Below are 227,367 nucleotides of genomic sequence, written 5' to 3'. Positions count from 1 at the left end.
TCCGAGGGGTGTTCATGCCTTGCCTGCCGTTTCGGGGACGAGTGGGGCCCGCTCCACAGGAGTCTCGGGAACCATCCGGAACAGCGCCACCGCACCGACGAGGCTGAGCGCGCACATCCCCACGAGATACCAGGTCACTCCGGTCGAGGAGTCGCCGCTGCCGAGGAGCGCGCTGGAGATCATGGGGGCCAGGCCGCCGCCGAGGACCGCGCCTATCTGGAGGACCAGCGAGGTGCCGGAGTAGCGCACCCGGACCGGGAAGGTGTCGGCGATGATGGCGCCCTGGACGCAGTGGGTCACCGGGATGATCAGGCCCATGCCGGCGAGCGCGAGCAGGGCGGTCGCCCGGCTGCCGGTGTCCAGCAGGGGGAAGAACACCGCGCACCACAGCAGGATGGCGACGGAACCGCCGATGAAGAGCGTGCGGCGCCCCTTGCGGTCGGCGATCTTCGTCCATACCGGGATCGACACGAACCACAGCACGGCGGCCCCGCTCACCCCGAGGACGAGGAACTGCTGGTCGAAGCCGAGGTGTTTGGTGCCGTAGGACAGCGTGAAGACCATGAAGACGTACGCGACCGCGGAGTTCGCCACGACGGCGAGCAGGGTGACGGCCAGTCGGGGCAGTCCGGCCTTGAGCGCGTCGGCCAGCGGGAAGCGGACCACCTCGTCCTCCTGCCGGGCCCGGTCGAAGGACGGCGATTCGGTGACGCGCAGCCGCACGACCAGGCCGACGCCGACCAGGACGAAGCTCAGCAGGAACGGGATGCGCCACGCCCAGGCGGTGAACGTGGCGTGTCCGGCGAGCGAGTTGGTGGCGAGGAAAATGAGGTTCGCCAGCACCAGGCCCGCGGGCGTCCCCATCTGCGGGAAGCCCGCGTACAGGTTGCGCCGCCCCTCGGGGGCGTGCTCCATCGACATCAGGGTGGCGCCGGCGCCCTCGCCGCCGAGGCCGATGCCCTGGACGACGCGCAGGAGGACCAGCAGGACCGGGGCCCACAGGCCGATGGAGCCGTAGCTCGGGACGGCGCCGATGAGGGTGGAGCCCAGTCCCATCATCACCAGCGAGACCACCAGGGTGGAGCGGCGTCCGAGGCGGTCGCCGAAGTGGCCGAAGACCAGGCCGCCGAGGGGCCTGGCGACGAAGCCGACCGCGAGCGTGGAGAACGCGGCGAGGGTGCCCGCCGCGGGGCTCAGGTCGGGGAAGAACTGCTTGTCGAAGATCAGTGCGGCGGCCGTGCCGTACAGGAAGAAGTCGTACCACTCCAATGTGGTTCCGAGAAGGGTGGCAAGCGCAGTCCTGCTCGCGCCCTTGGGACGGTCCGCGTCGCTCATGGAACACCTCGTCTGCTGGGGAAGGCGGGGAAGCCCCGCGCTTTCGGTGGATCCTGGGGCCCCGGGCAGAGGCGAACAAATGCCGTTTCGTCCCGCCGCTATAGCGGGACGGGTATACCGGGCGACCAAACCCGAGGGCGCCGCCGCCCGCTCCCCGAGGGAAACGCCTGTTCGGCGGGGCCATACCGAAGTCGGCATAGCTGAGCCCCGAAACGTCATTTGTCGTCATGGCCGCGTGATCCCAGGGTGTGAGTCATGACGGCACAGACTTCGCGGTGGATCCGCAACTTCGTGGACGGGCGTTTCATCGACCCGGACGACGGCGGCAAGAGTTTCGAAGCGACGGACCCGGCCACCGGCCGTGTGCACTCCCTCGTCCACGAGGCCGATGCCCCCTTGGTCGACCGGGCCGTCGCGGCGGCGCGCAAGGCGCTCGGGCCCTGGTCGGCGACCCCGGTCCGGGAGCGCACCGAGGTCCTGCGCCGGGCGGCCGCGCTGATCGAGGCCCGGTTCGAGGAGTTCGTGGCCGCCGAGGTGGCCGACACCGGCAAGCCCGTGACCCTCGCCCGCGACCTCGACGTAGCCAGGGCCGTATCAAACTTCCGTACGTTCGCCGATGTCGTCGCGGCCGCCGGGCAGGAGTCCTTCCTGACCGACCTGCCGGGCGGCCGGCAGGCCCTCAACTACGCGGTCCGCAAGCCCCTCGGGGTGGTCGCGGTCATCGTTCCCTGGAACCTGCCGCTGCTGCTGCTCACCTGGAAGGTCGCCCCGGCCCTGGCCTGCGGCAACACCGTCGTGGTCAAGCCCAGCGAGGAGACGCCCGGCACCGCGGCCCTGCTCGCGGAGGTACTGGCCGAGGCGGGTCTGCCGGCCGGCGCCTACAACGTGGTGCACGGCTTCGGCGGCGGCTCGGCCGGGGAGTACGTCACCACGCACCCCGGGATCGACGGCGTCACCTTCACCGGGTCCACGGCGACCGGCGCGCGGGTGATGAAGACCGTGGCACCGCGCGTGCGCCCCGTCTCCTTCGAGCTGGGCGGCAAGAACGCGGCGCTGGTCTTCGCCGACGCGGACATCGAGGAGACCCTGGACGGCCTGACCCGGTCGGTGTTCGCCAACACCGGCCAGGTGTGTCTGTGCACCGAGCGGGTCTACGTGCACCGCTCGGTCTTCGCGGACATCGCGGACGGCCTGGTCGAGCGGGCCCGTTCGCTGCGGCTCGGCAGCCCGCTGGACCCGGCGACCACGACGGGGCCGCTGATCTCGCAGGCGCACCGGGAGAAGGTGCGCGGCTACCTGGACCTGGCCGGACAGCTGGGCGCGAAGGCCCTCACCGGGGGCGGCACGCCGGGCCTCGGCGAGGAGCTGGACGGCGGTTCGTGGATCGAGCCGACGCTGTGGACGGGGCTGACGAACGCCGACCGCCCGGTGCGCGAGGAGATCTTCGGGCCGGTCGCGGCGCTGATCCCGTTCGACACGGAGGAGGAGGCGATCGGGCTGGCCAACGACACGGAGTACGGCCTCGCCGCCTCCGTGTGGACCCGGGATCTGCGGCGCGGGCACCGCGTGGCCCAGGCGATGGACGTCGGCATGTCCTGGGTCAACACCTGGTTCCTGCGCGACCTGCGCTCGCCCTTCGGCGGCGTCGGCCTCTCCGGCCTCGGCCGCGAGGGAGGCGCCTCCTCGCTGCACTTCTACACCGAGCCGACCAACGTGTGCGTCCAGCTGTGACGCCCGGGCCCGCGCCGGCTCCCCCGCCCACGACCGAGCAGGCCGCCCCCGAGCCGGGCGGCCGGAAGGACATGACCATGGGCGACAACGCCCCGTACTCCGGTGAAGGAGGCCCCCGTTGATCACCGAGGAAACGGTCCGGACGCTGGCCGCGCGGCTCGACACCGCGCAGCGCACCGTCACGGACACCCTCAGCCTCGCCGACACGCACACCCTGGCCGTGGACGACGCCTACGCCGTGCAGGCCGCGCTGCTCGCCCTGCGCGAGGGGCGCGGTGAGCGGATCACCGGCGTGAAGCTGGGCTTCACCAGCAAGGCCAAGATGGAGCAGATGGGAGTCTCCGAGATCATCGTCGGCCGGCTGACCGACGCCATGTGCGTCCCGGACGGCGGTGCGATCGAGCTGGACCGGTTCATCCACCCGAAGGTGGAACCGGAGGTCGCGTACCGGCTGGGCCGGGACGTGGACCCGGCCGATCCGGACACCGACCTCGTCTCCTGTGTGGACGCCGTCGCGCCCGCCCTGGAGATCATCGACTCCCGCTACCGGGACTTCCGCTTCACCTACGAGGACGTCGTCGCGGACAACACCTCGGCGGCGGCCTATGTGATCGGCGCCTGGGTCTCCGTGCAGGACGTGTCCGACCGGGCCGTACGCCTGTCGGGCGCGGGCCGGGAGGTGGCGGGCTCGACCGAGGCCATCCTCGGTGGCCCGGTCAACGCCCTGCGGGCCCTGCTCGACCTGGCGCGGCGGCGGCACATCCCGCTGCGGGCCGGCCAGGTGGTGCTGGCCGGGGCGGCCACCGCGGCGATCCCGCTGGAAAGCGGGGAGACCGTGTGCGAGGTCGACGGCATCGGCCGCGTCGGCGTGAGGGGGGTCTGATGGAACAGGGACGGGTCATCCCCGGCAAGGCGCGCCCGCGCGGCCGGTTCCCGCACTTCCGCCGCGCCGGAGACCTCGTCTTCGTCTCCGGCACCAGCTCCCGCCGGCCCGACAACTCCTTCGCCGGGGTGGCGACGGACGAGCTGGGCACCACCGACCTCGACATCCGCGCGCAGACCCGCGCGGTCATCGAGAACATCGGGGACATCCTCGCCGACGCGGGCGGCGGCCTCGCGGACGTCGTCCAGGTGACCGCGTACCTCGTCTCCATGAACGACTTCGGCGGCTACAACGAGGTCTATGGCCAGTACTTCGACGAGACGGGACCGGCCAGGACCACCGTCGCCGTGCACCAGCTCCCCCACCCCCATCTGCTCATCGAGATCCAGGCCGTGGCGCAGCTGCCGGCCGCGGCCACCACGAAGGAGACACCGTGACCGACATCCCCGAGGTCATCGACTTCCAGGGCTGGATCGACGCCCACGCGCACCTGCTGAAGCCGCCGGTGAACAACCGCACCATGGCGCTCGGCAAGGACTTCATCGTGCAGATCGTCGGCGGGCCCAACCAGCGCACGGACTTCCACCTCGACCCGTACGAGGAGTGGTTCTACCAGGTCAAGGGGGACATGCACGTCAACCTCATGACCGACGAGGGCCCGCGTACCGTGCACATCAAGGAGGGCCAGGCGTGGCTGCTGCCCGGCCATGTGCCGCACTCCCCGCAGCGCCCGGACCCCGACTCCATCGGCCTGGTGATCGAGCGGGTCCGTGAGGAGGGCACGCTGGAGAAGTTCCTGTGGTTCTGCCCCTCCTGTTCGGCGACCGTGTACGAGGTGGAGCTCCAGGTCCGCGACATCGTCGCCGACCTCCCGCCGGTCTTCGAGAAGTTCTACGAGGACGAGCGGGCCCGGGTCTGCTCCGCCTGCGGTGCGCTCCACCCCGGGAAGGGCTGACCGGTGGCCGACCTGATCGACGTCCACACCCACTACGTCCCGCGCGGCTGGCCCGATCTGTCGGAGCTCGGCGGCCCGGACGCCCCGTGGCTGCGGATCGAGTCCGAGACCGAGGCCATGATCATGACCGGCTCCTCGGAGTTCCGCCGGATCCAGGCGGACTGCTGGGACGCCGGGGTCCGGCTGCGGGACATGGACGCGGACGGGGTGAGCGCCCAGGTGGTCTCCCCCACCCCGGCGTTCTTCCACTACGGCCGCAGCGGCGCCGAGGCCGCGAAGATCGCCCGGATCTTCAACGACCTGGCCCTGGAGATCACCGCTCCGGCACCGGACCGGCTGATCCCGTTCTGCCAGGTGCCGCTCCAGGACCCGGACGCCGCGTGCCGGGAGGTGGAGCGGGCGGTCGCCGCCGGGCACCGGGGGGTGGAGATCGGCAACCACGTCGGTGACCGGGACCTGGACAGCGAGGGGGTCGTCACCTTCCTCCAGCACTGCGCGTCGCTCGATGTGCCGGTGTTCGTCCACCCCTGGGACATGGACTCCTCGCCCCGGCTCGACCGGTGGATGGCACGGTGGCTGACGGCGATGCCGGCGGAGACCCATCTGTCGATCCTGGCGCTGATCCTGGGCGGTGCGTTCGACCGTATCGACGAGCGCCTGAAGATCTGCTTCGCGCACGGCGGCGGCTCGTTCGCGTTCTGGCTGGGCCGGATGGAGAACGCCTGGCACGGGCGCAACGACGTCATCGGCACGTCGCAGTACCCGCCCTCGCACTACCTGGGCCGGTTCTACGTGGACTCGGTCGTCTTCGACGACCGCGCGCTGCGGCTCCTCGTGGACACCGTCGGCGAGGACCGGGTCATGGTGGGCAGCGACTACCCGTATCCGCTGGGCGAGCGCCCGGCGGGTGCGGTGGTACGCAAGAGCCGTTCGCTGAGCGAGTCGGCCCGGCAGAAGATCACGTACGGGAACGCGGAGCGCTACCTCGGGCTCTGATCCCGCCGCTCCTCCGGCCCCCGGTCCGCTGCTCGCGGGTCCGGGGGCCTTGCCGTCATCCCGGCCGCCGCCTCCTCCAGGCTCTCCATCAGCGCCCTGGCCGACGGGCTGAGGGTGCGGTCCGCCGACAGGGTCAGCCCCACGCGGTGGCCGATGCGGTCCAGCGGCACGGGGAGTTCGGCCAGTCGGCCGTCGTCCCGGACCAGGGAGCCGGGCAGGACGGCCACCACCTCGGTCTCCAGGAGCAGCTGGCGCACGGTCAGGAACGAGGTGGCCTCGACCCGGTCGCGGGGCAGGCCGAGGCCCTGGAGCGCGAGCAGTTCCTCCACCTCGCGGCGGAGCACGGTCTGCTGGCCGGGCAGGATCCAGGGGAAGTGGAGGGTGTCCGCGAGTTCCGCGTCGGGGGTGGCGGTCAGCGGGTGGCCGGCGCGGACGACCAGGCCGATGGACTCGTCGTAGAGGGGGCGCCGGATCAGGCCCTCGCCGGAGGACGCGGTCAGCCTGCCCACGATGAGATCGACGCGCCCGGCCTCCAGGTCGAGCAGCAGGTCCTCGGGGACGCCTCGCGGACGACCACCGTGAGGAAGGGGTGGGCCCGCTTGAGCGCGGCGACGGCGCGGGGCAGCAGGATGTTGGAGCCGGCCAGGTGGGTGCCCACGACGGCGGTGCCCCGGTCGGCCTCGGCCAGCTCCACGACGTGCCGGCCGGCCTGGGCCAGCTGGGCGAGGACGGCGCGCGCGTGCTGGGTGAACGCCTCGCCGAAGACGGTCGCGCGGACGCCCCGGGGGCCGCGTTCGAAGAGCGGGACGCCGAGGATGTCCTCCAGCTCGTGCAGGCTCCGGGTGGCAGCGGGCTGGGTGGTGTGCAGCTCACCGGCGGCCGCGACGACCGATCCCTGCCGCGAGAGGGCGTCCACCAGGAGCAGGTGCCGCATCTTCAGCCGGCCGTCGAGCAGGCGGGGAATGTCCACGTAGCGACCCTAACGGAGCCGTACCCGGCTCCCTTCTCGAAGCAGCGGCGGGCCCGGTCGTCACCGTGGTGCGCGACCGGGCCCGTCCGTTCGGCTCAGGCGGGGGCGTCGGCCCTCGTCAGGTCGAGCGCGATGTCGGTGATCATGTCCTCCTGGCCGCCGACCATCTTGCGCCGCCCGACCTCCACGAGGATGTCGCGGGTGTCGAGACCGTAGCGACGGGCGGCGGTCTCGGCGTGGCGCAGGAAGCTGGAGTACACGCCCGCGTAGCCGAGGGTCAGGGTCTCCCGGTCGACGCGCACTTCCCGGTCCTGGAGCGGGCGGACCACATCGTCGGCGGCGTCCATCAGGGGGAACAGGGCGCAGCCGTGGTCCCAGCCCATGAGGTCGGCGACGGCGACGAACGCCTCCAGCGGGCAGTTGCCGGCGCCCGCGCCCTGGCCCGCGAGGGAGGCGTCGACGCGGGTGACGCCGTTCTCGACGGCGACGACGGAGTTGGCGACGCCCAGGCCGAGGTTGTGGTGGGCGTGGATGCCGAGCCCGGTGGCCGGGTCGAGGACGTCGCGGTAGGCGCGGACGCGGTCGCGTACGCCGTCCATGGTGAGCCGCCCGCCGGAGTCGGTCACGTAGACGCAGTGGGCGCCGTAGGACTCCATCAGCTTGGCCTGGCGGGCGAGTTCGGCCGGTTCGGCCATGTGGGACATCATCAGGAACCCGGCGACGTCCATGCCCAGGTCCCGGGCGGCGGCGATGTGCTGGGCGGAGATGTCCGCCTCGGTGCAGTGGGTGGCGACGCGGACGGAGCGGATGCCGAGGGCGTGGGCCTGTCGCAGGTCGTGCAGGGTGCCGATGCCGGGGAGCAGCAGGGTGGTGGGGACGGCGTGTTCGACGCTGTCGCAGACCGCCTCGATCCACTCCCAGTCGGTGTGGGCGCCGACGCCGTAGGTGATGCTGGAGCCGGACAGGCCGTCGCCGTGCGCGATCTCGATGGCGGCGACCCCGGCGGCGTCGAGGGCCGTGGCGATGGTGCGGGCCTGGTCCACGGTGTAGCGGTGGCGGACGGCGTGCATGCCGTCCCGCAGGGTCACGTCCTGCACGTAGAGAGCGGTCATCGCGGGGCCACCTCCGTGGCGCGGTGGGCGGCCATGCGTTCGGCGGTGCGCAGGGCGGCCGACGTCATGATGTCGAGGTTTCCGGCGTAGGCGGGCAGGTAGTGGGCGGCGCCCTCGACCTCCAGGAAGACGGAGACCCTGGCGGCGTCCCCGGACCGGGTGCCGACCGGGAGGAGCGTGCGCAGCGGGTCGTCGTCGGTGACCCGGTCGAACTGCACCTTCTGCTTGAGGCGGTAGCCGGGCACGTAGGTCCGGACCCGGGCCGCCATCTCCTCCACCGAGGCGGTGACCGCGGCGTCGTCGCAGTCGCCGACCAGGCAGTGCACCGTGTCCCGCATGATCAGCGGGGGTTCGGCCGGGTTGAGGACGATGATCGCCTTGCCGCGCGCGGCTCCGCCGACCTGTTCGATGGCCGAGGAGGTGGTCTCGGTGAACTCGTCTATGTTGGCGCGCGTCCCGGGTCCGGCCGAGCGCGAGGAGATCGAGGCGACGATCTCGCCGTAGTGCACGGGGGTCACGGCGTTCACGGCCGCGACGACGGGGATGGTGGCCTGGCCGCCGCAGGTGACCATGTTGACGTTGGCGGCGCCGAGGTGCGCGTCGCCGTTGACGGGCGGCACGACGTACGGGCCGAGGGCGGCCGGGGTGAGGTCGACGACCGTACGTCCCAGGGCGCGCAGCACCTCGTCGTGGCGGCGGTGCGCGCCGGCCGACGTGGCGTCGAAGACGATCTCGACGTCCGCGAACTCGTCCAGCTCCACCAGGCCGTCGACGCCCCCGTGGGTGGTGGCCACCTTGAGGCGGCGGGCCCGGGCGAGGCCGTCGGATGCGGGGTCGATGCCCGCCATGGCGGCGATCTCCAGGGTGTCGGAGAGCCGCAGCACCTTGATCATCAGGTCGGTTCCGATGTTTCCGGACCCGATGACGGCGACCTTCGTGGTCATGCGCGCGCTCCTTGCGTGGTGGCGGACGCGAACGCGGTGGAGACCGTGCCCAGTCCGTCGATACGGGCGGTGAACTCGTCGCCCTCGGCCGCGACGGCCATGGGCCCGAGCGCGCCGGTCAGGACGAGGTCGCCGGCCTTCAGCGGGTCGCCGAGCCCGGCGAGGGTGGCGGCGAGCCAGAGCGCCGCGGTGAGCGGGCTGCCCAGGCAGTCGCGGCCGGTGCCCTGCGAGACGGTCTCGCCGTTCTTCGTGAGGGTCATGGCCGCGTCGCGCAGGTCGACCCGGTCCAGCGGGACCGGGGTACCGCCGAGCACGTACAGCCCGCAGGAGGCGTTGTCGGCGACGGTGTCCACGATGCCGATGTCCCAGCCGGCGATGCGGCTGTCCACGATCTCCAGCGCGGGCAGGGCGAAGGCGGTGGCGCGCAGCAGGTCGGCGGCGGTCGGGTCGCGGTGCGGCAGGTCCGCGCCCAGCACGAGCGCGACCTCGGCCTCCACCTTGGGCTGCATCAGCCTGCCGGGGGCGATCGGCAGGCCCTCGGGCACGGCCATGTCGGCGAACAGGGCGCCGAAGTCGGGCTGTCCGACGCCGAGCTGGCGCTGCACGGCGGGCGAGGTCAGGCCGATCTTGCGGCCGACGAGGCGCCGGCCCTCGGCGAGCGAGCGCTCGACGTACAGCCGCTGTACGGCGTACGCCGCCGCGACGTCCTCCTCGGGGAGCAGCGTGCGCACCGGGGGGCACGGCACGCCGGTGCGCGCGGCCTCCCGCAGGACGGCCGCCGCCTCGTGCACGGCGTCGGTCGCGCTCACGGCCGCCTCCCCTCGGCTGCGGCGGTGCGGTGTGGGACGTACATGCGCGTTACCTCCGGCGGGGATGGGGTGGGGCGGCCGTCGACCGCACGACAGGTATAGGCGTGCGGCCGGAGGCGCGGCAAAATATGTTCCATGACACGGAACAGCGCGTCGGGGAACATGCTCGACAAGGCGGCGGCCGTCCTGGATTGCTACCGCCCGGACGGCGGGGCGTTCCGCCTGACAGAAATCGCCGCGCGTACGGGCCTGGCCAAGACCACCGCGTTCCGGCTGTGCGCCGATCTGGTGCGCCTGGGCCTGCTGGAGCGTGCGGGTGAGACGTACCGGCTCGGCGGCAAGCTGTTCGAGCTGGGCTCCCTCGTGCCGCGCCGGCAGGATCTGCGGGAGGCGGCGCTGCCCTTCCTCCAGGACCTCTTCGAGGCGACGCACGAGACCGTGCACCTGGGCGTGCGCGAGGGCTTCGACGTGGTGTACGTGGAACGCATCCACGGCCATGACGCGCTGGCCCTGCCGTCCCGCATCGGCGGCCGGCTGCCGCTGACCTGCACGGGGGTGGGCAAGGCGCTGCTGGCGTTCTCGGACGGCGCCCTGGTCGAGGAGGTGCTGGCCCGGCCGCTGCCCCGGCTGAGCCCCCACTCGATCACCGACCCGGTCCGGCTGCGCACGGTCATCGAGCAGATCCAGGTCTCCGGGCTCGCGTACGAGGAGCAGGAGGCGGCCCTCGGCGTCAGCTGCATCGCCTCGCCGGTCTTCGACGGTCCGACGGCGGTGGCGGCCCTGTCCGTGGCCGTGCCGCGCGCCCGGTTCCGGCCCGCCCAACTGGCCCCGGCCGTGCGCACGGCCGCCCTCGGGCTCTCACGGGTGATGCGTCTACCGGCGCGTCGGTAGTCGCGGCCCCCGCGCTCGCACCTACCGCCCCGCGGCTCTGCCGATGCGGGCCGAGTCGGCGCGGTGTAGAGAGGAGTCATGCCGCAGCACGCCGAAAGACGCCGCCGGCCGCTGCGAGCAGGCCGGGCACTGCTCGCTGTCCCCATCGGCTGGATCATCGCGGTCTTCCTGGTGGACATATTCGCGCCGCCCGACATCCATCTGGGCCCGCTGCTGGTGGCGGCCCCGGCGATCACCCCCTCGATCGGCGGCCCCCGGGCGGTCGGGTTCGTGGCCGCGCTGGCGGTGATCGCGCAGACGGCGGTCGGCGTGCTGCGCGATCCGGACGAACTGCTCTCGGCCAACCACGAGGCGCAGATCGTCGCTCTGGCCCTGGTCGGGGTCTGCCTCGTCGTCTTCTGCGTCCTGCGGGAGCGCCGCGCCCGGGAGCTGGAGCAGGTGCGGTACGTCTCCGAGGCGGTCCAGCGGGTCGTCCTGCCGCCGCTGCCCCGGCGTCTCGGGCCGTTGCGCGCGGCCTCGCTCTACCTGGCGTCGGAGGCGGAGGCGCAGATCGGCGGGGACCTGTACGCGGCGGCGCGCACCGGATCGGGGACCCGGCTGATCATCGGTGACGTGCGGGGCAAGGGGGTGAGCGCGGTCAGTGACGCGGCGCTGCTGCTCGGCGCGTTCCACGCCGCGGCCCGGCACCGGGCGAGCCTGGACGAGCTGGTCGCCTATCTGGACGAGAGCGTGTCCTGGGGGCTGCCCGGGTCGGACGGGCCCGGGGAGGCGTTCATCACCGCCACCGTGCTGGACATCCCCGACCGGCACGACCGCGTGCACATGGTCTCCTGCGGGCATCCCCCGCCGGTCGTCCTGCGGGACGGCCGACCGCTGACGATGGACGCGGCATCGCCCGCGCCCCCGCTGGGGCTGGGCGGCCTGTCGCGACCGCGCTATCACATCGACAGTTTCCGGTTCGTCCCCGGCGACCTCCTGCTGCTGTACACCGACGGTGTCACCGAGGCCCGCGACGCCTCCCGCGCCTTCTACCCGCTCGCGGAACGCGTCACCGGGTGGGCCGAGGGCGACCCGGACTCCTTCATCGACCGCTTCCGCGACGATCTGCTGCACTACGTCGGCGGGCATCTGGACGACGACGCGGCCATGATCGCGATCGGGTACGCCACCGCTCCCGGGACCTGACTCCGGCGGCTCGCGGACCGCCTCCCCCCTTGACGACACCGTTGGTCCAGTCCAATCTGGGCCACCCCGCGTGTTGTTGTGCCCCTGCCAAGACGGTGAGGTCCCGCCATGCTCCGTACCCCTTCCCCTTCCGGCCGGTCCGGGTGCCCGGTGCGGCGCACCGCCGTCGCCGTGGTGCTCGTCGGCGCCGGGCTGCTCTCCGCTCCGGGTGCCGCCTCGGCCGCGGCCGGGACCTCCGACGCGGTGGCGGTACGGGTGACCAACGGCAAGGAGCTCAAAGCCGCACTGGCCGCCGCCGTACCGGGGCAGACGATCGAGCTGGCGGACGGCTCCTACTCGGGCAACTTCAAGATCACGCGGGGCGGCACCGCGAGCGCGCCGATCACCCTGACCGGCTCGCGGGCCGCGGTCCTCACCACCCCCTCGGGCGGCGGGAACGGCATCCAGCTCACGAGCGCGCCCTACTGGGTGATCCGGGGCGTCACCGTCACCGGCGGCCAGAAGGGCATCATGATCGACGCGTCCGACCATGTCGTGGCCGACTCGGTGGAGATCCACCACACCACCATGGAGGGCATCCACTTCCGGACGTCGAGCAGCTACGGAGTCGTACAGAACTCCTTCATCCACGACACGGGTCTGTCCGGAAACGGAATGGGCGAAGGGGTGTACGTCGGCACGGCGAACACCCTCACGGACGCCAGCGACCACGTCCGCATCCTCGACAACGTCATCGGCCCCGGCATCGGCGGCGAGAACATCGACATCAAGGAAGGCACCACGGGCGGCCTGATCTCCGGGAACACCTTCGACGGCGACGGCCTCACCGGGGCCAACTACGACGACTCGTGGGTCGACATCAAGGGCAACGGCTACACGGTCGAGAACAACCGGGGCACCGGCACCACCAACGACGGCTTCCAGACCCACACACAGGACCCGGGCTGGGGCTGCGGCACGGTCTTCCGCGGCAACACCGCCGACCTGACCGGCGCCACGGGCCCCACCCGCTTCGCCATCGACATCACCAACTACGCCGCTGCGGACTGCCCCGCCACGGTGACCTCCGACAACCGGGTGACCGGCGGAGCCGGTCTGGTCAACCCGGGCGTCCCCGTCACCTGACCAGGCACGCGCCCGGCTTCCCTGCACCCGGGACGTACTCCGACCGGAGGAATCGCGGGCGACACGCCGTCCCGAGGCCCGCATTCGGCGGCAGCCGGGGTGAGATCGCCCGATGCGCTCCCGGCAGGAGGCCGGCGTGCGTGCGCGAGCGAGGAGGGGGCCGGGTGAAGGGCGTACCGGGACCCACGGGCCATGTCGTCGTGGTGGGCGCGGGGTTGTCCGGGCTGGCCTGCGCCCTGCATCTGCTGGGGGCGGGCCGCCGTGTCATCGTGGTCGAACGGGACGCGGGCCCCGGCGGCCGGGCGGGGCGGATGCGGCTGGGCGGGTTCGAGATCGACACCGGTCCCACGGTCCTGACGATGCCCCACCTCGCGGACGAGGCGTTCGCCGCCGTGGGCGACAGCCTGTACCGCCGGGTCGAGCTGACGGCCCTGCACCCGGCGTACCGGGCCTGCTTCGCGGACGGGTCCTCGCTGGACGTGCACACCGACGGCGAGGCGATGGAGGCGGAGGTCCGGCGCTTCGCCGGGCCGGCCGAGGCGGCGGGCTACCGCGATCTGCGGCGGTGGCTGGAGCGCCTGTACCGGGCGCAGATGAGCCGCTTCATCGACACGAACTTCGACTCGCCGTTCGGGCTGCTGCACCCGGACCTGGCCCGGCTCGCCGCGCTGGGCGGGTTCGGACGCCTGGACGGCCGGATCGGCCGCTTCCTCTCCGACGAACGCCTGCGGCGGATCTTCTCGTTCCAGTCGCTGTACGCCGGTGTGGCCCCGGCCAGGGCGCTCGCGGCCTACGCCGTGATCGCCTACATGGACACCGTGGCCGGCGTCTGGTTCCCGAAGGGCGGGATGCACGCGCTCCCCCGGGCCATGGCCGACGCGGCGGCGGACGCGGGCGCCGATCTGCGGTGGGAGGCCGAGGTGAGCGCGCTGGAGCGTTCGGCGGGGCGGGTACGGGCCGTGCGGCTGGCCTCCGGCGAGCGCATCGGCTGCGACGCGGTGGTGCTGACCTGCGAACCGCCCACCGCGTACGAGCTGCTGGGGCACCGCCCCGGCGCCCGGTCCGGCCGCGCCACGCGCCGTCCGCCGTGGTCCTGCACGCCGGCACCGACCGCACCTGGCCGCACCTCGCGCACCACACCCTGTCGTTCGGCGCCGCCTGGGAGCGGACGTTCGAGGAGCTGACGCGTACCGGCGCGCTGATGAGCGACCCCTCGCTGCTGATCACGCGCCCCACGGCGCACGACCCGTCGCTGGCACCTCCGGGCCGTCATCTGCACTACGTCCTCGCGCCGTGCCCCAACACCACGACCGGTCCCCCGGCCACCGCGTGGGCGGATCTCGGCCCGCGCTACCGCGAAACCCTGGTCCGCGAGCTCGAACGCCGGGGCCTGGACGGCTTCGCGGAAAGCATCGAGGAGGAGCTTCTGGTGACCCCGCTCGACTGGACGGCCCGGGGCCACGCCGCCGGCAGTCCGTTCTCCCTGTCGCACACCTTCGCCCAGACCGGTCCCTTCCGGCCGCGCAACCTCGTGCGGGGGACGGAGAACGCGGTCCTCGCGGGGTGCGGGACGACTCCGGGGGTCGGCGTGCCGACGGTGCTCATCAGCGGCAAGCTGGCCGCCGCCCGGATCACCGGCGTCGCCGGGCCCCGCCCCCGCCGGGTGCGCAGCGGCACGTCTCCTCTGGTCCGGGCAGGTGCCGATGACGCGTCGTGAACTGGACGCGGCCGGCATCACCGACCCCGGGCTGCGCACCGCGTACGCCCGGTGCCGGCAGCTCAACGCCCGCCACGGACGCACGTACTTCCTCGCCACCCGCCTGCTGCCGCCCGAGCGGCGGTCCGCCGTACACGCCCTGTACGGCTTCGCCCGCTGGGCCGACGACATCGTCGACGACCTGGACCGGCACCGGACACCCGTGGAGCGCGACCGGCTGCTGCTGCGCCTCGAACGCGATCTGGCGCACGGTCTGAGGACCGGCACGGGCGACGAACCGGTGGTCCGGGCCGTGGCCGACACCGCCGCGCGGTACGGCATCGGCCACGATTTGTTCGCCGACTTCATGTCCTCGATACGGGCCGACCTGACCGTCACCCACTACCCCACCTACGCCGATCTCCAGAAGTACGTGCACGGTTCGGCCGCGGTGATCGGTCTGCAGATGCTGCCGGTGCTCGGTACGGTCGTGCCCCGGCAGGAGGCCGAGCCGCACGCGGCCGCGCTGGGGGTGGCGTTCCAGCTCACCAACTTCGTACGGGACGTGGGCGAGGACCTCGACCGGGGACGCGTCTACCTGCCCGGCGATCTGCTGTCCTCCCACGGGGTCGACCGGGCGCTGCTGGAGTGGAGCCGGCGCACCGGGCGCGAGGACGCCCGCATCCGGGCCGCGCTGGTGGCAGCGGCGGAGCTGACGCGCGGGGTGTACCGGACGGCGGAGCCGGGCATCGGCATGCTCGATCCCCGGGTGCGCCCCTGTATCCGCGCGGCGTTCACCCTCTACGGCGGGATCCTCGACGCGGTCGCCGAGCAGGACTACCGGGTCCTGCACCGGCGTGCGGTGGTCTCCCGGCGGCGGCGCGCCGCGACGGCGGCCGTCGGTGTGCTGCGCGTGGCGGCGGCCAGGTGGCGTGCGCGCGGCCGGACGGCGGCGGAGGGCGCGGCCGAGCGGAAGGAACCGGTGCGGTGACCCGGCGGAACGGGCGGCGGTGGTCGCCGCCGCTGCGGCTGCGGGGTTCCGGCCCCGACTGGGCGGCGCAGGAGCCGACGTGGCGCGAGGCGCGGCCGGCGCTCATCGCCGGGGCGCTGAAGCGGGCGACGACCCGCCCGTCGGGCAACTGGTACGTGGTGGGCGCCTCGCGGGATGTGCGCGTCGGCGCCCGCCCGTACGGCCGGACGGTCGGCGGCACGGAGATCGTGCTGTGGCGCACGGAGGACGGTGGGCTGCGCGCCGGGTCGGGTGTCTGCCCGCACCTGGGGGCTCCGCTGCGGGACAGCCGGGTGGTGTGCGGCACGCTGGTGTGCCACTGGCACGGACTCGCCCTGGACGGGGCCCCGTTCGCGGGCTGGCAGCCGTTCCCGGTGCACGACGACGGTGTACTCGTGTGGGTGCGGCTCGACGAGGTGGGCGGTGAGGAGCCCACCGACCGGCCCGTGGTGCCCGTACGGCCGGCGCGCGGTGGCGCGGTGGACGCGGTGTTCACGGCGGTCGGGCGGTGCGAACCGCAGGACGTGGTGGCCAACCGGCTCGACCCGTGGCACGGTTCGTGGTTCCACCCGTACTCGTTCATCGACCTGTCGGTGGTGCGGGAACCGGAGGGCGAGGAGGACGACGCGTTCGTGGTCGATGTGTCCTTCCGGGTGGCCGGGCGCCTGGTGGTGCCGGTGCGGGCCGAGTTCACGGCGCCGGGCCCGCGCACCGTCGTCATGCGCATCACGGACGGCGAGGGCGCGTCCTCCGTGGTGGAGACGCACGCGACGCCCCTGACCGCAGCCGATCACGAGCGCCCGCGCACCGCCGTCGTCGAGGCGACGGTCGCGGCGTCGGACCGGCCGGGCTTCGCTCTGGCCCGGGCCGCCGCCCCGGCGCTGCGGCCGTTGATGCGCCGTACCGCCGGGCGGCTGTGGGTGGACGATCTGGCGTACGCGGAGAGGCGCTGGGCGCTGCGCAGCACCGGGCGCTTTCCGGGCTGAGGCGCTTCAGGCGCGCCGTGCGGCGGCGAGCGCCCGGAGTGCGCGGGAGCGGCCTCTCCGGGGCACCGTCCACAGCACCTGGCCCCGGACGCCCCGGTCGGCGAGCAGGGCGTTCGCGGCCAGGAAGCCGGTGGTGGCGGCCCGTTCCATGAGGGCGACGGGCAGGTCGCAGCGGATCGCGTCCCCGGCGAGGGCCAGCCAGGGGTGCGGGGTGCGGACGGCCGGGCGCAGGGGGTACGTGCCGGCTTCGAAGAGCGGGCAGTCGGAGCGCCATTCGTGCCGGGAGTCGACCACGCGGGCGTCGCGGGTCTCCGGGTACACGCGGTGCAGCCGGTCGATGAGCCGTTCCTGCACCTCCTTGTGTTCGGCGCCGGGATCCACGGCGTACGCGTGCAGTTCCACGACGGAGCCCCCGGTGCGCGCGGCCCAGCGGGCGGCCTCGCCCTCGTAGCGTTCCAGGACGCTGATGTTGTCGAGCCCGTCGTAGCCGCTGGTGCCGAGGAAGCCGGGCCGGTCCGCGCGCACGGGGCGGTCGAGCCAGAGCCGGGAGACGAGGAAGGGCGGTGCCGTGCGGAGTGCGGCGATCCCGTCGCGCCAGGGGGCGGTGCCGAGGCCGGGCGACGCGGCGACGGTGTGCCGCAGGCCCTCGGTGTCGAGGGCGAGCACCACGGCGTCGTGCCGGTGGGCGCCGGTCGCGGTGTGTACGTGGGCTCCGCCGCCGTCGCGCGGGGCGATGCGGTGCACGGGTGTCCCGGGACGGATGTCCGCGCCCAGGCTCTCGACGTACGCGGCGAGCGGTTCCCAGAGCGCCTGCGGGAAGGGTTCGGCCGGTACGTCGAAGAGCAGGCCCTCGGACGAGCCGAGGAAGTAGATGTGGAACATCAGCAGGAGTTCGGCGGCGGACAGCCGGCGCGGGTCGGCGAAGAAGCTGCGCGAGAACACCTCGAACGCCAGATGGTGGGCGGCCTCCGGGAAGCGCACGCTCTCCAGGAAGGCGGTCGCGCCGACGCCGTCGAAGCGCTCGTACACCTCGGGGACGCGGACGTCGAGGAGCGGGAGCGCGGCCAGGGGGTCCATGGCGGCCAGGTCCCGCCATCCGAAGGTGGGGCTGAGCGCGACGAAGCCGAGCGCGCTGAGGGGCGGTGTCCTCGGGACCCGGGCGAAGCTGTCGGTCAGGCCGCCGCTGTGCCGCAGGGGGTAGTCGGGCAGCGGTACGAGGCGGGCGAGGGCGGGGTCGGTACGCCGGAGCAGGCCGCGCAGGTTGTAGTACTGCCGGAAGAAGGCGTGGAAGCCGCGGGTCATCGTCACCGGTGAGCCGTCGGCGAGCACGGTGCGGTGGCCGGAGAGGCGGCCGCCGAGTGCGTCGTCCTTCTCGTACAGGGTCACCCGGGCGCCGCGCTCGGCCAGCAGGGTGGCCGCGGCGAGGCCGGCGATTCCGCCTCCGACGACGGCGACGGACGGTTCGTCACCTCGTCGGAAGCGTGGTGCGCCGGGTGCGGGCAGGAGGACTTCGGCCTTGCGGTCGCGGCCTCGTCGGGCGGCGGGGGGTCGGGCGTTCACGGGGCGTGCTCCGGTGTCGTGGCCGGGTGGCCGTCGCGGGCGAGGAAGGTGTGCACGATGCCGGTCTGCCATCCGGCGACGGGGGCGACCCGTACCGAGGTCAGACCGGCCCGGGCGAGCCGGCCGGCGAAGGCGGGCGCGGTGTCGAAGGCGAGGACGCTGTGCCAGAGGTGGCGGTAGAGGTCCCGGTCGCCGGTGAGCGTGCCCGCCGGGATGATCACGCCGCGGCAGACCGCGGTCCACAGCGCCCGGTGCGCCCGGGACCCGCTGAGGCTGTATTCGTGAGCGGCGAAACGCCCGCCCGGCGCCAGCAGGGCCCGTACGGACCCGAGGACCGCGTCCGGGTCGGTGACGTTGCGGAACAGGTAGGCGGCGAACACCGCGTCGAAGGGCCCTTCGCCGGCCGTGGCCAACTCCTCCGCGGTCAGGTGGAGGAAGCGCACGCGGGCCGGCCAGGGTTTGGCCAGGGCGCGGCGCAGTATGCCCGCGGACGCGTCCACGGCGGTGATCCTGGCCAGGGGCGCGGCGGTGAGCAGGGCGCGGGTGGAGGCGCCGGTGCCGCAGCCGAGGTCGAGGAGGTGCAGTCCGGCACCGCCGCCCGGGAGGCGGAGGCGGCGGGCGGAGCGCAGGAGGTCGGTGCGGTAGCCGGGGTTGAGGGAGGTCAGGCCGTCGTAGGTGCGGGAGGCGTGGTCGAAGGCGTGGGCCAGGTCGTGGTCGCGCAGCAGGGTCATCGGTGGCTCTCTCCGTCTGGGGCGGTGGACCGGGTCCGGCGCGGGAGGAAGGGCAGTTCGACGGCGGTGGCGAGCATCGGCCGGACCGGGGTGCGCAGCCCGATGCCCCACTCCTCCCGGAGCGTGGCCGTGCCGTCGAGGAACCTCAGCAGCCGCTCGGCCGGGACGCGGCGGAAGAGGCCGGTGAAGAAGTCCGGGCCGTCGATCCGGCCGGTGTCCAGTGCGCGGAGCACGATGGCGTCCATGGCGAGGGCCCGTCGGCCGTGGGGGGCGGGGACGGCCTCCCGTCCGTCGCGCAGGGCGGCGGCGACGGCCCGGGCCTGGCGTTGCACGGCGGCGAAGGTGTAGCCGGTGGCCGGGCGGGTGGCGCCGCCCGCGGTGCCGATCCGGAACACGGAGGGCCCGGCCCGGTGCGGGAAGCGGGCGTCGGTCATGGGGATGACGCCCTGTTCCGTGCGCTCCACCGTGAGCGCGCCGAGCCGGAGGACGTCGCGGCAGTAGTGGCCGAGCGCCGACTCGTACGCCTCGGTGGTCAGCGGGCGGCGGGAGAACTCGGTGTACTCCACGAGCGCCCGGTCCGGGGCCAGGGGCAGCACGTAGCCGAAGGCGAGTCCGTGGGCGGGCTGGGGGACGCGGAAGTCCATCAGGTCGGCGACCCCGGGATCGAACCGGGCGCCGGTGGTGCGGACGAACCAGCCCCGGAAGTGCTGGAGCAGCCGGGTGCGCGCGGGCGGCGGGGCGGGCAGGGGCCGGGAGTCGAACACGCGGCGGGCGCGTACGTTCACCGTGGAGCCGTCCGGCAGCGTGCAGCGGACCTCGGCCCCGCCGGGCACCGCGCGCACCGCGTCCGCCGTGGCGCGCAGCACCTGGCCGCCGTCCGCTCGGGCCAGCTGTCCGTGGACCAGGCGCTCGAAGTCGGCGGAGCGCACCATCCGGTAGGTGAAGGGGGCCGGTTCGACGGTGACCGGGCGGCCGTCGGCGCCGTGCACCCGCAGCACGGACCAGGAGGCGCTGACGGCTCCGTCGAGGCCGTCCGGCTCCGCGTGCCAGTAGCACCAGGTCCGCTCCGCCGGGCGCGCCGGTCCGTCCGGCGGCTCGATCACGGTCACGGTGGCGGCCCGGGTCTCGGCCAGCCGGTGCGCGAGGCTGAGCCCCGCCGCGCCGCCCCCGACGACGGCCACGTCGCAGCGGCTCATGTCCGGCGCGCCAGGTCCGCCGCCACCTCCCGGGCGGCCCGGGTGCCCGAGGCGAGGGCGCCCTGGACGGAGCCGGTGGCCCGGTGGTCCCCGCACACGTACCGGCCCGGGCGGACGCGGGTGGTGCGGCTCAGCGGCCAGGGCGGGCGCATGGCCGGCAGCGCGCCCTCGACCGTGCAGGCGGCGATCCGCGTCCAGCCGCTGGTGTCGGTGGCGTACAGGTCGGCCAGGCGCCGCAGCACGGCCTCCGCCCGGCCCGGGAGGTCGGCGCCGAGCACGGAGGTGGAGATCAGCGCGGTGCCGGGCGGCGCGTACGTGGGGGCGACCTCGCTGAGCACGCAGGTGTTCACGACCGGTCCGGTGCTGTCCACGAGCAGGGTCGGTTCGGCGAGCGGGGTGCGGTCGGTGGCGTGGTAGTACGTCGTGACGGTGCGGGTGTCCGGCACGGTCAGGTCCGGCAGCAGGCGGGCGGCGGCCGCCGCATCGGTCGCCACCACGACGATGCTCGCGGGGACTTCGCTCCCGTCCTCCAGGGCGACGCCCGTGTCCGTGATCTGCGCGACGGGGGCGCCGAGCCGCAGCACGCCGTCGGGGAGGCCCTGGGCGAGTTGGTGGGGCACGGCGCCGATGCCCTGCGCGGGCAGGCACAGCGTCCCGCGCACCATGCTCCGCCAGACGAGGTGGAAGAAGCGGGCGGAGGTCTCGAGGCCGTCCTCCAGGAACACCCCTGAAAGGAACGGCCGGAGCACGCCGGTGATCGCGTCGTCCGACAGGCCGGCCCGGAACAGCGCCGCCGAGGTGGTTTCGTCGCGGCGGCGCCTGACCGAGGAGGCGGGCAGCATCGCGTCGCGTGCCGTGAGCGCCGCCAGTACGCCCAGATCGCGGGCGGAGAGGACCCGGCCCGGCAGCAGGGCGCCCACCGCGCCCTGCTCGCGCGTCGGGTCGGCGAGCCGGACGGGGCCGGTACGGGTGTGGGCGATGATGCCCGCGGTAAACGGCCGCAGGCGCAGGCTCCGCAGGTCCAGGCGCCGCTTCACCTGCGGGTACGAGGTGTTGAACACCTGGAAGCCGCGGTCGAGCAGGAATCCGTCCCGGCGGTCCGTGCGCATCCGGCCGCCCACCGCATCGGATGCCTCCAGGAGGGCCACCTTCAGCCCGGCGCGGCAGAGGTCCAACGCGCAGGCCAGTCCGGCCAGTCCGGCTCCGACGACGACGGCGTCCGTGGGCCGGCGGTGCTCGTCGGTCATGCTGCTCCTCGCCCCGGCGCGGTCATTCGGTCCAGCGGACCACGTTCCGCGGGCCGATGCGAGGAGCCACGCATGTGCGGACCGGGTGACGTACGGGGAGCCCCCGGGCCGGGCGCTCCCCGTACGCGGGCGTCAGCCGCCCGAGCAGACCGCGCCGTTCAGGCGGAAGACGGCCGGGTCGGGGTTGGGGCCGTCGTTGGCGCCGACGAACCCGAAGGAGGCGGTCGAGCCGCCGTCCGGGGCCAGCGGGCCCGCGCCGTCGGGAGCGGTGACCCGCACATGGGAGCCGGTCTGGTGGAACGTGGCGTTCCAGCCGGAGTCCACCGACTGGCCCGTGGTCGGCCAGTCCCAGTCCACCGTCCAGCCCGTGATCGGGGTGGACGCCAGGTTCCGCACGGTCACGGTGGTCACGAAGCCGTTGCCCCAGCTGGAGTCACGGTGGTACGTCACCGAGCAGACCGCGTCCGCCGGGGTGCCGGTGGTGAAGGTCAGGGGCGAGGAGGGGCCGGATGGCCGCCCCGCCGAGTCGGTGGCCAGCACGTTGACCGTGTGGGTGCTGCCCGGTGGCAGGTTCCGGAGGGTGACGGAGGTGCCGGTGGTCTCGCCGATCAGGCGGGTGTGGGCGCCGTCGCGCTCCTGGACCAGGTAGCGGGTCGCGCCCGTCGCACCGTTCCAGGTGAGGCGCGCGGTGGTGTCGGTGACCGCGTCCAGGCGCGGGGCGCCCGGGGTGCTCGCGGCCGAGGCGGCCGGACCGGTGCCGGCCTTCGGTGCGAGGGTCACGGTGAGCAGGCCGTACGGCGGCACCGTGACCCGGGACGCGGACGCGTCGCCGCCGGTGACCTCGGTGATGTCGCTGTCGCCGCGTGCGTAACGGCTGACCTCCGGCGCGGCGGCGGACGGGGTGAAGCCGGCGTAGTCGAGGGCGACGGTCCGGGCGGTGTCCGGGTTCTTGTTGACGAGCATGACGCTCAGCCGGCCGTCGTCGCGGAGCACGGCGTGGGCCGAGACGTCCTGCGCGGAGGACTGGGCGGCGACCATCGTGTCGCCCGCGGTGCCCAGTCGGGCGGTCATCTTCATGCCGTAGTACGGGTGGAACGGCGTGTTGGGCGCCGGTTCGCAGACGTCGCCGGTGCAGGCGCCGCTGGACAGCATGCCCATGTCGCCGTAGTCGGTCTCCCCGTCGACGGTGGTGATCTCGCCCCCGCCGTTGTGGGTGTTCCACCAGTCCACGTTGAACACGCCGTTCTCCAGCGCCGTCATGAACGCGTCGGCGGCGAACAGGCCGTTGGGGCGGGCGGTGAGCCGGGCGCCGCCGGTGTTGGTGTTGATCTCGGTGAGCGCGATCCCGATGCCGGGTGAGCGCGCGCCGGCGGCCCGGTCGATCTGGTTGCGTACCTCGCGGAGTTCACCGGGCAGCTTGGCCAGCCTGGACAGGGCCGCGTCGGCGGTGGTGTCCGAGCCGCCCGCGTACCAGTGGACGCTGACGAAGTCGATGACATCCGCCACCGCCGGGAGCACGGTGTGGTTCCAGTCGCCGGAGTCGCCGTCGCCGACGACGCCGTCCGGCCACTCCCCCGGGCTGGTGAGGACCGCGCCGATCTTGACCGTGGGGTCGACGGCCTTCATCGCGGCCGCGTAGGCGCGCACCTCGCGCGCGTACTCCCGCGGGCTCTTGTCCGCGTGCTCGTCGTTCTCCCAGCCGCTGCCGTAGTGGCCGTTGCCGTAGATCTCGTTGCCGATCTCCCAGTACTTCGCGCCGTACTTCTTGGTGACGTTCGCGTACCTGACCCAGTCGGCCGCCTCCTCCGGGGTGCCGGAACCGTAGTTGGCGATCAGGATCGGCTGCGCCCCGGCGGCGCGGACGGTGCCCATGAAGGCGTCGAAGCCGGTGCCCGGGGCGACGTAGCCGCCGGGTGCCGTGTGGGTCTCCCAGTGGTAGATGTCCGCGTACGACCCTCCCGGGTAGCGCATCGCCCCGACGTCGGCCGCCGTCATCAGGTCCGCCACCTCGGGGTCGTTCATGTGCGCGTCCCAGATGGCGGTGTTGACCCCGCGGGCGGCGCCAGTCAGCGTGCCCAGCGCCGCCTGGGCGTTGACCTGTACGTCGGCGTCGGCGTCGGTGGCGGCCTGCGGTGCGGCGGGGGCCGCGACGGTCAGTGAGGCCAGCACGGCGAGCGACGCGGCGAGGACGGCGGAGGCACGGGCGAGAGGGCGGAAGCCGCGTGGGGGTCTGTGCGTTGGCGCCATGGGGGATCCTCCCTGGGATCTCGGCGGCACGGATGGAGTGGGACAGGGCATGGGAGCGCTCCCATGATGGGGAGAGGTGTGACGCCCTGTCAACGGCCGCGACAGGCAAGGGAATCGCACCGAATGGGGGCTTCCCGAGCGGCCCCGGTCTTCCCTACTGTCGATGATCGGCTCATCCGGACCTTCTGGGAGATCACATGAAGCCTCAGACCTTGTTCTGCTATACGTGCGATTCGGACGAGATGCACCGGCCCCTCACGGAGGAGGAGAAGAGCTGGCTGAGAGGCGAGACGGGGCGCGCGAAGGTGGACGAGTTCTTCATGTGCGAGGCGCCGACGTGCCGCAATGTCCGCAGCGGGTACGTCAAGCGCCCGTTCCATCCCGTCATCCGCATCCCGGTGCCCTGACGGGTACGAGGAGGTTGATGTCCTGTGTCCGTCCTGGTCGTGCAGAACACCGCACGCGGGGGCCCCGGGCGGGTCGGTGCCTGGTTGAGCGCGGCGGGGCTCGGTCTGCGGGTGCTGCGTCCGTACGCCGGTGAGGCGCTGCCCACCGCGCTGGGCGGCCGCCCGCTCGTCGTGCTGGGCGGCGGCTTCCTCCCCGACGACGACGCACGCGCGCCCTGGCTCGCCGCGACCCGCCGCCTGGTCGGGCAGGCGCTGGCGGACGGCACACCGATGCTGGGGATCTGCCTGGGCGGGCAGATGCTCGCCCAGGTGGCGGGCGGGACGGTGCGGGGCGCCTACGGGGAGCCGGAGTTCGGCAGCACGCCCATCCGACTGCGGCCCGAAGCGGTGGACGATCCGCTGTTCTCGGGGCTGGGTGAGACGGTGCCCGCGATCGAGCGGCATGTCGACGCCATCACGCGGCTACCGGCGGGGGCGGTCTGGCTCGCTTCCAGTGACAGCTGCCCGTACCAGGCATTCAGGGTGGGCGAACGGGCCTGGGGCGTGCAGTTCCACCCCGAGGCGGAGGCCGGGAACATCACCGCGTGGGACCGGACCCGGCTGGCCGCCCAGGGCGTCGACCGGGACCGGCTGCACGCTCGGGCCGCGGCCGACGAGGAGGCCGCCGTCGCGGCGTGGTCCGTCTTCACGGGACGGTTCGCGTCCGTGTGCCGTTCCGCGGGGCGGGCGCGTCGGCCGTAGCGGGCAGGTGCGTTCAGCGCTGCTCGTTCGCGTAGACGAACGCCGCGCAGTGCTCGTCCACGTCCTTCCGGCCGTGGCGGGTCCGCAGGGAGAGATCCGAGGCCAGTCTCCGCGCGAGCTCCCGGGCCTCGCCCTGCGGCGCCGCCCCCTCCGCGTACTCAAGAAGCGTGCGCAACGCGTGCAACTCGCCGCTGCGGAAGGCCACCTCGACGACCTCCTGCTCCCCCGCCGCCAGAGCGCTCAGCACACGCTTCCCGTACGCGTCGGCGCGTCGGCTCGCGAACCGGCGCTCATGGTCCCGGAATCGCTTCGCGCCCTCGTAGGTGTCGAAGACCTCGAGCCGCTCCAGCAGCTCCTCCGGCTCCGTGTGCGACGTGCGGTAGAAGGGCCGGTCCTCGCTGCCCACGAAGTCCGGATCCAGTCGGGCCTCGGAGAAGAACGCGGCGACCCGGCCGGGTTCGGGCGTCAGGCCGCCGCCCATCCAGCGGGCGGACTCGTGCAGACTCTGGCCGGAGCCCTCGGGTATGCGGAAGAAGCACCAGCCCGACACACCGCACCACAGCAGCCCCGCGTCCCGGCCCCCGCCGAAGGCCGCCCGGCAGAACCCGCCGGTGAACTCCACGCTTCCTTCCACATCCGCGCCGAAGTCGTCCTGGCTTTCGTCGTCATAGGCCCCGTACGCCGAGATCGCGGCCACGGGCAGGCCCTCGTCCAGGAGTCGGCTCGCCACGGCCGCCATGTAGTGACCGATGGCGGATTCGAGGTCGTCCCTCACCAGCTGCGCGTCTTCCTGATCGTCGGTCACGCCTGTTCTCCCGATTCGGCTCCGGTCGTGGTTCCGCTCAAAGCCGTTCCCCGAGATCGCGCTCGTACACCGCAGCCGCGCTGTCACTGTCCGCGTGCGGCGCCGACTCCTCCGGGAAGGACGGCAATTCGTCCTCCCAGGGGCCCCCGTCGGTGGCGGAGAGGACGAGCACACGCCGACCCGGGCCGTCCGTCGAATCCCTGACGTTCCCCTGACCTGACGGAGGAGGAGTTCTGCGGGAGTCCTGAACCGGCATGCCTTGTCCCGTCCGGCGGGCGCGCCCGATGCTGGAGAGAAGCCCGCGGTGGACCCCGACCAGAACGGGAACGCATGATGCTGACGACCACGGCACGCCCTTCACCGGAGACCGGCGCCCCCGGCCGGCTGTCGCCGGGGGTCCGCAGGATCACCCTCGACGCGGCCGGCGTCCCCCTGTCCGCGCTGCTGAGCGAGCCCGTGGACGGACGTCCGGCGCGGGCGACCGTCGTCGCCCTGCACGGCGGCGGGATGAGCGCCGGATACTTCGACGGGCAGGCCCATCCGGACGTCTCCCTGCTGACGCTCGGCGCCCGCCTCGGCTGCGCCGTGCTCGCACTCGACCGGCCCGGATACGGCGCGTCGGCCCCGTGTCTGCCCGCCGGGCAGTCGTTGCTGGAGCAGGCGGCGACGGTCCGGGCGGCGCTCGCCGACGCGCGGGACCGCCATGTGTCCGCGCCGCTGTTCCTGCTCGCCCACTCCTTCGGCGGCAAGCTCGCCCTCGCTCTCGCCGCCGACGCCCCGGCCGGCGCCTTCGTCGGCCTGGACGTCTCCGGGTGCGGGCACCGGCCGGCCGCCTCCGCCGGGCTGCTCGGCCGCACCACGGCCGCCGGTCTGCGCCGGCTCAACTGGGGTCCGCTGCGGCTCTATCCGGCCGGGACCTTCCGCGAGAGCGGGGCGGTCGTCGCCCCGGTGCCCCGGCGGGAGGCCGAATCGGCGGCGGAGTGGGGCGCATTGTCCCCCCGCCTGCTGCCCCGGGTGCGGGTGCCGGTGCGCTTCACCTTCGCCGAGCACGAGGCGTGGTGGCGTCACGACGACGCGGATCTGGTGGACCTGGCCGCGCAGTTCTCGGCGGCGCCGCGAGTGCTGGTCGACCGGCTTCCCGCGGCCGGGCACAACGTCAGCCTGGGTTCCGCCGCCCGGGCCTACCACCTGCGCGCCCTGGCCTTTCTCGACGAGTGCCTCGACGCCGGCGACCGGGCCGCCGCACGGTGACCGCCGCCCCGGCCCGGGTGAGCGCTCCGCCTCGGGTCCGGCTGCGGACGCTGTCCCTGCCCGCCCCGGGCGAACCTTCCCCGTTTCCCGTCCCTGGCTGCCTCGACGCGGGAGAGCTGGCCCGTGCCGCCGGTTTCGCCGGTCCGCGCGCCCGGCTTCGCTACGTCACCGCCCATGTCGCGCTGCGCGAGGTCCTTGCCGAGTACACCGGTACGGATGCGGCACGGCTGCGGTTCGGGCGCGACCGGCCCGGCGGAACGGGCGGCGGTCCGGGAGGGCGGCCGGTGCTGCTCGGCTTCCCGGACGGGCCGCACTTCTCGCTCTCGCACAGCCACGACCTGATCATGATCGCCGTCGCCGCCCTGCCCGTGGGCGTCGACGTGCAGCGCGTGCCGCGGACCGGCACGGTCGAGGCGCTGCTGCCCCGGCTGCACCCGGCGGAGCGCGCGGGCCTGCTACGCGTCCCCCGGGCCGCGCGGGCAGCCGCCTTCGCCCGGCTGTGGACGCGGAAGGAGGCGTACCTGAAGGGCCTCGGTACGGGCCTCGCGCGCGGTCTGGCCGCCGACTGCCTCCTGGACGGGACGCAGCCGGCCGGCTGGCACGTCCGCGACCTGGCGGCTCCTCCCGGGTACGCGGCGGCGACCGCCGTCGCGTACCCCTCCGCCCCGGAGGCCGGCCCGCTACCCGCCATCCACTGCCCCGGCACGGCGTGAACCGGCCACCGAAGCGAGCAGTTCCCTCGTGTACGGGTGGGAGGGCTTGGCGAACACCCGCGCCACCGGACCCGACTCGACCAACCGGCCGCCCCGCATCACGCCGACGTGGTGGGCGATGCCCCGGACCACGGCGAGGTCGTGCGAAATGAACAGACAGCTCAGCCCCGACTCGTCCTGGAGCTCGGTGAGCAGTTCCAGGATGCGCGCCTGCACCGAGACGTCGAGCGCCGAGACCGGTTCGTCGCACACCACCAGATCGGGGCGCAGCGCCAGCGCGCGGGCGATGGCCACGCGCTGCCGCTGCCCGCCCGACAGCTCCTGCGGGCGCCGCCGGAGGGTGCCGGCCGGAAGCCGTACGCGGTCCAGGAGGGCCGCCGCCTCCCGGGAGCGCCCGGCCCGGTCGCCCACCCGGTACGCGCGCAGGGGCTCGGTGACGATGTCCCCCACCGTGAGGCGCGGGTCGAGGGAGGCGTAGGGGCTCTGGTAGACGATCTGCATGCGGCGCCGCAGCCGGCGCAGCGCCTCCCCGCGCAGCGAGGTGATGTCCTCGCCGTCGAAGTGGACCGTGCCGGAGGTCGGATCGGCGAGGCGGACCAGCAGCCGGGCGGTGGTCGACTTGCCCGAGCCCGACTCCCCCACCAGGGCGAGCGTCTCCCCCGCCGGATGGTCAGGTCCACCGAGTCGACGGCCCGGACGGGCGCCCGGCCACGACGGCCCCGGTGGAACTCCTTCACCAGCCCCCGGGCCACCACCAGGTCCGGTGAGGCCCCCGCGGGCCGGACCGGCGGGGTCCGCTCCCGTACCGAGCCGAGACTCGGCGCGGCACGCAGCAGGTGCCGGGTGACCGTGTGCCGGGGATCGCCCAGCACCGCGTCGACCGTCCCCGATTCGACGATCTCGCCCTCCGACATCACGCCCACGCGCTGGGCGCGGTCGGCGGCGACACCCAGGTCGTGGGTGATGAGCAGCACCGCCGTGCCCGTGCGGGCGACGAGTTCGTCCACATGGTCGAGGAGAGCGCGCTGCACGGTGACGTCGAGCGCGCTGGTGGGCTCGTCGGCGATCAGCAGCTTCGGCCGGGCGGCGAGCGCGATCGCGATGAGCGCCCGCTGGCGCATTCCGCCGGACAGTTCGTGGGGGTACTGCCGGGCCCGCAGGTGCGGCTGGGGCAGGCCCGCCTCGGCGAGCAGTTCGACGGCGCGTTCGGCGGCCTCGCGCCGGCCGGAGGCCAGCTGGTGGATCAGGAGCACTTCACCGATCTGCGGGCCGATGCGGCGCACCGGGTTCAGCGACACCATGGGGTCCTGCGGGACGAAGCCGATGCCCCGGCCGCGGTGGCGGCGCAGCTCCGGTTCGCCGGCTGCGGCGAGGTCGGTCGCGCCGAAGAGGACGCGGCCCGCCGTGACCGTCGCTCCGGGCGGCAGCAGGCCGACGACGGCGTGGGCCGTCGTGGACTTGCCCGAGCCCGAGGCGCCGACCAGGGCCACGACTTCGCCCGGTGCGACGGTGAGGGAGACCCCGCGCACGGCGTCCACCCGGCCCGCCCGCGTGCGGTAGGAGATCCTCAGCCCTTCTATGCCGAGCAGGGGACCGGATTCCCCGGCCGGTCCGGCAGGCGCTGTCAGGGGTCGCGTCATGGGGTGCTCTCCTTCGCCTCGCCGTCGAGGGCGCGGGCGATGCGGTTGGCGGCCAGGACCGTCGCCGCCAGGACGAGTCCGGGCAGGGTGGTCAGCCACCAGGCGGTGGCCAGGTAGTCGCGGCCGCCGGCGACCAGCGACCCCCACTCGGGGGCCGGCGGGCGCGCCCCGTAACCGAGGAACGACAACGACGACACCTGGAGCACGACGCCGCCGAAGTCCACCGCCGCGTAGACGAGGACGGGCCCGGCCGCGTTCGGCAGCACATGGCGTAGCAGCACCGCGTACCACCGGGTGCCACTCGCCCGAGCGGCCTCCACGTACGTGGACCCGGCGACCCGCAGGACCTCGGCCCGCATGATCCGGGCGAACATGGCCACGCTGGTCACCCCGACGGCCACGGCGACCTGCACGGTTCCGAAGCCGAGGGCGGTGACCAGGGCGAGCGAGAGCAGCAGTCCCGGCACGGCGAGGAGTACGTCGGTGAACCGCATCAGCACACTGTCGGCCCACCCGCCGGCCGCGCCGGCCACCAGCCCGGTCAGCGACCCCGCCACCAGACCGACGAAGACGGCGAGCGCGGTCGCCCGCAGGGTGAGGGAGCTGCCGTGCACCAGCCGGGTGAACAGATCACGGCCGAGCTGGTCGGTGCCCAGGAGGTGTTCCCCGCCGGGCGGCCGGAGCCGGTCGGCGGGCACCCCGGCCAGCGGATCGCGGCCGGTGAACAGGGCGGGGTGGAGCGCGGCGAGCAGGACCAGGGCGAGGAACACGACGGACAGGACGAGTCCGGGCCGGGCGAGCCAGAACCCGGCGGTCCGGCGCAGCCGCGCGGGCGCTTCCCGCGGTGCGCCGTCGAAGGGCGTGCCGGGCGCGGTGACCGGGCCGTCGGGGGACGTACCGAGTGCGCTCATGCGGCCACCGCCGTCGGGCCCGTCGCCGTGAGCCGCGGGTCGAACACCGGGTGCAGGAGGTCCACGGCCAGGTTGGCCAGGACGAAGGCGCACGCGCCGGACACCACGAGCCCCTGGACGACGGGGATGTCCTGCGCGGACACGGCGGTCGCCGTCAGGCGGCCGATCCCGTTGCGGGAGAAGACGGTCTCCACCACCACGGAGCCCGCCAGCACCTGGCCGACCAGCACCCCGACGACGGTCAGCGGCGCGAGCGCCGCGTTGCGGGCCGCGTGGGACAAGTGGACCCGGAGCCGGCTCGCCCCCTTGGCGACGGCCGTGCCGATGTACGGCTCGGCGAGTGCGGTGCGCAGGCTCTTCGCGAAGACCTGGGCGATCAGCGCGGCCGCCGGCAGCGCCAGCGTCACCGCCGGCAGCAGCAGCGAGGCGGCGCTCCCGTCCCCGAAGGCCGGCAACAGCCCCAGCGGAAGGAGAGGAACTGGATGAGCACCAGGCCGGTCCAGAAGGTGGGGGCGGCCACCCCCGCCGACGGGAGCGACAGCAGGAGCTGCGCCGCCCAGCGTCGGCGGGTGTAGGTGCCGGCCAGGGCGACCCCGGCCCCGAGCGGCAGGGCCAGGGCCAGCGTGGCCGCCGTGAGCTCCAGGGTCGCGGGGGCCGCGTCCGCGATCATCCGCCCGACCGGTTCGCCGGTGTGGACGGAGGCGCCGAAGTCCCCGTGCAGGGCGTGCCCGAGCCGTGTCGCGTACTGCTCCGCCACCGGCCGGTCGAGACCGTACCGGGTGCGCAGCGAAGCGAGTTGTTCCGGGGTTGCGGAGGTGCTGTCCCCGCCCCCGGCGGCCATGACGGTCACGGGGTCGCCGGGCAGCAGGTACAGCACACCGAAGGACAGGGTGTAGGCGGCCCAGAGGACGAACACGGCCTGGGCGAGCCGGCGCACGATGTACGTGGTCATGATCAGGACAGCCACGCGTCGTGGAACTGCGGGTAGGACGTCGAGTCCAGGGTCAGGCCGTGCACCTTCTCGCCGATTCCGTAGACGCTCGCCATCTCGAACACGGGGATCTGGTAGCCCTGTTCGAGCACCCGGCGCTGCGCGGTCGCGACCAGGGCGGCCCGCTTCTCCGGGTCGATCGCGGCGGCCTGCGCGTCCAGTGAGTTCTCCAGCCGGGGGTCGTCGATGCGGCCGAGGTTGAGCAGTTTGCCGGAGAAGGCGGTGCGCAGGATGTCGGGGTCGTTGCGGGTGCCGTTGCCCCAGGCCAGGTCGTAGTCGCCGGCGCCGCGCGCCTGCTGGTAGTCCGGCAGGGAGAGCAGCGTGAGGGTGAGGCCGATCCCGGTCTTGCGCAGCTGCTGCTGGATCAGTTCCAGAACGGTCTGGTTGGGCCCGAAGTTCGCGCCCAGGATCACCTTCAGGTTCAGCTTCTTGCCGTTCTTCACCCGGATGCCGTCCGGGCCGGGTACCCAGCCGGCCGCGTCCAGCGTCCTTCTGGTCTTCTCCGGATCGTGGGCGAGCAGCGCGCTGTTGTCGGCGTACGCGCCCGTGCTGCTGGACAGCGCGCTGGTCGCGGGGAGGTAGCTGGGGCTGAGGACGGTCTTCACGACCTCGTCCCGGTCCACGGCCGACTGGAGGGCGCGCCGCACGGCCGGGTCCTTCGTCAGCGGCCGCGCGGTGTTGACGCTGAGCGCGACGGGGACACCGGGGTTGGGCCGGTCGAGGACGCTCACCCCGCGCCCCGCGAGGGTCTCCTGGTCCTGTGGCGCCACGCCGGCGATCGCGTCGACCTGTCCGGAGTTCAGGCTCCCGCCGCGTACACCGGCCTCGGGGACGACTCGGAAGGTGAGCTTGTCCAGATAGGCGGATCCGGAGTGCTTCCAGAGCGGGGAGCCCCACTGGTAGCCGTCGCGCCTGGTCAGCTCCACCGAGGTGTTAGGGGTGTAGCCGTCGAGGGTGAACGGCCCGGAGCCGATCAGTTTGGCGGTGCAGCGCCGGTCTGCGGGGAGTTTCAGACTGGCGGGGGCGAGGAGCCCCAGCGTCGCTGTCGACGTCGCCTGGAGGAACTGCTCGTTGGGCCCCTTGAAGGTGACCTTGGCGGTGTACCGGTCGACGACCTCGGTGCTGCGGTAGCCCTGGAGGTAGCCGGCGCCGAGCATCGACTTGGCGCCCAGGGCGGCGACGGCGTCCAGGTTGGCCTTGACCGCCTTGGCGTCGAGCGGGGTGCCGTCGGCGAAGGTGGCGTCCGTGCGCAGGCTGAAGGTGAACTGCGAGGCGTCGGCCGAGACCTGCCACGAGCGCGCGATCCACGGCACGATCTGGCCGGTGCTCGGGTTCTGGTCGGTGAGCGAGTCCACGAAGGCGCGGGCCGCGTAGAGGGCGTCGGTGGTGGTGGCCTGGTGCGGGTCGACGCAGCCGGGGTCGGCCGCCATCGCGAACCTGAGGTGGCCGCCGGAGCGCGGCGTGGACGCCGCCTTGCCGGAGGACCCGGATGCTCCGGAGCAGGCCGTCGCGGTGAGCGGGAGGACGAGCGCGGCGGCGAGGGCGGCCGCCGGGGAGCCCGCGAAGAGGCGCGAGGGCACGGGACGTCTGGACATGAAGGTACGACTCCGGGTGAGCGAGAGCGGAAAGGAGGGGCCGGTCGCGTACGGCCGAACCGGCTTGTGCGCACGGGCGTCGAGGGCCTGCGTGGGAGACGCGTGCCCGTGCGTGGTGCGGGAGGGGGTCAGTGACCCGGACAGAGGAAGCCGGCGAGGCGTTGCAGATCGATGTGCCGACGGGTCGTCAGCGGTACCCGCTCAGACACGGCCCATCCTGAAGCCGACACCGCGGACGGTGATGATCCAGTCGGGTGAGCCGAGCTTGGAGCGGACCGCGCTCACATGGGTGTCGATCGTGCGGCTGGCCCGGCCGCCGGGGACATGACGTCCCGGGAACCCCCACACCGCGGCCATCAGGGAGGCCCTGGAGTGCACGGTGTGGGGCTCCGACGCGAGCCTGTGGAGCAGGTCGAACTCCTTGAGGGTGAGGCCGATCAGCCGGCCGTTGAGCCGCACCTCCCGCGTCTCCGGATCGATGCACAGCGAACCGTGCGCGATCGCCGCCGCCCGCGTGCTCCGTGCCGTCACCGGGCGGGAGCGCCTGAGTACGGCATCGATGCGGGCGAGGAGCTCACGGAATCCGTACGGCTTCGCCATGCAGTCGTCGCAGCCCGCCTGAAGGCACAGGATGCGGTCGAGTTTCATCCCTGCATCCGTGAAAGCGATGATGGGAATATCGCTGTTCGCCCGGACGGTCCGGCAGACTTCCAGGCCATCGATGTCGGGCAGGAGGAGATCGATCAGAACGAGGTCGAACTTCGCGTGCTTTTCCAGAGCTTCGGCGCCCGTCGCGCAGATCTCCACGTCGTACCCGTGACGCTTCAGCTGGGCACTCAACGTGTTTCCGTTCGACCTGTCGGAATCAACGACCAGGACGCGCATCAATTCCCCCGTTCCATGGTGCGGGCGCAGCACCGAAGTTGCGCGCCTCAGGCTAGACACCCGGCCAGGCACCTGACTGTGAGCGGGGTCACAGGAAGCGGTCCGAGGGGGCGTCCTGCACCTTCCTGAACAGGGATTTGTACTTCCCCTGACATTTCCTTGGCGCCGGCCGCGCAGTCGACGCGGCGCCGGGCTTTTCCCCACCGCGGAAATGTCAGACATCCACGCCGGCGACTTGACGAACGCTTGACATCTCCTTGCGCAGGACCTTGATATTTCCGCCTTGAAAACAAAAAGTGCGGCGGCCGAGGATGTTTCACGTCAGCAGGAATCGAACGGACCTTCAGTCGGGAGACTCCATGGATGCTTCGGTCATCATTGTCGGAGCGGGACCGGCAGGACTCGTACTCGCCGGTGAATTACGCCTGGCCGGAATCGACGTCGTCGTGGTCGAACGCCTTTCCCGGCGTACCGGGGAATCGCGGGGACTGGGTTTCACCATCCGTACGACGGAAAGTCTCGACCAGCGTGGCCTGTTGTCCCGGTTCGGCGAACTGGACACCAGCACCCGGGGCCACTTCGGCGGCATCCCGCTGGACCTGGCCGTCCTCGGCGGCGCGCATTCCGCCGCCCGCGGCATCCCGCAGTCGGTCACCGAGACGGTCCTGGAGGGCTGGGCGCGGGAACTGGGCGCCGACATCAGGCGCGGCCATGAGTTCCTGTCGCTCCAGGACACCGGCGACGCGGTCTCCGTACGCGTCGGGGCGGGCGACCGGGAAACCACGCTCACCGCGCGCTATCTCGTCGCGGCGGACGGCGGACGCAGCGCGGTCCGCAAGGCGGCCGGTTTCGACTTCCCCGGTACCGAGGCCACCACGGAACTGCTGCTCGCCGACATCAGGGGCGTGGACGTGGATGCCCGGGCGACCGGGCAGAGCCTCGCCGGGGGGATGGTCATGGCCGCCCCGCTCGGCGACGGCCTGCACCGCGTCATCGTCGGCGAACGCGGCGCCCTGCCGGGGCGGCGCACCGGGCCGCCCTCCTTCCAGGAGGTCGCCGACGTGTGGAAGCGGCTCACGGGCGGCGACATCTCGGGGGCCGAAGCGGTGTGGGTGTCCGCGTTCACCGACGCCACCCGTCAGGCGTCCGAGTACCGGCGGGGCCGGGTGCTGCTGACCGGGGACGCGGCCCACATCCACCTGCCGGCCGGCGGACAGGGCATGAACACCTCCATCCAGGACTCGTTCAACCTCGGCTGGAAGCTCGCCGCCGTCCTGCGCGGGACGGCTCCCGCCACCCTGCTCGACACCTACCACTCGGAACGCCACCGGGTGGGGCGGCAGCTGCTGGCCAACACCCGCGCGCAGAGCCTCCTCATCCTCGGCGGCGACGACGTGCAACCGCTGCGGGACGTCCTGTCCGAACTCCTGCCGTACGACGAGGTGGCCCGCCATCTCGCCGCCAAGGTCAGCGGGACCGACATCCGGTACGACGTCGGCGCGGGCTCCCACCCGTTGCTCGGCGCCCGCCTGCCCCGGCTGGAACTGACCACCCGGGCCGGGCGCACCAGCTCCACCGCCCTGCTCCGCTCCGGCCGGGGGGTGCTGCTCGACCTCACGGACAACCCCTGGCCGCGCCGCAGGGCCGCCCGCTGGCGGGACCGGATCGACGTGGTCACCGGCACCCCGCACGGCCCCGTGCCCGCCGGGCTCGCCGGCACCACCGCGGTCCTGCTGCGCCCGGACGGCTACGTCGCCTGGGCCGCCCCGGGCAGCCACCACGACCTGCCCACCGCGCTGGACCGCTGGTTCGGCCCGGCCTGACCACGACCGCTCTCAGAGAGGCCACCATGCACAGCAACCTCATCGTCGCCCGGATGGAGATCGGGAGCGCCGACGAAGTCGCCCGTCTCTTCGGCGAGTTCGACACCACCGACATGCCCCACCGGATGGGCACCCGCCGCCGCCAGCTGTTCGCGTACCGCGGGCTCTACTTCCACCTGCAGGACTTCGACGGCGAGGACGGCGGCGAGCGTATCGAGGCCGCCAAGTCGGACAGCCGGTTCATCGGCATCAGCGACGACCTCAAGCCCCACATCGCGGCCTACGACCCCGCCACCTGGCGCTCGCCGGCCGATGCGCTGGCCCAGCGCTTCTACCATTGGAGCGCCACATGACCGCCACCCCGCCCGGACAGGAACGCCGTGTCGTCATCACCGGGGTGGGCGTCACCGCGCCCGGCGCCCTCGGCACCAAGGACTTCTGGCGGCTGATCTCCGACGGCCGGACCGCGACGCGACGGATCTCCCTCTTCGACCCCTCGCCGTTCCGCTCCCAGGTCGCCGCGGAGGTCGACTTCGACCCCGAGCTCGCCGGCCTCGGCCCGCAGGAGGTCAGGCGGATGGACCGGGCCGCCCAGTTCGCCGTCGTCACCGCCCGCGAGGCCGTCCACGACAGCGGGCTCGACTTCACGGCTCTGGACCCGGTGCGCACCGGGGTCACCATCGGCAGCGCCGTCGGCGCCACCACCGGACTCGACCAGGAGTACCGCACGGTCAGCGACGGCGGCAGGCTCGACCTGGTCGACCACCGCTACGCCGTGCCGCACCTCTACAACTTCCTGGTCCCGAGCTCCTTCGCCACGGAGGTCGCCTGGGCCGTCGGAGCCGAGGGGCCGGGCACGGTCGTCTCCACCGGATGCACCTCCGGGCTCGACGCCGTCGGCCACGCCGCCGGCGTCATCAGGGACGGTCTCGCCGACGTGATGGTGGCCGGCGCCACCGACGCCCCCATCTCCCCCATCACGGTGGCCTGCTTCGACGCCATCAAGGCCACCACCCCCGCAACGACGACCCCGAACACGCCTCCCGACCCTTCGACTCCAGCCGCAATGGTTTCGTCCTCGGTGAGGGCGCCGCCGTCTTCGTCCTGGAGGAGCTTTCCGGCGCCCGGCGGCGAGGGGCCCACATCTACGCCGAGGTGGCCGGCTACGCCACCCGGTCCAACGCCTTCCACATGACCGGGCTGCGGCCCGACGGCAAGGAGATGGCCGAGGCGATCCGGGTGGCCCTGGACGAGGCACGGCTGGGCGCCGAGGACATCGACTACATCAACGCCCACGGTTCCGGTACGAAGCAGAACGACCGCCACGAGACCGCGGCGTTCAAGCGGAGCCTCGGTGAGCACGCCTACCGCACCCCGGTCTCCTCCATCAAGTCGATGGTCGGCCACTCGCTCGGTGCCATCGGATCGATCGAGGTCGCCGCGTCCGTGCTCGCGATGGAGCACCACGTCGTCCCGCCCACGGCCAACCTCCACAACCCCGACCCCGAGTGCGACCTCGACTACGTGCCCCTGACCGCCCGCGACCGGCGGACCGACGCGGTGCTGTCCGTCGGCAGCGGCTTCGGCGGCTTCCAGAGCGCGGTCGTCCTCGCCCGCCCCGATCGGAGCACCCGATGAGCGCCCGGACGGTCATCACCGGAATCGGCGTCGCCGCCCCCAACGGGCTCGGCCTGGAGACGTATTGGCGGGCCACCCTCGCGGGGCGGCGGGCCATCGCCCCGCTGACCCGGTTCGACCCCACGCCCTACCCCTCCCGACTGGCCGGCGAGATCAGCGGCTTCGAAGCCTCCGAACTGCTGCCGGGACGGCTTCTGCCGCAGACCGACCGGATGACGCGGATCTCGCTCGTCGGGGCCGACTGGGCCCTGGCGGACGCGGAGGTCACCCCCGGCGACCTGCCCGACTACGACGTCGGCGTGATCACCGCCGGCCACTCGGGCGGCTTCGAGTTCGGCCAGAACGAGCTCAAGGCCCTGTGGAGCAAGGGCGGCACCTACGTCTCCGCCTACCAGTCGTTCGCCTGGTTCTACGCGGTCAACAGCGGGCAGATCTCCATCCGCACCGGTGCCCGGGGGCCGAGCAGCGTCGTCGTCAGCGACCAGGCCGGCGGCCTCGACGCCCTCGCCCAGGCCCGGCGCCAGGTCCGCAAGGGAACCCCCGTCCTCATCGCGGGGGCCGTGGACGCCTCCCTGTGCTCCTGGGGATGGGTGGCGCAGATCGCCGGGGGCCGGCTCACCACCTCGGACGACCCCGAGCGCGCCTACCTCCCCTTCGACAGCGAAGCCTCCGGACACGTCCCCGGAGAGGGGGGTGCCATCCTCGTCGTGGAGGACGCCGAGCACGCCCGCCGCCGGGGCGCCCCCCGGGTGTACGGAGAGATCACCGGCCACGCCGCCACGATGGACCCGCGGCCCGGCAGCGGCCGGGCCCCCGGGCTCCAACGCGCGATCGAACTGGCCCTGGCCGACGCCGGAAGCGAACCGGCCGACATCGACGTCGTGTTCGCCGACGCCGCCGCGGTGCCGGAACTCGACCGGGCGGAGGCCGAGGCGCTCACCAAGGTCTTCGGGCCGCGCGGGGTGCCGGTCACCGCCCCCAAGACGATGACCGGCCGGCTGTACTCCGGGGCGGCGCCGCTCGACGTCGCCACCGCCCTGCTCTCCCTGCGGGACGGCGTCATCCCGCCGACCGTCGGCTCCACCCTCGCCGAGGGGTACGAGATCGACCTGGTCGGGCCCGGCCCCCGCCCCGCCGCGCTGCGCACCGCACTGGTCCTGGCCCGTGGGCAGGGCGGCTTCAACTCCGCGCTCGTCGTGCGCCGCGCCGGCGAACCGGGGTGACACGCCCGTACACGCGACTCCCCCGCCCCCGACCACCTGCGCCGCCCACCGTCGCGCGCCGCGCCACCGTCCGTAACGCTCCACGCCACGAAAGGCTTCGCCATGTCCGTGCCCGGCACCCACACCGTCTTCGTCCTGGACGACCTGCGCCGCATCCTCCGGGAGGCCGCCGGCGCCGAGGAGGGGGTCGACCTCGACGCCGACATCCTCGACACCACCTTCGACGCCCTCGGTTACGAGTCGCTCGCCCTGCTGGAGACGGGCGGCCGGATCGAGCGGGAGTACGGCATCACGCTCGACGACGACACCCTCACCGACGCCGACACCCCCCGCGCGCTGATCGACGTGGTCAACGCGCAGCTGACCGCCACCCGCACCGTCTGAGGAGACCTCATGAGCCAGCACACGGGCCCCGTGGCCCTCGTCACCGGCGCCACCAGCGGCATCGGCCTCGCCGTCGCCCGGCTGCTCGCCGGCCAGGGCCACCGGGTCTTCATCGGAGCCCGTAACGGCGACAACGTCGCCGCCACCGTCAAGGAACTGCGGGCGGAGGGGCTGGACGTCGACGGCACCACCCTGGACGTCCGGTCCGCCGACGACGTGCGCGCGTTCGTCGGAGCCGCCGTGGACCGCTACGGCACGGTCGACGTCCTTGTCAACAACGCCGGCCGCAGCGGCGGAGGGGTTACTGCGGACATCGCCGACGACCTCTGGGACGACGTCATCGACACCAACCTCACCAGCGTCTTCCGCGTCACCCGGGAAGTCCTGAACACAGGTGGGCTGCGGCAGAAGGACCGGGGCCGGATCGTCAACATCGCCTCCACCGCCGGCAAGCAGGGCGTCGTCCTCGGCGCCCCCTACTCGGCCTCCAAGCACGGGGTGGTCGGCTTCACCAAGGCGCTCGGCAACGAACTGGCCCCTACCGGGATCACCGTCAACGCCGTCTGCCCCGGGTATGTGGAGACGCCGATGGCCCAGCGCGTACGCGAGGGCTACGCCGCCGCCTACGAGACCACCGAGGACGCGGTCCTGGAGAGGTTCAACGCCAAGATCCCGCTCGGGCGCTACTCCACCCCCGAGGAGGTCGCCGGTCTCGTCGGCTATCTGGTGTCCGACACCGCCGCCTCCATCACCGCGCAGGCCCTCAACGTATGCGGCGGCCTCGGCAACTTCTGACACCCCATCACACCACTTCATCCAGGAGACTTCACCATGACGACCCGCGAGGTCGAGCACGAAATCACTGTCCGGGCCGCCGCCTCCGAGGTCTACCGGCTGCTCGCCGAGGTCGAGAACTGGCCCCGCCTCTTCCCGCCCTCCGTCCACGTCGAGCAGTTGGAGGTCGACGGCGACCAGGAGCGCATACGGATCTGGGCCACCGCCAACGGCGAGGCCAAGAGCTGGACCTCCATCCGGGTCCTGGACCCCGAGGGACTGCGGATCCGCTTCTGGCAGGAGATCCCCGCCCACCCCGTCGCCGAGATGACCGGGACGTGGATCGTCGAGCCGCTCGCCGGGGGCGAGACCCGCGTCCGCCTCCTCCACGAGTACCGGGCCGTGGACGACGACCCGGAGAAGCTGGTCTGGATCGACCAGGCCGTCGACCGCAACAGCCGGGCCGAGCTGCCCGGGCTGAAGACCAACCTCGAACTGGGCGCCACGGACGCCGAACTCTCCCTCTCCTTCGAGGACTCCGTGCGCGTCGAGGGCTCCGCCAAGGACGTGTACGACTTCCTCAACGAGGCCGCGCTCTGGACCGAGCGGCTCCCCCACGTAGCCGGGGTCCGGCTGACGGAGGAGACCCCCGGCCTCCAGATCCTGCGGCTCGACACCCGTACCAAGGACGGGTCGGCCCACACCACCGAGTCCGTCCGGGTCTGCTTCCCGTACCGCCGGATCGCGTACAAACAGACGACGCTGCCCGCACTGCTCACCCTGCACACCGGCTACTGGCAGCTGGAGGAGGACGCCGACGGGGTCACCACCGCCACCTCCCAGCACACCGTCGTCCTGAACGCGGAGAGGATCACCGAGATCCTCGGTGAGGGCGCGGGTGTCCCGGAGGCCCGCGCCTTCATCCGCGACGCCCTCGGCGGCAACAGCCGCGCAACGCTGGGCCACGCCAAGCAGTACGCGGAAGCCCGGCGTTGACCGGGACGGCGGCCGAGGTCCCGGCGGCCGACGTGGTCGTCGTCGGCGCCGGGCCCGTCGGGCTCCTCCTCGCCGGAGAACTGCGCCTGGGCGGTGCCCGGGTGACCGTCCTGGAGCAACTCGTGGAACCCACCACGGAGTCCCGGGCGTCCACCCTGCACAGCCGCACCCTGGAGATCCTGGAGGACCGCGGCGTGCTCCGGCGCCTGGGCGCCCTGCCGGACGGCGGGCCCGGCCACTTCGGCGGGCTCCGCCTCGATCTCGCCGAAGCGGAGCCCGGCCACCCGCACGCCGGACAGTGGAAGTGCCCCCAGACCCGGCTGGAGGCCGTCCTCCAGCTCTGGGCCACCGGCCTCGGGGCCCACGTCCGGCGCGGACACCGGGTCACGGGGCTCACGGTCCGTCCCCACCGCGTGGAGGTCGCCCACACCGGCACCGACGGCACCACGCACCGCACCACGGCCGCGTTCGTCGTCGGCTGCGACGGCGAACACAGCACGGTACGGCGGCTCGGCGGCTTCGAACTCGCCGGGGAGGACGGGACGCTGGAGATGCTGCGCGCCGACGTGGCCGGCGTCGACGTACCCGACCGCCGCTTCGAACGGCACCCGCGCGGGCTGGCCACGGCGCACCGCTGGCCCGACGGCTCCACCCGGGTGATGGTCCACCTCTTCGGCGCGCCACCGGCCCGGCGCACCGGCCCGCCGTCCTTCGCGGAGGTCACCGCCGCCTGGGCCGAGGTGACCGGCGAGGACATCGGCCACGGCACACCGTTGTGGCTGAACGCGTTCGACAACGCCAGCCGGCAGGTCACCGCCTACCGGCGCGGCCGGGTCCTGCTCGCCGGTGACGCCGCCCACGTCCAGATGCCGGTGGGCGGCCAGGCGCTCAACCTGGGCCTCCAGGACGCCGCCGCCCTCGGTCCGCGCCTCGCCGCCCGGGTCACCGGCCGCGCCGGCGACGACGAGCTCGACGCGTACCACCGCGAACGGCACCCGGTGACCGCCCGCGCGCTCACCGGGATCCGGGCCCAGGCACGGCTGCTGCTCGGCGGCCCCGAGGTGGACGGCGTGCGTGAGGTCGTCGCCGGACTCCTGCGCCTGGGCGTTGTACGCCGCCATCTCGCCCGGGTCGTCACCGGGCTCGACACCCCCCGACCACCCGCATCCACAGGGAGCTGACCACATGAGCAACAGGCTCGAAGGAAAGACCGCACTCGTCACCGGGTCGAGCCGGGGCATCGGACGCGCCATCGCGATCCGGCTGGCCCGCGAGGGTGCCCTCGTCGCCGTCCATTACGCGCACGACCGGGAGTCGGCCGACGCGACCCTGGCGACCATCGAGGGGGAGGGCGGCCGCGGCTTCACCGTCCGCGCCGAACTCGGCGTCCTCGGCGACGTCCACGAACTCTTCCTCGGCCTGGAACGCGGGCTGAAGGAGCGGACCGGCGAGACCACCCTCGACGTCCTCGTCAACAACGCGGGTGAGACCACCCAGAACGGCGTCGCCCCCGAGGACGTCACCCCGGAGCAGTTCGACCGCTTCTTCGCCGTCAACGCCAAGGCGCCGTACTTCCTGGTGCAGCGCGCCCTGCCGTCGATTCCCGAGGGCGGCAGGATCGTCAACATCTCCTCGGGCCTGACCCGGGTCGCCAACCCCGAGCAGGTGGCGTACGCCATGACCAAGGGAGCGATCGAGCAGCTCACCCTCCACCTGGCGCGGCAGCTCGCCCCCCGCGGCATCACCATCAACAGCGTGGCGCCCGGGATCACCGACAACGGGAGTCCCGTCTTCGACATCCCGGAGGCCGTGGCGGAGATGGCCAAGCTGTCCGCCTTCCGGCGCGTGGGAGAGGCCGGGGACGTCGCCGACGTCGTCACCTTCCTCGCCACCGACGAGGCTCGCTGGATCACCGGCTCCTTCGTCGACGCCACCGGCGGCACCCTCCTCGGCTAGGCCTGCCCCCCTTCCGAAAGGCATCTGTCATGGACGTCGGACTCCTCTTCGACCTGCGCAACCCCGACCAGTGGCACCGGCCCTGGGCAGACCACTACGCGCGGACCCTGGAGTTCTGCGAGGAAGCGGACCGCCGGGGCGCGGGCGGTCTGTGGTTCACCGAGCACCACCGGTTCGAGGACGGCTACCTGCCCCAGCCGCTCACGTTCGCCGCGGCCGTCGCCGCACGCACCCGCCACACACGTATCGGCACCTCTGTCGTCCTGCCGGCACTGCACCACCCGGTCGACATCGCCGAACAGGCGGCGATCGTGGACCTGCTCAGCGGTGGCCGGCTCGAACTCGGCCTCGGGGCCGGTTACCGCGTCCCCGAGTACGCGCTCTTCGACGCCGACTTCGGTCACCGCTTCGCACGGACCGAGGAACGCATGAGGGAGATCCTCCGGCTCTGGCGCGAGCGGGAGATCACTCCCCTGCCGATCCAGGACCCGCCACCGGTGTGGGGCGGCTTCTACGGGCCGCGGGGCGCCCGGCTGGCCGGGCGGCTGGGCGTCGGGCTGCTGCACATCTCCCGCGAACGCTTCGGGCAGTACCGCGAGGGTCTGGTCGAAGGCGGCCACGACCCGGAGACCGCTCGCGTGAGCGATCTGCTCCCCATTCTGCTCTCCCGGGACCCGGAGGCCGCCTGGCACCGTATCGGCCCCCACCTGGTCCACCAGGTGAACTCCTACCGTCAGGGGGCTCTCCAGGGAACCGCTTTCGAAGGCCCGCCGCCCCTGACCCTGGAGGACCTGCGCGACCCGGACGCCGAGGACCGGCGCGGACTGCTCGACATCCTCACCCCCGAGGACGCCGCCGTCCGCATCAAGGAGCTGACCGCGGGCCTGCCCGTGAAGCACCTGATCTTCTGGGCGAGCATCGCCGGCATGCCCGACGACCTGGTCGCCGAGAACCTGGAGCTGGTCACCGAACAGCTGCCGCGCCTCCTGCCGTGACCACGACCGAACGCGCTTCCGCCGGGCACGCGTGGCCCCTGCTCCTCGTCCTCTCCGGCAACATGGTGCTGGACGCGACGGAGGTGTCGCTCGTCCTGGTCGCCCTGCCGGTCATCGGGAACGACCTGGGCCTGTCACCGCTGACCGTGCAGTGGCTCATGAGCGGTTTCGCCCTCGGGTTCGCGGCCCTGCTGACCAGCGGGCCGCGGCTCGCCGCCCGGTTCGGCAGGCGGCGCGTCTACTTGGCGGCGATGCTCGGCTTCGCGCTCGCGTCGGTCGCGGGCGGGCTGGCGGACGGGCCCGCCCTGCTCATCGCGACCCGGGTGGTCAAGGGGGCGTGCGCCGCCCTCACGGCGCCGATGGGGCTCGCCATCATCGGCACGGCCTACCCCGAGGGGCCGGAGCGGCGCCGTGCCGTCTCGGTGTATTCCGCCTTCGGGGCAGCGGGGTTCACGGCCGGGCTCCTCGTGTCCGGAGCACTCCTGGAGGCGGCGGGCTGGCGCTGGGTCTTCCTCCTGCCGGCTCCCGTCGCCCTCGTCCTCCTGCTCTGGGGGCTGCGGCTCGTCCCCCACGAGGTGACCGCCCGGCCGCCTTCGGCCGCGGGCCGCGCAGGTCTCCCCGCACCGGAGCCGCCGGGGCGCGACCGCGTGCTGCTGCGCACCGGTCTGGGGGCGGCCACGCTGAACGGCACCTATCACGGGCTGCTGTTCCTGCTCACCTTCCAGATGCAGGGTCAGCTCGGCCTGTCGCCCTGGACCGGTGCGCTGGCGCTGCTGCCCGCCTGCGTGCCGCTCGCCGTGTCCGTGCCGTTCGCGGGCTCCCTGGTCCGTCGCCACGGAACGGGCCGGCTCATCGCACTGGGGGCCGCGGCGCCCCTGCTGGGATACCTGCTCGCCGTGTGGCGGCCCCCTTCGGACGCGTACCTCACCCGCACGCTGCCCGTGCTGCTCCTCGTCGGCGCCGGGTTCGTGCTCTCCTTCGCCGCGCTCAACATGCGGGCCGCCGGGTCCGTACCGCCGTCGCGTCGCGCCACGGCGATCCCGCTCTATCAGATGGCCGTGCAACTCGGCGCGGTCCTGCTCCTCCCGCTCACCGCCTGGCTCCTGACCGCCTTCGACGACCCGCGCCCGGCCCTCGCCGTGCTGGCCGTCGTGGCGGCCGCGGGTCTGGCCGCCGCCCTCCCCGGACTCCGCGACGGACGTCCCGGCCCGCCCGCACGGAAGGAACCCGCATGACCCGCACCGCACCACCGCTCCCGCTCGCCGCCACCCTCCGCGAGCAGCCCCATGGGCGCTGAACCCCGGGCCGCCCGGCGCGGCCCCGACATCGCGCGCCCGGACGCCACCTCGGTCCACATCACCCACTGGCACGCCCCCGGACGTGACGCCGCCCGCGCCCTGCTGGACGAGGTGTCCGACCGGTGGGCGGCAGCCGTGTGGCCCGACGGCCTGCTCTCGTTCCACTCCTATCTGGATACGGTCGGCGACACGGTCCTCGCCTACGTCCAGTCCGCGCGGCCCACCGCCCACCAGGATCTCGTCCGGACGCTTCGGGGCCCTGCGTCGGCCGCGGCCGTCTCCTACCGGCTGCACACCAGCGTCGTCCTGGACGGCACCGGGACACCCCCCGGAGCCGTCGTCGTCGCCACCTTCGACGTCGACGGAGCCGACGCACAGGAGCGGATCATCGAGTCCGTGGCGCGGGCCGTCACCGACGCACCGGCGGAGCAGCGCGAAGGCATGCTCAGCGCCCACTTCCACGCGAGCACGGACGGCAGCCGGGTCCTCAACTACGCGGAGTGGACCAGTGACGAGGCGCACCTGGCCTTCCTGGAGGGCGCGGCCCGCGCGGCCACCCTCCGGGCCACCGGCGCCACCCCCGGCGTACGCCCCATCGGCTTCCGCCGCTTCCACCTCCACCACGGCATCACCCCCGACAGGAGCGACACATGACCATCCTGGTGACCGGAGCGCGCGGCCGGGTCGGCGCCGCCGTCGTACGCGAACTGCTCGCCGCCGGCGAGAAGGTGCGCGCCGCGAGCGCCGACCCGGAGTCCTTGACGGCACTGCCCGACGAGGTGGAGCGGGTGCGCCTCGACCTCGCCTCACCGCAGGGCCTGCACGAGGTCCTCCAGGGCGTGCGGAAGATCTTCCTGTACGCCCAGCCGGCCGGCGCCGCCCGTCTGGCCGATGCCGCGGCGGCGGCCGGGGTCGGGCACATCGTGCTGCTCTCCTCCCTGGCCATCGACAGCCACGGGGCGGACACGAGTCCGATCGCGCAGCAGCACCGGCTCGTCGAGGACGTGCTGCGGGCATCGGGGATCGGCTGGACGTTCGTCCGGGCCGGCGGGTTCGCCACCAACGCCCTCCAGTGGGCGCCGGAGATACGGGAGGGGCGTCCGCTGCGGCTCGCCTACCCCGAGGCCCACAGCGAGCCGGTCCACGAGTCGGACATCGCCGCCGTCGCGGTGCGCGCGCTCCTGGACGAGGCCCACCGGGGTGCCACTCTGCGGATCACCGGCCCCCAGTCCCTCTCGGCGCGGCAGCAGGCGGAGCTGGTGGCGGCGGCCGCCGGCCGGGACGTCGTGGTGCGGCTGATCACGCCCGAGGAGTACCTGAAGGAGCTCACCGCGTTCGTGCCGGAAGCGGTGGCCGCGACGCTCGTCGCGTACCAGGCGGAGCGGGACGGCCGGCCGCACAGGACGTACGACGACATCCCTGCCGTGCTGGGCCGCCCGGCGCTCCCCTTCGGGCAGTGGGCGAAGGAGAACGCCGAAGCCTTCCGCTGAACCGGCCTCGCCCCATGCGTGAGCGGCGCCCCGGGCGGGGCGCCGCTCACGGCCGTTCCGCTCTACCACTCGACGGGCAGGCGCGTGACACCTCGCATCACCCGGTTGGTGTTCCACTCCACCTCGTCGGCCGGCACCGCGAGCCGCAGCCCCGGCAGCCGCCGTGCCAAGGTCGCGATGACCGTCTGCAGTTCGAGCCGGGCGAGCGGGGCCGCGGGGCAGTGGTGTGCCCCGTGCCCGAACGCCACATGCGGGTTGGCCTCCCGGTTGAAGTCCAGCTCCTCCGGGTTCTCGAACACGGTCCCGTCCCGGTTGGCGGAGTCGGTCTGGGCGACCACCGCGTCCCCGGCGCGCACCAGTTGCCCGGCCAGCTCGAAGTCCTCCACGGCGATCCGCGAGAACGGCGCCACGCTGGTGGCCAGGGGGGTGTACCGCAGCAGTTCCTCGACCGCCGCGGGAACCAGGGCCGGGTCCTTGACCAGGGACTCCCACAGCGGGGGCCGGGACAGCAGGGTGTAGAGGAAGTTGCCGGTCTGGTTGGCGGTCGTCTCGTGGCCGGCGGTGAGCAGATCCACGGCGAACACGCCGAGTTCGCTCTCGGTCAGCCGGTCGCCGTCCTCGCGCGAGGTGACCAGGCGGCTGAGCAGGTCGTCGCCGGGCTCGGCGATCCGGCGCGCGATCAGCTCCCGCAGGTAGCCGTCGAGGCTGTCCCGCGCCGCCTGGATGGTCGTGGGATCGGCGGCCGTCAGCGCCATCATGGCGTCGGTCCACTCGCGGAACCGGCCGCGGTCCTCCTCCGGAATGCCGAAGGTCTCGCAGATGACCGTGATGCCCATGGGCCAGGCCAGCCCGGTGGCCAGGTCGGCGGGGGGACCCGACTCCTCCAGGGCGTCCACGAGGGAGTCGATGATCGCCTGCACCCGCGGCCGGACGGCGGCCACCTGACGTGCGGTGAACGCCTTCGCTGCGAGCCGGCGCAGGCGCGTGTGCTCCGGCGGGTCCATGCTGAGGAGGGAGTCGGCCTGCTGGATCAGCGGGCTGGACCGGGGGACGTCCTTGCCGACGGCGGCGGCCCTGCTCAGCCGGGTGTCGGAGAGCGCGGCGCGTACGTCCGCGTACCGGGTCACCAGCCAGGCGTCCCCGCCGTGCGGCATCGTGACCCGCGTGACGGGCTCCTCGCTCCGCAGCCTGGCGTAGGCCGGATCGAGTTCGAGGCGCTCGGAGGTGAAGCCGGAGGCGTGGTAAGGGCAGGAGGAGAGGGAATTCCCGGAATCGGTCGTCGTCATCGGATGATCTCCGTCTGTGAGGTGAACCGGTGCGCGAACCCTGCCGACTCTAGATTCCGCCGTTTTCCGTCCCGGTCAGCCGGTTCATCACATCTCGACAATTCGTTGTCAGGAAAAGGAAAACCGGCGGGGTGGTGGCGGGCCGACGGATCACGGAATCCGGCGGCCCACCACCGGGTTTCACCCGTGTCCGACCCTGAACCCCACGCCGCGTACGGTCCGTATCCAGCTCCTCTGGCCCAACTTGCTGCGCAGGGAACTGACATGGGTGTCAACGGTGCGGGTCGCCCGGGAGCCGAGCATGTGCGGCATCGGGTCCTCCCAGATCTCGGTCATCAGCCGTTGCCGGCTGACCACGCTCTCGGAGTGGCGGGCGAGATAGTAGAGCAGGTCGAATTCCTTGCGGGTGAGATCGACGGGACTTCCGCGCAACAGGACCTCGCGGGACGCGGCATTGATGCGCAGCGTTCCGATCGAGAGGACCGTCAGGGACTCCCTTAATCCCGGCCGGGCATGCCTGCGCCTGGTCACGGCCTCGATGCGGGCCACCAGTTCGCGAAATTCGTAGGGTTTGTCGAGGCAGTCGTCCGCGCCGGTCCGCAGGGCCAGGACGCGGTCGAGTTCGCTGCCGCTGTCGGTGAACGTGATGACCGGTGTCTCCGCGTCCTCGCGGATGCGCCGGCAGACTTCCAGGCCGTCGATGTCGGGCAGGTCGAGGTCGAGCAGGACGAAGTCCGCACCACGGTGTGCGTCCAGTGCCGCCGTGCCACTGCTGACGGAGGCGACGCCGTACCCGTGGCGTTCCAGTGCCCGGGTCAGTTCGCCGTCGCTGTTGTGTGAGTCCTCCACCACGAGAATCTGCACGATGTCTCCCTTGATCCGATCGGGTGCGCGCACGCAGACGATGTTCTCCGCGCGGCCCGGGATCCGATGGCAGGTGCCGAGGGTCTTAAAGAAGCGTTCACAGCAGTTCACGACCGCTTCGCGTACGACCGCTCGAACCTGCCATTACGTGTCAACTCATGAACTCAGCAAGGGATTTGACACCCCGTAAGCTCCCAGGAAGGCGCCGACCGCCGAGCGGGCCACCTGCCGGACCTCCGCCTCCGGCACGGCGCGGGTGCCGAGCCGGGACCGGGCCTCCATCGGACCGGTCAGCAGAGCGAGGAAGTGCTCGGCCGCCTCCGCCGGATCGCAGGACCTCAGCCGGCCGGACAGGGCGAGCCGCGCCAGCCGGTCGGCCAGCGCTTCCTTGAGCCGGCTCGCACCACGCCCCCAGACGATCTCCAGCAGGTCGGGGAACTGGCCGATCTCCGCGTAGAGCAGGCGCCGCAGCGCCCAGGACTGCTCGTTGCAACATCGCAACAGCAGGCGGTACGCCAGGTCTTCGAGCCGGGCGGCCTCGTCGCCGTCCGACACCTCGGCACCCGCGCCGCCCTCGGCGGTGAACAGGTCCACGACGGCGAGGTTCTGAGCCATCACGTCGTCGGCCGCGGCCTCCATCGCGCTGCGGAAGACGTTCTGCTTGTCGCCGAGGTGGTTGTACACCGTGTGCTTGGCGACACCCGCGACCTCGGCGATCTCCTCCATGCAGGCACGGGCGTAGCCCCGCTGGGCGAAGACGGTGAATGCAGCGCCCAGGATCGCCTGCCGCTTGTCGATGCGGCCGCGCGACGGGGCCTTGGGGGTGCTCGTTCCGCTCACTCCGCCATCGTACCCACCGGCTCGCGGAAATGCACCAGCGAGTGCAAACAGCTGCCCCCATCCGTTGAAACGGAACGCGCGGGTGCCCTACTCTGCACTCGCCAGTGCAATTCTCGCTCGATCTCATCGGAGACAGTCATGGCGCATGCACAGGACGAACGTCTGGATCCCGCCCTGCGGCGGCTGATCGGCGTGATCCTGTTGGGCGGAATCATGGGAATCCTCGACGGCTCGATGATCGCCGTCGCGGCCGACACCCTCGCCCGGGACTTCGACACCTCGCTGTCCACCATCAGCTGGGTGTCCACCAGCTATCTGCTCGCGCTCACCGTCTCGATCCCCGTCACCACATGGGCGGTCGACCGGTTCGGCGGACGCCGGCTGTGGCTGCTCGGCCTCGTCGTCTTCCTCGTCGGCTCGGTCGCCTCCGGCCTCGCCTGGAACGCACCCAGCCTCATCGTCTTCCGCGTCGTGCAGGGCCTGGGGGCCGGTCTGCTCGACCCGCTGATGCTCACGCTGCTCGCCCGCGCCTCGGGGCCCGCGCGCGCCGGTCGCGTCATGGGGCTGATGGGCATCGTCGGCTCCAGCGGCCCGGTGTTCGGGCCGGTCGTCGGCGGCATCATCCTCCAGGGCACCGGCTGGCGCTGGATGTTCCTGGTCAACGTCCCCATCGGCCTCGTCGCCCTGGCACTCGCCCTCAGGTTCGTGCCCAAGGACTCCCCCGCCGGGGAGTCGGCCGCCGGCAAGCTCGACATCCTCGGCCTCGCCCTGATCGGGCCGGGCGTCGCGGCCGGTGTCCTCGCGCTCTCGCAGGCCGCCGAACAGGCCGCGTTCGCCGTCCCGTCGGTGCTGGTGCCCCTGGTCCTCTCCCTCGTACTGCTGGGCGGATACGGGTACCACGCCCTGCGACGACGCGGCGAGGGTGCGGCCGCGCCCCTCATCGACCTGCGCCTGTTCCAGCGGGGCAGCTTCGCCGCCAGCGTGACGGTCGGCTCGCTCGTCGGCCTCGCCACGTTCGCCAGCCTCTTCGCCCTGCCCCTCTACCACCAGCAGGTCCAGGGACGGAGCACCTTCGAGGCGGCCCTGCTGCTCGCCCCGCTCGGCATCGGCTCGGCCCTGTCCATGCCGGTCACCGGCCGGCTCTCGGACCGGGTCGGCTCGCGGAGCCTCGTAGGGGCGGGTGGCGCTCTCGCGCTGCTGAGCGCGCTGGCCTTCACCCGGATCGGCGCGGACACGTCCGAGGTGTGGCCGGCCGTCGCCGCGTTCGCCATCGGCGTGGGTCTCGGCGCGGTCGGCGCCCCGACGATCGCCTCCCTCTACCGCACCCTGCCCGCACCCCTGGTGCCGCAGGGGAGTTCGGTGCTCTACATGCTCAACCAGCTGGGGGCGTCGATCGGCATCGCCGTCGTGGCGCTCGTGATGCAGACCGCGGGCGACGGGGACCCGGTCCGCGGCTTCCACGCCGCGTACTGGACGGTGTCCGCGGTGCTCGTCCTCGTCCTGGGTGCGGCGACCCTGCTGCCGGGCCGCCCCGCGCCGGCGGAGGCCCCGTCCGCCGGAAGCCCGTCGGCGGAGGCCCCTTCCGAGGAGGCCCCGTCCGTGGGAGTCCCCACCGCATCCGTTCGCACGCGGGGAGAGGGCGAATGAGCACTCTGGTCATCGCGGGCGGCACCGACGGCATCGGCAAGGCCCTGGCCGAGGTGTACCTGGGGCGGGGCGACACGGTGGTCGTCATCGGCCGGAATCCCGAGAAGGGCCGCCGGTTCCTCGACGCCGCGGCTGCGGCGGGCGCCGCCGGGCGGGCCTTCTTCGTCACGGCCGACCTCAGCCTGCTGAAGGAGACCTCTCGTGCCGCCGAGGAGATCCGCGCCGCGTTCCCGACGGTCGACGCGCTGGTGTTCTGCGCCCGCCATTACCGTTTCCGGCGCACGGAGACCGCGGAGGGGTACGAGGAGAATTTCGCGCTCTTCTATCTGAGCCGCCTCGTGCTGGGCCGGGCTCTCGCCGAGCCGCTCTCCCGGGCACGGCATCCGGTCGTCGTCAACGTGGCCGGTCCGGGCGCCGGGCTCGACATCGTCCAGTGGGACGATCTCCAGCTCAGCCGCGGCTACCACGGAGGGGCCGCACTCGGTCACGGCGGAAAGCTCAACGACCTGCTGGGCGTCTCCTACGCCGAGCAGCACGGCCCGGCCGGCATCCGTTACGTGCTCATCCACCCCGGGGTCACGGCGACCGGCTTCTCCGGCGAGTACGACCGCGCGACACTCGCCCACATCCGGTCGATGCAAGCGCACGCGAAGCCCGTCGAGGCAGCGCTGCCACCGATCATCGACGCCATCGACGAACCCCCCGTCGAAGCGCTCAGCGCCTACGTCGAAGGCCGTCGCATCCCGGTCGACACCCCCGACTTCGACCCCGCCGCCGCACGCCGGCTGCGCGACCTCACCGACCGTCTCCTTGCGGGGAGTTGACGCTCCTGACGAAGACCTGAAACGGCGGCCCTGGGAATCGGAGCACGCCGGACGGAGACTGGGAGGGCGCCCGCCCCTCCCCCTCCCGACTCCCAGGAGCCGTCACCATGTCCTACGTGTCCGCCGATCCCGTACGGGCCGTCCTCGACGATCCGCGCAGCGCGGCCGTACTCGTCACCACCGTCGCCACGCGGGGACCGGACCACACCCGGCGGACCGCCGAGCAGGCCGTCGCCGACGCGCGCCGCGCACCGTGGCCGCGCGGGCTGCTCTCCCTGACCGTGTACACCGGCGGGGACGACGACTCCGTCCTCACCTACGCCCAATGGGACGCCGAGGACCGGATTCCGGCCACCGGCCCGCCGGACGGAGCGGGCGCCGTCTCCCGGGTGTTCCGGCACTACCGCACGGTGCGCGGCACCGCCGTGGAGGAGCCGGCGCCCGTCCCGGAGTCGTTCCCGGCGGCGTTCTTCCCCGCCGAGGACGAGCGGGCCGCCCGCGCCTGGCTCGACGGGCTGCTCGCGGGGGAAGAGCGGACGGAGGGCGACGACCGGGCCTACCCCGGCGCCCTTGCCGCGCACCTCCACGTCGCCGCGGACGGTCGCCAGGTGCTCAGCTTCTCCGAGTGGGTCGCGGAGGAGCCGGCCGTCGCCCATATCGAGGCGGTATGGGCCCCGGTGCTCAAGGACTTCGGCGGTACCGGCACCCTCTACCGCCACCACCGCACCCTCCTGCCCCGGACGCGACCGCTCCGCGATGAAGCGTCCGCCGCGGGGCGGCGGAACACCCCGGTCCTGCCGCGAAACTACGATGGTGACGCGACGGTGACGGGATGGTCGGGGGGCCTGGGTGGAGCGGTACGAGATCGAGACGTTCCTGACGCTGGCGGACGAACTGCACTTCGCGCGGACCGCGGAACGGTTGCGTGTGTCGCCGGGGCGGGTCAGCCAGACGGTCAAGGCGCTGGAACGGCGCGTCGGCGGGCCGTTGTTCGAACGGACCAGCCGCCGCGTCGCCCTCACGCCGGTCGGCCGGCGGCTCCGGGAGGACCTGCTGCCCGCGTACCGGCAGATCCAGCGTGCCGTCGCCGACGCGACGGCGGCGTACGCGGGTGTACGGGGCGCGTTGCGGGTCGGCTTCACCACCCCGTGGTGCGGGGAACTCCTCATCAAGGCCGGTGACGCCTTCACCGCGCGCCACCCCGACTGCACGGTCGAGCCGCTGTACGTGACGTACAACTCCGCCGTCACCGCCCTGCGGAAGAAGCGGGTCGATCTGCTGGTCGCCGCGCTGCCCGTGGAGGAATCCGACGTCGTCGCCGGGCCGGTGCTGTTCTCCGAGGAGCGTGCGCTGGTCGTTCCTGCGGGCCACCCGCTGGCGCGACGGGCCACGGTCTCTGCGGAGGCACTGGCCGAGCTGCCGCTGGTGACGGCCGCGGGGGTGTCGAAGGCGTTCGGCGAGTCGTTCTTCCCCACCCGCACACCGGGCGGCCTGCCGATCGAGCACGGTCCGGCGGCGGGCGGCTGGCAGGGCATCCTGTCGATGGTCGGGGCCGGGAAGGGGGCAACCGTGGCGACCGTCGCCGCCGGCAGGTACTACGTCCGGCCCGACGTCGCCTACGTGCCGTTCGATGACGCGGAGCCCGTCGACTACGCGCTGATGTGGCGGACCGGTGACCGGCCGTCGGGCCTGTCGGCCCTCATCCGGACCGTCGTGGAGCTCGCCCCGCCGGCCGGCCGGTCCTCATGCGGCTGTGAGGGTGCCGGCGCCCCCGGCCCTCGGCAGTGTCAGGGTTGCGGCGGCGGTCGCTAGCAGCCCGGCCGCCGCGAGCAGCACGCTCCAGCGCATCCCGGCGAGGAACGAATCCGCGCCGGCCAGCAGCGCCCCGAAGACGGCCACCGCGATCGCCCCGCCCACCTGGCGCGCCGTGTTGAGTACGGCCCCGGCGGTGCCCGCACGGTCGGCGGGCACCGCGTCGAGGAGCATCGCCGTCAGGGCCGGCACCGCCAGCGCACCGCCGAGGCCGACCGGCACCATCAGCACCGCCACCACCCACACCCCGGTGTGCGGGCCGACGAGAAGCAGGGTCAGCAGCCCGCCCGCGCCGACGAGCTGCCCCGCCGTCATCGGGACACGCGGTCCGTACCGTGCGGCCAGCCGGGCCGAGGCCAGGTTCACCAGCGCGACCAGCGCTGTCATCGGGATGAACATCAGGCCCGCGTGCAGCGCCGTCTGCCCGCGCTCCTGCTGGAGGTAGAGGCTGAAGTCGAACACGCCCCCGTAGTAGGCGGCGTTGGCCATGAAGCCGACCACCAGGGACACCGTCACCACCCGGGTACGGAACAGCGCCATCGGCACCATCGGGTGGGCGCCCCGCGCCTGCGCGACGAGGAAGCCCGCAGCCGCGACGACGGCCACCGCCAGGGAGGCGAGGACCGCCGGACGGCCGAAGCCCTCGGCGCCGCCCTCGATCACGCCGTACGTCAGCCCGCCCATCGCCAGGACCGCCGTCGCCTGCCCCGGCACGTCCAGTCGCGCCGGGAGTCGCGGGGATGCGGGGAGCCGGGCCAGGAGGGCCAGCGCCGCCAGGGCCGCGGGCAGATTGACGTAGAAGATCCACCGCCAGCCGGCCGACGCGGTCAGCGCGCCGCCGACGACCGGCCCGGCCGCGACGGCGACGGCGCCGCCGACGGTCCAGACCGCGATGGCACGCGCCCGCTCGGCCTGATCGGGGAAGCCCTGCCGGACCAGTGCCAGCGAGGCCGGCATCATCACCGCGGCCGCCGCACCCTGGACCAGCCGGGCGGTGACGAGGACGGAGAGGCCGGGCGCGAGTCCGCAGGCGGCCGAGGCCGCCGCGAAGAGGACCAGGCCGCCTCCGAAGGCCCGCTTGGCGCCGATGCGGTCGGAGAGGGCACCGGCGGACAGCATCAGGGCGGCGAACATCAGCGTGTAGCCGTCGACCACCCACTGGAGTCCGGACATGCCGACACCGAGGCCGCGTCCGATGTCGGGCAGGGCGACCGTGACGATCAGCGCGTCCAGGGAGATCAGGAAGAAGCCCAGCAGGGCGGCGCCGAGTACGGCGGGTCTGCCGCGCCGTTCGGTGGCCGGCGGTCCGGTGGTGGGGTCCAGGGCCTGTTCGGCGGCCATCAGCCCGCCGTCCGTACGGGCAGCGCCTGGTTGCCGTCGCCCCAGGTCGCGGTCATGACCACCGTGTCGATCAGCCACCGGTCGCCGTTTCGGACCAGCTCCCAGCGGTAGTCGCCGCCGAGCGTCCACAGGGACGCCCCGTGGGCCGCGGCCAGTCGGTGGGTGGCCTGGAAGGAGGCGGTGCAGACGGCGCGGTCGCCCTCGACGGTGACGAGCTGGTTGGCGATCAGGGGCTGGGTCGCGTCGTAGCCGGAGAGGGTGCCGCGCCAGGCGTCGGTGATCTCCCGCGGTGTCAGGCGGACCGGCTCTCCCCCGTTGAGGCTGGTGTAGTCGAGCACGACCTTGTCGGCGAAGAGCGTGCGCAGCTGCTCCCACTCCCGGCGGTCGGCGTGCACCGCCATGCGGGTGCAGGTCTCGGCGACGGCGAACCGGGAGGCGAGGGTGGGGGTGGATTCGGGCATGGTGGACGACCTGTCCGTGGGGGCGGCGGTGTTCACAGCGTGCGGGCGAAGTGCTCGGCGACGGCATCGGCGGCCAGGCGGACCTGGGGTGACTGGTCGTAGAAGTCGAACTGACCGCCTTCCGTCCATACGAATTCCGAGGACCCGGCCAGACCGGCGTGGAAGCGCCGGGCCCCGTCCGGTATCGCGGCGTCCTCGCTGTGCACGAGGAGCGTCGGCGCGGTGATGCGCGGGGCGAGGGCGACGGCGTCGTGGTCGAGCCATTCGGCCCAGGCCATGACGGCGTACCGATTGGGCCAGCCAGGTATCGCGCCGCGTTCGGGGTTCAGGTAGAAGTCGATGGCGAAGGGCATGGCGGCGTCCGGGTCGCTGCCGCTGACCACGGGCACGTAGCTGACCTCCCCGGTCTCCGCGTACCGGCGGGCGGCGTCGGCCGCCGCGGCCTTCTTCGCCTCGATGCCCGCCGGGCCTCCGTAGTTCTCCTCGCAGATCCGGCGGTCGTGCAGCCAGGGTGCGACGAGGGCGAGCGAGCGTACGCGGGGGTCCTCGGCGGCGAAGGCTGCGGCGTACATCGCACCCGCGCACACCCCCAGCGCCCCCAGGTCCTCGCCGCTCACGGCGGGGTGGGTCAGGACGAAGTCGGCCGCCGCGCGCAGGTCGCGGACCTTCTGCGCGGGCGACTCGCAGTCGCGTGGCGCGCCGTCGGACTCGCCGTATCCGGTGAAGTCGAACGACAGCGCCGCGAAGCCGCGTTCGGCCAGCTCCCGCGCGTAGCGGTCGGCCATCTGTTCCTTGACGGACGTCCAGGTCCCGGCGATCAGGACGGCGGGCGGCGGGGTGGTCTCCTCGGCGTCGGGCAGGTGGAGGTGACCGGACAGTTTGCCCATGTCACCGACGAAGCTCACTTGTTCACGTACGGGCATACGCCACTCCTTGCGATCAAGGGGAAGGGGGTGCCCTCACGCTGACATCCGGCGGTGTTCCGGATCAACGGCCTATGCCTAAGGCGAGGTTGAGCTGAACTAAACGACTCCCGACGCCGTACTCTGCCCGGACGGTGAGGGCACGTTCCGGATGAACAGCACCGGCGTCACCGCGGTCGCGGCGGCGAAGAGGCCGAACGCCAGGCGCATGCCGCACAGTTCGGCCAGGAGGCCCACCAGCGCCGCGCCCAGGGGCATGGCGCCGAAGTTGAAGAGGCGCGATGCTGCTCCGTAGCGGCCGAGCATCTCGTCCGGCACCCTGCGCTGCGTAAGGGTGCGGGCGTTGACGGACCAGAGGGTGCCGCCCATGCCTCCCAGGAAGGCGCCGGCCGCCACCGCCCAGAGGCTCGTCGTGAGCGCGGGCAGCGCCACCATCGCGATGGTGCCGATCAGGTCGGCGAACATCGCGCGGCGGGCACCGAGGACCCGGTTGACCCAGGTCACCGTCAGCGCGCCGGCCAGGCCGCCGACGCCGAGGGCGCTGAGCAGGATGCCGTACTCGCGGGAGCCGAGGCCCATGGCCTGCTGGGCGTAGAGCGGCATGAGCGCCAGCCAGGCACCCCAGACGGCGGAGAGCACGGCGACGATCAGGGACAGGGTGCGCAGCAGGCGGTCGTTCCAGAGGAAACGTACGCCCTCGGCGATGCGGCTGTTGACCGATGCGGGTGCCGTGTCCGGGGCGGGCGCGGCGGGGCGGAAGCGGCCGACGAGCAGGAGCAGGGCCAGGGCGGCGAGGGCGTAGGAGGCGCCGGTCACGCCCAGCGCGAGGCCGGTTCCGGCGGCCAGGAGCAGCCCGCCGACGAAGGGGCCGGCGAATTCCTGCCCCACGGTCTCCGCGCCCACCATCCAGGCGTTGGCCCGTTCCCGTCCGGCGGGCGGCACCGCGGCCGGGACCAGGGCGGACGCCGAGGTCGATGCCGCCACGTCGGCGACGCCGAGGATCGCGCCGGCGGCGAAGAGCACGGCGAGCGCGACGCCGCCGTCGAGGGCGGTGACGGTGAGCCAGGCCATCGCGGCCACGCGCATGCCGTTCGCCGTCCAGAGCAGCCTACGGCGGTCGAAGCGGTCGACGAGGACGCCGATGTGCAGGGCGATGAGCAGCCACGGCAGCGTCAGGGTCAGGGAGACGGCGGTGACTTGCGCGGGTGAGCCGGTGAGCTGGGCGGCGAGCAGGGGGAGCGCCATCTTCATCACGCCGTCGGCGAGGTTGGTCGCGGCGGTGAAGGCCACGAGGACGGCGGTGTTACGGCGGCCGAGGCGCGTCCGGGTGTCGTGCCGCGCGGTCGCGGTGCCTGTGTGTTCGGGCGCTGTCGTGGTCATGGCCGTCCATCCCCCTGGTCGTCTCGGCACCGAGCCGTCTCACCGTCTAACGCGTTAGCCGGTGAGAGCACTGTGCCCCACGCCGCTCCCTCCGCGCAACCGGTAAAACGGATAGCCGGTAGAATGGCGGGGGTGTGGAAGGAGTGACGCGCATGCTGGAGCAGCCGGTCCCGGCCGTCCTGGTCGAAGCCTTCGCCAACACGGTCGACGTGGAGGAGGCGAGCGACGAGATCACGACCGCCGCCGGGCTGTCCGCCTGGCTCACCGGACGCGGTCTGCTCGACGCCCCGGCGGAGATCGCGGCGGAGGTGCACGCCGACTACCTCGCCCTGCGCGCGGGCCTCAGGGAGGAGTTGGGCGCCCATGTGGGCGACACCCCCGACCCCGCACTGCTCGCCGCCGCCGAGCGGGTCCTCGCCGCGCACCCGGTGCTGGTCACCGCCCGGGGCACGCTCACCGCCGCCCCGGGGCTGCCGCCGGAGCGCCGGCCCCTGGCCGCCCTGGCCATCGCCTGGAACGAACTGGTCACCACGGGCGACGCGGCCCGGCTCAAGCGCTGCGCGGAGCACACCTGCGCCTGGGCGTTCTGGGACGTCTCGAAGAACCGCAGCCGTCGCTGGTGCTCGATGAAGGTGTGCGGCAACCGCAACAAGTCCCGCACCTACGCCACCCGGAAGCGGCAGGGCGCCTGACGGCGCGTCCGGCCGGGCTCATCAGGAATCGAGAAGCGGGGGGCGCCGGGGCGTCCCTAGCCTGCTGGACATGGACATCTCACCCATACGCAGCACCCCGGGGAACCGCCCGGCCGACGTGGCGCGGCTGCGTCGCGTCCGCGACCTGATCGACCGGACCTACGCCGCGCCGCTGGACGTGGTGGCGCTCGCGCGCGGGGCGGGCATGGCACCCGGCTGCCTCGGTCGGCGATTCCGGACCGTCTACGGGCAGTCCCCGTACGCCTATCTGACCGCGCGTCGCGTGGACCGCGCGACGCTGCTGCTGCGGGGCGGTCTCGGCGTCGACGCCGTGGGCGCGGCGGTCGGCTGCGCGACACCGGGGATATTCACCGCCCGCTTCACCGAGCTGGTCGGCCTGCCCCCGGAGCGCTTCCGCCGCCTGGCGGACGAGGCGGCCACCACCGGGGGCGGGGCCGCGGGCGCGGCGGTGGCGCCCGGTGTCGAGGGGCTGCCGGCGTGCCTGGCACAGCGGGTCGCGAGAGCGGTCAGGAATCAAGAAGCCCAGGCACCGGCCCGGCCCCTAACGTGAAGTTCATGGACACCACCACTGACACCAAGCCCGCCACCTCGCTCTCCTCCGTCACCCTTGAGGTGGCCGACATCGAGGCGGCCCGCCGCTTCTACGCCGCCTTCGGTGTGGACACGCACATCCGGCTGCGGGCCCGCGAGGCCCAGGACACCGGTTTCCGCGGCTTCACCCTGGCGCTCACCGTGTCCGGCCCCGCCACCGTCGACGGCTTCGTCGCCGACGCGGTCGACGCCGGGGCCACCGTGCTGAAGCCGGCCGCCAAGTCGCTGTGGGGGTACGGCGGCGTCGTACAGGCCCCGGACGGGACGATCTGGAAGATCGCGACCTCGGCCAAGAAGGACACCGGGCCCGCCACCCGCGAGATCGACGAGTTCGTGCTGCTGCTCGGCGTGCGGGACGTGAAGGCCACCAAGCAGTTCTACGTGGACCGGGGGCTGGCCGTCGGCAAGAGCTTCGGCGGGAAGTACGCCGAGTTCCGGCCCGCCGACTCCTCCGCCGTGAAGCTGGCCCTGTACAAGCGGCGCGCCCTCGCCAAGGACCTCGGCGTCCCGGACGACGCGGCCGGCTCCCACCGGATCGTCCTCGGCGGCACCGCCGGAGCCTTCACCGACCCGGACGGCTTCGCCTGGGAGCCCGCCGCCCCCGCCGACCGCGCCTGACCCGCACGCCCGCTCTCCGCCCTGCCCTCCCCCGTACGAAAGGAACCCCTGCCATGCCGACGTCGAAGTCCTCCGAGCACTACAGCGGATTCACCGCCGAGGAGCGGGCCGCGATGAAGGAGCACGCGCGCGAGGAGAAGAAGGCGGCCTCCCGGCGCGGCGCGTCCCGGGCCGAGAAGGAGGCTGCGGCGGAGCAGGACGTCCTCGCGAAGATCACCGAGATGCGGGACGCCGACCGCGCCCTCGCCGAGCGCATCCACAAGATCATCAGAGAGGCCGCTCCGGAGCTGGCGCCGAAGCTCTGGTACGGCATGCCGGCGTACGCCAGGGACGGCAAGGTCGTCTGCCACTTCCAGAGCGCGGAGAAGTTCAAGTCGAGGTACGCGACGCTCGGCTTCAGCGACCAGGCCGCGCTGGACGACGGCACGATGTGGCCGACCGCGTACGCCCTGACCGAACTGACCACGGCCACCGAGGAGCAGATCACCGCGCTCATCCGAAAGGCGGCGGGCTGAGGCCCACTTCTCCACGGCCCTTGGCGCTGAGACGCGGAGGCTTACGCGCCGGCCTGGAGGCGCAGTCCGGCCAGGGTCAGGTCCAGCGCGGAGCGGAACTGGTCCACGTCGTCATGACCGTCGAACTCGTCGACGATCTCGTGGATGAAGGGGTACTCCGCCGGGTCCAGCTCGCGCCAGGCACTGGCGAAACGGCCGAGGTACTCCTCGCGGTCCACGGCCCCGTCGAGGATTTCCTGCGGCGGCTCCTGGCCCATGTCGACGGCGGAGCCGACGACGACTCCGACGATCGCGGACACCGCGTGGAACCGCTGCCGCGCGTCGAGCTTCAGGCGCAGCGTCTGCCGGCCGAGCTTCTCGTACAGGCGCAGCGAATTGCTCTGGAGGTCGGTGTTGCGCATGAAGTACGCACCGAGCCAGGGCCGGTCCACGATCGCGTCGAACAACGTCATGGCCATCGCCCGCAGATCGTCGATGGGGTCGTCGCCGGGCGCGGCCTTCTCGATGTCGGCGAGCACCGTGCCCACCACATGATCCGTGGCGCGGTCCAGCAGTTCGTCCTTGCTCTCGACATACCAGTAGATGCTGGCAACGCCGCCGCCCAGGCGCTGCGCGAGCGCGCGGAAGGTCAGCGCGGGCGCGCCTGCCTCGTCCAGCAGGGCCACCGCCTCGGTGAGCACGGACTCCATCGAGTGCGAAGCCCGGCGGCGTCCCCCGTCGGCCCGGCGCCGCTGCTGTGCCATGGCGTGTTCCTCTCGCTTTTTGCATCGTATCGAACGCTGTTCTATCGTAGCTCATCGTACGGCGTTCGATAGCCGAACGATGTTCGATCGAAAGGACCGCGCCATGACTACCGCCCCACCCGGAAACGGGTCCCGTTCCTATCCCTCGCTGCGTGCGGCGTGGATACCCCTGGCCGCCCTGTGCCTGGCCTTCTTCGTCGAGATGGTCGACAACACGCTGCTGTCGATCGCCCTGCCCACGATCGGCCGCGACCTGGGCAGCGGCACGACCGCGTTGCAGTGGGTCACCGGTGCGTACTCGCTGACGTTCGGCGGCCTGCTGCTGACCGCCGGATCGATGGCGGACCGGCTCGGCCGCCGCCGGGTGCTGCTCATCGGGCTCACCGTGTTCGGCGCGCTCAGCCTGTGCGTCGCCCTCGTCTCCACCGCGGGTGAGCTGATCGCCCTGCGCGCCGCGCTCGGCGTGGCCGCCGCCGCGATGGCTCCGATCACGAACTCGCTGGTCTTCCGCCTGTTCGACGACAAGGCCCTGCGGATGCGCGCGATGACCGTGATGATCATCGTGGGCATGTCCGGCTTCGTGCTCGGCCCGCTGCTCGGCGGTACGGCGCTGGCGCACGTCCGGTGGGAGTGGCTGCTGCTCATCAACGCCCCGATCGCGCTGATCGCGTGCATCGGCGTCCGGCTCGGCGTGCCGGCCGACCGCCCCGAGGACCTGACCAGGGACAGGCTCGACGTGCCGGGCGCGCTGCTGAGCGTCGCCGCCATCGGGCTCGCCTGCTACTCGCTGACCAGCGGGGTCGAGAACGGCTGGCTCTCCGGGATCACCCTGGGGTCGATCGTGGGCGCGGTCGCGGCCGCGTACGCCTTCGTCCGGCACGAGCGGCGCAGCTCGGCGCCGATGCTGGATCTCCGGGTCTTCTCGAACGGCACGGTGCGGGGGGCCGCCCTCGCGCAGATCGGGACGTCGATCGCGATGGCCAGCGTGATGTTCGGGCTGATCCTGCACTTCCAGTACGCGTACGGGTGGAGCCCGGTCCGGGCCGGCCTGGCCAACCTGCCCATCATCGTGACGATGCTCATGGCCACCCCTCTGTCCGAGTGGCTCGCCCGCCGGTTCGGGCACCGCATCGCCTGCCTGGTGGGCGCGGCCTGTCTGGCGGGGTCGTTGGCCGGTCTCGCCTGGGGCGTCGAGCACGGGTACGCCGTCATCGCGGTGTGCATGGTGCTCATGACCGTGGGGCTGCGCACCGTGATGACGATCTGCGCGGTGGCCCTCGTGGACGCGATGCCCAGCAACCGGACCTCGATCGCCGCCGCCCTCAACGACACCGCCCAGGAGGTCGGCTCCAGCGTCGGCACCGCGGTGGTCGGCACGCTGATCGCGGCACTGGTCACCACCTCGCTCCCCGCCGGGGTGTGGAGCGGCGACCTCGTCGCGTCCTTCTTCCACGGCGAACGGATCACCTACGCGCTGCTCGCCGTCCTCGTCGGCCTGATCGCAGCCGGTGGCGCGCTGAGCCTCACCGACTCGCACAGCGTCGAGGAACACCCCGTCGAGGAACCCGTCTGATGTGCGCCCCGGCAGCGGAGCCCGTCGGTCCCGGGCTCAGTTGCCGGGCGGCAGCAGATTCCTGGTCAGGTCGAAGGCGGACGTGGCGGTGGCGAGGAGGGCGTTGATCCGGCCGAGCACCCGGTCGGCGCGGTCGGTGTCCTCTGCGCCGACCGCGTCCGCCAGGTCCTCCGCGTACGCGCGCCGGCCCTTGCGGGTGAGGGCGTACGAGCCGAACCTCCAGCCCTCGACGCGCAGGAGTCCGGCCGCCGGAGGGAGGGCGCTGCCCCGAGGGGCGTGCTACTGAGGTCTCACGGCCGGGTTGGCTCCCCGGTATGACGCCGTCGGTGCGGCCCTGCCCCTACCGTCCGGTCATCGCACCGAACCCGAGAAGGGGCTCCCCATGGCACTCGCACCCGACGCCCTCCCCGCACGCCGCCGTCCGCTGCCTCGGCGGGCGGTGCTGCTCCTGGTCCATGCGCTGCTGGCCCTGCCCGCCACCGTCCTCGCGCTGGCGCTGGCCCTGACCGGCAACGCGTCGGCCGCCGGTCGGCTGCAACGGCGCCTCACATCCCTCGGCGGGCCGGCCGAGTCCCCGTCGGCCACGCCTCTTCCGCCCGAGCCGGACCGCTTCCGGACCGTCGTCGGCCGTGCCCTCCGCGGCCTCCCGGCCAACACCCTCGCCTTCGCGCTCGCCGCCCCCTCCGTGACCCTTCTACTCGTCCGCGGCCTGCTGTACCCGCTGGCGACGGCGGGCGAGGACACCACCAGCGCCTGGGGCGGCCCCACCCCGGCCGGCGCCTGGGCAGCCCACTTCGCGATCGCCCTGGCCATGGTCGCAGCGGTGGCGACCCTCCTCGCCACCACCCGCCGCCCCCACCGGTGGTAGCCGCCGGCGCGGCCGGCGATGAGTTCGCGGGGTGGTGGCGGTCATTACTGGGACACGCGCCGATCGTGAAGGGACAGTCCGATGACTAGCCTCATGGTGGACTTCATCATTTCGCTCGACGGATACGCGTCCGCCGAGGGCTGGCCAGGGTTCTGGGGTATGGAGGGGCCCGAATACCTCGCGTGGATCGACAGTGAGGGCGAGAAGCGGCACGTCGGTCTGATGGGGGCCACGACCTACCGGCTCATGTCGGGGTTCGCCGCGCAGATGCCCGACGACCCCGGGTTCGCCGAGCTGAACGCCATGCCCAAGGTCGTCTTCTCGTCCACGCTGGAATCGCCTCTCGTCTGGGAGAACACCGAGCTGATCAGGGGGGACGCCGTCGAGGTCGTGCGGGAGATGAAGCGGACCGAGACGCGTCCGCTGCGTACGCTCGGCAGTCTCAGTCTGTGCAGGGCGCTGCTCGCGGCCGGTCTCGTGGACCGCTTCCGGGTCGTCGTCTTCCCGGTCATCACCGGCGCCACCGGGCGGGAGAGGATCTTCGACGCCTACCCGGATGTCCGCCTCGATCTGATCGAGAGCCGCGTCTTCGACGGGCGGCTCCAGCTGCTGGAGTACGCCCCCGCCGTTCTCGACGGGCCGCCCGGCGAGAACGGTGGAGGTCCGGGTCAGGCGTCCTGAGGCCGGGCCGGAGCGGAGGCGTCCGCGTCCACCGTGAACGTCTCGCCGGCGGCCGGCACCCCGACCCCGTGCCAGGTGAACGGAATTCCGCGCGCCGTCTCCAGGTCCGGGCCGTCCATCAGCTGGAAGTGCACATGGGGCTGGGTCGAGTTGCCCGAGTTGCCGCAGTGGCCGAGCAGGTGGCCGGGCTCGACCTCGTCGCCCGGCCGGACACGCAGGGAGCCGCGCTGGACGTGTGCGTACACGGCGTACGTTCCCTCGCCCAGGTCCAGGACTATGTGGTTGCCCACGACGCGTCGGCTGCCACCTATGGTCCTGCCCACCCCCTCGACCAGCCAGAAATACAGGACCCCGGCGAGCGAGCTGCGGCTCAGGTGGTCGCGCTGGCCGTCCTCCGCGTGCACGACGGTCGCGCCCGCGACCGCGTACAAGGGGGCGCCGAAGGCGGGGTAGTCCCGGTTGCGCCGGGCGACGGGCCAGAACCACACCGGGGCGGGGCGCTCGGGTCCCTCCGCCGGCTCGGCCACGATGTCGATGGCGTAGGTCTGCGCCAGGCTGTGCGTTCCGTGGCTCGGGACCTTGTCGGCGGGGCTGTTGACCGCGGACCAGCGACCGGTCACCGGGGGCTCCACCGCGACAGGTGGCGGAGCCCCGGTCTCGATCCGGTGGCGGACGGAGCGGGCTGTCACCAGGCCGATTCCCATCGCACCGAGGGCCGGGAGCCAGCTCAGCCAGTAGTTGTACGGCAGTTCCACGAAGAATCCGACGACGATCTGGGCGAAGAAGACCACCCACAGCGCGTACTGGACCTTCGCGGCGATCTTCCGTCGGTCCATGAACATGTGCTCCCCCTTGTGCGTCTTCGGCGTACGCGGTCGGCGTACGCGATCGGTCAGGTCACGGGGCGTGCGGCGGTGAGCACCACCAGGAGTGGCACGACTCGCCCCGCCGGTATCTCGTACCGGCCGCGCTCCGGGGAGTGCAGCCAGCCGGCGCCCGTCAGCTGACGCAGATGGTGGTAGACCTGGCCGGTCGTCCCGACACCGTCGAGCGCGGCCAGTTCCGCCGCGGTGCGCAGGCCGCCCAGGACCTCGCGCAGCAGCGTCAGCCGTACGGGATGGCCGAGCGCGGCGAACGACGTGGCGGCCTCCTGCCAATCCTCGTCCAGCACCGTCTCGGTCAGCAGGCCGTACTGCCATTCGTAGCGATGCCCGGTCGGTACGCGCACCGCCCCGGTGAACAGCACCGCGCCGTCCGCCTCGTCCGTCACCGGGTGCCGTGCTTTCAGCGCGTCGAGCGCCCAGAAGTCGGCCTGAGGCACCGCGGGCGCGGCGGGGGCCGCCTCCACCAGCTCGGCCAGGCGCCGTTCCAGCTCGGTGACACGCTCTTCCAAGTCCATGCGACGAGGTTACGTAATTACGGAGTTACATGCAAGGGTGAATTCTCGTCCCGCATCGCACAGGCTTGGTTGCGCAGCTCAAGCTGCGCAGTTAGCCTGCACGCATGAACGAGACCGAGCAGACCGTCTCCGAGACGGCCGCCGGCGCGGCGCACGAGATCCGCGTGGTGTACAGCCGACTGCGGCGGCGCCTGCGGGAGACCTACGACCGCGAGGAGCTCACGCCCTCCCAGACCTCCGTCCTCAGCCGGCTCGACAAGGACGGCGAGGCGTCGGTGGTCGGTCTGGCCGCCGCCGAGGGGGTACGGCACCAGTCGGTGGCGAGCACCGTCGCGGCCCTGGTCGAACGTGGCCTGGTCAGCCGCCGCCAGGACCCGGATGACGGCCGCCGGCAGCTGGTCTACGTGACCGGCAGCGGACACACCTTCCTGGAGGACCGCCGTCGCGCCGGGGAGGGCTGGCTCGCCCGGGCCCTGGAGGAGCACTGCACCGAGGAGGAGCGGCGCGATCTTCTGGCGGCGATGACCGTCCTGGAGCGGGTCGTCCGGTCGTGAGTACGGGAATGACGCGCGCCCTCGAACGGTGGCGCCCTGGGCGGGACGAGGGCTCGGCGCACGGCTTCGACCGGCGGCTGCTCGCCCCGATGATGACGGGGGCCGCCCTCAACCCGGTCAACTCCTCCATCATCTCGGTCTCCCTGGTCCCCATCGGAGCCGCCTTCGGCTCTCCGCCCTCCCGGACGGCGTGGCTGATCTCCGCCCTCTACCTGGCGACCGCGATAGGCCAGCCGGTGATGGGCCGGCTCATCGACCTGTTCGGGCCACGGCGCCTGTTCCTCGCCGGGACCGCGCTGACCGGGATCGCCGGGGTCGTCGGCATGCTGGCGCCCAGCCTCGGCATGCTCGTCGCCGCGCGGGTGCTGCTGGGATTCGGCACCTGCTCCGGCTATCCGGCCGCCATGTACCTGATCCGCAGCGAGGCCCGGCGCACCGGTGAGAAGAGCCCGGCCGGGGTGCTGACCGCGCTCGCGATCACCACCCAGACCATCGCCGTCGTCGGACCGAGCGTCGGTGGACTGCTGGTCGGCATCGGCGGCTGGCGCGCCACCCTGGCCGTCAACATCCCGCTGGCGCTGCTCGGCCTGTACCTCGGGGCGCGCCGCATCCCGGCACTTCCCGGGACGGCCCGCACGGACGGCCGCCCCTGGGTGCGGAGCCTGGATCTGCCGGGGATGGGGCTGTTCGCCGTGGCACTGTCGTGCCTGCTGCTGTTCCTGATGGACATCGGCAGCGGCGCCTGGTGGCTGCTGGTGCTCACCCTCGCGGCCGGTGCCGGATTCACCTGGCGCGAGCTGCGTGCCGGGGAGCCGTTCATCGACGTACGCGTCCTCGGCGGGAATCTGCCGCTGGTCGCCACGTACGGCCGCGCTCTGCTCTGTTACGTCGTCACCTACGCCTTCCTGTACGGATTCACCCAGTGGACCGAGCAGGGACGCGGGCTGTCCGCCTCGCAGGCCGGGCTGGTCCAGCTGCCCCTGTTCGCCACGGGGATCGCCGTCTCCGCCCTCACCGGACGGCGCCAGGCCGTGCGCGGGAAGCTGCTGGTGGGCGCGGTCGGGCAGATCGTGGCGTGTGCGCTGCTGCTCCTCCTGCACGGCGACAGCCCGGTGTGGATGCTGCTGGCGGTCGTGGTCGTCCTCGGTGTGCCGCAGGGGCTGAACGGCCTCGCCCTCCAGAACGCGGTCTATCACCAGTCCGACGGCGACCGCGTCGGCTCGTCCGCCGGGCTGCTGCGCACCTTCGGCTACCTCGGCGCGATCACCGCGTCGGCCGCCAACGGCGCCTTCTTCGGGCAGCGCGCCGACACCGGCGGGCTGCACCACCTGGCCTGGTTCATGCTGGCCACCAGCGTCCTGTTCCTGGCGGTGACCGTCGCCGACCGCTCACTGCGCGGCATCGGCGAGACCTCCGAGAACGACTCACAGGACGACGGGGAGAACCCGTGACCGGCCCGATCACCGGCCGCCAGGCCGCCGACCGCGGCCCGGAGGTGCGCCGGGCGCTCACCGGGAGTGTGGTTCCCGAACCAAAGCGCGTCTTCAGGAGCAGCCCCACCGCCTCGCGACCCTCGCCCCGGTTGTACAGGGCCATGGCCAGGAACGCCCGGAGCGCCGCGTCCTCCGAATACCACCGAACCACGTTGGCACGCCCAGGGCTCGCCCGCACCGCCCGCCCCGTTGCCACGCTGTGCGAGTTGCCGCATGCGGATCGTTACCCGCACCATGGGATTATCGTCCGGGTCGGCTCGTACGGCCTCACCGCCAGGGACGGGATGGGTGCGGCTCATGGCCAGGTACTTCGAGAACGGCGCCGGTGAACTTGTGGCCGACGCGTTGTCCGGCTTCGCTCGTGCGCACGCGGATCTGGTGCGGTACGACGCGGCGGACGGTTTCGTCACCGCCCGGCACACCGCGCCCACGCGGCGGGTCGGGCTGTTGTCGGGGGGCGGGTCCGGGCACGAGCCGTTGCACGCGGGGTTCGTCGGGGCGGGGATGCTCGATGCCGCCTGCCCGGGGAGGGTGTTCGCCTCGCCGCACAACCGGCAGATCTTCCGGGCCTCCCGCGCGGTGGCGGGGCCCGGGGGCGTGCTGCATATCGTGAAGAACTACACCGGCGACCGGATCAACTTCGGCATCGCGGCCGAGCGCCTCGCCGACGCGGGAATCGCCTGTGCGCGGGTCCTCGTGGACGACGACCTGGCCACCGACTCGGAGGACATCGCCGCCGGACGGCGCGGCACGGGCGCCACGGTGCTGCTGGAGAAGGTCCTGGGCGCCGCCGCCGACACGGGGATGGGGCTCGACCAGCTGGTGGAGCTGGGTACGGGCCTCGCGGGACGGTGCCGTACGCTCGCCGTCGCCTCGGCCGCGCACCACGCGCCGGCCACCGGCGAGCCGGCCTTCGAACTGCCGCCCGGTGAGCTGGAGTACGGCGTGGGGATTCACGGAGAGCGTGCCGCCCGCACCCGGGAACAGGGCACCGTGGGCGCGTTGGTGGAGGAGATGACGGGGGCACTGCTGGACGCGTTGCGGCCCGGGGCCGACGAGCCCGTCGTCGCTCTCGTCAACGGGCTCGGGGCCGTCACCTCCCTCGAACTGTACGCGGTGTTCGGAGAGTTGGGGCGCGTGCTCGACGCCCGAGGAGTGCGGCTCGCGCGCCACCTGGTGGGCGAGTACGTGACGGCGCTGGACATGCGGGGGTTCTCCCTCACGCTCATGGCCGCCGACAGCACTGCCTTGGACTTCTACGACGCGCCCGTGCACACCCCGGCACTGCGGTGGTGACCGGTCAGCCCCCTGCGGGACGAAGGTACGAGGAGGGCCCATGACGAGCGACGCTCTGGACGGCACGCGGACCCGCGAGTGGGCGGGGCACTTCGCGGACTCGGTCCATGCGACGGAGGCCGAGCTGACGGCGCTCGACCAGCAGGCGGGCGACGGTGACTTCGGCGCCAACCTCGCCGCCGGGGTCCGGGCCGCCGGGCCGCTGCTCGACGAGGTGGCGGCGTCGGCCGGCCCCGGTGCGTACCTCGGCGCCCTGGCCACCGCCTTCCTGGACGAGGTCGGCGGGACCAGCGGACCGCTCTTCGGCCTGCTGTTCCAGGCGATGGGCCGGGCCGCCGGATCCGGTCCCGGGCTGACGACGGGCGCGCTCGCCGAGGGCGCCGCCGAGGGCCTGGCCGCGATCCGCCGCGTCGGGGACGCGGCGCCCGGCGACAAGACGCTGGTCGACGCGCTGGCCCCGGCGGCCGAAGCGCTGCGGGCGGCCGGGGACGCGCCGCCCGCCGACGCCCTGGCCGCCGCCGCGGCCGAGGCGTGGCGAGGGGTGCGGGAGACCGCGTCCCAGGCGGCACGCATGGGCCGGGCCAGCTATCTGGGCGAACGGGCCACCGGCGTCCCGGACCCGGGAGCCGTGGGCATGGCGCTGTTCTTCGCGTCGGCGGCGGGCACGGTGCGGCAGCTGGCGCCCCACCTCGCCGGTAACTGACCCACCGGTCGGCCAACGTTCCATCTCGCCGTGCCCCACCTCGCCGTGACCGACCCACCGGCACCCCACCTCACCGCGACCGACCCACCGGTCAGGGGCCGAGGCGGCTGCGGGCCCAGCTGAGCAGCTCGGGGTCGGCCAGGCTCGTCACCCACAGGTCGGCCCGCTCGCCGTCCGGGTCCGGCGGGCGCGTCCCGATGCCGATCACCCGGAGGCCGGCCCGGCGCGCCGACTCCATGCCGGTCAGCGAGTCCTCCACGGCCAGGGCCTCCTCCGGCGGTACGCCGCAGAGGCGGGCGGCCGCCCGGTACACGTCCGGCTCGGGCTTCGGCCGTACCTCCTCGCCGGCGACCACCACATGCTGGAAGCAGCCGAGGAGCCCGGCCCGGTCGAGGCACGACTCCACCGTGACCCGGGGGCAGTTGCTTGCCACCGCGAGGGGGCGGTGGCGGGCGGCCAGCCGGACCAGCGCGGCGGCGCCCGGCATGGTGACCGGGTCCTCCTCGACCAGCCCGGTGAAGGTGCTCAGGAGGGTGTCGGCGAGTTCGTCGGCCAGGTCCGGTTTCCCGGTCTCCTGGGCCATCAGGGCCCCGCACTCGACGTAGTGCACGCCCTTGGCCCGGTCGGCGAACCCTGCGGGCGGGGTGAGTCCGAAGAGCCGGAAGGTGATGGTGCGGGCCTCCTGCCAGTGCCTTTCCGTATCCATCAGGGTGCCGTCGCAGTCGAAGACGAGGGCGGACGGGGACCAGGAAAAGATGCGATGAGCTGTCATGTAACCGCCGTTCTCGGAGGCTGCGCCGACCGGTGAACCACGAGGGCGCAGACATGTGCCGGGAGGCACACCTATGGAGGGGAGGAATCGGACGCGGGCGTCGCTCCGTGACCGCGGCGGCCAGGTCGATTCCGCTGGGCGCCGCGACGGACTCGAGACCCCGAGGATCAGCCCGTCCGAAACATCATGACCATTACGTTATTTCGGCGGCCCCGAATTCCGCAATCACCAATTCGAGTGCACCGAATACCTGAAGAAGTACCGCCAGGCTGCGCGGCCCGGGCGATGAATAATAGGATCGTCGCGCGATGCGACTGCGCCCCCGCAAGGAGCGTGACGGCCTTTCATGTCGCGGCGCTAGCACGTATGAGCGAAGGTGGAACAAGTGCAGGACAGGGCGCGCGCAACCCGCAGAGTGCTGCTGGAATCGGCGGCACATCTATTCGTAGAACGGGGATATGCGGGAACGAGTGTCAATGACATAAGTGACCACTCGGGAAAGACCACCGGCGCGATCTACTTCCATTACTCCAGCAAGGAAAAGCTGGCGCTCGCCGTCGTGCGCGAACAGTTCGCCACCTGGCCGCAGCTCGCCACCGCCTACGCCGCCCCCGGCATCCCCCCGTTGGAGAAGCTGGTCGCGCTCAGCTTCCGCGTCGCCCAGTCCCTGAGCGAGGACGTCGTGGCGCGGGCGGGCGCGCGGCTGTGGGCGGAGCGCCGGACCATCGGGGCGCCCGTGCCGACACCGTTCGGCTCCTGGGCGCTGGCCTGCGCCCGGCTCCTCACCCAGGCCCGGACGCGGGGCGAACTCGCGGACGGGGTCGAGCCGTCGGCGGCCGCCGTGGCGCTGGTGTGCGGGTTCTACGGGCACTGCACCCTGACCGACGAGATGCCGGGCAAGTGGGGCTGGACGGAACGGCTCGAGGAGTGGTGGCGGCTGGCCCTCGCCTCGCTCCAGGCGGAGCCCGATCCGGCGGGCCTGCTGGCCCGGGCCCGCGCCCGGATCCCCGCGCAGGCGGTCCCCTCGCAGGCGGGACGGCCGGACGACGCCCTCCCACAAGTGGACCTTTCGCGCGCCGGGCGGCCGGCCGCCTCAGCCCCTCCCCGGTGACGGGCATCACAGGCTTCGACCTCTTGACGCCCTCCGCCCAAACCGGTTTGGTTGTCCTCGTTCGAGCAGTCAAACCGGTTTGAAGACAATCGTCTTCGGCCCGCCGGCAAGGAAGTCCAGGCCCATGGCACGCAAGCCCACCATCGCGGATGTCGCCCGGCGGGCCGGTGTTTCACGCGCCACGGTCTCTTTCGCTCTGAACGACCGGCCGGGTGTCGCCGAGGAGACGAAGCTGCGGATCCTCGCGGCGAGCCGGGAGCTCGGCTGGACCCCCAGCCGTCAGGCCCGGGCCCTCTCCCTCGGCAAGGCCGGCGCCTTCGGGCTCGTCCTCGCCCGCGACGCGGAGCAAGTCGGGGCCGACCCCTTCTTCCCGGCGTTCATCGCCGGGGTCGAGGCGGTGATCGGGCAGCGCGGTGACGGGCTGATGATCCACATCACCGCCCCGGACAACGAGCAGGGCGTCTACCGGCGCCTCGCCTCGGAACAGCAGGTGGACGGGGTCCTCCTCACCGACCTGCGCCGCGACGATCCGCGCCCCGCGCTGCTGCGGGAGCTGGGGCTGCCGGCCGTCGTGGTCGGCCAGCCCGAGTGGGGCGACGGCCTGACGGCGGTGAGCCTGGACGACGAACCGGCGTACACGGCCGCCGTCCGCCACCTCGCGGAGCTGGGGCACCGGCACATCGCCCACGTCGAGGGGCCGCAGGAACTGCTGCACGCCCACCGGCGCCGGAGCGCGTGGGAGCAGACCCTCCGCGCGCTCGGCCTGCCCGAAGGCCCCGTGCTGCCCGGCGGGTTCACGCCCGAGGGCGGCGCGCAGGCGACCAGGCAGCTGCTGGCCTCGGCCGAGCCGCCGACCGCGATCGTCTACGGCAACGACCTGGCCGCGATGGCCGGGCTCTCGGTCGCCCAGGAGCTGGGTGTCCGGGTGCCCGACCAGTTGTCGCTGGTCGGCTACGACGACGCGCCGCTGACGCGGTACAGCTTCCCGCCGCTCGCCTCCGCGCGGGCGGACGCCCGGGGCTGGGGCGAGGCGGCAGCCCGCGCGCTCGACGCGGTCGTCGCCGAGGGCGCCGCCGACCATGTGCGGCTGCCCCCGGCGCAGTTCGTGCCCCGGGCGTCGATGGGGCCGGCGCCCCGCCGGTGACGTAACGGGGGCAATCGACCGGTCGCGCTCGCGCCGACCGGCGATTCCGTGCGGCGACGAGGCCGCGCGTGAACAGTTCGGAGATCAATCATGCTGAGGAGAACGGCGTACGCGCTGCTCGTGCTCGCCCTCGCGGGCACGGCGACGGCCTGCGGCCGGTCGGCTCCCGATCCGGCCACCGCCGCCACGGCGCGCGGCCCGATCACGGTCTGGCTTTCCAACAACGCGCAGGAGGTGCAGTGGGGCAGGGCGATGGTCGCCGCGTGGAACAAGGCCCATCCCGACCAGCACGTCACCGCGCAGCAGATCCCGGCCGGCAAGACCTCCGAGGAGGCCATCAGCGCCTCGATCATCGCGGGGACGACGGCCTGTCTCGCCTTCAACACCTCGCCGGCGGCGGTGCCGACCTTCCAGAAGCAGAACGGCCTCGTCCCCCTCAGTGACTTCCCGGACGGCGAGAAGTACATCACCGGACGCGGCGGCTCCCTCACCGACCAGTACCGCTCCACCGACGGCAAGTTCTACCAGCTGCCGTGGAAGAGCAATCCGGTCATGATCCTCTACAACAAGAAGCTGTTCGCGAAGGCCGGTCTCGATCCCGAGCACCCGAAGCTGGCGACGTACAAGGAATTCCTCGCAACCTCCCGGACGCTCGTGCACAGCGGCGCCGCGAAGGCCGCGATATGGCCCTCGCCGAGCAGTGACTTCTTCCAGCCCTGGTACGACTTCTATCCGGCGTTCGCCGCGCAGAGCGGCGGAAAGCAGCTGATCGAGGACGGCAAGCCGCAGTTCGACTCGGCGGCGGGCCGGCAGGTCGCGGCGTTCTGGCGCACCCTGTACGCGGAGAAGCTGGCGCCCCAGGAGCAGTACCCGGGCGACCCGGTGAACGACGGCAAGACCGCCATGGCGACCGTGGGCGCGTGGGCCGTGGCCGCGTACAAGGACAATGTGGACATCGGTGTGGCCCCCGTTCCGACCGCGGACGGCGGCAGCGGCAAGCACTCCTTCAGTGACGAGAAGTCCGCGGCGATGTTCAGCGCCTGCAAGAACCGGGGCACCGCCTGGGACGTGCTGAAGTTCGCTTCGTCCACCGCACAGGACGGGAAGTTCCTGGAGGCCACCGGCCAGATGCCGATGCGCGAGGACCTGACGGCGAAGTATCCCGGCTACTTCGCGAAGAACCCGACGTACAAGGCGTTCGCCGACCAGGCGGAGCGCGTCGTCGAGGTGCCGAACGTGCCGGGCTCCATCGACATCTGGCAGGCGTTCCGCGACGAGTGGACGAAGTCGGTCGTGTTCGGCCGCGAGTCCACTGACGCGGGGCTGCGCAAGGCGTCGTCCGAGATCACCGACCTGCTGAACGAGTACGGGGACCCGTCATGAGCGTGAACCTGGACGCGGCGCCCGGCGCCGTACGCACGAGTGCACCCGCCCCGCGCGGCAGGGCACGGCGTGGCCTGTCACGGGCCGGCGCGCTGTTCGTGTCGCCGTACGTGCTGTTCATCGTGGTGGTCTTCGCGGTCCCGCTGGTCTACACGGTGTGGATCTCCTTCCACCGCTTCTACTTCACCGCGCCGGGCACGGACATCGACTCGCCGTGGGTGGGTCTGTCGAACTACCGGGACGTGTTCACGGACCCGGTCGTCGGGCAGGCGTTCCTCAACATCCTGATCTTCCTCGTCATCAACGTGCCGCTGACGGTGGGCCTCTCGCTCGTGCTGGCGGCGGCGCTGAACTCGAAGATCCGGGGGCGCGGGTTCTTCCGCGCCGCGTTCTACGTGCCGTATGTGACGGCGAGCGTGGCCCTGGTCGCCGTATGGCAGTTCCTCTTCGGCTCGGACGGGTTCGTCAACCACCTGCTGGGGTCGCACGCCCCGGACCCGTCGTGGCTGGTCAACTCGCATCTGGCGATGCCGATGATCGCCGTCTTCGTGACCTGGAAGCAGCTCGGCTTCTTCGTGATGCTGTACCTGGCGTCGCTCCAGAACGTCGGCAAGGAGCTGTACGAGGCGTCCGCCATGGACGGTGCGGGCAAGGTGCGGCAGTTCTTCTCGGTGACCGTGCCGGGCGTACGGCCGGCCACGACGCTCGTCGTGATCTACGCGATCATCACCGGCGCCAACCTGTTCAGCGAGCCGTATCTGCTGACCGGCGGCGGTGGCCCCGACCACGCGTCGACCTCGCCCGTCCTGCTGATGTACCAGAAGGGCATCGAGCAGGGGCATCCCGACTTCGCGGCGGCTCTGGGCGTCGTGCTCGTCGCCTTCGTGATGGTCGTGTCGATCGCCGCCCGCAAGCTCACCGAGAGGGGCGACTGACATGAGCGCCACCACCCGCAGGCCCGCCCGCCGCTTCGCCACGGGCAGCGCCGTCCGCTACGTGCTGCTGTCGCTGGGCGCCGTCGCCTTCCTGTTCCCCTTCTACTACATGATCGTCGGCTCACTGCGCGGGCAGACCGTCGGTGACCTGTCGGCGGCGGTCCCGTCCGGGCTGACCGGTGACAACTACGCGGCGGTCAACAGCGCGATCTCGCTGGGCCGGTCCCTGCTCAACTCGGGGATCATGACCATCGGGGTGCTGATCTGCACGCTGGTGTTCGGGGTGCTCGCCGGGTACGCGCTGGCGCAGCTGCGCTTCCGGGGCAAGGGGGCGGTCTTCGCGGCCCTCCTGCTCGTACAGATGATCCCGTTCCAGCTGCTGACGCTGCCGCTGTACGTCCTGGTCGTCCGCGACTACGGGCTCGGCGACAACTACCTGGGCATGATCCTTCCGTTCGCGATCAACTCGACGGCCGTGTTCCTGTTCCGCCAGTTCTTCGCGCAGATGCCGCAGTCCCTCTTCGAGGCGGCCCGTATCGACGGTGCGAGCGAGCTGCGCATCCTGTGGAAGATCGCGCTGCCGATGGCCCGGCCGGCCGTACTGACCGCGCTGCTGCTGACGTTCATCGGTCCGTGGAACGAGTTCCTGTGGCCGTTCCTCGTCACCAAGAACGCGGACATGCAGCCGCTGGCCGTCTCGCTCGCGAGCTTCCTCTCCAACCTCCAGGGCACGGTGGCCAACCCGGCCGGTGCCCTGCTGGCCGGCGCCTGTGTGCTGGCCCTTCCCGCGGTGGTCCTGTTCCTCCTGTTCCAGCGCCACTTCACCTCTACCGACATCGATTCCGGAGTAAAGGGCTAAACGCCATGAGCAACACCACCACCGCCACCACAATCCCCTACCGCATGGTCCGCAAGGGTGTCGTCATGTCCCCGCTGGCCGGTGAGGCGAACGAGGTCGAGGGCGTCCTGAACCCCGCCTCCGGCCGCACCCCGGACGGCACCCTGCACCTGCTGCCCCGCCTGGTCGCCGAGGGCAACGTCTCCCGCGTCGGCCTCGCCGAGGTGACCTTCGACGGGGCGGGCGTCCCGAACGGCGTCGAGCGCCGCGGCACCGTCCTCTCCCCCGACGAGGGCTGGGAGCGCGGCAAGAACAACGCCGGGGTCGAGGACCCGCGCATCACCTGGATACCGTCGCTCGGCAAGCACGTCATGAGCTACGTGGCCTACGGCCCGCTCGGCCCGAAGCCGGCGCTGGCCGTGTCCGAGAACCTCACCGACTGGACCCGTCTCGGCCCGATCCAGTTCGCCTACCAGCCGGACCTGGACACCGACCTCAACCTCTTCCCGAACAAGGACGTCGTCCACTTCCCCGAGCCGGTCCCGGGCCCGGACGGCGAGATGGCGTACGCGATGCTGCACCGCCCGATGTGGGACCTGGGCTGGTTCCGCCCGGGCGAGGGCGTCCACCTGCCCGCCGGTGTCACCGACGAGCGCCCCGGCATCTGGATCAGCTATGTGCCGGTCGCCGAGGTGGAGGCCGACATCACCGCCCTGGTCCGGCCGCGCGACCACAGGCTGCTGGCCCTCTCCGAGTACCCCTGGGAGTCCCTGAAGATCGGCGGCGGCCCCGCCCCGATCCGGGTGCCCGAGGGCTGGCTGCTCATCCACCACGGCGTGTCGGGCACCATCGAGGACCCGTGGGCGCAGAACCAGGACGTGGCGTACGCGGCCGGGGCGATGATCCTCGACCCGGCCGACCCGTCCCGTGTCCTCGCCCGCTCCGACCAGCCGCTGATGGCCCCGGAGACCGAGGAGGAGCGCTCGGGCACCGTCCCGAACGTCGTCTTCCCGACGGCGATCGAGGAGATCGACGGCGAGCTGTACGTGTTCTACGGCATGGCCGACGCCCACATCGGCGTGGCCCTCCTGGAGCGCACGGCATGACGGACGGCGCCCTCGGTATCGGCCTGGCCGGCTGCGGCGGCTTCGCGGAGTTCGTCCTCGACGCGATCGCCGGGCTGCCCGGTCTGCGGCTCGCGGCGGTCGCCGACCCCTCGCGGGAGCGGTCCCGGCTGCTCGGTGAGCGGCACGGCGTTCCGGCGCTGGATTCGCTGGACGAGCTCCTCGAGCGGGACGACGTGGCGGCCGTGCTGATCGCCACCCCGCCCGCGACCCACGCGGCGATGGCCACGGCCGCGCTGCGCGCGGGGCGCCACGTCTTCTGCGAGAAGCCTCTCGCCACCACGACCGAGGACGCCTCGGCGGTCGTCCACGAGGCGCGGCGCGCCGGGCGTGCCCTGGTCGTGGACCATGTGCTGCGCTACAACCCGCTGCTGCGGGCGGTGGAGCGGCTGACCGCGCGGGGGCTGCTCGCGCCGCCGCGCCGGTTCCTGTTCGAGAACGACGCGTCCGACGAGGACCTGGGCCCCGGGCACTGGTTCTGGGACCCGGCGCACAGCGGCGGCATCTTCATCGAGCACGGCGTCCACTTCTTCGACGCCGCCCGCGCGCTGCTCGGCTCCGACCCGGTCAGCGTGCGGGCCACCTCGGTCGCCCGCCCGGGCGGCCCGGTCGACATGGTCAGCGCCGATGTGGTGCACCCCGGGGGCGTGCTCGCCTCGCACCTGCACTCCTTCACGCACGCCCATCGCGCCGAGCGGCAGCTGATGCGCCTGGACCACGGGTTCGCGGAGAGCCGGATCAGCGGCTGGATCCCCGTACACGCGGAGATCACGGCGTGGGTGGACGAGGACGGCGCCCGTGCCTGGGAGGAGCTGCCGGAGCTGCGGGACGACCTGCTGGCCGTCGAGGGGTTCCGGCCCGGCGGCGGCGAGCGGATCACCGTGCGCGTGGAGCGGGACGCCGGGCCCGCCGCGCCGGGCCGGGGCCGGGGCGAGGAGCGCACGGTGCCGCACCGCGTGACCGCCGTCCTGGACCTGGGCGGCGAGCCGCGCAAGCCGTACGTGTACGCGCAGAGCGTGCGCGCCGCGATGGCCGATCTGGTGCGGGCGGCCCGTACGGGTGAGCCCCCGGTGGCCGGACCGGTCAGCGGTTTCGCGGCGGTCGCGGTCGCCGAGGCGGCCACGGTCGCCGCCGCGACGGGCGCCGAGCAGCACGTCCTGGCCCCCGGCCCGGCCCTCTTCGAAGGAGTCCCCGCATGAACTGGTGGCAGGACATGGTCTGCTACGAGGTGTACCCCCGGGCCTTCGCCGATTCGGACGGGGACGGGACGGGCGACCTCGCCGGCCTGACCGCGCGCCTGGAGCACATCCGGGACCTGGGCGCGGACGCCGTGTGGTGCACCCCGTTCTACCCGTCCCCGCTGACCGACGGCGGCTACGACATCTCCGACTACACGGGCGTCGCCCCGGACCTGGGGACGGACGCGGACGCCGGACGGCTGACGGCCCGCGCCCACGAGCTGGGCCTCAAGCTGATCGTGGACCTCGTCCCGAACCACACGTCGGACCGCCACCCGTGGTTCCTGGACGCCCTCGCGGCGGGCCCGGGGTCGGCGGAGCGGGAGATGTACCTGTTCCGGGCGGGCCGGGGCGAGGCCGGGGAACTGCCGCCGAACGACTGGCAGTCGGCGTTCGGCGGACCCGCCTGGACGCGGGTCGCGGACGGCGAGTGGTACTGCCATCTGCACGCGTCCGAGCAGCCCGACCTGAACTGGCGCAACCCGAAGGTGCGCGACGCGTTCACGGAGGTCCTGCGCTACTGGCTGGACCGGGGGGTGGACGGCTTCCGGGTGGACGTGGCGCACGCCCTGTTCAAGGCGGAGGGCCTGCCGGACGCCGGGCCCGGGCAGCACGCCGACCCGCTGCGCAACCACCTGATGCCCTACTACGACCAGGAGGAGCTGCACCCGCTGTACCGCGAGTGGCGGGCGCTGCTCGACACCCATCCGGCGCCGCCGGGGGCGGTGGCGCCGCACGACCGGGTGATGGTCGCGGAGTCGGCCGTCTTCGACCCGGCGCGGCTGGCCCGCTACATCCGCCCCGACGAGATGCACCAGGCGTTCAACTTCGCCTTCCTGGAGGCGGCTTGGAACCCGGCGGAGCTGCGGCGCGTCATCGACGACTCGTTCGGGGTGCCGGGCGCGGCCGTCACCTGGCTGCTCTCCAGCCATGACGCGGTGCGTCCGGTCACCCGGTACGGCTCGCTCGCGCGGGCCCGCGCCGCCGCGCTGCTGATGCTGGCGCTGCCCGGCTCCGCGTACCTCTACCAGGGCGAAGAGCTGGGCCTGCCCCAGGCCGAGGTGCCCGTCGACCGCATCCGCGACCCGCTGTGGGAGCGGTCCGGCCGCACGGAGCGCGGGCGCGACGGGGCGCGGGTGCCGATGCCGTGGTCCGGCGCGCGGGCGCCGTACGGCTTCACCACGGCGGACGCCGGGGCCACCTGGCTGCCGCAGCCCGATGGCTGGGCCGGTCTCACCGTCGCCGCGCAGGAGACGGACCCCGGCTCGACGCTCGCCCTGTACCGGGCGGCGCTCCGGCTGCGCCGCGCCCATCCGGCCCCGGACCCGGCGGCGCCGCCCGTCTGGCTCTCGGAGCCGGGGGCGCCCATCCTGGTGTTCCGGCGCGGGGAGTTGGGGTGCGCCGTCAATCTGGGCGCCGAGTCCGTACCCGCGCCCGGCCGCCCGCTGCTCAGCAGTGGACCGCTCGACGGGGACGCGCTGCCGCCCGACACGGCCGTGTGGTTCCTCGCCCCGCCCTCTTCCCGTACCGCCCATGGAGACACCTGTGACGACGCCCGTGACTGAACCGACGCCCCGGACCGACCTGTCGGGGCTCGTCAAGGCGTACGACGTACGCGGTGTGGTGCCGGACCAGTGGGACGAGGCGACGGCGGAGCTGTTCGGTGCCGCGTTCGTCCGGGTGACCGGTGCGGGCGCGATCGTGACGGGGCACGACATGCGGCCCTCCTCCCCCGGTCTGGCCCGGGCGTTCGCGCGCGGCGCCACCGGGCAGGGGGCCGACGTCACGGAGATCGGGCTGTGCTCGACCGACCAGCTTTACTACGCGTCGGGCTCGCTGGGGCTCGCCGGTGCGATGTTCACCGCCTCGCACAACCCGGCCCGCTACAACGGCATCAAGCTGTGCCGGGCCGGTGCGGAACCGGTCGGCCAGGACACCGGTCTCGCCGACATCCGCGCGCTCGTGGAGCGGTGGACGGACGAGGGCGCCCCGGCCCCGGCCGCCCGCGCGGGTTCGGTGACCGGGCAGGACACCCTGGCCGGGTACGCCGCGTATCTGCACTCCCTGGTGGACCTGTCCGCGATCCGCCCGCTGAAGGTGGTGGTGGACGCGGGCAACGGCATGGGCGGCCACACGGTCCCGACGGTGCTCGCGGGGCTGCCGCTGACCGTGGTGCCGATGTACTTCGAGCTGGACGGCACGTTCCCGAACCACGAGGCCAACCCGCTGGAGCCGGCGAACATCGTGGACCTCCAGGCCCGGGTGCGCGCCGAGGGCGCCGACCTCGGGCTCGCCTTCGACGGGGACGCGGACCGCTGCTTCGTCGTGGACGAGAACGGCGACCCGGTCTCGCCGTCGGCGATCACGGCCCTGGTCGCCTCGCGCGAGCTGGCGCGGCACCCGGGTGCGACCGTCATCCACAACCTCATCACCTCGCGCGCGGTGCCCGAGGTGATCCGCGCTGCGGGCGGCACCCCCGTCCGTACCCGGGTCGGCCACTCGTTCATCAAGGCCGAAATGGCCCGTACCGGGGCGGTGTTCGGTGGCGAGCACTCCGCGCACTACTACTTCCGCGACTTCTGGAACGCGGACACGGGCATGCTGGCCGCGCTCCACGTCCTCGCCGCGCTCGGCGGCCAGGACGGCCCGCTGTCGGCGCTGACCCGCCGCTTCGAGCGGTACGCCGCGTCGGGCGAGATCAACTCCACGGTCACCGACCAGGCCGCCCGTACCGCGGAGGTCCGCGCGGAGTGGGAGTCCCGCCCCGGCGTCACGGCGGACACCCTGGACGGGCTCACCGTCAGCGGCCCCGACTGGTGGTTCAACCTCCGCCCGTCCAACACGGAACCGCTGCTGCGGCTCAACGTGGAGGCGGCCACGGAGGAGTTGATGGGGCAGGTCCGGGACGAGGTGCTGGCGACGGTGCGCGAAGCCTGACGGACACCGCCGGGCACAATGCGGCCCATGAGCCTGCACTACGAAGTCGTCTTCACCTGCTTCCTCCGCGAGGACACCCCGGCCCCGGTGCTGGACGCCCTGCGGTGGCACCTCGGCCTGACCGAGGAGCCACCGCCGGGGTACGGCGAGGAGGAGTACGCGTATCCGCTGCTCCGCCCGGACCCGCACACGCGCCTCCCCGGCGGGGACTTCGCTTCCCTGCGCCTCCAGGACAAGGGCTGGGGCCTCTACAGCCGCAACTACTGGCTGGACGACGACATGGGCGAACTGGTCACGGTCCTGGACCTGCTCGCCCCGCACGTCGCGAGCCCCGGGCCCGGCGGCTTCTTCCGCGAGGAGGACGAGACCCGTCCGACGGTCTTCACGTTCCGGGACGGCGCCTATGACGCGCTGAAGCCCTGAGGACCGCGGGTGCCCCTACTCGGTGCCGTCCGTCAGGGTGACGGTGAGGGTGTCCTCGTCGCGGGTGAGGTGTTCGATGGTGACCGAGCCCTCCGCGCCGCTGTAGCTGCCGGTGCCACCGGTGACGGCGAACTCGTGGGTCCAGCGGCGTGAGTCGAGGGGCAGTTCGGTCACGGCGGGGAGCGGGCGCTGGAAGGCGGTGGAGGCCGTGATCATGCCGTCGGTGAGGGCCAGGACCAGGGTGGCCATGACGAAGGAGCCGTCGGGCCCCACGGTGACGGGCATGCAGTGCGCGTTCTCGGTGCCCACGGCACGGCCGTCGGCGTCCGTCAGGTCGTAACGCACGAAGTACGGGAGGCCGACGGTCAGCACGTCCGGGATGTTCGCGCCGGTGCGCCTGCCGTGCAGGGTGAACTGCCGGTCGGCCCTTCGTGTCGCGTGGGCGGTTCCGGCGGCTCCGGCCGCCAGTCCGCCGGTGATCGTCGCCGCCGAGGTCAGTCGCATCATGCTTCTGCGGTCCATGCGGGTCATCCCGTGTCTCACACCCTTGCTCGTCCGGTACGCGGTGCGGGGCCGCACCTCACGGGTAACGTCGTCCGGGGGCGGAACGGATCGCCCTCCACCGCAAGATCACCGGAACGCAGGAGCCCCTAGGCTCACGGGTGTGGAGATCACCGTACGAACCGCCGCCGAGCAGGACCTTCCCGCACTGCTCGCCCTCTACCGCGAGGTGAACCCCGACGACCCGGCCCTGTCGCCGGAGGCCGCCCGGGCCGGGTGGGCGCGCATCGCGGCACAGCAGGGGCGCACCGTTCTCGTCGCGGAGGCCGACGGGGCCGTCGTCGGAACGGCCGACAGCATCGTCATGCCGAACCTGACCCGGGGCGGCCGGGGCATCCTCTTCGTGGAGAACGTCGTGGTCGCCGGGGCCGGCCGCCGACGGGGCGTCGGGCGGCGGCTGCTGGACGCGGTGGTGGGCCTCGCGGAGGAGGCCGGCTGCTACAAGGTGCAGTTGCTTGCCGCGGATGACGCGTACGTGCACACGTTCTACGAGTCGTGCGGCTTCGAGCCGCGCGCCCAGGGGTTCCGGCGCTACCTCGCGCGCGAGGGGTGACCCGTGGGGCCGTTCAGCCGTCCGCGCCGAAGCGGTCCGGGGCCAGGGTCCTGAGCAGGGCGTTGACCACCAGGTCCGTCGAGGCGGCCATGTCCACGGCGCCGGGGGCCAGCAGCCACTGGACCTGGAGGCCGTCCATCACGGCGATGACCGCGTTGGCCGCGTGCCCGACCTTCTCCGAACCGTCGTCGGGGAGGCCGCACGCCTCGCGGAGGGCGTCGGCGACGAAGCCCCGCAGCCCGTCGTAGCGGTCCCGGAAGTAGTCCTGCGCCGGGTGGTCGTCCGTGACGGACTCCGCCGACAGGACGGCGTACAGGCGGACGATGCCCTCGCGTTCGGCGTTGCGGATCGCCGTGTCGACCAGGTGGCGCAGGAAGGCCAGGCCCTGCGGGCGGTCCGGGCCCAGCTGCTGGATGTCCGACTGGTCGCGCAGTTCGAGGACGCTGGTGAGCAGGAGCGCCTTGGACCGGAAGTAGTGCAGGACACCGGCCTGGGTGAGGCCGACCCGCTCGGCGATCTCGGCGAGCGAGGCGTTGTTGTAGCCACGGGCGGCGAAGGTGTCCATCGCGATGTGCAGGATGTCCCGCTGCCGCTGCTGGGCTTCCGGGCTCCTGGGCGTGCGGGGCTTGGCCGACCGGCCGGACCTGCCTGCTGACTGGTTGCTCACCGGCACAGCTTAGACCGGCCGGAACGGGGGTCAACGGGGGCGTCCGGGGCGCTGACCTGGGGGCGGCGGGGGCTCGGGGGCCTCCCGCACCAATGCGCGTCCGACTACTTACTAACCACTTAGTGGGTGTGCTTTCATATCGCCGTCGTCCACGGAACCGCGCCCCGCCACGGTGTCCGAGGGACGCGCCATGTCCTCCCCCAGGCATGACCGAAGGAGAGCCGCACATGTCCCACGACACTCCCCCGCGCCCCCGGGCGCGCGCCGCAGGCGCGGCCCTGGCGATGGCCGTCGCGGCCGTCGGCCTGGCCGGCAGCGGTACGGCCGCGCAGGCCGCGGACCCCACGGCCCAGGTGTGGGTCACCACCCCCGACGGCGCGAAGAAGCTGTCCGCCGAGGGCTCCGTCGCCTTCACGGGCTCGCCGCAGGGCGTCGACATCCGCGTCGACGCCAACAGCAAGGGCCAGAAGTTCACCGGGGCGGGCGCCTCGGTCACCGGGGCCTCGGCCCACCTCATCCAGGGCCTGCCGCAGGACAAGCGGAACGCGCTGATGACCTCGCTGTTCTCGTCCGCCGGCGACGGCATCGGGCTCAGCTATCTGCGCCAGCCGCTCGGGAGCAGCGACTTCAACGCGGACAGCAGCCTCTACACGTACGAGGACACCCGCGGCTCCTTCTCCATCGACCGGGACAAGGCCGAGATCATTCCGGTCCTGAAGCAGGCCACCTCGGTCAACCCGGCCATCCGCTTCATGGGCACACCCTGGTCGCCGCCCGCCTGGATGAAGACCAACAACGCGCTGAACGGCGGCAGCCTCAAGACGGACAGCTACCAGGCGTACGCCGACTACCTGGTCAAGGCGATCAAGGCGTACGGGCAGCAGGGCATCACGCTGACCGACCTCACCGTGCAGAACGAGCCGGAGTTCGCCGCGAGTTACCCGTCGATGACCATGTCGTCGTCGCAGCAGGCGGACTTCTTCAAGGTGCTCGACCGTACGCTGACGGCGGCGAACCTGCCGACGAACCTGCTGGCCTTCGACCACAACTGGGACCACCCCAACTACCCGTTGGAGGTCTTCAACGCGACCCCGGGCATGAGCCGGGTGATCGGCGCCGCGTTCCACTGCTACGGCGGCAACCCGTCCGCCCAGCAGCAGGTCGTCAACGCCGGGAAGCGGGTGTTCTTCACGGAGTGCTCCGGTACGGAGAGCGCCGACCGGTCCACCACGTTCGCCGACACCCTCAAGTGGCACGCCGAGAACCTCGTCGTGCAGAACATGCGCAACGGCGGCGAGACGGTCGTCGACTGGAACCTGGCCCTGGACCAGAACGGCGGCCCGCACCAGGGCGGTTGCTCGGACCGCTGCAACGGCGTCGTGGAGATCGCGAACGGCAATGTGACCCGTAACGCCGAGTACTACGTGCTGGGGCAGCTCGCCAAGTTCGTCAAGCCCGGCGCCACCCGCATCGGCTCGACCAGCCAGGGCAGCGGCGGGGTGGAGAACGTCGCCTTCCAGAACCCGGACGGCAGCCGTGCCGCGTACGTCGTCAACTCGGCCACGAGCGCGCAGAAGTTCTCGCTGACCGACAACGGCAGGTCGCTGGTCTACACGCTGCCCGCGGGCGCGGTCGCCACCTTCGTGTGGAGCGGCACCGACGGCGGCACCACGGAGCCGCCCACGGGCTCCATCGACTCCTCCGCCTGGTACCGGGTGAAGAACGCCAACAGCGGTACCTGCCTGGACGCCGCCGACTGGGGCACCGCCGACGGGACCGCGCTCCAGCAGTGGAGCTGCACCACCGGCGCCAACCAGAGCTGGCAGTTCCGGTCCGCAGGTGACGGCACCTACCAGGTCGTCAACCGGCACAACAGCAAGGTGTGGGACGTCGACGGCGGCCCCGGCGCGACCGCGTCCGGCACCCGGGTGCACCTGTGGTCGTACGTGGGCGGCACCAACCAGCAGTGGCGGGCGGAGCCCTCCGGCGCGGCCGGCCGCTACCGCTTCGTCGCCCGCAACAGCGGCAAGTGCCTGGCCGTGGACGGCGGTTCCACGGCCAACGGGGCGCACCTCTCGCAGCAGCCGTGCGACGGATCGGCGGCGCAGACCTTCTCCCTGGAGAGCTGAGCACCCCCGTCCGTGTGCCCCCGCGAGCGGTCCGCTCGCGGGGCCTCGTGCGTACGCCGCCGGGCTCAGCCCAGGCCGCGATGGGCGGCCCACAACGTGCCGGCGCGGCTCGCCCCTTCGGCGACCAGGGCCGCCAGTTCGGGCCGGTCGGGCACCGGGAACGAGACGTACGCGCCCCGGCCGCCCTCCACCGGCCTGCCGTACGCCTTCGCGGCGAGGTGGCCGTCGGGGAGGAGCCTGATGTTGAGGGTGGTCAGCTGGAACTCCGTCCCGCGCCGGGTGTCGGTCCAGCGGAGCTCCGCCGGGATCGTGATGTTGACGGCCAAGGCGCTCACTTCCAGGTCACTGCTCATCCCCGCATGATCCCACGGTGCTCCCCTGCGCCGGGGTGTGCGGCGCATTGCGCGCGGGCGCTGTGCTCCCAGGGGGTCCCGCGCGCTCTACCGGGGCCCCTGGGCGGCGGAAATGATGAGCGCACCGCAGGTCAACCTGGTGATCCGCACCCCTGCGGCGGAAGGAGCCCAAGGTGTTGCTTCTCATCTCTCCGGACAGCGTCGAGGAAGCCGTCGACTGTGCGAAGGCGGCGGAGTATCTCGACATCGTCGATGTGAAGAAGCCCGACGAGGGGTCGCTCGGCGCCAACTTCCCCTGGGTGATCAGGGAGATCCGGGAGGCGGTCCCGGCCGGCAAGCCGGTGTCCGCGACCGTGGGCGACGTCCCGTACAAGCCCGGCACGGTGGCGCAGGCGGCGCTCGGGGCCGTCGTCTCCGGGGCCACGTACATCAAGGTCGGGCTCTACGGGTGCACGACGCCCGACCAGGGCATCGACGTCATGCGGGCCGTCGTCCGGGCGGTGAAGGACTACCGTCCGGAGGCGCTGGTCGTCGCCTCCGGGTATGCCGACGCCCACCGCGTCGGATGCGTCAATCCGCTCGCCCTCCCCGACATCGCGGCCCGGTCCGGTGCCGACGCGGCCATGCTCGACACGGCGATCAAGGACGGCTCCCGGCTGTTCGACCACGTACCGCCGGACGTCTGCGCGGAGTTCGTCGGTCTCGCCCACGCCTCCGGGCTGCTCGCGGCCCTCGCGGGCAGCGTGAAGCAGGCGGACCTCGCGACGCTGACCCGGATCGGCACGGACATCGTGGGGGTGCGCGGGGCGGTCTGCGAGGGCGGTGACCGCAATGCCGGAAGGATTCAGCCGCATCTGGTGGCGGCGTTCCGGGCGGAGATGGACCGGCACGCCCGGGAGTTCGCGGCCGGCGTCACCCTCGCGGGCTGACCGCCGGATGCGGACCTCCGACGAGGCGGGGCGCGGGATCTCCGTGACCGACCCGGCCACCGGGGAGACCTGCGGCGAGGCCCCCGACATGCGGCCGGACGAGCTGGACGCGGTGGTCGGCCGGGCGCACCGGGCCTGGGCCGGGTGGCGGGCCGACGCCGCCGCCCGGACGCACGCGCTGAGCGGCGCGGCCGACGCCGTGGAGGCGGCCGGTGACGGGCTGGCGCGGCTGCTCACCCGGGAGCAGGGCAAGCCGCTGGCCGAGTCGTACGCCGAGGTCGCCCGCACGGCGGCCCGGCTGCGGTACTTCGCGGACCTGGCCCCGAGGACGCGGCGGATCGGCGACGGGCGGCCCGTGCGCAGCGAGGTCCGCTGGCGTCCCGTCGGGCCGGTGGCCGCGATCGTGCCGTGGAACTTCCCGCTGCAACTGGCGGCGGCGAAGTTCGCGCCCGCGCTCGCGGCGGGCAACACCGTGGTCCTCAAACCGTCCCCGTACACCCCCCTGGCCACCCGGCTGCTGGGGTCCGTGCTGGCGGCCGTCCTGCCCGAGGACGTGCTGACCGTGGTCACCGGGCGCGAACCCCTCGGGGCGCGCCTCGCCTCGCATCCGGGCATCCGGCACGTCACCTTCACCGGTTCGGTGCCCACCGGGCGGGCGGTCGCCGAGGGGGCGGCGGCCTCCCTCGCCCGGGTCACCCTGGAACTGGGCGGGAACGACGCGGCCGTCCTGCTGGACGACGTCGATGTGGAGGGGGTCGCGGACCGGCTGTTCTGGGCCGCGTTCCGCAACTGCGGGCAGGTCTGCATGGCGGTCAAGCGGGTGTACGCCCCCGCCCGGCTGCACGCGGAGGTGGTCGAGGCGCTGGCCCTGCGGGCGAAGTCCGTCGCGGTGGGCAGCGGTCTGGACCCGGACACCCGCATCGGTCCGGTCAACAACGCCCCGCAGCTGGCCCGGGTGGCGGAGCTGACCGCACGGGCCCTGGCCGACGGCGCCCGGGCCGCGGCCGGCGGCCACCGGCTGGACAGGCCCGGCCACTTCTTCGCGCCGACGGTCCTCACCGATGTGCCGCCGGACAGCGCGGTGGTGACCGAGGAGCAGTTCGGGCCGGTCCTGCCGGTGCTGCCGTACGGGAGCGTCGACGAGGCGGTCGCCGCGGCCAACGGCACGGGCTTCGGCCTCGGCGGCTCCGTCTGGGGCACTGATCTCGACCGGGCGGAGGCGGTGGCGGACCGGCTGGAGTGCGGCACGGCCTGGATCAACCATCACGCCGAACTGTCGCTCGCCCAGCCGTTCGCCGGGATCAAGGACAGCGGGGTCGGCGTCGCGGGCGGGCCGTGGGGGCTGTACGGAAATCTGCGGCCGTTCGTCGTCCACTGCCCGGAGGCGCCGTGACCAGGAGATTCCGGGCGGCGGTGCTGCGCGCGTACGAGGAGCCGTTCGCGGTCGAGGACGTCGTCCTGCACACCGAGCCCGCCGCCGGTGAGCTGCTGGTGGAGATCGCGGGCGCCGGGATGTGCCGGACCGACCTCGCGGTGCGCCGGTCGGCCGGGCGCAGCCCGCTGCCGGCGGTCCTCGGTCACGAGGGGGCCGGGGTCGTCGTGGGGTCGGGCGGCGGGCCCGGTACGGAGATCCGCGTCGGCGACCCTGTGGTGCTGAGCTTCGACTCCTGCGGGCACTGCCGGAACTGCCGGGGCGCGGCCCCCGCGTACTGCGACTCCTTCGCCGCCCTCAACCTCTTCGGCGGACGTGCGCGGGAGCCGTCCCGGCTCGGCGACGCGGACGGGAAGGCGCTGGCACCCCGGTGGTTCGGCCAGTCCTCGTTCGCCGATTACGCGCTCGTGTCCGCCCGCAACGCCGTCCGCGTCGATCCCGCGCTGCCCGTCGAACTGCTCGGGCCGCTCGGCTGCGGCTTCCTCACCGGGGCCGGGGCGGTGCTGAACACCTTCCGCGCCGGTCCCGGCGACCCGCTGGTGGTCCTCGGTGCCGGGGCGGTAGGGCTCGCCGCGGTCATGGCGGCGCGGGCGGCCGGTGTGCCGGTCGTGGCGGTGGACCGGCTGCCGCAGCGGCTGGAGCTCGCCGAGCGGTTCGGCGCCGTCCCGCTGTCCGCCGACGCGGCCGGGCTGCCGGAGCGCGTCCGCGGGCTGACGGACGGCGGCGCGCGGTACGCGCTGGACACGACGGCGTCGCCGGCGCTGATCAACGACGCGCTCCTGGCGCTGCGCCCGACCGGGACGCTGGGGCTGGTGGCGCGGCTGCACACCGCCCTGGCGCTGGAGCCGGGGACGCTGGACCGGGGCCGGAGCGTCCGCCACATCTGCGAGGGGGACGCGGTGCCGGCGCTGCTGATCCCCGTACTCACGCAGCTGTGGCGGGCCGGGCGGTTCCCCTTCGACCAGCTGATCCGTACCTATCCCCTGGCCGAGATCAACGAGGCCGAACGCGACTGCGAAGCGGGCCGGGTGGTCAAACCCGTCCTGATTCCGGAGGGAAGAAGCCGATGAACGAGGTATGCGGTACGACGTCCGAGGAGCTGGCTGCGGGGGGCGTGGGCGGGGGTGTGGGGCTGACCGCCCTCCTGGTCGCCGCCGCCCGGGCGATCGAGACCCGTCGCGGCGACAGCCTGGCCCGCGACGTCTACGCCGAGCACTTCGTGCGGGCCGCGCCGGCCTGCGACGGGTGGCCGGTGCGGATCGAGGAGGTGCCCGACGGGGACGAGAACGCGTTGTGGGGCCGGTTCGCCCGCTACTTCGGGCTGCGGACGCGGGTCCTGGACGACTTCGTCGTACGGTCGGTGCTGACGGGCGCCCGCCAGGTGGTGCTGCTGGGGGCCGGGCTGGACACCCGGGCGTTCCGGCTGGACTGGCCGTCGGACTGTGTGTTCTTCGAGGTCGACCGGGCGGGCGTGCTGGCCTTCAAGCACCAGGTCCTCGCGGGCCTGTCGGCCGCGCCGAAGGTGAAGCGGGTGCCGATCCCGGTCGACCTGCGCGACGACTGGGTCACCGCGCTGACCGCTTCGGGCTTCGACCCGGCGGCGCCGAGCATCTGGCTGGCGGAGGGGCTGTTGTTCTACCTGCCGGGCCCGGCCGAGACGTATCTCGTGGACACCGTGGACCTGCTGGCCACCGAGGGGAGCGCCCTGGCCTTCGAGGCGAAGCTGGAGGCGGACCTCATGGCGTACCGGGACAGCGCGATCTACACGGCGACGCGTGAACAGATCGGCATCGACCTGCTGGGCCTCTTCGACCCGGGCCCGCGCCCCGACTCGGCGGGCCGGCTCGCCGCGAGGGGCTGGTCCGCGTCGACGCACACGCCCTTCGAGTTCACCCGCCGCCACGGGCGCGGTCCGCTGCCGGAGCCGAACGACGCGTTGGAGGGGAACCGGTGGGTGTTCGCGTACCGGCGTCGGACGTGATGGCTACGGCAACTCGCGGGTGAGCCAGACGACTTCGCCGTTCTCCTCCATGGAGAGGTGGTCCCGTACGAAGTCGAGCTTCTCCAGGACGCGGAGCGAGGGCGCGTTCCAGGTGCCGACGGTCGACCAGAGCCGTCGCCGCCCGGTCGCGGCGGCGGCGCCGACCACGGCGCGGGCGGCCTCGGTGGCGTAGCCCTTGTTGTGCGCTCGCCGGAAGAGTTCGTAGGCGATCTCGGGCTCCTCCAGGGTGGAGCGGCCGATGATCAGTCCGCAGTATCCGATGAAGTCGCCCTCGTCCCGGCGCTGGATGGGGAGCAGCGCGATGCCGGTGTTCTCCGTGCCGGCGAGGAGACCGGCGATGGCCTTGCGGGCGCGCTCCACGGTGTGGTTCTCCTCGCCGCGTTCGGAGAGGAGTCGGCTGAAGTCGGGGGCGTCGGATTCGGCCCAGGGGCGAAGGATCAGTCGCTCGGTCTCCAGGTGGTACGGCATGGTCGCGTAGGTCGGCATGCCCCTACTCTGCCGTACGGCCACGGGTCTTCTTACGGCGCGTCCGGGTCTCCGGGGCGGAGGCGAGCCGGAGGGCGCGGCCGGTCAGCGAGGTGTCGTCGCGGAGGAGGGCGGCGGGGGTGCCGGTGAAGACGATCCGGCCGCCGTCGGTGCCGGCACCGGGCCCGATGTCGATGACGTGGTCGGCGCGGGCGACGACGCGGAGGTTGTGCTCGACCACGACGAGCGTGGCACCGGCCTCCAGGAGGTCGTCGAAGAGCACGTTGATCCGGTCCACGTCGCTGGGGTGCAGTCCGGTGGTCGGCTCGTCCAGGACGATCCGTTCGCCGGCCATGTCGTCCACGCCGTTGAGGTGGCGCGCCAGGAGGAGGCGCTGCTTCTCGCCGCCGGAGAGGGTGTCGAGGGACTGGCCGACGGCGATGTAGCCGAGGCCGACGCGTTGCTGCCAGGACATCGCCGCGACGATCCCGGGGTCGTCGGGGAACTGGTCCGCGAGTTCGTGTGCGGCCATGGAGAGCACGTCGGCGATGGTGCTGCCGCGTACCGTGACGGCGAGGGCGGTGTCGTTGAAGCGCAGGCCGCCGCAGACGTCGCACGGCGTGGAGACGTCGTCCAGGAAGGCCAGCTCGGTGGTGAGGTGGCCCTTGCCCCGGCAGGCGGGGCAGGCGCCCTTGGAGTTGAAGCTGAACCAGGACGGGTCCAGGTCCGATGCCCCGGCGAACGCGCCCCGGACGTGGTCGGCGACGCCGAGGACGGAGAGCGAGGTGGACCGCTGCCCGCCGCGCAGCGGGTCCTGGCCCACGACGGTGAACTCGGGGTGCTGGGAGGGGAGTTCCCGGGTGGCGAGGGAGCTCTTGCCGGAGCCGGCGACTCCGGTGACGGCGGTGAGGACGCCGAGCGGGATCTCGGCGTCGAAGCCGGTCAGGTTGTTGGCCCGGGCCTTCCGGACGACGGCGGAGCCCTGCCGGGGGCGGGCGGTGGTCGCGACCTCCAGGGGAGTGCCGAGCAGCCGCCCGGTCACGGTTCCGCTCGTCCGCAGCGCGTCCGGCGTGCCCTCGAACTCGATCCGCCCGCCGTCGGCCCCGGCGCCCGGGCCGACGTCGATGACGTGGTCCGCGATGTCGATCATCTGCCGGTGGTGCTCGACCACCAGCACGGTGTTGCCCGAGTCCCGCAGCCGGAGCAGCAGATGGGTGAGGAGGTGGACGTCCACGGGGTGCAGGCCGACCGAGGGCTCGTCGAACACATAGGTGACGTCGGTGAGGGCGCTGCCCAGGTGGCGGACGATCTTCACGCGCTGGGCCTCGCCGCCGGAGAGGGTGGACGAGGTCCGGTCCAGGGAGAGGTAGCCCAGGCCCACGGAGCGGAGGGCGTCGAGGGTGGCGCGGATGCCGTCGAGCGCGGGCTCGACACGCGGGTCGTGGGTGTCCGCCAGCAGTTCCCGTAGCCGGGTGACCGACATGGCCGACCAGTCCGCGAGGGAACGGCCGTCGATCAGGCTGGCCCTGGCCGCCTCGTTGAGCCGGGTGCCGCGGCACTCCGGGCAGGTGTGGCGGGTGGTGATGCGGTCCAGTTCCTCGCGGACCTGCGCGGAGATCTTCGTCGGGTGGTTCTTGACGAAGGTGTCGCGCATGCGGGTGATGACGCCGTCGAAGCGGGCGGTCTTGGGGAACTCCGGGTCCGGGTTCGGGAGTTTCAGCTGCTCGGCGTGGAGGAAGAGGTCCATCTCCTCGTCCGTGTAGTCCTTCAGCGGCTTGTCCCGGTCGAACAGACCGCTGTACGCGAACCGCTTCCACCGGTATCCGCCCCGCCGGAACAGGCTGAACCGGACGGGCCCGTCGTTGATGGACTTCTCCGGGTCGATGAGTTCGGCGGGGTCGATGTCGACCACGGTGCCGATGCCCTCGCACTCCGGGCACATTCCCGTCGGGTCGTTGAAGGAGTACGCGGGTGTGTAGCCGGCGGACGGTTCGCCGATCCGGGAGAACACCAGCCGCATCAGCGGTGCGACGTCGCAGGCGGTCGCCACGACCGAGCGGGCGTTGCCGGTGAAGCGGCGCTGGTCGATCAGCGCCGTGAAGGTGAGCCCGTCCATCGACTGGACCTCGGGGCGGGCAGCTGCGGCAGCCGGTTGCGTACGAAGGTCGGGTAGGCGTCGTTGACCAGCCGCTGGGCCTCGGCCGCGATCGTGTCCAGCACCAGCGACGACTTGCCCGAGCCGGACACCCCCGTGACGACGGTGAGCGCCTTCTTGGGGACGTCGACGGTGACGTCCCTGAGGTTGTTCGTCGCCGCGCCGACCACGCGGATCATCCCGGCCGCATGCGCATCGCTCATCAGGGGATCGTACTCAGCCGGGTGTTCCCTCGTGGGTGACGGCGCCCGGCATTTCGCGTGCCGGGCGCCCCGGAGGGTCAGCCGGTGGCGGCGTTGAGGAGGTCGAGCGCGCTCTGCTGGCAGCCGTAGTCGGTGGCCCCGCCGCCGTTCCAGTGCGGGCCGTACTGGTCGAGGGCGTTGCGGTCGCGGTCGTGGGCGGCGTCGGCCCAGCGGGTGAGGGGTGCGGCGTACGGGTGGTCGGAGAGCGCGCGGTCGAGGGTGCCGAGGCCGCGCACGTAGGCGCCCTTGAAGCTGGGGCCGTCCCCGGTGCAGCCGTCGCCCTCGCCGGGTTCGCGCAGGACGCCGTCGGTCTGGAGCCGGACGGTGGACGCGTCGGCGAGGAAGCGGGCGGTCGTCAGGAGGGTCTGGTCGCCGGTGGCCCGGTGCAGTTCGGTGAGTGCGCCCAGGATGACGCCCTGGTTGTAGGTCCAGGTCGGCTGGCCGTTGTTGGCGCAGTTGCCGTCGAGGCCGTCGTTGATCATGCGGTCGCCGTTGATCATGCCGCTGCGCCGGAACCAGTCCCATTCGTTCTTCGCCCGGTCCAGGTACACGGTGTCACCGGGGATGCGGTTGTGCAGGGCGGCCGTGAGGCCGAGGAAGAGTTCGTTGGTGATGGCGTTCTTGTAGTTGCCGCCGGTGTTCCACCGGACCCCGCCGCCGCAGGTGCCGTTCCAGTTGGCGAACATGTGGTCCGCGTCGGCCCGTGCGGTGTCGAGGTAGCGGCTCTCCCCCGTCAGGTCGTAGGCGGCGATCCAGGCGAGGCCCCACCAGCCGGTGTCGTCCAGGTACTCGTTGCGGAACTGCCCACCCTGGGCGTTGATGTTCTTCTCGTACGTGTCCGCGATGGCGTACCGGTAGCTGCCCATGCCGGTGATCCGGATGTTGTCGATGACGGCGGTCAGCGCGTTGGCCGCCGTCCACCAGCCGTTGCCGCCGAAGAGTTTGGTGCCCCGGTCGTACGACATCATCAGGGCGGTCGCGGCGGCGGTGCTCCTGCTGCCCGCGTTCCAGGTGGTGCGGGCCCAGGGGGTGCAGGCGATGGCGCCGCCGCCCGCCGGCTGCCCGCAGGCGCGCAGGGCTCCGACGCCCTGGGTGTTCCAGTCGTCCACGTTGTACATCTGGGTGCGCCAGCCCCGGCCCCCGGAGGGCACGGCGGTGTCGCCCAGCTTGCTGCCGGACGTCCAGGTCCGGCCGCCGTCCATGGACCGGTCCAGCCAGACGTGGTCGCCGGCCGCGCCGTTGTCGATGGAGCCCCAGCCCATCGCGTCGGTGTCGTCGAAGTGCAGGGCGATCGTGCGGGAGTCGACGGCGGCCGTGACGGGGATCCGGTCCTGCGGACTGAGCGCCGGGTCCCGCGCGTCGCAGTACTTGTTGCACACCGCCGCCTCCGGGGCGGCGACGGCGGGCACAGCGCCCAGGAGAAGGGAGGACAACGTTGTCAGTGCGGCACCGAAGAGGGCTGCCCTGGATCGCGCAGGCTTCATGGGGGCTCCCGGAACGACTGGGGGTGACGGAGGGCGCTCCGCCGGAGTACAGGAGAACGCTCTCCGAAGCTAGCGAAGCGCCATGGGCACGTCAACGATGCGGGGCAGGGCGAGGCTGGAGCCCTGTCACCCCCGCGCGGGGCCGGATGCGTACGCCAGCGGCGGTGCGATCGCCTGGGCGTCCGCTCCCTCACCGACCCACAGCCCGATGAACAGCGCCGCCGTCGCTTCCAGGAGCCCCGCGCGTTCCAGTCCGCCGCCCGGCACGGGTACGCAGCCCGTGTCCCGTACGAGTCGGCGTACGAGGTCGAGGGAGGGTCCGTCGTCCCCGCACACCGGTACGGCCAGCGGACGGCCGTCGAAGACGGGCGGACGCATGCGCCACACGTCCTCGTGGCAGAGGTTGAACGCCTTGACCACCTGGACCCCGGGCGCCGCTGCGGCCAGTTGCTCCGCCGCCGAGGCGCCACCGCCGGTCAGCAGCCGGAAGCCGGGGCCGACGGGGTTGGAGCAGTCGATCAGCGCCTTGCCCCGGAGCTGGGGTCCCAGGTCCCGCACCACCTCGGCACCGGCGCGGAAGGGCAGCGCGGCGAGCACCACGTCACCGAAGGCGGCGGCCTCGCGCAGCCCGTCGCCCTTCGCGCCGCCGCCGAGCCGTGCCGCGAGCCCTCGCGCCCGCTCCTTGTCGCGTCCGCCGACGACGACCTCGTGCCCCGCCCGCACCCAGTGGGTGGCGAGCGCGTCCGCCATGTTCCCCGCGCCCAGTACGCCGATCCTCATCACGCGTGTCCTTTCGCCGACGGCCCGTTCAGCCGTTCGCGTCGACGCTAGAACGCGGCTCGGGCACCATCTGGTACGTGACCACCGACGCCTTCCTCGCCGACTGCCGCGCCCGCCTCGCTTTCGACCTGCTCTCCCACACCTGGAACGCCGTGGTGCTCTGGTCCCTGCGCGACGGCCCCCGCCGCCCGGTCGGACTGCGTGAGCACATCGGGTCGATCAGCCCCAAGGTCCTCACCGAGACGCTGCGCCGCCTCCAGTTCAACGGGCTCGTGTCCCGGCAGGCGTACGCCGGTTCCCCGCCGCGCGTGGAGTACGCGCTCACCGATCTCGGGCGCACCCTGCTGGGGCCCATCGACACCATCGGGGCGTGGGCCTTCGAGCACGGCGACGAGGTGATGGCGGCGCAGGACGCCGGTGTGGACGAGCGGTAGCGGCAGGCGCGCTCAGGGCAGGATCGAGTCGACGTAGCCGCCGTCGACGCGGAGGGCGCCGCCCGTGGTGGCGGAGGCGTACGGCGAGGCGAGGTAGACGACCATGTGCGCGATCTCCTCGGGCTCGATGAGGCGTTGCAGCAGGGACTGGGGGCGGTGCTTGACCATGAACTCGTGCTGGGCCTCGTCCCAGGGGAGGTCGTCGCCGACGAGTTCGCGGACGAAGTCCTCGACGCCGCCGGTGTGGGTGGGGCCCGCGATGACGGAGTTGACCGTGACGCCGGTGCCGGCGGCGTCCTTGGCGAAGCCCCGGGAGACCGCGAGCAGCGAGGTCTTGGTCATGCCGTAGTGGATCATCTCGGCGGGGATGACCACGGCCGAGTCGCTGGCGATGTTGAGGACGCGCCCCCAGCCGTTGTCCTTCATGCCCGGCAGGTAGGCGCGGATGAGCCGGACGGCGGAGAGGACGTTGACCTCGAAGTAGCGGCGCCACTCGGCGTCCTCGATCTCCAGCGGGGCGGCGGAGCCGAAGACGCCGAGGCTGTTGACGAGGATGTCGACCGCCGGTGCGGCCTCCAGGACGGCCGCGGCGCCGTCCTCGGTCGCGAGGTCGCCCGCAGCGCCGGTGACCTGGTCGTTGCCGGAGGCGGTCCGTACGGCGTGGACGGCCTCGGCGACGCGTTCCTGGCCGCGGCCGTTCACGACGACGTGCGCCCCGGCGCGGGCCAGCCCGACGGCGATGGCCTCGCCGATGCCCTGGGTGGAGCCGGTCACCAGGGCGGTGCGGCCGGAGAGATCGATGTGCATGGCGGTCCTCCTCGCGCCGGGCAGGGCCCGCGCGGATCAGTTGAGGGTGTCGGGGTCCGGGCCGGTGCGCAGTCCCCGGTCGAGGTCGGCGAGGGCGGCCAGGTCGGCGTCGGTCAGGTCGAACCCGAAGACGTCGAGGTTCTGCCGGATGCGGGCGGGCGTGACGGACTTGGGGATCACGATGTTGCCCGTCCGCAGGTGCCAGCGCAGCACGACCTGGGCGGGCGTTACGCCGTTGGCCTGAGCGATGCGCGTGACCGCCTCGTCCTCCAGCACCGCGCCCTGCGCCAGCGGGCTCCACGCCTCGGTCGCGATGCCGTGCTCGGCGTGGAAGGCCCGCAGCTCCGCCTGCTGGAAGCCGGGGTGCAGCTCGACCTGGTTGACGGCGGGGACGGTGCCCGTGTGCTCCATGAGCCGCCGCAGGTGGGGGACCTGGAAGTTGGAGACGCCGATCGCGCGGGCGCGGCCGTCGGCGAGGATCTTCTCCAGCGCCTTGTACGTCTCCACGTACAGGTCCCGGGCGGGGGTGGGCCAGTGGATGAGGTAGAGGTCCACCTGGTCCAGGCCGAGCTTGTCCAGGGAGGCGTCGAAGGCGGCGAGCGCCTGGTCGTAACCCTGGTCGGCGTTCCACAGCTTGGTGGTGACGAAGAGTTCCTCGCGCGGGAGGCCGGAGTCGGCGATGGCCCGGCCGACACCGCGTTCGTTGCCGTAGACGGCGGCGGTGTCGATGCTGCGGTAGCCGGCCTCCAGGGCGTGTCCGACCGCGGTGGCGGTCTCCTCGTCGGGGACCTGGAAGACGCCGAAGCCGAGCTGGGGCATGCGCAGGCCGTTGTTGAGCGTGATGTGGGGCACGGAAGTCATGGGGGGTGGTCCTTTGCGTGTTCGTCGTACGCCGTGCGGCGAGCCGGGCCGGGCCGGCTCACCGCACATGCATGCAAGCGCGTCTTACTTGCATCGACAATACTTGCACACGCTTATTAATGCAATCGACGGCTTCCCGCGCCGGTCACTCCCCCACGTGCAGCCCGAAGCCCGTGCGGCCCGCCGGCTCCAGGCCCTCCTTGAGGTGCAGGGACGGGATCTCGTAGTCGCCGAAGTTCTGGCGGCGGTACGGGACCGGGGCGGTCGTTTCCAGGGTGAGCAGGCGCTCCTGCCAGGCCTTGGCCGCTTCCGGGTAGTCCGTGTCGGTCATCCGGTCGGTGCCGTACAGGACGAACGGCGGAAGCACCTCCAGCCCGGGGTAGTGGAGGATGCCGTGCTGGATCGGGAACAGCAGGTCGTCGATGGGTCCATTGATGCCCCGGGGCGCGTAGTGGGACTCCAGGCCGCCGACGGTCACCGAGAGCATCGCCCGGCGGCCCGCGAGGGTGCCCTCGCCGTAGCGCTCGCCGTACTTGGTGTCACTGTGCTCGCCGACGCCGTACGCGAAGTGGTACGTGAACACGCGGTCCACCCAGCCCTTGAGGATGGCCGGCATCGTGTACCACCACAGGGGGAACTGGAAGATGACGGTGTCCGCCCACAGCAGCTTCTCCTGTTCGGCGCGCACGTCCGGGGTGAGCGTGCCGGCGTCGAAGGCGCGGCCGGAGTCGCGGGCCGGCTTGAGCGGGTCCGAGGCGTCGGGCCCGTAGTCCGCCGCGTCGACGGTGGTCTTCCAGTTCATCGTGTACAGGTCGCTCACCCGCACCTCGTGCCCGGCCGCCTCCAGGGTCGAGACGGCGAGGTCCTTGAGCGAGCCGTTGAGGGACTTCGGCTCGGGGTGGGCGTGGACGATGAGCGTCTTCATGGGGATCGCACTCCTTCGGATCGGATGGGTTCGATCCTGGACGCCGGGGCGCCCGTTGTTCAGGGGCGCCGCTTCCGTCGGACCGGGCTTCCTGGTACCGGCAGGGCCACCCTCGCGCGGGCCGGGCGCGGCCATACTGGGGGCATGGACGATCTCGCGGGATTCCTGCGGACCCGGCGCGCCCGGGTCGACCCGGCCTCGGCCGGCATCTCCGCCGACAGCCGCCGCCGGGTCGACGGGCTGCGCCGCGAAGAGGTCGCGCACCTGTCCGGGGTGAGCGTCGACTACTACGTGCGCCTCGAACAGGGCCGGGCGACCCAGCCGTCGGAGCAGGTCCTCGACGCGCTCGCCCGCGTCCTCGGCCTGGACGAGACCGAGCGCGAGCACCTCGACCGGCTCGCCCGGCAGCCGCGCCGGCGCGCGAAGACGCCCGGCGGGCGGGTGCGGCCGGAGCTGCTGCGCGTGCTCGACCTGGTCACCGACGCGCCCGCGCTGCTCATGGACCACCGCATGGACGTCCTCGCGGGCAACCGCCTGGCCCGGCTGCTGTACGGCCGGCCGCTGCCGGGGATGAACACCGCCCGGCACCTCTTCCTGGAGGAGACCGAGCGGGGCCTTTACGCGGAGTGGGAGCAGTGCACCCTGGACGCGGTCGGCCACCTGCGGCTGGCCGCCGGCAAGTATCCGGACGACGCGCGGCTGGCCTCGCTCATCGGGGAGCTGTCGATGGGCAGCGACCGTTTCCGCCGGCTGTGGGCCCGCGCGGACGTGCGCGCCCGTACGCACGGGCGCAAGGTCTACCGGCACCCGCTCGTCGGCCTGTTGGAGCTGCACCAGGAGAACTTCTCGCTGGCGGACGCTCCGGGCCGGGAGATGATCGTACTGTCGGCGGCGCCCGGCAGCCCCGCCGAGGACGGGCTGCGGCTGCTGGACGGGCTGGGGGCGGAGGGCGACGGCGCTCCCGACCGGCCCCGCGTCCCCGAGGAACGCCCCCGCTAGCGCGCCGCGTCGAAGCGGGCCAGGTGGTCGCCGGTGAGCCGGACGTCCCGGGCGGCGAGTGCTTCCTCGACGTGCTGTACGCGGCTCACGCCGACGATCGGGGCGATGCCCTGGCGCAGCAGCCACGCCAGGACGACCTGGTTCTTCGTCGCGGAGACCTCACCGGCGACCTCGTCCAGGACCGCGAGCACCCTGGCGGTGCCGGGGTGGTCGTACGTGTCGGGAAACGGCTTCTCCGGGCGCGTGTAGGAGCCCCACAGCAGGGAGCTGTACGCCCACACCTCCAGCCCTTCCGCCTCGGCGAGGTCCAGGTCCTCGGGGGTGAGGTGGCGGTGGCCGCCCTCCGCGAGCGGGGTGAGCGGGCGCGGCTGGACGAGGGAGTGGCGCAGTTGCAGGGCGGTCCACGGCTCCGCGCCCTGCTCGCGGGCGAGGGACCGGGCGCGTTCGACGCGCCAGGCGGTGTGGTTCGCGGCGCCGACGCGCGACGCCACGCCCTTGGTGACCAGTTCACCGAAGGCCCCGACCGTCTCCTCCAAGGGGACGGTGCGGTCCTCGGCGTGGGCCCAGAGCAGGTCGACGTGGTCGACGCCGAGGCGTTCCAGGCTCTCCGCCATGCCCGCGTGGACGGCGCGGGCGGAGAGACCTTCGGCGCTCTCGGGCCAGGAGTGCGGGACGAGCGGGTTCTGCCGGACCTTCGTCGCGATGCGTACGGCGTCGCGGGCGCCGGGACGGGCCGCCAGCCAGGCGCCGATGACCCGCTCGCTGGCGCCGCCGACGCCGCTCGGATCGGCCCAGAAGGAGTAGCAGTTGGCGGTGTCGAGCCAGTCGCCGCCGCCGTCGACGAAGGCGTCCAGGATGGCGAAGGAGGTGTCGGGGTCGACCTGGGTGCCGAAGCCCATGGTGCCCAGAACGATCCGGGGGTTCGCGTCGTTGAGGTGGGTGGCGTGCGCGTCGGCGCGGTTCGTGTTCGCGTTCATGTCCGTCATGCTCGGCGTTGAAGTGCGCTCCATGGCAAGCCCGTTCTTCGAAACCTTCAGGAGTTGTGGTGGCGTATCTCGCGGAGTCGGTCGAATCGATGGAACAACTCACCGTGGGCTGGCGGACCATGGTGCTCGACCGGGACGCCGGCGCGGATGTACGGGACCTGCCGGGGATCGCCGTGCGCTGGGCCGACTGCGGTTTCGCGTTCTGGAACTGCGTCACCCTGACCGACGTCGGCGCGGACGCGGCGCTCAGCGCCCGGCGGTTGGGCGAGGCGGCGGAGATCATGCGGGCGAAGAGCCGGCCCGGCTTCCTCTGGGTCTTCGAGGGGCTGCTCGACGCGGGGGCGCGCGCCTCGCTGGACACGGCGGCCGAGCGCGCAGGGCTTGCGTACGCCTTCCCCGGCACGGGCATGGCGGGCGACCTGTTCCCGCTGCCCGAACCGGCCCACCCTGAGCTGGAGTTCGTACGGGTGAGCGAGGACGAGCATCTGTTGGCGTACGCGGACCTCAACTCGCGCGCGTACGGCTTCCCCCTGGAAGCGGGCCGCGACGGGCTCGCGGGGTCCGCGCTGTGGAAGAGCGGGGTGCACGCCTATCTGGGGTTGCGGGAGGGGGTGCCGGTGACGTGTGCCGCGACGGTGGAGGCGGCGGGCCGGCTCTTCGTCGTGCTGGTCGCCACCGATCCGGCGTGGGAGCGCCGGGGGTACGGGGAGGCGGTGACGCGCAAGGCGCTGTACGAGGGGGCCCGCGCCACCGGGCTGACCCGGGCCACCCTGCACGCGACGGCGGCGGGCGCCCCGGTGTATCCCCGGATCGGCTTCACCCCGAATTCGGCCATGCGCTTCTACGGGTTGCGCGAGTGAGCGGGAGGCGGCCGACGCTGTCACAGAACCATGACACACGGGGTCACAACCCGGGGCCGGGGTGGCCTGTCCAACTGTGTGAGACGACGGGCTGATCCACCTGTCGTCGGCGGGACGCGGCAACCGGCCGCGCCGCCCACATGCCCTGGGGGAACCTTGAACACCGTTGCGCGCAGCCTGCGTTCGTCCGCCGTCGCCTCGGCCGCCGGCCTGCTGCTGACCCTCACCGGAGCCGCCCTGGCCCCGGTCGCCCTGGCCGACACCGGCGTCCCCGGGCTCTCCGTGGGGACGGAGGCGCCCGCGGAGATCGGCCTCGGCGGTCTGCCGGTCGCCTTCACCACCACGGTGTCCAACACCGGCCCGACCGACACCTCGTCGGCGCGCCTCATCTACCGCGTCGACGGCGGCAACGGCCTGCCGGAGCACGCCCTGAGCCTGGAGTACCGGCTCGACGGGACGGCCTGGAAGTCCGTGCCGCTGGAGATCGTCGAAGGCACCGTGTACGGCGGTGAGCTGCCCGAGCAGTTCGCGCTGGCCGCCGGTGAGTCGCGGACCGTGCAGCTGCGGCTCGGGCTTCCCATGGGCACGCCGCACAACGGCGCCAGCAACGGCGGCACCGACCGTCTGAAGCTGACGACGATGGTCTCCTACGGTGCCTCGGGTGCGGCCACCGACACCGATGTGGACGACGTCGCGGTCGACGGGCTGGACACCCACCTGTCGGGGGTTCCCGCCACCGCCGTGGCGGGCGGGCCGGGGGTCACCTTCACCGCCACGGTCGACAACCCGACGCCGTCCGCGTACGAGAACGTGAGCGATGTGCTCATGACGAGCCGCGACGCCTCCGTCCAGGTGCTGCGCTCGGGGAAGTGGACCACGCTGAAGCCGATCACCGACAGCGCCGAACCCGATGTGTACGGCTTCAACGTCATCGGCCCGGACGTGTCCCTCACCGCACACGGCAGCACATCCACGCAGGTCCGTGTGACCTACCGCAAGGACACGCCGGCCGGGAAGACCACCCTGAATCCGTGCGCGATCGTCAACGAGGGGCCGGGCACCTTCCGGGGCACGACGAGCTGCGGCAAGGGGGCCACGGTCACCGTGAAGAAGGCGGCGGCCACCACCGGCACCCCGTCCCCCTCCCCCTCCGCCACCGCGGGCGCGTCGTCCTCCCCCGCCGCGACGGGGACCGGCACCACCTCCACCTCGTCCGGCATGACCGCGCAGCTGGCCGAGACCGGGAGCGGTGGCCTCTCGGCGACGGCGGCGGGTGCGGCGGGCCTCGTCGCGGCCGGGGCGGGCGCCCTGGGCTTCACCGCGGTGCGCCGCCGGCGCGGCCGGGCCTGAGCGGACGGCGGAAGGGCCCGGTCCCCGGCGGGAACGCACGAGGGACCGGACCCTTCCGGGTCAGGCGGGGTCAGGAGGCGATGAACCGCGCGACCTGGCCGAGGACGACCGTGTCGGCCAGGTATCCGATATGGGTCTGGCAGAGCACGTTGTTGTTCGTCGCCCCGCTCAGGCGGGTGCTGGTGTACGGGAGGATGACGCCGTCGCACGCCGAGTACCAGGTGGCGTACTTCGTGTCGCCGGGGGTCTCGTCACCGGAGGTGATCTCCGAGATGAACGAGGAGCCCGGGTACATCTGCCGGCAGGTGGTGTAGATGAGGCAGGCGCCCGCGGCCGTGGTGCCGTGGTTGGCGCCGGCGATGGACGCGAGGTGACTGACGCTGGTGTTGCCGCCGAGCACCTTCAGGTAGTACTGGCTGACCAGACCGCCCATGGAGTGGTTGACGATCGCGACCTTGCTCGCCCCGGTCCGGGACTTCACGTTGCTGACGAAGGCGGCCAGGCCCTGGGCGTTGGTGATGTTGTCGCCGTAGGAGTCGTACTCGTACGCGAACAGGTTCGCGCTCGACCAGCCGTTGAGGCGGAAGACGCTCATGGCGGTGGTCCAGTTGGAGGCGCTGCCGGTGTAGCCGTGGACGAAGACGACCGGGGTGCCGGTCGACAGGGGCCGCACCGCGGCCGCCCGGGCCGGGGCGGGCGTCTCGGCGGCACCGGCCGCGGACGCCGGGGAGAACAGGGCGAACACGACCGTGACGGCCGCGAGGGCACCGAGGAGCCGGCGAGGTGAACGACGAGGCATGGGGCACTCCTGAGGGGAACGCGGGGATGGGGTTGCCTGCCCGCACAAGGTGCCGGGCACGGGGTACCCACGCCATCGGCTGATTCACCGGTCTTCGCGACCCGCCGACGGGTGCTCCGTGGCCGCCGGGGCCCGGAGAGCGGCGGTTTTCAGCCGTTCGGACCCCCGAAGCGGTGTTACGCCCCCGGGCTGCACGGCGCTCGCGCAGAGTGCTGCGTATGACCACACCCGCTGAGCTGCTCCGCCTCCTCGCCCGCACCCGGGCCTCCCTCGACGGGGAGGAGGTCACGTACTGGTGGTCGGGTGATGTGTACTCCTGGGCTCCCGACCAGCCCTACCAGCGCCTCTTCGGCTTCGAGGGGGTCAATGTGGCCCGCCTCGTCCAGGACGCCGGAGCCGGGCCGGATGCCTTCCAACTGCTCACCCGCGAGGCCGCGTTCTACCTCGATCCGCTCACCCGGGAGATCCTGGAGACCTGGCAGGACCTGCCGGTGGTGCACGTCTGGAACGACCCGGCCAACCAGAAGTGGCGGCCCTTCCCGGTGCCCATGACGGAGCTGGGCGCACAGGTGTGCTTCAGCCTGGAGATCCCGCTGGCCTATCCGTCCCCGCTGCCCGTCGCGCAGTACCCCGTGCACTCGTCCGGCGACACGTACCGGGCGCTCGAACTCTTCCAGTTCTTCGCCGACCGGGCGGACCTGGCCGGTGACGCGCCGAGCGTGCCCGCCACCATGTCGTGGACACGGATGTCCCCGTGGCTGCCGTGGATGGCCCGGGGCCAGGCACCGGGCGGCCTGGCGTTCCACTGCCGGGGCCGGAAGCTCGGCTCGTACGCGGAGGTGCCCGAGCGCACCCGCGCCTACATCGCCGACCGGCACCCGGAGTTCGCGCACGCGCCGGAGCGGTGGAGCGAGCCGAACGAGACCAGTTGGACGTACTTCCGCAAGCTCAACCCCCCGGCGTAGAGGGGCGCGGGCAGGCTCAGTCCTTGTGCCCCGTGGCGGCGACGGTGACGCCGAGCCCGATCATGGTGAGCCCGCCGACGCCTCCGACCAGCGACATCCGCCGGGGCGAGCGGGCGAACCAGTCGCGCCCCGTCGCCGCCGCCAGCCCCCAGACGCTGTCGCAGGTCAGCGCGATCAGGTTGAACACCAGCCCGAGTTCCAGCATCTGGACCATGACGTGCCCGTGCTCGCGGTCCACGAACTGCGGCAGCACGGCCGCGAAGAACACGATGGTCTTCGGATTCGCCACCCCCACGGCGAAACCCTCCCACAGGGTGCGCAGGCTCCCCCGCGCCTGCCCGTCGGCGTCGAACACCGCCTGCAACGAGCCGCGTTGACGCCACGCCTTGATCCCGAGGTACACGAGGTAGGCGGCACCCGCCAGCTTCAGAGCGGTGAAGACGAGGACGGAGCGCTCCACGACCGCCCCGAGACCGAGCGCGACGGCCACGATGAGCACGTACGCGCCCAGCGTGTTGCCCACGACCGTGGTCAGCGCCGCGCGGCGGCCCTGCGCGAGGGCGCGTCCGATCACGAACAGCACGCTGGGGCCGGGGATCACGATCAGCAGGAACGACATGGCCGCGAAGGCCAGCACACGGTCAGAGGACACCATGCGGCCATGTAAGCACGCACCGCTCCCGCCCCACAGCCGAATTCCGGGCGGCCCGCGCATCGGCGGCAACTCACCTCCGACGCCCGCCTTATGGACACCGCGCCATGGGCGTGCTCTCATGCCACTTGCACTTTTCCAACGATGCACAACGAGCGGTGCGGTGCGGACGGGCCGACCGGTCGGCGTGAGAACGGAGTCGCACATGAAACCTCCATCCGCGAGGCGGCGCAGAGGGCTGCGGCGGTGGATCGGTGGAGCCGCCGTCCTCGGGACCGCCGCGGCCATGACGGTGACGGGCACTGCGGGTCCGGCGGCGGCCGGCGGTCCGCACAGCCACCGCGTCCCGACGGTCACCTCGGGCGACGCCCGGTTCCAGGTCCTGTCGCCCACACTGATCCGGACCGAGTACGCGGGTGACGGGGCGTTCACCGACGAGGCGACGTTCAACGCCATCGGCCGCGGCTCGTTCGCCCCGGCGGCGTACACCGCGAAGACGGCGGACGGCTGGCTCACCCTCAGGACGAGCGCGGTGACGCTGCGGTACAAGGTCGGTTCCGGGCCGTTCGACGCGAGCAACCTGTCGGTCCGGCTCAACGCCGGCGACTCCCCCGTGACCGCCAGCCCCTGGCACCGCATCACCTGCGCGCCCGGTGCGCTGTGCGAGGCGGAGAACCTGCGGGCCGGCGGGGTCTCCGTGGCGTCCGACCACGACGGCTACACCGGGTCCGGGTTCGCCGCCGGCTTCGAGAGCACCGGCGCTTCCCTGTCCTCTGACATCGATGTCAAGGCGGCGGGCTCCTATCGGTTCGCCGTGCGGTACGCCAATGCGCGCGGCGGCGACGGCAAGAGCGAGCCGCGCACCCTCACCCTGTCGGTGGACGGCGGGGACGAGCAGCGGGTGACGCTGCCGCCGACGGCGGACTGGGACACCTGGGACACCGTCTACACCGATGTCCGGCTGGGTGCCGGGCACCACTCGGTCGGCCTGACCCGGGGCGCCGCGGACTCCGGCAGCGTGAACGTGGACAGCGTGGCGCTGCTGGGCGGGGGCGAGGCGTTCCCGCCGGTGTCCAGTACGGCGATCGCCGACTGCCGGTTCGGGGTCAGCTGTGAGGCGGAGGCCGGGCGCGTCATCGGTTCGGCGGCCGCCGCCACCGATCACACGGGCTTCGCCGGGACCGGCTTCGTCGCGGAACTCAACCGGGGTTCCTCGCTGACCACGCATGTGGTGGAGGTCCCCGCGGCCGGCACGTACAGCCTGCGCGTCCGCTACGCCAACGGCCCGGGTGGCGACGGCCGGCACGAGACGCGCACCGCCGCCGTGTCGGCGGGCGGCGCCACCGGCACCCTGTCGTTCCCCGCGACGGACGACTGGGACACCTGGTCCACGGCCACCCTGCCCGTCCACCTGGAGGCGGGCGCCAACGACGTGACGCTCGCCTGCCCGGACGCGGGGAGCTGCCATGTGAACGCGGACACCGTGTCCGTCGCCGCGACCGGCGATCCGGCCCCGCAGCCGCACCTGGCCCTCGGCGGCTACCGGCGCGGCCTCGACGGCGTCACCGGCGACGGCGCGGCCCCCGTCACCACGCCCGGCCTGCTCAACCAGGACGGCTGGTACCTCCTGGACGACACCCCGTCCGCGCTCTACGACTCCGCCACCCGCAAGGTCACCCAGCGCTCCGGGCACGGCGGCGCCCCGTACCAGGACGGCTACCTCTTCGGCTACGGCCACGACTACAAACAGGGCCTCGGCGACCTGGCGACCCTCACCGGGCCGCCCGCGCTGCTGCCCTCCTGGGCGTACGGGGTCTGGTACTCGGAGTACATCGACCGCACGGACGCGGACTACCGCAACACGATCCTGCCGAAGTTCCGTTCCGAGGGCGTGCCGCTGGACGTGCTGGTGACGGACACCGACTACAAGGCCGTCAACGCGTGGAGCGGCTGGGAGATCGACACCGCCAAGTTCCCCGATCCGAAGGGGTTCTTCGACTGGTCGGAGTCCCAGGGCCTGCACAACACGCTCAACGTGCACCCCAGCATCCTCGCCGCCGACCCGCAGTTCGCCCAGGCGCAGAAGACCGCCAAGGGCAAGCTGGAGAAGGGGAGTTGCGGCGGTGGCGCAGGGCCCGACTGCTACGTCTTCGACTTCGGCGACCCCGATCAGTTGCAGGCGTACATGGATCTGCACCGGACCATGGACGAGCAGGGCAACGACTTCTGGTGGCTGGACTGGTGCTGCGACTCGGCCCAGTCGTCGCTGCCCGGTGTGACCCCGGACGCGTGGATCAACCAGCAGTACGCGGACACCACCGGCCGGCACCTCGACCGGCCGTTCGTCCTCTCGCGCGCCTACGGTTCGCTCCAGGCCGCCGGATACAGCGGCCAGCAGTCGGTGCCCACCGGCCCGTGGGCCGACAAGCGCACCACGGTCCACTTCACCGGTGACACGTCGTCCACCTGGGGCACGCTGAAGTTCGAGGTGGGGTACACCCCGGCCGAGTCGGCGGCGACCGGGATGGCCAACGTCACGCACGACATCGGCGGCCACAACGACACGACGGGCCTGAAGGGCTCGGAGACGTACACCGACGGCGGCGGCACGCACACGACGACGAAGCTGCCCGACGACCTGTACGCGCGCTGGGTGCAGTTCGGCACCTTCCAGCCCGTGGACCGGCTGCACAGCAACCACAGCGACCGGCTGCCCTGGCAGTACGGCCCCGAGGCGTCGGCGTCCGCGAGCAAGTTCCTCAACCTCCGGGAGAAGCTGCTGCCCTACACCTACACGCTCGCCGAGGAGGCCAACCGGACCGGTGTGCCGATCGTCCGGCCGATGTATCTGGAGTACCCGGAGGAGCGGCAGGCGTACGAGACGGCCGGCAGCGAGTACTTCTACGGCTCCGACATGCTGGTCGCCCCGGTCACCACGCCCGGCGCCTCCGCGAAGACGTCGGTGTGGTTCCCGCCGGGGCGGTGGACGGACTACTTCACCGGCAGGACGTACGAGGGCGGCACCACGCAGGACGTCACGACGACGCTGGACACCATGCCGGTGTTCGTCAGGGCGGGCGCGGTCGTCCCGAGCCGCACGCATGACGTCGCCCACGACGGGGCGTCCGGCGCGGACGACCTCACGCTCACGATCGCCCCGGGCGGTTCCGGTTCGTTCAGCCTGTACGAGGACGACGGGGGCGCCGCGGGCAAGGCCCGGAGCGCCACCACGAAGATCTCCTACCAGGAGTCCGGCGGACGCCACACGGTGTCCATCGCCCCGGCGAAGGGGTCCTTCCGGGGCCAGCCGAAGGCCCGCACCTGGACCCTGTCGGTCAAGGCGGACCACGCGCCCCGGCAGGTCACCGCGAGCGGGGCCCACCTGCCCGCTCAGGCGTACAAGTGGAACGCGGCCTCCAGGACCCTGGACATCACCCTGCCGCGGCGCAACGTCCACGCGCCGGTCACCGTCACGTACTGGTAGCAACGGCCCGGCAGTCGGTCAGTCCTTGCTGGCCGACTGCCAGGACAGGCCCCAGTCGTAGGCGAGGTCGACGGCCTGCTGCTTGAAGACGCCCGGCGGGAGGATGATGTACTTCGCCTCCCGCCGGACGATGAGTTCGCCGTCGATGTTCTCGATGAGGGCGATCGCCGCCACGGGCGCGGGGACGGTGCACTCGTCCAGTTGCACCTCGATCGGCGGTCCGGCGGGCGGGTAGAGGGTGGCCACGCCGTGCAGCCCGGCGAAGCTGGACGCGCCGGAGTAGACGGCCACGAAGACCAGGAGGCGCTTGATCTCGGAGGTGTGGTCGAGGTTGATCGTGAGGTTCTCGCCCTCGTCGCTGCCTCCGGTCCGGTCGTCGTGGTCCAGCTGGACGTAGGGCGGCTCGTGGTACGAGCCGAACTGGTTGTTGATGGGGTGGACGATCCCGCTGGCCCCGTTCCGCAGCTCCCACAGGCAGGAGAGGTCGAGGTCGACGTCTTCGAGGCGGACGGCGTCGCGGCCCTTGTTCATCCAGCCGCGCGGCGGTGTGCGGGCGCTCCAGGAGAGATTGACGCGCATGGCGCCGGAGGTCGCTCCCTGCTTGGTGAGGGAGACCGAGGGCGCGGTCTTGGTCAGCGTGATCTTCGTCAGCCGTACCTGCGGCGGAACGGGCGCGATGACCGGCGCCGGGGGTGCGGGGGCCGCCGGCTCGTCCACGGTGATGCCGAAGTCGGTGGCGAGCCCGGCCAGGCCGGAGGCGTAACCCTGGCCGACGGCGCGGAACTTCCACGCGCCGTTGCGCCGGTACAGCTCCCCGAGCACGAACGCGGTCTCCGTGGTGGCGTCCACGGGGTCGAACCGGGCCGTCTCGGCGCCGGTCGCCGCGTCCAGCACCCGGATGTAGAGGCCGGACACCCTGCCGAATGTGCCGTCCGTGGAGGCCGCGAGGACCACGGTCGCGATGTCCTGCTCCACCGACGCGAGGGACACCTGGACCGTCTCGACCACCCCGGCTCCGTCCTGCCGCCGGCCCTCGTGGCGCACGGCGCCGCGCGGGTGGACGGGCTGGTTGTAGAAGACGAAGTCGTCGTCCGAGCGGACCCTCCCGCCCGCCGTGAGCAGCAGCGCCGACGCGTCGACATCGGGTGCGCCGGGTCCGGTGCGCCAGCCGAGCTCCACCCGTACGACCGGACTCGCGACCGGTGTGTTGGCACCCTTGCGCAACGACATGTGGCTCCCCCTCAGCAGTCCGTCCGTCCCGGGCAGCGTACGGAATGCGGGAGGGCCGCCACATGTGAAGCGGGGAATTGGGCGGGCCCGCCCCCGCCGGGATGCGGAGGCGGGCCCGGTGAGCGGCGCGGATCAGCGGACCTGGAGGCTCCGCTGCTCCTTGAACGAGGCGCAGTTGGAGTTCTCCACGGACACGTACACGTTGGCGATGTGGCCGCCCCAGCTGACGCAGTGGCCCTTGCCGTAGACGTAGGCCGGACCGGCGTACGACGTGTAGCTCCCGTAGTCGCTCGCCGACGCGTCGGTGTCGGGGACGTAGAGGTACGCCGACATGTCCTTCGCGGCGCCGGGCGTGGACCGGATGGTCACCACACAGTTCTTGCCGTTCGAGGCGTTGTACGTCAGGTAGACCGTGCCGAGGGAGCCCACGGCGGCGGAGTTGACGGTCTTGTACGCGCTGCCGCAGACCTTCTGCGGGGTGGTGTTGGGCGCGGCCGACGCGGTCGGGCCGAAGGCGGCCGTCGCGCCCACCACGAGGGTGGTCAGGGCCCCGGCGGTGGCGAGAGTACGGATGTTTCGCATATTTCCCCCTTGTAGCTTCGGGAGTGTTTTGCTCCCACTTGTTGGGACCTCCCAGGGGCACGGATGGTTGTATGCGAATCGCCGGGAACCTGACATTTGGTGATCGTTTACGCCCCCGGAAGCGCTCCGGGAGCCGGCAGGAAGCCCGTGACCTGGAAGTACGTCAGATAGCGCGTCAGCACCTCGTCGGTGAGCGGTTGTTGGCGCACGCCCGCCTCCTCCGCCGCCCGGGCCGTGCGGCCGGAGTCGAAGCGTCGGTGGTCCGCCTCGTCCTCGCCGGACCCGTCATCGCCGAGGAACAACTGCGCGGCGTTGTCCGGGTGTTCGGCCACGCAGGCCCGCCACTCCTCGGGCGTCACGGGGCGCAGCTCGTACCCGAGGCGGGCCGCCGCCTCGAAGACGCGGTCCAGGCCGGGCGCGTCCGGGTTGGTGTAGTGGTACGCCGGGGCCCCGGGCCGTTCGGCGGTGCTGAGGGCCACCACGGCGGCGCTGACGTAGTCCACCGGCACCCAGTCCGTCGTGCCGTGCGCCAGGTCGGGCACCGCTCCGGCCTGGAGGCAGCCCTTGATGAGCTGCCAGAGCAGGTCGCGGTCCTGGCAGGCACCGGTGGCGGTGTCGCCGCTGATCCGGCCCGGGCGGTGCACGGTCACCGGGAGGCCGCGCTCGCGGGCGAGGCCCACCAGTTGCTCGGCGACCCACTTGCTCTGCGCGTATCCGTCCGGCAGGCCGTCCGCCGGTCCGGTCGGGGAGGACTCGGTGAGCGGCGTGGGGTCCGTCCCGCGCGACGGGGCGTACACGCCGGTGGTGGAGACGTAGTGCAGGCCGGGCGAACCGGAGTCCGCGAGGAGGCGCAGCAGTTCCTCGGTGCCGCCGACGTTGGGCGCGCGCAGATCACCGTACGGGGCGGCGAAGTTGACGCGTGCCCCGTTGTGCAGCACGGGTCCGAGGCGCCGGGCGAGGGCGGTCCGTTCGTCGGGTGCGAGGCCGAGGCCGGGGGCCGCGAGGTCGCCGGGGACGGGGTGGATCAGGTCGGCGTACCGGGACTGCCACAGGCCGTAGTGCTCCAGGTTGGCCCGGAGCCGCTGGGCCGCGCTGTCGGGGCTCGCGGCCCGCACGAGGCAGTCGACGGGGCCGTCCGTGGCCTCGATGAGATCGCGCAGCAGGAACGCGCCGAGGAAGCCGGAGGCGCCGGTGAGCAGGGGCCGCGCGGAGGGGTGGGCGGGCCGGCGGCCCCGGCGCTCGGCGGTGATGTCGGGCGCGAGGCGCACCTCGGCGGCGAAGTCCGGTACCGCCGCTTCCTCGTGCTCCTCCTCCCCCGGCGCCCGGCCGAGGAGACGGTCGACGCCCTCGACGGTGGGTGTCGCGAACAGGGCGCGCAGGGAGGGCCGCACCCCGCAGCGCTCTCCGATCCGGCGGGCCAGCGTGACGGCGAGCAGGGAGTGGCCGCCGAGCGCGAAGAAGTCGTCGGTGACGCCGACTTCGGGCACCCCGAGGGTCTGCGCGAAGACCTCGCAGAGTTCCCGTTCGCGGGCGGTGCGCGGGGCGCGCCCGCCGGCCGCCGCCGGGCTCTCCGGGGCGGGCAGCGCGCGCCGGTCCGTCTTGCCGTTGGGCGTCACGGGGAGGGCGTCGAGCCGGACGTGGGCTGCGGGGATCATGTGTTCGGGCAGGGTGGCGGCGAGGTGGGCGCGCAGTTCCGCCCAGCCGGGGGCGGGCCCGTCGGCGGCGGGGACGGTGTAGGCGACGAGGCGCCGGTCGCCGGGGCGGTCCTCGCGGACGGTGGCGCAGGCGGCGGCGACCCCGGGGTGCGAGCCGAGCGCGGCCTCGATCTCGCCGAGTTCGATGCGGAAGCCGCGCAGCTTGACCTGGTCGTCCACGCGGGAGACGTAGAGGAGGCGGCCGTCGGGCGTCCACCGCACCAGGTCCCCGGTGCGGTACATGCGAGCCCCGTCGCCCGCGAAGGGGTCGGCGACGAAGCGGGTCGCGGTGAGGGCCGACCGGCCGAGGTAGCCGCGGGCGACGCCCTCACCGGCCACGTACAGCTCGCCGGTGACCCCGGGGGGCACGGGGGCCAGCCGGTCGTCCAGGACGTACACGCGGGTGCCGTCGACGGGGGCGCCGATGGGCACGGTGCGGTCGGGGGCGAGGGGCCCTTCCGCGTGCTGGAAGGTGCTCATGGTGGCGCAGACAGTGGTCTCCGTCGGGCCGTAGGCATTGACGAGGAAACGGTCCCCGGCCCAGGCGTGGACGAGTGCGGGCGGGCACGCCTCTCCGGCGAGGACCATGGTGAGGCCCGTGGGGAGGGAGTCCGGCGGCATCACGGCGAGGGCGGCGGGCGGGATGGTGAGGTGGGTGACGCCCCGGTCGCGGACCAGCCCGGCGAGGGCCGGTCCCGGCAGCAGGGCGTCGCGGGTGTCGATCTCCAGGCAGGCGCCGGTGAGCAGCCCCATGCACAGCTCCCAGAACGCGGCGTCGAAGCTGACCGACGCCATGTGCAGCACCCGGCTGCCCGGTCCGACCCGCAGCCGTTCGCTCTGCGTCCTGGCCATGGCGCGGACGCCCCGGTGCGTGACGACGACGCCCTTGGGGCGGCCCGTGGAGCCCGAGGTGTAGATGACGTACGCCGGGTTGGCCGGGTCGATGCGGACCGGAGCGGGCGCCGCGCCGCTGTCGCCGAGGTCGTCGGTGTACAGGTGCGGCACCGGGTGCTCGGGCAGGCCGCGGTGGAGTTCCGGGGTGGTGAGGAGCAGGCGGGGGCGCGCGTCGTCCAGCATGTACGAGAGGCGCTGGGCCGGGTAGTCCGGGTCCAGCGGGAGATAGGCGGCGCCCGCCTTGAGGACGGCGAGCAGGGCGACGACCAGCTCGGACGTCCGGGGCAGCGCGACGGCCACCCGGTCCTCGGGGCCGATGCCCCGCTCGGTGAGGTGGCGTGCCAGGGCGCCCGCGCGGGCGTCGAGTTCGCCGTAGGTGAGGCTGGTGTGCGCGTCGCGGACGGCCGGGGCGGCGGGGGTGCGCCGGGCCCACTCCTCGAAGAGTGCGGGGACCGTCGTGGCGGGCAGGTCGTCGGCGGGTCCGGTGCCGAGGGCGGTGAGGCGGCCGTGCTCGGCGGGGGTGAGCAGGTCGTACGTGTGCAGGGGGCGGTCCGGGTCGGCGGTGACGGCGCCGAGGAGCCGGACCAGCCGGTCGGCCAGGCCCTGGACGGTGGGCGCGTCGAAGAGTTCGGTGGCGTAGTCGACGGTGCCCCGCATCCCGTCGAGGGCGCCGGTGCCGTCGTAGGTCTCGGTGAGCGCGAACGACAGGTCGAACTTGCTGACCTCCGCCTCGGCGGGCACCCCGGTGACGGTGAGGCCGGGCAGGTCGATGGCGGCGGACGCCTGGTTCTGGAGGACCAGCATGGTCTGGAAGAGCGGGTGGTGGCTCTGGGCGCGCGCCGGGTTGAGGAGTTCGACCAGCCGCTCGAAGGGCACGTCCTGGTGGGCGTAGGCGGCGAGGTCGAACTCGCGGACCCGGCCCAGGAGTTCGCGGAAGGTGGGGTCGCCGCTCAGATCGGTGCGCAGGACGAGGGTGTTGACGAAGAAGCCGACGAGGCCGTTCGCCGCCTCGTCGGTGCGTCCGGCGACGGCCGTGCCCAGGGGGATGTCCTCGCCGCCGCCGTGCCGGGAGAGGACGGTCGCCAGGGCGGCCTGGAGGACCATGAAGACGCTGGAGCCGCAGGTGCGGGCGAGCTCCGTGACGTGGCGGGCGGTGGCCCGGTCCACGGAGAAGCCGAGGGTGGCGCCGGTGTGCCGGGAGGTGGCGGGGCGCGGCCGGTCCCAGGGCAGTTCGATCGCCTCGGGCAGCCCGTCCAGCGCGTGCCGCCAGTGGGAGAGCTGCCGGCAGACGAGGCTGTCGGGGTCCTTCTCGTCGCCGAGCAGGTCGCGCTGCCAGAGGGTGTGGTCCGCGTAGTCGACGGGCAGCGGGGCCCAGTTGGGCTCCTCGCCCCGGGCGCGGGCGCGGTAGCCGAGGCCCAGGTCGTGGGCGAGGGGCGCGAGCGAGGTGCCGTCGGCGGCGATGTGGTGGACGACGAGCACGAGGACGTGGGCGTCGGGCGCCAGGCGGAGCAGGGTCGCGCGCAGCGGCAGGCTGCGTTCGATGTCGATGGTCTCGGCGGTGGCGGCGGCGACGCGGTGGCGCAGCTTCGCCTCCTCGACGCTCTCCATCGCGAAGGGGATGACGACGTCGCCGGGCGCGGTGATGTGCTGGCACGGCCCGTCCTCGCCCTCGGGGAAGACGGTACGCAGGGCGGTGTGGCGCGCGATGACGTCGGCGACGGCGGTGCACAGGGCGTCGGCGTCGAGCGGTCCGTCGATGCGTACGGCGAGGGGGATGTTGTACGTGGCGGAGGGCCCGTCGAGCCGGTGCAGGAACCAGAGCCGCTGCTGGGCGTACGACAGCGGGAGTTCGGCGGGGCGCGGCTGCGGGACGAGGGCGGGGCGGGTGCCGCCCTCGGCGCCTGCCAGGGCCGTGGCGAGCGCGGCGACGGTGGGGTGCTCGAACAGGGTGCGGATGTCGGTCTCGGTGTGCAGGGCGGTGCGGATGCGGCCGACGAGGCGGGTGGCGAGCAGGGAGTGGCCGCCCAGCGCGAAGAAGCTGTCGTCGGTGCCGACCCGGTCCACGCCGAGCACATCGGCGAAGAGCCCGGCGAGGATCTCCTCCATGGCGCTGCGCGGTGCCCGCCCGGCCGCCGTGCGGGGTGCGGTGGGCGCGGGCAGGGCGTTGCGGTCGATCTTGCCGTTGGGGGTCAGGGGCAGGGCGTCCAGCGGCTGGATGACGGCCGGGACCATGTACGCGGGCAGCAGCCGGCCGACGTGGGCGGCGAGCAGTCCGGGGTCGGGCGTCTCGCCGGGCGCGAGGACGACATAGGCGGTGAGGGTGCGGTCGCCGGGCAGGTCCTCGCGTACGAGGACGCAGGCGGCGCGTACCGCGGGGTGGTCGCGCAGGACCGTTTCGATCTCGGCGGGTTCGATGCGGTGGCCGCGGAGCTTGATCTGCTGGTCGGCCCGGGCGACGTAGCGCACGGTGCCGTCGGCGTCCTGGCGCACCAGGTCGCCGGTGCGGTACATGCGGGCCCCGTCGGCCGCGAAGGGGTCGGCGACGAAGCGGGTCGCGGTGAGGGCGGCCCGGCCGAGGTAGCCGCGGGCGACGCCGGGGCCCGCGAGGTACAGCTCGCCCTCGGCGCCGGGCGGTACGGGGCTCAGGGCGGCGTCCAGGACGTAGGCGCGCATGCCGTCGAGCGGGTGGCCGATGGGCGGGGCGCCGCCCGGGGTGTGGTCGGGGCCGACGTGGTGGGTGGTGGCGAAGGTGGTGGCCTCGGTGGGGCCGTAGACGTGCAGGACGGTCGTCCCCGGGTGGGCGGCGGCGATGCGCTGCATGACCCCGGGCGCGGCGGCCTCGCCGCCGGCGGCGACCAGGCGCAGTTGTCCGAGGCAGCCGGGGTCGGTCTCGGCCAGGACGTTGAAGAGGGCCGTCGTCAGGAAGGCGGACGTGACGCCGTGCCGGGTCACCAGGTCCCGCAGGGTGTCGGGCTGGAGCGGGCCCTCGGGGGCGACGACGACGCGTCCGCCGCGCAGGAGCGGGGTCCAGAGTTCGAAGGTCGAGGCGTCGAAGACGTACGCGGAGTGCAGCAGGACGGCGTCGGCGGCGCCGCCGTCCCAGCCATGGTGGGCGGCCAGCGCGGCGATGTCGCCGTGGCTGACGCCGACGCCCTTGGGCAGTCCGGTGGAGCCGGAGGTGAACATGACGTACGCGAGCCGGTCGCCGCCCGGTGCGGCGGGGAGCGGGCCGGGGGTGGCGGGGCCGCCGGTGAGGACGCGGCCGGCGCGGTCGACGGTCAGCAGGGCGGTGTCCGGCCCGAGTTGGCGGACCCAGGGCAGCGAGGCGGTGGTCTCGTCCACGACGAGGACGCGCAGGGGGACGACGTCGGTGACCCGGTTGAGCCGTTCGGTGGGCCAGCGGGGGTCGAGGGGCACATAGGCCCCGCCCGCGCGCAGGGTGGCCAGCGAGGCGGTGACGGTGGCGGCCGAACGGGCGACGAGGATGCCGACGCCGTCCTCGGGCCCGGCCCCGAGCCCGGTCAGGGCGGCGGCGAGCCGGTCCGCGAGACCGGTGAGCTGTGCGTACGTCAGCTGCTCGCCGGCGCCGGAGACGGCCACCGCGTCGGGGCGGCGGGCGGCCCGCTCGGCGATGGCCTCCGGGACGCTCAGGGCCGTGGTGCCGTCGGGGAGGGCGGCGCCGGTGCCCCGGGCGATCAGCTCCTCGCGTTCGCCGTCGAGCAGGAAGGGCGCGGTGTCGGCGCGCCGGCCGAGGTCCTGGGCCATGGCCGTCAGCAGCTGCCGCATGCGCGAGACGGTCTCGGCCACCTCCTGGCGGTCGAGCACGGCGGCCCGGTAGCCGAAGGTGATCCTCAGGGTGTCGCCGGGGGCGACGGTGAGGGTGAGCGGGTAGTGGGCGGCGTCGGTGCCGCTGAAGCCGGTGACGGCGAGGCCGGGCAGTCCGCGCTGGGCGGTGCGCAGGGCCTCGGCGTCCATCGGGTAGTTCTCGAACACGACGAGGGTGTCGAAGAGTTCGTCCAGTCCGGTGACGCCCCGGATGTCGCTGAGGCCGATGTGCTGGCTGCCGAGGAGCCGGCCCTGCTCGGCCTGGAGCCGGGTCAGGAACTTAGCCAGGGTCTCGCCGGCCGCGGGTCCGGTGCGGACGGGCACGGTGTTGATGAACAGGCCGACCATGGACTCGACGCCGGGAAGCTCCGGCGGGCGCCCGGACACGGTGGTGCCGAACACCACGTCGGACCGTCCGGTGAGGTGGCCGAGCAGCAGGCCCCAGGCGCCCTGGACCAGGGTGTTGAGGGTGAGGCGGTGGGCGCGGGCCGTCTCGCGCAGCCGGTCCGTCACGGCCGCGTCCAGGTCGAGGACGAGCGTCTCGGGCAGTTCGGCGGCACCGTCCGGGCCGTCCCGCTCCGCGAGGAGGGTCGGCGCCTCGATGCCGGCGAGGGCGGCGGACCAGGTGTCGAGGGCGGCGGCGCGGTCCTGCTGGGAGAGCCAGACGAGGTAGGCGCGGTACGGGGTGACGCGGGGCAGTGCGGTGTCGTCGCCGCCGGCCGCGTACAGCTCGAACAGCTCCCGTACCAGCAGGGGCAACGACCATCCGTCGAACAGGATGTGATGGCTCGTCATGACCAGGCGGTGCCGGTCCGGCGCGGTCCGTACGAGGGTGAACCGCATCAGGGGCGGGGTGGCCAGGTCGAAGCGGCGGGTGCGGTCGGCGGCGAGGAAGGCGGTGAGCCGGTCGGGCACCTCGTCGGCGCCGGTCAGGTCCAGCTCCTCCAGGGGTACGGGGACCTCGGCCGCGACCGCCTGCACGGGTTCGTCCAGGTCCTCGTGGAGGAAGCCGACGCGCAGGTTGGCGTGGCGGCGGAGGAGGCCGGCGACGGCGGCGCGCAGGGTCGCGACGTCGACGGGGCCTTCCAGGTCGAAGACGAACTGCGCGGTGTAGACGTCCACGGCGTGCGAGTCGTACAGCGCGTGGAAGTACATCCCGGCCTGCAGCGGCGTCAGCGGGAGTACGTCCTCCAGTTGGAACCCGTTCACTTGCGTCCACCCCACTTGTTCTGCAGTCGGTCGATCTGGGCCTGGTTGAGCGAGACCAGGGGAAGGTCGGACGGCGTCCAGCCGCCTGCTCCGGGCTGTTCGGCGTGTTCCGCGACGGCGCGCAGGGCGCGGTTGAACGCCTCGGCCAGTGCGCCGACGTCCTCCTCCTTCAGCAGGTCGCTGGGCCAGGTCCAGCGGGCCACCAGGCGGGGGCCTTCCGGCAGGTCCTCGGTGTGCGCGTTGATGTCGAGGACGTGGTGCACGGGCATGTCGGGGTCCTGGCTGCGCGGTCCTCCGGCGTCGAGCAGGACGTCCCAGTCGCCGTCCGCCGCCCGGCCCGGGGCCGCGTACCGACCCAGGTAGTTGAAGCCGATCTGCGGTGCGGGGGCGGCCAGACGGGGGCCGGTGGCCGGGTTGAGGTGGCGCAGCATGCCGTGGCCGACGCCGTGGTCGGGGACGGCGCGCAGCTGTTCCTTGACGCGCTTCACTGCACGCTCAACGAGCGAGGCGCCGAAGCGTGCCGGGTCGCGGACGTCCAGCGGGCCGGGGTCGACCCGGACGGGGTAGAGGCTGGTGAACCAGCCGACCGTGCGGGACAGGTCGATGTGGTCGGCGATCTGCTCCCGGCCGTGGCTCTCCACGTCGAGGAGTACGGCGGTGTCCGGGCGGGTCCGCCAGGCGTTGACGGCGAGGGCGAGCGCGGTCAGCAGGATGTCGTCGACTCCGGCGTGGAAGGCGCCGGGGACGGTGGTGAGGAGGGGCTTGGTCCAGGTGGCGGGCAGGTGGGTGGTGAGGGTGCGGGTGCCGTCGGCGGTGTCGAGGAACGGGTCGAGCGGCCGGTAGCCGAGCTGGGGGTCCGGTGTCCGCAGCGCTTCCTCCCACAGGGGCAGTTCGCCGGTGCGGGCCGGTGTGCGGGACTGTTCGGCGAGGAGCTGGGACCAGCGCCGGTACGAGGTGGTGGCGGCGGGCAGCGCGGTTGCCGTGCCGGTGGCCACCCGCCAGGCGTGGGCGAGGTCGTCGGCGAGGATGCGCCAGGAGACCGCGTCGACGGAGAGGTGGTGCACGACGAGGAGGAGGCGCCCGCGCGCACCGGGTCCGGCGTCGCCCCAGACCGCCTCGAAGACGGCTCCGGCGGAGGGCCGCAGGCGCCTGCGGGCCCGTTCGCCCGCTTCGGTGAGCGCGGCCCGGGCTGCGTCGGCGTCGAGTCCGGCGATGTCGATACGGGTGAAGCGGCGCCGGGCCGTGACGGCGCCGGGCGGCAGCGTTTCGAGTACGGGGTCGCCCCCGGCGATGCGGGTGACCCGCAGGCGGAGCATGTCGTGGTGGTCGGCGAGGAGCTGGAGCGCGGCGACGAGGGTGTCCTCGCGGGCCCCGGCGGGGGTGCTCAGCACCCCGGACTGGTTGTAGCCGTCGGCGGTGCCGGGGCGTTCGAGGAACCAGGCGGCGATGGGGGTCGGTTCCATGGTGCCGGTGCCGTGCCCGTCCGGTTCTCCGGTGGCGCCGTCCAGCGGTGCGGCGACGGCCGCGATGGCCTCCGGGGTGCGGTGGACGAAGACGTCCCGGGGGGTGACGGCGAGCCCGGCTTCCCGGACGCGGCTGACGAGCTGGATGGAGAGGATGCTGTCGCCGCCGAGCGCGAAGAAGTCGTCGTCGGTCCGGACGGCGGGGGCGCGGAGTACGGAGGCGAACGCCTCGCACAGGACGCGTTCGGGCGCGGTGCGCGGCTCCCGGCCCGGCCGCGCGGCGTCCGGCCGCTCCGGTGCGGGGAGGGCCGCGCGGTCCGTCTTGCCGTTGGGCAGGAGCGGCAGCGCGTCCAGGGCCACGAAGGCGGCGGGCACCATGTACGGCGGCAGGGCGGTGGTGAGCCGGGTGCGCAGTGCGCCGTCGGTGAGCCGGTCGCCCACGGTGTACGCGACCAGGCGCCGTTCGCCGGGCCGGTCCTCGCGGACGAGGGCGCAGGCGGCGGTGATGCCGTCGACGGCGGTGAGGGCGGCCTCGATCTCGCCGAGTTCGACGCGGAAGCCGTTGAGCTTGACCTGGTCGTCGGCGCGGGCGACGTAGTGCAGGAGCCCGTCGGCGTCGCGCCGGACCAGGTCGCCCGTGCGGTACATGCGGCTGCCGGCCGGGCCGAAGGGGTCGGCGACGAAGCGGGTGGCGGTGAGCCCGGGGCGGCCGAGGTAGCCGCGGGCGAGGCCGTCGCCGGCGATGTGGAGTTCGCCGGTGACTCCTGCCGGTACGGGCTGGAGCGCGGCGTCCAGGACGTAGGCGCGGGTGTTGTCGACGGGGCGGCCGAGCGGGATGCCGCCCTCCTCCCCCGCGTCCTCTGCGCGGACGTGGTGGGCGGTGGCGTCGATGGTGGTCTCGGTCGGGCCGTAGAGGTTGTGCACCTCGGCGCCCCAGGCCCTGGCGGCCCGGGCCGCCAGGGCGCGGGTCAGGGGCTCGCCGCCGCAGGCGACGGCCCGCAGCGCCGGGGGCGCCGCCTCGGCCCCGGTCTCGGTGAGCAGGAGCGCGAGGTGGGAGGGCACGAACTGGGCGAGGGTGATGCCCTCGTCGCGCATCCGGGCCAGCAGCCCGGCCGGGTCGTGGTTGAGCGCGGCCGGTACGGGGCAGGTGGCGCCGCCGTGCAGCAGGGGCAGCCAGGTCTCCCAGACCGAGGCGTCGAAGCTGGGCGAGGTGCGGGCGAGGACGCGGTCGTCGCCGGTGAGGGCGAGGTGGCCGGCCAGCCAGGCCATGTGGTTGGTGAGGGCGGCGTGGGTGACGACGACGCCCTTGGGGCGGCCGGTGGAGCCGGAGGTGTAGATGACGTAGGCGGCGTCGTCCGGGCCGGGCGCGGCGGCGGCCGGTGGCGCCCCTCGTCCGGCCGGCCAGGCGGACCGGTCGCCGAGCGCGAGACGGGGCACGGCCGCGTACCGGTGGGCGCGCGCCATGTCGTGGACGAGGAAGAGGGCCGGGCGGGCGTCGTCGAGCATGTGGGTGACGCGGGCTTCGGGATAGTCCAGGTCGACGGGCAGGCAGGCGGCCCCGGCCTTGGCGACGGCCAGCATCGCGACGACGCGGTCGGCGTTGCCTTCGGCGGCGAGGGCGACGAGGTCGCCGCGGCCGATGCCCCGGTCGTGGAGGTGGTGGGCCAGGTCGTCGGAGCGGGCGTCCAGTTCGGCGAAGGTGAGCCGCTGGGCGCCGGTCCGGACGGCGGTCCGTCCGGGGGTCCGGGCGGCCTGGGCGCGGAACGCCTCGGGCGCGGTCCGCGCGTGGACCGGGCGGACGGGCCCCGGGGCGGCCCGGTCCAGCTCGGCGCGCTCGGCCGCGTCCAGGAACGCGGCGGTGCGGACGCGCCCCTCGGGGTCGGCGGCGAGCGAGGCGAGCAGGCGGGTCAGGCGCGCGGCCAGGGCGTGCGCGGTGGCGGGGTCGAAGAGGTCGGTGGAGAACTCCAGGTTCCCGTCGAGCCCGGTGGGCCGGCCCGCCTCGTCGCGGGTCTCCGTGAAGGTGAAGGTGAGGTCGAACTTGCTGATCCCGGTGCGCACGGGCTGCTCGGTCACGGTGAGACCGTCGAGGCCGAGCGCGGTGTCCGCCTGGTTCTGGAGGACGATCATGGTCTGGAAGAGCGGGTGGTGGTCCTGCGCCCGGGTCGGCGCGAGGGCGTCCACCAGCCGTTCGAACGGGAGGTCCTGGTGGGCGTAGGCGGCCAGGTCGTACGCCCGGACCCGGTCGAGCACTTCGGTGAACGTGGGGTCGCCGGTCAGGTCGGTGCGCAGCACGAGGGTGTTGACGAAGAAGCCCACCAGATCGTCCAGGGCCTCGTCGGTGCGTCCGGCGACGGCGGTGCCGAGGGGGATGTCCTCGCCCGCGCCGTGCCGGGAGAGCAGGACGGACAGGGCCGCCTGGAGCACCATGAACAGGCTGCATCCCCTGGCGCGGGCCAGCTCGGCGAGCGCCCGGTGCGTGTCCGCGTCCACGGGGAACGTGAAGGCGTCGCCCCGGTAGGTGAGGGCGGCGGGGCGCGGCCGGTCCAGGGGCAGGGCGAGCAGGCCGGGGCTGCCGGCCAGCGCGGTGCGCCAGAAGTCCAGCTGCTGGGCGGCCCTGCTGTCCGCGTCGTTCTCGTCGCCGAGGAGGGCGCGCTGCCAGAGGGTGTAGTCGGCGTACTGGACGCGGAGTCCGGGCAGGTCGGCCGCCTGGCCCCGGCCGCGGCCGCGGTAGGCGTCGCCGAGGTCGCGGGCGAGCGGGGCGAGGGACCAGCCGTCGCCGGCGATGTGGTGGACGAGGAGGACCAGTACGTGGGACTCGGCCCCGAGGCTGAGCAGCCGGGCCCGTACGGGCAGGTCCGCGGTGACGTCGAAGGCGTGCGCCACCTCGGCGGCCAGCGCCTCGTCCAAACGGTCCGGGTGGACGGCCCGGGGGGTCAGGTCCAGGTCGGCGTGGTCGGCGGCGAGGACGAGCTGACGGGGCACGCCGCCGGTCTCGGGGAACACGGTGCGCAGGCTCTCGTGCCGTTCCACGACGTCCACGAGGGCGCGTTCCAGGGCCGGGGCGTCGAGCGGTCCTTCCAGGCGCAGTACCAGCGGCACGTTGTAGGTGGGGCTGGGGCCCTCGAACCGGTTGAGGAACCACAGGCGCTGCTGCGCGAAGGAGAGCGGGAGCGGGTCCGGCCGGTGCGGGATGCGCACCAGCGGCGGGGCGGCGGCTCCGGCACCGTCCAGGGCGGCGGCGAGCGCGGCGGGCGTGGGGTGCTCGAAGACCGCCTTGACCTGGGCCTCGACGGCGAGCGCGGTCCGGATGCGGGCGACGAGCCGGGTGGCGAGCAGGGAGTGGCCGCCGAGGGCGAAGAAGTCGTCGTCGGCGCCCACGGCCGGGAGGCCGAGGACATCGGCGAAGAGCCCGCAGACGATCTCCTCGCGCGCGGTGCGGGCGGCGCGCCCGCGTGGCGCGGCGTGCTGTTCGGGCGCGGGCAGGGCGCGCCGGTCCACCTTGCCGTTGACGGTCAGCGGCAGGGCGTCGATCAGGACGAACGCGGAGGGCACCATGTAGGCGGGCAGCGAGCGGCCGACGGCTTCGGCGAGTTCTGCCGGGTCGGGGCGGACGGCCCCGGCGGGCACCACGTAGGCGACGAGCCGCCGGTCTCCGGGGACGTCCTCGCGTACGGCGGTGAAGGAGTCGGCGACCCCCTCGCAGCAGGCGAGGACGGACTCGATCTCGCCGGGTTCGATGCGGTAGCCGCGCAGCTTGACCTGGCTGTCGGCGCGGGAGACGTAGGCGATCTGCCCGTCCGGGGTCCACTTCACGAGGTCGCCGGTGCGGTACATGCGCCCGCCGTCCGGGTCGAAGGGGTCGGCGACGAACCGGGTGGCGGTCAGGGCGGGCAGGCCGGTGTAGCCCCGGGCGACGCCGCGCCCGGCGAGGTACAGCTCGCCCGTGACGCCCGCCGGGACCGGGCCCAGCGCGCCGTCGAGCACGTACAGCCGCATGCCGTCCAGGGGCCGGCCGATGGGCGGCGGGCCCGCAGGCAGGTCGGCGGCGACGTCGTAGCGGGTGGCGAAGGTGGTGGTCTCGGTGGGGCCGTACACATGCAGGACGCGGACACCGGGCGCGGCTCCGGCGACCCGCTGCATGGCGTCGGGCGAGGCGAGTTCGCCGCCCGCGCAGACGAGTCGGAGTCCGGCGAAGGCGCCCGGGTCGGTGTCGGCGATCACGTTGAGCAGAGCGGTCGTCAGGAACACCGCCGTGACGCCCTGTTCGCGGACGGCATCGCGCAACGTCCTGGCCTCCAGGACGCCTTCGGGTGCGACGACGACCGTGCCGCCGCGCAGGAGCGGCGCCCACATCTCGAAGGTGGACGCGTCGAAGACGTACGCCGAGTGCATCAGGACCGCGTCGGCCGCGCCGCCGTGCCAGGCGGAGTCCTCGGCCAGCGCCGCCACGTCGGCGTGGCTGACCCCGACGCCCTTGGGCAGGCCGGTCGAGCCGGAGGTGAACATGACGTACGCGAGCGTGTCCGGGCCCGGTACGGCGGCGGCCCTGCCGGGTGCCGGGGGCGCGCCGCGCAGGACGCGTCCGGTGCGGTCCACGACGAGGACCGGGATGCGGCGCGCGGTCTCGGTCACCCAGGCGGACGCGGCGGCCGGCTCGTCCACGACGAGGACCCGTACATCCGCCACTTCGGCGACCTGGTCGAGCCGTTCCCGGGGCCAGCGCGCGTCCATCGGGACGTACGCGGCGGCGGCGCGCACCGCGCCGAGGGACGCGGAGACGACGGCCGGTGACCGGGAGAGCAGCACGCCGACACCGGTCTCCGGACCGGCCCCGAGACCGGCGAGTGCACCGGCCAGATCGGCCGAGACGGCATCGAGCGCGGTGTACGTGAGGGTGGTGCCGTCGCCGGTCACGGCCACGGCGTCCGGGGTGCGGCGGGCCTGCGCGGCGAAGAGCGCGGGCAGGGTGGTGTCCGGTGCGGGGGCGGGGAGTTCGCGGCCGGTGCCCCGGTGGGCGGTGCGGGTGCGTTCGTCCGGGGTCAGCAGGTCGTAGTCCGCGAGGGGCAGGGCGGGGTCGGCGGCCACCTGTTCCAGGAGCCGCAGCAGGCGCGCCGCCAGGGCCTCGACGGTGGCGCGGTCGAAGAGGGCGGCGGCGTACTCGATCCCGGCGGTGAGGCCGCCCGCGCCCCGCTCCTCGCCGAAGGCGAAGGTGAGGTCGAATTTGCTCAGGCCGTTGTGGACGAGCCGGTCCTCGACGTCGAGTCCCGCCAGGTCGGGGCGTACGGCGTCCTGGTTCTGGAGGACCAGCATGGTCTGGAACAGGGGGTGGTGGTTGCGGGCCCGGACCGGGTTGACGCTCTCGACCAGCCGCTCGAACGGCACGTCCTGGTGTGCGTAGGCCGCGAGGTCGAACTCCCGCACGCGCTCCAGGAGTTCACGGAAGGTAGGCGCACCGGACAGATCGGTGCGCAGGACGAGGGTGTTGACGAAGAACCCGACCAGCTCCTCCAGCGCCTCGTCGGTGCGGCCCGCGACGGGCGTGCCGAGGGGGATGTCGTCACCGGCACCGTGCCGGTGCAGCAGGGTGGCGACGGCCGCCTGGAGCACCATGAACAGCGTGGTGCCCGATTCCCTTGCCACACGCAGGAGTTCGGCATGCAGCGCGGGCGGTACGTCGAAGGCGTGCACGCCCCCCGAGAGGTCGGTGGTGACCGGGCGCGGGCGGTCGAGCGGCAGGTCGATGAGCCCGGGGAGTCCGGCGAGCGCGGCGTGCCAGTGGTCCAGCTGCTCGCGCAGCACACTGCCGGGGGCGTCCGGGTCACCCAGGACGGCCTGCTGCCACAGGGTGTAGTCCGCGTACTGGATCCCGTCGCCGGCCTCGGGTTCCCGCCCGGCGAGGCGGGCCCGGTAGGCGTCGCCCAGGTGGCGGGCGAGCGGGGCGAGGGACCAGCCGTCGCCGGCGATGTGGTGCAGGACCAGCACGAGGACGTGGTGGCCGGGCGCGGTGCGCAGCAGCCTGGCCCTGAGCGGCGGATCGCCGGCCACGTCGAACGGCTCGTCCACGGCGGCCGCGACGGCCGCGTCCAGCCAGGCCGGGGCGGTGCTCTCGACGGGCAGCCGGGGGGCGACGGCATCGGCGGGCAGCACCAACTGCTGCGGCACGCCGTCCCGTTCGGGGAAGACGGTGCGCAGCGCCTCGTGCCGCTCCACGACGTCCCGGAGGGCGGCACGCAGCGCGTCGGTGTCCAGCGGCCCGTCGATGTCGAGGACCAGCGGGATGTGGTACGAGGAGCTGGGGCCTTCGAGCCGGTTCAGGAACCAGAGCCGTTGCTGCGCGTACGACAGGGGCAGCGGGTCGGGCCGCTCGGCCACGGGCAGGACCGGCGGGCGGGAGCCCGCCCGGCTGTCCAGGGCCCGGGCGAGCCCGGTGACGGTCGGGTGCTCGAACAGGGTGCGGACGGCGAGGTCGGCGCCGAGGACCGTGCGGACCCGGCTGACGACGCGCATCGCGAGGAGCGAGTGCCCGCCCAGGTCGAAGAAGCTGTCGTGCGGTCCGACGCCGGGGCGGCCCAGCACTTCGGCGAAGATCCCGGCGAGCAGGTCCTCGCGCGGGCCGAGCGCGCCGGCGCTGTCCCCCGCCTCCTCCTCCGGCCGGGGCAGGGCTCGCCGGTCCGTCTTGCCGTTGGGCAGGAGCGGCAGTTCGTCCAGGGCGACGACCGCGGCGGGGACCATGTAGTGCGGCAGCGCCTCGGCGAGGGCGTCGCGCAGGGCGGCCGGGCGCGGGCCCCGGTCCGTGGTGACGGCGTAGGCGACGAGGCGGCGCTCGCCCGGCGCGTCCTCGCGGATCACCGCGCAGGCGGCGGTGACCCCGGGGCGGGCGAGCAGGGCGGCCTCGATCTCGCCGAGTTCGATGCGGAAGCCCCGCAGCTTGACCTGGTCGTCGGCGCGGGAGACGTAGTCGAGCAGCCCGGCCGCGTTCCACCGGACGAGGTCGCCGGTCCGGTACATGCGGGCGCCGGCACCGTCGAAGGGGTCGGCGACGAAGCGGGCGGCGGTCGGTCCGGGCCGGTCCAGGTAGCCGCGGGCGAGGTTGGGGCCCGAGAGGTAGAGCTCACCGGTGACCCCGGGCGGGACGGGCCGCAGCCGGTGGTCCAGGACGTAGGCGCGCATGGTGTCGACGGGCCGGCCGATCGGCACGGTCTCGTAGGGGGTGTCCGGCGTGGCGGGGACGCGGTGGGCGGTCGCGTCGATGGTGGCCTCGGTCGGCCCGTAGAGGTTGTGCACCTCCGTCCGCCACAGCGCGGCCGTCTCCTCGGCGAGGGCGCGCGGCAGGGGCTCCCCGCCGCAGAGGACGGCACGCAGTCCGGGCAGGGGTGCGGCGTGGGCCGCCTCGGACAGGACGAGCGTGAGGTGGGAGGGTACGAACTGGGCGACGGTGACGCCGAATCGGCTCATCCAGGAGACCAGCGTGTCCGGCTCCGTGTTGGCCCCGGACGGCAGTACGCACACCTCGGCGCCGTACATCAGCGGGAGCCACACCTCCCACACGGAGGCGTCGAAGCTGGTGGACGTCCTGGCGAGGACCCGGTCCTGCGGACTGACCGTCAGGTGCCCCGCCATCCAGGCCATGTGGTTGGCCAGCGCGCCATGGGTGACGACCACTCCCTTGGGGCGGCCGGTGGACCCGGAGGTGTAGATGACGTAGGCCGGGTCCGCCGGGTGGGGTGTGTACGGGAGCGGAGTGGCGGGGTTTGCGTGCGGGGCGTCGATGGCGAGCCGGGGGATGTCGCCGGTGGGCACGTCCCCGGCGGTGAGGACGAGGACGGGGCGCGCGTCGTCCAGCATGTGGCGGATGCGGGCGTGCGGGTAGGCCGGGTCGACCGGCAGGTACGCGGCGCCCGACCGCAGCACGGCGAGCATCGCGACGGCGGTGTGCACGGAGGGCGGCGCGGCGATGGCGACCCTGGTCTCCGGTCCCGCGCCGCGCTCGCGCAGCGCGTGGGCGAGGCCGTCGGCCCGGACGTCGAGTTCGGCGTAGGTGAGGTGGGTGTGCGCGTCGCGCACGGCGACGGCCTCCGGCGTACGCAGGGCCTGGGCCCGGACCGCTTCGGGGGCGGTGAGCGCGGGCAGGGGCCGGGGCGCGCCGTGTCCCCGGGCGAGGAGTTCTTCCCGCTCGGCCGGGGTGAGGGGGTCCAGGTCGCCGATGGGGCGGCCGGGGTCGGTGACGGCCTGGGTGAGGACGTGGGCGAAGCGGGCGCAGAGGGCGCGGGCGGTGGCGGCGTCGAAGAGGTCGGTGGCGTACTCCAGGTAGCCGCCGATGCCCGCAGGGGCCTCGGGGCTCTCCTCGGTCTCGGTCAGCGAGAAGGTGAGGTCGAACTTGCTGCCGCCCTGGTGCCGGGACCGGTCGCGGACGGTGATGCCGGGCAGCTCCGGTTCGGCCCGGTCCTGGTTCTGGAGGACCAGCATCGTCTGGAAGAGGGGGTGGTGGTCGCCGGACCGCTCCGGGTTGACGGCCTCCACGATCCGTTCGAAGGGCAGGTCGCTGTGGCCGAAGGCGGCGATGTCGGACTGCTTGACCCGGTCGAGGAGTTCGCGGAACGTCGGCTCGCCGGAGAGGTCGGTGCGCAGGACGACGGTGTTGACGAAGAAGCCGACCAGCTCGTCGAGCACCTCGTCGGTGCGCCCGGCCACCGCGGTGCCGAGCGGGATGTCGCTGCCCGCGCCATGGGCACCGAGCGTCACGGCGAGGGCCGCCTGGAGCACCATGAACGGTGTGCACCCGGCGGTGCGGGCGAGCCGGACGAGGGCGGCGTGCGCCGGGGCGGGTAGGTCGAAGGGGACGGACGCGCCCCGGTGGCTGGGCACGGCGGGGCGGGGCCGGTCGAGGGGCAGGGCGAGCAGGCCGGGGGCGCCGCGCAGGGCCTCCTGCCAGAAGGCGGTCTGCCGGGCGGCGAGGCTGTCCGGGTCGCCGTCGTCGCCGAGCAGTCGGTGCTGCCAGAGGGTGTAGTCGGCGTACTGCACGCGCAGCGGCGCCCAGTCCGGGGTGCCGCTGCCCTCGGTCCTGGCCAGGTAGGCGGCGGAGAGGTCGCGGCAGAGCGGGGCGAGGGACCAGCCGTCGGCGACGATGTGGTGCAGGACGAGGACCAGGACGTGCCGGGCGGGCCCGTGCCGGAGCAGGTGGGCGCGGACGGCGGGGTCCCGGCTCAGGTCGAAGGGGGCGGTGCTCAGCCGGCGGACCGTCTCGGCCTCCCAGAGGTCGGCGTCCCCGTCCGCCGGGGGCTCTTCGAGGGTGAGGGGGACGAGCGACGCGGCGGCCTCGGCCTCGATGATCCGCTGGCGGGCGACGCCGTCGCGCTCGGCGAACGTGGTGCGCAGGCTCTCGTGCCGGACGGCCACATCGGCCAGGGCGCCGCGCAGCGCCTCGGTGTCCAGGGGTCCGTCGAGTTCCAGGACGAGCGGGACGTTGTAGGTGTCGCCGGGCGCCTCGGACCGGTTGAGGAACCAGAGGCGCTGCTGGGCGAAGGACAGCGGCAGCTCCTCGGGCCGGGGCTGCGGTACGAGGACGGGGCGGGCGGCACCCGCGGTGTCCAGGGCCGCGGCCAGGGAGGCGACCGTGGGGTGGTCGAAGAGGGTGGCGAGGGCGAGTTCGACGCCGAGGGCGGCCCTGACCCGGCCGGTGAGCCGGGTGGCGAGCAGCGAGTGGCCGCCGAGGGCGAAGAAGCTGTCGTCCACCCCGACCGCGTCCATGCCCAGCACGTCGGCGAACAGCCCGGCGAGCACTTCCTCGTACGCGGTGCGCGGTGCGCGGCCGGTGCCGGTGGCGGTCCGGGGCGCGGGCAGGGCGCGGCGGTCGACCTTGCCGTTGGGGTTGAGGGGCAGGGCGTCGAGGACGACGAAGGCGGACGGCACCATGTACGCGGGCAGCGTGCGCCCGACGCGCCGGGCCAGTGCGGCGGTGTCCGTGCGGGCTCCGGGCGCGGGCACCACATAGGCGACGAGCCGGCGGTCGCCGGGGGTGTCCTCGCGGACCATGACGCAGGCGCCGCGCACGTCCGGGTCGGTGAGCAGGGCGTGCTCGGTCTCGGCCGGTTCGATGCGGAAGCCGCGCAGCTTGACCTGGCCGTCGGCGCGCCCGACGTACTCGATGTCGCCCGCGGCGGTCCAGCGCACGAGGTCGCCGGTGCGGTACATCCGGCTGCCGGGCGCCCCGTACGGGTCGGCGACGAAGCGGGTGGCGGTGAGCGCGGCACGGCCCTGGTAGCCGCGGGCGACGCCGTGCCCGCTCACGTACAGCTCGCCCACCACGCCGGGCGGCACCAGGTCCAGGGTGTCGTCGAGCACGTACAGCCCCATGCCGTCCAGCGGGCGGCCGATCGGCGGGACACCGGGGGCTTCGGCGGTGACGGGGTGGCGGGTGGCGAAGGTGGTGGTCTCGGTGGGGCCGTAGACGTGCAGGACGCGTGTGCGGGGCGAGGCGGCGGCCACCCGCTGCATGAGGTCGGGGGTCGCGGCCTCGCCGCCGGCGGCGACCACGCGCAGCCCGGCGAAGACCGCCGGGTCCGCCTCGGCCATCACGTTGAACAGGGCCGTCGTGAGGAACAGCGCGGTGACGCCGTGCCGTTCCACCGCCTCGCGGACGGCGCGCGCCTCCAGGACGCCGCCGGGGGCGACGACCACCCGGCCGCCGTTCAGGAGCGGCACCCAGAGCTCGAAGGTGGAGGCGTCGAAGACGTACGCGGAGTGCATGAGGACGGCGTCGGACACCCCGTCGGTCCAGGCGCTGTCGGCGGCGAGGGCCAGGACGTCGGCATGGGTGACGCCGACGCCCTTGGGCAGGCCGGTGGAGCCGGAGGTGAACATGACGTACGCGAGCCGGTCGGGTCTGCTGATCCGGGGCAGCGGCCCGGGCCGTTCCGGCGCTCCGTCGAGTACCCGGCCGCCCCCGTCCACCACGAGGAGCGGCAGGTGGGCGGCGGCCTCGCGGACCCAGGGTTCGCGGGCGGTCCGCTCGTCGGCGATCAGTGCGCGGACGCGGGCGGACTCGGCGACGCGGCCGAGCCGTTCGGCGGGCCAGGCCGCGTCCATCGGGACATAGGCGGCGCCCGCGGCGACGGTCGCGAGGGTGGCGGCGGGCACGGCGGCCGAGCGCCCCAGGAGCACCCCGACGCCGTCCTCGGCGCCGATGCCCCATCCGGTCAGCGCGCTCGCCAGGTCGTCGGCCGCCCGGTCGAGTTGCCGGTACGAGAGGGTGTGCGCCCCGTCCACGACGGCCGGGGCGTCCGGGGTCCGGCGCGCTTGGTCGCGGAACGCCTCCGGCAGGGTCCGCGCGAGGGCCTTCTCGGGCAGGCCGGTGCCGAGCCCCTGGGCGCGCAGGGCGGGGGCGGTGGCTTCGTCCACGAGCGGCAGGTCGCGCAGGGGCAGTCCGGGGTCGGCGGCGGCGAGGGCGGAGACGAAGGACACCACGGCCTGCTCGTGGAGGCGGACGTCCTCGGGGCGGTAGAGGTCGGGCCGGGCGTCGAAGCCGATCAACGGGCCCTTGCCCTCGGCCCGTTCGGAGACGAAGAGGGACACGTCGTCCACCTGGCCCACCGACAGCACCCGGGAGGGGGCGGGGATTCCGGCGAAGTCCCGGTCGTAGTCGTAGCCCATGATGTTGACGACGATGCCGGTGAGGCGGGCCGCGTCGTCGCCCGTGTTCAGTTCGCGGGCGAGCTGTTCGCGCGAGAAGCGGCGGTGGCGCAGGGCGCCGCGCATCTCGGCCGCCGCCGCGCGGACGAGGTCGCCGACGGACATGGCGTCGGTGGGGGCCAGGCGGAGCGGGAGGATGTTGGCGGTCATGCCGACGATGTGCCGCAGCCCGCCGTGCCGGCCGTTGGAGGCGAGGCCCACGGTGACCTCGCGGGTGCCGGTGACCCGGGCGGTGTAGGCGGCGACCGCGGCGACCAGGACGGCGCTCCATGTGGTGCGGTGGGCGCCGGCGAGTCGGCGCAGGTCCTCGAAGACCTCGGCGGACAGGGACTCGCCGTTGTGCAGCCGCATGCCGGACGTGCCGGTGGTGGTCGGCGCGTCGGGGTCGGCCGGTGCGGGGAGGTCGGTGCGGCGGCGGATGAGCGTCCGGCCGCCGTGCGTGTCGTCGTCCCCGGTTTCGGCGGCCGGACCGGCGAACTTGGCGGTCCAGTAGGCGCGGTCGGCTTCGTGGCGGTCGGATGCCAGGTAGGCCGTCTCGTCGGCGACGAGTTCGCGCAGGGGTGCGGCGGGCAGCGTGGCCCCGGCGAGGTCCTCGCCGCGCACCGCGCGTCCGTAGAGGTCGGCCACGGCGCGGGTGAAGAGGGCGCCGCCGAGGCCGTCGACGGCTATGTGGTGGAAGCGGACGTACCAGTAGGACAGCCCGTCGCCGGCGCGGAGCAGGGCCATGTGGTGCCGGGGGCGGTGCAGGCTGTCGGGCGTGGCCATGTCCGTCGCGAGGTAGCGCTCGACCTCGGCGGCGGGGTCGGCGGCCCCGGACATGTCCACGATCCGGAGCCGGCGGGCGCCGGGCTCGCGGACGACGCGCTGGAGGAGGGTGTCGCCCTCCGTGACGAACTCGAGGTTGAGGCTGTCGCACAGTTCGAAGGCCCGGTCGACGGCGGCGGCGAATAGCGCCTCGTCCAGGTCGCCCCGGATCTCGAAGCATTCACCGATGTTGTATTTCGGGCTGTCTGGATCGACCAGTTGCCCGTACCAGACGCCCTGCTGGGCTGCGGTCGTCCCGAAGAACTCTTCGGGAGCGGATTCCGGGGAGGCAGAGCCGTTTTCGCGCATGCCGGGACACACCTTCGGGGAGAGCTTTCGGGGGACGGAGAGGGCAGGACGAAGCCGGCCGTGCCGGTGCGGCGTCCATGGCCTACTACGGGCGGATAAAAGCGAGGAGAACGTCACCGGGCCAGGGCATCGGGCACCACGGGACCGGCTTACCGGTCCGAAAACCGGGAGCGGGCTCGGTTTTTTCGCTTATCGAGGACAGGCCGACGCGCAGTGCGTCAATGCAGTCCAGCAATGAGGAAACAAAGCCGCGTGACGGCGGCATGAACATTTCTCGCCGGAGCATGATCGATCACCACTCCGGACTGATCGACTTTGCCCGGATGTGAACGACACTGATCGATTGGAGCGCGCAAGCGGCCGCGGACCGAGGCGGCCCGCGGGCCCGCGCGCCGCCCTACCCGGCGTCGGCTTCCATCGCCCGCACCAGGCCGGCGGGCCGCATGTCCGTCCACGCGGCCTCGATGGCGTCGAGACACTCCTGTCGCGAACCCTCCGGACCGCCGACGCTCCAGCCGCCCGGAACCTCGATGTGCGCCGGCCACAGCGAATACTGGCCCTCGCCGTTCACCAGCGTCACGAACCGGCCCGACTCGTCATCGAAAGGATTGGTCACGACTGTCCCCCACTTGTTTTCCCACATGCCACCGCATGTTCTTCAGATATATGCGGGCCCGCCGCGCGGATTCACCGTTCCCCGCCACGGCGCCGCCCATCCCTGTCGCGCAAGCCCGGCCCCACGGGCCGGAGATACGTTACGCCTCGGGATACCGGCGTGACGCCGATGGCCGGCCGGTCATCCGGCTTCGCCCGTTCACGCCAATCACCATAGAGGACCACCGACAGCCCAAGAGTCGAATTCGGCCCATTACTTATCAGCCTCTACGGCCGCGACGTGCGGTAAGGCCGGCCGGAGACATATGCCAGGCCCACTCCGCCGGAAATTTTCAGCCACCTGATGTCCCGATTGTGCGCATTTCACTGAATACGACCCGCGCACATTCGGATAACCGCTGGCGTACACCCCCTCAGCCACGAGCACGCGCCGAACGCATCGCGCTCCCGTGCGCCGGGTGCGCGCCCCATTCGAGATCAATGGCCATTACCCTCACCCTGCGTCATGTTCCGCTGTGTGGCGAGGTCGGGTCCCCGGCGGGAGCGGCCGGTCCGCCATGCGATACGAATGCCGGGTGACCGAAGAGACCCCGCCCGCGACCGTGCGCGTGTTCATCGCCCTCGCTCCGCCCGACCCGGCGAAGGACGAGCTGGCCCGGGAGCTGCGCCCCGTCTACGCGACGCATCCGCAGGTGCGGTGGAACCGGGTGGAGGACTGGCACATCACCCTGGCGTTCCTGGGTGCCCTTCCGGTGGACACCGTCCCGCTGCTGCGTCCGCCGCTCGCCGCTCTCGCCGCCTCCCACCCCGCCCCGCGCCTGGCGCTGCACGGCGGCGGCACGTTCGACGAGCGGGTGGCGTGGAGCGGGGTCGCCGGTGACCTCGACGGACTGCACCGGCTCGCCGACGGCGTACGGGCCGTGGTCCGGGACTGCGGGATCGCCCTGGAGGACCGGCCGCTGCGCCCCCATCTGACCCTCGCCCGGGTGCGCCGGGGCGACCACACGTCGGCCGGGGAGATCGCCGCGCGGCTCACGGAGTTCCGGGGCCGCCCATGGCCCGCCGAGCGGCTGCATCTGGTCGGCAGCAACGCGGGGAGCGGCCCCGGGCAGATCCGCTACCGCGACATCGAGGCGTGGCCGCTCGGCACGGCTTCCGGTGCGGCCGCGCCACCGGCACGCCCCTGAGGCGGGCTCGCCCGGCCGTTACGCCAGGCTGACCGGAGTGGGGCGTGGCTCCGTGTGTTGGTGAGGTTCGGGGGTACCCCTGTGGAACGGTGAGCTGACTTCGGCTCGCACCACACAAGCGGAGAGGGTTGCACTGATGGGACACGGCGGAAACGTGATCGCGGAGCTCACCACGGACCACCGCGAGGTCGATGAACTGTTCGCGAAGATCGAGGCCCAGCCGGTCGGTGACGAGCAGCGGCGGAAGCTGGCCGACGAGCTGACGATCGAGCTGGTCCGGCACTCCGTGGCGGAGGAGATGCACCTCTACCCCGCGGTGCGGCGGTTCGTGGACGACGGCGACGACATGGCCGACAAGGAGCTGGAGGACCACGCGAAGGTCGAGCAGCACCTCAAGGAGCTGGAGGGGCTGCCGGCGGACGACCCGCAGTTCGACCACCTGGTGGCGAAGCTGAAGCTCGAGGTGAGCGAGCACGTACGCGACGAGGAGAACCGGCTGTTCCCGCTCCTCGCGGCGGCCGTCTCCCCCGAGGCCCTGGACCAGCTCGGCGAGAAGGTGCGCGCGGCGAAGAAGACCGCCCCCACGCGTCCGCACCCCTCCGCCCCCGACACCCCGCCCGGCAACAAGATCCTCGGCCCCGGCGCCGGTCTGGTCGACCGGGCCCGCGACCTGCTGAGCGGCCGCGGCAAGGGCTGAAGCGGGTACGGGTCGAAGCCCCCGGCGCCCCGGGTCTCAGCAGGCGCGGGCCGGGCCGAGGCGCAGGCGGTCCAGCAGGTCCGTGTGGTGGAGCCGGGCTATCGGCTCCAGCAGGTCGGGGTGGCGCAGCAGCGCGGTGGCGGCCAGGTCGTGCGCGCGGGGCTCGGTCAGACGGCGGAACTCGGCGGGCCCGGCCCCACCGTGCTCGGTTCCCTCGAGCGCCCGCACCGCTTCCTTCGCCGCGTCGGGCGCCGTGAGCAGATGCGCGGCCCAGCTGGCGACGACCTCGTCCACCCAGCTGCGCCAGGCCAGGTCCGCCGGACCGGCCGCCGCGGGGCCGTGACCGCCGGTGACCTCGTCCAGGCGGGCGGACCCGCCCGGGCCGGTCAGGACCACGAGGGCGGCGTCCAGGTCGGTCGGGTAGCGCAGCCAGGTGGCGACCGTGACGGCCTGGCGGGCCTGCGCCTCGGCCAGGGCGGCGGTGAGCGGGCCCCCGCCCGCCGGGAACGCGCGCGTCAGCCACTGGGTGGTGGCGGCGATGAGCGGGGCAAGGTCTGCGGGCATCGGGGCGTCCCCTCGGGTGCTGGATCGCCGTGCAGCGTACTGCGCCCTTCCCCGGCCCCCGTATGACGCAGAGCACCTTCCGCCCGTGGTGTGCGTCATGGGCGGCGGACACGCTGACGATTGGGAGAGCACACGATGAATCACCCCCGCCCCCTTCCGGGGCTGGACGAGTCCTTCTGGATGGACAGCACCGACGCGCCCGAGCACCCGCCGCTGGCGTCGGACACCGATGCGGACGTCGTCGTGATCGGCGGCGGCATCGCGGGCCTGAGCACGGCGTGGGAGCTGGCCCGGGCGGGCCGGAACGTCGTGGTCCTGGAGGCGGACCGCATCGCCTCCGGGGTGACCGGCTATACGACGGCCAAGGTCTCCGCCCTCCAGTCGCTGGTGTACGACCGGCTGCGGCGGACCCGGGGCGTGGACGCGACCCTGCTGTACGCGGCGTCGCAGCTGGACGCGGTGGACCGGGTGGCCGGCATCGTGGAGGAGCTGGGGATCGCGTGCGACCTGGAGCGGGTGAGCGCGTACAGCTATGCGGCCGGGCCGGAGTCCCGGCACCTGATCGAGGCGGAGGCGCGGGCCGCCGCCGACGCGGGGCTCGATGTCGCGTACGTCTCCGAGACGGAGCTGCCGTTCCCGGTCGGCGGGGCGGTCCGGGCGGAGGGCCAGGCCCAGTTCCACCCGCGCAAGTACCTGCTGGCCCTGGCCCGGGATCTGGTCGCGCAGGGGGGCCGCGTCTTCGAGCGGAGCCGGGTGACCGGGCTGTCCGAGGGCACGCCGTGCCGGGTGACCGTCGAGTCGGGGCGGAGTGTGACGGCCCGGGACGTGGTCGTCGCCACGCATTACCCGGTCTTCGACCGCGCGATGCTGTTCGCCCGGCTCTCACCCAGGCGTGAACTGGTCGTCGCCGCGCCCATTGCCGCAGAGCTGGCTCCGAAGGGCATGTACATCACCGAGGACGAGGGGAAGCGCTCGGTGCGCTCCACTCCGCTCGATGACGGCCGGCGCCTGCTGATCGTGACCGGGGAGAGTTTCACCCCGGGCACCGGGGACCCCGGCGAGCGGTTCCGGCGGCTGGACGCGTGGCTGCACGAGAGGTTCCCGGCGGCGGGCCCGACCGCGTACCGGTGGGCGGCGCAGGACAACGATCCCAGCGATACGGTCCCGCTGATCGGGCCGTTCCACATCGGGGCCCGGCACACCTATGTGGCGACCGGGTTCGGCGGCTGGGGGATGACCGGCGGGGTGCTCGCGGGCCGGCTGCTGACCTCGCTCATCGCGGACGGCGTCCCGCCGCTGCCGTGGGCGGAGTTGTACGACCCCCGGCGGCTGGGGAGCGCGGTGCGCGAGGCGGGGTCGCTGCTGGGTGCGCAGGCGGAGGTGGCGAAGCACTTCGTCGGCGACCGGCTGAGCGTCAGCCACCTGGACTCGGTGAGCCAGGTGGTTCCGGGGACGGGCGCGGTGGTCCGGGTGAAGGGCCGCCGCTGCGCGGTGTACCGGGAGCCGGACGGCACGGTGCGGGCGGTGTCCGCGCGGTGCACGCATCTGGGGTGCCTGGTGGCGTTCAACGAGGCGGAGACGGCGTGGGAGTGCCCGTGCCACGGTTCGCGCTTCGGCGTCGACGGCTCGGTGCTCCAGGGCCCGGCGGTGCGGCCGCTGGAGGAGCTGGACCTGGACGACGGCCAGGGGTAGGGCTACCGCCGCGCCATGTAGAGGCTGAACGCCTTGTGCAGCACCTTGTTGAGCGGGTAGTCCCATTCGCCGACGTACTCGGCGGCCTGGCCGCCGGTGCCGACCTTGAAGCGGAGCAGCCCGAGCAGGTGGTTGCTCTCGTCCAGGGTGTCGGTGGTGCCCCGGAAGTCGTAGACGTGCGCGCCCATGGCGTGGGCGTCGCGGATCATCTGCCACTGGATGGCGTTGTTGGGCTGCACCTCGCGCCTGCGGCCGGTGGACGCCCCGTACGAGTACCAGACGTGCCCGCCGACGGTGAGCATGGTGGCGGCGGCCAGCACCTCGCCGTCGTGCGCGGCGAGGTAGAGCCGCATCCGGTCGGGGTGTTCGGCGGTGAGCGCCTTCCACATGCGCTGGAAGTACGCCAGGGGGCGGGGGATGAACCGGTCGCGCTCGGCGGTCTCGGTGTAGAGCGCGTAGAAGGTGTCCAGATCGGCGTAGTCGCCCTGGACGACCTTGACGCCGGCCTTCTCCGCCTTCTTGACGTTGCGCCGCCACAGCTGGTTGAAGCCGGCCAGGAGGTCGTCGGGCGAGCGGCCGGCGAGGGGGAGCTGGAACACGTAACGCGGCTGTCCGGCGGCGAATCCGTCCTCGCCGTCGCCCCCGGACCGCTGCCAGCCCAGGCTCCGCAGGCGGTCCGTCAGCGCGTGGGCCCGAGGGTCCTGTTCGGTGGGCGGGACCTCGCCGAGGCGGTGGGCGCCGGGGTCGGCGATGGCCTCCTTGACGGTGGCCGCGTCCCAGCGGCGGGCGACGACGGGCGGGCCCATCTTCACGGTGAACGCGCCCTGCCCCTTGAGGTGTTCCAGGAGCGGGTCCAGCCACCGGTCGAGGTCGTCGTCGTACCAGTCGATGACGGGGCCCTCGGGGAGGTAGGCGAGGTACCGCTTGATCTTCGGCAGCGGCCGGTACAGGACCAGGGCGGTGCCGGTGATCCGGCCCGCGCCGTCGATCCAGCCGAGGCTCTCCGCCCGCCAGTCGGGCTTCACGTCGCCCCAGGACGGGACCTGCATGTGGCTCGCGGACGGCAGGCTGTCGACGTACGCCAGGTGCTCTTCCCGGCTGATCGTCCTCAGGCGGAGGTCCATCGGTGTGCTCCTCGTCCACGGGTCGTGATCCTTCGGCAGCCTACTGGCGGTCGCCGCACCCCACGACGCGAGCGGCCGTTCGAGCGAGGGCTCAGCGCCGGGGCAGCAGCGAGGCGGGGATCAGCCCCAGCGCGGCGAGCGCCGCCACCGCGGGCAGCGCCTGGCCCAGGGCGAGATCCGTTACGGGGAGGAGCCGGTGCCCCGGGTCGGCGACGGCCGACGGGGTGAGCGGCATCAGTCCGGCGGCGACGGCGATTCCGAGGGCGGGGCCCACGTTCATGGCGGTCTGCTTGAGGCCGCCGACCACCCCGGCGTAACCGGGCGGGGCGTCCCCGACGACGGTCCCGGTGGCGGTGACCATGACGGCGGTGAAGCCCGCCCCCAGCACCGCGAGGACGAGGCCGGTCTCCCCTGCGGAGCCCGGCCGGGAGAGCCCGAGGACGGCGAGGACGACGCACAGCTGGCCGGTGATCGCGGTGCGGCGCGGCCCGAACCGGCCGAGCGCGGCCGAGGCCACGGGCGCCCCGGCGATCATGAGCAGGGTCAGCGGCAGGCAGCGCAGCCCGGTGGTGAGCGGATCGAGGCCGAGCCCCTGCTGGAGGAAGAACGTGACGGTGAACAGCGCGCCGAACAGGCCGCCGGAGGTGGTGAGGAGCAGCACCATCGAGGCCGTCACGGGCACGGAGCGGGTCACGGCCGGCGGCACGACCGGCTGGGCGCTGCGGCGTTCGTACGCGACGAGCACCGCCCCGAGGACCACGGCCAGCAGCAGCCCGAGCCCCGTCCGGGCGCCGGTCCATCCGTCGTCGGGGATGCCGGCCAGGGTGTGGACGAGGGCGGCGAGCGCGGCGGCGAGGAGGGCGCCGGAGGTGAGGTCGAACCGCCGGTCCGCGGTGCGCGGCACTTCGGGGGTGCGCACGGCCAGGGTGAGGGCGGCGATGGCCAGGGCGGCCGGGATGTTGATCAGGAAGACGGCGCGCCAGCCCCAGTGCGTGACGAGGACTCCCCCGAGCACCGGACCGGCCGCGGCGGCCAGCCCGATCGCGCTGGTCCGGAGGGCGACGGCCCGGCCGAGGCGGTCGGCCGGGTAGACCAGCCTGAGCAGGGCGAGCGTCGCCGGTTGCAGGAGCGCGCCGAACACCCCTTGGGCGGCGCGCAGGGCGATCACGGGGCCGATGCCCTGGGCGAAGGCGATCCCGGCCGAAGCGGCGCCGAAACCGAGCACCCCGACGCAGAGCAGCCTCCGGTGCCCGTAGTGGTCCCCGAGCCGGCCGGCGATCACGAGGAGGGCGGCTACGGCGAGGAGGTAGGCGGTGCTCGTCCACTGGACCTCGGTGACGGTTGCCCCGAGGTCGCTGCGCAGGTCCGGCTGGGCGACGAGCAGCACGGTGCCGTCCAGGGCGACGATCATCGCGCCCGCCACCGAGGCGAGCAGCGCGGCGCGGGGCCGTACGGCGGTGGGGGTCATGCGTCCGCCCGGCCGAGGTGGGCGTCGAGCGCCGCCGTGACGAGCGGGTCCGGTTCCTCGTCCGCGCCGGGGAAGGCCAGTTGGAGGCTGCCGTTCGCCCGGAGCACGGCGATGCCGTGCAGGTTGGTCCAGAGGGCGGCCGCGGTCAGGGCCGGCGGCGGGGCGGAGTTGTCCGAGGGTCCGGTGCCGTGCTCCGTGCGCTGGGCGCGGTCCTCCGTGACGAGCTCGACGAGGCGCGCGAACAGCGGGAGGGTCGCCTCGCGCAGGCGCGGCCCGGGCGCGTCCGCGTCACTCGCATGGGCCTCGCTGTCGAGCAGGTCGTGGCGGAACATCAGCTCGAACATGCCGCCGTACTCCGCCGCGTAGTCCAGGAAGGCGTCGGCGAGGCTCCGCAGCTGGTCGCGGGGTGTCCCGGAGCCTTCGGTCGCCGTCGTGAAGCGGGCGGCCAGCTCGGTGAAGCCGCGCCGGGCGATGGCGGAGAGCAGGGCGTGGTGGGTCGGGAAGTAGCGGCGCGGGGCGCCGTGGGAGACCCCGGCGCGTCGGGCGATCTCACGGAGGCCGAGCGACGCGGATCCTTCGGCCATGACGAGGTCGACACCTGCGTCGATCAGGCGTTCCCGCAAGGGGCCGGCTTGGTGCGCTTGATCCATAGACACTGTCTACCAGGACTTCGTAGACAGTGTCTACACCTTGGGCGTGGCTCCACTGCGAGGCACGCACCCCGATGACCTCGCCCAAGATGCGGGGGCGGCGGGAGTGAGCAGACTGGGTCCCATGGCAGATCAGCGGCGCTCCCAGGCGGGAACCACGAAAACGGCGACCAAGCGGCGTGCCCCGTCCGCACGGGGCCCCGAACACGCGGCCCGCGCTGCCATCCAGAGCCTGGAGGGTCTCATCGACCACCGCGCGGAGGGCGTGTCCGCCGTCCGGCGCACCGATGACGGCTGGTGCGTTGTCGTGGACGTTCTCGAAGTGCCCCGGATTCCGGACACCACGAGCCTCCTCGCCTCCTACGAGGTGCAGCTCGACCGGTCCGGTGAGCTCCTGGAGTACCGCAGGGTCCGCCGGTACCGCCGGGGCGCCGCCGACGAGTGAGCGGCGTCCACTCCCCTGCCGGAAGGACATTCCATGACCGCGACCACCTACTCCGACGAAGTCGTCGCCTGCCCGCCGCGCGCCGGCACCCTGTACGACGTCCTGGAGCTGATCCTCGACCGGGGCATGGTGATCGATGTCTTCATCAGGGTCTCCCTGGTCGGCATCGAGATCCTGAAGATAGACGCGCGCATCGTCGTCGCCAGCGTGGACACGTATCTGCGGTTCGCCGAGGCGTGCAACCGGCTGGACCTGGAACGGGACTCCGGCAGCACCACCGTTCCGGAGCTGATCGGCGGGGGCGCCGCCAAGTCCATCGGCAAGCGGAAGGTGCGCAGGGCCGCCGAGTCGGTGGGCGACACCGTGCGCAAGGCGGTCGGCGGCGACGAGGAGCCGGAGGAGGAGCGGCCGAGGAAGCGGCGCGCCCCGGCGCGCGACAGCGAGAGCCGGCGCCGCCGTGTGGAGGCGTGAGCGGTGACAGCCGACGGTGTGTACGTGTACGCGATCACCCGGGCCGGGACCGCGCTCCCGGACGGGCAGGGCGGTGTGGGCAGCCCGCCCGCACGGCTGCGGACCGTCCGGCGGGGCCGGCTCGCCGCGGTCGTCAGCGACGCTCCCCCGGACCTCCGGGCGCGCCGCCGCGATCTGCTGGCCCACCAGGAGCTGCTGCTGCGGCTGATGGACGAGGGGCCCGTGCTGCCGATGCGGTTCGGCATGGTGGCCCCCGACCAGGACACCGTGGAACGGCAGCTGGCCGCCGATGAGGACGGCCATGCGGCGGCCCTGAAGCGGCTCGCCGGCTGCCACGAGATCAACGTGAAGGCGCTCGCCGCCGAGGACGCGCTCGCCGATGTGGTCGCCGAGGACGGCACCGTACGCAAGCTGCGGGAGGCCGCGCGCCGGCGTCCGGGTTACGAGGCCAGTCTGCGGCTGGGCGAGGCGGTGGCCGCCGCCCTCGCGCGGCGGGCCGCCGAGGCGGGGCGGCGGGTGCTCCGGGAGCTGACGCCGAGGGCCAGAGCGGTGGCGGCGGGCCCGGAGGTCCAGGGGTGCGCGCTCAATGTGTCGTTCCTGGTGGAGCGGGAGGCCGGAGAGGCGTTCCTGGCCGAGGCGCGCCGGTTCGCGGGCGAGAACCGCGGCCATGTGGAGCTCCGCCTGGCCGGGCCGCTGCCGTGCTACAGCTTCGTCTCCGCCGAGGCCCGGCCGGTCCCCGTGGGCGGTGGCTGAGATGGGCCTCATCACCGGTCTGCTGACGCTGCCCGTCGCACCCGTGCGCGGGGTGGTGTGGGTGGCCGAGAAGCTGCACGACGCCGCCGAGCGGGAGCTGCACGACCCCCGTGTACTGCGCGCCCAACTGGCCGTACTCAACCAGGAGTTGGAGGCCGGAGACATCACGATCGAGGAATTCGAACGGGAAGAGGAGCGGTTGCTCGACCGGCTGCACGCCGTTCGGGCCGTCCGCGTGCCAAGCGATCGAAGGTGACGTGCTCATGGATGACGAGGCCAAGGTAGCGCTCGCAGCCGCGGTGGTCGGCGGCTATGTGCTGGGCCGGACCAAGAAGGGCCGAATGGCCCTGACCGTGGCGACCTATCTGGCGGGCCGGAGGTTCGGGCTCGAACCCCGCCAGCTCGCCGCCGAGGGCATGCGCCGCCTCGGCGGTGTCCCCCAGGTCGCCGAACTCCAGGAACAGCTGCGGGGCGAGGTCATGGACGCGGGCCGCAAGGCGGTGACGGCTGCGGCGAACCGCAGCATGTCCTCGCTGGCCGACGCGATCGGTGACCGCACCGCCCGGCTCTCCGAGGGCCGGCGCGAGGAGGACGAGGACCAGGACGAGTACGACGACGAGCCGTACGAGGACGAGTACGACGACGACGCGTACGAAGAGGAACCGGAGGACGAAGAGGAACCGGACGAGGACGAGCCCTGGGACGAGGGCGAGGACGAGGACGACGAGGACGGGGCGAGGAAGAGGACGAGGGCGAGGAAGAGCCCCCCGAGCCGCCCGCCAGGAAGGCGCCGCCGAAGAAGGCACCGTCCAAGAAGGCAGCCGCCAAGAAGGCACCGGCGAAGAAGCAGGCCGCCAAGAAGACCGCCCCGGCCAAGAAGGCGGCCCCCGCCAAGAAGAGTGCGGAGAAGAAGCCCGCCGCCAAGAAGGCCGCGCCCGCGAAGAAGGCGGCCGGGGCCAAGAAGGCGACGGCGAAGAAGTCGGCTCCCGCGAAGAAGGCCGCGGCCAGGAAGACCGCCCCGGCGAAGAAGTCCGCGTCGAAGAAGACGTCGTCGTCCAGGTCGTCGTCCAAGCGGACCGCTTCCAAGCGCACCGACCGTCGGAGGTAGCGAGTCATGGCCAGGACAGAACAGGACGAGTCCGGGACGCAGGAGTCGGGTCTCGACCGGCTCCGCGAGGAGCTGTCGGGCTTCCTCAGCGCGAAGGTGGAGGACCTCGCGGGCAAGGCGAGCGGCAAGCTGACGGATGTCGCGCAGCAGCTCACCGACTCCGCGGGGGACGGCGGCTCCCTGCCCGCCGTGGCCTCCCGGGTCCTCCAGGGCGAATCGCCGCTGAAGTCGTTCGTCTCGGAGAAGGCCAAGGGCGTGAAGGACAACGTCACGGAGAAGGCCAAGGAGGCGTTCGGCGGGGGCAAGGGAAGAGCAAGTCGAGCGGTGGCGGCAAGTCGATGAACATCGTGGAAGTCCTCGATGTCGGCGTGCCCCTGCGTACGGCGTACGACTACTGGACCCAGTACGACAAGTTCAGCAGCTTCGCGAAGGGCGTCCAGGACGTCTCGACGGAGGACGAGGCCACCAGCGACTGGAAGGTCAAGATCGGCCCGTCCTCGCGCAGCTTCAAGGCGACCGTCCAGGAACAGATCCCCGACGAGCGCATCACCTGGACCTCGGAGGGTTCCAAGGGCACCACGCGCGGTGCCGTCAGCTTCCATGAGCTGACGCCGACCCTCACCCGGATCATGCTGGTGGTCGAGTACTACCCGTCCGGCTTCTTCGAGAAGACGGGCAACCTCTGGCGGGCCCAGGGCCGCCGCATCCGCCTGGACTTCAAGCACTTCCAGCGGTACGTCACCCTCACCGACGAGGAGCCCGACGGCTGGCGCGGCGAGATCCGCGACGGCGAGGTCGTCGTCTCCCACGAGGACGCCGTGGCCGAGGAGGAGGAGTCCGAGGGCGACGAGGACCAGCCGGAGGACGAGGACTACGAGGACGAGGACGAAGGCGAAGGCGAAGGCGAGGACGAGGAGGGCGACGAGGACGAGTGGGAGGACGACGAGGAACCGGAAGAGGAACCGGAGGAAGAAGAGGACGAGGAGGACGAGGACGAGGAGGACGACGAGGAGGAGCCCGCCCCGAGCAGGCGGCGCGGGCGGAGGTCCCGTCGTGACTGATCTCGACTTCCGGCAGGACGCCGCCTACGCACCCGCCGGCCCGCACACGACCAACCTCGCCGACATCCTCGAACGCGTCCTGGACAAGGGCATCGTCATCGCTGGTGACATCAAGATCGATCTGCTGGACATCGAGCTGCTCACCATCCGGCTGCGCCTGTTCGTCGCCTCCGTCGACACGGCGAAGAAGGCCGGGATCGACTGGTGGGAGACCGATCCCGCGCTCAGTTCGCACGCGGCGCGCAACGCGCTGCTGGACGAGAACCGGGAGCTGCGGGCCCGCCTGGACGCCCTCGAGTCACAGGCGTCCGAGTCATGACCGAGGACATCCGCGCGTCGGCGGACGCCAGTGCCGTGTACGTCTACGCCGTGTGCCGCACCGAGGAGCGGCCGGACCTCACCGGGCCGGCAGGCGTCACGGGCGAGAGTCCGCTGCGCGCCCTGCCCCTCGGCCCCGGGCTCACCGCGGTCGTCCAGACCGTACGGGCGGCCGACTTCACCGACGAGGCGTGGCAGGCCCGGCTGGCCGACGAGCCCGAACTCGAACGGTACGCACGGGCCCATCACGACGTCGTGTGCGCGATGGCCGCCCGGCACCCCACGGTGCCCCTCCCGCTGGCCACGCTGTACCACGACGAGGAGCGGGCCCGGGCGGCGCTGGACAAGGAGGCCCGGCGCTTCCACGCCGCGCTGGAACGCACCGCCCACCACTCCGAGTGGGGCGTCAAGGTGTACGTGGCCGACGCTCCGGCCCGGGAGGCGCCCGAGGCCGCCCCGCAGCGGCCCGCGCCCGGAGCCGGCCGCGCCTACCTCGACCGGAAGCGGAACCTGCGGGACCGGCGCGAACGGCACCGGACGGACGGCCTGCACATCGCGGAGGTGGTGGACGCGGACGTGAGCGGCCTGGCCACCGCCTCGCGCAGGCTCCCCTCGCACGGTCCCCGGGTGCCGGACGAGCGGCGCGTCCAGGTGCTCAACGCCACGTATCTGGTGGCCGAGGACCGGGCGGCGGAGCTGGCGCGGCTGGCGCAGAGCCTCAGGGAGCGCACCGGGGCGCAGGTCGAGCTGTCGGGGCCCTGGGTCCCGTACTCCTTCGTCGGAGAGGTGTAGAAGTGGAGCGCTCGGTCGTGCCGTGGGACGAGCCGGAACCGCTGAGCGGGCCGATCGGGGTGCCCCTGGTCGATCTGCTGGACCGGGTCCTCGCGACCGGGGTGGTCATCAGCGGGGACCTGGTCATCGCGATCGCCGACGTGCCGCTCGTACGCCTGTCGCTGCACGCGCTGCTGTCGTCGGTGAGCGAGCGGGTGCCGGCGCCCTGGGCGGACGGGGGGCCGCTGTGACGGACGCGCGGGTCGAGCTGGACTCCGACAAGGTGGGCCAGGACCTCGTCACGCTGGTGCTCACCGTGGTGGAGCTGCTGCGCCAGCTGATGGAGCGCCAGGCGATCCGGCGCATCGACGAGGGTTACCTCACCGAGGAGCAGACCGAGGAGATCGGTACGACGCTGATGCTCCTGGAGCAGCGGATGACGGAGCTGTGCGCGCAGCACGGGGTGCGGCCCGAGGACCTGAATCTGGACCTCGGGCCGCTGGGTTCGCTGCTGCCGCGCGACTGAGCCGGCGCCGGTCCCCCGGGTGCGGGTGCTCACCCGAATGGCGGGGGCGCGGAAGCCGGAGGAGAGTGGGATGAGGGGCGGAACGGCTTCCGCCGGGCAGCCCCTCTCCCACCCCAGCTCTTTCCGTGTGAGGAACTCATGGCGACCAACGAAAGCGGCGGCACCACGCTGGACGGCGGTGCGGCGGGCGGCACCCGAGGGACGACGACCATCGCGGACAACGTGGTCTCGACCATCGCCGGTATCGCGGTACGGGAGACCGACGGGGTGCATTCCGTCGGCAAGGGTCCTTCGCGAGCGATCGGAGCCGTCAGGGACAAGGTCTCCCGCTCCAGTGACCCGGGGCGGGGCGTCAAGGTGGAGGTCGGCGAGAAGCAGACCGCCATCGACGTCGACATCGTCGTGGAGTACGGCGCCCCCATCCGGGACACCGCCCGCAGCCTCCGTACGAACGTCACGGACGCCGTGGAGACGATGACCGGTCTCGACGTGGTCGAGATCAACATCAACGTCACCGACGTCCATGTGCCGGGTTCGGACGACGACGAGGACGAGGACGAGTCGTCCACGCGTTCGTCGCGCGTCCAGTAGGCGGGGATCAGTCCTCGGTGAGGATGCCTTCGCGGAGCTTGCCCAGTATGCGGGCGATCAGCCGTGAGACGTGCATCTGCGAGAGACCGAGCTGTTCACCTATCTGGGACTGCGTCATCTCCTGGCCGAAGCGCATCTGGACGATGGCGCGTTCCCGTTCGTCCAGTGTCTCCAGCAGGGGTGCCAGGGCGTGCAGGTTCTCGACCAGCTCGATCCCCGGGTCGCACTCGCCGGTGATGTCCGCGTGGGTGCGGCTCACCCCGCTGGGGCTGTCGGACTCCGCCCCGTCGAGGGGTACGTCCAGCGAGTGCGCGGTGTAGCCGTTGGATGCGACCAGGCCCTCGATGACGTCCTCCTCGCTGATGGCGAGGCGTTCGGAGAGTTCGGCGACGGTGGCCTCCCGGCCGAGCGAGGTGGCCAGCTCCTCCTTGGCCTTGGCGAGGGTGACCCGGAGTTCCTGGAGCCGCCGGGGCACATGGACGGACCAGGTGGTGTCCCGGAAGAAGCGCTTGATCTCACCGACGATGTAGGGAATGGCGAACGAGGTGAATTCGACTTCCCTGCTGAGTTCGAAGCGGTCGATGGCCTTGATCAGGCCGATGGTGCCCACCTGGATGATGTCCTCCATCTGCCCGTTGCCGCGGTTGCGGTACCGGGCCGCGGCGAAGTGGACCAGGGTGAGGTTCATCTCGATGAGCGTATTGCGGGCGTACTGGTACTCCGGCGTGCCTTCTTCGAGGGTCTGCAACCGGTCGAAGAACAGCTTGCTGAGTGCCCGGGCGTCCTTGGGCGCGACCTTCAGCGGGTCGGCGATCTCGGGGAGTTCGGCCGGCGCACCTGTCGTGGTCCCCGGCACCTGGGCAGATACGGATGTCGGCATGGCGATCATTCCTTCCTCGGACAGCGGCTGCTTACGCATGCGCGAAGCTGCGACTACCCGGAGCCATGCGTTCCACACACGCGTGCGACAAAAGCCCTGGAGAATTTGTCATCTGACGCGGTGGTGGCGGCGCGGGGCCCGGAAGGAAGGGGTCAGCGCGGAGGGTAGGGGGACTCGGCGAGGACCCGGGCGAGGTGTGCGGCGTTGAGGGCCATCTGGTGGGTGGTGGACCGGACGGCGTCGGGCGTCTCCTCGAGGTCCCGGTAGTCGGTGCCGTGCATGGCCTCTCCGACCCAGTAGCTCACCGCCCCGGGCGCGAGGGTGAAGCCAAGGTCGTTGAGGCCCTGGAAGACGTCGGCGCTCACCTTGTGGGCGCCGTCCTCGTTGCCGACGACGGCCACCATGCCCACCTTGCCGTAGGGCAACTGCCGTCCCTCGTCGTCGGTTTCGGAAATGTCGGCGTTCAGCCGTTCCAGTACGCGCTGGCAGTGGCTCGCCGGGTGCCCGAGCCAGATCGGGGTGGCCAGCAGCAGGATGTCCGCCGCCAGCACCTTGTCGCGCAGCCGGGGCCACTCGTCCCCGTCTCCCATGTCCTGGGCGATCCCGGGCCGCACGTCGTGGTCGGCGATCCGCACCGTCTCCCCCTTCACCCCCAGGCCGGAGAGTTCGGCCATGATCTGGTCGGCGAGCAGCTGGGTGCTGGACGGCTTGGGTGACGGGGAGAGGGTGCAGACGAGCGCGAGTGCTCGGGTCATCGGTGGGGCTCCTCACGGTGTGCGGTGGCTCGGCCCGGGGTGTTCGGGCGCCCTTCCCACTATGGGAGGTCCACACGGAGCGCGCCCGGCACCACCGGGTCCGAAATCTTCTTCCCGCTCTTCACCGGGAAAGTCGGGAGTTTTTCAGGAATAGAGGCGGAGGGCCGGGGCATCCGGTGCTTCGGAGGTTGATACCCATGGTTCCCGTGATTCTGGTTCTTCTGCTTGCGCTCATTCTCTTCGGGGCGGGTTTCGCCCTGAAGGCCCTGTGGTGGATAGCCATCGCCGTGCTGGTGGTGTGGCTGCTCGGGTTCGTCGTCCGCCCGGCGGGCGGCGGTGGAAAGCGGGGCCGCTGGTACCGCTGGTAGATCTGACCGGGCGATACGTCGCAGCGGCACATAAAGTGAGGGTCGGCCGGGAATTCCCGGTCGGCCCTCACTTTTTCGTACGGCTTTTCCTCGGTGCGCACACATCTGCCGGACGGGTGATACCCCCATGACACACTCCCCCACCAGTGACGGCGAACGGCTGATGCACGGCTTCCTGGCGGAGGTGCACGCGACCGCGCCGACCGATCTGCCGGCGCTGGTCAACCGGTACGCCGGTCTGCTGGGGCTGCGCCGGGTGGAGATCTACATCGTCGACCTCCAGCAGCAGCGCCTCTCCCCGCTCTCGGGCGAGGCGCAGCTCCATGTGGACGCGTCACTGGCCGGTTCGGCCTTCCGCTCGCTCGCGCTGCGCGTCGAGACGACGGACACCGAGTCGCTGATCGCGTGGCTGCCGCTGGTGGACGGGGTGGAGCGGCTGGGGGTCATCGGGGTCCAGGTGGACGCGCTGGACCGGACGCTGCTCGAACGGTGCGCGAGTCTGGCGTCCGTCCTGGCGATGGCGATCACGTCGAAGCGGGCGTTCAGCGACCGGTTCGTGCAGCGCACCCGTACGGAGACGATGACGCTGCCCGCCGAGATGGTGCGGACCCTGCTCCCGCCGCGGGCGGTCGGTGAGGACCGGGCGCTGTCCACGGCGGTGCTGGAGCCGGCGTACGAGCTGGGCGGCGACGCCTTCGACCACTCGCTGACGGAGTCGACGCTGCACGCGGTCATCCTCGACGCGATGGGCCACAACCTGGCGTCCGGGCTGACCAGCGCGATCGCGATCGCCGGCTGCCGCAGCGCCCGGCGCAAGGGGTCGGGGCTGCGGGAGCTGGTCCGGACGGTGGACGACGCGCTGGCGGAGTGGCTGCCCGACCAGTTCTGCACCGGCGTCGCGCTGCAACTGGACATGTCCAGCGGCATCCTGAGCTGGATCAACTGCGGCCACCCGGCGCCGCTGCTGATCCGCGAGAACCGCGTCCTGGACAACGCTCTCGACCGCCCCGGCGAACCGCCTCTGGGCACCCCCGGCGTGATCTCCGAGGCGGAACGGGTGGTCCACGAGGTGCCGCTGCTGCCGGGTGACCGGATCCTGCTGTACACGGACGGGGTGACCGAGGCCCGCATGGCGGACGGCACGCAGTTCGGCCTGAACCGCTTCACGGCCTCGATCATCCGCGCCACGGCCGCCGGGGAGCCCGCGTCGGAGGCCCTGCGGCAGCTCATCCACTCCATCCGCGAGTACCAGCACGACCGGCTGAGCGACGACGCCACGATCATGATGCTGGAGTGGCGCCCGAACCCCCGGAAGAACTAGGGCCGCACGGGGTCAGAGGTTCGACCTCGGCACGCTCTCGTTCCAGGTGCGGGAGAAGACCCGGCGGCCGTCCTCGTAGCCGTCGAGGGTGGCGTCCACATGGAACGCGGCCTCGTCCGAGGTCAGCATGGTGCGGGTCTCCACGCGTACGTCCCAGTCGGGGCGCCGGAACCGCATGGTCCACGCGGACTCGCCGCTCACCGAGCCGAAGTCGTCCGCGACGGAGGTGTACTTCTCGCAGGCCCGCAGCCCCACCTCGATGCCGTTCTCCTCGAACCGCTGGATGCCCCGGTCCTTCACGATGTCGAGCGCGGAGTGGTAGTCGACCAGGTTCCTCGTCACCGTCCACGCCTGTTCGGGCTCGGTGAGCTGGGTGACCTCGGGCGGCGCACACCCCTCCGGCTCCCCGAAGGGCACCTCGGGCATCCCGTCCGGTGCCTCGGCCGGGCGGACGGGCAGCGTGAGGCGGCTGCCGCTCTCGTACACGCTCAGGCAGGTGGGCGCGGCGGCCGGCCAGACGAGCGGCCAGTACGAGGTGGAGAGCGAGAGGCGGATGCGGTGGCCCGCCGGGAAGACCTGGGCGACCCCGTTGAGCGGGACCCGTACGGGGTACGCCTCGCCGGGCTCCAGGGGTTCGGGCCGGTCCGCGCCGGAGCGGTGGGCGAGGTTGAGCACGCCGTAGGTGACCCGGGTCGCCCGGCCGTCGGGGGCGACGTCGGAGAGCCGCACCGCGACCTGCCCGGTCTCCCGGGACGAGGAGACGAGCAGGTCCACCGAGGGCGCGCCCAGGATCTCGACGCGTTCGGGCAGCGGCGCGGTCTCGAAGACCAGTGAGCCGCCGTCCTCCTCGCGCTGGTCGTAGGGCAGGTCCGGCGGGGCGTTGTACGAGGCCCATTTGCCCGCGAACTGGCCTACGGACAGCGGGGACTGCACGGTGTGGACGCGTTCCTCCGCCCCGGCCGCCGGGTCCTGGTCGCCGAGGACGATGGCGTGGTCCCGGAGGGGGTACGGCACGTCCTCGATGTGCGGGGACGGCCAGCTCGGCTCCCCCACCCAGCGGCCCGGCCGCTCCTGGTAGGAGGTGGAGGGGGCACGCTCTCCTGCATCCAGGCGCGGATCATGGGCCCGTCCATGACCCCGTTCTCGACGCCCTTGAGCCAGTGGTCCCACCACCGCACGACCTCCTGGAGGTAGCCGATGGCCGGGCCGGGCTCACCCAGGTGGGGCAGCTTGTGCGACCAGGGTCCGATGAGGCCCTTGCGGGGGACGTCGACGCGGCTCAGGAGGCGGGTGACGGCGTTGGAGTAGCCGTCGGCCCAGCCGCTGGAGGCCAGTACCGGGCATTGCAGCGCCTGGTAGTCCTCGCTGAGCGAGGCGTGCCGCCAGTAGTCGTCGCGTTCCTGGTGGCGCAGCCATTCGAGGACCCAGGGGCGCGCGGAGTCCAGCCGTTCGTGCCACATGTCCCGCCACCGGTCGCCGACGGCGGCGGGGTCGGGCGGGCAGGTGGAGTAGGCGAACATGGTGCCCGCCTCGGCCAGGTTGTCGGAGAGCATCGCGCCGCCGACGTAGTGCATGTCGTCCGCGTACCGGTCGTCCGTGAAGGACGCGATGACGATGGCGCCGAGGCTCGGGGGGCGGCGGGCGGCGACCTGGAGCGCGGCGAACCCGCCCCAGGAGATGCCCATCATGCCGGTCCTGCCGTCGCACCAGGGCTGCTCGGCGAGCCAGGCGAGGACCTCCTCGGCGTCGCGCTGTTCGCGTTCCAGGTATTCGTCCAGCAGGACGCCCTCGGACTCGCCGGTGCCCCGCAGGTCCACGCGTACGCAGGCGTAGCCGTGGCCCGCGATGTAGGGGTGGTGGATCGCGTCGCGGGTGGAGGTGAGGTCGTTCTTGCGGTAGGGGACGGCCTCCAGGATCGCCGGGACCGGTTGGCGGTCGGAGGTGGTGGGGCGCCAGATCCTCGCCGACAGCCGGACCCCGTCCGACATGGTGATGATGACGTGGTCCTCTTGGCTTACCTCGTACGGCAGTCGGTCGACGTGTCGCATACCTGTGCTCTGCTCCTTCCTCTTCGCGGCCCTGTTCACGACGCCTTGACGTCGCGGCCGCCCGGTGCGGTGTCCTCGAAGGTGAGGCCGAGCGCGGCGACGCACTGGTCGAACTTGCGCCGCAGACCCTCCTCGTCGTCCGCTCCGGTGAAGATGTGGGCGATCTCGTAGCTGTAGCTGTCCTGCTGGGGAACGGTGGAGAGCTTCTGGCCCTCGGACGGCACCATGTCGATGCGTACGCCGGGTATCTCGCGCTCGATGGCCGCGATCCGCTCCGGCGTGGGGACCTCGCGGACCGTGCCCTCGCCGAACCAGCGGTAGTACCACTTGGCGGCCATGCGGTACGGGCCGTCGCCGCCGGGCACCACGGGGTCCTCGCCGAGGGCGAGGCGGATCATCCGGTGGTGGTTGGGGACGCCGTCGACGTAGTGGAAGAGCTCCGCGTGGGACTGGGAGTGGCGCGGGTTGATCTCCAGCAGGCTGACCCGGCCGGTCTTCGGGTCGTAGAAGTACTCGATGCTGAACGTGGCGGCGTCCATGCCGATCTGGCGGATGGTCCGCTCGCTGACCTCGTGCAGCTGGTGGACCACCGCCGGGGGCAGGGTGCTCGGGTACTGGTGGCGCAGGAAGCACGGGGAGTCGGGGTAGTTGATGGAGTCGAGCACCCCGTAGACGGTGACCTCGCCGTCGTTCGCGTAACCCTCGACGGCGACCTGGATACCGGTCATGGCCTCCTCGGCGAGGCAGACCTGTCCGCCGACACCCTCCATCTCCGGCGGCAGGTCGAGGAGTTCCAGGACCTCGTCGAAGGGTTTGCCGACCCGGCCGATGCCCTTGCGTATGGTCTCCACGGCGGCCCGGAACTCCGTCATGTCCTTGACGCCGTAGGCGAGTTCCGAGGAGTAGGCGAGGGCCGGCTTGAGCCACATGGGGAAGCCGACGCCCTCGGGCGGCTGCGGGTCGTCGCTGTCGAGGTCGACCCGGCCGAAGCCGGGCAGGGCGTCGGTGGCCTTCTTCTGCTCCAGCCGGCTCCAGTACTTGTGCTCGCACTTGACGACGGATTCCAGGCTGGTGGTGCGGGTGCCGTACTCGCGGCCGAGCATCGGTACGAGGGTGCTGACGGGGAAGTCCCAGTAGCCGACGATCGCGTCGACGGTGCCCTCGTGCGCGTCGAGCACCGCGCGGGCCCGGTCCATCAGATCCGCCACCGACACCTCACCCCCCTGCAACTCCTCGATGGTCAGCAGGGGGTGGAACCGGTAGCCGCCGGCGTCGGGGACGGCGTTCAGGGTCGGCAGGTTCGCCTCGTCCAGACCGAGTACGAAGATGTTCTTGCGCTGTGGGGACACGCGTCGTCCTTTCGTGGGGTCCCCGGCGCGTACCCCCCATCCGCGGGATCAATGGCCGCTCCCGCTATCCCCTGGCCGCCCGGCGCAGCATCCGGCTGAACACCGCGTGGCCGAGCGCTGCCGTGCTCAGGCCGAACATCAGGACGCCCAGCGGGACATGCCATGCCGCCGCATGGGCGATGCCCAGCACCACCTGCACCGAGGCGAGTACGAGGAAGCCGGTCGCGTACAGGATGGGGCGGGGCGATCCGCCGCCCGGCCGCCACGCCAGGATCGCGGCGAGGACGTACAGCATCGTCGCGCCGTACATCACGCGGGCGCCGACGCCGTGCAGGGTCTCGCCGTACGTGGTGGAGAGCAGCAGCCCCGCGGTGACCGCCTGGAAGAAGATGGCCAGGGTCTGCAGGGCGAGGGAGACCTCGACAAACGTGGTCCGGCCCGGGGCCGCCGCCCCCGCGGGTGTGGGCCTGCTCGGTGCTGCCATCGTCGGTGCGGCCATGACGCGGTCCTCTCTTCTGCCTCGCGGCGGTGGATCGGTACTGTCTCGACGGTCCGACGACGTAGATCCACGGAATGTGAGGCGGCCGGCGGCCTCACATTCCGGCGGGCTGTTCCGTCGGACCGTCAGCAGGGGAAACGCACGACGACAACCAGGGGCGGTCACGTACATGAGCACACCTTCCGAGCCGGACCTGAGCGCCGTCATCGGCGAGCGGCGTCAGCTGATGAACCTCGCCTACCGGATGCTCGGTTCGGTCGCCGAGGCGGAGGACGCCGTACAGGAGACGTACGCCCGGTGGTACGGGATGTCACCGGAGCAGCGGGACGCCGTCGCGTCGCCCGGGGCGTGGCTGACGACGGTGGCCAGCCGGGTCTGCCTCGATGTGCTGGGCTCGGCGCGGGTCAGGCGGGAGCGCTACGTCGGCGAGTGGATACCGGAGCCGCTGCCGGACCGCTCCGAGTGGGTCGGCGGTCGCGCCGAGGGCGGCCGCGACGACCGTGCGGACCCCGCGGACCGGGTCACCCTGGACGAGTCCGTGAACATGGCCTTCCTGGTGGTCCTGGAGGCCATGACCCCGGCCGAGCGGGTGACGTTCGTGCTGCACGACGTGTTCCGTTACCCCTTCGCGGAGGTGGCGGACATCGTCGGCCGGAGCGCCCCCGCCTGTCGGCAGCTCGCCGCTTCGGCCCGTCGGCGCCTCCGGGACGCGCGCGCCGATGCGGTCCCGGCGGCCGGACAGGCGGTCCTGGTGCGGGCGTTCAAGGACGCCTGGGAGGCCAAGGACATCGGGGCGCTCATCGGCCTCCTCGACCCGGAGGCGGCGATGATCACCGACGGCGGCGGGCTGGCCGGGGCGGCCCTGCGCCCGGTCGAGGGCGCCGAGCGGATCGCCCAGTACCTGGTCCACTTCGCGGACAAGGTGCCCGAGCTCCTGCTGCTGGAACGCACGGTGAACGGGCGTCCCGGCCTGGTCGCCCAGCACGCCGGGGTCACGGTCACCGTGGCGGCGTTCGGTCTCGCCGGGGAGCGTGTGCACCGCATCTGGGCGGTGCGCAATCCGGAGAAGCTGCGCCCCTGGCCCGGGCACGGCGGGCCGGGGGCGCCGTCCCCGTCGTAGGGCGGGCGGACCGCGCCGCCCCGTCAGGTCTTCTTCAGCGCACTGCCCTTGTGCATGGCGAGGTGGCCGGTCTTGTCGCTCTTGATCTCGTACTGCGGTTCGTCCTTGCTGCAACGCCGGGTGCGTCCCTTGAACTCGACGTCGCTCGTGTGCTTCTCCGTGATGACGCCTTCGACATGACCGGCTTCGGAGTTCCATCGCACATGGTCCCCGACGGCGAAATCGTTCATGGTCCCTGGGTACGCTCATTTCGGTGAGCACGCCACCGGGCGGGAACCAGGAACGTGGAAGCGGGTCGATCATGTGTACCGCCGATGACTACCCCGTACGGGCCGCCGCCCGCTCCCGAACGCTCGCCGGGCTCGACAGGCAGCTGGTCACCTGCCGCGCCTGTCCCCGGCTGGTGGAGTGGCGGGAGGAGACCGCCCGTATCAAACGCCCCGCCTTCCGTGACTGGGAGTACTGGGCCAGGCCCGTGCCCGGCTTCGGGCCCCCGACGCCTCCCTCGCCATCACGGGCCTGGCGCCCGCCGCGCACGGCGGGAACCGGACCGGCAGGATGTTCACCGGCGACCGGGCGGGCGATCTCCTGTACGCCACGCTGTACGAGCTGGGGCTGGCCTCCCGGTCCACGGTGACGGACCTGGCGGACGGGCTCGAACTGTACGGGGTCAGGGTGACGTCCCCCGTGCACTGCGCGCCCCCGGCCAACCGCCCCACGCCGGGCGAGCGCGACACCTGCCGGCCGTGGCTGGCCCGGGAGCTCCAGCTGCTGCGGCCCACGGTGCGGTCGGTCGTCGTGCTCGGCGGCTTCGGCTGGCAGGCGACCCTGGCCGCCCTGGAACGCGCCGGGCAGCGGGTGCCCCGGCCCCGGCCGGTGTTCGGTCACGGCGCCCGTACGGTGCTGGAACCGGCCGACGGTGCGGACGACCCGCTGACGTTGTTCGGCTGCTACCACGTCAGCCAGCGCAACGTCTTCACCGGCCGGCTCACCCCGGCGATGCTCCGCGAGGTGCTGGCCGAGGCGGCGGAGACGGCGGGGTTGCCGGTGGTCCGGCCGGCCGCGGAGTGACCGGTCCACGGGATTTTTTGCCAGATCATCAGATTGGCATCGCAGAAAATCGAGCAGGCGCCCGTTATGGGCACTCTTTCTCGCACCACCACTCGTACGCTCCACCGCCGCCTCCTCGTGCCCGTCGCGATGATGTCCTTCGCCCTCGTCGCGGCGGGCTGCAACGACGACGGCTCCGGATCGGAGGGCGCGGCCTCGCCCGCGGCCCACGCCGGGACGACGGGCCCCGCGCAGACCTCGTCGCAGCCGTCCGACCCGGCCTCCTCACCCCCGGGGAGCGCGCCGTCCTCCCCGCCGCGCCCAGCGACTCGGCCGCGTCGTCCGGGGCCGACGCCGCCGGTCCGGCTCGGTGCACGGCCGACGGGCTGGGCATGAGCGTGAAGCGCGGCGACGGGGGCGCCGGGCAGGTCTACTACGAGCTCACGTTCGTGAACAAGTCCGGGCACTCCTGCACCCTCAACGGCTTCCCCGGCGTCTCCCTGATCCAGCGTGACGGCCAGGTCATCGGCGCTCCGGCCAAGCGTGACGGCGCCTCGCACGGGGCGACGGAACTGGCTTCCGGCAAGACGGCGCACGTCGTGCTGCACACGCTGAACCAGGGCATCGCGGACGGCGGCTGCTGGAAGCAGGGCGCCTATCTGCGGGTGTACCCGCCGGGCTCCAAGGAGGCGCTGACCCTGCGCGACCCGCAGATCCGCGTCTGCGGCGGCCGCTTCACGACCACGTCGGTCGAGCGCTGACCTCTCCGCCCGGCGGCCGCCGCCGTCAGGCCGGGATGTCGTCCACCGTGGGGGCGACCGGCGCGAACAGGTCGCCTATGGCGGTGAGCGCGGCGGTCTTCAGCGCGCTCGCCGCCACCACCGTGCCGTCGGGCGCGGGCAGGCTGCGGGTGGCCGTGGCCTCGGCGACGACGGCGGGCCGGTAGCCCAGGTTGAACGCGCCCTGGGCGGTGTGCGTGACGCACATGTGGGCCATGAACCCGGCGAGCACCAGGTCCTTGCCGCTGCCGGGCTCCGCGCCCAGGGCGGTGAGGGTCTTCTCCAGCTCCGTGCGGTAGAAGGAGTTCGGGAACTGCTTGACCACCACCGCCTCGCCCTCCCGGGGCGCCACCTCGTCGCTGAGGGCGCCGATGTGCTCGCGGATGTCGTACGGGGAGCCCTCGCCGCCGTCGTGGATGACGTGGATGACCGGGGTGCCGGCGGCCCTGGCCCGCTCCAGCAGCCGGGCGCAGGCCGCGACGGCCTCCTCGGCGCCTTCCAGGGCCATCACGCCGGTGCGGTAGGTGTTCTGGACGTCGATGAGGATCAGGACGGATTCGCTCAGCCGGGGCAGACGGGCGTCCAGGCCGGAGACCTCGCGGAGGGTCGCGGAGGGCTGGTTCGTGGTCATGGTGGTGCCTTTCTCGGGGTGGTGGGCAGGGTGTGCGGGCATGGCGAAGCCGTTCGCCGTGCCAGGTAAGAGGTGTGGGGGCGGAGCCGTCAGGCCGCGTGGGTGCGGAAGCGACGGCGGTAGGCGGCCGGTGTGGTGGCGATCTGCCGCCGGAACACGCGGTGCAGGGTCTCCGCCGACCCGAGCCCGGCGGCGGATGCCACCCGGTCGAGCGGGTCGTCGGTGGTCTCCAGGAGCCGGCGCGCCGCCTCGACGCGGGCGGACTCCACATAGGCGGCCGGCGAGACACCGGTCTCCTGTTTGAAGACCCGGGCGAAGTGGCGCTCGCTCAGGCACATCCGCGCCGCGAGCACCGGTGCGGACAGGTCCTCGTCGAGGTGGTCCGCGATCCACAGCCGCAGCGCGTCGATCTCGCGCCGGGAGGCGGCCGGTCGGCTCAGGGGCACGGAGAACTGGCTCTGTCCGCCCTGCCGCTTGAGGTACATCACCAACTGGCGTGCCACGGCGAGCGCGGTGTCCTCGCCCAGGTCCTCGGCCACCAGGGCGAGCGCGAGGTCCAGGCAGGCGCTGATGCCGGCACCGGTCCACACCCGGCCCCGGTCGGCGCGTACGAAGATCGGATCCGCGTCCACCGTGACCTCCGGGTGCGCGGCGGCGAGCTGGGCGGCGGTCGACCAGTGCGTCGTCGCCGTCTTCCCGTCCAGGAGCCCGGCGGCGGCCAGCAGATGCGCGCCGACGCACACGGACGCCACCCGGCGGGCGTGCGGGGCGGTCTCCTTCACCCAGGCCACGATGTCCGCGTCGATCCGGGCGACGGGCCCGTCGTCGCTGATGTCGACCGCGCCGGGCACCAGCAGGGTGTCGACCTCCCGGCCCACCTCGCCGAAGGTGAGGTCGGCCAGCAGCCGCACCCCGGCCGAGGTCCGGACCTCGCCCGCCTCGGGCCCGGCGAGCCGGACCTCGTAGCGGTCGTGGCCCCCGGACACCCGGTTGGCCAGGGCGAAGACCTCGGCGGGGCCTGAGACGTCGAGCAGATCGACGCCGGGGAAGACCGCGATGACGACGCGGTGTGCGGTGGACATGACTCCATCCTGGTCAACCGCACCGGTGGCCGCAATGACGGTTCCCTGTCACATTCGGACATCGGCGGGCCGGCTCCCGCGTTCGGGATGCGGGCGTGCGGGCGCGCTGGTTCGCTGGGATGGACGGCTCTCCACCGAGAACCTGGAGTGATCATGAGCGTTGCGGACGAGACCGGCGGCCGGGCCGAGCGCATCCGGGCGAAGGCCGAGGAGATGCGGGAGACCGCCGAACGCACGGCGGACCCGCAGGAGCGGCAGCGCCTCCGGGACAAGGCCCGCCGGCTCCAGGAGCGGAGCGACCAGGTGACCACCAAGGGCGACCACGGGACGAACGCGCTCTGAGCCGGCGGGCCCGCCGGTCACTGGGTGAACCGGGGCAGCCACTTCACCAGGTAGTCGGGGTGGCCCGCGTTCTCGGCGGCCAGCTGCCGGACCACGAAGCCCAGGCCGAAGGCCCGGCCGGACGCGAAGTCGCGCTGCGGGCGGTCCACGTCGAGCGCGGCGACCTCGGCGTACTCGTCCAGGAGGACCCGGTTGGTCTCGATGCGCTGGAGCGTCCGGGCCGGGTCCTGGCGGACGATGTGCCGGTCGTAGGCGTGGCCGTGCGTGCGCAGGGTGAAGGCGATCGCGCCGCCCCGGTCGTGGATCTCGCCGGGCGACTCGGCCGGGCACCGCCAGGCGTCGCCGCCGGCCGCCCGGGCGAGGTCTTCTTCCTCGTCGAGGCGCGCCCTGACGAAGGCGACGAGGTCGGAGTTGTCTGTCGTCATCTGGTTTCGCATCCTTCCGCTCGGCCCCACCCCCTGGGGGCCGAGCTGGACACTATCCCGACGCGTCCTCAGTGGCTCCCGTCCACCGGCTCCAGTACGAACACGGGGATCTGCCGGTCCGTCTTCTTCTGGTAGTCGGCGTAGTCGGGGAACGCCTCGACGGCGCGCTCCCACCACTGCTCCTTCTCCGCGCCGGTGACCTCACGGGCCGTCATGTCGGCCCGGGCCGGGCCGTCCTGGAGCTCGGCGCGCGGGTCGGCCTTGAGGTTGTGGTACCAGACGGGGTGGGTCGGGGCGCCGCCCTGGGAGGCGACCACCGCATACCGGCCGTCGTGCTCGACGCGCATCAGGGGCGTCTTGCGGATCTTCCCGGTCTTGGCGCCCACGGTGGTCAGGACGATGACGGGCATGCCGCGCATCGTCGTCCCTTCCGTGCCGCCCGAGCTCTCGTACTGCTCGACCTGGTCGCGAACCCACTGGGAGGGGCTCGGCTCGTACTCGCCCTGGAGAGGCATGCGTTCTGTCCCGTCGTCGGTCTGTCCGGCCGTGGCTCATGGTCGGCCGCGGCATCTCATCATGGCTTCAACGACTTCTGCGGCCGGGGTAATCCGCCCCGGCCGTCGTGTCGCGGTCAGGAGCCCCCGGTGCCCTCGGTGCCGTAGACAACCGTGACCTGCTCGAAGCCCAGGGATTCGAGCAGGCCCTTGAGCATCGCGGTGGTGTTCTTCTCGGCGCGCTGCGCGAGGCCGCTCTCCTTGGCCGCGTCGCCGATGTGGGCGGCGGCCAGCTTGTTGACCGCCTGCTCACTGCCCGGGTTGTCGGAGAAGAAGTCGCCGAGCCGGTCGAGGAGGCCGCGCTGCTTGGACACCGCGTAGGAGCGGTCGGGGTCGAGCGCCGGCTTGCCCAGGACGGCGTGCGGGAGCCGGAGTTCGGCGGTGGTGCGGTCCTTGTTCACGACCACTCCCCCGCTCGTCACCCGTCCGAGGTCGACGTAGGCGGAGACGGTGCCGGCGCCCACGTACAGCGTGCGGCTGCCCCGGATCACGTCGGGGACGTACTTGGTGTCCTTCTCCAGGTCGACCACGACCTGGAAGTTGCCGGCCGCCGCCTCGTACCTGCTCATGTCCTGGATCGACTTGAGCACCGCGGGGCCGGAGCGGTCGTGGGTCTCCTCGCCGAAGATGTCGCCCAGGCCGGGCAGCAGGCTGAGGCGGGTACCGAGGAACAGCAGGGCGAGCGCGGCGGCGGTCAAGGCAGCCGCACGGCCCCAGCGACGGCGGCGCCGGCCGTCGTCGGCCGGGCCGGGCTTCGTGGACGGTTCTGTCGCCGAGTCGGTGGAGGTCATACCGTCCGTATGACCCGGCCCGCCGGGTTCACGCAGGGCGAACCCGCCCTTGCGCCGTCTCCGGGGCCCCGAAGGCCACTCAGGCCCCGGTGACCCCGTCGAGCCGCTCCCGCACCAGGTCGGCGTGGCCGATGTGGCGCGCGTACTCCCCGATCATGTGGACGTGGACGAGACGCAGCGACAACACCTCCCCATTGTGGGTGAAGGTGTCGTCCAGCGAGGCCCCGGCGACGATCTCGTCGGCGAGCCGGCACTCCTCGACCAGCCGGGCGTAGTCCTCGGCGGCCGTGGCGGGATCCAGGTCCTCGAAATCCGCGTCCTTGCCCTTGGCGAGGTCGTACAGGGGCTCCAGGTCCTGCCCGGCGAACCGCTGCCGGAACCAGGTGCGTTCGACCTTGGCCATGTGGCGTACGAGCCCCAGCAGGGACAGGTTCGAGGGCTCCACCGTCCGTTCGGCGAGCTGTTCACCGGTGAGCCCGGCGCACTTCTGGAGGAGGGTGGAGCGGAACCAGCCGAGATAGCCGGTGAGCATCTCCCGTTCGGGGGCGACGAGCGAGCCGGGCGTACGGGTGGCTGAGGGTGCGGTCCAAGTCATCCGGCGATCATGCACCCTGAACAGCTTTTCGTACGAGCCGTTTTACGCGCGCATGCTGTAGTCGTCGCCGTCCGATGCGGAGCGGGTCACGGACGTCGTGGCACCGCCGACCAGCCCGAGGACCAGGAAGAGGACCACCAGGGCCTTGCCCGCGCTGCTCATGACCAGCGGCCTGGTGGCGGAGCGCGGCCGGCCCTGCGGTACGGAGAGGTCGTCGTCGCCGAAGAGCCCCTTGGGGTAGGCGGGGCTGAGCAGCGAGAAGTAGGCGGAGACCCGCATCTCGTAGCGCAGGGTGGCCGCGGTGGCCTCGAAGAGCGGGCGGGGCATGCGGCCCAGGATCAGCGTGATGAGCCACCACAGGACGGCCAGGGCGGACCAGCCGGACGTGGCGAGGCCCTGCACGATCGCGGCGGGGACGACCAGGATCAGCCGGAAGAACACGGCGAGCCGGTTCAGCCGCGTGGGGCGGACGTCGATGCGGACGGGGTGGTCCGGCGGCTGGGACAGGCTGAACGGCGGGTAGCTGTCGACGAGGAGCATGGCGCTCGCGCCGACCCGGGTCCGGTAGGCCAGGACCTGGGCGAGGAAGCGGTAGACGGGTCCGGGCAGCCGGCCGAGCGCCAGGGCGGCGAACCAGCCGAACACGACGGTGAAGAAGGCCGCGATCTCCAGGAAGAACAGCACGACGAAGTGCGGGACCAGCAGGAGCAGCCGGAAGAAGACGGTGAGCCGCCGCTGACGGGCCGGTTCCACGACGTCCAGCACGGGCCGGAACTCGTCGGCGTCCCCGGCGCGCGGCCCCGGGCTCCACTGGGCGTCGGTCATGTCGCTCCTTCTCGGCGGTGGCCTTCCACCGTCGGCCCGCCGGACACGGTCCGCAATCGGCCACGGGCCGATCGGGTAGCCGTGCCGCCGCAGGTCAGCGCTTGCGGGGCCGTCCGCGCGCGGCCCTGCGGCGGATGCCGTGGCGCATCCGCGACCAGGCGGACGCGGACCGCGCGGTACGGCGCGTCTCGGCCTCGGGGCGCGGCCCGGTCTTCGTCCGGGGCGCGGCCTTCGTACGGGGCGCCGTCTTCGGGCGGTCCGCCGGCTCGGGCTCCGGATCCTCGGCGAGGACGTGGTAACGGTGGCTCAGGCGCCGCCCCACGAACAGATAGGCCAGAAGGGCACCCGTCGTGTTGAGGATGACGTCGTCCACGTCGAAGGCGCGGCCCCGTACGATCGCCCCCTGCACCAGCTCCACCAGGACGATGACCCCACGGTCAGCACGAACATCCGGAGCATCCGGAGCCGTCGCGGGACGAGGATCGGCAGCAGGATGCCGAAGGGCATGCCGAGCACCAGGTTGCCGCCGGCCTGCTTGCACGCCGCGAGGAACGTGTAGTCCTCGGCGTACTGCCGCAGCGAGCGGCCCGGGTGCAGGTTCGACTTCACGAGTTCCTCGGAGGCGGGCGACGGGGTGAGCGTCACCTTTGCCAGCACCACCGAGAATCCGACCATGGCCACGAAGGCCAGTACGAGGATCGAGAGGCGCAGCAGGAGCCGCCCCCATCCCTTCCGCCGGGCCGTACCGCTCCGGGGTCTTGCCGCCGCTGCATCCATGCGCGACGGATGCCCCGCGAACGCCGGACCACACCCCCGCGCCGTGCGGGGCGGGCCGCCCGGCGTCAGACTGGTCGCGACGGGCCGGTCGCGCGGGCCCGGCGCATCCGGACCCGATGCGGAGGTCTCATGACGGGCGATCACGCCAACGCACCCTTGAACTGCCTGGTCACGGGCGCCAGCGGCTACATCGGCGGCCGCCTGGTCCCGGAGCTGCTGGCGGCCGGGCACCGGGTGCGGTGCCTGGCCCGCACCCCGGAGAAGCTGCGCGACCAGCCATGGGCCGGCGACGTCGAGACGGTACGCGGCGATGTCACGGACGCGGCCTCGCTCGCCCCGGCGATGGACGGCATCGACGTGGCGTACTACCTGGTGCACGCGCTGACGACCGGGGCCGGTTTCGAGGAGACCGACCGGCGGGCCGCCACCGCCTTCGCGGAGCAGGCGCGGGCCGCCGGTGTCGGTCGCATCGTCTATCTGGGCGGCCTCACGCCCGAGGGCGTGCCCGAGCGGGAGCTGTCGCCGCATCTGCGCTCCCGGGCCGAGGTCGGGCGCATCCTGCTGGACTCCGGCGTGCCGACGACCGCGCTGCGGGCGGCCGTCATCATCGGCTCGGGCTCCGCCTCCTTCGAAATGCTGCGCTATCTCACGGAGCGGCTGCCGGTGATGGTGACGCCGAGCTGGGTGTCGACGCGGATCCAGCCGATCGCCGTGCGCGATGTGCTGCGCTATCTGGTGGGCAGTGCCCACATGCCCCGGGACGTGAACCGCACCTTCGACATCGGCGGCCCGGACGTCCTCACGTACCGGGACATGATGCAGCGTTACGCGGAGGTGGCGGAGCTGCCGCACCGGCTGATCCTGCCCGTGCCGATGCTGTCACCGGGCCTGTCCAGCCACTGGGTCGGGCTGATCACGCCCGTGCCCGCGTCGATCGCCCGGCCGCTCGCCGAGTCCCTGCGGTACGAGGTGGTGTGCCGGGAGCACGACATCGCGGGGTACGTGCCCGACGGCGCGGGGCAGCCGTTCACCTTCGACACGGCGCTGCGCCTGGCCCTGCAACGGATCAGGGAGGCCCGGGTCACCACCCGGTGGTCCTCCGCCTCAGTGCCGGGCGTCCCCAGCGACCCGCTGCCCACGGACCCGGACTGGGCGGGCGGCAGCCTGTACGAGGATGTGCGGGAGCGCGAGGTGAACGCGTCGCCGGAGGCCCTGTGGCGGGTGGTGGAGGGCATCGGCGGGGAGCACGGCTGGTACTCGTTCCCGCTGGCCTGGGCGGTGCGCGGCTGGCTGGACCGGCTGGTGGGCGGGGTCGGCCTGCGGCGCGGCCGGCGCGACACGGACCGGCTGCGGGTGGGCGACTCGCTGGACTTCTGGCGGGTCGAGGAGATCGAGCCGGGGCACCTGCTGCGGCTGCGGGCGGAGATGCGGCTGCCGGGCCCGGCCTGGCTGGAGATGTACGTGGAGCGGGACGGGGAGGGCCGGTCGCGCTACCGGCAGCGGGCCCTGTTCCATCCGCGCGGGCTGCTCGGGCACGCCTACTGGTGGAGCGTCTCCCCGTTCCACGCGGTGGTGTTCGGCGGGATGGCGCGCAATATCGCGCGGGCGGCGGAGAACCGGACGTCACCCGAACGGGCGGTACCGGCGGTGTCGCCCTGACCGGTGCGCTCCGGGGCGCCGGGGTCACGGCAGCATGGCTGTCCCCGCCCCCATCTGGAGTTGCGCCATGACCGTTGCGGTCGTCCTGTTCACCGCCGACCTCCGTCTGCACGACCATCCGCCGCTGCACGCAGCGCTCGCATCGGCGGACGAGATCGTGCCCCTGTTCGTCCGGGACCAGGCGATCGGGGAGGCGGGTTTCGACGCCGCGAACCGGCGCGCCTTCCTCGCGGACTGCCTGCGCGACCTCGACGCCGGGCTGCGCGACCGGGGCGGCCGGCTGGTCCTCCGGTCCGGGGACGTGGCCGAGGAGGTGTGCGCGGTCGCCTCGGAGACCGGTGCGGACGAGGTGCACATGGCGGCGGGCGTCAGCGCGTACGCCCGACACCGCGAGGAGCGGCTGCGTGAGGCGCTGGAGGCGGACGGGCGCCGGCTGCGCGTCCACGACGGGGTGGTCACGGCGGTGGCGCCGGGCACGGTGACGCCGACCTCCTCGGACCACTTCGCCGTGTTCACGCCGTACTTCCGGCGCTGGGCGCAGGAGCGGCTGCGCGAGGTGTTCGGCGCGCCGCGCACCGTACGGGTGCCCAAGGGGCCGCGCTCCGAGGAGGTGCCGGCTCGTGGCGACGTCTCCGGTGTGTCGGAAGGGCTCGCGGAGGGCGGCGAGGAGGCGGGGCGCAAGGCATTCACGGCCTGGCGGCGGCACGGGCTCGCCGCCTACGAGGACAACCACGACGACCTCGCGGCCGACGGCACCTCGCGCCTCTCGCCGCATCTGCACTTCGGCACCCTGTCCCCCGTCGAGCTGGTGCACCGGTGCCGGGACGCGGGCGGTGCGGGGGCGGAGGCGTTCGTACGGCAGCTGTGCTGGCGGGAGTTCCACTACCAGGTCCTCGCGGCCCGGCCCGCCTCGTCGCACGAGAACTACCGCGACAAGCACGACCGGTGGCGGTCCGAGGCGGACGCGGCCGACGAGGTCGAGGCATGGCGGCAGGGGCGCACCGGCTACCCGATGGTCGACGCCGCGATGCGCCAGCTGCGCCACGAGGGCTGGATGCACAACCGGGGACGGCTGCTCACCGCCTCCTTCCTGACCAAGACGCTGTACGTGGACTGGCGGGTCGGAGCACGCCACTTCCTGGATCTCCTGGTGGACGGCGACATCCCCAACAACCAGATGAACTGGCAGTGGATGGCGGGCACGGGCACCGACAGCCGCCCCAACCGGGTGCTCAACCCCGTGGTGCAGGGCAAGCGGCTCGACCCGGACGGGGAGTACGTCCGGCGCTGGGTGCCGGAGCTGTCGCCGGTGTCCGGGTCCGCCGTGCACGAGCCGTGGAAGCTGCCGGACGAGGACCGGGAGCGGCTGGACTATCCGGAGCCGGTGGTGGAGCTGGCCGAGGGCCTGGCCCGGTTCCGGCAGGCGCGTGGGCTGGAGTGAGGGGGCGGGAGCGCGTCGGGCTGTTGCTGCTGTCGGCCGCGTCCGGGGCGGCGGACGCGTTCGTCTTCGTCTGTGTCGGCCAGGTCTTCGCCGGGGTGATGACCGGGAATCTCGTGCTGCTGGGCGCCTCGGCCGCCGGAGCGGGCGAGGAGGGCGTCGCGCCGCGGGTGGTCACCGCGCTGGTCTCGTACGGCTGCGGGGTGGCCGGTGCCGCGCTGGTGGGCGAGCGGATGTGGCGGCGGGTGCCGGTGATGCTGCTGGCCGAGGTGGTGCTGCTCGCGGCGGGGGCGGGGCTGTGGGCGGCCCGTCCGGCGGTCTCGGATGCGGACCGGCTGGGTCTGCTGGTGCTCATGGGTCTCGCGATGGGCGTCCAGGGCCGGGTGCGGTCGACGCCCACGAATTACTTCACCGGGACGCTGACCTCGCTCGTCGGCCGCCTGGCGGTGGGGGCGTGGCGGGGCGACGACGGCTGGACCGCCGGGCGGCTGACCGCCCTGGTGGCGGGGGCCGCGCTCGCCGCGCTGACCGTTCGGCTGTGGCCGGAGGGCGGTGCGATGGTGGCCGCGGCGCTGGCGGTGGCCGCGCTACTGGTGGAGGTCTCGGCGGGGCCGGGGCGGGCGGCGGCCGACCCGGGAAACGGGAAGCCCCGGCCGGATCGGGGGAATCCAGCCGGGGCGGCTTGAAGGTGGGCGCTCAGCGCGTCATCCACATATAGGTGAACGATAAACCACCGCTGCCTGTTCCCCGCAATCCCGGCCCCGGACTGTGATCCAGGGCACGGGTTCGGGTGGCGCGGCGGGCCCTGCGCTCACCGGGCGGCAGGCGCCTCGGTGCCGTAACGGCGGTGGAACCGCTCGATCCGGCCCGCCGTGTCCAGCACCTGCCGGCCGCCCGTGTAGAAGGGGTGGCTCGCCGACGAGGTCTCCACGTCGATGACGGGGTAGCTGCGGCCGTCCTCCCATGTCACGCGCCGGTCGGAGTCGGCGGTGGAGCGGGTGAGGAAGGCGGTCCCGGCGGCGCGGTCGCGGAAGACTACCGGACGGGAGACGGGGTGGATTCGGGACTTCATGAGGCGTTCCTTCCTGGACGCGGACGGTCGTACTCGGTGACGATCACGGATCCCGGACTCTCGTGGGAACGGGATTCGTTTTCGTTCTGTCCGTACAACACGGCACCCCTCCCCCGCATTCCCGCCCGCCGCCCCCTCGCGACTTGCACCAACCGCCGTCAGCAGCAAGGCTGTTCGAAAGGGCGTGGGTTACAGTCAGCCGCTGGCATATGCCGGATGCAAGAACGTATCGAGTGTTGCCAAACCACTTACGGGCCTCTTCCGGCTGTGCGAAAGTCGTATGCGGTCCACCCTTCGTCACTGGTTGTGCCGCCCTGTATCGGAGTACGACATGCCGTCCCCCCTCTCCGCGGACCGCTCCGCACCGCAACCGCCCGAGCGCGGTGCCGTCGACGCGTTGATCCACCGCACGCGTCGGCTGCGCGGTGACGTGGACGCGGTGCGGCGCGACGCCGTGCGCGTGGACGAGGACGATCCCCGGACGCGCTGGCAGCGGGCGCTGTGCGAGCTGGCGGTGCACCACCTGGACGACCTCGGCGCCCAGCTGGGACAGCTCCGCGACGGCCTGCCGGCGCAGCCGTCCGAACAGCCCGCGGAGACCGCCGACGAGCCCGCAGGCTCCCTGATCGGCAGGGTCGGCAGCGCCGAGTGGAATCTGCTCACCGACGAGGTCAGCTGGTCCGACGAGCTGTTCCGGATCTTCGGCCGCGACCCGGAGGCGGGCGGGCTCTCGCTCGACGCCCTGCCCTCCCTGCTGCTCCCCGAGGACCAGCCGTTACTCACCGCGCTCGTCACGGACTGCCTGGTGGACGGCAAGCCGATAGACGGCGAGTTCCGCATCCGGCACGCCGACGGGCGCGTCCGGTCCCTGCACATGATGGGCGAGCCCGTCCTCGACACCGACGGCCGCACCGCCTCCATGTGGGCCGTGCTGCGCGATGTCAGCGCGCTCCGGCGCAGCCAGCAGGTGGTGCGCCGCACCCATGACTCCCTGCGCCGCGAACAGCCCGGCAGCGGACACCGGCCCGCCGCGGAGCCGGAGGCAGCCGTCCTCCCGCCGTGGCAGACCTCCCTCCGCCTCCCCGAGCACGGTGCCGGCGCCCTGGACATCGCCGCGCACTACCTGCCGTCCGAGACGAGCGCCCTGGTCGGCGGCGGCTGGTACGACGCCATGGAGCTGCCCGACGGCAGGACGATGCTCACCGTCGGCGATCTCACCGGCCACGGCGTCCAGGCCACCTCCGCCATGGCGGTGGTGATGGGCGCGGTGCGCGGCATGACGATGGCCGGCATCGAGCCCGGCGCCCTGCTCGGGCATCTCAACCAGTTGCTGGAGACCTCCATTCAGCCGGCGCTGGGCAGCGCCGTGTGCGGCAGGTTCGACCCGGCGACGCGCACCCTGGACTGGGCGCAGGCCGGACACCCCGCGCCCCTGCTCTTCCGCGACGGCACCGGACGGCCGTTGCCGCTGCCGGATGGGGTGCTGCTCGGAGCGGCCTCCGAGGTCGCCTACGAGCAGGTCGAGGCGCAGCTGCTCCCCGGCGACGTGCTGGTGCTGCACACGGACGGACTGGCCCGCGACGACGCGGCCGGGCACGGTGGTGCGCGCCCGGGTACGGAGACGCTGCTGGGGCTGGCCCCGCGCTTCGCCGAGGTCCGCTCGGCGCGGGAGTGCGTACGGATCGTCGTCGAGGCGTTCGGCTCGGCCGAGCGACTGGACGACGCGTGCGTGCTGATCGCCCGCGTCGGGGCGTAGGGAAGCGAAAGCCCTCTTCGGCGGAGCCCGGTGCTCCACCGCGTCCCGGGGCCCGTCAGATCGCGGCGCTCCCCGGCTTCTTGCGCTGGTTCGGCGGCACCGCGAGCTGGATCTGCTCGCGCAGGTCCTCGATCTTCGCGTAGCCGGAGAACTGCCCGGTCAGCCGGTACATCTCGCGCAGCCGGTCCCAGGTCCGGTGCGAGGAGGTCTCCCCCATCGTGACGAGGGCGAGCCGGGCGTAGCGGTCGGCCTGCTCCGGGTCGTCGGCGATGAAGCACGCCGAGGCCAGCGAGATGTAGTCGAAGATCTTGGACCGCTCGCGGCCGTTGACCCGCAGCTCCAGGGCCTGCTTCGCGTGCCGCTGGGCGATGACCGCCGCCGAGGGGTCGTGTTCGGCGAGCGTACGGAAGGCCAGGGCCTGCATGCCGTGCATGTCGGCCTCGTCGAACATCTGCATCCAACTGGGCGGCGGCACATCGGCCTTGTCCGAGACGAAGAGCTCCTCGGCCCGGCCCAGGGTGCGCCGCATGGCCTGGCCCCGGCCCATGGACGCCTGCGCCCACGCCTCGATGGTGCACAGCATGGCCTGGGTGCGCGGCAGTACGGCGTCGCCCGAGCCGGACTTGGCGAGCTTCATCAGGTCCAGGGCGTCGTCGGGACGGCCCAGGTGGACCATCTGGCGGGCCGCGCGGGACAGGGCCTCGCCGGCGCGCGGGCGGTCACCGCCCTCGCGGGCCGCGTGGGCGGCGATGACGAAGTACTTCTGCGCGGTGGGTTCGAGGCCCACGTCGTGCGACATCCACCCCGCCAGGACGGCGAGGTTGGCGGCGACGCCCCACAACCGCTTCTGGAGGTGGGCGGGGTGGTGGTACGCGAGCATGCCGCCCACCTCGTTGAGCTGGCCCACCACGGCCTTGCGCTGGAGGCCGCCGCCCCGGGAGGCGTCCCAGGCCCGGAACACCTCGACGGACCGCTCCAGTGCCTCGATCTCCTCGGAGCCGATGGGGGCGGCATCGTACCGGTCGAAGCCGGCGGGGTCCGCGTGCACGGGGTCGCCGGCGCGCGGGGCCGGTGCCGCCAGTGCGGGGTCGGTGTGCAGCCAGTCGTACATGGGGCCGGCGATGGCGGAGCCGGCGGCGAGCACCGCGCCCGCGCTCATCAAGCCGCGTCGGTTGAGCATGAGGTCCATTCCCGTGAATTCGGTGAGGACCGCTGCCGTCCGCTCGGGCGGCCACGGGAGTTGCTCGGGATTGTCCTGCGTCCCGGCCTCTCGCCGCTTCCCCGCACGCCCGCGTCGGCCGAACCCGAGGTCCTCGATGGTCACGACACGACCGAGCCGCTCGGTGAACAGAGCCGCCAGCACCTTCGGCACGGGATCGCGGGGGGACTCCCCCATGTCGATCCAGCGCCTCACGCGCGAGGTGTCGGTGGCCAGTTGCGGATGGCCCATGGCCGCCGCCTTCCGGTTCACCATTCTCGCGAGTTCGCCCTTGGACCAGCCGGCAAGGCCGAACAGGTCCGACAGGCGGGTGTTGGGTTCTCCGGTCACGTCAAGCCCCCAGGTTCTCGGCTGTGTTGACAGTAACCCCGTGTCAGATGCCTTGCGACTATTCGCCAGGGTTCGCCAGGGTGCGCTATGTCGAGAGACACCCGCGCGCCGGTGTCAGGTAAGAAAGCGCAACCCCGCCCGGCAGCCCTAGGCACTCCCCAGGGTGCCGAACGGCCGCCGGCCGGGGTGGCGCACGCAACTTGTCGGCGCACGAAGGGATCTGTATCGCCCATGTACACAGCATCGTCCTCCGTGTCCGCCCCGCCCCGGCCGCTGCGTCCCCTCCAGGCGGGCGGCGGACCGTATCTCGACCCACGCGCCACCGTCCCGGCCCCCGGCCTCGGGCGGCCCCGGCGGCCGGGAGGGCCCGGTGCCCCCTCGCTCGGCGGACGGCTGGACCTGTCGGGCCCCCAGGGCGCCCAGCTGAGGATGGTGATCGCGTCCGTGCACCGGATCTGCCCGGAGTTCAATCCGGTGCAGGTGCTGCGGCGCAGCGGGCGTTCGGTGCTGCTGGTCGGCTCCACGGGGCGGGCGACGGCGGTGGCGAAGTGTTTACTGGACCACTCCCCCGCGTGGTCGGAGCGGTTCCGGCACGAAATAGCGGCATACCGGGCGTTCGTCCGGCACCGCCCGCCGGTCCGGGTGCCCCGGCTCATCGCCGCCGACCCGGAGAACTGCACGCTGGTCATCGAGCGGATGCCGGGCCGGGTGGCCGCCCTGACGCGCCACCCGGCGGAGGCGCCGCCCCGCGCGGACCTGCGCGCCGTGCTCGGGGCGGTGGCCCGGGTGAACGCCTGGCGTCCGCCGGCGGGCCTGTTCGAGGCGCCGCTGGACTACGCGGCGCGGATCAACCGCTACCACGAGCTGGGTCTCTTCACCGACCGGGACCTGGGTGACCTGCAGAAGCTGCTGCACGGGATCGCCCACTCCGGCGGGCGCGGCGCGATGGGGCAGTTCTGCCACGGGGACGCCCTGCTGTCCAACATCCTGCTGTCGCCCACGGGTCCGGTGCTGGTGGACTGGGAGCACGCGGGCTGGTACCTGCCGGGCTACGACCTGGCGACGCTGTGGACCGTGCTGGGCGACGCCCCGGTGGCGCGGCGCGAGATCAGCAAGCTGGCGCAGGTCGCCGGTCCGGCGGCGCGCGACGCGTTCCTGGTCAACCTGATGCTCGTACTCACGCGGGAGATCCGCCGGTACGAGACGGCGGTGCAGCGGGCCATGCGGGAGGCCGGGCCCGCGCGGGCCGTGCAGGACCGGGCGGGCGCGCTCGCCCCGGGCGAGGAGCAGCGGCTACTGCTGCGCCGGCTGCACGACGACTGCGCGATGGCCCGGAACGCCGTGCGGGCGGCGGTCGGCACGCGCTGACCGGCCGGCCCCACGGGGCGCGCCGCGGGTCCGGTGCCGACACACCGGGCCCGCGGCGCGCTGTTGTGCGCGTGCCGGCGCCGGGCCTCAGCGGGCGCGCACGATGTCCACGTCGGACGCCTTGACGAAGGCGACGCGGTGGCCGATCTGGACGGTCACGTACTTCTCCTTGCCCTTGAAGTACGAGTGGTCCAGCGGAAGGGAGGCGTCGATCGTCGGTGCGTAGAAGAAGCCGGTGGGCGCCTCGCCGCCGCCGGGGTAGGACTGGCCGGCCTTGATCGTGTACGGGAGCGGTGTGCCGACCCGCTGGTCCGCGAAGTCCGCCGGGTACTCCGACTTCTCCGGGTACGCGACCCCGTACACCGGCACCTCCGTCCTGCCGGCCTTCGGGCGGACGATGTAGCCGGAGGTGGGGACGGTGGTGTGGCTGAAGGCCGGTGTACGGAACCATGCCTTCTCGCCGTACCACCAGATCGCCGTCCAGCCGGGGGCCCGGCCCGCCACGACGGCCTGCTGGGTGGCGCTGATCTTGCTGCCCCAGTCGGCGACGCAGTTGGTGCCGGGCGAGCCGTCCGTGTGGATGCCGGGGTCGGAGAAGAGGGGAGCGTCGTCGGAGGGCGCGGTGTGCAGCGGGACGGCGCTGGAGCCCTGGACGGGCAGGTCCACGTTCTTCTCGCAGTCGCGGAACGCCTGCTTGTTCTTCTTGAAGCTCGGGCTGACGGTGACCAGTTGGCTGCCGGGGAGAGCGGTCGGCACGGTGGGCCTGCCGAGCAGCGCCATGAAGTAGTTCCAGTCCCAGTAGGTGCCAGGGTCCCAGTGCATGTTCTTGGTGCCGGCGGCGCTGGTGGGCGGGACGCCGTCGTGGCCGATGATGTGCTGGCGGTCGAGCGGGATGTCGTACTTGGCGGCGAGGTAGCGCACGAGGGCGGCGGTCGAGCGGTACATCTCGGGGGTGTACCACTGGGCGCCGTCGGCGGCGAAACCTTCCTGCTCGATGCCGATGGAGTGGCTGTTGACGTACCAGTTGCCGGCCTGCCAGGCGACGTCCTTGTTCCTGACCATCTGGGTGACGTGCCCGTCGGCGGAGCGCACGACGTAGTGGGCCGAGGTCGCCTTCAGCGGGTTCTGGAAGATCTTCAGCGTGGTGTCGAAGTCCTCCTCCGTGTCGTGCAGCACGATGAACTTGATCTTGTTGGTGTGCGGCCGGTCGGCGGTGTCGTAGTTGCCGTACGTCTCCTTGTCGGCCGGGTCGCCGGTCTGCTGGTAGGCGGCCGGGACCCAGTCGCAGGCGAGACCGCGCGGGCACTCGGGCCGGACCCCGTCGGCGCCGGCCTGGGCGGCCGGGCTGAGCAGCGCGAGGCTCAGTGCCCCGGCGGTGGTGAAGGCGAGTGCGAGCCTGGTCCTCTGCTTGGACGTCATGACAACCCTTCGTAGAGCCGGGTGGAGCCGTTCGGGCGTGCGCGCACACTCTGTGACCTGAGGTGAAGGGGCGTCAAGAGTGCTGGGCGGGCCGCGCGTTGAGCCACTGGACCAGACCACTGACAGGGCCTGTGACCTGCGAAGGGCGGGAAACGGCGGGGGTGTGGCGATGACGCGTTACCAGGGTTTTACGCGTCCGGACCGGCACGGGTGTCCCTCGAACGGGCGCTCTGCGGTGTGACTAATCGCGGGGGTGCGTGCCCCGAACGGACCAAGGGTAGTGCTGGCGCCGACAGGACCGATCCGCGTGGAACGCACGCGATGGCTCTCGGAAAGGCCGGACGCACATGGCTCAGCCGTTCACCCTGCCGGACTTCTATGTTCCGTATCCGGCGCGCCTCAACCCCCATGTGGAGGAGGCCAGACAGCACACGAAGGCGTGGGCGCGGGCCATGGGGATGCTGGAGGGGTCCGGTATCTGGGAGGAGAAGGACCTCGACGCGCACGACTACGCGCTGCTGTGCGCGTACACCCATCCCGACTGCTCGGCGGAGGCGCTGTCGCTGGTCACCGACTGGTACGTGTGGGTCTTCTTCTTCGACGACCACTTCCTGGAGCTGTTCAAAAGGACCCCGGACCGCGAGGGCGGGAAGCGGTATCTGGACCGGCTGCCCGCCTTCATGCCGATGGAGCGGGGTGCGCCGGTGCCCGAGCCGGAGAACCCGGTGGAGGCGGGGCTCGCGGATCTGTGGGCGCGTACGGTGCCCGCGATGTCGGACGCGTGGCGGGTGCGGTTCGCGGAGTCGACGCGCAACCTCCTCAACGAGTCGCTGTGGGAGCTCGCCAACATCAACGAGGGCCGCATCGCGAACCCGGTCGAGTACATCGAGATGCGCCGCAAGGTGGGCGGGGCCCCCTGGTCGGCCGGGCTCGTGGAGTACGCGGCCGGGGCCGAGGTGCCGGAGGCCGTCGCCGGTGAACGGGCGCTGCGGGTGCTGCGCGACGCGTTCTCGGACGGGGTGCATCTGCGCAACGACCTCTTCTCGTACCAGCGCGAGGTGGAGGACGAGGGCGAGAACAGCAACGGGGTGCTGGTCCTTGAGCGCTTCCTCGGCTGCTCGACGCAGGAGGCGGCCGAGGCGGTGAACGATCTGCTGACGTCCAGGCTCCAGCAGTTCGAGAACACCGCGCTCACCGAGGTGGGCCCGCTCTGCGCGGCCAAGGGGCTCGACGCGGCGCAGACGGCCGCCGTCGGGGCGTATGTGAAGGGGTTGCAGGACTGGCAGTCCGGCGGCCACGAGTGGCACATGCGCTCCAGCCGTTACATGAACGACGGCGGGGCCGGTGAGGCCGAGCCGGGCTTCGGGATGTCCGCCGCCTCGATCCGGTTCACCCGGCGCTCCGAGTCGGCCCGGCTGCGCAGCCACAGCCATGTGCTCTTCCAGCACGTCGGCCCGTCCCTGCTGCCCGACTTCGACCTGCCGTTCGACACGACGCTGAGCCCGCACCTGGAGGGCGCCCGGGAACGGCTGGTGGTCTGGGCGGACCGGATGGGCATCCTGGGGCCGCAGCCCGGGGTGCCGGGTTCGCACATCTGGGACGAGGAGCGGCTGCGGGCGATCGACCTGCCGCTGTGCGCGGCCGGCATCCACCCGGACGCGACACCGGACGGGCTCGACCTGTCATCGGGGTGGCTGGCCTGGGGGACGTACGGCGACGACTGGTTCCCGGTGGTGCACGGCCGGTCGCGCGATCTGGCCGGGGCGCGGCTGGCCAACGAGCGGCTGTCGCTGTTCATGCCCCTGGACGGGGGCCCGGTGCCGGAGCCGGTCAACGCGCTGGAGCGGGGGCTCGGCGACCTCTGGGAGCGTACGGCGGGGCCGATGGACGACGCCGGGCGGCGCGCGTTCCGGAAGTCCGTGGAGGACATGACCGAGAGCTGGCTGTGGGAGCTGGCGAACCAGGCGCAGCACCGGATTCCCGACCCGGTGGACTACGTCGAGATGCGGCGCATGACGTTCGGCTCGGACCTGACGATGAGCCTGTGCCGGATCGGGCACGGCCGGAAGGTGCCGCGGGAGATCTACGAGAGCGGCCCGCTGCGCTCCCTGGAGAACGCGGCCGCCGACTACGCGGCGCTGCTCAACGACCTGTTCTCGTACCAGAAGGAGATCGAGTACGAGGGCGAGGTGCACAACGGGGTCCTGGTCGTGCAGAACTTCTTCGGGGTGGACTACCCGACGGGGATGTCGATCCTGTACGACCTGATGAAGTCGCGGCTGCGGCAGTTCCTCCACGTCGCCGAGAACGAACTGCCGGTGCTGTACGACGACTTCGGCCTGGACGCGGAGGCGCGGGAGACCCTTGCGGGCTATGTGCGGGAGCTGGAGCACTGGCTCGCGGGGATTCTGATCTGGCACCGGGGCTGCCGGCGTTACCGCGAGGAGGATCTGCGGCGGGGCACCGGCGCCCCGTGGCACCTCAACGGCCCTACGGGGCTGGGCACTTCGGCGGCGCAGGTGGCGGCGCTGTTCGGCGGGCCGGCGGGGGTGAAGGTGTAGCTCCCGCCGGTGTGCCGCGGTCACCGGGCGGCACCGCCCGGTGACCGCGGTGTGCGCTCAGCCCTGCTGGAAGAGCTCGGCGGGCAGCGGCTTGAGGAGGGCGTACAGGTCGTCGGTGATGGGCCGGTCCCAGCTGGCGATGGTGACGAGCACACCGTCGCTGCGGTCGAACTGCACGCAGGAGATGCGGCTCTCGGAGAGCTTCACCCGGCGCACGATCATGAGGTTGTCGCCCTGCATGACCGGCATGTCCTCGGTGCCGGTGACCTCGACCGGCTCGTCGTTCTCCAGCGCCAGCAGCAGCTGGGCCACCTCGAAGGGGACCTGCCCCTCCTCGGTCTCGCGCGCGGGCGATCCCTCCGGCAGGTTGCCGATGATCATCGCGGGGCCACGCCCGCCGAACAGGTCGTACCGGAGGAACACTCCCTGGCAGCTGCCGTCGGGTGCGGGGAGCAGACCGGCGCCGAGGTTGCCGGGCCAGTCACCGGGGTCCATGGCCAGGACGTCGAAGTCGGGGCCCGCGGGTGTGGCGGCGCTGCGGCGGCGGAGGAAGGACATGCACATATGTTACGTGTCCCAGCTCACCTCGCCGAGCCGGGCCCGAACCGGCATATGCCCAGGCCCGGGGCACACCTCGGTACAGGCCCGGGGCCACACCTCGGTACACCACACGCCTTCCTCGTGTGCACACCTCTCACCCGGTGCGCGACTCCGCGGCCAGCCGTTCCAGCACGGCGACGGCGTCGCCCACCCGCTCGTACGGCACGAAGAGGTGGTCGTGGTGGAAGCCCGCCACCACGTTGCAGCTGATGCCCGCGTCGGTGAGCGCGAGCGACACCGCGGCGGTCAGACCCACCGCCTCCAGCGCCGAGTGCACCCGCAGGGTGATCCAGCCGGCGACGTAGGTGTACGTCAGCCCGGCCGCCGCGGCCTCGGCCTCGGGGAGCACCAGGGTGAGCCCTTCGCGCTCGCGGACCGTGACGACGGGTGCGACGCCGCCGGGCAGGGTGCCGTCCGGCACGGTGGCGTAGACGTACCGGCCGGGGCGGTGCTCGGGGCTCAGGTCGCTCAGCAGGGCTCGGAGGTCACGTTCGGCTGTCACGCCCACCACGCTACCGAGGGAGGCGCGGGCGTGAGCCATTCGGGCACGTCCCGCGTCCAACCGGTCACCGTGCGTGGCACCGAGCCGGGATCGCCCATAGCTTCGGCTCATGAGGAATCGACACATCACACGTCTCGTGGGCATCGCAGCCGCATCGGCCGCCGGACTGGTCGCGGCGGTGCCGTCCGCACCGGCCGCCGCGGCCGGTGCGCGCGTGGTGTCACCGGGGCAGTCCATCCAGGCGGCGGTGGACGCCGCGCGCCCCGGGGACACCGTCGTCGTCCGGCCGGGGACCTACCGCGAGAGCGTCCGGATCAGCACGCCGGGCCTGACCCTGCGCGGCTCCGGTGACGGCACGATCATCATGCCCGCGGCCGGCCGGGCCGCGACCGGCGACGACTGCGCCGGCGCGGGCAACGGGATCTGCGTCCTGGGGACGAAGGGCGCCACCGTGGACGGGGTGACCGTCAGGTCCCTGCGGGTCACCGGGTTCGCCCGCAGCGGCCTGTGGGCGTCCTGGACGGACCGGCTGTCGGTCCGCTCGGTGACCGCCGACGCCAACGGTGTCTGGGGCATCGCGCAGCAGCGGTCCACCCGCTCCGACATCCGGGACAGCACCGCCCGCTCCAACGGGGACGCGGGCATCTTCGTCGCCAACAGCGTCGACGAGGAGGGCGGCGCCACCGACACCGGCGGCACCCGGGTCCGGCGCAACACGCTGACCGACAACCGGATCGGGTTCACCGCGCGCCGGGTGCGCAACCTGTCGGTGCGCGACAACACCTTCACCGCGAATTGCAGCGGGGTGTTCGTCGTGGGCGACGAGGGCACCCCGCAGGCCGGTGCCATGTCGGTCCGCTCCAACCGGATCACCGGCAACAACAAGTTCTGCGCCGCCACCGACCGGCTGCCCGCGATCCAGGGTTCCGGGATCGTGCTGACCGGTACGGAGTCCACCGAGGTGCGGAACAACGTGATCCGCGACAACGTGGGCGCCACCCCGCTGTCGGGCGGCGTCGTGCTGTTCAAGAGCTTCGTGGGCGCGAAGAACACCGACAACACCGTCAGCGGCAACGTCGTCCTCGGCAATCAGCCCGCTGACCTGGCGAACCGGGACACCGGCACCGGCAACCGGTTCGCCGGCAATGTCTGCACGACCTCCGCACCGGCCGGGATGTGCTGACCGGTGACCCCCCGCACGAGGAGAAGCGAGACGGCATGACCACCGTGAGCACCACCCCCGGCACCACTCCCGTCCAGCCCCTTCCCACCCCTCAGCCCGCGATGCGGCTGCGCGAGCTGGTGTTCGGCGCGGCCCGCTCCGCCGCCGTGCGCGCCGTCGCCCGGCTGGGTGTCGCCGACGCGCTCGGCGACACCCCCGAGACCCCGGAGCGGCTCGCCGAGGCGGTGGGGACCGAGCCCGGGCCGCTGCGGCGGCTGCTGCGGGCGCTCGCCTGCTACGGCGTCTTCACCGAGAACGCCGACGGCACCTTCGCGCACACCGACATGTCCCGGCTGCTGCGGGAGGACGCCCCGGACAGCCTGCGGGCGATCTCGCTGTGGTGCACCGAGCCCTGGACCTGGGAGGTGTGGCCCCGCCTGGAGGACGCGGTGCGCTCCGGCGGCAACGTCTTCGAGGACGTGTTCGGCAAGGAGTTCTTCGACTACCTCCACCAGGACGCCCACGAGTCGGCGCAGGTGTTCAACGCGGCGATGACCACGTCCAGCGTGCAGTCGGCGCTGGACGTCGCCGCCCTGCTCGACCTCACCGGGGTCTCCTCGGTGGCCGACATCGGCGGCGGCCAGGGGCACGTACTGGCGAGTCTGCTGGAGAAGCACCCGTCGGTGAACGGCACGCTGATGGACCTGCCGGGGGTGATCGCCCGGGCCGACGAGCGGCTGCGGGACGGCGGCGCGCTGGCCGGGCGGGCGTCGATCGTGGCCGGGGACTGCCGGGAGGGCATCCCGGTCGCCGCCGACCTGTACATCATCAAGAACATCCTGGAGTGGGACGACGAGTCCACCCGCCGGGCGCTCGCCGCCGTCGTCCGGGCGGCCCGTCCCGGCGCCCGGGTCGTCGTCATCGAGAACCTGGTGGACGACACCCCGTCCATGCGGTTCACGACCGCCATGGACCTGCTGCTGCTCCTGAACGTGGGCGGCGCCAAGCACACCCGGCAGAGCCTGGTGGACCGGCTCTCCGACGCGGGGCTGCGGATCGACGGCGTCCGCCCGGTCAATCCGTATCTGCACGCCTTCGAGTGCGTGGTTCCGGACTGACCCTCCGGGCGTACGCGAAACCGCCCCGGTCCCGGCCTCTGTGGCCGGGACCGGGGCGGTGGTCGTCGCTCACGCGGAAGCGCCGCGCTCCCAGCGGTAGAACTCCTGGGCCATCGCGTCCTTCGGCCCGCGCCACGTCTCGGGGTCGTACGGGCTGATGAAGGCGGTGAGCCGTTCGCTGATGGCCCGGAACTCCGGGTGCTCGGTCACCTTGGCGATCTCCGGCCCGGGCGGGTGCTCGGACTCGATCATGTGCAGGTAGACGTCGCCGAACTGGAAGAGCTTGCGGCGGGTGACGCCGACCAGGTGCGGCAGTTCGCTGTTGTCGGACGCGGCGAACAGTTCCGCGATGTCCGGGGCGGATCCCGGCGCCATCCGGGCCACGATCAGTGCGTGGTGCATGAGGGGTGCCCTTCTGCCGGTCAGTTGGCCGGGACGGCGGCGGAGCGGCGCTCGCGGTCGCGCTGCTCGATCTTGTCCCGGATCAGCGCCATCTGGACCTTGGAGTTCCGGTTGATGTTGTCGGTCATCCAGGCGTCGTCCACCGGTGCGTCGGGGCGCATCGCGAAGTCCTGCTGCCAGTGCATGCGGGTGCCTCCGGCGACCTCGGCGTACTCCCACCGGATGTCCATGTGCTGGAACGGTCCGGGCTCGACGCGGCGGGCCCGGACGGTGCGGCCGGGACGGTCGGTGGTGCGCTCGGAGACCCAGCTCCACACCTTGCCGTTCTCGTCGGGGTGCATGGTCAGGCGGAAGGTGGTGCGCTCGCCGTCCCGCTCCAGGACCTCGACGGCCGCGTACTCGCTGAAGAGCTGCGGCCAGTTCTCCAGGTCGTTCGTCATGTCCCAGACGAGGTCCAGGGGGCGGCGATGACGATCTCGTTCTCGGTGTGTCCGGACACGTCAGGCTCCTGTCATGAGGCTGTTGTTGACGAGGTCGAGGAACTCGCGGGGCGTCTTGCACCGGTCCGCGTCGGCCGGCAGCGGCTGCCCGTGCCGGTTCTCGAGTACGCCAACGATGCCGAGCAGGCCGAGGGAGTCGAGGCCGTACTCGTCGAAGGCGGCGTCGGAGCGGTTCTCCATCTCCTTGGGGTCGACGGAGAGGCCGGCGCCCTTCTTCATGAGGGCGGCGAGTTCTTCGTACGTCAGTCGTTCGGTCATGAGGGACTACTCCTTCTCACGAGGGGTGGACGCGAGGGGGACGGACTCACGCGGGGCGCCGGAGCACCAGGGCCGCGTTCGAGCCCATGAGGCCGCGGCTGAGCACGAGCGCGGTGCGCAGTTCGGCGGGACGGGCCCGTTCGGTGACGACGTCCAGGTCGTGGCAGACGTCGAACACGTTGGGCGTGGGCGGGACGAGGCCGTCCTCCATGGCGAGGACGGCCGCCGCCGCGTCCAGGACCGGTCCCCCGCAGTAGGCCCGGCCGATGCCGGTCTTGGGGGCGGTGACCGGGACGCGCCGGCTGTGCGGGCCGAGCGCGTCGGCCAGGGCCAGCGCCTCGGCCCGGTCGGCGGCCGGCGAGCCGAGCGCGTCCGCGAAGACGACGTCGACCTCCTCGGGGGCGCAGCCGGCTTCCCGCAGCGCGCCCTCGATGGCGTGGGCAAGGCCCTCGCGGGACTCCTCCCAGTGGGCGGCCGTGGTGAAGGTGGCGGCGTGGCCCGCGATCTCCGCCCGGGCCCGGGCGCCGCGCTCGCGGGCCGACTCCTCCTCCTCGACCACGAACATCGCGCCGCCCTCGGCGGGCACGAAGCCGCAGGCGTCCGAGGTGAAGGGGCGGTAGGCCCGCGTCGGGTCCTCGGCCGCGCTCAGGTCGCGGTAGCCGAGCTGGCAGACCACGGAGTACGGCGCGAGCGGGGCCTCCGCCGCGCCGACCACGACCGCGTCGGTGCCGCGCCGCACGGAGCGGTCGGCGTGCGCGAGCGCGTCCAGGCCGCCCGCCTCGTCACTGGCCACCACCGCGCACGGGCCCTTGAAGCCGCCGCGGATGGAGATCTGGCCGGTGCTCGCCGCGTAGAACCAGGCGATCGACTGGTAGGGGCCGACATACGTGGAGCCCTGGCCCCACAGCCGTTGCAGTTCGCGCTGGCCGAACTCGCCGCCGCCGGAGCCGGCCGCGGTGACCACGCCGACGCCGAACGGCCGGTCCTCGTAGTCGGCGCGGCCCAGCCGGGCGTCGTCCAGCGCCATGTCGGCGGCGGCCATCGCGAAGTGCGTGAACCGGTCGGTCTGGACGAGGTAGCGCTCCTCGATGAGGGCGACCGGGTCGAAGCCGCGGACCTCGCCGGCGACGCGCAGCGGCAGGTCCTCGCAGCCTTCGCGGGTGACCCGGTCCAGGACGCTCATGCCTTCCTGGGTGCGCTTCCAGAAGGCTTCGGTACTGGTGCCGTTGGGGGCGACGACGCCGATGCCGGTGACAACGGTGCGCCGGGCCTTTCGGGTGCTCATCATGTCCTCCCTCGGGTCAGGGCCACCGCGGACTGGAAGCCGCCGAAGCCGCTGCCGACCGAGAGGACGCTGCGCAGCTTCAGGGGCGGGCGGTGCGCGGCACGTAGTCGAGGTCGCACTCCGGGTCCGGGGACTCGTAGTTGGCCGTCGGCGGCACCGTCTGGTTGACCAGGGCCAGGACGCAGGCGGCGATCTCGATCGCCCCGATCGCGCCGAGGGAGTGGCCCACCATCGACTTGATGGAGCTCATCGGCACCTTGTGGGCGTGCGCGCCGAGGGCCCGTTTGACGGCGGCGGTCTCGTGCCGGTCGTTCTGCTTGGTGCCCGACCCGTGCGCGTTGACGTAGTCGATGTCCTGCGGGGAGATCCGGCCGTGGCCGAGCGCCCGGTTGATGGCCTCGGCCATCTCCAGGCCCTCGGGGGTGAGCCCGGTCATGTGGTAGGCGTTGCCGAAGGTGGCGTAGCCGGCGATCTCGCAGTACACCGTCGCCCCGCGGGCCCGGGCGTGTTCCAGCTCCTCCAGGACGAGTACGGCTCCGCCCTCGCCCATGACGAAGCCGTCGCGGCGTGCGTCGAAGGGGCGGGAGGCGTGCTCCGCGTCGTCGTTGTTGGGCGACGTCGCCTTGATCGCGTCGAAGCAGGCCACGGTGATCGGGGTGATCGGCGAGTCCGACGCACCGGCTATGCAGACGTCGACCCGGCCCTCCTCGATGGAGTGGAAGGCGTAGCCGATGGCGTCCAGGCCCGAGGTGCAGCCGGTGGAGACGGTCTGCACGGGGCCGTGGGCGCCGACCTGCTCGGCGACGGCGGAGGCCAGCGAGCTGGGCGAGAAGGCCCGTTCCAGGTGGGGGCCGGCCCGGCGGTGGTCGACGTCCCAGCGCGCGCCCTTCTCGCTGACGGCGACGTAGTCGTGCTCCAGGCGGGTGGTTCCGCCGACCGCGGTGCCGAGGGAGACGCCCATCCGCCAGGGGTCGGTGCGCTCCGGGTCCAGACCGGCGTCGGCGAGCGCCTCGCGGGCGGCCACCATCGCGAACTGGACGTACCGGTCCGCGCGTGCGGTGTCCTCGTCGTCCAGCCCGTGGGCCGCCGGGTCGAAGTCGCACTCGGCGGCGATCCGGGAGCGGAAGCCCGCCGGGTCGAAGAGGGTGATGCCCCGGGTCGCGGTGCGGCCGTTGGAGAGCAGGTCCCAGAAGGCCGGGGCCCCGATGCCGCCCGGGGCGACGACGCCGACTCCGGTGACCGCCACGCGCCGGGTCATGACGCGGCCTCGGTTCGTTCTGGCGGGGCACCCCGCTCGGCGGTCTCGGTCACCTCGGTGTCGACGTGGCCGAGTTCGGGGCGGGGGGCGAGCGGGCCGAGGTGGAAGACCATGCGGGCCTCGGTGTCGCCGACGTTGCGGAAGCGGTGGCGGACGTGCGGGGGGATCAGCAGGCCCTGGTCGGGGCGCATGGTGTGCGTCTCCCCGTCCAGGTCGACCTCCAGGTGCCCCTGCACGACGTACACGAACTCCTCGGAGTACGGGTGGTAGTGCTCGCCGATGCGGTCGCCGGGGTCGACGAGGGCGAGGCCCATGAAGCCGCTGGTGGCGCCCACCGCGGTGGGGGTGAGCAGGGCGCGCAGGTCGCCTCCGCGCCTGGTGTTGGGCTGGGTCTCACTGAGGTCCACGATGCGTGGCCGGTGGGTGGTCATCTCTGCTTCTCCTCCTGGGCGCTGGGCGCGTGGGGTGACGGGTCGGGCGAGGGCCCGGGTGCCGGAGCGCGGTTCAGGAATCCGCGGCGCGCCGGTCGGTGATCAGTCGCATCTCGGACCGGGCGAGGAAGCGCGCGGCGTCCTGGTCGGTGGCGGGGACGGCGTTCGCCTCGCCGTCCAGGAGGCGGGCCAGGCGGGCCGCCTTGTCGGGGCCGTGGATGCCGAGGGCCTGGGCGGGCTGCGCGTCGAGCGGGCCGCTCGCCTCCAGGAGGCGTACGACGACGTCGTCGCGCTGGAAGATGGTGCTGCTGTCGATGGGGCTGCCGGTGTCGTCGGCGGCCTCCTCGTCGTGGCCGGCCAGGAGGCGGGCCAGGGCCATCCCGCAGCCCTCCTTGGCCTGGTAGAACACGGCGTGCCGCTGCAGGCTCTCGGGGGCGTGACGGCCGGCCGAGACGTGGTGCACGGTGGGCAGCGCCGCGCGGGTGAAGAACATCCGGGCGGAGTCGGGGTCGGCGAGGTCCCGGTCCTGTTCGAGGTAGGGGTTGATGGCCTCCTCGACGGCGCGGATCTCGGGCTGGCGGGAGACGTGCCGCAGGGCGGCCATCAGGTCGCCCTCGACCTCGACGGCGCGCACCACGCGGTTGCCGTGCATGAAGAGCGAGGTGCGGCGCAGCCGGGTGTGGTCGTCCACGCGGGAGCGGGGCGACTCGTAGTCGGCGAGGAGCTTGGCCACGATGTCCTCGGTGCCGGGCTTCACCGTGAAGGTGAGCGCGTGGCGCACGACGCCGTCGCCGAGGCGCGGGGAGGTCTGGAGGCCGCCCTTGAGCGGGTCGGGGACGGCCTCGAAGCCCTTGCCGGTCTCGCGCAGCACGCTGAACCGCAGCGACCTGGTGTCGCGTACGCAGCTGTGCAGGGGCTGCACGGTGGCGACGTGCTCCTCGCTGTTCACCCAGGCGAGGAACGGCGGGGCGCTCTCCCACTCGCTGGTGATCAGCCACTGCGAGGGGTTCTCGATGGACTGGCACAGCTGGTCGCTGATGTGACCGGGGATGGACGCGACCTGGTTGCGCATGTGCTCGTACGCCTCCAGGAACTGCTTCTGGGCGCCGTCGTGCAGATCCAGCAGCAGCACGACGCGCAGCCGGGATCCGTCGAAGGCGGACTGTGAGATCCGTTCCGAGAGGGTGGTGGTCATCTGGCGAACTCCTTCGACGGTGGGAGGCAGGAATGCGGGGAGACCCGGCCGTCTCCGTGACCGATCGTGAAACGCTGGTCCGCCCGACGCGAGATTTATGAACCGTTCAGGTGAGCAGGCGTCCGAAGGGCTCCGACCCGGCTCCGGCACGGGCATGGACAGAGCATCTGTACGGCGTCGGAGCTGGAGCAACTGATGAACGAGAACGTCGACCTCCATGTACCGGTCCTCATCGTGGGCGGTTCGCTGGTGGGTCTGTCCGCGTCCCTTTTCCTCGGCCGGCTCGGCGTCGAGCACCTGCTGGTCGAGAAGCACGCGGCCACCTCGACGCATCCGCGTGGCCGCGGCAACAACGTCCGCACGATGGAGGTGTTCCGCCGTGCGGGTGTCGAGGAGGAGATCCGGGCGGCCGCGTCGGTGCTGGCGGACAACCACGGCATCCTCCAGGCGGGCTCGCTGACCGGCGAGGACCAGGAGTGGCTGTTCAAGGAGATCGACCCGGGCGGGGCGCTGGCCCGGTTCAGCCCGACGGGCTGGTGCCTGTGCAGTCAGAACGACCTGGAGCCGGTCCTGCTGGAGCGGGCCCGGGAGCAGGGCGGTGACCTGCGCTTCGCCACGGAGATGATGTCGTTCGACCCGGATGCCTCGGGGGTCACGGCGACCCTGAAGAACCGGGAGACCGGTGAGCACACGACGGTGCGGGCGGACTACCTGGTCGCGGCGGACGGGCCGCGCAGCCCGGTCCGCGAGCAGTTGCGCATCGGCCAGTCGGGGACCGGCGACCTGTTCCACAACGTCAGCGTCACCTTCCGGTCGCGCGGGCTGGCGGAGGTGCTGGGCGAGCGGCGCTTCATCGTGTGCTATCTGACGAATCCGGAGGCGGAGGGCGCGCTGCTGCCGGTGGACAACGAGGTGGAGTGGGTGTTCCACGCCCCGTGGCAGCCGGAGCGGGGCGAGACGCTGGAGGACTTCACGGACGAGCGGTGCGCCCGCCACATCCGTACCGCCGTCGGCGCGCCGGACCTCGATGTGGAGATCACCGGCAAGGCGCCGTGGCACGCGGCGGAGCGGGTAGCCGGGCGCTACTCACGCGGTCGGGTGTTCCTGGCCGGTGACTCGGCGCACGAGATGTCGCCGACCGGCGCCTTCGGCTCGAACACCGGTATCCAGGACGCGCACAACCTGGCGTGGAAGCTGGCGGCGGTGCTGCGGGGCGAGGCGGGCCGGGGGCTGCTGGAGACGTACGGGGAGGAGCGGCTGCCGGTGGCCCGGGCGACGAGTGAGCGGGCGTCGGCGCGGTCCGAGGAGCACAGCCACCCCGGCTACGCTCCCCCGCCCTCGGTGGGCGGCGGCAAGCGGGGCGGGATGCTGAACGTGGCGCTGGGCTACCGCTACACCGCGGGTGCGGTGCTGGGCGTGGCGCCGGACGCGCCGGTGGTCCCGGAGGGGATGCGGCTGACGGGCGAGCCGGGCAGCAGGGCGCCCCACCTCTGGGTGCGCCGGGACGGGGAGCGCATCTCGACCCTGGATCTGTACGAGCGCTCGTTCGTGCTGCTGGCGGACGGCGCGGACGCGGCGTGGCGGCGGGCCGCGGAGCGGGTCGCCGAACGACTGGGCGTGCGGCTCGACGCGTACGGCATCGGCGCGGGCGCCGATCTTGAACCGGAGGACGGGGCGGACTGGGCCGAGGCGCACGGGACGGGCCGGGACGGCGCGGTCCTGGTGCGCCCCGACGGCTTCGTCGCCTGGCGTACGGAGTCGGGCTCCGAGGACGCCGAGGCGACGCTGCACGACGTCCTGGTGACGCTCCTGCACCGGGGCTGACGTGACGTCAGGTCGGTGATCAGATCCCGAACGACCGGAGGGCGGTGAGGAATTCCTCCGGTCGTTCGGTGTGTACGAGGTGGCCCGCGTCGATGGTGACGAACTCCGCGCCGGGGATGGCGCGGGCCATTCCGGCCAGGTCCTCCTGGGCGATCCGGCTGCTCGGGCCGCCGCCGATGACGAGGGTGGGGGCGGTGATCTCGCCGAGGAGTTCGCGGCCGGCCGGGTCCGGGTCGTTGAGCTGGGCGTCGATGGCGGGCACGACCGGCCAGTCGAAGTCCAGCTCCTCGTCGGGGCGTTGGGGCACGGGGCGGGGCGGGTCGAGCGGGATGAGCGGGGGCGCCTCCTCGATGACCAGGCGGCCGATCAGCCCGGGGTGCCGTTCGGCGAGCAGATAGGCGGCGGCTCCGCCCATGGAGTGCCCGACGACGGTGGCACCGGCGAGGTTGCGGGCTTCCAGGAAGCCGTGCAGGTCGTCGCGGAACAGCTCGAAGCTGTAGCGGCCGGGCCAGTCGCTGAGGCCGTGGCCCCGGAAGTCGAAGGCGTACACCCGGTGGGTGGCGGCGAGTTGGGTGGCGATGCGGGCCCAGTCGCGGCTGCTGCCGCACCGGCCGTGGGCCAGGACGACCGGCGGCGCGGCCGGGTCGCCCCACACCCGGTACGCGAGCCGCGTCCCGCCGGCCCGGACGGTGTGCACCTCCGGGTCGAGGAACGCCTCGACGATGCGGGCGAAGGCCCCCGCGTCGTCGATCCACGGGAAGTGCGCGGCGCCGCGCTGCACGGCGAACTCGGCGTGCGGGAAGAGCGCGGCCAGCCCGGCGGCGCGGTCGGGCGTCAGGATGGTGTCGTACTCGCCGGCCAGCACGAGGACCGGCGCATCCAGCGTGCGCAGGGCGGGGGCGGTCGCCGCCGGGTCGAAGGCGCCTTCGCCGGCGTACCGGGCGGCGGCCTCGGCGTTGATCTGCGCGGGCGAGGCGGCGGCGTGCTCCTGGGCGTCGGCGTCCCACCGCCCGTACAGGAACGGCCTTGTCCTGGCGCGCAGTTCGTCGGTCATGCGGCCGGCCCAGATCTCCTCCAGGGCGGCGAGCGCGTCCTCGTACCACGGTTCCGACGCGCGCAGGGCGGCCGCCTCGCGGGACTCGCGCACCGAGGCGGAGAAGCCGGCGGCGAGGGTGGTGGGGGCGACGAGGACCAGGTTGCGCAGCCGGTGCGGATACCGGGCGGCGTAGAGGGCGGCGAGTTCGCCGGCCGCGGAGTGGGCGAGGAGGTCGACGCGTTCGAGGCCGAGGTGGGCACGCAGGGCCTCGACGTCCTCGGTCTGCCGGTCGCAGCGGTAGGTGGCGGGGTCGTCGGGGGCGGCGGAGGCGCCGGTGCCGCGCAGATCGAGGAGGACCAGCTGCCGGTGGGCGGAGAGTCCGCCGAGGGTGCCGAGGTAGGCGCTCGCCCGCATGGCACCGCCGGGCAGGCAGATCAGCGGTGCCCCCTCCCCCACGAGGTGATAGGCGAGCTGGGTTCCGTCGTACGTGTGGAAGGTCGGCATGCCCCCATCCAAACAGGGCCGTCCGGGTGACGCAGCCGTGTTCGGTACGGGCGTACTCGCGGTCCGGTCCGGATGCGTCACCCCTCTTGCCAGGGGGTGCGGGATCCTGAATTACTGCTCCCGGAGGAAACGACCGAATGATCGGTCGCCCGCACGGCGCGCACGGACGAGGAGGCCCGAGATGACGGCTCTGCTGGACTCGGCGGAACGGATGAGCCGCACCGGACTGGAGGCGCTTCAGCTCGAACGGCTGCGGGCCACCCTGCGCCACGCCTACGAGAACGTGGCGCACTACCGGGCCGCGTTCGACCGGGCGGGGCTGAAGCCGGAGGACTGCCGCTCGCTCGCCGATCTGGCCCGCTTCCCGTTCACCACCAAGGCGGATCTGCGGGACAACTACCCGTTCGGGATGTTCGCGGTCCCCGAGGACCAGGTGCGCCGCATCCATGCCTCCAGCGGGACGACGGGCCGCCCGACCGTCGTCGGCTACACCGACAGGGACCTGGAGACCTGGGCCGATGTGGTCGCCCGGTCCATCAGGGCGGCGGGCGGCCGGCCGGGCCAGAAGATCCATGTGGCCTACGGCTACGGGCTGTTCACCGGCGGCCTCGGGGCGCATTACGGGGCGGAGCGGCTGGGCTGCACGGTGATTCCGGCGTCCGGTGGCATGACGGCCCGTCAGGTCCAGCTGATCCAGGACTTCCGGCCCGACATCATCATGGTGACGCCCTCGTACATGCTGACCCTCCTGGACGAGTTCGAGCGGCAGGGCGTCGATCCTCGTACGACCTCGCTGAAGGCGGGGATCTTCGGGGCGGAGCCGTGGACGGAGGAGATGCGGCGGGAGATCGAGGAGCGGTTCGCGATCGACGCGGTCGACATCTACGGCCTGTCCGAGGTGATGGGTCCCGGCGTGGCCCAGGAGTGTGTGGAGACGAAGGACGGGCTGCACATCTGGGAGGACCACTTCTATCCGGAGGTGGTCGACCCGTTCACCGGCGAGGTGCTGCCCGACGGGGAGCGGGGCGAGCTGGTGTTCACCTCGCTGACCAAGGAGGCGATGCCGGTCGTCCGGTACCGGACGCGGGACCTGACCCGGCTGCTGCCCGGCACGGCCCGCGTCTTCCGGCGGATGGAGAAGGTCACCGGGCGCAGCGACGACCTGGTCATCTTGCGCGGGGTGAACCTCTTCCCCACGCAGATCGAGGAGATCGTGCTCCGTACCCCGGGGGTGTCGCCCCACTTCCAGCTGCGGCTGACCCGGGAGGGCCGGCTCGATGTGCTGACGGTGCGGGCGGAGGCCAGGGCCGGGGCGACGCCGGAGCAGCGGGCGGCGGCCGCCGCATCGGTCGCGGCGGCGGTCAAGGACGGGATCGGGGTGTCGGTGGGCGTCGAGATCCTGGACCCGGAGACGCTGGAGCGGTCGGTGGGCAAGTTCCGGCGGATCGTGGACGAGCGCCCGTAACCGCCCTTCCGGCCGGGGAGGACGATCCGAGAGGCGGCCCGGCGGCCGTCAGGCGAGGCGGTCGCGCAGGTCCCGCTTGAGGATCTTGCCGCTGGCGTTGCGCGGGAGGGCGTCCGTGAACACGATCCGCTTGGGCGCCTTGAAGTGGGCGAGGCGCTCGCGGGCGTGCGCGATCAGCTCCTCCTCGGTGGCCTCGCCCTTCAGGACGACGACGGCGGTGACGGCCTCGATCCAGCGCTCGTCGGGCAGCCCGACGACGGCGGTCTCGGCGACGGCGGGGTGGGTGTAGAGGGCGTCCTCGACCTGCCGGGAGGCGACGAGGACCCCGCCGGAGTTGATGACGTCCTTCACCCGGTCGACCACCGTGAAGTAGCCGTCCGCGTCCCGGACGGCGAGGTCGCCGGAGTGGAACCAGCCGTCCCGGAACGCCTCCGCGCTCTCCTCCGGCTTGTCCCAGTAACCGGTGCACAGCTGGGGCGAGCGGTAGACCACCTCGCCCGCGGTGCCGTCGGGGACGTCCTTGCCGTCCTCGTCGACCACCTTCGCCTCCACGAAGAGGACGGGCCTGCCGCAGGAGTCCATCCGGCCCTCGTGCTCGTCCGGGCCGAGCACGGTGGCCAGCGGGCCGATCTCGCTCTGCCCGAAGCAGTTGTAGAAGGCGAGACCGGGCAGCCGGCCGCGGAGGCGTTCCAGCACGGGGACGGGCATGATCGACGCCCCGTAGTACGCCTTGCGCAGGCCGCCGAGGTCGCGGGCGGCGAAGTCGGGATGGTTGGCGAGGCCGATCCAGACGGTGGGCGGGGCGAAGAGGCTGTCGGCCCGCCCCGACTCGACCAGGTCGAAGATCCGGGCCGCGTCCGGTGCGTCCAGGACCGTGTTCTCGGCGCCCACCGCGAGGTAGGGCAGCAGGAACACATGCATCTGCGCCGAGTGGTAGAGGGGCAGCGCGTGGACGGGCCGGTCCCCGGCGCGCAGGTCGAGCGCGGTGATCGCGCTGACGTACTCGTGGACGAGGGCGCCGTGCGTCATCATCGCGCCCTTGGGGAGCGCGGTGGTCCCGGAGGTGTAGAGCAGCTGGACCAGGTCGTCGGCGGCCGGTTCGCGTACGGGGGTGAACGGGCGCGGGGTGCCCAGCTCGGCCAGCAGCGACCCCTCGTCGTCGCGCAGCACCCGCACGGCGAAGCCCTCGGGGACGCGGTCCGCGAGGGCCGGGTCGGTGAGGACCAGCGAGCACGCCGACTGGCGCAGGATGTACGCCAGGTCCTCGCCGGTCAGGTTCTGGTTGACGGGCACATGGACGAGCCCGGCCCGGGCGCAGGCGAGGAAGGCGATCAGATACGCGTCCGAGTTGTGGGCGTAGGCGGCGACCCGGTCCCCCGGGCGCAGCGCGTGGCCCTCGGTGAGGGCGGCGGCCGCGGTGGTGACGGCCTCGTCCAGCTCGCGGTAGGTCCAGGTCCGGCCGGCGTAGCGCAGGGCGGTCCGTTCGGGGGTGCGCCGTGCGCTGCGGGTCAGGACGCCGTCGACTGTGCTGCTGCGTACACCGGTCATGGCGTGATCCTGTGCGGCCGGGGGCCGGTGGTCAAGGGCCTGACGCGACATCAGATTCTTTCCCGCTCCCGCCCCTACGGCACAGCGGGTCCTGACAGTACTCTCTGCTCGGCAGGAAGTTTCACGCTCGGAAGAGATTTCGAAAGTTACTTTCAGGCAGCGCGATCAGGCAGCGAGAAGGGGTTGTGCATGACGGAGGACACGGCGGCCGGGGAGATCAGCCGGCGGAGGCTCGGTGGTGGGATGCTGGCCCTGGGCGGGGCACTCGCCCTGGCGCCGATCCCGTTCGCGGGCGCGGCGTCTGCCACGGAGTCGGGGGCGGGGTCGTCACAGATGCACGAGGGCAGGGGCGCGAAGCCGACGCTGCGGCGCGGATCGGCCGCCCGTGCCGGGCTGTTGCGGGAACCGCTCGACCAGCTGGTCACCGAGGCGGAGCGCTACCTGGAAGCCTCGCCGAAGCACCCGTGGTACGCGGGCGCGGTGCTCCTCGCGGGGCGGGGCGGCACGGTGGCCCTGCACCATCCGATCGGCAAGGCGGTGCGCTACTCGGCGTACGACGAGACCACCGACACCGGGGTGGAGTTCCCCGAGGACCAGCAGATCCCGATGGCCGAGGACACGGTCTTCGACCTGGCGTCGGTCTCGAAGCTGTTCACCTCGATCCTGGCGGTGCAGCAGATCGAGCGCGGCACGCTGGAGCTGGAGGCGACGGTCGCCTCCTATCTGCCGGAGTTCGCGGGCGGCGGCAAGCAGGACATCACGATCCGTCAGCTGCTCACCCACACCTCGGGTTTCACCGCCTGGATCCCGCTCTACAGCGCGCCGACCCGGGAAGGGAAGCTGGAGCTGCTGTGGAAGGAGGTCCCGGCCAACCCGCCGGGCACGGTCTACCTCTACTCCGACCTCAACCTGATCTCGCTCCAGCTGGTCCTGGAGAAGCTGACCGGGCAGACCCTGGACGTCCTGCTGCGCGAGCGGATCACCGGTCCGCTCGGGATGCGGCGCACCCGGTACAACCCGCCCGCCTCCTGGAAGCCGAAGATCGCCGCGACCGAGGACGCCCGGCTCCCCTGGTCCGGGCTCGACCGCGGCCTGGTCTGGGGCGAGGTGCACGACGAGAACGCCTTCAGCCTGGACGGGGTCGCCGGGCACGCCGGGGTGTTCTCCTGCGCCTGGGACCTGGCGATCCTGGCGCGCACCCTGCTCAACGGCGGGGTGTACGGGCGGGCCCGCATCCTCTCGGCGGACTCCGTCGACCTGCTGTTCACCGACTTCAACACGGCGTTCCCCGGTGACGCGCACGGCCTGGGCTTCGAGCTCTACCAGCACTGGTACATGGGCGCCATGGCCACGCCCCGGACGGCCGGGCACACCGGCTTCACCGGGACCAGCCTGGTCCTGGACCCGTCCACGGACTCGTTCCTGATCGTGCTGGGCAACTCGGTGCACCCGGTGCGCAACTGGCGGTCCGGCAGCGCGCCGCGCGTGGCCACCGCCAACCAGATGGCCCGCGCCGTCGCGGTCCGCCCGGCCCGGGGCCGTACCGCCTGGTTCTCCGGGATGGCGAGCGCGTCCACGGCCACCCTGGCGCTGCCGGCCCTGCCGCTCGCCTCCTCGCGGGCCCGGCTGAGCTGCGCGCTGTGGTGGGACACCGAGCCGGCGTCCGATTTCCTGTACCTGGAGGCTTCGACGGACGCCGGTGCCACCTGGCAGCCGGTCCCGTTCACCACGGCGCCGACGGGGCAGGGCGGGCGCCCCCGGCCCGAGGAGCACCCGGGCGGCTCGCTGTCCGGCTGGTCGGGCCGGGTCTGGCACCGCCTGGACGCCGGCCTCGCCGGAGTGCGCGGCGCCGGGGTGCTGCTGAGGTGGCGCTACACCACGGATCAGCTGTACGTGGGCCGTGGGGTGTACGTGGACGCCATCAAGGTGGAGGACGGCGGCCGTACGGTCTTCGACGAGGGCCGCCCGTCGGACGCCCGGCGGATCGAGGCGAAGGGCTGGGCCGCATCGGCCGACTGACCGGCCGTCCGGGACGCGGGGCGGGCGGGCCCGGCCGCCCGCCCCGCTCCGGTGTGCGCGGCCCGCGTCAGAGCGGTGCGGGACCGCGCTCCCGGAGCACCGCCACCTCGCGGTAGAGGTCGGCGGCCTCGCGGGCGCGGCCCAGCTGTTCGAGGCAGTGCGCCTCGTCGTCGCGTCCGGCGAGCGTGTCGGGGTGGGCGGGGCCCAGGAGCCGGGTCCGGGCGTCGGCGACCTGCCGGTACAGGGCGAGCGCGTCGGTCCAGCGGCCCAGCCAGCCGAGCGCGACGGCGACCTCGCGGCGGCTGACGAGGGTGTCGGGGTGGTCGGGGCCCAGGACGTGTTCCCGGCCCCCGCACACCGCCCGCGCCTCGGCCAGGGCCTCGTCCCAGCGGGCCAGCCGGCCGAGGTTGACGCCGAGCCCGTGGCGGGCGCGGAGGGTCTCCGGGTCGGTGGGGCCGTTGACCCGGGTGCGGTCGGCGACGAGCGCGCGGTACAGCTCCAGGGCGTCGGCGCTGCGGCCGAGGCGGCCGAGGCTGATGCCGATCTCGTAGCGGGTGGCGAGGGTGTCCGGGTGGTCGGAGCCGAGCAGCCGGGTCCGCGCCTCTGCGACCCGGCGGTACGTGTGCAGGGCTTCCGTCCAGCGGCCGAGCCGGCCCAGCGTGTAGCCGACCTCGTAGAGCGTGACCAGGGTGTCCGGGTGGTCGGCCCCCAGCACCCGGGCGCGGGCGGCGGCCACGTCGTGGGCCATGCGGTACGCGTCCTCCAGGCGCCCCAGTCTGCTGAGGCTGAAGGCCAGGTTGTGGCGGCAGCGCAGGGTGTCGGGGTGGTCGGGGCCCAGCGCGTGCTCCCGTGCGGCGAGCACGGCGGCGTGCAGTGCGTGGGCCTCGGTGTGCCGGCCGAGGCGGCCGAGCGCGTAGGCCATCTGCTGCCGGGCGGCGAGCGTTTCGGGGTGCTCGGGGCCGAGGGCGCGGGCGCGGTCCTCGGCGATGCGGCCGAACTCGCGCAGCGCGTTCTCGGCCCGGTCCCTGCGGCTGGGGCTCGGGGCCCGGGGGCCGGGCGGGGCGGTTCCGGTGGTCCAGGCGAGGGTGAGGCCCGCCGAGTGGTCGAGCGGCGCCGGCGGGGTCACCGCTCCCGTCGCCCTGTGGCCGCCGGTCATCGTGTGCGCCCAGGCGGGCAGCGGGGCGGCGGGGGCGGGCGTCCGGCCGGAGAGGGCGACGGGGGCGGGCGGCGCCTCGCCGGCCGGGCCGAGGGAGGGCTGCTCGCCGGTGCGGCCGACGGCGATGCGGCGGCGGAGGTCGTGGGCGTCGGCCGGGCGCTCCTCGGGGGTCTTGGCGAGCAGGTCGAGGACGACCCGGTCGAAGAACCCGGGCAGTTCGGCGCGGTGCGAGCGCAGCGGCTCGGGCGGGGTGTCGCGGTGGCCGACGAGAATGCCCCAGGAATCCTCCAGGTCGAAGGGCGGGGCCCCGGTCGCAATCTCGTACAGCACGCAGCCCAGCGAGTAGAGGTCGCTGCGGTGGTCGACCTGGCCGCCGCTGATCTGCTCCGGCGACATGTAGTGCGGGGTGCCCATGGCGATGCCGACGCCGGTGAGCCGTGAGGTGACCGGGATGCCGTGGCCCGGCCGGGCGATCCCGAAGTCGCAGATCTTCACCGTCCCGTCGGACAGCCGCATGATGTTGGCGGGCTTGAGGTCGCGGTGGACGATGCCCTGCTGGTGGGTGTAGCCGAGGGCGTCCGCGACCTGTTCGGCGATGTCCACGATGTCGTCCACGGGCAGCGGGTGCTGCGCGTTGTCCTCCAGGAGCTGGCTGAGGTTGCGGCCGTCCAGCAGCTCCATCACGAGGTAGAGCACGCCCTCGTACTCGCCGAAGTCGTGGACGACGGTGACGCCCCGGTGCTGGAGGGCGGCGGCGACCCGGGCCTCGCGGCGGAAGCGCTCACGGACGATGCGGGTGTGGTCCTCGTCGTGCTGGGCGCTCATGGGCTTGAGGCATTTGACGGCGACCTGGCGGCCCAGCGCTTCGTCGCGGGCCCGCCACACCTCGCCCATGCCGCCGCGACCGATCAGGTCGAGCAGCCGGTACCGGCTCTGGATCAGCCTGGTTTCCGCCATCCCTGTTGCCGCCCCCGTCGTTCAGCCCGCTGCCGCCGCACCCTCCCAGGTCCGTCCAGTATGGCTGCCTGCCTCTTCAGTGTGTACGGGGTGGGGCGGCTGCCGGGCCCGAGCCGGGCCATCGCGTTCACGATGTGACCGGGCGGAAGCCGCCAGCGCAGCCGCGCGGGAACGGCCCGCAGGAGCGCCCCGGCGGTGCGCAGCCGGCGGTCCACGGCGGCGGGCGGCGGCGCCGTCCTCCCGTACAGCTCCTGGGCGAACGGCGGCAGCGACTGGTACGCGAGGGCGGCCACGCGTTGCCACAGCAGGGCGCGTACGGGGACGAGCGGCGGGGGCACGGGCGGGCGGCGCAGGAAGCTGTCGACGTCCAGCGCCTCCGGGGTGCGGGCGAGCCGGGGCCGGATGCCGGCGAAGTAGTCGGCCATCTCGGCGGTCGTCGCGGGCACGTCCCGCGGGTCGAGTCCGACGAGCCGGGCGCTGTGCCGGTGCTCGGCGAGGTACTGGTCGGCCTGCCGGGCGGTGAGCGGGTAGCCGGAGCGGCGCAGGACCTGGAGGTAGGAGTCGGCTTCGGCGCAGTGCACCCAGAGCAGCAGCTCGGGCTCGTCCACGCCGTGGACGGTCCCGGTGGCCGGGTCGGTGACCTTCAGGCGGGCGTGGATCCTCCGGACCCGGGCGCCCGCCTTCTCGGCGGCCTCGGTGGTGCCGTAGGTGATGGTGCCGACGAAGCCGGCCGTGCGCATGAGCCGGCCCCAGGCGTCCTCGCGGAAGTCGGAGTTCTGCATCACGCCGCGCACGGCGAGGGGGTGGAGCGCCTGGAGATGGAGCGCCCGTACCCCGGCGATCCACATCATCGGGTCGCCGTGCAGCTGCCAGGTGACCGATGCGGGCCCGAAGAGCCCGGGGTCGGCTTCCGTCATGTACGTGTCCCTCCCGCTCGGGGGCGGTCCGGCCGGTGCGGACGGGTGCGGTGGTCAGCGGGCGCCGGGCGCGGCGGCGACGCGTTCCAGCACGGTATCGAGGTCGGCGCGGGACCACCAGGAGCCCTCCCGCAGCACCCCGGCGATCCGGCGCAGCGCGGTGTGGTCCGTCAACGGGTCCTCGTCGAGCAGCACCAGGTCGGCGGGCATTCCGGGGGCGATGCGGCCGGACGTCCCCTCCTCGCCGAGGAACCGGGCGGGTTCGGTGGTCGTCATGCGCAGGATGGTCAGCGGGGTGAGACCGGCCTCGGCGAGCAGGTCGAACTCGTCGTGCAGCGAGAAGCCCGGGATGATGTGCGCCGCCCCGCAGGCGTCGGTGCCGGCGACCATGGGCACTCCGGCGTCGGCGAAGGTCCTGGTCAGCCTGAGCTGGGCGGCCCAGTGGCGGTGCAGGGCCTCGCGGGTGACGTCGGGGAGCCGGGCGAACTTCCGTACCGACTTGTCCCAGGCCCGCAGCTCCCCGGGCGCCATGTAGCGGCGCCTCGGGTCGCCGGTGTGTTCGGGCGCGTCGCCGAACTGCTGGGTGTGGACGCGGATCAGGGTGGGGCACTGCCAGGTGGTGTGCTCGGTGAAGAGGGCGGCCAGCTCCTCGGCCTTCCGCTGGTCGTACGAGCCGTCGGCGAGCGCGTACGCGTGGGCCTCGTGCTCGGAGGTGTGGGTGGCCGGGTTCACGACCATGCCCTTGATCAGCCGGGTCACCAGCCGGTCGGCGCCGGGGAACCTCAGCTTGGGGAGCGGCGGGAGCTTGCGGGTGGCGTTGCGGGCCCGTACCTCGGCCTCGCGGGAGGAGGCGGCGGCGAAGACGGTGACGCCGGGGCCCAGGTGCTCGATCGACCAGACCCCGCCGCGTGCGGCGTCGCGCGGGTCGAGGTCGGCGGGGAGATGGCCGCCCAGGCGGATGCCGAGCCGGTTGGCCTCGCCGAGGGCGGCGAGGAAGGTCGCGCGGGTGGTCATGCCCGCCTTGACGAAGTCGGCGCCGTCCCGGTGCTGTTCCCGTACGGCCCGCACCGCGTCGTCGGGCGTGCTCGCGTTGAACGGGGTGAGGAGGTCGCCGGCGGTCGCCTTCAGGTCCGGTGCGCCGGTGGGCCTGGGCAGGGTGCCCTCGCGCCGGGACTTCAGGAGCGCCCGGCTGCCCGACATCTGGCGGAAGCCGGCGATGCCGTTGGCGAGCATGAGGGCGTAGCTGCCGTCGACGTCGTCCGGGGTGTTCAGGGCGTGCAGGTGCATGTCCATGTACGCCGGTACGGCGAACCGGCCCCGTCCGTCCACCACAGGGCGGTCGCCCGGCGGGGCGCCGGTGGCCGTGACGGCGGTGATCCGGCCGTTCTCGGTGAGCACGTCCTGCCCGGGGGCGGCGGTCCCGTCCAGCGGGTCCACCACGGTGACGTCCCTGACCAGCACCTGGCCGGTGACCGATGAGGGGTCGACGTACCTGCTCATGTCTCTCCTGACTGTCGTCGTCGTGGGTCGGCCGTCACACCGCGAACAGGCGGTGCGCGTTACGGGTGGTGAGGTCGCGCCAGGTGTCGGTGGCGGAGGGCGGGACGGCCGCGTCGACGGAGGCGATCTGGGCGCGGGCCGCCTCGGCGGGGGTCCAGCAGTAGTCGCTGCCGTACAGCAGGCGCTCGGTGCCGAACGCGGCGTCGAGGGCCGGGATCTGGCGGGGGAACGGCGTCCCGGCCATGTCGTACCAGAGGCGGCCGAGCTGTTCCACCGCGCTTGGTCCGTCGCCGCCGGTGATCGTACGGAACAGGTCGATGCGGTCCGCGAGCAGCGGCAGCGCTCCCCCGCCGTGGGTCAGCACCCAGCGGATCCGGGGGTGGCGGGTGAACACCCCGCGCAGCAGCAGGTCGCTCGCGGCGCGGGCGGTGTCGAAGAGGAATTCCAGCATCGGGCGCGGCCGGCCGAGGGCGGTCTCGTCCGCGTGCGGCGGCGAGGTGGGGTGGACGAAGACGAGGGCGCCGCGCGAGTCGAGCGCTTCCCACAGCGGTTCGAGGCGGGGATCGCCCAGGTAGAGGCCGTGGTGGTTGGTCTCCACGGCGACCCCGTCGGCGCCGAGGACGTCGAGCGCGTACGCGGCCTCGGTGAGCGCGCCCTCCACATCGGGCAGCGGCAGCGAGGCGAACTGGCCGAAGCGGTCCGGGTGTCCGGCGCGGACGCGGGCGCCGAACCCGTTGACCTCCCGGGCCAGGGCGCGGGCCGCGCGGTCGTCCCCGAAGTGCACGCCGGGCGAGGAGACCGACAGGTAGGACCTGGCGATTCCGGCGTCGTCCATCAGGTCGAGGTGCTGCTCGACGCTCCAGGAGGGCCAGCCGGGCATGCCGTCGGGGTGCGTGATCCCGGCGGAGCGGGCGGCGTCGGCGTAGGCGTCGGTGACGAAGTGGGCGTGGACGTCGATGAGTCCGGTCGGGGTCATGGGGTGCTCCTTGCGGTGGGGGCGAGCGGTTTCAGCCGGCGAGCCACTTCAGCGTGTCGTCGTAGAAGGCGGCGGCCCGCTCCGGGCGGTCGTCGCCCAGCAGCTCGCCGGAGACGGGGTATCCGCGCCGGTCGAGGTGGCACGCGAGGATCGCGTAGGGCGCCCGGTACGGCGCGATCCGCACGGCGGGCGGGGAGAGGCGGTGCACGCTGGCGTCGCCGCGCCCGGCCATGTGCGCGGAGGCGTCCACGAATCCGGGGCCGGAGCCCCGGTACCAGCTGAGGTTCACCACGGAGTCGGGCCAGTAGCAGGCGCGCATCCGGTCCCACCAGCCCCGGTCCCGGGCCCAGGGACTGTCGTCACATTCCCGTCTGCCGGGCGGACGACGGGAATGTGACGACAGGCCCTGGCGCTCGCGCAGCACGGTCTGCGTGACGCTTTCGGTGTCCGTCATGGGGCCTCCCGTGGGGGCGTCGGCGGCGGTCAGCGGTCCCACCAGCCGAAGGAGTGGGTGGGCGCGTGCACCGCGTGCGCGCGGTCGAGGCGGACCAGCCGGCCCCGGTGGAAGAGGAGCGGGCGGCGCGGCCCGTCGGCGGCGGCCAGGTCCAGGACGCGGCCGATCACCATCACATGGTCACCCGCCGGAACGCTTCCTTCCACATCGCAGGTGAGCCAGGCCGCCGCACCGCCGAGGCGGGGCGGCCCGTCCGGCGGGTACTCCCAGTCGCCGGTGGCGAACCGGTCGGGGGTCCGCCGCGCGAAGGCCGCGCACACCTCCCGCTGGTCCTCGGCCAGTACGTTGACGCCGAACCGCCCTGCCCGTACGACGGCGTCCGCGCTGGCCGACGCGGCGCCCGCCCAGAACGCGACCAGGGGCGGTTCCAGCGACACGGAGGTGAAGCTGCCGACGGTGACGCCGACCGGGCCGGCGGCCGTCGCGGCGGTCACCACGCAGACCGAGGTCGGCACATGGCCCAGGACGTGCCGGAAGGCTGCCGGAGCGGGGGCGGCGAGGGGCGGGGGCGTCCCCGTCGGAGCGGATGCGGGCACAGCGGCCTCCTGCGGTGGGTGCGGGTCCGGGCTCTGGTTCCAGTGATTCCACGGGCCGCCGCCCGCCGCACTGGGCCGGGAGGCCAAGCCGGGCGGGCCCGTCCTGGCGGCGGGCCCAAAGAACCGCCGGACTGGTCCGGCAGCGCAGGAAGCGGCCTCGGATCTGTGCTCCGGGACCGGGGACAGCGGGGCCGACGGGGCGTGCAATCCCACCAGCGGGCCCCCTCGCGGCAGCTGCCCGGGGGTGCGCCGTCTGAGCCGTACGACGCCCGGAGGACACCATGACCACGACCGCACCGACCTCGCGGACCGCGCTGAAGGCGCACGCGACGCAGCTGCTCCCGCTGCTGAAGGAGAACGCCGCCCGGACGGAGGCCGACCGCCGGGTCGCCGAGGAGAACATCGAGGCGCTGACCGACGCGGGGCTGTTCCGGCTGACGGTGCCGCGCCGCTTCGGCGGCCACGAGGCGGACTTCGGGACCTTCCTGGACGTGACGTCGGAGCTGGCGCGCGGCTGCGGGTCCACGGCCTGGGTGGCGACCCTGGTCAACGTCTGCAACTGGATGGTCGGCCTGTACCCCGAGCGCGTCCAGCAGGAGGTGTTCGGCGAGAACCCGGACGCCCGGGTCTGCGGCGTCCTCGCGCCCAGCGCGAGCTGCCGGGCGGTCGACGGCGGCCTGGTCGTGAGCGGCCGGTGGGGCTTCGCCTCCGGCAGCCTGCACGCGCAGTCGGCGTCGCTCGGCATCCCCGTCGTGGACGCCTCCGGACAGCAGACGGACCAGGGCGCGGCCCTGATCCCGATGGACGAGCTGACGGTCGAGGACACCTGGTACGTCGCCGGGATGCGCGGCACGGGCAGCAACACCCTGGTCGCCGACGAGGTCTTCGTACCGGAGCACCGCATCCTGTCGGTGACCCGGGGCGTGCGGGGGGACTACCCGACGGAGCACACGGAGGAGGCGCTGTACCGCTCGGCGCTGGTGCCGGTGCTCGCGCTGGTCCTGGCGGGCCCGCAGGTGGGGCTCGCCCAGGCGGGGATGGACGTGGTGCGGGCGTCCCTGGCGAAGGGCAAGGGCATCTCGTACACCTTCTACGAGCGCGCCAGTGAGGCCCCGTCCACGCAGATCCAGCTGGCCGAGGCCGCGCAGCTGATCGACACCGCGCGGCTGCACCTGATGCGGGCCGCCGACGACATCGACTCCTGGGCGGCGCGTGGGGAGTACATGCCGTTCGAGACGCGGGCCCGGGTCCGGATGGACACCGGTTACGTGGCGCGGCGCTCCCGCGAGGCGCTGGATCTGCTGCTGAGCGTCCAGGGCGCCGGCAGCTTCGCCGAGGCGAGCCCGCTCCAGCGGATCTGGCGGGACCAGGAGACCGGCAGCCGGCACGCGGTGATCAACCCGGCGATCGCCGGTGAGCTGTACGGGCGGGCGCTGCTGGGGATCGAGGAGCAGGTCACCCCGTTGATCTGAGCGCTGTCGGCCCGAGCGGCGTGGTCAGGCTTCGTGCGCTTCGTCCGCCTTCAGCAATACGGCCGGGCCCAGCACCCTGGCCGCTTCGAGGGCCGCCATCACCTCGGGCAGCCGGGCCGTCAGGTCGTGCCCGAGGAGTTCCTGGGCGCGCTTGACGCGATAGGTGACGGTGTTGCGCGCCACGTGCAGCTGGGCCGCGGCCGCCATCAGGCTGCGTTCGTTGCGCAGGTAGAGCCGCAGGGTGCGGCGCAGCTGCTCGGCGTGCGGGCTGTCCGCCGCCAGGGCCCCCAGTTCGTCGCCGGTGAAGCGGCGCAGGGCGGGGAGGTCGGCGGAGAGCAGGGCCGGGAGCTCGACGTCCGGGTAGTCCACGACGGGCCCGGTGCCGCCGGGGTTGAGCCGCATGACGCGGGCGGCGTGCTGGGCGTCCTCGTGCGACTGGCGGAATCCGGTGAGCCCGTGGCGTACGGAGCCGAACGCGAAGCCGAAGCCCTCGGGGTACGTGGCGCCCGGGGGCGCCTCGGCGGGGTGCGGGGCCTGCGGGTCGCCCCAGGCCCACAGCGTGGTCCGGCCGGTCGGCAGGATCAGGGCCGAGGAGCAGCCGCGCAGGTGCAGCAGGTCGGCCGCCGCGCGCTGGAGGTCCCCGGCGGCCGGGCTCTCGCACCAGGCGACGAGCGCCAGATGGCGGCCCTCCAGGCGGTAGGCCAGGAGTTCGCGCGCCGTGTCCTCGCGTACGGGCTGCCCGTCGAGGATCGCGCGCACGGTCTCCTCCCGCGCCGCGGCACCGCTGGCGAGCCAGCGGTCGTGTTCGGTCAGGTACTCGGTGGTCATCCGGGAGGAGAACTCGTCCATGAAGCCGAAGAGCAGCTCGGAGATGCGCAGGAACTCCTCGGCGCGGTCGGCGGGCGCCGCCCGTTCCCGGCAGGCGGCCATCAGCGCCCCGGCCAGCGCGGCGTGCGCGACGCGGATGCCGCGCAGCACCTTGTCGAGGCCCACCCGGCGCCGGGCGAACTCGCGGTCCCCCAGGAGCGATTCCTCGGGGACGGTCCGGTCGGCCGCCGGGTCGGCCAGCAGGAGCAGCGACCGCAGGACGGCCGCTTCGGTGCCCATCCGGAGGGTTTCGAAGGGGGCGGGCCCACCGCCGAGTTCGGGCACCTCGCGGGTGATGACGCGGGCCAGTTCGGTGCCGACGAGCACGGCCCAGGCCACCGGTCCCTCGCCGAGCCGGGCGGTCGCCTCGGTCAGGGTGGGCTCCGAGCTGGCGGGCGCGCCCGGCGCGTCCGCCGGGGCGGGGGCGAGCCGGTGGACCCAGCCGGAGGGGCCGGAGTCGTGGTGAGCCGTCATGACGTCGTCCTTGCCGTCGTGAGAGCAGCGGGCGCTGCGTTGCCGTGCCGGTCGCCGGGCCGCTGCCTCGCAGGCTGCCACCGGAGCCCGGCCCCCGCATCCGGGCCGACCGCGCTAGGGCCTGTCCGCCGGGTCGTTCGCGATCACGGTGCGCAGGGCCTGCGATGTGCGGTCGATGTGCCGGGCGAGGAGGGCGGTCGCCGTGTCGGCGTCCCGGGCCAGGACGGCGTCGACGATCGCCTGGTGTTCGCCGGCCACGTCGCGTGCGGTGTCGTGGCCCACGGGCAGCGACCAGCGCCGGTACAGGGTCGCGGCGTCCCGCAGGCCGAGCGTGGCGGCCAGCAGCCTGGCGTTGCCGCAGCCCTCCAGCAGGGCCTGGTGGAAGCGTTCGTGGACGGCGAACCACTCGGGGGCGGGCGTGCCGTCGCTCCGCACGCCCTCGGTGCCGGCCAGGTGGTGGTGGGCGGCGACGACGGCCGCCTCCCAGGTGATGCCCCCGCGCTCCATCGACCGGCGCAGGACCAGGGTCTCCATCTCGATCCGGGCCTCGGTCAGCTCGTTGAGGTCGGCGAGGGAGACGGTGACCACGCTGAAGCCCTGCTGCGGTGCGGCGTGGACGAGCCCCTGCTCGGAGAGGCGGGTGAGCGCCTCGCGGACGACCGACTGGCTGACCGAGAAACGCTGAGCCAGCTCGACCAGGCGCAACCGCTGCCCGGGCTCGAAGACCCCCTGGAAGATGTCCTCGCGGATCCGCGCGTAGACGACGCCGCCTCGTGTTGCCTTCTCACCAGCCATGACCACACACCGTAGCAGCCGAACGACAGTCGTAGAAATTATCGTTAATCTCTTGCTTCATCGAGATTACGGGGCAAGACTGCGCAGCAGACACCCCCCGCACGGCATGGAGGACCTCATGCGCCTGGCGCACATCGACGGACGGCTGGCCATCAAGGGCCCGCAGGGCTTTCTCGACGCGGCAGAGGCGAGCGGGGGCCGTTTCGGGCCCGATCCGCAGGACGTGTTCACCGACTGGGAGGCGTTCTCCACCTGGTGCGGTGAATATCTGGCCTCGCCCGAGGCGGCCGGGGCGCCCGTGGTGGGCGCGGGCGACGGCGCGGTGTGGGGCCCGCCGGTCCCCCGGCCCGCCCAGATCTTCGCGGTCGGCCTCAACTATCTCGACCACATCGCGGAGTCGAAGCTCGACGTGCCCACCGAGCCGGCGGTCTTCACCAAGTTCCGGACCTCGCTGACCGGCCCCGAGTCACCCGTCACCCTGCCCGAAGGGCTGGTCGACTGGGAGACCGAGCTCGTCGCCGTCATCGGCCGCCACTGCCACCACGCGACGCGCGAGACCGCCTGGTCGTACGTGGCGGGGCTGACGGTGGGCCAGGACCTGTCCGAGCGCCGGCTCCAGCTGACCGGTCCGGCGCCGCAGTTCTCGCTCGGCAAGTCCTATCCGGGCTTCGCGCCGACCGGCCCGGAGCTGGTCAGCACCGACGAGTTCGAGAACCCGGACGACCTCGAACTGGGCTGCCGGCTCGACGGGGGCGAGGTCCTGCAGAAGAGCCGCACCTCGGAGATGGTCTTCGACGTCCCGGAGCTCATCACCCGTCTTTCGGCCGTCTGCCCCCTGCTCCCCGGCGACCTGATCTTCACCGGCACCCCGGCCGGTGTCGGCGGCGCCCGTACCCCGAAGAAGTTCCTCGCCCCCGGTGACGTACTCGTGACCTGGATCGAAGGCATCGGAACGCTGCGCAACCCGATGCTCGCCCCCTGACCGGCAGACCCCCAGGTCTCCCCCGGTCCAGCCCCGCCGACCCCGAAAGAGAGCCGTTCCATGTCACTGCACCGACTGACCCGGATCGTCATGGGCGTGCCGAACGTCGAACAGACGGCCGCCTACTACGCCGACTTCGGCCTCACCCCCGTGGGCGACGCCATCGGCCAGGCCGACGCGCCGCAGTCCTCGTACACCCTGTCCACGGTCGACGGCGGCGAGCAGCTGCGCATCGTGCACGCGCCCCGCCGCCGCCTGGTCGAACTCGGCGTCGGGGCCGAGGACCCGGACGACCTGGACCGGGTGGCCGCCTCGCTGGCCCGGCTCGGCGTGCCGGTCCACCGCGCGGAGGGGTCGGTGACGGCGGTCGACCCGGGCACCGAGGTCCTGGTCCGCGTGGAGATCGCCCCGCGCCTGCGGCAGGCCCCCGTCGCGGCGCCGCCGTACAACGCGCCCGGCGCCGTCGCCCGTCCCGGCCACCGCGCCCCGGGCATCCTGCGCGAGGAGCCGGTGCGGCCGCGCAAGCTGGGGCACGTGGTCCTCGGCTCGACGGACCAGGAGACCTCCCAGCGCTTCTTCCGGGAGGGCATCGGCTTCAAGGTCAGCGACACCGTCAAGGGGCTTGCCGCGTTCATGCGCTGCTCCAGCGACCACCACAACGTCCTGGTGCAGCAGGCCCCCGTCGCCTTCCTGCACCACACCTCGTGGCAGGTGGACGACGTGGACGAGATCGGCCGGGGCGCCACCGCGATGCTGGAGGCGGACCCGGACCGGCACACCTGGGGGCTCGGCCGCCACTACATCGGGTCGAACTTCTTCTGGTACCTCAAGGACCCGGCCGGCACCTTCTCCGAGTACTACTCCGACCTCGACTGCATCGTGGACGACGCGCTGTGGAAGCCCGGTGTCTTCGAGGGCGCGAAGTCGCTGTACGCGTGGGGCCCGCCCCCTCCCCCGTCGTTCCTCGCCCCGGAGGACCTGGCGGCCCTGATGACCGGCGCCCACGCGCCGACCCGGTGAGGACGCACGCCATGCAGCACACACTCGGCCGCAGCGACGTCCTGGTCGTCGGAGCCGGCCCGGTCGGCCTGACCACCGCCCTGTTCCTGGCCCGGGACGGATGGCGGGTCACCGTCCTCGAACAGTGGCCCACCCCCTATCCCCTGCCGCGCGCCGTCCACTTCGACGACGAGGCGGCCCGGCTGCTCGCCGACGCCGGCATCGGCGACCGGCTGGGCGCGCTCTCCGAACCGGCCGACACCTACGAGTGGCGCAACGCCTCGGGCACCCCGCTGCTCACCTTCGACTGGTCGGGCCCCGGCCCGTCCGGCTGGCCGCGCGCCTCCATGACGTACCAGCCCGACCTGGAACGGGCGCTGGCCGAGGCCGTCGAGGCCCGCCCGGAGGTGACGGTCCTGCGCGGGTACGAGGCCGTGGCCCTGGTCCAGGGCGACGGGGACGTCACCGTGACCGCGCGGGACACCGAGGGCCGGCAGCACGAGGTCACCGCCGCCTGGGTCGTGGGCGCGGACGGCGCCCACAGCTTCGTACGCGGCCACATGCCGACCCGGATGACGGACCTCGGGTTCTTCTACGACTGGCTCATCGTGGACGTACGCCCGCACGTCCCACGCGTCTGGGACCCGGTCAACCTCCAGATATGCGATCCGGAGCGGCCGACGACCGTGGTGTCCGGCGGGCCGGGCCGGCGGCGCTGGGAGTTCATGCGCATGGCCGGCGAGACGGTGGCCGAGCTCGACACCGAGGCCACCGCCTGGCGGCTGCTCGAACCCTTCGGGATGACCCCGGACACCTGCGCGCTGGAACGGCACGCCGTCTACACCTTCCAGGCCCGGTGGGCGGACGTCTGGCGGTCCGGGCGGCTGCTGCTCGCCGGGGACGCGGCCCATCTGATGCCGCCGTTCGCGGGGCAGGGCATGTGCTCCGGCATCCGGGACGCCGCCAATCTCACCTTCAAGCTCGACCTGGTCCTGCGCGGCGCCGCCGCCCCGGAGCTGCTCGACACCTACGGCACCGAGCGCGCGGCCCATGTCCAGCACGCGATCGGGATGTCCGTGGAGCTGGGCAAGGTCATCTGCGTCACGGACCCGGAGCAGGCGGCGGAGCGGGACGCGTACCTCACCGGTCACGGCGCCGATCCGGACAGGGCCCTGCCGCCGCTGCCCCCGGCCGTGCTGACGGACGGTCTGGTGGCCCGGTCCGGGAGCGGGGCCGCCGGGGTGCAGAGCAGGCAGGCCCGCATCGCGTACCGGGGCCGCACCGGCCTGCTCAACGAGGTGACCGGACGCGGCTTCGTCGTCGCGTGCCTCACCGATCCGCGTACGGTGCTGTCGGCGCGGCAGCTGGCCTTCCTCGACGGGATCGGGGCGCGCCTGCTGCACCTGGTGTCCTCACCGGCCGACGGCGAGGCGGAGGTGGCCGCCGTCGACGTGGACGGTTTCTACCTCCCGCATCTCGCCGAGGAGGGGCAGGCGGCCGTCGTGATCCGCCCCGACCACTACCTCTTCGGAACCGCCGCCACTCCGGACGGCCTCGCGGGGCTCGTGGACGACCTCGCGGAGCAGCTGGCCCCGGCGCCCGTCGTCACGGCGGGAGGCGCGCGATGAGCAGGACGGCCCCCTCGGCTCCCGAGCCCATCTGGCTGCCCGACCCGGCGGAGGCCGCTGACTCCCGGCTCGCCCGGTTCACGGACTTCGTCGCCGCGCGGACCGGCACCGCGCACGCCGACTACCGGTCACTGCACGCCTGGTCGGTCGAGGACCTGCCCGGCTTCTGGTCGGCCGTCGGGGACTTCTTCGCCCTCCGGACCACCGGCGCCTGGGACCGGGTCGTCGACGACACCCCGATGCCGGGCACCCGCTGGTTCTCCGGCGCCCGGCTGAACTACGCGGAACACGCGCTGCGTTCGGGCGAGCCGGACGACGTGGCGCTGATCTCGGCGGACGAGAGCGGTGCCACCGCGTATCTCACCTGGGGCGAACTCCGGTCCCGGGTCGGGGCGTTGGCGGGCTGGCTGCGCCGGCAGGGCGTGACGGCCGGCGACCGGGTCGTCGGCTACCTGCCGAACAGCGCGCACACCGTGCTGGCGTTCCTCGCCTGCGCGTCGATCGGGGCCATCTGGTCGGCCTGCGGCCAGGATTACGGTGCCGAGGGCGCCGCCGGCCGTTTCGGCCAGCTGGAACCGGTCGTCCTCTTCGCGGCCGACGGCTACCGGTGGAACGGCAAGGAGCACGACCGCCGCGCCGAGACCGCCGCGCTGCGCGAGGCGCTGCCGTCCGTCCGGGTCACCGTGGAGGTGCCCGTCCTCGGCCTGTCCCCGGCCGGGTACGGGGATGCGGGCACCGTGGACTGGGCGGACGCACTCGCCGAACCCGCCGACTGCGTGTTCGAGCAGCTGCCGTTCGACGCGCCGCTGTGGGTGCTGTTCTCCTCGGGCACCACGGGCACGCCCAAGGGCATCGTCCACGGCCACGGCGGGGTCCTGTTCGACCACCACAAACTGCTCGGGCTCCATCTGGACCTCGGGCCGGGCGACCGTTTCCTCTGGTACACCACGCCCAACTGGATGATGTGGAACATGATCGTCTCGGGGCTCCTGATGGGGGCCGCCCCGGTGCTCTACGACGGCAGCCCGGCCCATCCCGGCCCGGGGCGCCTGTGGGAACTGGCCGCCGCGCACCGGGTCACCGTCCTCGGCGTCAGCCCCGGCTACCTCCAGGGCTCGGCCAAGGCGGGCCTGGAGCCGGGGCGCGATCTGGACCTGTCCGCCCTGCGCGTCCTCGGCTGCACCGGCGCGCCGCTGCCCGCCTCGTCGTACCACTGGGTCCGCGACCATGTGGGCCCCCGCGTGCAGGTGGCCTCGACCAGCGGCGGCACGGACATCGTCAGCGGCTTCGCGGGCGGCGCCCCCACCGTCCCCGTGTGGCCGGGCGAGATGTCCGCGCCGCTGCTCGGGGTCGCCCTGGAGGCGTTCGACCGGGACGGCCGCCCCGTCACCGGCGAGGTCGGCGAGCTGGTGGTCACCCGGCCCATGCCCTCGATGCCGCTCCGCTTCTGGAACGACCCCGACGGCACCCGGTACCGCGAGGCGTACTTCGGCGCCTACCCGGGGGTGTGGCGGCACGGCGACTGGATGACCCGCACCGCGCACGGCAGTGTCATCGTCTCCGGCCGCTCCGACGCCACGCTCAACCGGCACGGGGTGCGCCTCGGCAGCGCGGACGTCTACGCGGTGGTCGACGAGCTGCCCGGCATCCGGGAAAGCCTCGTCATCGGCGCCGAACTGCCCGACGGCGACTACTGGATGCCCCTGTTCGTGGTCCTGGAGCCGGGCCGGGCGCTGGACGACGGGCTGCGCGACACCATCAGGGCGGCGATCCGCACGCACGCCTCGCCGCGCCACGTCCCCGACACGGTCATCGAGGTGCCCGCGCTGCCGCACACCCGTACCGGCAAGAAGCTGGAGGTGCCGGTCAAACGGCTGCTCCAGGGCGCGGCGATCGACAAGGTCGCGGGACGGGAGGCGGTGGACGACTTCTCGGCGCTGGAGTACTTCACCCGCTTCGCACGCGCCTAGCGGGTGGCCGGCGGTGTCCGGAGGCGGTCCAGGAGGGCCGCCTCCGCGGTGTCGGAGTGCGTGTCCTCCCAGCTGGCCAGGGGGACGGCGCGCAGGTGGCGGCCCTGCGGGTCGAGGAGGTGGCCGGCGAGCTTCATCGGCCAGAGGGTGAGCGCCCGGTCGGCCACCGTCAGCTCGGGGTGGCGGGCGGTGAGCCGGGACTCGAAGGCGCCGATGTCGTCCACCGAGCGCAGCCAGGCGGCCAGGAGCAGGTTGTGCGGGCCGGTCAGCGAGGCGCAGAGCCGGATCTCGCGGATCTGGCTGATGCTCTTCGCGAGCTGCGGCGCCCGGCTCTGCGGCACCGCCGCCCAGTACGAGACCGAGACCGGCCAGCCGGAGAGCGACCGCGCCACCTCGCACCGGTAGGAGAGCGCCCGCTCGGCGTCCAGCCGGTCGAGGCGGCGACGGACCGTCGTGGCGCTGAGCCCGGTGCGTTCGGCGATGTGCGCGACGGGCCGGCGCGGGTCCTCGCCGAGGACGCGGACCAGTTCGAGGTCGCGCTCCGGGACGGTGTGGGTGGGCTGCCGGTTCGTGACCGGCGGGGCCAGCTTGCGGCGCTGCTCCTCGGTGAGCCGGTCGAGCCGCCAGCGGCTGCCCTCGGTGTGCAGGGTGGTGGCGACCTGGGTGCGGGAGGCCGCGACGCCGTCGAGGGCGCCGAGGCGGAAGCCGACGTACCGGGCGAGCTGGGCGTGGTCGGTGAAGACCGCGGTGACCACGAGATCACGGCTGCCGCTGACGTGCTCCAGGTTGAAGACGTGCGGGTCGTCGGCGATGTGGCCGGCCACCTCGTGCAGCCGCCCGGGCAGGCAGTCGACCTCGATGAACGCGACGAGGGTCCAGGTGTGCGGTCCGCTCGCCGCGACCGACGGGTGCACGCCGACCCAGGCGTGCCCGGCCTGGGTCAGCCGGGCCCAGCGCCGGGCGACCGTCGAGGCGTCGATGTCGAGCACGTCCCCGATGGTCCGCCAGTCCGCGCGCGGTGCGATCTGGAGCGCGGTGACGAGGAGCAGATCGAGTTCGTCCAGCACGGGGCCGCCCTCCGGTCGGTTGTTTCCGGCAAACGATCTGCGCGATCCGGAGGATCCTGGCATCGAACGCGACCCGAACGGCCGGATCGGCACCATACCAGGCATGTTCGCACGCACTGACGCCCTCGCCTTCGAAGACTCCCTGGTCCGGCTGCGCCACGCCCTGCACCGGCAGCCCGAACTCGGCCTCGATCTCCCGCGCACCCAGCAGGCCGTTCTGGACGCGCTGTCCGGGCTGCCCCTGGAGATCACGACCGGCGACAAGCTCACTTCGGTGACCGCCGTCCTGCGCGGCGGCCGCCCCGGCCCCGCCGTGCTGCTGCGCGGGGACATGGACGCCCTGCCCGTACAGGAGGACAGCGGTGTGCCGTACGTCTCCGAGGTGCCCGGGCGGATGCACGCCTGCGGCCACGACGTGCACACCGCGGGGCTGGTCGGGGCGGCCATGCTGCTGGCGGCGCGGCGCGAAGAGCTGGCGGGCGACGTGGTGTTCATGTTCCAGCCCGGTGAGGAGGGCATGGGCGGGGCCCGGCTGATGATCGAGGAGGGCGTGCTCGACGCGGCCGGGAGCCGGGTCGTCGCCGCGTACGCGCTGCACGTCACCTCGGCGGTGCTGCCCGTCGGCACCGCCGCCGTACGGCCGGGCCCGATGCTCGCCGCATCCGACGAGGTCACCGTCCGCGTGGAGGGCGCCGGCGGCCACGGATCGTCACCGCACCTGGCCAAGGACCCGGTCCCGGCCGTCTGCGAGATGGTCACCGCCCTCCAGACCCTGGTCACGCGCACCGTCGACATCTTCGACCCGGCCGTGATCACCGTGGGCTCGCTGCACGCCGGTTCGGCCGGGAACGTGATCCCCGGGACCGCCGAATTCACCGCCACCATCAGGACGTTCTCCGAGGAGACCCGGGCCCGGGTCCGGGCCGCCCTGGAACGGACCGTGCGGGGGATCGCCGCCGCGCACGGCCTGACCGCCGGCACCGACTACCGCGAGGGTTACCCGGTCACCGTCAACGACGCCGCCGAGGCCGCGTTCGCGCTGCGCACCGCGCGGGAAGTGTTCGGCGCCGGGCAGGTCTTCGAGGCGCCGCGGCCGATGGCCGGCTCCGAGGACTTCTCGTACGTGCTGAACGAGGTCCCGGGCGCGTACGTGGGCCTCGGCGCGTGCCCGTCGGGTCAGGACCCGTCGGCCGCCCCCATGAACCACTCCGCGCAGGCGGTCTACGACGACCGGTCGGTGGCGGACGCCGCCGCCCTGCTGGCCGGGCTCGCGGCGCGGCGCCTCCAGGACGCCGGGCAGCCGTCATGAGCACCACCGAGTCCCCCAGGTCCGCCCCCGCGGAGACCGCGTCGGTCGGCGCCGTCGTGGGTCTCCTCGTCCTCTTCGAGCTGACCAGCGGTTTCGTTCAGGGCGGTATCGCCCCGCTGCTGCCGGACATCGGCACCGAGCTGGGGATCGCGGACGCCGACCTCAACTGGGTGGTCGCCGCCCAGCTGCTCGCCGCAGCCGTGTCGGTGCCCGCGTTCGGCCGGCTCGGCGACGTGTACGGCCACCGCCGGATGCTGCGGGTCTCGCTGGTGTGCGTCGCCGTCGGCTCGCTGCTGGTGGCCTTCGCGCCTTCGCTGCCCGTGCTGCTGGCCGGCCGGGTGCTGCTGGGCCCGCTCGCGGCCCTGCTGCCGCTGGAGATCGCTCTCGTACGCGACCGGCTCTCCGTCGAACGCGCCCGCAGCGCCATCGCCCGCCTGGTCGGCGCGCTCACCCTGGGCACGCTGCTCGGCGGGGTGGTCATGGGCCTGGCGCACAAGGCGACGGGCGATGTCCGGATCACCCTGCTCCTCCCGGCCGTGCTGGCCCTGCTCTGCGTCCCGGTCTCGTTCCTCGCGATCCCGGAGTCGAGCCGGACGCCGGGCGCCCGGCTCGACTGGCCGGGCGTGGGCCTGCTGAGCCTGGCGGTGCTCCTGCTGCTCGCGGGGATCTCGGCGGCGAAGACCGGCCCGCTGCTCTCCGGCGGAGTGCTGGTCCCGGTGCCGCTCGCCCTGCTGACGGGCGCGGTGTGGGCGGTACGCGAGCTGCGGGTGCCGGACCCGCTGGTGGACCTGCGGGCACTGGCCGACCGCAGTGTCGCCCCGTACTTCCTGTGCGCGGCGGCGTTCGGCGTCGTCTACTTCGGCAGCCTGGCCCCGGACTCCACGTTCCTGGCGGCGGACCCGGAACGCACCGGCTACGGCTTCGGGCTCTCCGCCCTCGCCATCTCACTGATCGCCCTGCCCGCCGGGGTCGCCGCGGTCGTCGGCTCCTCGCTGACCGCCCTCGTCGCGCGGCGCATCGGCTACCGCCCCGCGCTGATCGCCTCGTTCGCCCTGATCGCCGTGAGCTTCCTGGCCACCGCCGCGTTCCACACGGCGATCTGGCAGCTGGTGGCCGCCAAGGTGCTCGCCGGTGCCGGGATCGGCGTCGCGCTCGGCGCGCTGCCCACGGTGATCGCGGAGGCCGGCGCCCCCTCGCGTACGGGGATCACCACGGCCCTGTACAACAACGTCAAGACCCTGGGCGGGGCGCTCGCCGGAGCGGTCATCGCCGTCATCCTTGCGACCCCGGCGACCGAGACCGGGAGCACCGTCTCCGACACCCAGGAGGCGGCGAACGAGTCCGGCTACGTCGCGGTCTGGCTGCTCTGCGCGCTGCTCTCCATCGGCGCGGCCGTGTCGGCGGCGGCCGCGCGGCGCGGGGCGGCGGAATAGCGGGGCGGGCGGAGCACCCGGCTTGTCATACTGCTCCGATGACCGTCGCACCTGTCCCCGCACTCGACTCTCTGGCCGGGCTCGCCTTCGGTGACGCCTTCGGCGATCGCTGGTTCGGCATTCTGCGCCGTGAGGGCCCCGAGCCCCTGGAGGCGCGGACGCTGCCCGAGGAGCCGGTGTGGCGGTGGAGCGACGACACCGCCCAGGCGCTGGTCCTCGTCCGCGAACTCGCCGTGGGCGACGGCACCGTGGACCAGGACCGGTTCGCCCGGCGCCTGGCCGAGGAGTACGCCGCCGACACGCACCGCGGCTACGGCGCCTCGATGCACGACGTGCTGCGCCGGATCGGCGCGGGCGAGCCCTGGCGGGAGCTGGTCACCGCGCAGTTCGAGGGCATGGGCTCCTGGGGCAACGGGGCGGCGATGCGCGTCGCCCCGCTCGGTGCCTGGCACGCCGCCGACCTGGACACCGCCGTCGAGCAGGCCGCCCGCCAGAGCGCGGTCTCGCACCACCACCCGGAGGCGGCCGCCGGGGCGATGGCGGTCGCCGTCGCCGCGGCGCTGGCCGTGCGCGGCCGGGGCGGCCCGGCCCCCGAGCGCACCGCGTTCCTCCAGGAGGTCGCCGCGCACCTGCCCGACAGCGAGGTGCGCTCGGGCGTCCGCATCGCGTCCCGGATGCCCGCCCACACCTCGGTCCGGCACGCCGCGGAGGTGCTGGGCTCCGGCTACCGGATGTCCGGGCCGGACACCGTCCCGTTCGCGCTGTGGTGTGCGGCGGGCCACCTGGACGACCTGGAGGAGGGGCTGTGGTGCACGGTCGCGGGACGCGGTGACATCGACACCACCTGCGCGATCGCGGGCGGCGTGATCGCCGCCCGTACCGGCGTCGCCGCCCTCCCGCCGACCTGGCACACGGCCCGCGAGCCGCTGCCGGAGTGGGCGGCGCTCAGCGCCTGACCGCGCGCAGCACCACGAACTTCGGGTCGCCCGCCACCGTCGCGCAGTTGCCGAAGATCCGGCGCAGGGTGGTGTGGTGGCCCAGGTGGCGGTTGGCGACCACCCACAGCTCGCCGCCCGGGCGCAGCGCGCGCCGGGCCCCGTGGAACATGGTCCGGGCGGTCGCGTCGGTGGTGGCCTGGTGGGAGTGGAACGGCGGGTTGTTGAGGACCAGGTCCGCGCTCCCGGGCTCGGCGCCGGACAGGCCGTCCCCGACGACGAAGCGGGCCCGGGCGTCCGGCCCGGTGTTGTCGCGGAAGGTCGCCTCGGCCGACGCCACCGCCTGGTACGACTCGTCCACGAAGGTGAGGGTGGCGTCGGGGTTGGCGAGGGCGGCGGCGAGACCGAGGACGCCGTTGCCGCAGCCGAGGTCCACGACCCTGTCCGGCCCGCCGCGCTCCGGCAGGTGCTTGAGGAAGAAGCGGGTGCCGATGTCGAGCCGGTCGGCGCAGAAGATCCCGGCGTGGTTGGTCACGGTGCGCCCGGCGGCAGCCCCGGCGTCCGGGGGCAGCTCGTAACGCAGCGGCCAGGGGCTGGGGGTGCGGGGCAGGGCCGGGTCCGGGGTGCAGTGGATGAGCCGGGCCTTGCGGACCGCGAGGGAGGTCCGGGTCGGGCCGATGATCCGCTCGAAGAGGTCGAGCGTGGAGGTGTGGATCTCCTTGACCATCCCGGTGCCGACGACGACCGTTCCGGCGTGCACGGCGGGCGCGATGCGGTGGAGCTGGTCCTCCAGGAGCGCGAGGCTCTTCGGTACGCGTACGAGGAGGACGTCGACGCGGTCCGGCGGGGTGTCGCGCGGGGACAGCAGGCGCACCGCGTCGGCGGGCAGCCCGTTCCGCTCCAGGTTCGCGGCGGTCGCCCGCTGCCCGAGGTAGGAGTCGCTGATCTGTACGGGGCGGTGCGCGGCCAGGACCGTGCTCAGGGCGCCCCAGCGGTCCCCGATGACGACGACGTTCCCCGAGACGTCGACCGCATCCTCCAGGTGCTGGAGCAGATAGGCGTCGGCCGCGTCCCAGGCTCGGAAGGGGTCGCGGGGGTCCTCGGGGAAGCGGGCGAGGTCGTAACCCGCCTCTGACGTCGTCAAACGGTTCATTGTGCGTTCAGGCTAACCGAGCGGCGCCCGGCGCCCGTACCTGCCGGGGCGCGACGGCCGTGGCCGCCGCGCCGTACCGCTGTCTATGGCAGTCGCTTGTCGATGGCCGCCCGGCCCTCCCTGGCCAGGGTGCGCTCCGCCCATTCGAGGTTCGCCGGGGTGAGGTCCTTCCCCGACGCGAGGACCAGGTCCTCCGCGGACGGGTTGTCGGTGGCGCCGGTGTGCAAGAGGTCGTCCGGAGTCACGCCCCGGGTGCTGGATACGGAATCGGACTCGTCGCTCATGCCGCCTCCTTGTCCTTCACGTCATTCTCGCCCTCCCCCGGCGCTCCCGCATCCGAGGCGGGGACGGGGTCCCGGAACGGGTTCCGAGCCCTCACTTGACCTGCACATGATAGATACGCCGGGTTCACACATCGTGACGGTCCGCATGGAAGGCTCCCGCGTACACATAGCGGACACGGCACCGCGGAACCGTCCCCCACCCCGTGACGGCGCCGCGGTGCGCGTATTCCCGGAGAGGACACCCCACATGTCCCGTCGTCACCTTCCCGTGCGCCGCGCCCTGCCGGCCGCGCTCGCCGCCCTCGCGGTGTTCAGCGGCACGGCCGCCGCCGCACCCGTCCCGACGCCACCGTCCACCACCGCCTCCCCGCTCGCCGCGCTGGACGACACGTACTACCAGGACGCGACCGGCAAGACCGGCGCCGCACTGAAGAGCGCCCTGCACACGATCATCAGCGACCAGAGCAAGCTCACCTACAGCCAGGTCTGGGACGCCCTGAAGGACACCGACGAGGACCCGGCCAACTCCTCTAACATCATCGAGCTGTACACCGGGCGCTCCGAGCCGAAGAGCGACAACGGCGGCAACCCGGGCCAGTGGAACCGCGAGCACGTCTGGGCCAAGTCCCACGGCGACTTCGGCACGGCCACCGGACCCGGCACCGACATCCACCACCTGCGCCCGTCCGACGTCCAGGTCAACTCCACGCGCGGCAACAAGGACTTCGACAACGGCGGTACGGAACTGGGCGACGCCCCGGGCAACTACACCGACTCCGACTCCTTCGAGCCGCGCGACGCGGTCAAGGGCGACGTGGCGCGGATGATCCTCTACATGGCCGTGCGCTACGAGGGCGACGACGCGTTCCCCGACCTGGAACCCAACGACAGCGTGTCCAACGGCTCCTCACCGCACATCGGCCGGCTCTCCGTACTCAAGGCATGGAGCGAGCAGGACCCGCCGGACGCCTTCGAGAAGCGGCGCAACGACGTCATATACGAGGACTACCAGCACAACCGGAACCCGTTCGTGGACCACCCCGAGTGGGTGGACGCCATCTGGTGACGCTCCCGCGCCCGAGACCGGCCGTCGGCCGTCAGCTCCGCTCCGCCTGGGCGATCCGGGGGAACGACTTGACGCCGGCGGCCTTCCGGCTGTTCGCGTGCTGGCTGACGGTCTTGTCGGTCGGCGCGTCCGGGAAGCCGAGCACCACGGAGTCCAGCACCTTGCCCGAGGCGTCGACGAACTCGACGCGCACGGCGAAGAACGCCTCCTTGCCGCTCCGGTTGGTCACCCGGACCAGGGCGCTGCGGAACTTCTCCCCGGGCGCGACGGCGATGCCGTTGACGGAGACGTCGTCCATGGCGTTGCCCTTGCCTTCGACGCCCTTGAGGGTCGCCGCGGCCTTCTGCCGGTTGCGCTCGACGTCGGCGGAGACGGAGGAGGCGAACTCCTCCGGGGTGCGCTCGCTACGGGTCGGGCTCGGGCTCGCCGTCGGCTCGGCGGAGAGCGTGCGGGTGCTGCTGGCCGTACCCGGCGACGAGGTGTCGGAGTCGCCGCAGGCGGCCGCTCCGGCGGCGAGCACCGCGACGAGTGCGGCAGGGGTCAGGCTGCGGATGAGGCGGCCTCGGAAGGGGCGCCGCGCGGGGCCGGTCCGGTTCACAAACGCTCCGTCCACTGAAGCGGGCACGGGGAAGCAGCGCTTCCCGCACCCGGGATGACCAACTCGCTCATATTAGGATCAAAAGGTATGAATTGACTCGTTGATTCACCCGCTCCGCACGCAGTGCGCGCGATTCCCCGGGAGGGAACTGATGGACACGGACGCCCTGACCGCCGGCCTGCTGCAGGAGCTCCGCCGGACCCGCCCCTATCCGGCCCTGTCCCTGACCATGCCGACCCACCGGCGCGCCCCGGACAACGCCCAGGACGCCGTACGGCTGCGCAACCTGCTGTCCGAGGCCCACAACCGGCTGGAAGCCGATCCGGAGGTCAGCCGGGAGGTGTGCGCCGCGATCAAGCAGCAGCTCGACCGCGCGGCCGGCGAACTCGACCAGCGCCGGGCCATGGACGCGCTGGTGCTCCTCGCCACCTCGGACGAGTACCAAATCTGGCGGCTGCCGCGTACCGCACCCGAACGGGTGGTGCTGAGCGACAGCTACCTCACCCGCAACCTGGTCGCCGCGAAGGCACAGGCCCGCCCCTACTGGGCGCTGACCGTGGCCGCCGACCACGCCGCCCTCTTCAGCGGCACCACCGAGTCCGCGCAGGAGGCCCACGTCGGCGGCTTCCCGCTGTCCGCCCCGCGCGAGGAGTTCAACCCGCAGCGGATGGAGCGGACCGGCGACACGCCGTCCAACTTCGCCAGCGAGGACACCAGGAACTTCCTGCGCACGGTGGACGAGAAGCTGCGCGCCGTCCTCGCGACCGACCCCCGCCCGCTGTACCTGGTCGGCATCGCGCCGGCGCTCGCCCTGTTCGACGAGGTCAGCGAGTGCGCCAAGGACGCGGTCGGCCGGGTCACCAAGGGCGCGCCGGCCGACAACGCGCCCCGCGACCTGCTCACCGAGCTGCGCCCGGCCCTGGACGCCCGGCGGGCGCACTTCGCGAAGGAGATCGAGGGGCGCCTGGACGCGGCGCGCGGCCGCAAGGCGTTCGCCGGCGGTCTGGACGAGGTGTGGGCCGCGGTGCGCGAGGGCCGGGTGGGCCTGCTGGCGGTGGAGGAGCACTACCAGCAGACGGTCCGGGTCGACCAGGAGCACCTGAAGCCGGTGACCGACGAGGTGGTGGACCCGTCCGACGCGACCGTCCGCGAGGACATCGTGGACGAGCTGGTCGAGGCGGCGCTGGACAGCGGCGCGGAGGTGTTCTTCGTCGCGGACGACTCGCTCAAGGCGCACGGCCGGATCGCGGCGGAACTGCGCTTCTGAGCAGGCCGGTCGCACGGCGAGGGCCCGGACGGAAGTCTCCGTCCGGGCCCTCGCCGTGCGACCGGGCTCAGCCCTCCCAGGTCCAGTTGGCGACCTCGGGCAGGTCGGTGCCGTGTTCGCGGATCCAGGCGTGGTGGCGGGTGCGGGTGTCCGCCATCTCCTGACGCACCGCCACGGCGCGTACGCCCAGGCCGGGAACCCGGTCGATGACGTCCATGACCAGGCGGTAGCGGTCGAGGTCGTTGCGGACGACCATGTCGAAGGGCGTGGTCGTCGTGCCCTCCTCCTTGTAACCCCGTACGTGCAGGTCGCCGTGGCCGGCGCGGCGGTAGGCCAGCCGGTGGATCAGCCACGGATAGCCGTGGTACGCGAAGATGACCGGCTTGCCCCGGGTGAACAGCGCGTCGTACTCGGAGTCCGGCATGCCGTGCGGGTGCTCCGAGTGGGGCATGAGCCGGGCCATGTCGACCACGTTCACCACCCGCACCGCCAGTTCCGGCAGATGGCGCCGCAGCAGCTGGGCGGCCGCCAGGGTCTCCAGCGTGGGTACGTCACCGGCGCAGGCGAGCACGACGTCGGGCTCGCGGCTGCCGTCCTCCGTGCCCGCCCACTCCCAGAGCCCGGCGCCGCGCGCGCAGTGCGCCCGGGCCTGGTCGAGGGTGAGCCAGTCGAAGCTGGGCTGCTTTCCTGCCACGATGACGTTGACGTAGTCCCGGCTGCGCAGGGCGTGGTCGGCGACGGAGAGCAGGGTGTTGGCGTCGGGCGGCAGGTAGACGCGTACGACTTCGGGGCTCTTGTTGAGGATGTGGTCCACGAACCCCGGGTCCTGGTGCGAGAAGCCGTTGTGGTCCTGGCGCCAGACGTGCGAGGTGAGCAGGTAGTTCAGCGAGGCGATGGGGCGGCGCCAGGCGAGGCGGCGCGAGGTGCGCAGCCACTTGATGTGCTGGTTGACCATCGAGTCCACGATGTGCGCGAACGCCTCGTAGCAGGAGAACAGCCCGTGCCGGCCGGTCAGCAGATAGCCCTCCAGCCAGCCCTGGCACAGGTGCTCGGACAGGACCTCCATGACCCGGCCGTCCCGGGACAGGTGCTCGTCGGTCGGGAGCGTGCGGGCCTGCCATGCCTTGCCGCTGGCCTCGTAGACGGTGTCGAGCCGGTTGGAGGCCGTCTCGTCGGGCCCTACGAGCCGGAAGTCCCTGCGGTCGGCCGTCGCGGCCATGACCGCTTCGAGGAGACCGCCGAGTACGCGGGTGGGCTCCCGGAGGGTGGTGCCGGGCCGGTCCACGGGGACGCCGTAGCCGTCGAGGTCCGGGACGGGCAGGTCGCGCAGGAGGAGGCCGCCGTTGGCGTACGGGCTGGCGCCGAGGCGGGCGGCGCCCTCGGGGACACAGGCCAGCACCTGTGCGGTCGGGCGGCCCTCGGCGTCGAAGAGTTCGTCCGGCCGGTAGGACCGCATCCACGCCTCCAGCTGGCGCAGGTGGTCCGGGTTGTCGCGGACGCCGGGCAGCGGGACCTGGTGGGCGCGCCAGGTGGCCTCGACGGGGAGCCCGTCGACCTCGGCGGGGCCGGTCCAGCCCTTGGGGGTGCGCAGCACGATCATCGGCCAGCGCGGGCGCTCGGTCTCACCGCCGGTGCGGGCGGCGGCCTGGATCTCCGCGATGCGGTCGGCGGCGCGGTCCATCGCGAGGGCCATCGCCCGGTGCACGGCGCGTGGTTCGTCGCCCTCCACGTAGAGCGGGTCGTGTCCGTAGCCGCGCAGCAGGGCGTCCAGCTCGGTGTGCGGGAGGCGGGCGAGCACCGTCGGGTTGGCGATCTTGTAGCCGTTGAGGTGGAGCACCGGCAGGACGGCCCCGTCGTGGACCGGGTCGAGGAACTTGTTGGCGTGCCAGGACCCGGCGAGCGGCCCGGTCTCCGCCTCGCCGTCGCCGATGACGCAGGTGACGAGCAGCTCGGGGTGGTCGAGGGCGGCGCCGTAGGCGTGGGCGAGGGAGTAGCCGAGTTCGCCGCCCTCGTGGATGGAGCCCGGGGTCTCGGGGGCGACGTGGCTGGGGACGCCGCCGGGGAACGAGAACTGCTTGAACAGCCGGCCCATGCCCTCCGCGTCCCGGCCGACGTCCGGGTACGTCTCCGAGTAGCTGCCTTCCAGCCAGGAGCCGGCGAGGACGGCGGGCCCGCCGTGGCCCGGGCCCCAGATGCACAGCGCCGGTGTTCCGCGGGCGCCGATGAGGCGGTTGAGGTGGGTGTACACGAGGTTGAGCCCCGGTGAGGTGCCCCAGTGTCCGAGCAGCCGGGGTTTGATGTGCTCGGGGGCGAGCGGCCCGGTCAGCAGGGGGTTGTCCATCAGGTAGATCTGCCCGACGGCCAGGTAGTTGGCAGCCCGCCAATGCGCGTCCAGCGCGTCGAGTTCCTGGTCGGACGGGCCGGACGGCGGTGGGGCGTCGCTCATGGTGACCTCTCGGCGGGGCGGGATCGGGGGCGTCGCGGGTGCGGTCACCGGGGCTCGGAGCCGTACCAGACGGTCGTGGCGTTGCAGAACTCGCGGATGCCGTGTCCGGCGAGCTCGCGCCCGTAGCCCGAGCGCTTCACCCCGCCGAAGGGCAGCGCGGGGTGGGAGGCGGTCATGCCGTTGAAGAAGACGCCGCCGGCCTGGAGGTCCCGGACGCAGCGTTCGGTCTCGGCGGCGTCCCGGGTCCAGACGTTGGAGCTGAGCCCGAAGGAGGTGTCGTTGGCAACCTCCACGGCCTCGTCCAGGCTGTCCACGCGGTAGAGGGTGGCGACCGGGCCGAAGGTCTCCTCGCGGTGGATGCGCATCTCGGGGGTGATGCCGGCGAGGACGGTGGGGGCGTAGAACCAGCCGTTCTCCAGTCCGCCGGCCAGGCCCTCGGGGCGTCCGCCGCCGCACAGCACCTCGGCGCCCCGGTCCACCGCGTCGTCCACCAGCTCCTCGAGGTCCGCGCGGCCCTGCTCCATGGCGATCGGCCCGACGTCGGTGGACTCCTCCAGCGGGTCGCCCACGGTCAGCTCGCGCATGCCGACGGTGAAGCGCTCGGCGAACTCCTCGTACACCTGGGTGTGCACGATGAACCGCTTGGCGGCGATGCAGGACTGGCCGTTGTTCTGGGCGCGGGCGGTGACGGCGGTGCGGGCGGCCTTGGCGACGTCCGCCGAGGGCAGGACCAGGTAGGGGTCGCTGCCGCCGAGTTCCAGGACGGTGTGCTTGACCTCGTCACCGGCGATGGCGGCGACGGAGCGGCCGGCCGGTTCGCTGCCGGTGAGCGTCGCGGCGGCCACCCGGCGGTCGCGGAGGATGCCCTCGACGGCCTTGGAGCCGACCAGCAGGGTCTGGAAGCAGCCGGCCGGGAAGCCGGCGCGGTGGAAGAGGTCGCCGAGGTACAGCGCGGTCTGCGGCACGTTCGACGCGTGCTTCAGCAGGCCCGTGTTGCCGGCCATCAGGGCGGGGGCGGCGAAGCGCACGACCTGCCACAGCGGGAAGTTCCACGGCATCACGGCGAGGACCGGGCCGAGCGGCCGGTAGCGGACGTACGCGCGCACCGCGCCGGAGTCCTCCACATCGGCGGCATCGGGGTGCTCGTCGGCGAGCAGGCCCTCGGCGCGCGCGGCGTACCAGCGCATCGCCTTGGCGCACTTCGCGGCCTCGGCGCGGGCGGCCTTGACGGGCTTGCCCATCTCCAGGGTCATGGTGCGCGCGATGTCCTGCTGGTCCTCGTCCAGGAGGTCGGCGGCCCGGTTGAGCAGCCGGGCCCGTTCGGCGAACGTGGTGGTGCGGTAGTCGCGGAACGTGGCGTCGGCCGCGGCGATCCGCTTCTCGATCTCGTCGTCCTCCAGCGCGTCGAACGTCCTGAGCGTCTCGCCGTTCGCGGGATTGACCGTCGCGATGGGCATGACTGTGTCCTCCTTGCCTCGGTACTTCGACCGTGCCGCGCGGCGGGCCCGGCCGCAACGCGGGCCGTGACACGGCACCGCCCCGCCACCGCATACCCGGCCGGCGCGGATCATGCATGCTCGGGACATGCGATCCGCGCCGGCCGGGGGCTGGGGGCGGGGCCGTGCGTCTCAGACGAGCGCCGGGGCGGCGTCGGGGACGGGGACGGTCTCCTCGGCGGCGGCCGGGACCGGCTCGGGGATCTCCGCGACCGCGGCCGGCGGGCGGCGGAACTCGCGGACGCCGGGCAGCGGCGGCAGCGGCACCAGCTCGATGTGCTGCGGCTCCTGGGCGTACCGGGTGAACCAGACGACCTTGCCCTCGGCGGTCCGGCAGGTGCCCCAGCTGTCGCTGAGGGCCATGACGCGGCTCAGGCCGCCGCCCTCGTGGAGCAGCCGCGGCATCTCGGAGCCGTTGTCGGCGACGGAGACCGTGAGGTGCCGTCCGGACCACCGGAGTTCGACGACGCAGCGGTTGTCGTCACCGACGTGCCGGTGGACATTGGTCAGCAGCTCCTCCACGGCACGGCACACGGGCCGTACGTGGAGTTCGAGACTCCAGTGGCGCAGGTGGGCGGCGACTATGCGTCGCAGCTGGTCCACACGGTCTGCGGAAACCTGGAGTTCGACCAGATAGTGCCGGTCGAGTGGAACGGTCATCGTCGAGGCTCCTCACATCGAGGCCCACGACTTCGCCTCGTTGAACCAACGACCCCCGAATACGAAGAGTGAGCAGATGTCTCTTCTGGGTCACTCCACAGGGTGACCCGGCTGGGCCGGTCGCGCAACATTTCGGTCAGGCCAGGTGGGTGAGCACCCGGTCGGGTGTGAGGGGCAGGGTGCGCACGCGGACGCCGGTCGCGTGCCGGAAGGCGTTCCCGACGGCCGCGGCGGCGCCGACGATGCCGATCTCGCCGATGCCCTTGCTGCCCATGGGGTTGAGGTGGGGGTCGTCCTCCTCGATCCAGTGCGCGTCGACGGCGGCCACGTCGGCGCAGACGGGGACGTGGTAGGAGGCGAGGTCGCACTCGGCGAAGTCGCCGTACACCGGGTCCAGGGTGGAGCCCTCGGTCAGGGCCATCCCGATGCCCATGGTCATGCCGCCGATGAACTGGGAGCGCGCGGTACGGGAGTTGAGGATGCGCCCGGCCGCGAAGACGCCGAGCATCCGGCGCACCCGGACCTCGCCGGTGCGGGTGTCCACGGCGACCTCGGCGAAGTGCGCCCCGAAGGCGTGGCGGGCGTACGGGGATTCCTCGGCGGTCTCCTCGGTGGTGTCGGCGGTGACGGTCACCCCTTCGGCGGGCAGCGGCCCGCCGCGCGCGGCGAGCTTTTCGGCGAGCCCGGAGGCGGCCTTGTGCACGGCCCAGCCCCAGGAGGCGGTGCCGGACGAGCCGCCGGCCAGCGGGGCGTCGGGCAGGTCGCTGTCGCCGATGTCGATGGCCACGTCGTCCAGTGGCGCGCCCAGCACGTCCGCGGCGATCTGCGCGAGGACGGTACGGGCGCCGGTGCCGATGTCGGTGGCGTTGACGGCGATCCGGAAGGTGCCGTCGGGGGCCGCGTGCGCGGAGGCGTGGCCGGGACTCGCGTAGACGGGGTACGTGGCAGAGGCGACGCCCGTGCCGAGCAGCAGGGCGCCCTCGCGGCGGACGCCGGGGGCGGGGTCGCGGTCCGGCCAGCCGAAGCGTTCGGCGCCCTCGCGCAGACAGGCGGCCAGGCCCCGGCTGCTGAAGGGTTTGCCGGAGTCGGGTTCGTCGGCGGGGTCGTTGCGCAGCCGCAGTTCGACGGGGTCGACGCCGGTCTCCGCCGCGAGTTCGTCCAGGGCGGATTCGAGGGCGTACATGCCGGGGGCCTCGCCCGGGGCGCGCATCCACGACGGACTGGGTACGTCGAGGGCGGTGACCCGGTGCGTGGTGCGGCTGTGCGGTGAGCCGTACATGACGCGGGCGGGGACGGCGGCCTGCTCCACGAACTCCTTGATCCGGGAGGTGTGGGTGATGATCTCCTGGGCGACCGAGGTGAGGGTGCCGTCGGCCTCGGCACCGAGGCGGACGCGCTGCACCGTGGGCGCCCGGTGTCCGACGAGCGCGGGCATCTGCCGCCTGGGCAGGGCGAGTTCGACGGGGTGGCCGGTGTGCAGGGCGGCCATCGCGGCGAGCACGACCTGCGGGCGCGGGGTGCCCTTGGAGCCGAAGCCGCCGCCGACGTGCTCGGAGACGGCGGTGACCCGGTCGGTCCCGATCCCGAAGGCGGCGGCGAGACTGTCGCGCACCTTGGTGGCGCCCTGGCTGGAGTCGTACACGGTGAGGTGTCCGGTGGGCGACCAGTGGGCGGTGGAGGCGTGCGGCTCCATGGGGTGGTTGTGCAGCGGTTCCAGCGTGTACGTGGCGTCGACCTGTACGGGCGCCTCCGCGAAGGCCCGGTCGAAGTCGCCGCGTTCGCGCACGGCCGGGTAGCCGCCGTTGGCCTCTTCCGGGGTGTAGAGGCCCGCGTGGTCCTCGGTGAGCAGGACGTCGTGCGGGTTCGTCTCGTAGGTGATGTGCAGAGCGGCGGCGCCCGCGCGGGCGCTCGCGAGGCTGTCCGCGATGACGAGCGCGACGGGCCAGCCCCGGTGGGGCACCCGGTCGTCCTGGAGGACGGCGAGGATCGGGTCGTCCGGTTCGGCCAGGCGCGGCGCGTTGTCGTGGGTGAGGACGGAGTGGACGCCGGGGTGGGCGAGGGCGTCGACGGTGCGGACGGCGGTGACCCGGCCGGACGGCACGGAGGCGGGCACCGGCCAGGCGTACAGGCAGCCGGGCAGGCCGCGTTCGGCGGCGTAGCGGGCGGCGCCGGTCACCTTGGCGCGTCCCTCGCGGCGGACGGCGGGCGCGCCGAGCGGCTGGGGGGCGTGGCTCATGGCGGGATCCTCGGCTCTTCAGGTGCGGGCGGTGAGTTCGGCGAGGGCGTCGACGGCCAGGTTCCGGGCCAGGCGCACCTTGAACGCGTTGTCGCGCAGCGGGCGGGCCTCGGCCAGTTCGGCGTCGGCGGCGCGGAGGAAGGTCGCGTCGGTGGCGGGTGCGCCGCGCAGGATCTCCTCGGCCGCGCGGGCCCGCCAGGGCCGGTGGGCGAGGCCGCCGAACGCGAGCGCCGCGTGCTCGATGTGCCCGTCGCGTACCCGCAGGACGGCGGCGACGGAGGCCAGCGCGAAGGCGTAGGAGGCGCGGTCGCGGACCTTGCGGTAGAGGCTGACCGTGCCGTCGGCCCGGGGTGGCAGCAGCACTTCGGTGACGAGTTCGCCGGGCCGGACGACCGTGTCGGCGTCGGGGTTGTCGCCGGGCAGCCGGTGGAAGTCGGTCACCGCGACGGTCCGTTCGCCTTCCGGGCCGTGCAGCACGACGTCCGCGTCGAGCGCGGCGAGGGCCACGGCCATGTCGGAGGGGTGGGTGGCGACGCACTCCTCGGAGTGCCCGAGGACGGCGAGGTCGCGGTGGCTGCCCTCGATGGCGGGGCAGCCGGTGCCGGGTTCGCGCTTGTTGCAGGGCTTGGAGGTGTCCTGGAAGTAGAGGCAGCGCGTGCGCTGGAGGAGGTTGCCGCCGGTGGTCGCGATGTTGCGGAGCTGCCCGGACGCGCCGGCCAGCAGCGCCTGCGACAGGGCGGGGTAGCGGGTGCGTACGGCGGGGTGGGCGGCCAGGTCGCTGTTGCGTACGGTGGCGCCGATGCGCAGGCCCCCGTCGGCGGTGTCCGCGACCTGGTCGAGCGGCAGCCGGCTGACGTCGACCAGCATGCCGGGGGTCTCCACGCCGAGCTTCATGAGGTCGACCAGATTGGTGCCGCCGCCGAGGAACTTGGCGCCCGGGTGGGCGGCGCAGGCGCGCACCGCGTCGGCGACGGTCTCGGCGCGCAGATAGGCGAAGGGTTTCACGACGCCACGTCCTCGATGGCTTCGACGATCCGCGGGTAGGCACCGCACCGGCAGATGTTGCCGCTCATCCGCTCCCGGATCTCCTCCGGGCCGAGCCGGGCCGGGGCCGCGACGGGCGCGTCGTGCGGGGTGACGTGCGAGGGGTGGCCGTTGTCCGCTTCGGCGAGGACGCCGGCGGCGGAACAGAGCTGGCCCGGGGTGCAGTAGCCGCACTGGAAGGCGTCGCGTTCCAGGAACGCCTCCTGGAGGGGGTGCAGCCGGTCGCCGTCCGCCAGGCCCTCGACCGTGGTGATGCGCGAGCCGTCCTGGGCGACGGCCAGCAGCAGGCAGCTGTTGGCGCGGCGGCCGTCCACGAGGACGGTGCAGGCGCCGCACTGGCCGTGGTCGCAGCCCTTCTTCGCCCCGGTGAGGTCCAGGTGGTGGCGGAGGGCGTCCAGGAGGGTGGTGCGGTGATCGAGGGTGACGGTGCGCTCGGCTCCGTTGATGTGCAGGGTCAGGGTGGCGGAGGGAAGGTCGCCGGGCGCCGGCGACTCGGCGCCGCCCTCCCACGAACTGGACGGATCCACGCACGACACCTTTCGAAGAAGTCACATTTGTCCGAGTTCTACCAGATATGAGCGGCGCATCGGCGCCCTCGCGACGCCCGCACGGGGCGTTCGGCCTACTTGTTCTCCAGGCGCAGCCGCACTTCCTCCTCCTGGTCCCCGGACACCGTGCCCACCACGCGGACGGCGAAGGCGTCGGCCAGCCCGCCCCTGAGCCGGTCCACGGCGTGGTAGCCGCCCTGCACGTCGAGCGTGACGGGGGCGCCGAGGGCCACGGACCCCGAGACCACCCGGGCCTCGGACACGTCGACGGTCGCGGCCCATGCCGTGGGGCGCCGGCCCGCGGCCTCGTGGGGCACGTCGGCCGAGGAGCGGTCGGTGGTGAAGGCGGCCCTCAGCACGTCGAAGACGGTGCGCGCGTCCTCCTCGGGGCACTCGCTGAGGACGACCGACACCTCCTGGTCGTGGTGGTCCTCCGTTGCCTGTCGCTTGTCCTGTGCGCTGTTCACCGCGGCTCCTTCCGAAGGGCATTGCCGTACTTTCCAGGCTGACCCCGCACACGTCCGACGGCGACAGGAGCGGCCCGGAATCCCCGCGTGCCCGGCACGGCCGGACTCACACCGCCCGAAACATTTTCGGTGCCCATATCCACTTAAAACATGAATTCGATCGCCGTCCCGAGTGACGCCTGTGTCCTGGGGTATCCGGCAACCATGGATGTTTCGGATGGAGCCCTGAATTCCCTGGCGGTCACTCTCGCGGACGGACGCGGCGCGACCGGCGTCGTGATGGGCGTGATCGGCGTACTGCTGGTGATCATGCTGATCGGTGCCTTCCTGCTGGGCAAGCGACGGCACGACCAGGAGCTGCCCCCGCCCCGGCCGGACGAGCAGCCGGTCGGCCCGGACCACCGCAGCCACGAGGAGAAACCGGACGTCCACGGGAACGACCGCTTCCCCGACGACGGCCGGGGCCTTTCGCCGTACGAGCTGGGTGAGCACGGCAACGAGCCGATCCGCCACGAGGACGACGACAAGCGCGACTGACCTGCGCCGCCCGGGGGTGCGGCGGGGCGGGCGACGGCGCCGCGTTTGCGGGAGCGGCCGCCCCCGGCGAGGCTTGGTGGCGGCCCCGAAGCCCGTCGGCACATCTGCCGCACCCTCGATGAAGGCAGTGGCACCATGACCCCAAGCACCTCCGGTACGGCGCCCGCGCGTGCGGCCCTGACCGGGTCCGCCGCTCCCTGCTGGGTCAATCTGATGACCCGCGATCTGGAGTCCGCCCAGAAGTTCTACGGCCCGGTGATGGGCTGGAGCTTCCGCCCGGGCCGGCTCGGCGACGACTTCTCGGTGGCCCGCCGCGGCGATGTGCCGGTCGCCGGCATCGGTGCCGTGGCCACCGCCTTCCGGGTCGCGGTGGCCTGGACGCCCTACTTCGCCGTCCGGGACGCCGATGTCGCCGCCTCCCGCATCCGGGAGCGCAGCGGAACGGTGGCGGTGGGCCCGCTGACGCTCGGCAAGGGGCGCGGCGCGCTGGCTGCCGACCGGGACGGGGCCGGGTTCGGGATCTGGGAGCGGACCGCGCCGACGACCTCGCCGCCCGCCCCGGACGGCCATGCGCACGCCTGGCTGCGGCTGCGCACCCGGAGCGCCTTCGACGCCGCGATCTTCTACGGCGAGGTGCTGGACTGGGCGAGCGGGAAACCGGGGGCCTGCGAGGTGTCGTACGCGAAGGACGAGGTGATCGTCCAGTGCGGGGGCCGCCAGCTGGCCCGGATCAGCTCCGGCGCGGTCGAGGCGGCCCCCGACCCGCTGGTCCGCCCGCACTGGCAGGTCAACTTCCCGGTGGACGACGTGACCCTCGCCGTGGAGCGGGCCCGCGAGCACGGGGGCTCCCTGGTGGAGGAGCTGTCGCAGCCGGAGGGCCGGGAGGCGACGCTCCTGGACCCGGACGGCGGGCTCTTCACCGTCACCGACGTCCACCGCGCCTCGGACGCCTGAGGGGCGCGCTTCAGGCGACCGGCAGCAGCAGCTCGGGCCGGTCCCACAGCACGGCGGGCGGCGCGGCCAGGACGGTGCCCGTCCGCTGCGCGCCCATGGTCAGGTAGAAGCCCTCCGCCGGCGGATGCGAGACGACCCGGACGCCGGGCAGCCCCCGCGCCTCCGCCTCCCCCTCAGATGGCCGATCAGCAGCCGCCCGGTGCCGGTGCCCTGGGCGTCGTCCGCGACGAAGAGCAG

General features: G+C 73.0%; 192 protein-coding genes and 13 pseudogenes (2 of these 205 cut by a window edge). 105 read left to right on the top strand and 100 right to left on the bottom strand.

The genetic code is table 11. The features are described 5' to 3' along the window. On the bottom strand, window positions 1–16 hold the beginning of the coding sequence (locus tag NEH16_RS30310; protein WP_265546251.1) for a carboxylesterase family protein. It extends 1,199 nt beyond the left edge of the window; 16 of the gene's 1,215 nt are visible here — the first part of the coding sequence; its start codon is at window positions 14–16; its stop codon lies beyond the left edge, outside the window. Beyond that, on the bottom strand, window positions 13–1,335 hold the full coding sequence (locus tag NEH16_RS30305; protein ID WP_265546249.1) for an MFS transporter: 1,323 nt from the start codon (window positions 1,333–1,335) through the stop codon (window positions 13–15). The genes NEH16_RS30310 and NEH16_RS30305 overlap by 4 nt, the downstream gene beginning before the upstream one ends. Window positions 1,336–1,590: 255 nt before the next feature. Between NEH16_RS30305 and NEH16_RS30300 the strand changes: the two genes are divergently transcribed. The 5 genes from NEH16_RS30300 to NEH16_RS30280 all read left to right on the top strand — a co-directional run bounded on the left by NEH16_RS30300 (window position 1,591) and on the right by NEH16_RS30280 (window position 5,900). Continuing rightward, window positions 1,591–3,066, top strand: coding sequence for a 2-hydroxymuconic semialdehyde dehydrogenase (locus NEH16_RS30300; protein WP_265546246.1), 1,476 nt, complete (start codon window positions 1,591–1,593; stop codon window positions 3,064–3,066). A gap of 118 nt (window positions 3,067–3,184) precedes the next feature. Then, the gene (locus tag NEH16_RS30295; protein WP_265546244.1) at window positions 3,185–3,949 is read left to right on the top strand and encodes a 2-keto-4-pentenoate hydratase; all 765 of its coding nucleotides are present in this window, start codon (window positions 3,185–3,187) and stop codon (window positions 3,947–3,949) included. Further along, a complete protein-coding gene (locus NEH16_RS30290) occupies window positions 3,949–4,386 on the top strand; it encodes a RidA family protein (RefSeq protein WP_265546242.1) in 438 nt (145 codons plus the stop codon). The genes NEH16_RS30295 and NEH16_RS30290 overlap by 1 nt, the downstream gene beginning before the upstream one ends. Next, window positions 4,383–4,904: a 3-hydroxyanthranilate 3,4-dioxygenase gene (locus NEH16_RS30285; RefSeq protein ID WP_265546241.1), complete on the top strand. Its 522-nt coding sequence runs from the start codon at window positions 4,383–4,385 to the stop codon at window positions 4,902–4,904. Before NEH16_RS30290 ends, NEH16_RS30285 begins: the two co-directional genes overlap by 4 nt. A 3-nt stretch (window positions 4,905–4,907) precedes the next feature. After that, the gene (locus NEH16_RS30280; protein ID WP_265546239.1) at window positions 4,908–5,900 is read left to right on the top strand and encodes an amidohydrolase family protein; all 993 of its coding nucleotides are present in this window, start codon (window positions 4,908–4,910) and stop codon (window positions 5,898–5,900) included. Here NEH16_RS30280 and NEH16_RS30275 read toward each other — a convergent pair. The 4 genes and pseudogenes from NEH16_RS30275 to mhpD form a co-directional block, all read right to left on the bottom strand. Then, a pseudogene (locus NEH16_RS30275) lies at window positions 5,885–6,870 on the bottom strand (LysR substrate-binding domain-containing protein). The gene NEH16_RS30280 and the pseudogene NEH16_RS30275 sit on opposite strands and share 16 nt — an antisense overlap. Window positions 6,871–6,965: 95 nt before the next feature. Further along, the gene (gene dmpG, locus NEH16_RS30270; RefSeq protein ID WP_265546237.1) at window positions 6,966–7,982 is read right to left on the bottom strand and encodes a 4-hydroxy-2-oxovalerate aldolase; all 1,017 of its coding nucleotides are present in this window, start codon (window positions 7,980–7,982) and stop codon (window positions 6,966–6,968) included. Beyond that, entirely contained in the window at window positions 7,979–8,926 is a 948-nt protein-coding gene (locus NEH16_RS30265) for an acetaldehyde dehydrogenase (acetylating) (protein ID WP_265546235.1), read from the bottom strand. Before NEH16_RS30265 ends, dmpG begins: the two co-directional genes overlap by 4 nt. Beyond that, window positions 8,923–9,735: a 2-keto-4-pentenoate hydratase gene (gene mhpD / locus NEH16_RS30260; protein ID WP_265546233.1), complete on the bottom strand. Its 813-nt coding sequence runs from the start codon at window positions 9,733–9,735 to the stop codon at window positions 8,923–8,925. Before mhpD ends, NEH16_RS30265 begins: the two co-directional genes overlap by 4 nt. A gap of 162 nt (window positions 9,736–9,897) precedes the next feature. Between mhpD and NEH16_RS30255 the strand changes: the two genes are divergently transcribed. The 6 genes and pseudogenes from NEH16_RS30255 (at window position 9,898) to NEH16_RS30230 (ending at window position 16,627) form a co-directional block, all read left to right on the top strand. Continuing rightward, the gene (locus NEH16_RS30255) at window positions 9,898–10,626 is read left to right on the top strand and encodes an IclR family transcriptional regulator (protein ID WP_265547439.1); all 729 of its coding nucleotides are present in this window, start codon (window positions 9,898–9,900) and stop codon (window positions 10,624–10,626) included. A 78-nt stretch (window positions 10,627–10,704) separates the two neighbouring features. Further along, window positions 10,705–11,811: a PP2C family protein-serine/threonine phosphatase gene (locus tag NEH16_RS30250; protein ID WP_265546231.1), complete on the top strand. Its 1,107-nt coding sequence runs from the start codon at window positions 10,705–10,707 to the stop codon at window positions 11,809–11,811. A gap of 108 nt (window positions 11,812–11,919) precedes the next feature. After that, window positions 11,920–12,936, top strand: coding sequence for a right-handed parallel beta-helix repeat-containing protein (locus NEH16_RS30245; protein ID WP_265546229.1), 1,017 nt, complete (start codon window positions 11,920–11,922; stop codon window positions 12,934–12,936). Between the two features lie 164 nt (window positions 12,937–13,100). Continuing rightward, window positions 13,101–14,653: pseudogene (gene crtI, locus NEH16_RS30240) on the top strand (phytoene desaturase family protein). Next, window positions 14,640–15,623 (top strand): phytoene/squalene synthase family protein, encoded by a 984-nt coding sequence (locus NEH16_RS30235; RefSeq protein WP_073969222.1) that lies wholly within the window; start codon window positions 14,640–14,642, stop codon window positions 15,621–15,623. Before crtI ends, NEH16_RS30235 begins: the two are co-directional and overlap by 14 nt. Further along, entirely contained in the window at window positions 15,620–16,627 is a 1,008-nt protein-coding gene (locus NEH16_RS30230; RefSeq protein ID WP_265546228.1) for a DUF5914 domain-containing protein, read from the top strand. The genes NEH16_RS30235 and NEH16_RS30230 overlap by 4 nt, the downstream gene beginning before the upstream one ends. Window positions 16,628–16,633: 6 nt before the next feature. Here NEH16_RS30230 and NEH16_RS30225 read toward each other — a convergent pair whose 3' ends face one another. From NEH16_RS30225 to NEH16_RS30205, 5 genes are all read right to left on the bottom strand, one after another. After that, window positions 16,634–18,187: an FAD-dependent oxidoreductase gene (locus NEH16_RS30225; protein ID WP_276598415.1), complete on the bottom strand. Its 1,554-nt coding sequence runs from the start codon at window positions 18,185–18,187 to the stop codon at window positions 16,634–16,636. After that, window positions 18,184–18,918 carry a class I SAM-dependent methyltransferase gene (locus NEH16_RS30220; RefSeq protein WP_265546227.1) on the bottom strand — a complete coding sequence of 245 codons (735 nt, stop codon included), beginning with the start codon at window positions 18,916–18,918 and terminating at the stop codon, window positions 18,184–18,186. The genes NEH16_RS30225 and NEH16_RS30220 overlap by 4 nt, the downstream gene beginning before the upstream one ends. Next, window positions 18,915–20,114: a lycopene cyclase family protein gene (locus NEH16_RS30215; RefSeq protein WP_265546226.1), complete on the bottom strand. Its 1,200-nt coding sequence runs from the start codon at window positions 20,112–20,114 to the stop codon at window positions 18,915–18,917. The genes NEH16_RS30220 and NEH16_RS30215 overlap by 4 nt, the downstream gene beginning before the upstream one ends. Then, window positions 20,111–21,361 (bottom strand): NAD(P)/FAD-dependent oxidoreductase, encoded by a 1,251-nt coding sequence (locus NEH16_RS30210; RefSeq protein WP_265546224.1) that lies wholly within the window; start codon window positions 21,359–21,361, stop codon window positions 20,111–20,113. The genes NEH16_RS30215 and NEH16_RS30210 overlap by 4 nt, the downstream gene beginning before the upstream one ends. 132 nt (window positions 21,362–21,493) lie before the next feature. Then, on the bottom strand, window positions 21,494–23,608 hold the full coding sequence (locus NEH16_RS30205) for a cellulose binding domain-containing protein (RefSeq protein WP_265546222.1): 2,115 nt from the start codon (window positions 23,606–23,608) through the stop codon (window positions 21,494–21,496). A 197-nt stretch (window positions 23,609–23,805) separates the two neighbouring features. Here NEH16_RS30205 and NEH16_RS30200 point away from each other — a divergent pair, with 197 nt between their 5' ends. After that, the gene (locus NEH16_RS30200) at window positions 23,806–24,015 is read left to right on the top strand and encodes a hypothetical protein (RefSeq protein WP_265546220.1); all 210 of its coding nucleotides are present in this window, start codon (window positions 23,806–23,808) and stop codon (window positions 24,013–24,015) included. Between the two features lie 24 nt (window positions 24,016–24,039). After that, a complete protein-coding gene (locus NEH16_RS30195) occupies window positions 24,040–24,756 on the top strand; it encodes a type 1 glutamine amidotransferase (RefSeq protein WP_265546219.1) in 717 nt (238 codons plus the stop codon). A 13-nt stretch (window positions 24,757–24,769) separates the two neighbouring features. Here the strand turns inward: NEH16_RS30195 and NEH16_RS30190 are convergent, their stop codons facing one another. Continuing rightward, the gene (locus NEH16_RS30190; RefSeq protein ID WP_265546217.1) at window positions 24,770–25,561 is read right to left on the bottom strand and encodes a hypothetical protein; all 792 of its coding nucleotides are present in this window, start codon (window positions 25,559–25,561) and stop codon (window positions 24,770–24,772) included. A 330-nt stretch (window positions 25,562–25,891) separates the two neighbouring features. Between NEH16_RS30190 and NEH16_RS30185 the strand changes: the two genes are divergently transcribed. Together NEH16_RS30185 and NEH16_RS30180 are read left to right on the top strand one after the other, a co-directional pair. After that, on the top strand, window positions 25,892–26,812 hold the full coding sequence (locus NEH16_RS30185) for an alpha/beta hydrolase (RefSeq protein ID WP_265546216.1): 921 nt from the start codon (window positions 25,892–25,894) through the stop codon (window positions 26,810–26,812). Window positions 26,813–26,829: 17 nt separating this feature from the next. Beyond that, on the top strand, window positions 26,830–27,525 hold the full coding sequence (locus tag NEH16_RS30180) for a 4'-phosphopantetheinyl transferase family protein (RefSeq protein WP_265546214.1): 696 nt from the start codon (window positions 26,830–26,832) through the stop codon (window positions 27,523–27,525). On the opposite strand, the pseudogene NEH16_RS30175 reads toward NEH16_RS30180, so the two are convergent. From NEH16_RS30175 to NEH16_RS30155, 6 genes and pseudogenes are all read right to left on the bottom strand, one after another. After that, window positions 27,493–29,165 (bottom strand): annotated as a pseudogene (locus NEH16_RS30175) (dipeptide ABC transporter ATP-binding protein). The gene NEH16_RS30180 and the pseudogene NEH16_RS30175 overlap by 33 nt on opposite strands. Further along, window positions 29,162–30,076, bottom strand: a complete 915-nt coding sequence (locus NEH16_RS30170; protein WP_265546212.1) for an ABC transporter permease — start codon at window positions 30,074–30,076, stop codon at window positions 29,162–29,164. The pseudogene NEH16_RS30175 and the gene NEH16_RS30170 overlap by 4 nt, the downstream one beginning before the upstream one ends. Further along, window positions 30,073–31,028: pseudogene (locus NEH16_RS30165) on the bottom strand (ABC transporter permease). The gene NEH16_RS30170 and the pseudogene NEH16_RS30165 overlap by 4 nt, the downstream one beginning before the upstream one ends. 2 nt (window positions 31,029–31,030) lie before the next feature. Beyond that, window positions 31,031–32,662: an ABC transporter substrate-binding protein gene (locus NEH16_RS30160; RefSeq protein WP_265546209.1), complete on the bottom strand. Its 1,632-nt coding sequence runs from the start codon at window positions 32,660–32,662 to the stop codon at window positions 31,031–31,033. Between the two features lie 128 nt (window positions 32,663–32,790). After that, window positions 32,791–32,871, bottom strand: a complete 81-nt coding sequence (locus tag NEH16_RS33985) for a putative leader peptide (protein WP_365677897.1) — start codon at window positions 32,869–32,871, stop codon at window positions 32,791–32,793. Beyond that, window positions 32,864–33,547 (bottom strand): response regulator transcription factor, encoded by a 684-nt coding sequence (locus NEH16_RS30155; protein ID WP_073969207.1) that lies wholly within the window; start codon window positions 33,545–33,547, stop codon window positions 32,864–32,866. Before NEH16_RS30155 ends, NEH16_RS33985 begins: the two co-directional genes overlap by 8 nt. A 359-nt stretch (window positions 33,548–33,906) precedes the next feature. Here NEH16_RS30155 and NEH16_RS30150 point away from each other — a divergent pair, with 359 nt between their 5' ends. From NEH16_RS30150 to NEH16_RS30090, 12 genes and pseudogenes are all read left to right on the top strand, one after another. Continuing rightward, window positions 33,907–35,370: an FAD-dependent monooxygenase gene (locus NEH16_RS30150; protein WP_265546207.1), complete on the top strand. Its 1,464-nt coding sequence runs from the start codon at window positions 33,907–33,909 to the stop codon at window positions 35,368–35,370. Window positions 35,371–35,396: 26 nt separating this feature from the next. Beyond that, the gene (locus tag NEH16_RS30145; RefSeq protein ID WP_018103046.1) at window positions 35,397–35,723 is read left to right on the top strand and encodes a TcmI family type II polyketide cyclase; all 327 of its coding nucleotides are present in this window, start codon (window positions 35,397–35,399) and stop codon (window positions 35,721–35,723) included. Further along, window positions 35,720–37,008: pseudogene (locus tag NEH16_RS30140) on the top strand (beta-ketoacyl-[acyl-carrier-protein] synthase family protein). The gene NEH16_RS30145 and the pseudogene NEH16_RS30140 overlap by 4 nt, the downstream one beginning before the upstream one ends. Continuing rightward, a complete protein-coding gene (locus NEH16_RS30135) occupies window positions 37,005–38,231 on the top strand; it encodes a ketosynthase chain-length factor (RefSeq protein WP_265546205.1) in 1,227 nt (408 codons plus the stop codon). Before NEH16_RS30140 ends, NEH16_RS30135 begins: the two are co-directional and overlap by 4 nt. A 102-nt stretch (window positions 38,232–38,333) precedes the next feature. Beyond that, window positions 38,334–38,615 (top strand): acyl carrier protein, encoded by a 282-nt coding sequence (locus NEH16_RS30130; protein WP_073969202.1) that lies wholly within the window; start codon window positions 38,334–38,336, stop codon window positions 38,613–38,615. Between the two features lie 9 nt (window positions 38,616–38,624). After that, on the top strand, window positions 38,625–39,410 hold the full coding sequence (gene fabG / locus NEH16_RS30125) for a 3-oxoacyl-ACP reductase FabG (RefSeq protein ID WP_265546203.1): 786 nt from the start codon (window positions 38,625–38,627) through the stop codon (window positions 39,408–39,410). A gap of 36 nt (window positions 39,411–39,446) precedes the next feature. After that, entirely contained in the window at window positions 39,447–40,385 is a 939-nt protein-coding gene (locus NEH16_RS30120; RefSeq protein ID WP_265546201.1) for an aromatase/cyclase, read from the top strand. Then, window positions 40,382–42,341 (top strand): annotated as a pseudogene (locus NEH16_RS33980) (SDR family oxidoreductase). The gene NEH16_RS30120 and the pseudogene NEH16_RS33980 overlap by 4 nt, the downstream one beginning before the upstream one ends. 29 nt (window positions 42,342–42,370) lie before the next feature. Continuing rightward, window positions 42,371–43,336, top strand: a complete 966-nt coding sequence (locus NEH16_RS30105) for an LLM class flavin-dependent oxidoreductase (protein ID WP_265546194.1) — start codon at window positions 42,371–42,373, stop codon at window positions 43,334–43,336. Further along, window positions 43,333–44,571: an MFS transporter gene (locus NEH16_RS30100; protein ID WP_265546193.1), complete on the top strand. Its 1,239-nt coding sequence runs from the start codon at window positions 43,333–43,335 to the stop codon at window positions 44,569–44,571. The genes NEH16_RS30105 and NEH16_RS30100 overlap by 4 nt, the downstream gene beginning before the upstream one ends. Window positions 44,572–44,622: 51 nt before the next feature. Continuing rightward, a complete protein-coding gene (locus tag NEH16_RS30095; protein WP_265546192.1) occupies window positions 44,623–45,288 on the top strand; it encodes an antibiotic biosynthesis monooxygenase in 666 nt (221 codons plus the stop codon). Continuing rightward, a complete protein-coding gene (locus tag NEH16_RS30090) occupies window positions 45,285–46,124 on the top strand; it encodes an SDR family oxidoreductase (protein WP_265546191.1) in 840 nt (279 codons plus the stop codon). Before NEH16_RS30095 ends, NEH16_RS30090 begins: the two co-directional genes overlap by 4 nt. A 62-nt stretch (window positions 46,125–46,186) precedes the next feature. Here NEH16_RS30090 and NEH16_RS30085 read toward each other — a convergent pair whose 3' ends face one another. The 3 genes from NEH16_RS30085 to NEH16_RS30075 all read right to left on the bottom strand — a co-directional run bounded on the left by NEH16_RS30085 (window position 46,187) and on the right by NEH16_RS30075 (window position 49,114). After that, the gene (locus NEH16_RS30085) at window positions 46,187–47,410 is read right to left on the bottom strand and encodes a cytochrome P450 (RefSeq protein WP_265546189.1); all 1,224 of its coding nucleotides are present in this window, start codon (window positions 47,408–47,410) and stop codon (window positions 46,187–46,189) included. Window positions 47,411–47,590: 180 nt separating this feature from the next. Further along, on the bottom strand, window positions 47,591–48,307 hold the full coding sequence (locus NEH16_RS30080) for a response regulator transcription factor (protein ID WP_242442263.1): 717 nt from the start codon (window positions 48,305–48,307) through the stop codon (window positions 47,591–47,593). 123 nt (window positions 48,308–48,430) lie between these two features. Continuing rightward, window positions 48,431–49,114 (bottom strand): TetR/AcrR family transcriptional regulator, encoded by a 684-nt coding sequence (locus NEH16_RS30075; protein ID WP_265546186.1) that lies wholly within the window; start codon window positions 49,112–49,114, stop codon window positions 48,431–48,433. A 138-nt stretch (window positions 49,115–49,252) separates the two neighbouring features. Between NEH16_RS30075 and NEH16_RS30070 the strand changes: the two genes are divergently transcribed. From NEH16_RS30070 to NEH16_RS30060, 3 genes are all read left to right on the top strand, one after another. Next, window positions 49,253–50,761: a DHA2 family efflux MFS transporter permease subunit gene (locus NEH16_RS30070; RefSeq protein ID WP_265546185.1), complete on the top strand. Its 1,509-nt coding sequence runs from the start codon at window positions 49,253–49,255 to the stop codon at window positions 50,759–50,761. Then, window positions 50,758–51,585: an SDR family NAD(P)-dependent oxidoreductase gene (locus tag NEH16_RS30065; RefSeq protein ID WP_265546183.1), complete on the top strand. Its 828-nt coding sequence runs from the start codon at window positions 50,758–50,760 to the stop codon at window positions 51,583–51,585. Before NEH16_RS30070 ends, NEH16_RS30065 begins: the two co-directional genes overlap by 4 nt. 849 nt (window positions 51,586–52,434) lie before the next feature. Further along, a complete protein-coding gene (locus NEH16_RS30060) occupies window positions 52,435–53,397 on the top strand; it encodes a LysR family transcriptional regulator (protein WP_265546182.1) in 963 nt (320 codons plus the stop codon). Here the strand turns inward: NEH16_RS30060 and NEH16_RS30055 are convergent. The 4 genes from NEH16_RS30055 to NEH16_RS30040 form a co-directional block, all read right to left on the bottom strand. Then, window positions 53,329–54,738: an MFS transporter gene (locus tag NEH16_RS30055; protein WP_265546180.1), complete on the bottom strand. Its 1,410-nt coding sequence runs from the start codon at window positions 54,736–54,738 to the stop codon at window positions 53,329–53,331. The genes NEH16_RS30060 and NEH16_RS30055 overlap by 69 nt on opposite strands. Continuing rightward, window positions 54,738–55,199 carry a nuclear transport factor 2 family protein gene (locus tag NEH16_RS30050; RefSeq protein WP_265546178.1) on the bottom strand — a complete coding sequence of 154 codons (462 nt, stop codon included), beginning with the start codon at window positions 55,197–55,199 and terminating at the stop codon, window positions 54,738–54,740. Before NEH16_RS30050 ends, NEH16_RS30055 begins: the two co-directional genes overlap by 1 nt. Before the next feature lie 32 nt (window positions 55,200–55,231). Further along, window positions 55,232–56,122, bottom strand: coding sequence for an alpha/beta hydrolase (locus NEH16_RS30045; protein WP_265546176.1), 891 nt, complete (start codon window positions 56,120–56,122; stop codon window positions 55,232–55,234). A 99-nt stretch (window positions 56,123–56,221) separates the two neighbouring features. Further along, on the bottom strand, window positions 56,222–57,502 hold the full coding sequence (locus tag NEH16_RS30040) for an MFS transporter (RefSeq protein ID WP_265546174.1): 1,281 nt from the start codon (window positions 57,500–57,502) through the stop codon (window positions 56,222–56,224). Between the two features lie 152 nt (window positions 57,503–57,654). Between NEH16_RS30040 and NEH16_RS30035 the strand changes: the two genes are divergently transcribed. From NEH16_RS30035 to NEH16_RS30020, 4 genes are all read left to right on the top strand, one after another. Beyond that, window positions 57,655–58,194: a CGNR zinc finger domain-containing protein gene (locus NEH16_RS30035; RefSeq protein ID WP_265546173.1), complete on the top strand. Its 540-nt coding sequence runs from the start codon at window positions 57,655–57,657 to the stop codon at window positions 58,192–58,194. A 70-nt stretch (window positions 58,195–58,264) separates the two neighbouring features. Beyond that, complete coding sequence (locus NEH16_RS30030; RefSeq protein ID WP_265546171.1) at window positions 58,265–58,765, top strand: helix-turn-helix domain-containing protein; 501 nt, start codon at window positions 58,265–58,267, stop codon at window positions 58,763–58,765. Between the two features lie 5 nt (window positions 58,766–58,770). Continuing rightward, window positions 58,771–59,424 carry a glyoxalase gene (locus NEH16_RS30025; protein ID WP_265546170.1) on the top strand — a complete coding sequence of 218 codons (654 nt, stop codon included), beginning with the start codon at window positions 58,771–58,773 and terminating at the stop codon, window positions 59,422–59,424. 53 nt (window positions 59,425–59,477) lie between these two features. After that, window positions 59,478–59,939 carry an iron chaperone gene (locus NEH16_RS30020; RefSeq protein WP_265546169.1) on the top strand — a complete coding sequence of 154 codons (462 nt, stop codon included), beginning with the start codon at window positions 59,478–59,480 and terminating at the stop codon, window positions 59,937–59,939. Between the two features lie 41 nt (window positions 59,940–59,980). Here NEH16_RS30020 and NEH16_RS30015 read toward each other — a convergent pair whose 3' ends face one another. Beyond that, the gene (locus NEH16_RS30015) at window positions 59,981–60,628 is read right to left on the bottom strand and encodes a TetR/AcrR family transcriptional regulator (RefSeq protein ID WP_265547433.1); all 648 of its coding nucleotides are present in this window, start codon (window positions 60,626–60,628) and stop codon (window positions 59,981–59,983) included. 157 nt (window positions 60,629–60,785) lie between these two features. On the opposite strand from NEH16_RS30015, the gene NEH16_RS30010 reads away from it, so the two are divergent. From NEH16_RS30010 to NEH16_RS30000, 3 genes are all read left to right on the top strand, one after another. After that, window positions 60,786–62,255 (top strand): MFS transporter, encoded by a 1,470-nt coding sequence (locus tag NEH16_RS30010; RefSeq protein ID WP_265546168.1) that lies wholly within the window; start codon window positions 60,786–60,788, stop codon window positions 62,253–62,255. Window positions 62,256–62,637: 382 nt separating this feature from the next. Further along, entirely contained in the window at window positions 62,638–63,123 is a 486-nt protein-coding gene (locus NEH16_RS30005) for a hypothetical protein (RefSeq protein WP_265546167.1), read from the top strand. An 81-nt stretch (window positions 63,124–63,204) separates the two neighbouring features. Beyond that, window positions 63,205–63,804, top strand: a complete 600-nt coding sequence (locus tag NEH16_RS30000) for a dihydrofolate reductase family protein (RefSeq protein ID WP_265546165.1) — start codon at window positions 63,205–63,207, stop codon at window positions 63,802–63,804. Here the strand turns inward: NEH16_RS30000 and NEH16_RS29995 are convergent. Both NEH16_RS29995 and NEH16_RS29990 read right to left on the bottom strand, forming a co-directional pair. Next, window positions 63,792–64,640, bottom strand: coding sequence for a M23 family metallopeptidase (locus tag NEH16_RS29995; RefSeq protein ID WP_265546163.1), 849 nt, complete (start codon window positions 64,638–64,640; stop codon window positions 63,792–63,794). The genes NEH16_RS30000 and NEH16_RS29995 overlap by 13 nt on opposite strands. 56 nt (window positions 64,641–64,696) lie before the next feature. Further along, entirely contained in the window at window positions 64,697–65,203 is a 507-nt protein-coding gene (locus tag NEH16_RS29990; protein ID WP_265546161.1) for an ArsR/SmtB family transcription factor, read from the bottom strand. Window positions 65,204–65,307: 104 nt separating this feature from the next. Between NEH16_RS29990 and NEH16_RS29985 the strand changes: the two genes are divergently transcribed. From NEH16_RS29985 to dhaL, 4 genes are all read left to right on the top strand, one after another. Beyond that, window positions 65,308–65,757: a MarR family winged helix-turn-helix transcriptional regulator gene (locus tag NEH16_RS29985; protein WP_265546159.1), complete on the top strand. Its 450-nt coding sequence runs from the start codon at window positions 65,308–65,310 to the stop codon at window positions 65,755–65,757. An 8-nt stretch (window positions 65,758–65,765) separates the two neighbouring features. Then, window positions 65,766–67,208: an MFS transporter gene (locus tag NEH16_RS29980; protein WP_265547431.1), complete on the top strand. Its 1,443-nt coding sequence runs from the start codon at window positions 65,766–65,768 to the stop codon at window positions 67,206–67,208. 339 nt (window positions 67,209–67,547) lie between these two features. Further along, on the top strand, window positions 67,548–68,546 hold the full coding sequence (locus NEH16_RS29975; protein WP_265546157.1) for a dihydroxyacetone kinase subunit DhaK: 999 nt from the start codon (window positions 67,548–67,550) through the stop codon (window positions 68,544–68,546). Between the two features lie 40 nt (window positions 68,547–68,586). After that, window positions 68,587–69,249, top strand: coding sequence for a dihydroxyacetone kinase subunit DhaL (dhaL, locus tag NEH16_RS29970; RefSeq protein ID WP_265546156.1), 663 nt, complete (start codon window positions 68,587–68,589; stop codon window positions 69,247–69,249). Between the two features lie 91 nt (window positions 69,250–69,340). Here dhaL and NEH16_RS29965 read toward each other — a convergent pair whose 3' ends face one another. Beyond that, window positions 69,341–70,021, bottom strand: coding sequence for an HAD family hydrolase (locus NEH16_RS29965; protein ID WP_265546154.1), 681 nt, complete (start codon window positions 70,019–70,021; stop codon window positions 69,341–69,343). A gap of 415 nt (window positions 70,022–70,436) precedes the next feature. Between NEH16_RS29965 and NEH16_RS29960 the strand changes: the two genes are divergently transcribed. The 10 genes from NEH16_RS29960 (at window position 70,437) to NEH16_RS29915 (ending at window position 81,154) form a co-directional block, all read left to right on the top strand. Continuing rightward, a complete protein-coding gene (locus NEH16_RS29960; RefSeq protein ID WP_374215628.1) occupies window positions 70,437–71,132 on the top strand; it encodes a ScbR family autoregulator-binding transcription factor in 696 nt (231 codons plus the stop codon). A 124-nt stretch (window positions 71,133–71,256) separates the two neighbouring features. Beyond that, on the top strand, window positions 71,257–72,276 hold the full coding sequence (locus tag NEH16_RS29955) for a LacI family DNA-binding transcriptional regulator (protein WP_073969170.1): 1,020 nt from the start codon (window positions 71,257–71,259) through the stop codon (window positions 72,274–72,276). Window positions 72,277–72,366: 90 nt separating this feature from the next. Next, complete coding sequence (locus NEH16_RS29950; protein ID WP_265546151.1) at window positions 72,367–73,659, top strand: extracellular solute-binding protein; 1,293 nt, start codon at window positions 72,367–72,369, stop codon at window positions 73,657–73,659. Next, on the top strand, window positions 73,656–74,594 hold the full coding sequence (locus tag NEH16_RS29945) for a carbohydrate ABC transporter permease (protein ID WP_265546149.1): 939 nt from the start codon (window positions 73,656–73,658) through the stop codon (window positions 74,592–74,594). Before NEH16_RS29950 ends, NEH16_RS29945 begins: the two co-directional genes overlap by 4 nt. A 1-nt stretch (window position 74,595) precedes the next feature. Then, window positions 74,596–75,453 (top strand): carbohydrate ABC transporter permease, encoded by an 858-nt coding sequence (locus NEH16_RS29940; protein WP_073969167.1) that lies wholly within the window; start codon window positions 74,596–74,598, stop codon window positions 75,451–75,453. Window positions 75,454–75,458: 5 nt separating this feature from the next. Beyond that, on the top strand, window positions 75,459–76,538 hold the full coding sequence (locus tag NEH16_RS29935) for a glycoside hydrolase family 130 protein (RefSeq protein ID WP_265546148.1): 1,080 nt from the start codon (window positions 75,459–75,461) through the stop codon (window positions 76,536–76,538). Beyond that, window positions 76,535–77,755 (top strand): Gfo/Idh/MocA family protein, encoded by a 1,221-nt coding sequence (locus tag NEH16_RS29930; RefSeq protein ID WP_265546147.1) that lies wholly within the window; start codon window positions 76,535–76,537, stop codon window positions 77,753–77,755. The genes NEH16_RS29935 and NEH16_RS29930 overlap by 4 nt, the downstream gene beginning before the upstream one ends. Further along, window positions 77,752–79,359 carry a glycoside hydrolase family 13 protein gene (locus NEH16_RS29925; protein WP_265546146.1) on the top strand — a complete coding sequence of 536 codons (1,608 nt, stop codon included), beginning with the start codon at window positions 77,752–77,754 and terminating at the stop codon, window positions 79,357–79,359. The genes NEH16_RS29930 and NEH16_RS29925 overlap by 4 nt, the downstream gene beginning before the upstream one ends. Continuing rightward, window positions 79,328–80,731, top strand: a complete 1,404-nt coding sequence (locus NEH16_RS29920; protein WP_265546144.1) for a phosphomannomutase/phosphoglucomutase — start codon at window positions 79,328–79,330, stop codon at window positions 80,729–80,731. Before NEH16_RS29925 ends, NEH16_RS29920 begins: the two co-directional genes overlap by 32 nt. 27 nt (window positions 80,732–80,758) lie before the next feature. After that, entirely contained in the window at window positions 80,759–81,154 is a 396-nt protein-coding gene (locus tag NEH16_RS29915; protein ID WP_265546143.1) for a hypothetical protein, read from the top strand. A 15-nt stretch (window positions 81,155–81,169) separates the two neighbouring features. On the opposite strand, the gene NEH16_RS29910 is transcribed toward NEH16_RS29915, so the two are convergent. After that, entirely contained in the window at window positions 81,170–81,661 is a 492-nt protein-coding gene (locus NEH16_RS29910) for an allene oxide cyclase barrel-like domain-containing protein (RefSeq protein ID WP_265546141.1), read from the bottom strand. A 157-nt stretch (window positions 81,662–81,818) separates the two neighbouring features. On the opposite strand from NEH16_RS29910, the gene NEH16_RS29905 reads away from it, so the two are divergent. Next, window positions 81,819–82,268 carry a GNAT family N-acetyltransferase gene (locus tag NEH16_RS29905; protein ID WP_265546139.1) on the top strand — a complete coding sequence of 150 codons (450 nt, stop codon included), beginning with the start codon at window positions 81,819–81,821 and terminating at the stop codon, window positions 82,266–82,268. Window positions 82,269–82,281: 13 nt separating this feature from the next. Here NEH16_RS29905 and NEH16_RS29900 read toward each other — a convergent pair whose 3' ends face one another. Next, the gene (locus NEH16_RS29900) at window positions 82,282–82,935 is read right to left on the bottom strand and encodes a TetR/AcrR family transcriptional regulator (RefSeq protein ID WP_374215589.1); all 654 of its coding nucleotides are present in this window, start codon (window positions 82,933–82,935) and stop codon (window positions 82,282–82,284) included. Window positions 82,936–83,162: 227 nt separating this feature from the next. Between NEH16_RS29900 and NEH16_RS29895 the strand changes: the two genes are divergently transcribed. After that, complete coding sequence (locus tag NEH16_RS29895; RefSeq protein ID WP_265546138.1) at window positions 83,163–85,064, top strand: RICIN domain-containing protein; 1,902 nt, start codon at window positions 83,163–83,165, stop codon at window positions 85,062–85,064. Window positions 85,065–85,129: 65 nt separating this feature from the next. Here the strand turns inward: NEH16_RS29895 and NEH16_RS29890 are convergent, their stop codons facing one another. Further along, window positions 85,130–85,417 carry a hypothetical protein gene (locus tag NEH16_RS29890; RefSeq protein ID WP_073969158.1) on the bottom strand — a complete coding sequence of 96 codons (288 nt, stop codon included), beginning with the start codon at window positions 85,415–85,417 and terminating at the stop codon, window positions 85,130–85,132. 173 nt (window positions 85,418–85,590) lie between these two features. On the opposite strand from NEH16_RS29890, the gene NEH16_RS29885 reads away from it, so the two are divergent. The 4 genes from NEH16_RS29885 to NEH16_RS29870 are packed head-to-tail and all read left to right on the top strand — an operon-like array spanning window position 85,591 to window position 89,759. Further along, window positions 85,591–86,346 carry a (5-formylfuran-3-yl)methyl phosphate synthase gene (locus NEH16_RS29885; protein WP_265546135.1) on the top strand — a complete coding sequence of 252 codons (756 nt, stop codon included), beginning with the start codon at window positions 85,591–85,593 and terminating at the stop codon, window positions 86,344–86,346. Between the two features lie 7 nt (window positions 86,347–86,353). Beyond that, window positions 86,354–87,739: an aldehyde dehydrogenase family protein gene (locus NEH16_RS29880; RefSeq protein WP_265546133.1), complete on the top strand. Its 1,386-nt coding sequence runs from the start codon at window positions 86,354–86,356 to the stop codon at window positions 87,737–87,739. Then, on the top strand, window positions 87,736–88,848 hold the full coding sequence (locus NEH16_RS29875) for an NAD(P)-dependent alcohol dehydrogenase (RefSeq protein ID WP_265546132.1): 1,113 nt from the start codon (window positions 87,736–87,738) through the stop codon (window positions 88,846–88,848). Before NEH16_RS29880 ends, NEH16_RS29875 begins: the two co-directional genes overlap by 4 nt. Beyond that, the gene (locus tag NEH16_RS29870) at window positions 88,845–89,759 is read left to right on the top strand and encodes a class I SAM-dependent methyltransferase (RefSeq protein WP_073969154.1); all 915 of its coding nucleotides are present in this window, start codon (window positions 88,845–88,847) and stop codon (window positions 89,757–89,759) included. Before NEH16_RS29875 ends, NEH16_RS29870 begins: the two co-directional genes overlap by 4 nt. Before the next feature lie 3 nt (window positions 89,760–89,762). Here the strand turns inward: NEH16_RS29870 and NEH16_RS29865 are convergent, their stop codons facing one another. The 5 genes from NEH16_RS29865 to NEH16_RS29845 all read right to left on the bottom strand — a co-directional run bounded on the left by NEH16_RS29865 (window position 89,763) and on the right by NEH16_RS29845 (window position 94,906). After that, a complete protein-coding gene (locus tag NEH16_RS29865; protein ID WP_265546130.1) occupies window positions 89,763–90,266 on the bottom strand; it encodes a GNAT family N-acetyltransferase in 504 nt (167 codons plus the stop codon). 4 nt (window positions 90,267–90,270) lie between these two features. Further along, on the bottom strand, window positions 90,271–92,361 hold the full coding sequence (locus NEH16_RS29860) for an excinuclease ABC subunit UvrA (RefSeq protein ID WP_265546128.1): 2,091 nt from the start codon (window positions 92,359–92,361) through the stop codon (window positions 90,271–90,273). After that, window positions 92,334–92,603, bottom strand: coding sequence for a hypothetical protein (locus tag NEH16_RS29855; RefSeq protein WP_265546126.1), 270 nt, complete (start codon window positions 92,601–92,603; stop codon window positions 92,334–92,336). The genes NEH16_RS29860 and NEH16_RS29855 overlap by 28 nt, the downstream gene beginning before the upstream one ends. A 77-nt stretch (window positions 92,604–92,680) precedes the next feature. Further along, complete coding sequence (locus NEH16_RS29850) at window positions 92,681–94,060, bottom strand: glycoside hydrolase family 76 protein (protein WP_374215629.1); 1,380 nt, start codon at window positions 94,058–94,060, stop codon at window positions 92,681–92,683. Window positions 94,061–94,252: 192 nt separating this feature from the next. Continuing rightward, complete coding sequence (locus NEH16_RS29845) at window positions 94,253–94,906, bottom strand: NADPH-dependent F420 reductase (RefSeq protein WP_265546124.1); 654 nt, start codon at window positions 94,904–94,906, stop codon at window positions 94,253–94,255. Between the two features lie 77 nt (window positions 94,907–94,983). Between NEH16_RS29845 and NEH16_RS29840 the strand changes: the two genes are divergently transcribed. Then, on the top strand, window positions 94,984–95,340 hold the full coding sequence (locus NEH16_RS29840) for a winged helix-turn-helix transcriptional regulator (protein WP_265546123.1): 357 nt from the start codon (window positions 94,984–94,986) through the stop codon (window positions 95,338–95,340). A 12-nt stretch (window positions 95,341–95,352) separates the two neighbouring features. Here NEH16_RS29840 and NEH16_RS29835 read toward each other — a convergent pair whose 3' ends face one another. The 3 genes from NEH16_RS29835 to NEH16_RS29825 form a co-directional block, all read right to left on the bottom strand. Then, entirely contained in the window at window positions 95,353–96,147 is a 795-nt protein-coding gene (locus NEH16_RS29835) for an SDR family NAD(P)-dependent oxidoreductase (protein WP_073969149.1), read from the bottom strand. A 36-nt stretch (window positions 96,148–96,183) separates the two neighbouring features. After that, a complete protein-coding gene (locus NEH16_RS29830; RefSeq protein WP_265546121.1) occupies window positions 96,184–97,008 on the bottom strand; it encodes an aldo/keto reductase in 825 nt (274 codons plus the stop codon). Between the two features lie 145 nt (window positions 97,009–97,153). Beyond that, on the bottom strand, window positions 97,154–97,933 hold the full coding sequence (locus NEH16_RS29825; RefSeq protein WP_265546119.1) for an NAD(P)H-dependent oxidoreductase: 780 nt from the start codon (window positions 97,931–97,933) through the stop codon (window positions 97,154–97,156). A 144-nt stretch (window positions 97,934–98,077) separates the two neighbouring features. Between NEH16_RS29825 and NEH16_RS29820 the strand changes: the two genes are divergently transcribed. Then, window positions 98,078–98,932, top strand: coding sequence for a helix-turn-helix transcriptional regulator (locus tag NEH16_RS29820; RefSeq protein WP_265546117.1), 855 nt, complete (start codon window positions 98,078–98,080; stop codon window positions 98,930–98,932). Here the strand turns inward: NEH16_RS29820 and NEH16_RS29815 are convergent. Next, entirely contained in the window at window positions 98,929–99,909 is a 981-nt protein-coding gene (locus NEH16_RS29815) for an aldo/keto reductase (protein WP_374215590.1), read from the bottom strand. The two genes, NEH16_RS29820 and NEH16_RS29815, sit on opposite strands and share 4 nt — an antisense overlap. Before the next feature lie 68 nt (window positions 99,910–99,977). On the opposite strand from NEH16_RS29815, the gene NEH16_RS29810 reads away from it, so the two are divergent. Next, window positions 99,978–100,778, top strand: coding sequence for a GNAT family N-acetyltransferase (locus NEH16_RS29810; protein ID WP_265546114.1), 801 nt, complete (start codon window positions 99,978–99,980; stop codon window positions 100,776–100,778). Window positions 100,779–100,934: 156 nt separating this feature from the next. Then, the gene (locus NEH16_RS29805; protein ID WP_265546113.1) at window positions 100,935–102,128 is read left to right on the top strand and encodes a hypothetical protein; all 1,194 of its coding nucleotides are present in this window, start codon (window positions 100,935–100,937) and stop codon (window positions 102,126–102,128) included. A gap of 70 nt (window positions 102,129–102,198) precedes the next feature. Here the strand turns inward: NEH16_RS29805 and NEH16_RS29800 are convergent, their stop codons facing one another. Further along, complete coding sequence (locus NEH16_RS29800; RefSeq protein WP_265546112.1) at window positions 102,199–102,927, bottom strand: esterase/lipase family protein; 729 nt, start codon at window positions 102,925–102,927, stop codon at window positions 102,199–102,201. Window positions 102,928–103,145: 218 nt separating this feature from the next. On the opposite strand from NEH16_RS29800, the gene NEH16_RS29795 reads away from it, so the two are divergent. Next, window positions 103,146–103,892 carry a DUF1838 family protein gene (locus NEH16_RS29795; protein ID WP_265546111.1) on the top strand — a complete coding sequence of 249 codons (747 nt, stop codon included), beginning with the start codon at window positions 103,146–103,148 and terminating at the stop codon, window positions 103,890–103,892. A 16-nt stretch (window positions 103,893–103,908) separates the two neighbouring features. On the opposite strand, the gene NEH16_RS29790 is transcribed toward NEH16_RS29795, so the two are convergent. Further along, window positions 103,909–104,547, bottom strand: a complete 639-nt coding sequence (locus NEH16_RS29790; protein ID WP_265546110.1) for a LysE family translocator — start codon at window positions 104,545–104,547, stop codon at window positions 103,909–103,911. 283 nt (window positions 104,548–104,830) lie between these two features. On the opposite strand from NEH16_RS29790, the gene NEH16_RS29785 reads away from it, so the two are divergent. Then, window positions 104,831–108,028 (top strand): TIM-barrel domain-containing protein, encoded by a 3,198-nt coding sequence (locus NEH16_RS29785; protein ID WP_265547427.1) that lies wholly within the window; start codon window positions 104,831–104,833, stop codon window positions 108,026–108,028. An 18-nt stretch (window positions 108,029–108,046) separates the two neighbouring features. Here NEH16_RS29785 and NEH16_RS29780 read toward each other — a convergent pair whose 3' ends face one another. The 5 genes from NEH16_RS29780 to NEH16_RS29760 all read right to left on the bottom strand — a co-directional run bounded on the left by NEH16_RS29780 (window position 108,047) and on the right by NEH16_RS29760 (window position 132,342). Beyond that, window positions 108,047–109,258, bottom strand: coding sequence for a TerD family protein (locus NEH16_RS29780; RefSeq protein ID WP_265546108.1), 1,212 nt, complete (start codon window positions 109,256–109,258; stop codon window positions 108,047–108,049). A gap of 132 nt (window positions 109,259–109,390) precedes the next feature. Next, complete coding sequence (locus NEH16_RS29775; RefSeq protein ID WP_073969138.1) at window positions 109,391–109,840, bottom strand: spore-associated protein; 450 nt, start codon at window positions 109,838–109,840, stop codon at window positions 109,391–109,393. Window positions 109,841–109,947: 107 nt separating this feature from the next. Next, window positions 109,948–117,462 (bottom strand): non-ribosomal peptide synthetase, encoded by a 7,515-nt coding sequence (locus NEH16_RS29770; protein ID WP_265546106.1) that lies wholly within the window; start codon window positions 117,460–117,462, stop codon window positions 109,948–109,950. Beyond that, window positions 117,459–131,726: a non-ribosomal peptide synthetase gene (locus tag NEH16_RS29765; RefSeq protein ID WP_265546103.1), complete on the bottom strand. Its 14,268-nt coding sequence runs from the start codon at window positions 131,724–131,726 to the stop codon at window positions 117,459–117,461. The genes NEH16_RS29770 and NEH16_RS29765 overlap by 4 nt, the downstream gene beginning before the upstream one ends. Before the next feature lie 397 nt (window positions 131,727–132,123). Next, window positions 132,124–132,342, bottom strand: a complete 219-nt coding sequence (locus tag NEH16_RS29760; protein WP_073969135.1) for an MbtH family protein — start codon at window positions 132,340–132,342, stop codon at window positions 132,124–132,126. A 556-nt stretch (window positions 132,343–132,898) separates the two neighbouring features. Between NEH16_RS29760 and thpR the strand changes: the two genes are divergently transcribed. Both thpR and NEH16_RS29750 read left to right on the top strand, forming a co-directional pair. After that, window positions 132,899–133,528 (top strand): RNA 2',3'-cyclic phosphodiesterase, encoded by a 630-nt coding sequence (gene thpR / locus NEH16_RS29755; RefSeq protein ID WP_265546101.1) that lies wholly within the window; start codon window positions 132,899–132,901, stop codon window positions 133,526–133,528. Window positions 133,529–133,664: 136 nt separating this feature from the next. After that, a complete protein-coding gene (locus tag NEH16_RS29750) occupies window positions 133,665–134,225 on the top strand; it encodes a hemerythrin domain-containing protein (protein WP_073969133.1) in 561 nt (186 codons plus the stop codon). A gap of 36 nt (window positions 134,226–134,261) precedes the next feature. Here the strand turns inward: NEH16_RS29750 and NEH16_RS29745 are convergent, their stop codons facing one another. Then, window positions 134,262–134,789, bottom strand: coding sequence for a hypothetical protein (locus tag NEH16_RS29745; protein ID WP_073969132.1), 528 nt, complete (start codon window positions 134,787–134,789; stop codon window positions 134,262–134,264). Between the two features lie 135 nt (window positions 134,790–134,924). Between NEH16_RS29745 and NEH16_RS29740 the strand changes: the two genes are divergently transcribed. Continuing rightward, on the top strand, window positions 134,925–136,481 hold the full coding sequence (locus NEH16_RS29740; protein WP_265546097.1) for an FAD-dependent oxidoreductase: 1,557 nt from the start codon (window positions 134,925–134,927) through the stop codon (window positions 136,479–136,481). Between the two features lie 2 nt (window positions 136,482–136,483). Here NEH16_RS29740 and NEH16_RS29735 read toward each other — a convergent pair whose 3' ends face one another. The 3 genes from NEH16_RS29735 to NEH16_RS29725 form a co-directional block, all read right to left on the bottom strand. Continuing rightward, window positions 136,484–137,605, bottom strand: coding sequence for a lipid II:glycine glycyltransferase FemX (locus NEH16_RS29735; protein WP_265546095.1), 1,122 nt, complete (start codon window positions 137,603–137,605; stop codon window positions 136,484–136,486). 91 nt (window positions 137,606–137,696) lie between these two features. Next, entirely contained in the window at window positions 137,697–139,073 is a 1,377-nt protein-coding gene (locus NEH16_RS29730) for an MFS transporter (RefSeq protein WP_265546094.1), read from the bottom strand. Beyond that, window positions 139,070–139,723, bottom strand: coding sequence for a TetR/AcrR family transcriptional regulator (locus NEH16_RS29725; RefSeq protein WP_265546093.1), 654 nt, complete (start codon window positions 139,721–139,723; stop codon window positions 139,070–139,072). Before NEH16_RS29725 ends, NEH16_RS29730 begins: the two co-directional genes overlap by 4 nt. A gap of 124 nt (window positions 139,724–139,847) precedes the next feature. Between NEH16_RS29725 and NEH16_RS29720 the strand changes: the two genes are divergently transcribed. From NEH16_RS29720 to NEH16_RS29670, 10 genes and pseudogenes are all read left to right on the top strand, one after another. Beyond that, entirely contained in the window at window positions 139,848–140,168 is a 321-nt protein-coding gene (locus NEH16_RS29720) for a gas vesicle protein (protein ID WP_073969127.1), read from the top strand. Between the two features lie 33 nt (window positions 140,169–140,201). After that, complete coding sequence (gene gvpJ, locus NEH16_RS29715) at window positions 140,202–140,639, top strand: gas vesicle protein GvpJ (RefSeq protein WP_073969126.1); 438 nt, start codon at window positions 140,202–140,204, stop codon at window positions 140,637–140,639. Window positions 140,640–140,642: 3 nt separating this feature from the next. Continuing rightward, window positions 140,643–141,392, top strand: a complete 750-nt coding sequence (locus NEH16_RS29710) for a GvpL/GvpF family gas vesicle protein (protein ID WP_265546090.1) — start codon at window positions 140,643–140,645, stop codon at window positions 141,390–141,392. 1 nt (window position 141,393) lies between these two features. Then, entirely contained in the window at window positions 141,394–141,648 is a 255-nt protein-coding gene (locus tag NEH16_RS29705; RefSeq protein ID WP_073969124.1) for a gas vesicle protein GvpG, read from the top strand. A gap of 858 nt (window positions 141,649–142,506) precedes the next feature. After that, window positions 142,507–143,561: pseudogene (locus tag NEH16_RS29695) on the top strand (SRPBCC family protein). Further along, window positions 143,554–143,880, top strand: coding sequence for a gas vesicle protein (locus NEH16_RS29690; RefSeq protein WP_073969122.1), 327 nt, complete (start codon window positions 143,554–143,556; stop codon window positions 143,878–143,880). Before NEH16_RS29695 ends, NEH16_RS29690 begins: the two are co-directional and overlap by 8 nt. Next, the gene (locus tag NEH16_RS29685) at window positions 143,877–144,671 is read left to right on the top strand and encodes a GvpL/GvpF family gas vesicle protein (RefSeq protein WP_265546089.1); all 795 of its coding nucleotides are present in this window, start codon (window positions 143,877–143,879) and stop codon (window positions 144,669–144,671) included. The genes NEH16_RS29690 and NEH16_RS29685 overlap by 4 nt, the downstream gene beginning before the upstream one ends. A 2-nt stretch (window positions 144,672–144,673) precedes the next feature. Beyond that, window positions 144,674–144,901 carry a gas vesicle protein gene (locus NEH16_RS29680; RefSeq protein ID WP_073865453.1) on the top strand — a complete coding sequence of 76 codons (228 nt, stop codon included), beginning with the start codon at window positions 144,674–144,676 and terminating at the stop codon, window positions 144,899–144,901. Further along, complete coding sequence (locus NEH16_RS29675) at window positions 144,898–145,176, top strand: gas vesicle protein K (RefSeq protein WP_265546088.1); 279 nt, start codon at window positions 144,898–144,900, stop codon at window positions 145,174–145,176. The genes NEH16_RS29680 and NEH16_RS29675 overlap by 4 nt, the downstream gene beginning before the upstream one ends. A gap of 138 nt (window positions 145,177–145,314) precedes the next feature. Continuing rightward, window positions 145,315–145,767, top strand: coding sequence for an Asp23/Gls24 family envelope stress response protein (locus NEH16_RS29670; protein ID WP_265546086.1), 453 nt, complete (start codon window positions 145,315–145,317; stop codon window positions 145,765–145,767). A 7-nt stretch (window positions 145,768–145,774) separates the two neighbouring features. Here NEH16_RS29670 and NEH16_RS29665 read toward each other — a convergent pair whose 3' ends face one another. Beyond that, a complete protein-coding gene (locus tag NEH16_RS29665) occupies window positions 145,775–146,656 on the bottom strand; it encodes an RNA polymerase sigma factor SigF (RefSeq protein WP_073969118.1) in 882 nt (293 codons plus the stop codon). 143 nt (window positions 146,657–146,799) lie between these two features. Then, window positions 146,800–147,402 (bottom strand): flavodoxin family protein, encoded by a 603-nt coding sequence (locus NEH16_RS29660; RefSeq protein ID WP_265546084.1) that lies wholly within the window; start codon window positions 147,400–147,402, stop codon window positions 146,800–146,802. Between the two features lie 197 nt (window positions 147,403–147,599). Between NEH16_RS29660 and NEH16_RS29655 the strand changes: the two genes are divergently transcribed. Next, window positions 147,600–147,770 carry a hypothetical protein gene (locus NEH16_RS29655; protein ID WP_026171501.1) on the top strand — a complete coding sequence of 57 codons (171 nt, stop codon included), beginning with the start codon at window positions 147,600–147,602 and terminating at the stop codon, window positions 147,768–147,770. 127 nt (window positions 147,771–147,897) lie between these two features. After that, entirely contained in the window at window positions 147,898–149,091 is a 1,194-nt protein-coding gene (locus NEH16_RS29650) for a PP2C family protein-serine/threonine phosphatase (protein WP_265546081.1), read from the top strand. A 12-nt stretch (window positions 149,092–149,103) separates the two neighbouring features. Here NEH16_RS29650 and NEH16_RS29645 read toward each other — a convergent pair. From NEH16_RS29645 to NEH16_RS29635, 3 genes and pseudogenes are all read right to left on the bottom strand, one after another. Further along, window positions 149,104–151,139, bottom strand: a pseudogene (locus NEH16_RS29645) (CocE/NonD family hydrolase). 35 nt (window positions 151,140–151,174) lie between these two features. Continuing rightward, entirely contained in the window at window positions 151,175–152,488 is a 1,314-nt protein-coding gene (locus NEH16_RS29640) for an ATP-grasp domain-containing protein (protein ID WP_265546079.1), read from the bottom strand. A gap of 64 nt (window positions 152,489–152,552) precedes the next feature. Next, window positions 152,553–152,987 (bottom strand): hypothetical protein, encoded by a 435-nt coding sequence (locus tag NEH16_RS29635; RefSeq protein ID WP_374215592.1) that lies wholly within the window; start codon window positions 152,985–152,987, stop codon window positions 152,553–152,555. A gap of 169 nt (window positions 152,988–153,156) precedes the next feature. Here NEH16_RS29635 and sigJ point away from each other — a divergent pair, with 169 nt between their 5' ends. Continuing rightward, a complete protein-coding gene (gene sigJ / locus NEH16_RS29630; protein WP_265546077.1) occupies window positions 153,157–154,107 on the top strand; it encodes an RNA polymerase sigma factor SigJ in 951 nt (316 codons plus the stop codon). Window positions 154,108–154,130: 23 nt separating this feature from the next. Here the strand turns inward: sigJ and NEH16_RS29625 are convergent, their stop codons facing one another. After that, the gene (locus tag NEH16_RS29625; RefSeq protein WP_265546075.1) at window positions 154,131–154,337 is read right to left on the bottom strand and encodes a DUF2945 domain-containing protein; all 207 of its coding nucleotides are present in this window, start codon (window positions 154,335–154,337) and stop codon (window positions 154,131–154,133) included. 71 nt (window positions 154,338–154,408) lie between these two features. On the opposite strand from NEH16_RS29625, the pseudogene NEH16_RS29620 reads away from it, so the two are divergent. Both NEH16_RS29620 and NEH16_RS29615 read left to right on the top strand, forming a co-directional pair. Continuing rightward, window positions 154,409–155,178: pseudogene (locus NEH16_RS29620) on the top strand (uracil-DNA glycosylase). A 371-nt stretch (window positions 155,179–155,549) separates the two neighbouring features. Continuing rightward, a complete protein-coding gene (locus tag NEH16_RS29615; RefSeq protein WP_265546073.1) occupies window positions 155,550–155,918 on the top strand; it encodes a DUF4232 domain-containing protein in 369 nt (122 codons plus the stop codon). 25 nt (window positions 155,919–155,943) lie between these two features. Here the strand turns inward: NEH16_RS29615 and NEH16_RS29610 are convergent, their stop codons facing one another. Both NEH16_RS29610 and NEH16_RS29605 read right to left on the bottom strand, forming a co-directional pair. Beyond that, window positions 155,944–156,567 carry a cysteine hydrolase family protein gene (locus NEH16_RS29610; RefSeq protein ID WP_265546072.1) on the bottom strand — a complete coding sequence of 208 codons (624 nt, stop codon included), beginning with the start codon at window positions 156,565–156,567 and terminating at the stop codon, window positions 155,944–155,946. A gap of 89 nt (window positions 156,568–156,656) precedes the next feature. After that, window positions 156,657–157,649: a GlxA family transcriptional regulator gene (locus NEH16_RS29605; protein WP_265546070.1), complete on the bottom strand. Its 993-nt coding sequence runs from the start codon at window positions 157,647–157,649 to the stop codon at window positions 156,657–156,659. A 153-nt stretch (window positions 157,650–157,802) separates the two neighbouring features. On the opposite strand from NEH16_RS29605, the gene NEH16_RS29600 reads away from it, so the two are divergent. Continuing rightward, window positions 157,803–157,991, top strand: a complete 189-nt coding sequence (locus tag NEH16_RS29600) for a DUF6381 family protein (protein WP_265546068.1) — start codon at window positions 157,803–157,805, stop codon at window positions 157,989–157,991. A 17-nt stretch (window positions 157,992–158,008) separates the two neighbouring features. On the opposite strand, the gene NEH16_RS29595 is transcribed toward NEH16_RS29600, so the two are convergent. The 6 genes and pseudogenes from NEH16_RS29595 to NEH16_RS29570 form a co-directional block, all read right to left on the bottom strand. Further along, on the bottom strand, window positions 158,009–158,416 hold the full coding sequence (locus NEH16_RS29595) for a DUF6221 family protein (protein ID WP_079193056.1): 408 nt from the start codon (window positions 158,414–158,416) through the stop codon (window positions 158,009–158,011). A gap of 68 nt (window positions 158,417–158,484) precedes the next feature. Then, on the bottom strand, window positions 158,485–158,931 hold the full coding sequence (locus NEH16_RS29590) for a nitroreductase family deazaflavin-dependent oxidoreductase (RefSeq protein ID WP_073969105.1): 447 nt from the start codon (window positions 158,929–158,931) through the stop codon (window positions 158,485–158,487). Window positions 158,932–159,047: 116 nt separating this feature from the next. After that, window positions 159,048–159,761: a DUF4230 domain-containing protein gene (locus NEH16_RS29585; protein WP_073969104.1), complete on the bottom strand. Its 714-nt coding sequence runs from the start codon at window positions 159,759–159,761 to the stop codon at window positions 159,048–159,050. A 79-nt stretch (window positions 159,762–159,840) separates the two neighbouring features. Next, entirely contained in the window at window positions 159,841–160,356 is a 516-nt protein-coding gene (locus tag NEH16_RS29580; RefSeq protein ID WP_265546066.1) for a DinB family protein, read from the bottom strand. A 42-nt stretch (window positions 160,357–160,398) separates the two neighbouring features. Continuing rightward, a complete protein-coding gene (locus NEH16_RS29575; protein ID WP_265546064.1) occupies window positions 160,399–161,181 on the bottom strand; it encodes a DUF4389 domain-containing protein in 783 nt (260 codons plus the stop codon). Between the two features lie 94 nt (window positions 161,182–161,275). Continuing rightward, window positions 161,276–161,958, bottom strand: a pseudogene (locus tag NEH16_RS29570) (VanZ family protein). Window positions 161,959–162,087: 129 nt separating this feature from the next. Between NEH16_RS29570 and NEH16_RS29565 the strand changes: the two are divergent. From NEH16_RS29565 to NEH16_RS29555, 3 genes are all read left to right on the top strand, one after another. Beyond that, entirely contained in the window at window positions 162,088–163,617 is a 1,530-nt protein-coding gene (locus NEH16_RS29565) for an SDR family oxidoreductase (protein ID WP_265546062.1), read from the top strand. 67 nt (window positions 163,618–163,684) lie between these two features. Next, window positions 163,685–165,058, top strand: a complete 1,374-nt coding sequence (locus NEH16_RS29560) for a cryptochrome/photolyase family protein (protein WP_265546060.1) — start codon at window positions 163,685–163,687, stop codon at window positions 165,056–165,058. 23 nt (window positions 165,059–165,081) lie between these two features. After that, window positions 165,082–165,741, top strand: a complete 660-nt coding sequence (locus NEH16_RS29555) for a YoaK family protein (RefSeq protein WP_276104243.1) — start codon at window positions 165,082–165,084, stop codon at window positions 165,739–165,741. A 125-nt stretch (window positions 165,742–165,866) separates the two neighbouring features. Here the strand turns inward: NEH16_RS29555 and NEH16_RS29550 are convergent, their stop codons facing one another. Next, window positions 165,867–166,127 (bottom strand): type B 50S ribosomal protein L31, encoded by a 261-nt coding sequence (locus NEH16_RS29550; protein ID WP_073969097.1) that lies wholly within the window; start codon window positions 166,125–166,127, stop codon window positions 165,867–165,869. Between the two features lie 331 nt (window positions 166,128–166,458). On the opposite strand from NEH16_RS29550, the gene NEH16_RS29545 reads away from it, so the two are divergent. Beyond that, window positions 166,459–167,883: a PP2C family protein-serine/threonine phosphatase gene (locus NEH16_RS29545; protein WP_265546056.1), complete on the top strand. Its 1,425-nt coding sequence runs from the start codon at window positions 166,459–166,461 to the stop codon at window positions 167,881–167,883. Window positions 167,884–167,938: 55 nt separating this feature from the next. Here NEH16_RS29545 and NEH16_RS29540 read toward each other — a convergent pair whose 3' ends face one another. Further along, a complete protein-coding gene (locus NEH16_RS29540) occupies window positions 167,939–169,432 on the bottom strand; it encodes a DNA-binding protein NsdB (protein ID WP_073969095.1) in 1,494 nt (497 codons plus the stop codon). A gap of 231 nt (window positions 169,433–169,663) precedes the next feature. Between NEH16_RS29540 and NEH16_RS29535 the strand changes: the two genes are divergently transcribed. Continuing rightward, entirely contained in the window at window positions 169,664–170,800 is a 1,137-nt protein-coding gene (locus NEH16_RS29535) for an aminoglycoside phosphotransferase family protein (RefSeq protein WP_073969094.1), read from the top strand. Window positions 170,801–170,887: 87 nt separating this feature from the next. On the opposite strand, the gene NEH16_RS29530 is transcribed toward NEH16_RS29535, so the two are convergent. Then, entirely contained in the window at window positions 170,888–172,219 is a 1,332-nt protein-coding gene (locus NEH16_RS29530) for an N-acetylmuramoyl-L-alanine amidase (protein ID WP_265546054.1), read from the bottom strand. Between the two features lie 347 nt (window positions 172,220–172,566). Between NEH16_RS29530 and NEH16_RS29525 the strand changes: the two genes are divergently transcribed. Further along, on the top strand, window positions 172,567–174,780 hold the full coding sequence (locus tag NEH16_RS29525) for a terpene synthase family protein (RefSeq protein ID WP_265546052.1): 2,214 nt from the start codon (window positions 172,567–172,569) through the stop codon (window positions 174,778–174,780). Between the two features lie 57 nt (window positions 174,781–174,837). Here the strand turns inward: NEH16_RS29525 and NEH16_RS29520 are convergent, their stop codons facing one another. After that, window positions 174,838–175,338 carry a hypothetical protein gene (locus tag NEH16_RS29520; RefSeq protein ID WP_026171499.1) on the bottom strand — a complete coding sequence of 167 codons (501 nt, stop codon included), beginning with the start codon at window positions 175,336–175,338 and terminating at the stop codon, window positions 174,838–174,840. A 136-nt stretch (window positions 175,339–175,474) separates the two neighbouring features. Further along, complete coding sequence (locus NEH16_RS29515) at window positions 175,475–175,882, bottom strand: ACT domain-containing protein (protein ID WP_265546049.1); 408 nt, start codon at window positions 175,880–175,882, stop codon at window positions 175,475–175,477. A 109-nt stretch (window positions 175,883–175,991) separates the two neighbouring features. Between NEH16_RS29515 and NEH16_RS29510 the strand changes: the two genes are divergently transcribed. Both NEH16_RS29510 and NEH16_RS29505 read left to right on the top strand, forming a co-directional pair. After that, on the top strand, window positions 175,992–177,065 hold the full coding sequence (locus tag NEH16_RS29510) for a right-handed parallel beta-helix repeat-containing protein (protein ID WP_265546047.1): 1,074 nt from the start codon (window positions 175,992–175,994) through the stop codon (window positions 177,063–177,065). 35 nt (window positions 177,066–177,100) lie between these two features. After that, window positions 177,101–178,162 carry a methyltransferase gene (locus NEH16_RS29505; RefSeq protein WP_073969090.1) on the top strand — a complete coding sequence of 354 codons (1,062 nt, stop codon included), beginning with the start codon at window positions 177,101–177,103 and terminating at the stop codon, window positions 178,160–178,162. A 69-nt stretch (window positions 178,163–178,231) separates the two neighbouring features. Here the strand turns inward: NEH16_RS29505 and NEH16_RS29500 are convergent, their stop codons facing one another. The 7 genes and pseudogenes from NEH16_RS29500 to NEH16_RS29470 all read right to left on the bottom strand — a co-directional run bounded on the left by NEH16_RS29500 (window position 178,232) and on the right by NEH16_RS29470 (window position 183,491). Then, window positions 178,232–178,564, bottom strand: a complete 333-nt coding sequence (locus NEH16_RS29500) for a TcmI family type II polyketide cyclase (RefSeq protein WP_073969089.1) — start codon at window positions 178,562–178,564, stop codon at window positions 178,232–178,234. 20 nt (window positions 178,565–178,584) lie between these two features. Further along, a pseudogene (locus NEH16_RS29495) lies at window positions 178,585–179,063 on the bottom strand (SRPBCC family protein). 1 nt (window position 179,064) lies between these two features. Beyond that, window positions 179,065–179,322 carry an acyl carrier protein gene (locus NEH16_RS29490; RefSeq protein WP_073969087.1) on the bottom strand — a complete coding sequence of 86 codons (258 nt, stop codon included), beginning with the start codon at window positions 179,320–179,322 and terminating at the stop codon, window positions 179,065–179,067. A gap of 46 nt (window positions 179,323–179,368) precedes the next feature. Then, entirely contained in the window at window positions 179,369–180,607 is a 1,239-nt protein-coding gene (locus NEH16_RS29485; protein WP_073969086.1) for a beta-ketoacyl synthase N-terminal-like domain-containing protein, read from the bottom strand. Continuing rightward, window positions 180,607–181,865 (bottom strand): annotated as a pseudogene (locus tag NEH16_RS29480) (beta-ketoacyl-[acyl-carrier-protein] synthase family protein). Before NEH16_RS29480 ends, NEH16_RS29485 begins: the two are co-directional and overlap by 1 nt. Beyond that, complete coding sequence (locus NEH16_RS29475) at window positions 181,862–182,296, bottom strand: cupin domain-containing protein (RefSeq protein ID WP_018102923.1); 435 nt, start codon at window positions 182,294–182,296, stop codon at window positions 181,862–181,864. The pseudogene NEH16_RS29480 and the gene NEH16_RS29475 overlap by 4 nt, the downstream one beginning before the upstream one ends. Before the next feature lie 73 nt (window positions 182,297–182,369). After that, window positions 182,370–183,491, bottom strand: coding sequence for a SchA/CurD-like domain-containing protein (locus NEH16_RS29470; RefSeq protein ID WP_265546045.1), 1,122 nt, complete (start codon window positions 183,489–183,491; stop codon window positions 182,370–182,372). Window positions 183,492–183,686: 195 nt separating this feature from the next. Between NEH16_RS29470 and NEH16_RS29465 the strand changes: the two genes are divergently transcribed. After that, window positions 183,687–185,315: an FAD-dependent oxidoreductase gene (locus NEH16_RS29465; RefSeq protein ID WP_265546044.1), complete on the top strand. Its 1,629-nt coding sequence runs from the start codon at window positions 183,687–183,689 to the stop codon at window positions 185,313–185,315. A 19-nt stretch (window positions 185,316–185,334) separates the two neighbouring features. Here the strand turns inward: NEH16_RS29465 and NEH16_RS29460 are convergent, their stop codons facing one another. Further along, window positions 185,335–186,855, bottom strand: coding sequence for an alpha/beta fold hydrolase (locus NEH16_RS29460; RefSeq protein WP_265546042.1), 1,521 nt, complete (start codon window positions 186,853–186,855; stop codon window positions 185,335–185,337). 181 nt (window positions 186,856–187,036) lie between these two features. Between NEH16_RS29460 and paaK the strand changes: the two genes are divergently transcribed. Further along, window positions 187,037–188,320 carry a phenylacetate--CoA ligase PaaK gene (gene paaK, locus NEH16_RS29455; RefSeq protein WP_265546040.1) on the top strand — a complete coding sequence of 428 codons (1,284 nt, stop codon included), beginning with the start codon at window positions 187,037–187,039 and terminating at the stop codon, window positions 188,318–188,320. A gap of 48 nt (window positions 188,321–188,368) precedes the next feature. Here paaK and NEH16_RS29450 read toward each other — a convergent pair whose 3' ends face one another. Beyond that, window positions 188,369–189,868, bottom strand: coding sequence for an acyl-CoA synthetase (locus tag NEH16_RS29450; protein ID WP_265546038.1), 1,500 nt, complete (start codon window positions 189,866–189,868; stop codon window positions 188,369–188,371). 189 nt (window positions 189,869–190,057) lie between these two features. On the opposite strand from NEH16_RS29450, the gene NEH16_RS29445 reads away from it, so the two are divergent. After that, on the top strand, window positions 190,058–191,887 hold the full coding sequence (locus tag NEH16_RS29445) for a serine hydrolase (RefSeq protein ID WP_265546036.1): 1,830 nt from the start codon (window positions 190,058–190,060) through the stop codon (window positions 191,885–191,887). A gap of 67 nt (window positions 191,888–191,954) precedes the next feature. On the opposite strand, the gene NEH16_RS29440 is transcribed toward NEH16_RS29445, so the two are convergent. The 6 genes from NEH16_RS29440 to NEH16_RS29415 are packed head-to-tail and all read right to left on the bottom strand — an operon-like array spanning window position 191,955 to window position 198,443. Continuing rightward, a complete protein-coding gene (locus tag NEH16_RS29440; RefSeq protein ID WP_265546034.1) occupies window positions 191,955–194,000 on the bottom strand; it encodes a serine/threonine-protein kinase in 2,046 nt (681 codons plus the stop codon). Further along, the gene (locus NEH16_RS29435) at window positions 193,982–194,917 is read right to left on the bottom strand and encodes an oxygenase MpaB family protein (RefSeq protein ID WP_265546033.1); all 936 of its coding nucleotides are present in this window, start codon (window positions 194,915–194,917) and stop codon (window positions 193,982–193,984) included. Before NEH16_RS29435 ends, NEH16_RS29440 begins: the two co-directional genes overlap by 19 nt. 54 nt (window positions 194,918–194,971) lie before the next feature. Continuing rightward, window positions 194,972–196,417 carry an amidohydrolase family protein gene (locus NEH16_RS29430; protein ID WP_265546032.1) on the bottom strand — a complete coding sequence of 482 codons (1,446 nt, stop codon included), beginning with the start codon at window positions 196,415–196,417 and terminating at the stop codon, window positions 194,972–194,974. A gap of 34 nt (window positions 196,418–196,451) precedes the next feature. Continuing rightward, window positions 196,452–197,393, bottom strand: coding sequence for an amidohydrolase family protein (locus NEH16_RS29425; RefSeq protein ID WP_265546031.1), 942 nt, complete (start codon window positions 197,391–197,393; stop codon window positions 196,452–196,454). 31 nt (window positions 197,394–197,424) lie between these two features. Next, the gene (locus NEH16_RS29420; RefSeq protein ID WP_265546029.1) at window positions 197,425–197,847 is read right to left on the bottom strand and encodes a hypothetical protein; all 423 of its coding nucleotides are present in this window, start codon (window positions 197,845–197,847) and stop codon (window positions 197,425–197,427) included. 29 nt (window positions 197,848–197,876) lie between these two features. Continuing rightward, window positions 197,877–198,443, bottom strand: coding sequence for a flavin reductase family protein (locus NEH16_RS29415; protein WP_265546027.1), 567 nt, complete (start codon window positions 198,441–198,443; stop codon window positions 197,877–197,879). A gap of 281 nt (window positions 198,444–198,724) precedes the next feature. Between NEH16_RS29415 and NEH16_RS29410 the strand changes: the two genes are divergently transcribed. After that, window positions 198,725–199,915: an acyl-CoA dehydrogenase family protein gene (locus tag NEH16_RS29410; protein WP_265546025.1), complete on the top strand. Its 1,191-nt coding sequence runs from the start codon at window positions 198,725–198,727 to the stop codon at window positions 199,913–199,915. Between the two features lie 24 nt (window positions 199,916–199,939). Here NEH16_RS29410 and NEH16_RS29405 read toward each other — a convergent pair whose 3' ends face one another. Next, window positions 199,940–201,256, bottom strand: a complete 1,317-nt coding sequence (locus NEH16_RS29405; protein WP_265546024.1) for a PucR family transcriptional regulator — start codon at window positions 201,254–201,256, stop codon at window positions 199,940–199,942. A gap of 114 nt (window positions 201,257–201,370) precedes the next feature. After that, complete coding sequence (locus NEH16_RS29400) at window positions 201,371–202,051, bottom strand: GntR family transcriptional regulator (RefSeq protein ID WP_265546023.1); 681 nt, start codon at window positions 202,049–202,051, stop codon at window positions 201,371–201,373. 118 nt (window positions 202,052–202,169) lie between these two features. Between NEH16_RS29400 and NEH16_RS29395 the strand changes: the two genes are divergently transcribed. From NEH16_RS29395 to NEH16_RS29380, 4 genes are read left to right on the top strand one after another with little or no spacing between them, the layout of a single operon-like run. Further along, window positions 202,170–203,033 carry a fumarylacetoacetate hydrolase family protein gene (locus tag NEH16_RS29395; protein ID WP_265546021.1) on the top strand — a complete coding sequence of 288 codons (864 nt, stop codon included), beginning with the start codon at window positions 202,170–202,172 and terminating at the stop codon, window positions 203,031–203,033. A gap of 60 nt (window positions 203,034–203,093) precedes the next feature. Further along, a complete protein-coding gene (locus tag NEH16_RS29390) occupies window positions 203,094–204,053 on the top strand; it encodes a VOC family protein (RefSeq protein WP_265546019.1) in 960 nt (319 codons plus the stop codon). Between the two features lie 11 nt (window positions 204,054–204,064). After that, window positions 204,065–205,660: a bifunctional 3-(3-hydroxy-phenyl)propionate/3-hydroxycinnamic acid hydroxylase gene (locus NEH16_RS29385; RefSeq protein WP_265546018.1), complete on the top strand. Its 1,596-nt coding sequence runs from the start codon at window positions 204,065–204,067 to the stop codon at window positions 205,658–205,660. Next, window positions 205,657–207,630, top strand: coding sequence for an acetoacetate--CoA ligase (locus NEH16_RS29380; RefSeq protein WP_265546017.1), 1,974 nt, complete (start codon window positions 205,657–205,659; stop codon window positions 207,628–207,630). The genes NEH16_RS29385 and NEH16_RS29380 overlap by 4 nt, the downstream gene beginning before the upstream one ends. Here NEH16_RS29380 and NEH16_RS29375 read toward each other — a convergent pair. Continuing rightward, window positions 207,627–208,697, bottom strand: coding sequence for an Lrp/AsnC family transcriptional regulator (locus NEH16_RS29375; protein ID WP_265546015.1), 1,071 nt, complete (start codon window positions 208,695–208,697; stop codon window positions 207,627–207,629). The genes NEH16_RS29380 and NEH16_RS29375 overlap by 4 nt on opposite strands. A 103-nt stretch (window positions 208,698–208,800) precedes the next feature. Here NEH16_RS29375 and NEH16_RS29370 point away from each other — a divergent pair, with 103 nt between their 5' ends. From NEH16_RS29370 to NEH16_RS29360, 3 genes are read left to right on the top strand one after another with little or no spacing between them, the layout of a single operon-like run. After that, window positions 208,801–210,006, top strand: a complete 1,206-nt coding sequence (locus tag NEH16_RS29370; protein WP_265546014.1) for a M20 metallopeptidase family protein — start codon at window positions 208,801–208,803, stop codon at window positions 210,004–210,006. After that, window positions 210,003–211,439 carry an MFS transporter gene (locus NEH16_RS29365; RefSeq protein ID WP_265546012.1) on the top strand — a complete coding sequence of 479 codons (1,437 nt, stop codon included), beginning with the start codon at window positions 210,003–210,005 and terminating at the stop codon, window positions 211,437–211,439. The genes NEH16_RS29370 and NEH16_RS29365 overlap by 4 nt, the downstream gene beginning before the upstream one ends. A 38-nt stretch (window positions 211,440–211,477) precedes the next feature. Then, the gene (locus tag NEH16_RS29360; RefSeq protein WP_265546010.1) at window positions 211,478–212,395 is read left to right on the top strand and encodes an ADP-ribosylglycohydrolase family protein; all 918 of its coding nucleotides are present in this window, start codon (window positions 211,478–211,480) and stop codon (window positions 212,393–212,395) included. On the opposite strand, the gene NEH16_RS29355 is transcribed toward NEH16_RS29360, so the two are convergent. Continuing rightward, on the bottom strand, window positions 212,385–213,527 hold the full coding sequence (locus NEH16_RS29355) for a methyltransferase (protein ID WP_265546009.1): 1,143 nt from the start codon (window positions 213,525–213,527) through the stop codon (window positions 212,385–212,387). The genes NEH16_RS29360 and NEH16_RS29355 overlap by 11 nt on opposite strands. An 83-nt stretch (window positions 213,528–213,610) precedes the next feature. Further along, entirely contained in the window at window positions 213,611–213,811 is a 201-nt protein-coding gene (locus NEH16_RS29350; protein WP_073969071.1) for a hypothetical protein, read from the bottom strand. Window positions 213,812–214,058: 247 nt separating this feature from the next. On the opposite strand from NEH16_RS29350, the gene NEH16_RS29345 reads away from it, so the two are divergent. After that, complete coding sequence (locus NEH16_RS29345; RefSeq protein ID WP_265546007.1) at window positions 214,059–214,877, top strand: endonuclease I family protein; 819 nt, start codon at window positions 214,059–214,061, stop codon at window positions 214,875–214,877. 31 nt (window positions 214,878–214,908) lie between these two features. On the opposite strand, the gene NEH16_RS29340 is transcribed toward NEH16_RS29345, so the two are convergent. Then, window positions 214,909–215,475: a hypothetical protein gene (locus NEH16_RS29340; RefSeq protein WP_265546005.1), complete on the bottom strand. Its 567-nt coding sequence runs from the start codon at window positions 215,473–215,475 to the stop codon at window positions 214,909–214,911. 151 nt (window positions 215,476–215,626) lie between these two features. Between NEH16_RS29340 and NEH16_RS29335 the strand changes: the two genes are divergently transcribed. Next, window positions 215,627–216,742 (top strand): chemotaxis protein, encoded by a 1,116-nt coding sequence (locus tag NEH16_RS29335; protein WP_265546003.1) that lies wholly within the window; start codon window positions 215,627–215,629, stop codon window positions 216,740–216,742. 67 nt (window positions 216,743–216,809) lie between these two features. On the opposite strand, the gene NEH16_RS29330 is transcribed toward NEH16_RS29335, so the two are convergent. The 7 genes from NEH16_RS29330 to NEH16_RS29300 form a co-directional block, all read right to left on the bottom strand. Continuing rightward, entirely contained in the window at window positions 216,810–219,188 is a 2,379-nt protein-coding gene (locus NEH16_RS29330) for a phosphoketolase family protein (RefSeq protein WP_265546002.1), read from the bottom strand. A gap of 44 nt (window positions 219,189–219,232) precedes the next feature. Further along, window positions 219,233–220,645, bottom strand: coding sequence for an NADP-dependent succinic semialdehyde dehydrogenase (locus NEH16_RS29325; protein WP_265546001.1), 1,413 nt, complete (start codon window positions 220,643–220,645; stop codon window positions 219,233–219,235). A gap of 171 nt (window positions 220,646–220,816) precedes the next feature. Further along, a complete protein-coding gene (locus tag NEH16_RS29320; protein WP_265546000.1) occupies window positions 220,817–221,344 on the bottom strand; it encodes an ATP-binding protein in 528 nt (175 codons plus the stop codon). A gap of 136 nt (window positions 221,345–221,480) precedes the next feature. Then, window positions 221,481–223,580 carry a xanthine dehydrogenase family protein molybdopterin-binding subunit gene (locus NEH16_RS29315; protein WP_265545998.1) on the bottom strand — a complete coding sequence of 700 codons (2,100 nt, stop codon included), beginning with the start codon at window positions 223,578–223,580 and terminating at the stop codon, window positions 221,481–221,483. Between the two features lie 18 nt (window positions 223,581–223,598). Further along, on the bottom strand, window positions 223,599–224,585 hold the full coding sequence (locus NEH16_RS29310) for an FAD binding domain-containing protein (RefSeq protein WP_073969063.1): 987 nt from the start codon (window positions 224,583–224,585) through the stop codon (window positions 223,599–223,601). After that, window positions 224,582–225,151 carry a 2Fe-2S iron-sulfur cluster-binding protein gene (locus tag NEH16_RS29305; protein WP_265545996.1) on the bottom strand — a complete coding sequence of 190 codons (570 nt, stop codon included), beginning with the start codon at window positions 225,149–225,151 and terminating at the stop codon, window positions 224,582–224,584. The genes NEH16_RS29310 and NEH16_RS29305 overlap by 4 nt, the downstream gene beginning before the upstream one ends. A gap of 95 nt (window positions 225,152–225,246) precedes the next feature. Then, window positions 225,247–225,639 (bottom strand): hypothetical protein, encoded by a 393-nt coding sequence (locus tag NEH16_RS29300; RefSeq protein WP_265545995.1) that lies wholly within the window; start codon window positions 225,637–225,639, stop codon window positions 225,247–225,249. A gap of 204 nt (window positions 225,640–225,843) precedes the next feature. Here NEH16_RS29300 and NEH16_RS29295 point away from each other — a divergent pair, with 204 nt between their 5' ends. Then, complete coding sequence (locus tag NEH16_RS29295) at window positions 225,844–226,176, top strand: DUF6479 family protein (RefSeq protein ID WP_073969060.1); 333 nt, start codon at window positions 225,844–225,846, stop codon at window positions 226,174–226,176. A 135-nt stretch (window positions 226,177–226,311) separates the two neighbouring features. Continuing rightward, complete coding sequence (locus NEH16_RS29290) at window positions 226,312–227,130, top strand: VOC family protein (RefSeq protein ID WP_073969059.1); 819 nt, start codon at window positions 226,312–226,314, stop codon at window positions 227,128–227,130. Between the two features lie 10 nt (window positions 227,131–227,140). Here NEH16_RS29290 and NEH16_RS29285 read toward each other — a convergent pair. Beyond that, a pseudogene (locus tag NEH16_RS29285) lies at window positions 227,141–227,367 on the bottom strand (GNAT family N-acetyltransferase) (it continues 264 nt past the right edge of the window).

This window comes from Streptomyces drozdowiczii (genome assembly GCF_026167665.1).
In the GTDB taxonomy this organism is placed as follows: Bacteria; Actinomycetota; Actinomycetes; order Streptomycetales; family Streptomycetaceae; genus Streptomyces; species Streptomyces drozdowiczii_A.
The sequence above is the reverse complement of the archived record's forward strand: the minus strand, read 5'-3'. Positions and strand labels throughout refer to the sequence as shown.

Coding starts and splice junctions, on each gene's coding strand:
- NEH16_RS29325 (WP_265546001.1), bottom strand. CDS start 220,645: ATGCCCATCGCGACGGTCAATCCCGCGAACGGCGAGACGCTCAGGACG.
- NEH16_RS29565 (WP_265546062.1), top strand. CDS start 162,088: ATGACGGGCGATCACGCCAACGCACCCTTGAACTGCCTGGTCACGGGC.
- NEH16_RS29430 (WP_265546032.1), bottom strand. CDS start 196,417: ATGAGCAGGTACGTCGACCCCTCATCGGTCACCGGCCAGGTGCTGGTC.
- NEH16_RS30145 (WP_018103046.1), top strand. CDS start 35,397: ATGCACAGCAACCTCATCGTCGCCCGGATGGAGATCGGGAGCGCCGAC.
- NEH16_RS30305 (WP_265546249.1), bottom strand. CDS start 1,335: ATGAGCGACGCGGACCGTCCCAAGGGCGCGAGCAGGACTGCGCTTGCC.
- NEH16_RS29585 (WP_073969104.1), bottom strand. CDS start 159,761: ATGACCTCCACCGACTCGGCGACAGAACCGTCCACGAAGCCCGGCCCG.
- NEH16_RS29730 (WP_265546094.1), bottom strand. CDS start 139,073: ATGACCCCCACCGCCGTACGGCCCCGCGCCGCGCTGCTCGCCTCGGTG.
- NEH16_RS29405 (WP_265546024.1), bottom strand. CDS start 201,256: ATGACGGCTCACCACGACTCCGGCCCCTCCGGCTGGGTCCACCGGCTC.
- NEH16_RS29895 (WP_265546138.1), top strand. CDS start 83,163: ATGTCCCACGACACTCCCCCGCGCCCCCGGGCGCGCGCCGCAGGCGCG.
- gvpJ (WP_073969126.1), top strand. CDS start 140,202: ATGACCGCGACCACCTACTCCGACGAAGTCGTCGCCTGCCCGCCGCGC.
- NEH16_RS29355 (WP_265546009.1), bottom strand. CDS start 213,527: ATGAACCGTTTGACGACGTCAGAGGCGGGTTACGACCTCGCCCGCTTC.
- NEH16_RS30010 (WP_265546168.1), top strand. CDS start 60,786: ATGACTACCGCCCCACCCGGAAACGGGTCCCGTTCCTATCCCTCGCTG.
- NEH16_RS29525 (WP_265546052.1), top strand. CDS start 172,567: ATGGCTCAGCCGTTCACCCTGCCGGACTTCTATGTTCCGTATCCGGCG.
- NEH16_RS29795 (WP_265546111.1), top strand. CDS start 103,146: ATGACCACACCCGCTGAGCTGCTCCGCCTCCTCGCCCGCACCCGGGCC.
- NEH16_RS29720 (WP_073969127.1), top strand. CDS start 139,848: ATGGCAGATCAGCGGCGCTCCCAGGCGGGAACCACGAAAACGGCGACC.
- NEH16_RS30215 (WP_265546226.1), bottom strand. CDS start 20,114: ATGAGCCGCTGCGACGTGGCCGTCGTCGGGGGCGGCGCGGCGGGGCTC.
- NEH16_RS29660 (WP_265546084.1), bottom strand. CDS start 147,402: ATGACCCGAGCACTCGCGCTCGTCTGCACCCTCTCCCCGTCACCCAAG.
- NEH16_RS29605 (WP_265546070.1), bottom strand. CDS start 157,649: ATGTCCACCGCACACCGCGTCGTCATCGCGGTCTTCCCCGGCGTCGAT.
- NEH16_RS29825 (WP_265546119.1), bottom strand. CDS start 97,933: ATGAAGACGCTCATCGTCCACGCCCACCCCGAGCCGAAGTCCCTCAAC.
- NEH16_RS29450 (WP_265546038.1), bottom strand. CDS start 189,868: ATGACCGGTGTACGCAGCAGCACAGTCGACGGCGTCCTGACCCGCAGC.
- NEH16_RS30025 (WP_265546170.1), top strand. CDS start 58,771: ATGGACACCACCACTGACACCAAGCCCGCCACCTCGCTCTCCTCCGTC.
- NEH16_RS29535 (WP_073969094.1), top strand. CDS start 169,664: ATGTACACAGCATCGTCCTCCGTGTCCGCCCCGCCCCGGCCGCTGCGT.
- paaK (WP_265546040.1), top strand. CDS start 187,037: ATGACGGCTCTGCTGGACTCGGCGGAACGGATGAGCCGCACCGGACTG.
- NEH16_RS29790 (WP_265546110.1), bottom strand. CDS start 104,547: ATGGTGTCCTCTGACCGTGTGCTGGCCTTCGCGGCCATGTCGTTCCTG.
- NEH16_RS30045 (WP_265546176.1), bottom strand. CDS start 56,122: ATGCCCGTACGTGAACAAGTGAGCTTCGTCGGTGACATGGGCAAACTG.
- NEH16_RS29345 (WP_265546007.1), top strand. CDS start 214,059: ATGTCCCGTCGTCACCTTCCCGTGCGCCGCGCCCTGCCGGCCGCGCTC.
- NEH16_RS29600 (WP_265546068.1), top strand. CDS start 157,803: ATGAGCGTTGCGGACGAGACCGGCGGCCGGGCCGAGCGCATCCGGGCG.
- NEH16_RS30070 (WP_265546185.1), top strand. CDS start 49,253: ATGGCGCATGCACAGGACGAACGTCTGGATCCCGCCCTGCGGCGGCTG.
- NEH16_RS30235 (WP_073969222.1), top strand. CDS start 14,640: ATGACGCGTCGTGAACTGGACGCGGCCGGCATCACCGACCCCGGGCTG.
- NEH16_RS29360 (WP_265546010.1), top strand. CDS start 211,478: ATGACCGTCGCACCTGTCCCCGCACTCGACTCTCTGGCCGGGCTCGCC.
- NEH16_RS29750 (WP_073969133.1), top strand. CDS start 133,665: ATGGGACACGGCGGAAACGTGATCGCGGAGCTCACCACGGACCACCGC.
- NEH16_RS30155 (WP_073969207.1), bottom strand. CDS start 33,547: ATGCGCGTCCTGGTCGTTGATTCCGACAGGTCGAACGGAAACACGTTG.
- NEH16_RS29335 (WP_265546003.1), top strand. CDS start 215,627: ATGGACACGGACGCCCTGACCGCCGGCCTGCTGCAGGAGCTCCGCCGG.
- NEH16_RS29425 (WP_265546031.1), bottom strand. CDS start 197,393: ATGACCCCGACCGGACTCATCGACGTCCACGCCCACTTCGTCACCGAC.
- NEH16_RS29830 (WP_265546121.1), bottom strand. CDS start 97,008: ATGACTTCCGTGCCCCACATCACGCTCAACAACGGCCTGCGCATGCCC.
- NEH16_RS29470 (WP_265546045.1), bottom strand. CDS start 183,491: ATGACCACCACCCTCTCGGAACGGATCTCACAGTCCGCCTTCGACGGA.
- NEH16_RS29395 (WP_265546021.1), top strand. CDS start 202,170: ATGCGCCTGGCGCACATCGACGGACGGCTGGCCATCAAGGGCCCGCAG.
- NEH16_RS29460 (WP_265546042.1), bottom strand. CDS start 186,855: ATGCCGACCTTCCACACGTACGACGGAACCCAGCTCGCCTATCACCTC.
- NEH16_RS29625 (WP_265546075.1), bottom strand. CDS start 154,337: ATGAACGATTTCGCCGTCGGGGACCATGTGCGATGGAACTCCGAAGCC.
- NEH16_RS29400 (WP_265546023.1), bottom strand. CDS start 202,051: ATGGCTGGTGAGAAGGCAACACGAGGCGGCGTCGTCTACGCGCGGATC.
- NEH16_RS29490 (WP_073969087.1), bottom strand. CDS start 179,322: ATGACCGAACGACTGACGTACGAAGAACTCGCCGCCCTCATGAAGAAG.
- NEH16_RS30000 (WP_265546165.1), top strand. CDS start 63,205: ATGACTAGCCTCATGGTGGACTTCATCATTTCGCTCGACGGATACGCG.
- NEH16_RS30015 (WP_265547433.1), bottom strand. CDS start 60,628: ATGGAGTCCGTGCTCACCGAGGCGGTGGCCCTGCTGGACGAGGCAGGC.
- NEH16_RS29910 (WP_265546141.1), bottom strand. CDS start 81,661: ATGATGCGACTGACCTCGGCGGCGACGATCACCGGCGGACTGGCGGCC.
- NEH16_RS29735 (WP_265546095.1), bottom strand. CDS start 137,605: ATGGACCTCCGCCTGAGGACGATCAGCCGGGAAGAGCACCTGGCGTAC.
- NEH16_RS29740 (WP_265546097.1), top strand. CDS start 134,925: ATGAATCACCCCCGCCCCCTTCCGGGGCTGGACGAGTCCTTCTGGATG.
- NEH16_RS29575 (WP_265546064.1), bottom strand. CDS start 161,181: ATGACCGACGCCCAGTGGAGCCCGGGGCCGCGCGCCGGGGACGCCGAC.
- NEH16_RS30055 (WP_265546180.1), bottom strand. CDS start 54,738: ATGGCCGCCGAACAGGCCCTGGACCCCACCACCGGACCGCCGGCCACC.
- NEH16_RS30245 (WP_265546229.1), top strand. CDS start 11,920: ATGCTCCGTACCCCTTCCCCTTCCGGCCGGTCCGGGTGCCCGGTGCGG.
- NEH16_RS30210 (WP_265546224.1), bottom strand. CDS start 21,361: ATGACCGACGAGCACCGCCGGCCCACGGACGCCGTCGTCGTCGGAGCC.
- NEH16_RS29980 (WP_265547431.1), top strand. CDS start 65,766: ATGACGCGCGCCCTCGAACGGTGGCGCCCTGGGCGGGACGAGGGCTCG.
- NEH16_RS29315 (WP_265545998.1), bottom strand. CDS start 223,580: ATGAGCCACGCCCCCCAGCCGCTCGGCGCGCCCGCCGTCCGCCGCGAG.
- NEH16_RS29835 (WP_073969149.1), bottom strand. CDS start 96,147: ATGCACATCGATCTCTCCGGCCGCACCGCCCTGGTGACCGGCTCCACC.
- NEH16_RS30205 (WP_265546222.1), bottom strand. CDS start 23,608: ATGGCGCCAACGCACAGACCCCCACGCGGCTTCCGCCCTCTCGCCCGT.
- NEH16_RS29380 (WP_265546017.1), top strand. CDS start 205,657: ATGAGCAGGACGGCCCCCTCGGCTCCCGAGCCCATCTGGCTGCCCGAC.
- NEH16_RS29410 (WP_265546025.1), top strand. CDS start 198,725: ATGACCACGACCGCACCGACCTCGCGGACCGCGCTGAAGGCGCACGCG.
- NEH16_RS30105 (WP_265546194.1), top strand. CDS start 42,371: ATGGACGTCGGACTCCTCTTCGACCTGCGCAACCCCGACCAGTGGCAC.
- NEH16_RS29580 (WP_265546066.1), bottom strand. CDS start 160,356: ATGACTTGGACCGCACCCTCAGCCACCCGTACGCCCGGCTCGCTCGTC.
- NEH16_RS29940 (WP_073969167.1), top strand. CDS start 74,596: ATGAGCGCCACCACCCGCAGGCCCGCCCGCCGCTTCGCCACGGGCAGC.
- NEH16_RS29685 (WP_265546089.1), top strand. CDS start 143,877: ATGACCGAGGACATCCGCGCGTCGGCGGACGCCAGTGCCGTGTACGTC.
- NEH16_RS30150 (WP_265546207.1), top strand. CDS start 33,907: ATGGATGCTTCGGTCATCATTGTCGGAGCGGGACCGGCAGGACTCGTA.
- NEH16_RS29385 (WP_265546018.1), top strand. CDS start 204,065: ATGCAGCACACACTCGGCCGCAGCGACGTCCTGGTCGTCGGAGCCGGC.
- NEH16_RS29485 (WP_073969086.1), bottom strand. CDS start 180,607: ATGAGCACCCGAAAGGCCCGGCGCACCGTTGTCACCGGCATCGGCGTC.
- NEH16_RS29955 (WP_073969170.1), top strand. CDS start 71,257: ATGGCACGCAAGCCCACCATCGCGGATGTCGCCCGGCGGGCCGGTGTT.
- NEH16_RS29615 (WP_265546073.1), top strand. CDS start 155,550: ATGAGCGTGAAGCGCGGCGACGGGGGCGCCGGGCAGGTCTACTACGAG.
- NEH16_RS30090 (WP_265546191.1), top strand. CDS start 45,285: ATGACCATCCTGGTGACCGGAGCGCGCGGCCGGGTCGGCGCCGCCGTC.
- NEH16_RS29440 (WP_265546034.1), bottom strand. CDS start 194,000: ATGGCGGAAACCAGGCTGATCCAGAGCCGGTACCGGCTGCTCGACCTG.
- NEH16_RS29860 (WP_265546128.1), bottom strand. CDS start 92,361: ATGGACGGGCTCACCTTCACGGCGCTGATCGACCAGCGCCGCTTCACC.
- dhaL (WP_265546156.1), top strand. CDS start 68,587: ATGACGAGCGACGCTCTGGACGGCACGCGGACCCGCGAGTGGGCGGGG.
- NEH16_RS30170 (WP_265546212.1), bottom strand. CDS start 30,076: ATGAGCGCACTCGGTACGTCCCCCGACGGCCCGGTCACCGCGCCCGGC.
- dmpG (WP_265546237.1), bottom strand. CDS start 7,982: ATGACCGCTCTCTACGTGCAGGACGTGACCCTGCGGGACGGCATGCAC.
- NEH16_RS29290 (WP_073969059.1), top strand. CDS start 226,312: ATGACCCCAAGCACCTCCGGTACGGCGCCCGCGCGTGCGGCCCTGACC.
- NEH16_RS30035 (WP_265546173.1), top strand. CDS start 57,655: ATGCTGGAGCAGCCGGTCCCGGCCGTCCTGGTCGAAGCCTTCGCCAAC.
- NEH16_RS29510 (WP_265546047.1), top strand. CDS start 175,992: ATGAGGAATCGACACATCACACGTCTCGTGGGCATCGCAGCCGCATCG.
- NEH16_RS29920 (WP_265546144.1), top strand. CDS start 79,328: ATGGAGACACCTGTGACGACGCCCGTGACTGAACCGACGCCCCGGACC.
- NEH16_RS29775 (WP_073969138.1), bottom strand. CDS start 109,840: ATGCGAAACATCCGTACTCTCGCCACCGCCGGGGCCCTGACCACCCTC.
- NEH16_RS29880 (WP_265546133.1), top strand. CDS start 86,354: ATGCGGACCTCCGACGAGGCGGGGCGCGGGATCTCCGTGACCGACCCG.
- NEH16_RS30250 (WP_265546231.1), top strand. CDS start 10,705: ATGCCGCAGCACGCCGAAAGACGCCGCCGGCCGCTGCGAGCAGGCCGG.
- NEH16_RS29445 (WP_265546036.1), top strand. CDS start 190,058: ATGACGGAGGACACGGCGGCCGGGGAGATCAGCCGGCGGAGGCTCGGT.
- fabG (WP_265546203.1), top strand. CDS start 38,625: ATGAGCCAGCACACGGGCCCCGTGGCCCTCGTCACCGGCGCCACCAGC.
- NEH16_RS29990 (WP_265546161.1), bottom strand. CDS start 65,203: ATGGACTTGGAAGAGCGTGTCACCGAGCTGGAACGGCGCCTGGCCGAG.
- NEH16_RS29545 (WP_265546056.1), top strand. CDS start 166,459: ATGCCGTCCCCCCTCTCCGCGGACCGCTCCGCACCGCAACCGCCCGAG.
- NEH16_RS29610 (WP_265546072.1), bottom strand. CDS start 156,567: ATGACCACGAACCAGCCCTCCGCGACCCTCCGCGAGGTCTCCGGCCTG.
- NEH16_RS29670 (WP_265546086.1), top strand. CDS start 145,315: ATGGCGACCAACGAAAGCGGCGGCACCACGCTGGACGGCGGTGCGGCG.
- NEH16_RS30130 (WP_073969202.1), top strand. CDS start 38,334: ATGTCCGTGCCCGGCACCCACACCGTCTTCGTCCTGGACGACCTGCGC.
- NEH16_RS30265 (WP_265546235.1), bottom strand. CDS start 8,926: ATGACCACGAAGGTCGCCGTCATCGGGTCCGGAAACATCGGAACCGAC.
- NEH16_RS30065 (WP_265546183.1), top strand. CDS start 50,758: ATGAGCACTCTGGTCATCGCGGGCGGCACCGACGGCATCGGCAAGGCC.
- NEH16_RS29505 (WP_073969090.1), top strand. CDS start 177,101: ATGACCACCGTGAGCACCACCCCCGGCACCACTCCCGTCCAGCCCCTT.
- NEH16_RS29965 (WP_265546154.1), bottom strand. CDS start 70,021: ATGACAGCTCATCGCATCTTTTCCTGGTCCCCGTCCGCCCTCGTCTTC.
- NEH16_RS30255 (WP_265547439.1), top strand. CDS start 9,898: ATGCTCGACAAGGCGGCGGCCGTCCTGGATTGCTACCGCCCGGACGGC.
- NEH16_RS30300 (WP_265546246.1), top strand. CDS start 1,591: ATGACGGCACAGACTTCGCGGTGGATCCGCAACTTCGTGGACGGGCGT.
- NEH16_RS30160 (WP_265546209.1), bottom strand. CDS start 32,662: ATGTCCAGACGTCCCGTGCCCTCGCGCCTCTTCGCGGGCTCCCCGGCG.
- NEH16_RS29950 (WP_265546151.1), top strand. CDS start 72,367: ATGCTGAGGAGAACGGCGTACGCGCTGCTCGTGCTCGCCCTCGCGGGC.
- NEH16_RS30290 (WP_265546242.1), top strand. CDS start 3,949: ATGGAACAGGGACGGGTCATCCCCGGCAAGGCGCGCCCGCGCGGCCGG.
- NEH16_RS29855 (WP_265546126.1), bottom strand. CDS start 92,603: ATGAGCGATGCGCATGCGGCCGGGATGATCCGCGTGGTCGGCGCGGCG.
- sigJ (WP_265546077.1), top strand. CDS start 153,157: ATGAGCACACCTTCCGAGCCGGACCTGAGCGCCGTCATCGGCGAGCGG.
- NEH16_RS29295 (WP_073969060.1), top strand. CDS start 225,844: ATGGATGTTTCGGATGGAGCCCTGAATTCCCTGGCGGTCACTCTCGCG.
- NEH16_RS29935 (WP_265546148.1), top strand. CDS start 75,459: ATGAGCAACACCACCACCGCCACCACAATCCCCTACCGCATGGTCCGC.
- NEH16_RS29500 (WP_073969089.1), bottom strand. CDS start 178,564: ATGCACCACGCACTGATCGTGGCCCGGATGGCGCCGGGATCCGCCCCG.
- NEH16_RS29995 (WP_265546163.1), bottom strand. CDS start 64,640: ATGGACCGACGGAAGATCGCCGCGAAGGTCCAGTACGCGCTGTGGGTG.
- NEH16_RS30020 (WP_265546169.1), top strand. CDS start 59,478: ATGCCGACGTCGAAGTCCTCCGAGCACTACAGCGGATTCACCGCCGAG.
- NEH16_RS30030 (WP_265546171.1), top strand. CDS start 58,265: ATGGACATCTCACCCATACGCAGCACCCCGGGGAACCGCCCGGCCGAC.
- NEH16_RS29320 (WP_265546000.1), bottom strand. CDS start 221,344: ATGACCGTTCCACTCGACCGGCACTATCTGGTCGAACTCCAGGTTTCC.
- NEH16_RS29365 (WP_265546012.1), top strand. CDS start 210,003: ATGAGCACCACCGAGTCCCCCAGGTCCGCCCCCGCGGAGACCGCGTCG.
- NEH16_RS29745 (WP_073969132.1), bottom strand. CDS start 134,789: ATGCCCGCAGACCTTGCCCCGCTCATCGCCGCCACCACCCAGTGGCTG.
- NEH16_RS29925 (WP_265546146.1), top strand. CDS start 77,752: ATGAACTGGTGGCAGGACATGGTCTGCTACGAGGTGTACCCCCGGGCC.
- NEH16_RS30095 (WP_265546192.1), top strand. CDS start 44,623: ATGGGCGCTGAACCCCGGGCCGCCCGGCGCGGCCCCGACATCGCGCGC.
- NEH16_RS29930 (WP_265546147.1), top strand. CDS start 76,535: ATGACGGACGGCGCCCTCGGTATCGGCCTGGCCGGCTGCGGCGGCTTC.
- NEH16_RS29890 (WP_073969158.1), bottom strand. CDS start 85,417: ATGAGCAGTGACCTGGAAGTGAGCGCCTTGGCCGTCAACATCACGATC.
- NEH16_RS30040 (WP_265546174.1), bottom strand. CDS start 57,502: ATGACCACGACAGCGCCCGAACACACAGGCACCGCGACCGCGCGGCAC.
- NEH16_RS29975 (WP_265546157.1), top strand. CDS start 67,548: ATGGCCAGGTACTTCGAGAACGGCGCCGGTGAACTTGTGGCCGACGCG.
- NEH16_RS29330 (WP_265546002.1), bottom strand. CDS start 219,188: ATGAGCGACGCCCCACCGCCGTCCGGCCCGTCCGACCAGGAACTCGAC.
- NEH16_RS29635 (WP_374215592.1), bottom strand. CDS start 152,987: ATGGCCGCACCGACGATGGCAGCACCGAGCAGGCCCACACCCGCGGGG.
- NEH16_RS29665 (WP_073969118.1), bottom strand. CDS start 146,656: ATGATCGCCATGCCGACATCCGTATCTGCCCAGGTGCCGGGGACCACG.
- NEH16_RS29815 (WP_374215590.1), bottom strand. CDS start 99,909: ATGAACGCGAACACGAACCGCGCCGACGCGCACGCCACCCACCTCAAC.
- NEH16_RS30005 (WP_265546167.1), top strand. CDS start 62,638: ATGGCACTCGCACCCGACGCCCTCCCCGCACGCCGCCGTCCGCTGCCT.
- NEH16_RS30135 (WP_265546205.1), top strand. CDS start 37,005: ATGAGCGCCCGGACGGTCATCACCGGAATCGGCGTCGCCGCCCCCAAC.
- NEH16_RS29650 (WP_265546081.1), top strand. CDS start 147,898: ATGACACACTCCCCCACCAGTGACGGCGAACGGCTGATGCACGGCTTC.
- NEH16_RS29705 (WP_073969124.1), top strand. CDS start 141,394: ATGGGCCTCATCACCGGTCTGCTGACGCTGCCCGTCGCACCCGTGCGC.
- NEH16_RS29590 (WP_073969105.1), bottom strand. CDS start 158,931: ATGCCTCTCCAGGGCGAGTACGAGCCGAGCCCCTCCCAGTGGGTTCGC.
- NEH16_RS29870 (WP_073969154.1), top strand. CDS start 88,845: ATGAACGAGGTATGCGGTACGACGTCCGAGGAGCTGGCTGCGGGGGGC.
- NEH16_RS29655 (WP_026171501.1), top strand. CDS start 147,600: ATGGTTCCCGTGATTCTGGTTCTTCTGCTTGCGCTCATTCTCTTCGGG.
- NEH16_RS29725 (WP_265546093.1), bottom strand. CDS start 139,723: ATGGATCAAGCGCACCAAGCCGGCCCCTTGCGGGAACGCCTGATCGAC.
- NEH16_RS29780 (WP_265546108.1), bottom strand. CDS start 109,258: ATGTCGTTGCGCAAGGGTGCCAACACACCGGTCGCGAGTCCGGTCGTA.
- NEH16_RS29420 (WP_265546029.1), bottom strand. CDS start 197,847: ATGACGGACACCGAAAGCGTCACGCAGACCGTGCTGCGCGAGCGCCAG.
- NEH16_RS29390 (WP_265546019.1), top strand. CDS start 203,094: ATGTCACTGCACCGACTGACCCGGATCGTCATGGGCGTGCCGAACGTC.
- NEH16_RS29595 (WP_079193056.1), bottom strand. CDS start 158,416: ATGACGACAGACAACTCCGACCTCGTCGCCTTCGTCAGGGCGCGCCTC.
- NEH16_RS29820 (WP_265546117.1), top strand. CDS start 98,078: ATGGACGATCTCGCGGGATTCCTGCGGACCCGGCGCGCCCGGGTCGAC.
- NEH16_RS30050 (WP_265546178.1), bottom strand. CDS start 55,199: ATGCCCGAATCCACCCCCACCCTCGCCTCCCGGTTCGCCGTCGCCGAG.
- NEH16_RS29560 (WP_265546060.1), top strand. CDS start 163,685: ATGACCGTTGCGGTCGTCCTGTTCACCGCCGACCTCCGTCTGCACGAC.
- NEH16_RS30085 (WP_265546189.1), bottom strand. CDS start 47,410: ATGACGACGACCGATTCCGGGAATTCCCTCTCCTCCTGCCCTTACCAC.
- NEH16_RS29435 (WP_265546033.1), bottom strand. CDS start 194,917: ATGACGGAAGCCGACCCCGGGCTCTTCGGGCCCGCATCGGTCACCTGG.
- NEH16_RS29530 (WP_265546054.1), bottom strand. CDS start 172,219: ATGACGTCCAAGCAGAGGACCAGGCTCGCACTCGCCTTCACCACCGCC.
- NEH16_RS30120 (WP_265546201.1), top strand. CDS start 39,447: ATGACGACCCGCGAGGTCGAGCACGAAATCACTGTCCGGGCCGCCGCC.
- NEH16_RS29465 (WP_265546044.1), top strand. CDS start 183,687: ATGAACGAGAACGTCGACCTCCATGTACCGGTCCTCATCGTGGGCGGT.
- NEH16_RS29985 (WP_265546159.1), top strand. CDS start 65,308: ATGAACGAGACCGAGCAGACCGTCTCCGAGACGGCCGCCGGCGCGGCG.
- NEH16_RS29550 (WP_073969097.1), bottom strand. CDS start 166,127: ATGAAGTCCCGAATCCACCCCGTCTCCCGTCCGGTAGTCTTCCGCGAC.
- NEH16_RS29845 (WP_265546124.1), bottom strand. CDS start 94,906: ATGAGGATCGGCGTACTGGGCGCGGGGAACATGGCGGACGCGCTCGCC.
- NEH16_RS29475 (WP_018102923.1), bottom strand. CDS start 182,296: ATGACCACCCACCGGCCACGCATCGTGGACCTCAGTGAGACCCAGCCC.
- NEH16_RS30185 (WP_265546216.1), top strand. CDS start 25,892: ATGATGCTGACGACCACGGCACGCCCTTCACCGGAGACCGGCGCCCCC.
- NEH16_RS29800 (WP_265546112.1), bottom strand. CDS start 102,927: ATGCCTCGTCGTTCACCTCGCCGGCTCCTCGGTGCCCTCGCGGCCGTC.
- NEH16_RS29370 (WP_265546014.1), top strand. CDS start 208,801: ATGTTCGCACGCACTGACGCCCTCGCCTTCGAAGACTCCCTGGTCCGG.
- NEH16_RS29765 (WP_265546103.1), bottom strand. CDS start 131,726: ATGCGCGAAAACGGCTCTGCCTCCCCGGAATCCGCTCCCGAAGAGTTC.
- NEH16_RS30220 (WP_265546227.1), bottom strand. CDS start 18,918: ATGACCCTGCTGCGCGACCACGACCTGGCCCACGCCTTCGACCACGCC.
- NEH16_RS29915 (WP_265546143.1), top strand. CDS start 80,759: ATGAGCCTGCACTACGAAGTCGTCTTCACCTGCTTCCTCCGCGAGGAC.
- NEH16_RS30200 (WP_265546220.1), top strand. CDS start 23,806: ATGAAGCCTCAGACCTTGTTCTGCTATACGTGCGATTCGGACGAGATG.
- thpR (WP_265546101.1), top strand. CDS start 132,899: ATGCGATACGAATGCCGGGTGACCGAAGAGACCCCGCCCGCGACCGTG.
- NEH16_RS29785 (WP_265547427.1), top strand. CDS start 104,831: ATGACGGTGACGGGCACTGCGGGTCCGGCGGCGGCCGGCGGTCCGCAC.
- NEH16_RS29350 (WP_073969071.1), bottom strand. CDS start 213,811: ATGAGCGACGAGTCCGATTCCGTATCCAGCACCCGGGGCGTGACTCCG.
- NEH16_RS29945 (WP_265546149.1), top strand. CDS start 73,656: ATGAGCGTGAACCTGGACGCGGCGCCCGGCGCCGTACGCACGAGTGCA.
- NEH16_RS29865 (WP_265546130.1), bottom strand. CDS start 90,266: ATGCCGACCTACGCGACCATGCCGTACCACCTGGAGACCGAGCGACTG.
- NEH16_RS29520 (WP_026171499.1), bottom strand. CDS start 175,338: ATGTCCTTCCTCCGCCGCCGCAGCGCCGCCACACCCGCGGGCCCCGAC.